Raw genomic sequence first — 188,067 nt, forward strand, 5'->3', positions numbered from 1 at the left:
TACCATAGTTAAAGATCTGAATAGTCTCACCGCGAAGGAGCTTATCAGCAAACAGGAAAAGCGCCATATCCGGTCTTCCCATAGGTCCGTAAACAGTGAAGAATCTAAGACCTGTGGTTGCCATTCCATACAGGTTACTGTAGGAATATGCAAAGAGCTCATTGGATTTCTTGGTTGCAGCATAAAGTGAAAGAGGATGATCCACCTGGTCCTTTGTGCTGAAAGGAAGCTTTGTATTACCACCGTAAACGCTTGAACTGGAAGCATATACAAGATGCTCTACCTTGGGATCAGAGTGTCTGCAGGCTTCAAGAATGTTATAGAAACCGATCACGTTAGCTTCAATATAAGCTCCGGGATTCTCGATTGAATAGCGTACACCAGCCTGTGCAGCAAGGTTTACAACAACTGCAGGCTTATATTTTGCAAAAACCTCATCGACTGCTGCCTTATCTGAAATATCACCTTTTACAAATATGAAATTCTCATATGCAGACAGCTTTTCAAGTCTCTCCTCTTTTAATCTGACATCATAATAGTCGTTAACATTGTCAAAGCCTACAACCTTTATATCCTTAAATTCACCAAACAGACGTGCTGCAAGATGTGAGCCGATAAATCCGGCAGCACCGGTTATAAGCACTGTTTTACCGTTCAGATTTACATTTTTTTCTTTCATTTCTAAAAATTCTCCTTAAGATGATATAATAACATGATAGTTAAAAAAGCTCCGGAGGTCAATTTATGGGCAGAACAAAGCTCGCTGCCAAAAACATAACATTTGGATATGTAGGTCAACTGGCAACTGCGCTGATGTCATTCATTCTGCGCACTATTTTTATTCAGAGACTCGCCGAAACACTTCTTGGCGTAAACGCACTCTATAGCAATATCCTATCACTTCTGTCAATGGCTGAACTTGGTATAGGAACTGCTCTTAATTTCAGTCTCTATGCTCCGATAGCAAGGCACGATACTGAAAAAGTAAAGTCATATATGCAGATGTACCGCAAGGCTTATCATACCATAGCCATAGTTGTTGCGGTAATAGGACTTCTGCTTACTCCGTTTTTAAAATATCTGGCTAAGAATCCCGGAAATATTACCACTAGAGATCTTACTTTTTATTATCTCATTTTCCTTTTTAATACAGTAAGCACCTACTTTGTTTCATATAAATACAGTCTGGTCAACGCAGAGCAGAAGAACTACGTACAGACAAATATCAATACCATAACGAAAATCGTTACCGTATTTTTCCAGATCCTTATTCTGCTGTTTATACCAAACTTCTATCTCTACCTGCTGACAGATGCGGCTGTTTCGCTGATCCAGAAGATATTTGTAAATAGCTACCTTAACAGATTATACCCGTATCTCACAGAAAAAGATATCACTCCTCTTACTGCCGAGGAACATAAAGAGGTCTGGAGCAAGACCAGAGCTCTGGTTCTTCACAAGGTCGGAGATGTGGCAAGACTTCAGACGGACACACTTATAATCTCATCCTTTATCGAAGTTGCCGTTGCAGGCGTTGTGGACAATTACACTCTTGTTACAGGAACCATAGCAAATTTCGTAAATATAATCTTCAACTCAGTAATATCCAGCTTTGGCAACCTCATAGCCACAGAGACAAAGGACAAGCAATACCGCCTGTTCAGGGTATACCGCTTCTTTGCTTCATGGGTTTACGGTTTTTCTGCATGTGGTTTCTTCATTCTGCTGCAGCCCCTCATATATCTATGGATCGTAAGAAGACACGGCCCCACCTGGATGCTCGGTACATTCGCGGTATATCTTCTCATCACAGATTACTATTTTAAGGGTGACAGAATTGTACTATCCAATTACAAAACTGCTGCCGGAGTATTTGAACAGGATAAATACCTGGCACTCATCCAGGGCTTTGTAAACCTTGTGATTTCCATTGTCCTGGTACAGAAAATCGGACTTGCCGGTATTTACATCGGAACCGTAGTATCAGGTCTTATCGCCAATATCACAAAACCGATAATTATTTACAAAGTATGCTTTGACAAAAATGCAGCCTCTTATTTCTTAGACAGCATCAAATACATACTTACCGAATTATCGATAACATGCCTTTTGTATTTTATAAGCACACTTGTATTAAAAAACATAACTATTCCAGGCTTTGCAATCATGGTTATCCTGGTTACCATTATATATAATGGAATCTTTTGGTTTTTGTATCACAAAACCGATGAATATGATTATCTGAAAAATATTGTATTAAGAAGGTTTAAAAAAGCATGACTCAGGAAATAATTGAACAGATGATGCGGGTGGCTGAGGCTGACCTGTTGGAAATAAACAAATACACCCCAAAGGATATGGTAAAGGATGCGGCAAAAAAAGCCCTTGGCAGGGCAACTTCAAACCGTGATCCCATTTTCTGGCCTGCAGGTCTTTTGATGCTGGGACTTTCAGAGGCTGCCCTTTCTCCATCAGACTCTGCTTCAAAGCTTATCTCGGAACCGGTGAGGGAAAACGCCATAACCATTCTTCGCTCTTATCTGGACAGATGGATAAAGCAGGGCGAAGAAGTTTCCTATGTGGATGATTCGCTGACAGGAGTAGCACTGATAAAGCTTTTTGAAAAAACTGATGAAAAGCGCTATCAGCACGCAGCCGCCAAGATAGCAGCTTTCCTCTCACAGTGTCAAAAGAATCCCGAGGAAAGTATTATTTATAACCCTTCAAAGGGAAATGACCTTATCTACGCTGACGGTGCCGGACAATCTGCGATGTTCCTCTCCTTATATGCAGCAGCTTCCCACAAAAGGACTGCTCTTTCTCTTGCTGCAAAGCAGCTTGTCAATTTCCACCAGAACGGTTTTGATGAAAGGTCAGGACTTCCCTACCATGCCTTTTCTTTATCCGAAGGTAAAAAACTCGGAATCATAGGCTGGGGGCGGGCTGTTGGCTGGCTGATGCTCGGATACTCAGAGATACTCTCAAACATCCAAAAACAGTCCAAAGAAAGTGAAAATCCCATAAGTGACTCTCTGCTTAAACAGACTTCAGACAAGCTCATGTCAGATTTCTACAGCTTAATGAAGACTATTCTCACCTACCAGAGACCTGACGGAGGATTTTCATGGCTTCTTCCTGCAATTGACGGAGAGGCTGATACCTCAGCAACAGCAATGATCGCCTACTCCATGGCCAACTGGCTCAGGAGCGGTGCCTTCCGCACTCATGCAAAAGAGCTGTCCACTGAAATAGAAAAAGCCGTTGTCAGCGCCAGGAATTTTCTCCTTGAGCACACTGAAAACGGCTCTGTAAAACAGTCTTTAAGCGGATGCGAAGACATCGCAGTTCACAGGCAGACCTACGGTCATTATCCATGGGGACAGGGTTCTGCTCTGGCTTTCCTGAGTATTCTTGAATTTTAACCCAGGAATGGCTCGCACTAGACTCGAAAATACCTCGTCAAGTGCTCTGCTCAAACAAGCTCCACTAAGCTCGATGGGACCTTGCTAAGTGGACTTGCATGGCTCGCACTAGACTCGAAAATACCTCGTCAAGTGCTCTGCTCAAACCATGGCAGGTGGTAGTTCATCCGTTGATGTCATGTAAAACTGCTCAACGCGCACACCTGCCGAGAGAGCATAATACCTTAGTGTATGCTTTCCTCCCCGAAGCTTTACATCGATAAGAGGAACCCATCGCCATATGTTCTCTGCAGAAAATCTCCAGACAGATTGTCCTCCGTAGAGATCTCTCTCAGAGTATATCTTATCGTCTACACCTATCGTAAAGTGGGCTTTATCTGCATCCCACATAAGAAGCTTTCCCCATATTCTATAGGTACCGCCTCTGGTTTCCACATTATAGTGAAGCGAAGGTGCCTTCTTTATGGCACTCATGCCTCCCCAGGTTGTTCCATTGTATCTTTCAAGAGCCTTTTCATCCCTTATGTACATGGCAAGACCTGTCTCACCGTGTGAAGGAGCATTACAATAATCCCAGCCCTCTCCTTCCGTGTAGGCCATCCTCGATTCAGCAAGTGCAGATGCAGCCTCTATGAATATTCTTCCATCCTTTTCCACAGATATGTGTTCACCCTGACCGACTATCTCTGTCGCTGCCATAGGAGAACCATAGTGTGATAAGAACTCCATGTGCTCGCCAATCTCAAGGCAATTACCCTTTTGCTTTCTAAAGGCATAATATACGGGTCTTGGTGGAAGCTCATAAGCTTCTTTTCCGTAGAAATCCCAGCTGAACCCTGCAGCATCAAAGCTTAACGGAAGTCTCAAATCTCCGCCTCTTATACCAAGAGTGTTCTCCTGCCTCTCTCTTGTATATATAACAAATCTGGAAAAGGAGAAGTACTTATCAACTGCATGGAAAATAATCCTGTGGGATCCGGGTTTAATGTTTGGAAGACGAAGATAAAGCTTATCCACATTATTCCTTACATTATTCTTCCACTCGCCCTTATAGGCATCATTGGCCTCAGTCTCAATAACCTCTACGGGATTCTCATCAACTGAAACTCCAATTCTTATCCTTCCCTTGGAATTAAGCGAAGGGAATCTGTGAAGCTCTAATAAAAATGCTCCTGAGCTTGTAACAGTAACCTCATAGGTAAGAGTTGCACCTTCTGTCCTTGCTTCAACAAGTGAGCCCCTCTGTCTTCCAAGGTTTGGAATGCGTACCCAGGCACCTGATAAATCTCTTACCATGTCCGCCTCGATCCTCAGCATTCCGTCATCCTCCATATGCGGAGGAAATACTATATTGCCCTGTCCAAGAAGAGTGATTCCCCTAAAGAGCTTTGCTTCAACAGGAATGATATGACTTTCCCCTGTCATAAGCGCCATAACATGGATTGAATCCTTTATGGAAACAACGGGATCATCTGTTTTAACCTCACCCTTTTTTGTCAAAAGCTCTGTCAGATCCGAAACCTGATTCCAGTCAACCTCAAGAAGTAATCTTTCTTCCCCGCTTATCCTGATATCGCCGTGTCCTTCAAAGCCAACCATGCTCTCATCTGTTATTCTGAGCCAGGATGGCAGATCAACCGTCACAACAATTTCATTTTCACCTGCATTTGCAATCTCAAACCATTTTTCAACAGGTTTAACAAAAGTCAGAGCATTTTCCTCATTCTGACAGGTCACTATAAGATGATCCTCTGATTTTCTTATAGGCGGCTTACATGCAGGATGCATTGCTGTTCTCGGCGGAGGGAAATCCTCAGGCGTCATGACGCCATCCCACTTTCCGTCAGCCATAATGTGATTATAGAAATAAAGCATGCTTCGCCTTGCATGATCAAAGGCCAGAGATCTTGTGGTATAGTCCGCGGCACTGTGGGTTTTTCCCTGTCTTATGCAAAGATTACTTCTGTCAGCGTAGTAATACATGGCATAAGTATAGTAAGCTGCATGAATTTTCATAAGAATAAGCTGGAAAAATGCATCCTTCTCATTGTCCGGCAAAGAATGATAAATCCTGTTCCCGGTCTTAAACATATATTCATATCTGTGGATTCTGCTTACCGCTTCATCGGTATAAGCTGTCTGGGAAAAGGCGTCAGCATCCATCTGTTCAACTTTTCGAACATTGGTAAGCTGATCAAATTCAACCAGCATGGGTGCCAGTTTTTTCCCGTGATGACCACTAAAGGTTTCATCTATCCACTTCGCCAGAAAGTCTATTTCATCCGCACAGATAGTGTCTGCTTTTCCGATATCCCAGGCAAGCTGTGCATAATAGGTCATCTGCTGTTCAAGGGGCTTTATCGCACCGAAATTAGTGACCCAAAGTTTGCGGATACCTTCCTCATAGGCTTTTTTTAACTCATTCCTGGTCTGGGAAAGCGGAATAGAGCACAGGAAAAGATATGATGAACCCGGCGGTGCCCAGTAGGAATTGTGATAATACAACCCGTTTCCACCTGATCTTCTCTTCTCATTTTCATTTGGATAGCGCCTTACATGGCCGTAATTGTCATTTACCCAGATCAGAGTAAAATCATCCGGTATCGTAAGTCCGCCATCATATAGCTCAAGAAGCTCCTTGTAGGGTACAAAAATCTTCATAGGAGTGTAGTCCAAAGTGCTCTCAAGAATCTGCTCCTGTGCCTTTATAACATCTTCAAGCAGCTCTATCTTTGCATTTTTAAGCTCTTCTCCTCTCAACCCCGTAAGTGCTACAGGTTCAAACTCAGTATCATTTATCCCTCTCATTCCAAGGGTGTAGGTTACTTCATAGTCCCTGGTCTGTTCAACTGCTTCCTGCCAGTATTCTATTATTGCGTCACGGCTCTTCTCAGAAGCGGAAAAATCGTAAGGCATTCCGCCATAGCCCTTCTTTTCAAGCCATGGTCTCCACTCCTTATTATTGCTACGCATAAGCATATCACAGTGGGAAGTACCGATAACTATTCCCATCTTGTCCGCAAGCTTCGCATTCTCGGGATTGGCATTGAAGGCGTTGACATGCATGGCAGGCCAAAGATAATTCATCTTAAGACGCAGCATCAGTTCGAATATCTTTTCATAGGTTTTTATACCTATAGTTGTCTCACCCAGATACCTCTGTGCCCAGTGATCCAGCTCTTCCTCATCATTTATGAAAATGCCCCTGTATTCAATGCTCGGATGGTCGGAAATATGATAATCATCAGGAAGTGATATTTCCGTCTTTGGATGGATCGGAACATCTGCCATAAAGTACCAGGGAGACACGCCAAGAACCGATCTGCAGAATTCATAGATTCCGAAAACCGTTCCCCTCCTGTCCGATCCTGCTATAACAAGGCGTCCTCTTCTGTCTCTTATAACGTAAGCCTCTTTTCTGCGCCTCCCATGGGAACTGAAAAGTCCCACAAGATCCTCTTCCTCAAAATCCTGACATACTCCTACCGTACCCACAAGAATCTGCTGTGAATCAGGATCATAGACCTCTGTATTAATTTGAAGTACACGTTTGAAATCGCGTATCAGATTCGATACCGCGAGTTTGACCGCTTCAGATTCGCGCTCACTGATCGTCACCACGACCGATGAGTACTGTCTGATAGTTATACCCATAACTCTCCCCCCATGAGATTTTTGGTTACTATCTGGTTAATTACAAAAATGTTAATTAATATTTTATCAATTTTTTATAATTTTGTGTTATAGCACTTTGCCGAATATTTTCTTTTAAATTGTCTAAAATGACGATTTATTAAAGCCTGGCTGAAACCTGTAAATACTTACTTGTTTTAATTAACATTTTGTAGGACAATAGAAATGGTCGCGTTAATTTCATATTAAGTGGGCGTATATGGAAAATAATATTCTAAATAGATTTATCCAAATCTTATCAGACACAGACAATACTATCGAGGCTGCGGAAGAAGCCTTTGATTTGCTTGCGCCATCCTTTAATATTTCACAGATTATCCTGGATTTAAATATACCTGAAACAAGACAGACCCCCACCGGTGAAGTCAGGCATATAACTGTCTACACAGGCGATATAGCTAATGATTCAGGTGCTGAGATCGTGTGGCTGGAGGAGTCACAACGGACCTTTGAAAACGGTATGATCTCCATCCATGTATACGCTCCCATCGAAACGAACTGGACTGCAGATGAGAGACAATTACTGCTCTCAGCCATCCGCATTTTCCTTATTCACATGGGCAGATTCCGCCTGGAGGAGCTTGTTCAGAAGAGTGCTCTTACACAGTATCTTACAGGTCTTCCCAATTCAGGAGGCTTTATTTCCTTTGCCACAAGGAAGATGATCTCCGGTGATATTAATAGATTTAACTCCTATTATTTTAATTTAAAAGGATTTGGTCTTATAAACAGACGCTTTGGCAATGAAGAAACAGACAATATCATCAGAAGATATGCCAGGGCCTTATTGGAATTCTGTAACGATGATGAAATTATCGGTCACCTTGGAGGTGATAATTTTGTGGCGCTTATCCGCAAAGAGCGCACGGGAGATTTCCTTGCTCTTTTGCAGAAAACCGAAGTTTTCGGTATCCGTAACGGTGAAAAGATTCCTGTTTATATAAGTGCAGTTGCGGGTGTTTACGATATAGATGATTCATTAAAGAATCCAGGTCAGACCATCGGAAGAAGCTCTATCGCCTGCAGTGTTGCAAGGTCACTTTCAAATGAGCCCTTCCTGTTCGTCACAAAGGAAATGAGCACCAAGGTTTATCGTGAAAAACAGATAGAAGACAGCTTTGAGGATGGACTATCCAACAACGAATTCAAAGTTTTCTACCAGCCTAAGGTTGACACTAAAACCAATACCCTTATTGGCGCCGAAGCCCTTTCCCGCTGGTTTTATCATGGAGAATACGTTTACCCTGCTGAATTTGTTCCGGTTCTGGAAAGGAACAGTTACTCCATAGGTCTCGATATATATGTAATGGAAGAGGTCTGCAGTACTATCCGCCAATGGATAGATAAAGGTCTGGATCCTGTTCCGGTATCGGTCAATTTCTCAAGAAGTGATCTTTCTGATGACAGGCTCGCAGATCAGATACTGGCCATTACCCAGAAATATAATATCGACCTTGACTATATACAGATTGAAGTCACTGAAACAGCTACCCAGAAGGAGAAAGGTCTTATTACCGATTTCCTTAACAAGCTAAACGGCATGCACATTGCCAGCTCCATCGATGACTTTGGTACAGGTTATTCCTCGCTGGGAATTTTAAGGGATCTTCCTGTATCCACCATAAAGATCGACAAGTCCTTCATCGATAATGAAATTTTGACAACCAGGGATGAAATCGTCCTTAAGAACATTATTAATATGGCAAAGGAGCTCGATATCGAGGTCATCACAGAAGGTGTGGAAAGACCTGATCAGATAGCGCTTCTTCAGCGGGTAGGCTGCGACCATGTGCAGGGCTTTTTCTATGATAAACCACTCAGCCTTGAGGAATTTGAAGAACGCCTAAAAAACAAAATATATCCGGTATAAAAAAGATTTATAAAGCAAAAAACGTCTTTCTCCAAACGAGAAAGGCGTTTTTCACATAAGACCTACCGTGTCCATTATTCACAGACTATATATAATGTCCTGATAATTAACTATAGTGCTGCAAAAAGTATTGAGATCACTATCTGCAATATTACAAATCTGATAACTACCTGAGTGTCTGACCATTCCAGATTTTTCCTCATATGATCATGGATTGGTGTTCTCAGGTTAGTCATAACATGCAATTTCAAGAATCTTATAAGCGAAATCTTTAAAAGTCCCAGCCCACCATCAATAATAAGAACCAGAGACAACATCAGGTATGCAAAAGGGTGTCCTGATTTCATGGCAATTAGAGCTATAAAGAATCCCAATGCTCTTGAACCGGCATCTCCCATAAGCATGGAGCTTGGAGAGCAGTTAAAGTAAAGGTATGCCAGAAGTACTGCTGAAAAAAGCTGTCCTGCAGTAGCCATACTTCCGAGAGGTTCAGAGAACATTATTGCAAATGACATTATGGTTACAATTACAAGGGATCCACATAATCCATCCACACCATCAGAACAGTTGGTAACATTGATCGCAACCCAGATAAGAATGACTCCCAGTATGAAATACACAGGGTATGGCAATTTAAGCTCAAATGCAAGAAATTGAATCGTGCTGTCGTTATGAGCTAAAAATGTAGCCATGGTAGCAACTGATATAACAAAATCTATAAGACCCTTTTTATACTCGTTCCAGGGTTTATCAGACGCATCATCAAGATATCCGCTCAGCATTATAAGAAACAGCAGTCCCAAATATATAATCAGTTCAAAGGATAACGGCAAAAACAGTATTGATGCCAGAATAAAGTCGATAACAAAGACTATTCCCACGCCTCTAAGCTTACCCTTTGAAAGGGCTCCGTTCACTGCAAATGCTCTCCCCTGGTCCTGGGGCAAAAAAGAAAATCGCATATTTAATGAGATAAATGTAATCACATATGCGACTATCATTCCTATTGCAGCTGCCTGAAACTGCGTAAATCTGCTAATCAGTAGTTCATATAACATTTCTATTCTTCACTCCTCTGTTTCCTTATTAGCTTAATTTTATTCTGATATTTGCACATTCATGTTATAATTTCTTAGACTCATAAAGTATTTTAGAGTTATCAAAATAATATGAAGTGCGGGCAAAACTATAATCCCGACATCATTATATTAACGAAGGTAGGAAAGAATGGCAACTGTTTCTAAATTCCCGGATATCATAAAGAACTATATGAATCCGTATATTCATTCAACCATTAAGGATGGCTTATATCGCTTGAATATCGCGGCAACCCGTAAAATTTCACTGGTTTTCTCTATAATAGAATTTTTTATTTTGCTTTATTATATTTTTTTCAACAGGATCATACTGTCTTCAAAGGGAGTACTGCCCTCTACACTGCTTGCAATAACAGTGAGCATCACAACTTTTCTTATTTGTGATCACGGGCTTAAATCTTCAAACCGCCCTTACAAGGCATATCGTTTTGTCTGCATCGCTTATTTTATCCTGCTTATAGTCTTTGGCATGTTCGTATCATACTTTAACTATACCAGAGGACATCAGATATTTACTTTCTTTTCAACAATAGTCTGTCTTGTTAATTTTATATTGCTGCCGCCTGCCCTCAGTTCAGTAGTGATAGGTGGCTCATACATTATTTTTTACCTTTTTCTCTATTCCTATGATCATGCATTGCAGGTAAATCTTTTTAATTACTCTCTGTTTGCCATGCTGACCATTATCGGATCATATAACAAATACAGAATGCAGGCCACAGAGCTTGAAAGAATCCATCGAATAGAGCGAATGAATGACATGCTTCAGAACGTTCCAGTGCATGACAATGTCACTGACATGAAAAACCGCTACGCCCTTCGAGACGATTTCAATTCATATCAGAATCATCACATTATTGTTGTTATGCTTGATCTTGAAGATTTTAAGAGCATCAATGCCGAGCATGGTCAAAAAGCCGGTGATTTGATACTTAAGCAGGTGGGTGAATGCATAAAAACCCATCTCACAGACAGTCATTCCTACAGATATGGTTCAGATTCATTCCTTATAATTCTTCAGGACATTGAGCTGAGTGATGCACTTCAGCGTCTTTCTATCTGGGAGAGAAACATGGCGACCTTAAGCGTACCGGATATTGATCAGCAGATTCATTACACCAGTGGTTACTCCCATGGAACACCAAGGGATGAGGATGAACTCAGAATGCTGATAGAAGCAGCTGACCGCAAGCGAAGAGACTTTTCATGACCATATTGGATAATGCTGCCTTTTGCCCAAAAATTGTCATTTTTGAAAATATGCTTTTTCAAATACTTCTTTTCTGTTAAAATAATGAAGGTGTGTCTTAAAACACATTTTAAGGAGGATTATGTTATGAAATTTAATAAACGAATTGTAAGCGTCGTGCTCACAGCAATGATGCTCACATCTGCCGTAGGATGTAGTAAGTCCGAGACACCTGCAGAAGATTCATCAGAAGGACTCTCCTGGGAATCCATTCAGGAGGAGGAACCTGCAGAGGAGACTGTTGAAGAAGCTCCTGTTGAAGAGACTGAACCTGAACCGGAAATTGTTACAGCAGAGATTCCTGCCGGTATGTATAGAAGTGAGCTCACAGGTGAACCTATCAGCGAGTCACTTAAGGATCAGCGTCCTATCGCTGCAATGGTTGATAACGAATCAATCGCACTTCCTCATTTTGGTATTTCAGAGTGTGATGTAGTATACGAAATGATGAACAGTACACAGAACGGACGTATCACCCGTCTCATGTGCCTTATGAAGGATTGGGGTTCAATCAAGCAGCTTGGTTCTATCAGAAGTACAAGACCTACAAACATCATCCTTTCAGCAGAATGGAATGCTGTACTTTGTCATGATGGTGGTCCCAAGGTTCATATCGATCCCTATCTTGCCAAGGAATGGGGTAACAACCACTTCTCAGGTACATTCTCCCGTGTAGATAACGGTAAGAAGAGAGAATATACAGAGTACATCCTTGCAGGCGATCTTGAGAATAACTTCTCAGGCAGCAATTTCTCAACAACATATAATGAATTCACTCCCGACGGAGTTAAGGATGCTCACTTCAACTTTACTCCCTGGGGTAATGAGATAAGCCTTGAGAACAAAGGCTATGCTAAATGCATCGATGCTAACACTATAGATATCATTCCTTTTGAGCACAACAGCTCAAAGCTCGTATACAATCCTGATACCAAGGAATATGAGTATTATGATTATGGTAACCCTCACAAGGATGGCGAAGACGGTGCTGTTCTTTCCTTCAAGAATGTAATTCTTCAGAAGTGCACCTTCAATCAGCTTGATGATCATGGTTATCTTATCTACAACTGTATTGATATCAACCAGCCCGGTTACTACTGCACAAACGGTAAGGCAACAGATATTGTTTGGACAAAGACCGGTGAGCTTGTAAAGACACAGTTCTTTGATTCACAGGCTAACGAGCTTGAGATCAACAATGGTAAAACCTATATCGCACTTGTTCCTGCAGATACATGGGATCAGCTGGTAATTGAATAATAGAATGTTTAAGGCGTCGCGAAATGCGGCGCCTTTTATCTTCTCATCTATAAACAAATTCATTCCTGTCTTATTCTATCAGTGTTTTGAATGTCTCAGCCGGAACAGGTCTTGAGAAGAAAAATCCCTGTATCATCTCACACCCGATAGCCTTCAGATACTCATATTGTTCCTCAGTCTCAACACCTTCTACAACTATTGGCATATCCAGCTTTTTGGTCATTTCAACAATAGTGTTTATAACTACCTTTCCCTTTTCAGATGAGCCTATTCCGTCCATGAATTTCATATCTGCCTTCAATATATCAACATGTGCATTTTTGAAGGTATTAAAGCTGGAATAACCGCTTCCGAAATCATCCATAAGTATTCTAAAACCAACCTCTTTAAGTAAGTCCACTGTATTGAAAAACTTCTGATTTTCCGCCACAAATGCGCTTTCCGTAATCTCAAGCTTAAGATCATTGGGAGACAGGTGATACTTCTTAATCAAATCAAGAATGATCTCATACAGGTTTTCCATCTGCAGATCTCTTCTTGATATATTTACAGATACCGGCGGTACAAGGATGCCCTCCTTTCTCCACTCAGCAATCTGCATGCATACAGTTTCCCAAATATAGATATCAAGTTTGTTGATAAAGCCATTCCTCTCGAACAGTGGTATGAAATCACCCGGACTTATAAGTCCGTAGTTTTTATCCTTCCATCTTACAAGAGCCTCCGCACTGCATATTTTCTTCGTCTTTGCATCATAGATAGGCTGAAAGTACGGTATAAAGCTCTTATCGTTAATGGCTTTATCACAGTTATGAAGCATATATGCCTGCATTTCAAACGCATGATTTAATGTATTATCAAATACTTTCTCATGCTTATCATATTCGTATCTTATGGCGTTCATGGCGAACTTAGCCCTGTCGCACATAAGCTGCGGATTCATTTTCCTGTCAGTTACTGGATATACCCCTGAATACAGTGACAACGTATAATCTATCTGTTCTCCAGGATACATTTCATCAAGCGACAGGCTCCCCTGAAGCATCCAATATGATCCATTTGGGAACAGACCTGCGAAGTTGTCCTCACCCAGGTATGCAAGCTCCACCTCCCATGAAAACTTCCTGCGCATTTCAGCAGCTACGCGCTTCAAGATATCATCACCACGCTCAAATCCGAATCTCTCATTAACATCCTGAAAATCCCTTATATCCAGAAGACAAAGCTGATAATCAGTATTAGGATTCAGTAAAAGATCCTCTTCCACTGCCCTGAAAAATGCCTTTTGGTTATATAATCCAGTTTTGGGATCGGTAGGGTTATCAACAAGATAAAGCATAACCAGATTAAATGTAACAGCTGCAGCAAATGCTGACCCCATATACTTAAAATCAATGATCCAGTTGTTCATTATAAGCATGAAAAAAACTACCATCACCATAGCAGAGATAACAGATGCAGCCACTTTTCCAAGTCGTTTTAGGTGTCTCCATGCCAGATAAATAGTAACCAGCACATATATGGCACTAAGAGCAGTTGACAAAACTATAAATACTATCCTCTCCGGTGTGACTAATCCCTTTACATCACTAAAATACGCAATATGATTAATAGGATTAAGAATCAGAAGATAAATCAATTGAAGAGCATAGGGAAGGATTGACAATAGCGGTGCCTTTTCCCAGTACCTTGCAAGGCCTATGGTTATCTTAAGACCGCAAAGAAGATAGGTATTTAAAGCAATTATCAGCATGGTCTCACTGGCAACATACGAAATATCGCTTCTAAATCCTATGTATTCTTCATATAATTCCAACGCCCAAATAAGAATTATGTATGCAATTGTGACATCAATTTCAAGATCAATCCATATCGTGCCTACTGTGCGGCTAATACTTCTTGCCCTTATTGCTAGTATGCCGATTGCTATGATCCCTAAACTAAGCAGTGTGATCATATACTAACTCCCAACTTATTAATGATTATACATAAAAATAACTTAAGAACGGTGGACCTCCCTTTTTTTTCAGATATTCTTTATATCATTTTTACAAAATATCGAATTTTTGAAGAAATATCATTTTCTGTTTTTTTCCTGATTACAGCAGTATTTATTATATTTTTCTAAAATGTATAAAACATATCCCAGGCATAATGCGTTTCTTAATCTAATCATGTTATATTCAAATTAACTATTGGAAATTATCCTTATTGTGCTTTGGAGATAATTATGTCAGAAACAAAAAAAGTCATAGTCAGTTTAAATAACGTCTCCAGAGAATTCGGTTCCGGTGACGGAAAACTTGAAGCATTAAAAAATATCTCTTTAGAAATATATGAGAATGAATTTGTTGTCATACTGGGCGAAAGTGGCTGCGGAAAGACCACTATTCTAAACATAATCGGAGGTATGGATCATCTGACAACCGGAGAGCTGAAAATCGAAGGCATAGATTATTCTCATCCTACAAACAAAGAGCTTACCGAATATCGAAGGCACTATATAGGCTTTGTTTTTCAGGATTATCATCTCATGCCCAACCTTACTGCAAAGGAAAATGTCGAATTCATATCCGTTCTATCTGAAAACTCAATGTCACCGGATGAGGCAATTCGTGTGGTAGGTCTTTCTGAGAGGGCAGGTAACTATCCTGCACAGTTAAGCGGTGGTCAGCAGCAGCGTGTGTCAATAGCGCGTGCCATCTGCAAACACCCAAAACTGATTCTCGCTGATGAACCAACAGCAGCACTTGATTACTCCACAAGCATTGAAGTACTGTCCGTTTTTGAACGCATTGTAAGAGAAGAAGGCACTACAGTTGTAATGGTTACACACAACAACGAAATAGCAAAAATGGCTGACAGAATCTTTAAGATAAAAGACGGTCAGCTTGACTCTATTGTGATTAACGATGTTCCTGCCAGCGCAAACAGCCTTACCTGGTAATTTATGCCTATGAAAAAGATACATCTTACAGATTCACTACGAAATATAAGAAAACAACTTGTAGCCTGGTTTTCCATCATCGTTGTAGCATCCTTTGCTACAGCGGCTTATTTAGGTCTTACGTATTCTTCTTTCGGGCTAAAAAGTGCAGCAGAAACTGTTTATACCCAGACAAATTTCAGGGATATACAGATTTCTTCAAATTGCATGCTCTCTGAGTCTGACCTGTCTGAAATTGATGCAATTGATGGAATCACAACCGTTGAAGGAAGACTTCGCTCCTTTGCAAAGCTTAAGACAGATGAGAGCACAACGTCCATTACAGCGGCATCTATACCTGAAAAAATCGGAATTCCCACCATATCCTTGGGAAAACTTCCACAAAAATCCAATGAATGCATAATAGAAGAAATTCTTTCCCAAAAGCTTTCCATTAATGTCGGAGATACCATACAGATAAAAGATCAGTATGATGAGGATCCACCTGAGCTGAATGAAAACTCTTTTCTTGTCACAGGAACTTTTACCCACGCAGAGCATCTGACCTATGACCTTGATGAGTCCTACTGCGTTCTCGTCCCAATAGATGCCTTTGATAGCTCCAAATTTGATAACTGTTACAGTTATGCTGAAGTCATTTTTGATAAACCATCAGGAGTGTCTTATTTTAGTGATGTTTATTTTAATCTTGCAGATGAATATATAGATAAAATAGAAGCTCTGGGGGAAAAGCTCGCACCTGTACGCTATAACAACTATGTAAGCTTCATGAATGACCAGCTAAAGGACAGCGAAAAAGAATTATCTGACGCTTCTTCCGACCTGGAGCTTGCCGGAAGAATGGTCTCTTCACTTAACGGTAAAACAGGTGAAGTCATGGCAGACCTGGGCAATATGCTATCTGTAATCATCAGCAAGGACCCTGTAGAATATAAAACCGCCGATGAACAGATTTCCGATTATGAAAAGGGCGTTAAGGAATATGATCATGCCGTAGACCGTGTTGAGGACACCCGTGAGAATCATAATAAAACCGTAGCAAAGGGAGAAGGAATCTGGTATGTATTTAACAGGAATGCCAACCCATCCTTCACCTATACCAAAAACAACTTCGAAAATCTTAGAAACCTGAATATGACCTTCTCCATACTGTTTGTTCTGATTTCCGTAATGGTTGTATTTGTATCCCTTTCGAGGATGGTTTTTGAACAACGTTCTATCATCGGTATATCAAAAGCCCTGGGGATGCATAGTAGCGAAATATTCGCAAAATATCTGATCTTTGGTCTTTCAGCTGCTATGATTGGAGCTTTTCTTGGCATACTTCTTTCGCTTTATATTATTGAACCTGTTATAGCCCTTGGCTATGGTGACCACTTCTTTTTCGGGCGATTTAAATTAGTTGTTGAAATAACTCCTACAATAGTCACCATAATCATAGCTCTGATTGTTGCCATACTTGCCATATACTTTTCATGCGGTTCACTTATGCAGGATTCTGCCCAAAAACTTCTTTCTGAACGCGTTCCTAAAGGACATTTGAAAGCACTTGAAAAGTCTCCTTTTCTAAGAATGCTCCCTCTTTACAGCAGAATTATACTGCTCAATATGCGCTCTGATATAATCCGTGTCATTGTCACAATACTTAGCGTAGCAGGATGCTGTTCTCTTACCCTTATTGGTCTTACACTTCGCGCATCAATAAACGGTTCCCTTGAGAGACAGGTCAACGATTATACGGGATATGATGCCAAGATAACCATAAACACATCTGTATCTAAGGATGTCACACAGAAAGTCTCAACGCTTCTTGATAAAAATGGCATTTCCTATCTTTTGTTTTTGGATAAACAGGGGAGTGTTCAAATTGACGATACTACAGAATATATAGAGTTTCTATTATCAGATGACCTGAATCTCCTATCCTACTATCATCCGATCATTGATCACTATACAAACCGTGATTTGCTGTCAATGACAGCTACAGATAAGGCTCCGGATCCAAATAACGGACTTCTGATAACTACCAAGATGTCTGAAATATATAACCTTGCACCGGGGGATAGTATCTATGTTCTTGATGATCTGGGTTATAAACACAGTGCCGTAATAAGCGGAGTAATAAATAATTACCTTGGAAGATACATAATATCGACAAAATCCTACTATGAGCAGATCGTTAATACGAATTATAATGACAGCACTTTCTTCATAACCTTTAGTGATAAGGCAAAAGAAAACGAGCTGATAGATGAATTATCAAACATTTCCGGATTTGAGGCTTATACTCCGGCTTCTGAAGAGGTAGAAACTCTTCAAAATGTAATTATTGTTCTTAATCTTATTGTTGTTCTCCTGATCGTACTCTCAGGTATCATGGCCTTCTTTGTCATCCTGGGACTCGCAAACATGTACCTGGTATCTAAAAAGGGCGAACTGACAATAATGAGAATTAATGGCTATACGGTACGTGAAACCATCGTTTATGCCATACGTGAAGTAGTATTTACCACTTCTGCAGGTATTATACTTGGGATAATTCTTGGATGTATCATGGCACTTTACATTTTGCGTACCATGGAACAGTTACATTATATGTTCCTTCGCACACCGGATATTCCTTCATGTATTATCTCATTCATTATTACCACCATATTTTCTGTAAGCATTTATTCTATTGCCATGAGTAAGATAAAAGATTTATCGCTGAATGACTTCTAAAATCTCCCTGGCTAGTGCTCTCTTTTAGATAAGAATTTCCTTTATGAATCGAGTAGGAGGGAGTGATTAGCTCCCGTCCTCTCACAGCACTTATCCCGACTTTCGAGTTATCTTGAAATATGATATTTTTTCTTTTGTCCTCGGTGCTTTCTGAGTGAAATTTCAAGATAACTTATGTACCTTTAGTAGTGGAACTGCCATTAGATCTACTACAGGAGGTGCATATGGGAATGTATTTATCTGAACTAATTGAACAGGCAAATAAATGCTTGGAGAACATTGGGCTATCATCAGGAACCATAGATGATTACCAGTGTTCTGCATTTCGACCGATTGAAAGAAGACTTGGTAACTCTTTCATCACTGATTCGAGTATTATTCAAGAGCAGGAAACACACTTTTTATGTTTATTCGATAGCGAAGCTATCAGCAGACAAACCTTGAACTGGAGAATCCGTGGAATTCGTATTCTTGTAGAAGTCTTTGATACTGGCTGCTTCGATTGGAAAGTCTTTAGCAAAAAGAAGCTCATTTCCATCCCTAAAGCTTATGAGGACCTTCTCGAACGCTTTATTGAAAAACAAACTTGTAGCGATAAAAGGAAAGCATGTAAACGATCTATATGTCGGAGATTTCTGAATTATTTATCTGACGAAGGGATTATAGAAGTCTCGTCTATCCTTCCTCAGCATGTAAGTGGCTTCATTATTGAAATTTCAAAAGACCGTCCAAAAAGTATGGATGATGTCATCAGCTCCCTTAAAGGTTTTTTTCAGTTTCTATGCGGGTGTGGCATGTATGACAGCAACCACTGGTTACTGCTTTCTGCTCCAAGAAGTAGGGATTATCGGGTTCGTGACTGTGTAACAATCGATGAAGTGATTGACCTGCTTGAGAGCATCCCTCGTGATACACCTTGCGGAAAAAGGGATTTTGCAGCAATGTCCCTCGCAGCTGTCAGCGGTTTGCGTGCTGGAGATATTGCCGCACTGGAGTTTGGTGATGTTGATTGGAAGCGATGTGAAATCCGAATAATACAGGGAAAAACTTCAGAGCCCCTAATTCTGCCTATATCAAAAAGTATGTTGAATGCCCTGGCAGACTACATCTTGAATGGACGTCCGAAAACAGATGACAAACACATTTTTGTACGCCATTGTGCACCGTTTTGTCGTTATCATGATGGAGTGTCTATTGCATGTATCTTCCGCAAATACCTGAAAAAAGCAGGCATAAAGCATACAGTTGGTGACGGGAAGACTTTGCATGGTATGCGTCGCGGTCTTGGGACCGGCATGGCAGTTAATGGAGTATCTGTTGATCTTGTTGCTCAGGTCCTTGGTCATAATGGAACAAAGGCTACAAAGCAATACATTTCCGCAGACATGGAGAGGCTTCGTGAGTGTGCTCTCAGCCTTAAATCATTGGGAGGTGATCTGCGATGAACATCTCCAATTGCATCAATGGAATGCTTGAATACAAAGAAAGCCTTGGCTTTTCTAAGGATACATATGAGTATTTCCTCAAGGATTTTTGTAAATATTTCATAGAGAACGGTTATTCACAGTTCACAGAAGAAACTGTTTCCACATGGTGCATTAGAAGGCCAACCGAATCGCCAGAAGGCTTTCGTCGGAGGATCACACCGTTACGCGAATTCTCCAAATATTTATGTGCCATAGGTGAAACGGAGTATGTGATACCGACATCTATTTTACCGATTACGCATAGGGAAATGCCATATATTATCACAGATCAGGAACTACGGAATCTTTTTGCAGAATGTGACAGAGAGCCATTCTGTAAGCAGAGCCCCTGCCGCCATCTGATTATCCCTGTGATTTTCCGGTTGATATATTGCTGCGGTTTACGTCCTAATGAGGGACGCGAATTATTGCGAGATGATTTCAATGAGGTAGAAGGTACTCTTTTCATAAGAAAGAATAAATCTCACAAAGAAAGGCGTATTCCTCTTTCTGATGATGTCGCTGCTATGTGTCGAAACTACCTGCACGATAGCCGTAAAGTAATTCCGAATACTGAGTACATGTTTCCGTCCCCGGACGGGGGCAGCTATGAACGCAAATGGCTTTCTGAAACATTTCGCCGCCTGTGGAATGCATCAAACCCTGACAGCCCAGCAAAAAAAATCCGTGTTTATCTTCTCCGACACAGATTTGCTACTGCTGTATTTACGAAATGGCTTAATGAAAACGCAGATCTCTACGCGAAAGTACCATACCTAAGTGCTTACATGGGACATACCAAGTTTGAGGATACTGCATACTATATTCATCTATTACCCGAGAAGCTCTTATCATCTTCGGCAGTGGACTGGTCAAAGTTCAGCAGCCTGATTCCGGAGGTGAAAGACGATGACGAATAATGCACTGTACTTTTATCGGAAAATACGGGATTATTTGAACATATATCTTCCAAACCAGAGAGGAGCGAGCCCGAATACTATAAAAGCATACAGAGAAGCCCTCAATGCGTTTATTGATTATAACGTTTCTCTTGAAAATCCCTTGAAACAGATTTCCTTCAGTTGCATTTCCAAAGATGCTGTAGAAAGCTTCCTGGATTGGCTGGAAAAAGGCAAGGGTTATAGTATCAGCAGCAGAAATCAGAGGTTGGCTGCAATTAAATCTTTTATGAAATATGCATCAGAACGAGATAAAACACTCATGGCTCTGAATCTCGAAATAGCGGATATCACAAAGAAGAAAAATACCGTTCCTCATGAGATTGAGTTTTTTAGCGAATCTGCTTTATCAATAATACTTGAACAACCTGACCAGAACAAGCGTAATGGACAGCGTGACCTGGTTTTTCTTATCCTTTTGTATGATACAGGTGCCAGAGTGCAAGAAATCCTTGACCTTCAGCTGCGGGATATCCATTTGGATGGTAATAGTCCTTTTGTTAGCGTGACAGGAAAAGGACGGAAAATGAGGACAATTCCAATCATGGAAAAGACTCGAGACCATCTGATAAAGTATTGTCGAAAGTTCCATCCATCTGATCAACCGGATGATTATCTGTTTTATACTGATCGTAAAGGAATACGATCACAAATGTCAGCGGATAATGTAGGTAAGTTTATTGCAAAATACGGCAGACAGGGTCATTTGAAATCAACAGAAGTTCCGGAACATCTGTATCCGCATATGTTTCGGCATTCGCGTGCAATGCACCTTTATCGGAATGGAATGCCATTGCCTTTAGTGGCAGAATGGCTTGGTCATTCCAAAATGGATACCACGCGACAGTATTATGCAAATGCAGACACAACAATGAAGCAAGAGGCTATTGAAAAAGCAACATCAAAACTCAACCCACTAATAAATGGTGAATTAGATATTGATTGGGAAGATGATGAAGAGCTTCTGAAGAAACTTTATGGTTTGAAGTAAAAAAGTTATCCCGACTTTCATCAGGCAAACTCCAAGAAGACAGTATATCTGACAGTAAGTTTCAGGATAATCAGGAAGTCGGGATAAGTGCTGTTATCCTGAATTCAGGATAACAGCACCGTACGTACCGTTCGGTATACGGCGCTTTCAATAGTTGACGTGCACGGACTGATAGGCTGTGGCTAAATCATAAAAGCCACTGTTTATCAGTCTTTCTTTTGTCATCGCCATGTTGACTGCGACTGTATGTGTGGTAAACCAATATCCACGCCGACTGTTTCCAGCCATGTACGCCAAGTCCTCGGGTACACCCATCTTAATCAGATTTCGCACCTTTGTCTTGGGCTTCTTCCATTGTTTCCATATACACATACGGATTCTGTGATAGAGCCATCCATTGATCTCGTCGATGTTATTCTTCATGCTTGCTATGCCGTAATAGTTAAGCCACCCTCTCGCATATACCTTGATTTTCCCAAGACTCGGTTTGATGGACTGTACAGACTTACGGGAAGATAAATCTTTCAGTTTTGACTTGAACTTCTTCCATGACTTTGGATGAACCCTGACGAAAACGCCACTTCCGTTCCTTCCCAATGCAAAGCCAAGGAATTTAAAATTTCGGATTGCAAACGCGCTTACAGTACGGCTTTTCTCTCGATTAACCGTTAGCTTCAGTTTGTCTTCGAGATATTTCGTACTGCTTTCCAAGAGTCTCTCTGATGCTCTTTTGCTTTTCGCTAGAAGAACGATATCATCTGCATATCTTATGCAGGGCACACCTCTTTTCAGAAACTCTTGGTCAAACTCATTGAGGTAGATATTCGCAAGAAGCGGAGATAGATTTCCACCTTATGTCTAGTTTTGTGTTATGCATAGTTAGTGCTCCTCAGCGCAGAATTCATATGGTTTAAGCGCTATATTACTCGGCATAATTCAATATCCCTATCCTTTTAGTATGCAGTATATACTTTTTGATTATCAGACTTATAAACGCAGTGTTTATCCGCTATTCTGTAATCACCAAAAGATGAAAGGAGGCTTCGATATGACTCTAACAGTGATTACAGATGGATTACTATCATTACTTGAAAAGAATAATTACAATCCTGCGACCATCAGGTTTTATAAACGAGAATGGTCAAAGATCAGCCGCTTTATCCTCTCCGAGTACGGAGACGAAGAATTCGACATGGAACGCGGCATGGCGTACCTTGAAAAGACCTATAACCTTGTAACCAAATATAACGATGGCACATTGTCCCAGCAACGGGTGCAGCTTTTAAGAGTGGTCCATATGTTGGAGGATTATCGTCTCCATCAGGTGCTTACTCAGCGATTCTATGCAGCTAAGAATCCGATTAAGCTTAATGAATACTTTTCTGGAATTCACGACAAGTATGTTGAGTTTTTGAACTCTCCTGAGATTTCAAAAAGCACACACAAACACTATAAGCGCATTTCATTAGTTTTCATGGATTACCTTACTCAAAAAAGTGTGTCTGATATCAATGAACTGGATATGGAATTATGCAATGGCTATATCAAAACTTTGGCAGGTTTCAGTTTCAAAACCATTGAACAGGATATATGCGGGCTCAGACATTTTCTTCGATATCTCAAGGATTCAGGCATTTTTGAGAACTCCTTTGCTGATAAGATTCACGTACCACTCGTATCAAAGACTTCTCACATTCCATCCGCATGGAAGCCTGAAGAATTGAAAAAACTGTTGGCTGCTGTGGATCGTAACAGTCCTATCGGGAAACGGGACTATGCCATGATGGTTCTTGCTTGTGTAATGGGATTAAGAATCAGTGATATCAAAGCATTGCGTTTTTCCAACTTTGACTGGAATAACAAAGTCTTGGCTATTGTTCAGCATAAAACCAAAAAATCACTGACACTTCCTCTTCCGGACCAGGTAGGCTGGGCTGTTATTGATTACATCAAAAACGGACGACCTGATTATGACGGTTCTGATTACGTGTTTCTAAAGCATATGCCTCCATTCAATTCGTTTTCTGATAGCGACCATTTGCAGCAACGTATCATATACCACATGCAGAAAGCTGGCATACGCAGGGACAAGGACAGACACTCCGGTTTTCATTCTTTAAGACAATCCGCAGCATCAATTATGCTGGAAATGGAAACTCCGCTACCTGTAATCACTACTGTATTAGGGCATTCAGACATGGATATAACCGCTGTGTATTTAAAAACTGATATACAAAAGCTTGCTGAATGTGTCCTACCTCCTGAGGATTTTGCCCATGAGTGAATATACCTTTAAAAGCGTGTTTGCTGATGATATAAAGGAATTCATTTCATTAAAAAGAGCACTTGGGTTCAAATACGTTAGTGAGCAGGGAATGCTACAGCGCATAGATACATATTTTGCAGATAACAATGTACCTGTCCGGGAAATCACAAAGGAAATCTCTGATGGGTGGTGCAGGAAGCGAAGTCATGAGACATTAACAAATCAGTCCAACAGAATAAGTGTTATGCGTGTTTTTGCAAAATATCTGAATGATATAGGTGTGGCTGCTTATATTCCATTATCGGGCACATCAAGTAAAAAACATCATTACAATGCTCACATATATACAGACGATGAACTTAAGCGATTCTTTGCAGCTGTAGATGAAAGTAAGTCTGTGCCTTCTGAATGCCCGTACCGGGGCCAGGTCATGCCTGTATTCTTTAGGATACTTTACACGAGCGGAATGCGTGTATCTGAACTCAGGCTGGCTAGGATAAGTGATATAAACCTCGATGATGAATATATCATTGTGAAAGGCGGCAAAAATCAAAAGGATAGGATAGTACCTATCCACCACTCTCTTGCAGAGAAATGCAGGGAATTGAAATGCAGTATTCACAAGGATTCTTCAGATGACGAGTACTTTTTTATGCAGTACCCTGGAAGACCCATGACCTTAGTATGCGTTTACAAAAACTTTCGCAGATATCTCAGAAAAGCAGGCATCCCACATACAGGACGAGGCCCACGTGTTCATGATTTTCGCCATACTTTTTGTGTTAATCTACTGCTCAAATGGAGCAAAGAAGGCAAAGATCTGATGGCATATCTTCCATATATGAGAACCATGCTTGGCCATGAGGGATTTGAGGAAACAGCATACTATCTCAAACTTACTGCAGAAGCATATCCGTTCATACGTGAAAGCCTTCAGCGGAGCTTTCCGTCTATTATTGAGGAGGTGACCTTCGATGACAGGGACTACTACTGATTTTTCAAAAGCAGTTACTTCCTTTTTAACTGATTATCTGCCTCTGCAGAGGGGATATTCAAAGAATACCATCTTAAGTTACAGGGATACGCTTAAGCTATTTGTACTGTTCCTGACTGAGGATAAGGATATGAAGTTGTCAAAGTTCACCATGGCAGATTTTTCACGTCCGCTTATTGTTGAATTCCTCGAATGGTGCAGAAGCCGGGGATGTTCAGTATCAACGACAAACCAGAGGTTGGCTGCGCTGAAATCCTTTTCATCGTTTGCGCAGATAGAGTACATTGACTATATCGCACCGCTTCTGGATGTGCAGGCTGTTCGTTCCAAAAAAACGGAAGGCAGGGAAATATCCTTCCTGAGTGCAGAACAGATGTCAAAGCTGATCAATTATCCAGATGCCAATACGTGCAGTGGACTTCGCCATAGGACAGCGCTTACGCTTCTTTATGATAGCGGCTGCCGCGTTCAGGAATTGTGTGACATAAAACTAAAGGACATAAATACCAATACTAATCCTACGCTGCGACTTCATGGAAAAGGTGATAAATACCGAACAGTTGTCATCGATGATAAAACCGCAAGGCTTGTAAAAGAATACATAATCCGCCTTAGGAGTGGTGCCATGCCAGATCATCCGCTTATAACCAATAGAAGCGGTAAATCCATAAGTAGAGATGGCATACAGTACATAATTGATAAATATGTTTCTAAAATCCATAACGAAGACTGCTCATTTCCTGCGCATGTCCATTGTCATCAATTCCGCCACAGCAAGGCAATGCACATGCTCGCAGCCAATATAAACATCGTATATATCCGCGATTTTCTCGGACATGAAGATATTTCCACGACCATGATCTACAGTAGAGCAGATAATCGTCTGAAAAACGAAGCCATAAATGCTCTGGCGCCTAAAGTAACAGATAACATTAACCTTCCCGACTGGAGGGCGGATTCGGAACTTCTAAGCTTTTTGAACTCTTTTTAGCAAAATGTTATGCCGAGCTTAACATACCTTATTAGCACAAACATTATATCTGTGAGGTTTAACTCGGCATAACAACTAGCTCGACATAAGGTGGGTTATGTAGATATCCGCATAATCCACCTTGCGGTGAACCTTCCTCTGTATCAATGACCACTCCGTTTTCCATTACCCCACTTTTCAGATAACGCTTTATTAGTTGAACTACACGTTCATCCTTCACATTCTTTCTGAGGAGAGTGATAAGGATTTCATGATTCAAGGTGTCGAAATACTTTGATAAGTCCAAGACTACCGCAAAAGTGTAACCTTGTTCTGCGTATTCCTTTACCTTCTGTATAGCATCCTTTGCGCTTCTGTTTGGACGATAGCCGTAGCTTCCGTCCGCAAACAATGGTTCATAGATGGGCACTAACTGTTGAGTTATTGCCTGTTGGAGTGTTCGGTCTATCACGGTAGGTATGCCAAGCTTGCGCACACCACCATCTGGTTTTGGAATCTCAACTCGCCTGACTGGCGATGGGGTATACTTGCCGCGGTATATGCGGTCAATTAACTCCTGTTGATGTTCCTTAAGGTACGGAAGTGCCTCTTCAATGGTCATACCATCAATACCTGGCGCTCCCTTGTTTGCCTTAACTCTTTTGTACGCTCTGTTAAAGTTATCCTTATACAGTATCGCTTCCAAGAGCTTCGGCTGTGCACTGTCTCTTTCTTTCCATATCCGATTGAATGACCTAAGCGCTTTCGCATACCCTTCATGTTCCGCACTATCTCTTTGCGAACAGCCATTATTATCTATGTTTTCTGCCATTAGCGGTCATTCCTCCTTTCTCGGTCATACTTAAGACTCCTACTGATTCGGTCCTTCGGTTAGCATGTCCATGTTTCCATGTCCATATCCCTACTATGACCTCTGCTGACTTCTGCGTGCTCAGCACCGCCTCGTTTCCTTGTGCGGTGGTTACTCCTTTCAGAGCATTTCACACAGACCTCCCTAGGTACCACACGTTTCTTCCTCTCCATCCATCTGTCTCATTTATTATGCATGGTTCCGTGTAGTTATTGGGCTTCGACTTGTTCAGCAGCCTTACCCTCATGCATAACCTCGTATGAGATTTCTGTACGTCAGACCAGAGATTTGCCCGTGGGTTAGTATGTTCCCCACATCCAGCTTCCTTCAGATTCCGCCTCGCGACGGACACCCTTGCTTTCGGCTATATCCTTCCCACTACCGGGTGGATTCGGGACTTTAACCCGTTAGAAACGTGCGCCGCTAGGCGCACTGAAAAAGGCTATAAATGTTAATTCAATCAGCATTTATAGCCTAAAAAAATCAAAGCAATTTATTTGTCATTGTAAAGATGACATTTTACAACGTGTCCGTTGCCCATGTCCTTAGCCTGAGGTGCCTGTTCCTTACAGATACCCATGCAATGAGGACATCTGGTATGGAATTTACATCCCTTAGGCGGATTAGCAGGTGAAGGAATATCTCCCTCAAGGAGTACTCTCTCCTTCTTGATATCCGGATCAGGCATCGGAATAGCACTGAACAGAGCCTTTGTGTACGGATGAAGAGGTTCAGCAAAGATATCCTCTGTTTTACCTGTCTCTACGAGGCTTCCAAGATACATAACACCTACAGCATCTGAAATATGCTCAACTACTGAAAGATCGTGTGAGATGAACAGATATGTAAGATTGTTCTTCTCCTGAAGATCCTTAAGAAGGTTAATGATCTGCGCCTGAATAGAAACGTCAAGAGCTGATACAGGCTCGTCACATACTACGAACTCAGGTTTAACAGCAAGAGCTCTTGCAATACAGATACGCTGTCTCTGACCACCTGAGAACTCATGAGGATAACGATCCTTATGATAGGGCTGAAGACCACACTCCTTCATGATTTCTGTGATATAATCATCAAATTCTGACTTGGGAACAAGTTCATGTTCACGAACAGCTTCTCCAATAATCTCACCGATAGGAAGTCTTGGTGAGAGTGATGAATACGGATCCTGGAAAATAATCTGCATCTTTGTACGAAGATCACGAAGCTGCCTCTTATCAAATTTACTGATATCTTTTCCGTTGAAGATGATGTCACCCTCTGTCTTCTCAAGAAGTCTTAAAATAGTTCTTCCTGTAGTTGACTTACCACAACCTGACTCTCCAACAAGTCCCATTGTTGTTCCTCTGGGAATTGAAAATGTTACATCATCAACAGCCTTAACATTACCTGTAACGCCGCCAAAGAATCCACCCTTAATGGGGAAATACTTTTTGAGGTGCTTTACTTCGAGTATGTTGTCTTTATTATCATTAATCTTAACACTCATTAATTTGCACCTCCTTCAATATTATATATGCTGCCAGCAAGTTCCTCGCATCTGTAGCAGCTTACAAAGTGTGTAGGAGAAACCTTGTATACTCCGGGATATTTACCGGAACATTTCTCTGTACACATTTCACATCTATCCTTAAAGTAGCAATAATCAGGCATATCAATAGGGTTAGGTACGTTACCCGGAATATTGTAGAGCTTATCAACATGCTTACCAACAACCGGCTTGGATCTCATAAGACCTATTGTATAAGGATGTCTGGGATCCTTGAATATCTCTCTTGCAGTACCTTTCTCAATAACACGTCCCGCATACATAACAACAACATAATCAGCCATCTCAGCAACAACACCAAGGTCATGAGTGATAAGCATGATTGATGAATTGATCTTATCCTTAAGGTTTCTCAAAAGATCAAGAATCTGTGCCTGGATAGTAACATCAAGCGCTGTAGTAGGCTCATCTGCAATGATAAGCTTAGGATCGCAGGCAAGAGCCATAGCGATCATTATACGCTGACGCATACCACCTGAAAGCTCATGGGGATACATCTGGTATACACCCTCTTTATTGGCGATACCAACCATCTGAAGCATTTCAATTGTTCTTGCCTTAACCTGCTCGGGTGTCATCTCAGGATTATGAAGAGCAATAACCTCATCTACCTGTGCACCGATTCTGAATACAGGATTAAGTGATGTCATGGGCTCCTGGAAAATCATTGACATTTTATTTCCACGAAGCTTCTGCATAACTGAAGCAGGAGCATTAACAACATTTATTGTTTTATCTCCATCGTTAAATCTGATCTCACCTTCTACAGTCTGACCTGAAGGTCTCTGTACAAGCTGCATAAGTGAAAGGCTTGTAACTGATTTACCACAGCCTGACTCACCAACGATACCAACTGTCTTACCCTGAGGTACCTCGAAGGATACGCCGTCAACAGCCTTAACTGTTCCTATATCTGTGAAGAAATATGTGTGAACATTATCAAACTCAACACAATTCTCAGGATTTTTCATCTTTGTAACATATTCGCTCTCAGGAATATGTTTTCTGTTTCTCTTTTTCTCTATCTCTGATGTGATCTTACGATTCTCTCTGGAGATTCGTCTTGATTCTTTAGCAGAGATATAATTTGAATTCTTTGCCATTTTGCTCTCCTATATATACATATAAGATAATACGTCCTGCTTTATACTATCATACTCCCGCAAGACTCGAAATCATCTGGAATCCGGGCTTTCTCGCTTCTTCCTCATGATTTCTTATCTGACAAATGCCACTACGAATCCACATGCAGGCATGTGACTCGCAGTGTCGCATGTCAGAATTATCTTTTCATCTTTGGATCAAAAGCATCTCTAAGACCATCACCAATAAAGTTAAATGCAAGAACTGTAAGAAGAATGAATGTTCCTGCAGGTAACCATACGAAGAGATAGTTAGTCATAACGTATGAATCGTTAACCGCATTGATAATACTTCCCCATGATGCAGCAGGGTACTTGATACCAAGACCAAGGAATGAAAGTGAAGCCTCTGAAAGGATAACCTCACCAAGTCCCATACTTGCAAATACGATAAGCTGAGGAATTACGTTAGGTATAAGGTGCTTGAAAATTCTGCGGTATGTACTGATACCAAGTGCTTCTGCAGCTACCATGAACTCCTGCTCACGAAGTGAAAGGATCTGTCCTCTGACAATACGTGCAATTCCTACCCAGCCGATAACAGCCATTACTACACAGAGAAGGTAGATACGTGCTCTTGGGCTTGCCTGATAATAGTCCATGATTGAACCAAGAATCAGGTACAAAGGCATTGCAGGGATACAGTAAACAACGTCTACAAGTCTCATGAGGAGGTTATCAACCCATCCGCCGAAGAATCCTGCTACACCACCGATTACCATACCTATAAATACTTCGATAAATACTACCACGAAACCAATAAGCAATGAAATACGTCCACCATACATAAGACGTGCAAGAAGGTCCATACCGTTAGCATCTGTACCAACAAGGTGCTCCTTGGAAGGTGATGCATATGTATCGATAAGTCTTGTCTCCTGGAACTTCTTGATTACATACTGACCTGACTTCTTCTCAAATCTGTACTCAACCATGTTGCCCTCAGCATCGGCGTATTCAAAAGATCCTGAATTACCTGCAGCTTCAAATGCCTCAAGAGCAGCCGCCTTATAATCAGGATCAAGGAAGGTTCCTGAATCAATAGCGTTGAAGTTCATATTTGATACAACAGCATAGCCTTCGCCATTTGCTTCAACAAGACCTTCTGAATTTACAGTATAGCTGGTGCCATCTGCTTCAAATGAACCCTCTTCCCTTGCAACAGCAAGAAGTGCATTTCTGTAAAAATCATAAGTGAACTTTGTATCCTTGCTATATCCGGTAAATGATCTCTTACTTGCTACGGCAACCTCTGTTGCTTCATAGACATCAGCCTTGAAATCCGTACCGTTGAACATGTAGATTTTTCCATCCTGCTCGAAGTCATTTCTTCCTGCTTCAACTGCAGCATCAAATTCCTTGTTACCTTTAAGGAACATCTGAGCAGGTTCAAGTGAATAAATAGTATAAACATCTGAATCCTCAGCAGCAGGAGCCATACCAAGCACCTCACCACCACGGGTTTCAAATACATACTGCTTTTTGGAAACAGCAATAAGAGCCTTTGAGTTAATATCTGAAGGAAGCTTTACTCCATCAATTGTCTGGAACTGGAACTGATCAATAACTGTAGCTCCTGCAAACTCCTTCATAACCTGTTCAGTCTTGTAGAACACCTTACTCTCAGAATAAGGATAAATTGCTCCTCCAAGGAAAGAGAACAGGAACATCGCTACGATGATAACCATACCAACAATCGCAAGTCTGTTTCTAAGGAATCTCTTAAGAACCATCATTCCGGGAGACAGGACACGGACTCTGCTGGCATCATCAAGATGCATTTCTTCTTTATTTACTTCGTTTTTCTTATCTGACATTTCATCCGCCTCCTTCCTTAGTTTACTCTTACTCTCGGGTCAACTACCGCATAAAGAATATCAGCGATAAGGTTACCTAAAAGAATCAATACTGCCATAAATACCATGTAGAACATAACGAAAGGAATATCGCCCTGTACTACGCACTGGTAAGATGTATAACCGATACCGGGTATCTGGAACAAAGTCTCAGTAATCATAGCACCGGAGAAAAGTCCGGGAAGTGATCCACCAAGAAGAGTAACGATCGGTATAAGTGTGTTTCTGAAAGCATGATAATTAACTACTCTGTCCTCAGAAAGTCCTTTAGCTCTTGCAGTACGGATATAATCTGCGTTCAGAACTTCAAGCATGTTTGTTCTTGTATAACGCATAAGTGATCCGACACTTACAACTGTAAGTGTAATTACAGGCATGATCATATGACGTGCCATATCAAGAAGCTTACCAAAATCTGAATAAGATTCATGATATCTTCCGACTATTCCGTACAGATCAAGCCAGCCCAGCTTTACTGAAAGAACATATTTCAAAATCGTCGCAAAGAAAAAGCTCGGAAGTGAAATTCCGATAAGTGCGATAACCGTTACAGTGTAATCAGTTGCAGAATACTGTCTTCTTGCAGCAGCCACACCGGCAGGTATTGCGATTATTATTTCCAATATAAATGTTACAAGTCCCAGTGCAAATGAATACCAGATTACACTACTAAACTTCTGTAATACAGGCTGATTCCAGAACCAGGAATCACCAAAGTCAAGTGTGATAGCGCGTGAAGCCCATTTGAAATACCCCTGGATTACCCCCGTGTCCAGACCATACTGAGCATTTAACTGTTCAACCCACTCAGAGTAGCTCTTTGCACCAGGCTTTGTAGACAAAGCCATAGCCTGCTGTTCAACGTATGATGTAGGCATACATCTCATGATCGTATAAATGATCATTGATACAAAAAACAATAAAACTACCGATATGAGTAGACGTTTGATTATGAATTTCTTCATTGTTGTCTATACTCCTTCTAATATAATATCTTCTACCTTTTTTCTTTAGCATTTCTCAAAAATGCAATCTATTTAAAATTCCGCAAAGCGAAATAATGTTTTCGAATTTATATTATACCAAAACCTTTCAATAAGGTTCTCTATTGATTTAAAGTCATAAAGTATTTTTTTACATAACTTGTCCGCGGGAGCCACTTGACCCCCACGGACAAAGTCATACGCATTTATATTGTTAAATACGAATTACTTAGTCATAAGCTTCTCAATTCCATCGTGAGCACTTGTGCTTGCGAAGAAGTGGAAGTATGTTGTCTGATCCTGAAGCATCTCAGAATTGTCAACATCAATACGATCTACAGAGTAGATTGAGCACTGCTGTCTCTGATAAATCGGAATCTCAACTGCATAGTCAACAATGTAGTCAAGGCACTCTTTGTAGATAGCCTTACGTACTGACTGGTCTGTTGTTGAACGAGCTTCTACTACAAGATCATCAAGTTCCTTCTGGTTGATTCTGTACATGTATGCAGAACCACCTTCTGAGTGGTAAATCTGATACATATCAGGATCGATAGATGAACCCCAAGCAGCACACCAAATCTCTGCTGTACCACCTTCAGTTGCTGACCAGAGAACTGAAGAATCTGAAAGGTCATTGATAATAAGGTCGAAACCAATCTTTGCAAGGTCTTCCTTAGCAGCTGTAAGGATACCGAATGAAGGGTGATCACCCTTACCATCTGCAGGAATCATAGCTTCATATGAAAGCTTTGCACCTTCAGGAGCTGCTGTAAGCTTGCCATCAGATACTGTATAACCAGCCTTCTCGAAGAATCCAAGTGCTGCCTGAAGAGCTGCATCATACTTCTCATCCTCGCTCATGCCGTCTGTATAGATATCATTTCCGTCTGCATCAACTGAGAAAGCAACCTTGTAATCAGGATCTGAAGGCTGAGGTGCTGCCCATGATGTGTTAGAAATAGGATAGTTAATTACGTTAGCAGCATCGCCATAGTAAGAATCGATAACAACGTCACGATGTACAGCGATAACAGTTGCGATAGCTTTACGAAGAGCCTTTGACTCATCACTTGAAGGATCACTGCCAACCTTAACGTTCTCAGAGTTCATTCCGATGTAACCATAACCATTGTTGTCTACAAGAGATGTAGCAATCTTGTCACCTGTAAGCTCACCATTTGAGTTGTCACCGGCGATCTGCTCAAGAGTAGACTTGTTAGCTGAAGGCTCAGCAACATCGATTGTACCCTGAACAACAGCGGGCTCTGCATCAGACTGCTGAGTAACCTTCATCTGTACTTCCTTGATTACAGGAGCACCAAGATAGTAGTTCTCGTTAGCCTTGAAGTAAACAATCTTGTTCTCATACTTGTCGAATACATAAGGGCCTGCTCCAAGAGGAGTTGTTGTCTTTGCTCTTACAGATGAAAGATCACCCTTTGAGAATCCGAACTTGTTGTTATCATAATCATATTCAGCCTTGTCACCATAGTAGTGAAGAGGTGCAATCTCAACAGGAAGGCTGTAAATAGCTGTTGCATCAAGCTTGTCCATGTGTACTACAAGTGAGTAATCACCAGTCTTCTCGATACCTGTGATAGATGCTGCTGAATCACCTGTCTCGATTGAGTTCTTGTAGTCATCACTGAGCATATCAAGGATGCCGTCGCCAGCCTTTTCCTTGTCAGTAGCTGCCATAACATCGTTATCATAAGCTGCCATGATTTCATTCCAGAAATCATCTACTGTAGGAGCTGTGCCACCCTTAACATCAAATGTAGCACCTGAAGGAGCTGTAAGAACGCCGCCTTCTGCTTTACCATAGCCCCAGTTAGCCATTGCGTTTGCAATAGGATCCTTAGCTATATCCTCATCATCTGATACTGCGCCGTTTGCTGAGCAGTAATCAGCGATGTCGTTGATGAACTGTTCCTTAGCTGCAGGGAAATCTGTCTCCCAGAATTTCTTCTGCTGATCTTCTGTAAAGTATGTGAAGTCTGTATTGTCCTCACCAGCCTTAACAAGAAGGTTGAAAAGTGTATCAGATCCGCTCTTGTAAGCTTCCATACCTGTGATAGGAAGTGCACTGAATGATGAAGGTCCATCATATGAAGGATCTGCAAGTACATACATTGAGAAAATTACATCATCTATTGTAATAGGTTCGCCATCTGAGAATTTCAGATCATCACGAAGTTCGAAAGCATAATCAACTGTTCCGTCCTCGTTCTCTGTAATCTCACAGTTTGCGGGTCCCTTGTACTCATAGCTGTTACCATCATATTCCTTGGTCTCACCTTCGATACCATTCATGATGATCTCACCCATACGATCAACCTTAAGAAGCGGTATAGAAGTCATCTGCTCTACGTTGATATCGTAAGCTGAATTTGCGAAGAAAGGACTGAATTTCTCTGAGAATTCTGATTCTCCGATTACGAGCGGAGCTCCGCTTCCTGTGCTCTCAGCAGCCTCTGCTGAATCACTTGATTCTGTCTCTTCTGTAGCTTCTTCCGTAGACTCTGTAGACTCTGCAGCCTCAGCACTGTCTTCTGCCTGTGCTTCTGTAGATTCTGTCTGATCTGCAGAACCGGCAGTTTCGTTAGATGAACCGCTGTTTGAGCCGCATCCAACTGCTGAGACAACCATTGTTCCGGCAAGTCCTAATGCCAGAAATTTGCCTAACTTTTTCATATTGCCCTCCATTCTGGGGTATCCCCATAATATTATATGTGCATCCACCTTGGTGGTTGTCACCGCTAACATACTTCACCGGGCTAATTATTACCTCACCGGGTGAATCTTCATTACCAGCACCAAGCTCCTAAGATCCTCGCTAAGTACTATGCTCAAACACATAGAAAGTATATGCGCTAATACTGATTCTTTCTATTAATCAAACTCTATATCTGACCATAAGTAAAAGTTATATACTCACTTATTGGACTCAATAGATATTCCTGAAAAGTTCTTATTATAATATCCGGCAAAAAGTAATGCTACAAAGATAACCGGAATGTGCAGAAGCAGATACAATAATTCAAGCTTAATATCGTATTGCCCTCTTCTTATCACCAGATAGATGATCTCACACACTGCACTCAGCCCTGTAAGCACTATTGCAGCTATAGCACAAAAATGCATGCGCCCTATACCTTTATCATACTGTTTTCTTGTCATCCTGGGCGTAGCATCTACATATTCTATTATTCCTACAATGAAAAATAATACAGGCAAATACTGCAATATATAAGGAAGTACCACCCACAGAGTATGTGATGATGTCTGATTCACCAACCCCTGAATAATAAGAGCAGCAAACATTCCTATTCCATACAGTACGCACGAAAGATAGGTCTTCTTCTTTTGTGTTTCATCAAAAGGAAGCACATATAGATCCCCTTTATAGAAGAACCTGTCTCGAAACCTCCCTTTTTTATCCATCTCGGGAACATGATCATAATCTCCCTTATATGGATTATGCAAAATACTCATTACTCCGTATTTCCATTTCTAAGTAAGGCACAATAACAATCTGTCTTACAAACAACTTCTTTATAGAGAAAAAGCGCTCCTAAACTTACACTCTGCAAGTAGGAACGCCGTTGTTCTAAATGTAAGTATACATTATTGCAAATTAATTATCTACACCGAGATTAAATTATATCAAAATGTTAAAATAAGTCAAGCACAGACGAACTTTTGTCTTTGTCTCGCGGACACTTTGTCGGTTTAAAGCGTGCAAGCGGAAACTAAAAAATTATACAGTGCAATTATTTCTTTAAAACAAATACTTTCCAGATAAACTTTGCGTTTGATATAACGTATCTCTTGAGAAGACGTTTAGGGTCCTGAAACAGTCTGTAAAGCCATTCCATACCGATTTTTCTGATCCAGAGGGGTGCTCTTTTTATATTTCCTGCATAAAAATTAAATCCTGCACCAACTCCAAGCATGACACCATGAAGTTTTCCTTCATGCGCTGCCATCCATTTTTCCTGCTTGGGAGCGCCAAGTCCTATCCAGATAAGGTCGGCACCGGATGCGTTGAGCATCTCAACTATCTCTTCATCCTCCTTTGGAGTAAGCTCTCTGAAAGGCGGTGAATAATACCCTTTTATATCCATTCCGGGAAATCTCTCCGGAAGATTCTTCTTTAATAATTCAATAGTCTCCTCAGATGAGCCATAGAAATAATGAGACAGCTTACCGTCCATTGTCGATTTGAACATCATGTCCATAAAGTCGGGACCGGCAATTCTCTCTGCTTTAACGAATCCTGCTTTCTGAATTCTGTTTACTATGGGCTGACCATCAGGAAACGTCAGTGCAGAGGAATTCTGTATATTCATATACCCCGGATTTTCACTTGCTTCCACAGTTGTATGGACATTACAGAAACATATATACTTTCCAAAAAAGTCCTGTATATGACTTCTCACATATAAGACTGCATTTTCGACATTTGATACTGCAAAGTCCACACCAAGAACTCTGCACCTCTTTGCCATGGCTGAATAATAAACGGCCTGATAGTACCCCATTCCTCTGATGAGATTACCTGTAACCCAAAGTCCGTCAATTGAAAGACCGAAATAAGTGTTTATTCCTTCATACCCTAGTCTTCTTACAATATCATTTCTTACATAGTCAGCTATTTCAAGCTTATCAGGAATGCAGACAAAGGCATCACTGCAACCTGATTCCTTAACCCTTTCTATGAGCTGTTCTCTGCTTAACACAGCTTCGTAATCATCGAATATTCTTGTCTCATCTGCGTTATAGGAATCATCCAGAGTAAAAATAGCTTCAAGCTCAAACTCTGAGGCAAGCTCCTTACCAAGATGTGCCTTGACAGACTCGATATCCTTCTCATAAACAAGAGCTGTTATCTTCCTTCTGTGAATATCAGGATTACCATGCTTTTTAAGGATTGCTCTGTATATCAGTCTGAAGGACAGCACAAATACAAAGTCCAGGATAACCAGATACAGCATTGCCAGTCTTGAAAAATAGTAGGCATTTTCCTTGGACGCCATCAATGTTACTATCAAAAATACAAACAGTATGAACAGATTTTTGCATACACCAACGAAGACTTCCAGTGGATCCTGATTCTCGATAGGCTTATAGTCATATTTTCTGCTATTGTATACATTCACAAGTGTGGCAAAAAGAATTTCCATGAAAAAGACCATGGTATACAAAGGTGCCATCCACTCCTTTTTCATGTACCAGTTAAATCTTATTGTAATCATAGCTGCATAAGCAAGCGCCAATGCAACCGCATCTACTATAAGCAGTATTCTTTTTCTTCTATGTGAGCGTGAAAAGCCCATATCAAAAGACCTCGCAAATCATTTATTTAAAACATCTGTGAATAATATCGATTATTATATCCTGTTCTTCTTCAGTCATCTTATTATCTGAAGGAAGGCAAAGACCTCTCTCAAATATATCTGCTCCAACGTCAGTCAGAACGCCTTCGTCAATATATGCATTACTTCGTCCCCTAAGTATGCCCTGCTCTGTAATGAAAATGTTATTTCTGTAAACAGGCTGCATATGCATAGGCTTCCAGATAGGTCTGCCCTCGGCATTAAAAAAGCCAAGCATCTCCAATATTTCTGAGGGTGAGGATTTTCCGGGTTCTGACTTATACAGCGCATTTTTCTCAGATCTTACATGAGGACTCATCGCATCTTTATCTATGATCATGCAGCTAAGCCAGTAATTAGGCTCCGTATCCTCCGGAATAGGATTCATTGAAACCGGAAGGTCCTTAAGGCCTTCTTTGTATCTGTAATAAATACGCTTCTTTTGCTCAATATGCTCATCAAGATAGGGAATCTGTCCTCTGACAACACCTGCCACAATATTGGACATACGATAATTATATCCCAGCTCCTCATGCTGATACCAGGGAGCATCCTCTCTTGCCTGGGTACTCAGCTTTCTGACCTTGTGACAGTCATACTCTGAATCAGTAAGGAACATACCTCCTGCACTTCCGGTAATTATCTTATTCCCATTGAAAGAGATAATACTATAGTCACCAAATTTACCTGTCTGTACACCTCTGTAGGTTGCTCCCAGTGATTCGGCAGCATCCTCAACTATAAGCGCACCATGTTTATCTGCAATATCCCTTATCTCCTGTATCTTTCCTGGAGTTCCGTAGAGATACGCCACAACGATCAGCTTAACATCAGGATAAATCTCAAAAGCCTTTTCCAAAGCCTTGGGACTCATATTCCAGCTCTCTTCCTCAGTGTCTATGAAAACAGCTTCGCCTCCCTCATAGGCAACAGGATTAACTGTCGCATCAAATGTCATATCGGAGCAAAAAACCTTCTTGCCGGTAAGTGTACCTTTATTGGCAGGCTGGGGTCCGTAAAGCCTCTCCCCTGCCAGTCTGATTGCAAGATGTAAAGCTGCGGTTCCTGCACTCAAAGCCACAGCATACTTTCTGCCGACTTTCTCCTGAATAAGTCTTTCAGTCTCATTTATATTTTCTCCAACAGTAGAAACCCAGTTGGTTTCTATCGCATTTGTGATCCATTTAAGCTCATCTCCATGCATTGTAGGAGATGAAAGCCAGACTTTTTTATCAAATCTCTTAATACCGTTAAATCTCTCGTCCATAATACTATGCCTGCCTTATTCTGTTTCATTTATAAGCTCAGCCGCTCTCTCAAGAGCCTTCTGATGCTCAAGGGAATGTGAATCAGCATTATCCTCAGGGTGATAAGTTGTTACTATCTTCTGAACTATCTCCCTGATCTCATCAGCATGTTCTGCCTTAGATGCTCCGTTAAGCTCCTCCAGCTGTCCAAAGAATTTCATATCATCCATATCAATCGGCTTTCCGATGTGGATCATTCTGTTAGCTGTATCCTGGAGACCTTCCTCATCCATGAGCATCTCCTCATAGAGCTTCTCTCCCGGGCGAAGTCCGGTAAACTCAATCTTTATATCCTCGCCTACCTTATATCCGGAAAGCTTAATAAGATTCTCAGCAAGATCAAGAATCCTTACAGGCTCACCCATATCAAGGACGAATATCTCACCGCCCTTTGCATAAGCTCCTGCCTGCATAACAAGGCTGACCGCCTCAGGTATAGTCATGAAATATCTTATAATGTTAGGATCCGTTACTGTGACCGGACCGCCTGCTGCAATCTGCTTTTTAAATAAAGGAATAACTGATCCGTTTGAACCAAGTACATTACCGAAACGAACTGCAACAAACTCTGTATCATAATGCTTATTAAAGGTCTGCACGATCATCTCACAGATTCTCTTACTGGCTCCCATGATATTAGTGGGATTAACCGCTTTATCCGTAGAAATCATTACAAACTTACGGCATCCGTTCATGGCCGCTGCCATGGCAGTCTTGAAGGTACCAAAGACATTATTCTTGATAGCCTCATTGGGACTGTCCTCCATAAGCGGTACATGCTTATGTGCAGCTGCATGATAAACTATCTCAGGTCTGTACTGCTCGAAAATTCTATTGATTCTGTTTGTATTTCTAACAGAAGCTATAAGCACCACAAGATCCAGTTCAGGGTGCTTTCTCTTAAGTTCCTGCTGAATGTCGTAGGCATTGTTCTCATATATATCAACAATGATCAGTTTGCCCGGCTTGTGGTTCGCAATCTGTCTGCAGAGCTCGGAACCTATTGAACCGCCGCCACCTGTAACGAGAACAGTCTTACCACTAACATAGCCTGCAATCTGATTAAGATCTACTGCTATTGGTTCTCTTCCAAGGAGGTCTTCTACCTCTACCTCACGAAGCTTACTTACATTGACCTCACCGTTAACAAGCTGATAAACCCCGGGAAGTGAACGAAGCTTACAGTTAGTCTCCTTACAAAGATCAAGAAGCTTTCTCATTTCGCTTCTTGAAAGTGAAGGAATGGCAACTATAATCTCATCTATGTCATAGAGATCCGCACATTCAAGAATCTTATCACGGCCTCCCACAACTCTGATACCCTGGATATAATGTCCCCATTTTCCTCTGTCATCATCAATGATACATCTGATGACCATGCTTGAAAAATTGCTGTTAACGATCTCTTTGATGATGATATTACCGGATTCACCTGCACCAATAACCATTACTGATGTGGTGTTTTTGCGGTTCTCTGTCTTATGCTTCACGCTTCTGATAAATCTGTAGCTGAATCTGCTCACAAAGATCAGAGTAATAAGAATAAATGTATATAAAAAGTAATAACTCTGAGGAACAGTCACTCTGCCGATTCTAAAAAACTGTAAGCCTATTGCATTGGCAATACCTGATGTCACACAGGCAAAGACAAGGTTCTGCAGCTCATTCTCTCCGGCATATGCCCAGAGACTGTTATACAGTCTGAAAAAGTAGAAGACTATAAGCGAAATGACCACATTTATAACAAGGTAATCATTTACAGGTTCCATAAACTCATATGGAACCAGATCAATATTAAACTCGTATCTCATAAGAAGGGCCATATAGCTTGCAATGATGATACTTAGAACATCATATACAATAAGTCCGACCCTTCTATAAAATTTTGCAAAGTTAAAAGGTTTCTTTTCTGAATTCATATCTCTTTATTCTATCACAAAATAGGCTTTTCATCCTAAAACTGCCAGTCTGATAAAAGTCATTATTTTATTTTCTTAAATGTAATCGGCATAAGCGATAACACAAGTGCAATCGCCATAGGGTTACTGAGCTGGAAGACCCACTCAGATAATGCCGCTATTCCAAAACCAACGGTCATGGCAAATGGCAAAAGTGCACCTGAAACTTCATCCCTGTTTTTTACATAATATTTCGCACCGGCAAAAAAGGCAAATGCCATCATAAACAGGAACACAATTCCGGCTAAAATACCATGGTCAAACATAACCTGGATATAAGTGTTATGCGCATGGATTGCGATCTCACCGGTAGGAAGCACAGCTCCCATCTCGTCATGTCCAAAGGGTGTCATCTGTTGAAGATAGGATTTAAAAATGGTAATTCTTCCATTTGAAAACTCTTCAATTCCATCTGTACCCTGAGCATTATCCGAAGATTCCTCGCCGTCCTGATTTTCATCATTCTGAGAATCAGCTGTATCGTCTGAAGGTTCTTTGGCATCCGTCAGATCATCAGAGTTGATTTCTTCGCCGCTTTCTTCAACGTTGGAAGCATTTTCAGCTTCCTGTGCAGCAGCTTCTGCTTCAAGCCTCTCAGCCTCAAGTCTCTCCTCTTCAAGCCTCATGTTTTCAAGGAGTTCAGCTCCTCCGGTATCAAGCAGGTATTGTCTTATCTCCGGTGAAGTCTGACTTGATGCCACAATCTCAGGAAGGCTGTAGCACATTGTCATAGACTGATACTCAGTAAGAGGAACACCGTTTTCTCCGACTGTGGAATAACCTGCGTCGTTAAAGTTCGCTATATCCTCCGGATAATTATAATCCATAATATCAACGCCAAGAATCTTTTCAGAAAACAGATCCACAAACCTCTCTATATTCATGTAGAGATGATTGTCAGGCTGTCCGCCTCCATAAAGTCCAAAGTTACCTGTCTCAATGAGGAATTTCTTCGGATGCGCTACAAGAGCAGGAAATATTCTTTGTAAAGCAAATGCAGCGGGGAAACATAAAATCACGGCAAGAGCCATGGTTCCTACCTGTATCCCAAGATATCTAAGCCTGCCGCTGTGACAATCAGTAGCTGTTATTGCCAGCATGCAGATAAACATTACTGCACATGCAAGATATGATGTTCTTGAAATAGTGAATATCATATATGCAGTTACAAAACCAAACAGTATGAATTCCTTCCACAGATATCTAAAGCGTGCCTTGAAGGATTTTTCATCTCTGATGGTATATATTTTATATAGAAGCAGTACCGCAGATGCACATTCCATAACAGTCATATACTCAGCCGTCACGGTTACGGTATGGAATACAAATGCATATCTTCCGGTATTAAACGCTGCAAAGCTTCTGTACATCCAGCAGTATCCCATGGACACCACAAAATTAAGAAGTAGTCCTCCAAGAATAAGTTCCGGATATTCCTTAAAGCCATAGAGCGCATAGGTAACCATCAGACCTGCCACAAAGACTGCAAGGACAACTCCCCACCATCTCGTATTTCTAAACACTATAAGAACTGCAAAAAATACCAGAAGCAGAATACCAAAGACACTTATCTTAAAGCCTGTTCTTTTTTCCAGGTACTCTTCCCTTCCCTTTATTCTGTAATAAATCTCAGCTGCAAAATTAAGGATAAGGAATCCTGCAAGGACCGCTATTATAATGCCATAGGTTAGTGCGGCATTTTTAAGATCGTATTCCTTTTCATCTGCAGGAACAAGGTGTCCCATCCTGTACCAGATTCCGATTCCCCCTGCAACGATCAGATAAATCAGATTGCGAAGGCTTTTTATTCTGGAAAAAGGAATTGAAATACACAAAAACAGTAGCAGAAAAATCATTTCCTTGCGCTCTGCAAGTGTCTGATAAATCGTGTAAAGGGCATTCATGTATTCACAGCAAAACCACACTGCTGCCGCAATAAGTCCCATCTGTGTAAAATTCTTGAAATTGTGCCAAAGCTTCACATCCAATGTCGCATCACTTTCATGATTGATGGCATAAAAAACAAGAACAGCCGCGATCACTACACCAAGTTCCAAAAAGGCATTTTCCAAAGGTCTCTGATCAAAATACTTTAAAGGATAAATAAGTATCATCATCGCCAGTGTGCCAATCGCTGCAATAGGATTACCAACTGTCTTTACAACCTGATGCACTGTAACAAGCTTATTTCGCCTCTCTCTGTCGGTAAGTTTTTCAATAATGATAAGAAGTGCCGCCACCAGGATTATCCCTGCAATAATAAGAAGAGACATGGACTTGGTAATAGGCTGCCTGTAATTATAACCTGCTGCCAGCTGAAGTCCCTCCACAGTGGTATCGTGATAAGCAAAGGAAACAAAGTACGGCGACGTATCTTCGCCCGAATGCTCAAATGCAACATAAAAAGTGGAAAAAGCACCATTTATGATCATGGTGTAGGTCTCGCCCACATTAAGATCAAGGCCAACCCTGACATTTATATATCCCGGAAGGCTCGCATCTCTTAAATAGACAAATCTCTGATAAATCTGCTCCATGTTTTCATTATAAAAAACCATGGACATATAATTTCCCAGTTCAACATCTTCAAGATAAATATCTATTGATTCAAGCCTGTCATACTGGGCAATAAATTTCTGAACCACATCATGGTAATCATTGATTCTGTCAGAAGTTTGGACAATCTCACCTCCACCCCTTTCAGTGATAGTCCTCTGCCAGATTCTAAGAGGGAAAACAGACAGAATTGCAATAATCGCAAAGAAAATAATAATCGCTCTTATTGCAGTACTCTTATATACAACTTTTCTTCTCATAATTCCTCCACTGTTCGACCTAAAGGGTACCGCTTGCGGTAACTCGACATGAGGAGAGCCCCCATTTATGGGAGGAGTCCTGATGTCATTTATTCCTTAGGTCAGTACACTGTTTTCATATTTGGATTGGCACTATCTATGCTTACGCAGTAAAACAGTATACACTAAAATCGGAGCACATAACCATAAGTATATGGTATATCTCACAAGATACGTAGGCCCAAGAAGTACTGTAAGCCATACCAGCAAAACCAGAAGCCACGGATATATTTTCATATCTCTTCTCACAACTGCTGTCAAAAACAGATAAATAAAAAGCCAGAAATATGCAGCAGGTGAAAACAAAAGTGAAATGACCGGTATGTTCTGCTGGAACTTCTCTATTGAAAGTTTTCTGTAAAAATCATCTATTGCAGGTATAAAGCTGTGCCTCTCACCCGGAAGCTCAACCTCATAACCAAAATACGAGCTGTCAGTATAAGTAAATGTAAATACCGTGTTGCCCTGATAAACATTTATCACAGCTCCCGGATACCAGTATCCATAGGAAGTCAAAAACCAGCCATTTAAATAACTAATAGGGTTCTTCATTCCTTTATCAAGCCACAATTTCCAAAAAGATGCTTTGTCATCTTCATAGGCTTTATTGTCAAAATACATTTTCAGAATATCTGATATTCTGGGTGTGTAATGTGAAAGTGCCTCTTCACTTAAATATTTGTGAAGAACCTCCTTCTCCTCATCAGAAAAGCTCCCACTGTCATAGTAATACACACGGGCAATCTGCTGAATAGGAACTGTCAGCATTTCCTGATGTTCTCCGCTCTCTGCAGCAAAAGCATGCCCTATGGCGGAGTTTATAATAAAATATATTATCACAGGAGCAATAAGAAAGGTTGCTCTGTGAAACTTATCTCTTTTCTTTCCAAAGAAAACGGCGGCAATAACAATCACTGCATACACAAGATATGCATAAAAACCATTGTGTCTGAAGAGCATCATAAAAACTGCACTTATTATGATCTGCCACGCCTTTCTTCTCTTTTCGCCTCTTCCCTTAAGCTCTTCCCACTCAATTGTAAGGACCACCGTCAGCACAAGAAGCACCGAGAACAGCCCATCCTTACAGGAACAGAGCGTATACATGACAATCGTCGGAAACATCCCGAAGAACAAAGCTACTACTGTTCTGAATTTTTTACCTGCACCATGCTTTTTAAGAAAATTCAAAAAGTAGGTAAATATCCAGGTCATAACCAGCATTTGCGCCAGTATATATGCAAAGATTCCCAGATTGTAGCTCCCTGTTACCTTATGGAAAAAGGCAACGCTCCCACCAAGCAGCATCACATGCAAAAGCGGATGATGCGTATTAAAGCTGCGGGATAAAACCTCTATAACCTCAGTCTGGGCATCATAGACGAAAAATCCGGGATAAACTCCCAAAAGCACGATAAAATTCAATGCTGCAATAAACATCCAGGTTCTGAAATAATCAGATCTGTTATATCCCTTATATACCGTTTCTCCGGCCAAACCTTCATTTTGGCTGTCCTTCCTTATTTTCCTGTAAAGCCCGTTCCAGCTTGCCCTTACCAAAAGTGCAGTAATCACGGCAAATACAGGAATCAAAATCAGTGCTCTTCTATCTGAAAGGTCTATATGATCCGCACTCTCAAGCTGATATCCAAAAACCAGAGACACGGACGCACATACGCCAAATAAGACCGGCAACAGCCAGGTCTTATTCCTACTCATTTGATTTTTCATTTTTAGCCTCATCGCGGATTACATACTGCGGATTATTATTCTGTGAAATATATATTCGTCCGATATATTCCCCTGCCATGCCAACCATCAGCATAAGCATACCACCCATGAATGTAATGGCCGACATAAGTGCAGAAAAGCCCACAGTAGGAAGATCGGGATAAAGAAGTTTTTTCAGTATCGTATATATACCATACAAAATACCAAAAGCCGCAAGTACTCCGCCCATAAAGGTGCCAATACGAAGTGGTTTGATACTGAAGGCTGTAAACCCGTTAATCCAAAGCGCCATCAGCTTTGAAAATGTATATCCGCTATCCCCCACGGTTCTTGCTCTGTGAGTAACATCAACATTCACAATGTTCTTCGTGGTTCTAAGGACAAGACCGATTACATACGGGTAAGAGCTCTGATACTTTATCATCTCATCCACAACAAAGCGTCTTGCCGCAAAATAGCTTGATATAAACAGATCCTTTGGCTTTCCAAGCATAACCCGGGTCATCCAGTCATTCATGGCACTTCCGAAGTTCCTGAAAAGATTATGCTTCTTGTGGGCATATCTTGCATATACAACATCCGCCCCCTTTTCAATCTGATAAAGGAGCTTTCCAACTTCATCAGCAGGAGTCTGCCCGTCATCATCAAGACAAACTATGATATCTCCCTTCGCCTTATTTAATCCTGCCATAATTGCAGCATGCTGACCGAAGTTCTTTGCAAGATTATAGCCCCTTATCTCATCATGCTCCTTAATAAGCTCGCAGATTTTGTCCCAGGTATTATCAGGTGAACAGTCATTTACCAGAACAATCTCGTAGCTGTAAAGGACAAGCATGTCCATAGCCCCTTCTATCTCATTTATAACATTTTCAATTGTTTGCTCCGAGCGATAGCACGGTATCACAAAACTTACTAATTTATTTCGCATAGGGTTATTTTACCATATTCCTTATAATAGTCATCAAAACATTAAAGTATCTTTTCCATAAGGATCATATCCTTAACTTCACCATCTGAGCATTTAACGTCAGGAAGGTCCTTACACCAGGTAAACCCCGCATGCTCATAGCTTTTTCTCGCGGCATCATTGCCGACAAAAACTCTTAAAATCAGTTTTTTAAGTCCCAGCTCTTTTTTGGCATATTCGCACATAAGCTCAGCACTTTCATTACCATAGCCCTTGCCTGTGGCATCATCCTCTCCTATGAAAATACCATACTCAGCTTCATGTGTATCTTCGTCAATATCCCTTAGATAAACACTACCCACAGGGCGACCACTTTTTTCACATATTATCAGCTGACAAACTTCGCCGGTTTCAACCTTGTTCTTCATCCAGCCGTTATGTATTTCCTCAGTAAAACCCTCCCGGTATATGAAATTGTTTCTGACCCTGAGGTTATTTCTCCACTTCACCACAAGAGGTGTGTCATCATAGGTAATCTGCCTTAAGTCTACCTTCTCTCCTCTGATAATTTCCATATCACAAATTCCCCTCCAACTTCCTCTTCTTTAGTCAGCTCAACACTTTTTCCCTTATCTTCATAATATCTGACAATCCAGCCCATGTCTCTGTCTTTATCTGCAGCTATATAAGCTTTCTCATCAAAAAGTGCAATCTCCATGGAGTCATCAAGTCCATAAAAAGCCAGCTTTTCTTTTTCCAGCGGGCTTTTTGATGCCCATCCTCCCATAAGGATCGCATTTGAAATCTCATTATCAGCCTTTATGCCAATTCTCTGAGAATAGGTATAGCCACTGTCCTCATATGCCACAGAGGTATAAACATCCTCAAAGAAAAATCTGTCAGCATTATTTTTGAAAAACTCATCAAGCTCTTCGTAGGCTTTATTAGTAGCTTCCCTTCCTGCAATCTCTGCTCTTATGATCTTATCCTGAAAAAGAGTAAACACAGCGCCTATTACAAGGAATATTAAAAGACAACCTCCGGTGAGGAAATGATAATTAAAAGTGCAGTCTCTATCGCTGCCTGTACCATCGAAGTTCTCTATATCCCTTAATATCCATGAAGTCAATATCACAAGTACCACAATCTCCAAAAGGTAAAGAGAATGCGTGATTCTTATAGGATCTCTACCCCTTACAAGAATATACATCCACAAAAGAGTTCTTCCTGCAAAGAGAACAATGAGTCTGAAAAAGGCTTTACCCATTTCAGAAGCTGCTTTTTTACTCTGCTTTCCTTTAAGAAATGCTAACCCCAGCACCACAAGGTACATAAGTAGTGTAATGATATTCCAGGGAGCATCCGTCATAGGATACTCAAAGCTTTTGGGAATTCCTACACTTCTTAGTCTGTATAAATACAGTGGAAGGCATCTCTTTACTGCCTCAAATAGGCCTTCCTTCTCTCTGATGCTCTTTGCATAGGCAGCAATCTCTGCCATCTTCCCTGCATCTATTTTCTCATCGATTCCAAAATTATAATTAACAAGAAGCTCATATTCGCTTTCCTTTAAGTCAATTGATTCATAAAACTCCTTATTATCATCATAATCCGGTATCTGGTAAAAGTCATATATCTGTGTTCTGCTGTCAAAAAATGAATTGAAGGCTCTCCATTCCCCTAATGAATAACCTGCGAAATTTAAAAGCTCAGAAGCCACAAGACCAAGCACAATAATAAGAACTGCGGCTATTTCCTTTTTCCTTCCCTTCTTATCCTCTTCAAGAAATCTGTAAAACGGAATAAGAAGTACAAAAGGAAGCATCAGACTTGTCATCTCAGATCTTGTTAGAAATGCCAAAATAACCAATACTGTCCCTAAGACGCCTCTTCTGTCTGCAAATAAAACCGCTGCTGCTGCGCATAGCATTGCCACGGTAAAGGTATATTGAACAAAAACAAAATGACCTGCAATCAGAGCAAAAGATATAACAAAAAGTGCAGCTGCAACAAAAAGCCTTATTATTGTCTTTTTAGCAGGTGACAGTTTTCTCCCAGGTTTTCCCTCTGGCAGTGAAAATATATTTATAACGCAGAACCTTATCAATATAAAAAGACTGACATACTGGCACAAAATAAGATAAATCCCGTAACAGTCTGCATTACTAAACATTCTGTATACACCGCTAAGAATAAGGCTTATGGGATAAAGCATCTGAATGTTATGTGAAGCAGGCTCTCCTGTAAAAACACCTGCGAGAATATCCTTCATCAGTACATCATCATTTAAATCATAGTAATAAGCGTACAAAAGTCCCATGACTGCTGCGAAAGCCGCAGTCATGAGACCTATAATTATGTTTTTTGAACAATTGCTTTCTTTTTTCATATTTTACAAAGCCTTGTAATACTCTTTAACGCGCATCACCACTTCATCCTGATCCTCACGGGTAAGATTGTAATACATAGGAAGTCTAAGAAGGCGCAGACTCTCTTTGGTAGTATATTTATCTTCACCGTTAAATCTGCTGTACTTAAGTCCCGCTGTTGATGTGTGTAGAGGAACATAGTGAGAAGCAGGCAGGATATCGTTAGCCTTAAGATACTTTATAAGCCCCTCTCTCTCCTCAAAGTCCTTACATTTGATGTAGAACATGTGCGCATTATGTACACACTCCTTGGGAACATAGGGCAGCTCAATCAAGCCGGCCTCTGCCATATCTCTGAAGGCCTCCATATATCTGTCATAGCACTGTAATCTGGCATCATTGATCTCATCTGCCATCTGAAGCTGAGCATAGAGATAAGCAGCATTCATATCGCTGGGAAGATAGGATGAGCCCGGCTGAAGCCATGTGTATTTATCCACCTTACCAAGCTGATAAAGAGTTCTGTTTGTTCCCTTCTCTCTGATAATTATCGCATCATTTACATAAGTCTCATCTCTGAGAAGCAGTGCTCCGCCTTCGCCCATGCTATAGTTCTTGGTCTCGTGGAAGCTGTAATTACCAAAATCACCGATGGCTCCAAGGGCTTTTCCCTTATAGGTACTCATAACACCCTGAGCTGCATCCTCAATAACAAAAAGATTATGTCTTTTTGCTATATCCATTATTGTATCCATCTCGCAGCCCACTCCCGCATAATGAACAGGAACAATGGCTCTTGTCTTTGGTGTTATGGCTGCCTCGATGAGGTTCTCGTCGATATTCATGGTATCAGGGCGGATATCAACAAATACAACCTTTGCACCTCTAAGGACAAATGCATTGGCAGTAGACACAAAAGTGTATGAAGGCATGATAACTTCATCGCCTTCCTTTATGCCCGCAAGTATTGCTGACATCTCGGTAGCATGAGTGCAGGAGGTTGTAAGAAGGCACTTACTTACACCTGTTTTCTCCTCAAACCATTCATTATCTTTTTTGGTATATGCGCCATCTCCGCAAATCTTCTGGTTCTCAACACATTCCTTTATATATTCCATTTCCTTCCCTGTATAGGGCGGAACATTAAAATTGATTCTCATATTTTTCAGCCTTTCTGCTCAAGGAAAATCTTACGTGTAACGAAATTGTACACCATAACCACGCCTGTAGCACCAAACTTGAAGAAGAGATTCTTGGCAAATGATTCACTCATAATGCTCTTCAGCCATCCCCAGTTCATATAGATCAGATCAATACCTATATACAGGCACAGCTCATTAACTCCAAGACCTATGATGCTTAAGATAAGGAAAATAGCAAACTCTCTCCTTCTGCTCATGTCATCGCGGCGTACAAAGACAAACTTGAAGCTCAAAATATAATTAACAACCACAGAAACAGTAAATCCAACGAGTGCAGATATCAGATAGTACTTAGGAAAAATCGCTGCTATCCCTGCCTTTTCAAAAAGAAAATTTGCCCCAAGATACAGGAAGTAGTCAACAAAGAAACAAAAAACTCCCACAAGCCCAAACTTCATAATCTGCTGAAATAAATTATTCATAATATCCTCTTTCCAATTCCTCAGTCGGCAGTATAGATTTCGAACCGACCATTATCGAAGATATTATTATACTTCCAAGTGCTAAGGAAGTCCAATAACAGGTCGTACTTTTCCTCTGCAAGCACCTCTCCCTCAAAATCAGGATTTATTATAACCACAGGTAAATCCTTGCTTTCATCGCCGTTAAATGAAGAAAGTGCCTCTGAAAACTTTTCGGTTGTATTTGAATCAAGATCCGGCCATGTTGTAAAGATGGCAGGCTCCATATCCATCAGATAAGAAAGCCCCGGAGCCTTACCAAACTGAAGAAGACTCCTGTCGCCAAGATCATTATCATTTAAACACTTATATACTTCAGAAATGTCTTCTGCATTTGTAATCGTCGTATGCATCCCTGCAGCCTTTGGAATATCCATGGAGCCTATCAGTGTAGTCCTCTTTGTTCCGTCTGTTCCATCCACAAAGCTGTGTTCCAGATGAAAAAGTGAACCCTGTACAAACAGCAGCACCAAAACCGCCATATACATAGCCTTCCAGGTGAAGTGGATTTCCACAGGACCTGCTGCCTGTCTGACTCTTCTGAACATCCACATCACAAAAGGAGCTACGATGAAAAGATTATTAATCAGAGGATATGTATAGTTATTACTTCCGACAGGTGTGATAAAAATTATAAGAAGCGCTGCAAGGCACAGACTTCTTTCTGATGCCTGCCCGTTTATATTAGGTGTAACTCCCACCAAAAGGAATCCAAGTCCAAATATCAGAAACATCATGGCAGGCTCAAACATTGAGTCATAGTAATAATAGCTTCTTGTGAACACATTGCTCTTGTAATAAAAAAGCAGAAGCACAAATATCCCTGCAACATAAAGAATTCTCTTTATCCAGTAGTATCTCCCGGGCTTTAGCATTATCATGATAAGCCCTACTATCATGCAGGGAATCATAATTATCATATTCCTGAAACTCCTGTACCAGGCACCAAGTATTGATCCCAGCATGCCGAAAGCCGAATAATCAGAAGCCCCCTTAGACATAGTGGACAGGGACGTTATCATATCACCATATGCAGTTATTCCGTACTTTGCACTTATAAAAATAAAAGGAATAATAAACCCAATAAAGAATCCCAGAATGCAGAGTCCTGTTTTACCAAGAATCTCTTTTATATCACGTTTATGGATTGTCTCATAATACCAGAGAATAAGAATCATGGCTGCTTCGATTATATTGGGAAATCTCACCATCACCGACAATCCAAAAAATACTCCGGAAAGAACAAACTTCCATTTCGTGATCTCATAATCCGTCATGGCATGCATAAGAAAAAGCGTGCCTGCAGTAAAACAGAAATAAGTAAGATAATTATAAAGAATTACTCTTGGGCACCAGCAAAGATTGATTGCTATGATTTCCCCAAGAAAAGTCATCCAGCCCGGCATCCATCTCTGCAAAAGATAATACGCAGTGATGGCAGTTGCACTTATCACAAAGGAACAATAGATATTCATTCCAAGCATTGTATCTCCGCCGGGAAGACTCATAAACAGTCTTCCCAACACATTTGGAATATAGGTTGCGATCATCCACATGGGATCAAGCGCATCCAAATACTGATAATTGCCAAGACTGTAGGTTGTATCCGTTATGTCAACACCCTGAGACGCACCAATCAGAGGATAAAATAGCAGTATCAAAGGAAACAGCCATTTCTCCATCGGCTTCTGATATTTTTTAAATCTGAAAACCTTACTCTTTATGGTCCTTAGTGTTAACATACCCTCTTCTCTAACCCCCAAAATTTAGCGTTCTTTTGAAACCTTCTGTCCGTTTACTCTGTAGACCATGTCACATTTTTCAATAGTCTGAAGTCTGTGGGCGATTATAATAAGCGTCTTCTTACCATGAAGTCTGTTGATAGAATCCATGATAGCCGCCTCTGTTTCATTATCAAGCGCACTTGTTGCCTCATCAAGCACAAGTACTTCCGGATCCTCAAACAGAGCTCTCGCAATACCGATACGCTGTCTCTGTCCACCGGAAAGTCGTATTCCTCTCTCTCCTATTGTAGTATCAAGCCCATCAGGAAGAGATCTTACATATTCATCAAGCTGGGCTTCCTTAAGAGCTGCCCAGACCTTATTATCATCTATATCCTCATCGGGAATTCCGAAGGCCACATTTTTACGGATGGTTGAATCCAGCATAAAAATCGTCTGCGGAATATATCCGATATTTTTAAGCCACTCGGGATAATGATTTCTTACTTCCACACCGTCCGCCAAAATATCACCGCTCTCTACCTGCAATAGTCCAAGCAGAATATCAACTATCGTGGTCTTTCCGGCTCCTGAGGTACCTACAATACCGATTGACTTTCCTACCGGTATACTCATTTCTGCATTTTTAAGCACGTACGCATCCGTATTTGGATAATGATACGTGATATTTTTAAGCTCTATTGTCTTATGAACGGGAAGCTTTTCAACCTCGCGCATCTTCTCATAATCCTCAGCCCTGTAGGAGATTGAACCATCATTGATTTCCTGCTGAAGATTGTCACTTACATTCATAAAGAAAGGCTCAAAATATGAAATTGATGTGAGATAATTGTTTATTCTGTTGGCGCTTGGAAGAAGTCTTGCTGCTGCCGCTGCAAGAACTGACATCTGAGGGAGCATACTCTTTAAGCTCTCACCGCTCATCATGACGATAAGCATATATCCAACCATACCGCCAATACTTATGGTCTCAATAAGAAGCCTTGGGGTTGAGTTATAAAGGTTGTATTTCTGAACTGCATTGACATAGCCCTCACCGCACTTGGCATAACCGTTTATAAAATAATTCTCTTTATTGGCAATCTTTATCTCTTTAATTCCGGTTACAGATTCTTCAATCCACTTAAACAGCCCGCTGTAGTAATCCTGATTATCCTGTCCTGCCTTGACCATTACGGGCTTAACTGCAAACTTGATTATAAGAAGTACAGCCACAAGGAGTGACGCAATTGAAAGTGTCATTCTGGCATCCTGGGTAAGAAGAACTACTACCAGACAGGAAAAAACTATCATCTCGGAAATAAGCTGAAGACAGCTGAGAATCAGTCCGTACATATTGTTTACATCTGAAGTGATATTTCTCTGAATAACCGAAGTGTCAGCATTCAAGTAATACTCATAAGGTCTCTCCATGAAATTGATCATCATGCGCCTTGAAGTAGCAAACTGATTGGTATATACAAACCTTAGCTGCACCACATTAACAAAAAACAGGAAAATATTTTTAATGATAAACACAAGGATCATCGAAACCATTATGATTGCAGCAAATTGCGTGGTATTTTGACACCCCAAAATATTATATAGGGCGGATAGAAACTTTTGTGCTTTAACCGCCTCAGGGTCCACAACTGTGGTCATAACAGGTACGATCATCATGATTCCCAGCGATTCAAGAATACCGCCTATAAGCATCATGATAATGATAAGTACCATCTGTCTCTTCTGTCTCCCATCAAGAAGGAGCATCATCTTCTGATAAATTTTTCTCATCTCTCTCCTCTAATAACGATAGTTTATTATCTGGCAAAGACCGTTCTAATTCCAGAACCGTTACTCAATCATGCTTCGTATTCCCGATCGATACCAGGCTTTGAATTGTCATTCTGAATCAGTCATCAATTATCTGCTCATTAAGTCTGTGTATCTCAGGTGCTTCATATTTATCCATGAAATCATCTCCAAGGAACACTTTTTCATCAACAAATTTAATTGAGTCCACTACAGTATATACAGATACAAGTTTATCAAATTTAAGTCCATCTATAAAGTTAAGCATCTCCATGGGGAATGTTCCCGAAAGAAGGATCACCTCCGGAAACAGCTTTTCATAATCAAGATAATCTCTCGGATGCTGCTTTATCATTACTATAGCATCCTTGCCATCAATAGTTCCGTATTCGCGGACAAGATCCTTAAAAAGTCTCTCTCTGGTCTCAAGATCACAGAGGGGCTCTGATAAAATAAGAACCCTTGGCTTATCCTTACCCTCGTCAAGCTGCTCTTTTAATTCCTGCATATTCTCAACAAACAGCTTAAGCATAAGTTCCTTGTCAGCCCTTGTAAGCTCATCCACCAGTGGCTGCCTCGGAGCCTCAATATATTTAGGGCAGGGATAATCCAATATGGATATATCATTAACTTCCATATCGATGCAGTATCTGCCCCACCCATTCTGAATAAAAATAAGTCCCGTAGATGCAAGAAATGCCTTGAACCTGAAATGTCCGTTATTATCATAGCGGGCCTGGTCTCCGTACTTTATACAGTTAAGACCATCCTCAAGGGCATGATATCTTATCTTCTTATAATTCAGATAATAGCCTATGGGATCAGAATCACAAAAGACATAGATATCCTTATATTTTGTAAAATCAACAGGCACATACTTCTCCTGAAGCTGCGCAAATCTCCTGCAGAATTCTATTCTGTTTAACATATTTTTAGGAAGACTTCCTGTATTGGTTCGAAGTGGCTTTAGCTCAGGAAAGAACGTATCCTCCTTCTCATCATACTCTATAACCTCTTCAAAAAGTCCGCAGTTCCTTGCTCTTTCCACCATTGAGCCAAATTTATTACTCATTTTGGAAAGCACTAAAGTGGCACGCCCTGCCATTTTACTTCCATCCCCTGCTTTTGAAGAAGTAAAGTCACTGCCTTCTTTTGCAAACTGATGCATTATATGAAATTCTTTCAGACATGTCACATAAACATGATAGAAAGTGTGACATACATAGATTCTATCGTGCAAGTTATATCTCCTCATCTATAAACAAATGTCTCTATCTGACAAAAAACGGTCTGTTTCCAATACCGTTACCCTGTCCTGCTTCGCATTCCCGGGCAGTACAAATCTTAGCTTCTATTCTTTTTCCTGAGATTTCTGTAAAACCACAAAAGCCTGTAATACAGATAAAACATCATATGTGATTTCATCTGCATTCCTATAAGCTTCTTCTCCTCAGGATGAATCCTGTCAATATAATATGGGTTACTCTGAAAATCAGGAAAAGCTTCCTTCATTTCCTCCCCCATTCTCTTTGTGAAATTGTAACAGTCCTTTATATGCTGCTCTTTGGGCATTGCTGAAAACAGAGTGTTCACATAAAAAAGTACAGTATACATGAACTCTATCTCATCTTTATATTTATCAAGATACCCATGAGTCTTAGCCTCAGTAAGGATCTGTCGTCCCGCAGTCATCCGGTCCTCCAGGTTCTTTTTTGAAATAGTATGAACCGTGGACGCATCGTGCTGATAATAAAAATACAGAGGCTCCGGTATGTATTCAAAATGTTTTACCCTCAGCATCCATGTATTACTTACCGCATTATCCTCATAAAAAATGTCCTCGGGAAAAACATCGATCTTTTCAGAGCTTACTCTCTTATCACCAAGGACAATATTTCTCTTATATATTTTTACCACAAGGCTTCCGGTATCAAGAATAAGCTTTTTATACTTTTCTTCATCCATAATGCCTGTCTGTTCAGAATTGTTATTGTGTACAACCTGCCCGGGCTTAAAGGTATAGCTGTCAACAAGACTGTAATCACAGCCCACCATATCGGCTCCGGTTTCATCTGCCCTTTTAAGTAATCTCTCGTAATAATCGGGAACAACCCAGTCATCAGCGTCAATAAAGCCAATCCACTCTCCACCGGCTCTGCCAAGCCCGATGTTTTTGGCACCTCCCTGATGGTGATTGACACTGCTGTGAATAGCTATAAATCTCCCGGGATACTGTTTCTCATAAGTCTGCATGATTTCAAAAGAGTTATCCGTAGAGCAGTCATCCACAGCGATAATCTCTATCTCACCGTCCGGCAACGTCTGATTCACAAGTGAATCAAGACAATGCTTCAATTTATCTTCTCCTGCCATATTGTAGACAGGAACTATCACACTAAGTCGCATTTATCAGCTCTTTCCAAGTCACATTCGATATTTCTAAGACTTCTTAAAAGGCGTTCAGGAATCCTGCCTTCTGCAGGACACGCCCCTCGCTTTGCAAGGGCCTTGTCCAATACGAATATAGAATTTCTGATGAAATTCTACATTCTACTAAGTTCATCGCCAAGAATATCCACGATGTTTTCCATGTCAAATCTGCTATAGCGCTGGTCAATCCAGAAAGCAAGCATGTTTTCGGAAAAACCCTTAGCATTATAGCATATTGCTGCACCTTCTTCAGCTATGGGCCATAGTACCGGTGCATAAATTCCCCGAAGCGCAAGTCTCTTCTCAAATCCGTCGCGGGTTATGTTTTTCCCGTCATCGGTAATTGCGCTTCTTCTCATGAATTCTATATCCAGAACAATCGGAAGCATAAAGGGTGTATATTTATAGCCTTCACTATTTCCATTTACAGGTATCTCAGGAAGGAGTCTGAAAGCTTTCCCGCAAAGAGGAAGACATTCTAATTTCTTATACAGATTTCTGTAATTTGCCCTTCTTCTGTCTGATATTCTGTACAGATCAATATCGCTCAGATAATCTGCACTCACTTCTGACATATGATAGGGATCAAGACCGTCACTTAAGGAGTCCTCTGCCTCTGAAAGCAGCTCTCTAAAATGAGTCTTAAGCTCACTGTCTCCGTTATCAAGATACTCTGTTTTTTCAGTAAGAGCCTGCATTCTAAGGGCTGTAAAATCTGTCTCTCCGGTAAGCGCTCCCATTACAAATTCGGTATTTGATATAGCAAATGCACCGTCAGGAATTCCAAGCCACTTTCTGATACTTCCCACATAATAATCAGCCCTGTCCTTTTCAAATAAAAATGATTCAGGCTCCATCAAAATGTGTGTCACATCCTCAATAATAAGCACATTGGGGAAGCTCTTCTTAAGTCCATCTGATATCTCATCCGTATCTGCAATTCCAAAGAAGTTCATGATCAGTACCGCAAAAGCTTCTGACTCTGAGGTGCCTCCCATAACCTCTTCTATTCTGTCAAAGAGAGCATCCTTGGCTATGCACAGATTTTCTTCTATCTTGTAATATGTAACCTCCATGCCCCTTACTTCAAAGGGTTTTACCATTGAATCACAGGATAATGCAGGGATAAAAACATGTTTAAGTCCCTTGTTCTTTGCAATAATATCATCTGCAACAAAGCCTATCGCATCTCTTCCACATCTCAAAAACTCTATGTTTTTACTGCCTCTTTGAGCAAGGTCTGAATAGATACTGATAAAATCGTCTCTTCTTACAGCTTTTTCCAAATTAAACTCGCTACCGATCTCGTACATTGTTTTCCCCTTATCCTTCTTTTGTTCCTGATCAATAATCTCCATGGTAATAGGTCTGTCTTACTTTCCCGTTTTTGTACTCCCAGACATAACCTATTCCTGTAGAGCTTATTTTTCCGGCATATTTTCTTATGCCCTCCACGTAGACATAGTAGGTTCCTGAATGTTTAAATGAGCTCCCCTTAAATTTCTTAACTACAGCAGAAGTCTTCTTTTTCCCTACCGAAGCTACCTTAACATAGCCTTTGTCTCTGTTTTTTGATACATAAATTCTGTATCCGGCATTTACATACTTTGATTTATCCCACTTAAGTACAAGCTTTTTGTTCTTGATGCCAAGGTCAAAATCATTCCCATAATTATAGGCCTTTATCATCGGCTGTGCAAAAAGAAATATTCTGTCCGACCATTCGCCTTCATATGTTTTACCGTTTATTATAGCAACAGATTTGACCTTAAAGGAATAGCATTTCTTGTCATCTATCCTGCTACTGAAGGAATTAGTGAAAAGTTCCCCTGATTTTATCCTTTTTCCTGCCTTATCCATGAAAACATATCTGTAGTTTCCTGCATTCTGCTCATTCCAGCCAACATATACTTTCTTTTTGTTAGCGTACCATCTTGTCTGGGTAAGACCGTTTATCTTTCCGGGAAGCGTTTTTATTATGGCACTTCCTGCCTGATCCTCTTTTTGTCCGTCTTTCCCGTCACGAACATATCTAAGTACAACAGTATACTTCATTCCGGGCTTTAAGCCTGTAAATTTATGGCTCAGGGTCCCCTGTTCAAAGCTCAGAGTGTGGGAAAGTGCAGAATTTTTGGCTTCAGTCTCATCTTCTCCTATCCCCAGATAGTAGACTTTTGCCCCCGTAATTCTTGTCCAGTTTACCGTAGCACTGTCTGTCGAAAGCCTGCTCTGGGTAATAACTGAAACTGCTGCATTAACTCCGATTTTATTAAAGCATAGCAATCCCAAAAACAGTACAAGTACCGGTATATATTTTTTAAGGCAAAAACGCTTCAGACTTTTCATTTTTTCTCCTCTTTCCCGTCTGTTACTTCTTTCTCATTATCTTTAGCTGATTTTTTACGTCTGAAATGGCCAAACTCATGCTTCTTTATCAGCGAATTTACAATAAGGATGGCAATGGTTACTACGGAAATAATTCCAAACAGATCAAGTAATCTCAGGATGAGAGGCGTTCTTTCAACCACAGCAAATATCGCCTCTTTGTCATCCATCTCTATTTCAAGATAGCTTCCAATCGCCCTGGAAGGAATTTCTTCCCAATTCTCATCCCTGTAAATCTTAACAATTGAATTTTTGTAGGGATTGTAAATTCTTATTTTTCTTTCTGTTGTCTGTGAAAAAGTACCCTCATCTATACTTATCTTGTATTTAACAACTCTTTTTTCCAAAGATGGGCTATTTATATCATATTCCGGTTCTTCCACCATCTCAGCCGTTATATGCGCGTCATCTCCGTAACTACCTCCAAGAATCGCGATATGCTTGTTTGTGCTCTGGTATAATTCAGTACTTTCGATAGCCTTGTTTGTTGCTACATACTCACCGGACAAAACATAGCTTCCGTCCATAACCTTACCAGTTACATCGGGCCACTTTATGAAAAAGTCCTCCCTTTCTTCACCTTTAGGGAATTCCAGTTTTTCAAGACTCTCACCATAGGAAAGTTCCTGCTCACCAAGTTTTTGTCCTTCTACTTCAAACACTACCTTAAGGTGTCCGAACTGTGCCGGTGTCCTTCCGTGTTCAATAAGCTCAGCATATCCAAGAGGCTGCGCAATCCCTTCAAAACTAATGTCATCGATACCGCCTATTTTATTTTCAACAAAATAGTTACCGCTGATATTATCAAGTTTAGCTTTCTTCGTTTCAGAATCAGTATTAACAATTCCTGCTATTGATCCGTATCTCTCAGTCGGAATCTTTTGCCATGTAACAAGCGCATTACATCCTGTGATTGTGGTTCCGTAGCCTGTGATACCTCCTACATATTTATTTCCATCAAGAAGACACAGTGCATTGCAATCCCTTATTATGGACAGCGACTGGCCTGCAATTCCGCCGGTATAACTACCCTCAGTGCTCTTTGCAAGTCCGTATCCGTCACAGGATGTAACTATACCCTGAGCCATATAACCAACGATCAGTCCTGCTCCATCCTTCTTGGATTCGATGGTAGCCTCATTTTCACATTCGCAGATTATGTTCTTTAAAGTATATTTGCTTCCCTTTCCGATGTTGATGTTTCCTGCAGCATTTTCTTCAGGATCTTCATCATCTATCGCCATGGAACCCGCAATACCGCCTACATTGATGTCTCCCTTTACGGTTCCTCTGTTTTTGGAGCTGTCAACCCTTCCGGTCCTCGCCTGTTGAATCTCTTCATCGGAAACATCCTTGAAAACTGCCGCATCATCATTATAAATAATATCAAACTGATCAGAAATGATATGGTAAATAACATTTATCTGATCATTTACTGCATTAAGATTTGAATTAAGGGTATGAGAGGTCGACTTACCATCCTGATTGATATTCTCAATCGAACCGGATATCCCCCTCAGATTTGCATGGAGTGAATCAAGACTTGCATCCCAGTCACTACCAAGTCCGGAAACCCTGAGCTTTTCCTGAGAGTTCAGATAGTCAATGATGCTTCTTGCACCGTTTGCAGCCTCTTTAAGCTCGCCCTCAGCATCCTGAAGTGCCGATATCGCATTCTGTGTTTCACCTAAAACAGCATCCTCTGAAGACTGTGAATAAGGCTTATAAGTCTCAAGAATCGTAGACACTCCGCCAAACATTCCGGAAATACTGCTGCCGGAATCCGAGGTCAGCTGCTGAAGCTCAGCAAGATATGAATTGAGCTGGTTCTGTTCATCCACATTTAAAGCTTTTAGTTTTCTCTCACCATTTTCATCATAGACGTAATCACCGTATTCATCGGTCTCATACATCATCTGATTGATCCTGTTTGTAATCTCCTCCATTCGTTGCTTGTTTTCACTGGTTTTGGCAACGTTCTCATATATCTGATTTTCACTGCTCTCAATGGTATATCTGTCATCCTCAGAGAGCTGGCCGTCAACATTTATGGATTCAACAGCTCTTGCCAATGCATTATTAAAATAGTACATCTTATCGGAAGCTCCGGACACATGATCAAGAACTCCCGGCATGTTCTGCATCACATACTCAAATCTTTCAAGAGCAAGATTGATAGTCCTGATATTATCATTTACCGAAGTCGTAAGTTCTCCTGCAAGGGCATGTCCATCATCCACAACACCGTTTGCATATCCGGTAAGACTCGTCACATCAGATGACAAAACATCTACGCCGCCGTCCATATCATTAAGTGTCTGCTCAACAAGGTCATGGAGCTTATCTGCAGCTTCAGGCAGAGTCTGCAGATCCTCAGGCTCAAGGTCAGGCTCCATCTGTCCTACGATTCCGCCTATATCCTTACGGCCATTGATCAGACCCTCATTTACACTGTATGTAACTACACCGACCTGCCTTCCGGCAATTCCGCCTATATTGTAGCCTGTGTGCTCATATCCTATATTTCCTTTGTTAGTGCACCTTACTATGCTACCCTTTGAATATCCGCTGATTCCACCGGTATCGGTTCCTGTCCTTAATATCCTGCTTTCTTCGGAGATGGATGATGTAATGGACTGAATGATTCCTTCGCCTTTCTCATCATCCTTTATAACCCAGTCCTCATTGTCATTTATATTTCCGTTATTGACCGAACCGGAGATAACACCATAATTTTTACCTACGATTCCGCCTGTAAAGTAATATCCTGCCACATGGGAATCATTTATACAGTTATTGATTACTCCCTTGCGCTCATTTATTGCAGCGATAGCTCCTACTGTATTATTTCCTTCTATTCTTCCGGCGTACTTGCAGTCCTTTATGACGCCCTGATTCATTCCACAGATTCCGCCTGTGAATTTCATCTCATCGGTCATCCTGATATCGCCTGAAACATTGAGATCCTGAACCATTCCGTTTGGCCCGATATATCTGAAAAGCCCGGTTATATAGTTGTCATCTGTTTTGTCGTACCCCTCTATCACGTGCTGTCCGCCCTTGAATATTCCGTTGAAATACGGGATCATTTCAAAGTCTTTACCTGACAGGTCAAGATCTGTTTTAAGATTAATTATCTTATTGAGAGACCATTCATCACTCTTACAGTTCTTTGCAAATTCCGCAAAATCAGAATAGTTATTGATGTCTATATTCTCATATACGATAGGTTCCGGTTCTTCGCTGTTCTCTTCGCCTTCACCTTCGGCATTTCCATCAGTAACCTCTTTTTCCTTTTCTTCTTCCTCTTCTTCCTCTGCAGTTTGTGCCATCTGGGCAATAGCATCGCTCTTTACCTTTTTCTCGACACTATCAATAATCTCATTGGTTATCTGATTCCCTATTCCATCAGTAGCATAAGCTGTAGCCTTAGTGTTTCCAAGGACTATCGCTCCAATTATAAGAGTCATAACGCTCTTTTTAAGAATGAGTTTAAGAGTTTTTATTTTCACTGTCTTCTCCTCCCCCTGCATATGCAGGCGCATTCTCAAAAGGAGCCTGTTCAAATGCAGCCCGCTCCTCTGGAGTCAGATTATTCTCATCAAGCTTTGTCACATTTCCGCTTCTGACAAGGGCATTTATATCACCTCTCACAACCGCATGAACTTCACCGATTATCCTGCCGTTTATCTGTCCCTGCACTCTGCCGTCTATTCTCATAAGCCCGACCTCTCGCTCAATTCCGAGCGGAACTGAAACCTCGAAGGAAGTCTTATCAATGATCTTTGCACCGATAAGAAGTATCTGAGGCAAAACAAACATAACCAGGAAAATTGAAATAATTGTTCCTCGTCCAAGGCACTGTCCTATTCCGCAAATCGCACCGTCTGATGTAAGAAGACCGATGGAAATTCCAGCAAGGGCAAGCATTGAACCCGAGGTAATGATCGTAGGAAATGCAAAGTTCATAGTCTCAATGATTGCATCCCTGTGGGACATCTTATCCTTGAGTTCCATAAATCTTCCGGAAATAACTATCGCGTAGTCGATATTTGCACCCATCTGAATTGAACTTACTATCAGGTAAGTCATGAAAAAGATATTGTCCTTCTGCAAAGTCGGAAATGCAAAGTTTATCCAGATTGCACCCTCAATAACCAAAATAAGAAGTACAGGCATTCCTGCGGATTTGAAGGTAAACAGCAAAACCACAAGCACAGCCAGGATAGATATGACAGTTACAACCGTATTATCTCTGGAGAAAGTCTTTTGCAGGTCAAACTGGCTGGTAGCTTCACCGATAATAAGGATCTGTCCTTCATAGTATCTGTTAGCCATGGTGTGCATCTGATCAAGGAAATTAAATGTCTCTTCACCTTCCTGCGGAAGATTTAAGTAAACAAGAATTCTGCTGAAGTTCTCGCCCTGAAGCTGCTTCTTTGCGATGTTCATCTGCTCATAGGCATCATCAAGAGTCTCCTTCATGCTCTCATCAAGTGTTACATAACCCTCCTCAACCTCATCATGTAAAAACATGATCATGTCAATAAGCGGAACCTTGTAGGTTGAGATACCATTTACAAGCTTCGCATAATTCTTATCATTTACTGCATAAGCCATATACAAAAGCTCTGCCATCTCATAATCAAGTTCCAGGAGTTCTGAGAACTCTCTGGCAGAAAGCTTATCAGCAAGGCAGTAGCCTCCCATGGCTTCTATGTTTGCAAGGCCCTGTGCCGACTTAACCTCAGGACAGTCCAGATAATTCTGTATCAGCTTCTTTTCCTTTTCATAGTTACCTGCAGGAATATTTACCGCTACAAAGTTGGATTCGCCAAAGGTCTCATTTATCATGTCCGTTGCGATCTGAGTCTCATTTTTTATGGGAGTCTTGATCATCGAGTATCCATAAACAAAAGGACATTTGTTTTGGATCAAGAACGCCGCTATTATCATGACAACAAATGCAGGTGGAACTATAAATCTTGAATAATAGTCAAATTTGCCCACAAATGGAATCTTAGGAACAAAGCTCTTGTGCCTGGTCTTATCCATCCAGGGACCAAAGATCATAAGAAGTCCCGGCATCAGAAGGAACACTGCCAAAAGACTTAGTAAAATAGCCTTTATAAGGCAGATTGCCATATCACTACCTATACCAAACTGCATGAACAGCATGGCAATAAGACCACCAATTGTAGTAAGTGAACTTGATGATATCTCAGGAATCGCTTTACTTAGTGCCAGAATATCCGACTCTCTTATGGGCAGATTTTCATGCTCTTCTTTATACCTGTTACAGAAAATAACAGCATAGTCTATGGACAGAGCAAGCTGCAGTACTATAGTAACCGAGTCAGATACAAAAGATATCGTTCCAAGAATGAAGTTAGTACCGGCTGAAAGAAGCGCTGCTGCACCAAAAGTCAAAAGAAGAACCGGAATCTCAGCATAGGTCTCTGATGTAAGAACCAAAACCACAAGGACGATTACCACCACGAGAGCGCTGACTGTCTGCATCTCCTTCTCAATAGTCTCTGCCGCAGCATTACCCATAGAAGTACTTACGAAAATATCATAGTCAGCAAGCATCCCCTTTATCTCTTCAAGACCATCCAGAGATCGCTGATCCGTATCCTCATACTTAAAAGTGATATCAAAGAGAGCGGAAAAATTGTTGTAATGATCAACGGTCTCATCAAAGGCGATCATCGCAACATCTTCTCTTTCTCCTATAGTCTCTGACAATGCCTTGGCATCCTCATAAACAATATTTGATACCATTATCTTGGCAGATCCGTATGTTGTATATTCTTCTCCCATGAGATCAAGACCGAGACTGGTCTCAAAAGAATCGGGAAGATAAGCCGAAAGTGAATCCTCAACCTTAACCATTCCCGCAGCTATTGCACAGAAAATCATAGCAATGCCAAATAAAAGAAAGAAGAGGTTACGCCTGTCAACTATGAAGGTCGCAACCTTCATCATGACGTCTCCGTCCTCCTTTTGAACAGAAGCTTTCGATATATTGCCTTGTTCTGACATATTAAATTACCCCCCACAAAACTTTTACATCCTGTAAAGTATGGGACAAAACAAATCTGTCCCATACTTCATTACATTTATCATATTTTATTTTAACATACTTCATTTTAGCATATTTTATCTGAAAGAAATCTCGAAAACTATTTTTTCTGCAGCCTTAGTTGCATTTATTTCCGCTTCATCAGCATCTTTTCCGGTAGCGATCACATGCCCCCATCTGTCACCACTGTTTTTAAGTCTCCCTACGGTATCCCCAACCTTTTTATAAGCAGAAACTTCCACGACTCCGGGCATGCTTTCAGCTTCCTTTAATCCATTAATTGCAGTTATTACTCCATTTTTATCGTCTGCCTCATCTTCCTCCCTGGCATGTAAAAATCTGATGGCTGCGCCGCAGTTCTTTGTAGCCTTACACTTTACCTCCTGAGAGAGAGTACTTGAGATACAGCAGTCAATAAGATCAACTCCGGTTGACAGCGGAACAAGCTTTGAAGTAATAAAATCTCCTCCTAGCCTTGCTGCAATTTCCACAAGTTTGGCTCCACTATCCGTAACCTTGATTTCTGTATGTGAAGGTCCGTTAACTATGCCAACTGCTTTTATAGCGGCCAGTGCAACTCTCCTGATATCCTCCCTTGATGATTCGGGGAGTCTTGAGGGCTCAGTGTGACCCGTCTCAACAAAATAGGGAACCTCTGTCACCATCTTATCGGTTATGGTGATAATATGTGTTTCTCCGTTAATGGTAAAAGACTCAACACTGACTTCAGGCCCCTCCATGAATTCCTCCAAAAGGACCTGCCCGCTTCTTGAAAATTCCCTGGTATACGAATAGATTTCCTTAAGGGCTTCGCTGATACTTCCATCAGACTCCCTCGAAAGTTCACTCTTATTAACAAGGACTACTCCTCTGCTTGCAGCATTATCCGCAGGCTTACATACAAATTTGTCCCCCAGCCTGTCAGCTGCATCCATAAACTCAGCCTCATCAGAGATAACATGGAACTCAGGAATCGGTACGCCACACTCCTTCATTCTTCTTCTCATGGCAGCCTTGTCAGTAGCGCAGATAGAGTTTTCATAGGATATGTCGTTTTTCTTTCCAAGCTGCTCGTTCACGTAGGCAACAGTTCTAACAGGCATATCACTTGTAGAAGTTATGATATAATCCGGGCAATATTTTTTTGCAGCCTCAAGAACCGCATCTTTATCTATTGTACTGATGCATAAAAACTCGTCTGCATCCTTAATCCCAACAGCCTCCGGATCATAATCAAGAACATAAACATATAAGCCTTTTTCTTTGGCTTTCTTAATGGCAGGCACCTGAAGAGCGCTTGCTCCCAATATAAAAATCTTTTCCATTTTCTGTTACATCTCCATCAAAGCTTCTGCAATCCTGTCAGCACCCTGACCGTCAATAAGCTTTTTTAGTTTGTTTGATATATCTATACGCTCTGTGGTATCCATGGACATTACTTCCTCTATGTAGGCGACAATAGCCATCAGAACCTCATTTACGTCTTCCCTGAAATCTCCGGCATAAGGGACATATCCCTCTCTTGCAAAATATAATGCATCCGGCTCCTGATTCTCAGCAAAGACAAAGCTTATGGAAGGAACTCCTACCGCACATAGCTCATACAGTGTTGTTCCTGCCGGAGTTATGGCTACATCACAGCTGTTCATAATGTCCGCCACATTGGACACATTCTGATGAAGCGCCACATATCCGTCCTCAATATACTGCTGAACCTTCTCAGTTACCCTGTAGAAGCGTCCTGCCAAAAGATGAATTTTCTTTTTTCCGTCTTTAAAATGAAGCTCAGGATATCTCATGATTGCACTGATAATCATCTCAGATAATCCCATACTGTCTGCACCGCCAGTTGTAAGAAAGATGTTATCAATTCCTCCTATATCGTAGCCAAAGGTCCTGTGAGCACCATCCGCAGACTCCTGATTCTCGCCTGCCACAATGTCGATATTCACAAGAGCCTCTCCATCCGTACCAAGTCTTCCGATATCACTACTTATTCCTGTTCCACGGGACATCCTGTTTCTCTGTACAAACTGATCTCTTATGGGAATATACTTCGTTCCAAGAAGGAGTGTCGGTGCCTCTCCTTCATAGAATTCCTCATAGGCAAGATCCGGAGCCCCGGGACTGTAATTTAGTATCGCAGTTGCCGGGAATCTTTCTTTTTGCATATCATCGATGTACATGGTGCGGATATCATTTGTTTCAAGCATCCGGATATACTCAGGAGTTGCGTAATAGCTGTCAACCAGCATGGCTGAAATTCCTTCCTCATGAAGGAAATCAAGAAGAACTATTATCTCCTGCTCAGGATTTCTCCAGTCTGAATCCAAAATCGCACATTCAAATTCACCCTGAATATAAGGGATTATATTATTATCAGCAGACACAAAGACGACAGAACACCCCATTTGCTGCAGGCTCATTGCAATAGTCCTGCAGCGCATGATATGTCCCGTCGCCACTATTTCGTTTGCATCCACACGAATCGCTATCTTACTCAATTTCACTCCATTCCAGCGGTGTTCCACGTGTTAGCTTATGTTTTGCCTTTTTACCAAGTACTTCTTCGTAATGCTTGGGCTTCATTCCCTGAATGTTGTAGGATCTTATGCTTCTCACATTTTTCTCAGTAAGCACCTCACCCTCTTCAACATCCTCAACAATAAACAGGGATCTTCTGTTGGTATATTCTCCTGCCTCTGCTTCAGTAGGTCCGTAGAATATCTTACCAAGCGCAAGCTCTGCATCATGTACTCCCTTTACCATATCTGCGAATTCATGCGGTTCCATGGAAAATGCGGAATCTGCAGAAGGAAGATTTCTATCAAGGCAGAAATGCTTCTCAATGACAACTGCTCCAAGAGCTGCCGCAGCAATAGCTGCTGTTCCTCCCATGGAATGATCTGAGAGTCCCACGGGAACTCCAAACCTCTTCTGCATATCAGGAATTGTCCTCAAATTAAGATCTGCAGAAACTGTCGGATAAACACTGCAACATTTCAAAATAATTATATTATCATTGCCCTCAGATCTTATGGCATCGATAGCTTCCTGGATCTCTTCCTCTGATCCCATGCCGGTTGACATGATGATAGGCTTTCCTGTTCTTGCTATATATTTTATAAGCGGAATATCAACAAGCTCAAAGGATGCGATCTTGTAGAATTCCTCACCGATGTTCTCAAGATAATCCACAGAAGTCTTATCAAATGGAGTGGAAAGAAAATCTATTCCACACTCCTCACACTTTTTCTTAATAGGCTCCATCCACTCCCAGGGAGTATAGGCTTCCTTATAAAGATCATGGAGATTATAACCATCCCAGAGACCACCATGGATCTTAAAAGCCTCTGCATCACAATCAATAGTAATAGTATCAGCAGTATAAGTCTGAGTCTTTAAACAATCCGCACCTGCCTTCGCGGCTTCCTCAACGATCTTAAGTGCGTTATCAAGGCTTCCGCCATGGTTAGCACTCATCTCCGCTATCATGTACGCTCTGTTATTTTTAAGACATTCGTCTAATTTCATTAACTACTCCTCTTTAAAACTAAATGGTTTTATGTAAAAACCAGATTATCTCAAAATTCCCTGTTCGGTGAGAAATTTATATTTAAGCTCTGCTAAGAGCCAGTCACTCTCATTATCTATATCCTGGGACTCCACCGGGTCTATGATATAAGGGATAGACTTCTCCATAGTGGTGTCCTTCTGAATCTTAAATGCATCATTTCTGAAAATATAAAACTGTCCGCACTCATGATACTGTTTCTGCAAATCCTGACTTCTGGTTGTAGCATACTCAGGATGAAGCATCTTAACCAGTCCCTTATCATCAATAAAGAGACCTCTCTGGGGCGGATACGAAAACTCCTGCATAGGTACGATAGACTCAGCGCCTGATTTTACAAGCTCATCCATAGCTTCCTTAAGCTTCCTTGCAGTAACAAACGGAGCTGTAGGATATATGCAGCAGCCGTATTCAAAGCTTCTACCCATCTCCTCATATCTGTCCAACACTTCAAGAAGCACATCAGCCGTAGTTGCTGTATCGTTTGAAGTCTCAGCGGACCTGTAAAACGGAACACTGGCACCTGCTGCCTTTGAAATCTCTGCTATCTCCTCATCATCAGTTGATACCATGACTTCATCAAATATCCCGGATTTCAATGCCGCTTCTATTGAATAATTTATTATCGGTTTACCATTGAATATTTTTATATTTTTACGTGGTATACGTTTACTTCCACCACGAGCTGTAATTATTGCTATCGCACTCATTAATGCTCTCCATAGTACTGAAATATGATGTAAGAGTCAAAAAATAAATTTTGCCCTAAAAGTACGAACCCCCGCAAACTGCAGGGATTCGGATTTTTACAGGATATCGGATTTCCTAAAAAATTCGGTATCACATAATTTATATAAGGTATTCTTACAATTAGCTCAGATATCAGTGGTCAACAGCCTCATGAAGTCTGTTTCTGATCTCCTGTACGCTCATCCACTCAGTATTATTACCTGAGCTGTAGTAGAAGCCATCAGCAACCTTCCTTCCCTTGGGATCCGGAAGCTGTCTGTCGTTAAATATTACCTGAGGATATACAATGTAGTGCTTATCAAATTCATAGGTAAAAGGTGCATCCTCAACTGAAACCATGCATTCGTCGAGCTTCTCACCAGGACGGATTCCAACCTCAGTTGTTGCAATACCCGGATACATAGCTTCTGCAAGGTCCTTGACATTAAATGAAGGAATCTTGCTGATAAAGGTCTCACCACCCTTAGCTTCTTCCAAAGCCTTGAGAACAAGTTCAACACCTTCAGGAAGACTGATCCAGAAACGCGTCATTCTGTAATCAGTAATAGGAAGCTCCTTCTCACCATTTTCAACAAGTCTCTTAAAGAGAGGAATGATAGAGCCGCGACTTCCTGCTACATTACCATATCTGACAATTGAGAAATTGATATCCTTATTACCGGCATATGCATTAGCAGCTATAAAGAGCTTATCTGAAACCATCTTAGTAGCGCCGTAGAGGTTCACAGGATTTACAGCCTTATCGGTACTAAGCGCAACAACACGCTTAACTCCTGTATTCAGCGCAGCATTTATAACATTCTGAGCTCCGTTTACATTCGTCTTGATAGCTTCATCCGGATTGTACTCACAAGCCGGAACCTGTTTAAGAGCTGCTGCATGGACTACATAATCAACACCCTCCATAGCGCGCTCCATACGGGCACCATCTCTGACGTCACCAATGAAAAATCTCATCTGATCAGCATGTTCTCTATAAACCTTTTCATTAGACATAGTGAACTGCTTATACTCATCACGGGAATATACTATGATCTTCTTGGGATTGTAATGCTCAAGAAGATACTCAGTAAAGCAATGACCAAATGATCCTGTTCCTCCTGTTACAAGTATGGTTTTATCATCTAATTTCATTTAAATAACCTCTTTTCAATGAATAATACTTATTGATTATACTATAAATAGGGATAAATAACATTATTTATTAATTTTGGCATTCCCACGCATGTTGCCATCAAGCCTTTTCCACAGGAAAGCCTACTCCATCACATACTGTGTCCACATCTCTTTATTATATACTTCCCTAAGATCCCCAAGGTCAGTCCTTTTCTCTTCCAGAGCTTTTAATATCGCATCCCTGTTATCATGGTCCGCTGCATAGATCACTACCTTATCTGCTGCTGCAAGCTTCTCATCCTCAAGAGCTTTTGTATTTGCCTCACTTACATAATAAAGCTCATCATACTCCAAAAGCTCATCGGTAAGTCTCCAGATGTTGTCAGGTGTCGCATCATTGTACATTACCACTGCCGCGGCCCCTTTCCCATCCATCTCCTTTGCATAAGCTATTCGTCCGGCATCTTCAGGATAGAGGAACAGCACGTTCTGATCTATAACAATACCCTTAAGTATTATTGTCAGGAACAGAATAAAGGTAACAAGTACCGGTATCTGCATATCCAAAAAACTTCTGTTGCCGACGATTGCTCTTATTCCAATTCTTGTAAAATATGCAGAAAGCAGAAGTACTATCGGATAAATGGGCATTTCATATCTGTTTGATGTATCTCCAAGAAGGAGCGCTGTCTTAGCAACGATCAGAAAATATCCCAGGGCAGCCACCGTAAGAATTCTTATGTGAGCAATGTGAAGCTTGTCCTTTTCACCCTTTACCCTGAGAAGGAAAAACAGAGCAATAAGGGCAATCACGATCATTACTATTACAATCCAGAGCATTCCTGAAAAAAGATAATCATCAGCAAGTCCGAAAAAGAAGCCAAAACGATCCAGGATGTTGGACATATCTGAAAAAGCATCCGCAGCTTCCTTCCCCCTGTATCCCCTGAAAATATGAGAAAGGGCTGCAGGATAAATGCCAACTGCTGCCACAAGTGAAACTACAGCTCCTGCACAATAAACAACAATATATTTGAACCGCTCCGCCATAGAAGCCGCCTGCATTACAAACTCTTCATCCCCGAGAATGCTCTCTATGGTTATTGGATTTGTGTTATTTTCATTGTCACCTGTCTGCCTTTTTTTCCTTCTGTTTTTAGGCATAAGGAACAGGAACCATATGGAAAATGATAATCCCATCGTTACCATAAATATCAGGTAATAGTACTGCGTAAGAAATCCAAAAAGGCTTACAAGACAGATGCCTGCAACGTATCCTGCAAAACCCTTTTTAAATTTAGTATCGAAGGGCTTTGCAAGAACAAATCCCTTAAGTTCATTTCCTGAATAATATTTCTTTATAAGACTTATCAGCTTAAGATGCAGATATGCTGACGCAAGAATAAATACCGTAAGCCACATATACATTCTTATAAAAAGCACACAGGATATCGTCATAGGATTAAAGCCATAGGCAAACATCAAAGCAATCCTGAGCCCCCTGCTCATTCCTATACTTTTGGCAAGCTTTTCCAGAAGAACAAAGCTTATTATAAAAGCCAGGAGATTTACTGTTATTCCCTGCCATTTGCTGAATACTCCCGGAGTTATTGAGCATACTGTATGAAGCAGATCATAGAAAAACGGAGGATGCACATCCCAGGACTGAACCTGATGCACCAGACCATAATTAAAGCCCTCTCCCTTCTGCACTGTAAACTCATTTTCTATGACATCCGTATCAACCCATTCCCTGTCAGGGTAGTAGAATCCAAGACTTCTGTTGGTAGAAAAATATGAGTAATACTCATCCTGATGAAACCCTGCTTTCTGCACGCCAAAAAGACAGATACCTGCTATCTGCACGACCAAAATAAGGAGTAATATTATAGTGTACTGTTTAGAATTGAATTTCATTTTATTCTCCTAATCCCCGCATGCACTTTTCTCACAAATTTGGGGCTTAAAGAAAGGAGTAACAGATATACTCTGTTTTTCTTTGAAAGATACGGATTGTTCAATATATCCTTCATATGTTTTCTCAAAAATCCTACAACAATTTTTCTATAAAATTTATTGCTGTAATTCATCTTACTTATCGGAATATGCAGCAGGTAATCAAGCCTTTGTATAAGGCAGAATCTGACTGCAATCTCATGAAGCGAAGGAAAGCTCTTATTCACAAGTCTTAATGCCACATCCGAATTTCTTACAATATCCGTGAACACAGGAGGAAAATAGTCCTTCTGATCTGCTTTCTTTCTTGAATTACTGCCCGTTCTGTAAAATACGTGGTAATACTGCTGAGGTAAAATCACAAGCTTTCCTACCTTCTTAAGCATATGTATCATCAGATAGAAATCCTCATTTAATTCTCCCTCGGGAAAGCCCTTGCAGCTGCCTGTAAAAAGCTCTCTGCTGGTGAGTTTCGTACAAAATGAGGCATCGCCTGTATGAAGAAGTAAAGTTTTTAAATGCTCCTCTCCTGAAATAATCAGCTGCTTCTTAGGGGGTATACAAACATCAGGAAGCCTTTCTCCGCTTTCTGCGATTTCATCCCTTGAAGCCTGAGCCATTAAAACAGGTGATTCCTCTGTGCTGTTCTCCTCAATGGCACGCATCAGATCCTCGTACATATGATGATCGATGTAGTCATCCGCATCGACAAATCCCAGATAGTCTCCTGTTGCAGCGGATATTCCAAGGTTTCTCGCCTTACTGCTGCCGCCATTTTCCTGATGAAGCAGTGTTATGGAAGGACCTGTGCTGTTTCTCAAAAAGTTCTCGCCTTCCTCATAGCGAAGCTGTCCCCAATTCTTTTTTATATATTCCTCTGCTCTTTTATAAGTGTTGTCTGTTGAGCCATCATCCACGACTATAACTTCAAGAAGCTCATCAGGATAACTCTGATGACACACACTCTCAAGGCACCTTACAATAAGATCCTCTATGTTATAGGCAGGTATTATCACACTTATCTTTTTTGTAAACAATAGTTCCTCCGATATCATTAAATCTGATTCATATTTATGCCGGGACTTCCGGTTATTCATATAAATCCGGCTTATTCAAGATGGTTATCCTCTTTTAAAGTCCTTCTTATTCCTGGAGCCTTTAAAACAAGCGCTTTACTTAACGGTCCATCATCCGGATTTTTAAAATCTTTGTTTTTGATAATGCATTCGCTAAATTCAAGAAGTCTTTTTGCCGCAACACCTGCATTCCAGGTATCCGCTATGGCCAAATAGGCTTTTTTCTGAAGGCTTCTTACGTAGTCTGCTCTGACCATATAAGATCCATTCTTTTTATCAGCTTCTTCCAATAGCTCATCTATCTTCCCAAGAAGCTTATCCTTATCACAATCATCAAAGGTAAGTCCGTTTTCTCCATCCTTTATAAGGTAGGGTACTGCTCCCGCTTCAGAGGATGCCACCACTGCACAGGCACTGTTCATGGCTTCATTCACCACGGCTCCCCATCCTTCAAGGTAATTGCTTGCAAAGATGAAAAGATGGCTTTTTTCCATGATACCTCTTACTTTCTCAGGAGGTACTGCGCCATGCATGGTTACATATTCTTCGAGAGCCTTATCCTTTATCATCTCCTTAAGTCCGGATGAAAGTGGGCCGTCTCCCACAATATCCAAATGAAAATCGATATTTTTCTTCTTAAGATACCCGGCTACCTCTAATGATAGTTCCGGGTGCTTAAGCTTTATAAGTCTTGCAGCAAAGCATATCCTTAGCTTTTCTCCATCCTTATATAGCATGTTCGAAAGTTCATCTTCACTATATCTTTTAAGAGGCGGAAAATATCCCCATTTAAAAAGCTTTCCGGGATAGGCACCTATAAGCTTAAAATCTCCTGATACATATGCCCCCGCACAGAGCATATAGACAGGACTGTTTCTATACTTTATGTGCTCTTCGAACTTTGCCTTCAAGCCTCTTGGTGATATGGCTTTCCATCTGCCCTCGCGGTATATTCTCTCACTAACCCTTATCACAGGTTTTCCCTGATCAAGTCTTTGCCTTATGAGGCGTTCCGAAGGGCTGTCCTTATCCTGACCTGTCCATCCGAGTATCAGAACGTCACAATCTCTGATCTTATCACCGCAGGACTTCTCATCCTCATATATCCTGAAAACATATGGCAAAGCTTTCGTGTCAGCATTCCAGCCCATCTGTCTTCTGCCCTCATCCATAGGCTGAGACTCTATAAATGCAAAATCCTCTGAAAGCTCATCATATAACTCATCACATAACGGTATCTGATGATGATTTATAAAGTTAGATATAAAAGTTATCTTTATGATTATTCCTCCTCAGGCTTAAGAAACTGATGAAATCATTGTCCTGTATATTTCTATAAGTCTCTTATAGTTCTCCGAAGCGTCATGGGTTATCATTGCATGCTTCCTTGCGTTATCACCGTAAACAGCTGCAATTACAGGTTCTCTGAACATCTGTCTTATGCATTTTGCAAGATCCTGCGGATTGCCGGGTTCAAACAACAATCCATCCACATTTTTCTCCAGCATGCTTGGTATACCACCTGTTTCTGCGGCAATAGTGGGAACGCCCAGGAGCATTGCTTCCGCCATGGAATTAGGGGAGTTCTCCAATATTGAAGGGCATATGAAAAGATTGCACTTAAGTAGCTGTTCCTTCATCTGCTCTGCTGAAAGCTTCCCAAGCATTATAACCTTTCCGCCAAGCTTACCTCTACGTATAAGTCTTTTCAGATATTTACCATAGGCTGAAATTCTTATAGCCAGTGGATAAATGCTTTTCCCTGATGCATTTTTCTGTTCATCGGGAATAGTTACTGTTTTTCTTTTTATTTTTCCTATTACGCTGTTACCTGCCACATATAATTTAGTGTCAGGAAACTCCTTTAGGATCTCAGGCAGTGCCTCAAGAACAAAGTGGAATCCCTTCAGGGGATAATCACCCTGCGATAAGAAAATACTGTGGGGAATCGTGTTTACAGATCTCCAGGCATTCTTATAAAACGTAGGCCTCATGGTCTCGTTCATCTTAAAGTACCTTGCCTTGGGATTTATTCTCTCAGTGACCTGTCTGTCAAAATCCGTTCGCCCTGTGATATTGCCTGCAAGTCTTATGGCTTCATTCTCATTCTCAGCGCGCTTTTCGAATTTCTCCTTTTGCTGCATGAGAGAGTCATTTTTATATCTGTCTCTGAAGGTTGTATCCGTTATTACATTATCGGGAAGACCTGCCATATAGACCTTTGCAATCTCGGAGCACACCCCCTGTATCCCCAGAAGTGTCCTCTCCGGTTTTCCAAATGCCTTTATTGCAGCAAGATTATGAGGGAATTCTGTTCCGAAAACATGCACGATATCCGGCTCAAAATCCTTATAAATCTCCTTGAATCTCTCCTCAATAGTGGCGTCATAAATTTCAGGAGCATTCAGATTCTCTGAAAATCCGTAAAACAAAACTCCATTTATTTTCTTTTTATTTAATCCTTCCGCAGGAAAAGCTACGCCAAGCGTTATTCCGCCTTCACCTTTCCCTGAAGAAATCCTCTCATAAGCGCCGGAAAGCCATCCCTCTCTCTCTGACCAGGAAAGGCCCACAGCCTTGGCATATGCCGGCAGCATTATGTTACAAACCCACAAAACTTTCATTTATCCCCTCTTACCTGTGTCTGTAAATCAGACTTTTTATCTTATTATATACCCCTGCAGTTTTGGGGTTCTCAGCAATTTTCGTTCTAAGCGGAGCAAGTGTAAGAGCTCTTATGGTATCAAATCTCTGAATCTGCTTCTTAGTAAGGTAGAGATGTATTATCTGCTGCCTCTCTGTCTCAGAAACCTTGCGGTTTTCCCTTGTCTCTGAGAATCCGCCTCCCTCGTAGTCCGCTATCAGAAGGTTCATATACTTGGTCTCCGCTTTCTCAACATAGAAGCAGCGAAGGAAGTGCTCGTAATCAGCTCTAACCTTCCAGACCGTATCGAATGCATATCTAAGCACCAGCCTCTCATCATAAAAACACGCCTGGTGAGAAGGAACATTCCTATAACATGCAAAATCATCTATCTTTGGATTGGATGATACCCTCTGAGAGGTCTTCATCTCATATATATCGCCGTAATAAATAGTAGGCACTATCGTTCCTGAATTCTTGGCATCAAGCTGAATTTTCTCGTGAACCTTTTTCAGAACCTGATTACTGGAGAACACATCACCGCAGTTCAGAAAATAGACATACCCCGGTGCCGTATCCGATACACTGCGCCCCTTTTCATTTCTCATGGCGTCAACTGCCATATTCATGGCATCGTATATTCCGTGGTCTTTACTCCTTATGATTCTTATTCTTCCATCTCTGTATCTGATATCGTAAGAACCATTGGTGTTAATTTTGCCGGCACTTATGCGGCGTCTACCCTCGACAGTATTCTTTAAAGAATTATCATTCTTTCCATTGTCCAAAGGCTCCTTGTCTATTCCAAGGCATTTTGCGGCTCTCTCAAGAGAACCGTCTGTGGAGCCTCCGTCCTTTATGATGATTGCAACATCCTTAAAGGTCTGCATTTTAATGCTTTCCAGGGTCTTTATCAGGTCGTCCCCTGCATTATACGAAACAACTATAATTGTAAAAAAAGGTCTTTTCATATCATACCTCGTCAGCCAAATCCTCTTTCTGATAACGTAGCAGGAAGTTCATGGAACAAAAATGTTTCATAGGGAAGAATCCTTACTCCATCGGCACTGCCTCTTTTCATATACACGACAAAGTACAGCGCACATCCGGCTATAGTCAAAATATAAAGGGTTTTCCCCAGCCTGTAGCTTTTATCATCCCTTGAGTTTATCACTTTGTTTATAAGTGCAGGTACATATAAAATCTGAGTCACGCTGTAATAATACGCAATTCTTGATACAGTTGGAAGGAATGCGCAGAACACATATAGTATCAGTGCCCCCAGATTTGCATAAAAGTAGAAGCTCATCCTTCTATCCTTTATTATATCCCTCCCAAGAATGATTGCAGCAAGTATCAGCACCCCTGCACATCTGAGTATACTGATTCTGCTTGTTCCGCCCTGTAGGTACTCTGTTCCCTCGTAGGATGGATAAAGCTTTATCGCTATTTTCAAATATATATCATTTAAGAAGATACATGATACAGATAAAAGTGCCAGCACGCAGTACATCCATCTCTTCCATTTCATGGCGGCAAGAGGATATAGCACTAAAACCACCAGCAGTGATTTATGAAAAAGGCTGCCGCACAATATAAGCAGAACAAATCCCGGCCAGTCTTTTTTTATGCAAAGATCGATTGAGTAAAGCGCAATAGCAAGTGCCAGGTAGTATCTGACCGTGCTGATAGACTGAAAATAGTAGCCCAGCAGCATGAACATCATAAAAGATAAAAAAAAGTCCTCCGCCTGTCTGCTTATTGCAGCAAGGAAGAAGAAAACTGTCGCTGCCGCAAATACAGCAAATACTCCTACATAATTCTCAAATCCCGATAATGTATAAATTATCTTTGTAAGATAGTTAAATCCCGCTTCCGTGGGAACCACTGCTCCGCTAAAGGTTCGGTGCATGAACTCCACATATTTACTGTAGTCATTCCCCACATTCAGCCTGAGTGCAGAAACTCCTGTGAGAAGTACAAATAAGGAAAAGAGTCCTGCTGCCTTCCTTGCCTGTCCTCTGCTTATTCCCCGATATATGAAATTGTACTCCTTTGTAACCTCAGGCACTGTAGCATTATTCCTCATGTTGATAGAATAGGCTATCGCCAGTGTTACCAGCGTGAGTGTTAAATATACCAGCATCTAAATTCCTCATCTGTAAGCAATTGTATTGTGGCCTCAATCTTCAACCTTACCCTGCTTAATTCCTTTAAGCATAAGCCTGTAACACTCTAATGGCGGCTTTTCCCTGCACATCTCTTTTCTTTTCACTATAATAAATCTAAGGCTCATAAGCCCTGCTAGTCTGCCATAGAGAAAATGATATAACACACCTCTGTCAAAGAAGAATTTGTCATTAAACCCCTTAAACCAGGTTGATGGTCTCTCAGAAACCTCGTGTCCGATACTGACATCTGTTCTATAGATCCTTATTCCTTTCTTTAAGCAGTCATGCAAAAAAAGTGAATCTTCTCCATTACTGTATTTTGCTCCGCCTCCAAAAAGAGTGGAAAACCTTACCCCGGCTGCCTTTATCTTATCTGTCCTTGCAACTATTGCATATGCAGGATATCTTCCGTAATTCTTCCAGGTAACTCTTGCAAAATCTGTATTGTGGTAGGTCTCTCTTCCGGGAGCTGCCTTGACGTTAAATAAAAGCATATCCGCCTCGGCATGGGAGTCAAATTCCTTCTCAACTTTTTCCGTATAGCCATCATCGAGAACAATGTCCTCATCAGTAAACTGCAATAGTTCATGATCCGTATTATCAAGAGCAAGATTTCTTGATACCCCTACACCACGCTCGTTTCTGTCAAATATCCTTATGGTATTTTCTCTTCCGCTTTTATCTTTATATTCAACCCGGACAGTCCTGTCCTCATCACATTGATTGACAATGACCGCATCGGACTGAATATTCATTTTTATTGGTAATTCGTCCGTGTTCTGCTTAACTCCGGACACCAGAAGCTCAATTCTCGACATATCACAGCCCCAGATATCTATTTAATAACTTCATATCGGCATCTGTCATGACGATACCATAAATCCTGCAATCCAGCTTTTTAAGGAGGGAAATAAGATGCTCTGTCATGGCACCATTCTGCCTGCCCATTCCTATGGCTATTATAGCCCCGTCAACCTGGGAGAGCTTTTGCAGTGACTCATTATCATTTCCCGGAAGAGGCATTGAGATCAGCGCTGGCATATCCTTCATAAGAGTATCACCAATGACTTCCTCCATTCTTGAAATTGCATTTTTTGCTTTGTCTTCCCCAGTCTTATCATCAGAGCTTATAACACAGACCTTTGATGCTCCTTTTAGCTTTTCCCTGAACATCATGATCATCTCATTCCTGTAAAAGGATGGCTCTGTCTGTCCTTTTCCACTGATAACACCAAGAACCGGAATTCTGTATCTTCGCTGGATATCCTCAGGAACATAGACACGCTCATCCACAAGGCTAAGGAAAATAAGTGACAATATTGAAAGTATCAGTCCTAAGACCGCTCCAAATATAGCAGCAACTCCCATTCTGTCAGATACTATCTCAAGCTTTGTGTCGCTCTTTCCCAGAAGCTTTATCTGCGTAAAGGCTTCATTGATCTTTCCATAGCTTACAAGAGCTTCATTAGCAGCATCTGCAATGGCTGCGGAAAGTTCCTTATCGGGGTTTTTAACAGTAAATATCATTACCCTGACATCTGATGGAATATCAGCATTCACGGAGGCGATAACTTCATCCCTTGTAATGTCAATACCTTCCCTGTACCCGTTTTTCTCAAGATTCTCCATTATCAGGTCAAGGATATTCCCCTCCACTTTCACAGGGAGGTTCTGGTCCTCAGCCTTCACAAGAAGGTTCCAGGTGTAGGCATTGTAAAAATCCACCTCTGTTCCCTTGTTCTCATCATAGGCAAAATAAATATAAAGGGTTGATTCCGTAACATAATTCCTTGCAGGCGCATAAACAACCGTGGCAAGAAAGTAGATAACTCCCGCTATCACAGCTCCGATAAGTGCCGACAGAGGAAGTATCCATATTTTCTTTAATAAAACAAGATAAAAAGCTTTGAGATTAAGTATTTCGTTATCGTAATTTTCCCGTTTTGAAGCCATTTTGTCCTCGTTATTTGTCACTGGAATCCTTAAGCGCCGTAATCTGCGTCTCATCAACACCTTCTGTTGCATCAGGTGTAAATAATATCTTAAGTGTCAGAAGCATAAGCTTGAAATCAAGCCACACCGAGTAGTTTTCTATATAGGCAAGATCCAGCTTTAACTTATCATAAGGTGTGGTATTGTATTTACCATAAACCTGCGCATATCCTGCCAATCCTGCCTTGACCTTCATTCTGAATGCAAACTCAGGCATACTCTCCATATACTGCGCTATAATCTCGGGGCGCTCAGGTCTTGGTCCTATAAAGGACATCTCTCCCTTAAGTATATTGAAAAGCTGCGGAAGCTCATCAATCCTGCAGGCTCTGATAAACTTTCCTATAGGTGTTATTCTTGAATCGTTCTTGGTTGCGAGTCTTGCAACTCCGTCCTTTTCAGCATCCACCCTCATGCTTCTGAATTTCATTATCTTAAATTCTTTCTGATTCACCGTGCATCTGATCTGCTTATAAAGCACCGGACCACCATCATAGAGCTTAATGATGATAGCTGTTATCAGCATGACAGGTGAGGAAAGAATTATCAGTATAAGTGAACATACTATATCCACAATTCTCTTGACAGCGCGCTCCTCCACCTTGAGGTAATACTCTCTAAGAAGCAGTACCGGTGTGTCGAAAATATGAAGCTGCGTTGCGCCCTTAACCAGAACATCAGTAATCTTGGGCATCATGTAAACTCTTATTGAGTTAGAGTACAAAAACTTTAAGAGCTTGTTCCTCTCCATAGTGGGAATATCCCAGAGAACAACCGCATCATAGCGCTCAAGGCATTCTCTCTCAATAGTTGCAAGCCCCTCTTTGATGTTCAGGCATTTTACAATATTATATTTGTCCTGTCTGGAATTGAATTTTCTTAGAATGTCATCCACCGGATACTCTCCGCTTATAAGCAGCATCTGCCTTGCGGGGAATATAGCCCGGTATAGCCAGTTGGTACACACTGCCCACAGGAAGGATATCACCATCTGAATGGCGAACACTTCAAGCATGGGAATTACCGGAACCATCCAGTTCCTCATCAGTGATATTTGAAAATATGAGATAACATTTACCATGAAAAGGGCGAATATCTGTGAAAGGAATATATCCATGGATTTAAGATATCCTATCTTCAGTCCGCCGTAAGTATTAGAGAAAAAGAGCATCAATACGAAGTAAATGGCAAGTACAAGTAAATGTCCTCTGAAATACAGCTTCAGACCGTTACCAAGCATGTATCCGTCAACGCTTATTCTGGGTGCGGATACCAGAGGATAATAAACCTTGAACCAAAAGAAACCATAAACCGCAGTCTGGATCAAAAGTCCAATAAATCCAAGACATAATATAAAAACTCTTTTAATAGACTCAACCTGTTTCATACAATTTCCCTTATAATCTTCGAGCTGTCGCTTTTATTGCCCATCCCACAAAATAATACAGACTCGCTGCGACAGAAAGACCTGCTATTTTTCTATATAGCCCCCAAATTCTTTTTAGCGCAACCAGTTTGTTTGATGAGAGTGATTTCGCGGGTCTTCTGTAGATTGCGAGAACCTCATCGAGTCCGTACGCAGTAACTCCCCCTTTAAGGATAGTCCACCAGGTTGCCGTATCTTCACTGGCAATCTCCGGCATGTATATCTTATCTTTGGAGAGTTTATCTGTATCTATCATTACCGTTGTAGTGAAAATGATAGTTCTTGAAAGAGCCTCCCTGAAGGTCAGGGTCTCCGGTACATGAACAATCTTACCGGTGGGGTTGGCATTCTCATCTCCGAATTCGTAAGCAGAAAATATAAATGCTGCTCCCCTGCTCCTTATAAATTCAATCTGTTTTTCAAGCTTTCTCTCATTCCAGATATCATCAGCATCAAGAAAGGCAATATACCTCCCGGTAGCTGCTGTAATTCCGGTGTTGCGGGCCTTGGCGGCACCGCCGTTTACAGTCTTTGGAATGAGTTTGATTCTGTCGTCACCATTTTTGATGACTCCCTGTATCAATTCTACACTATTATCAGTTGAAGCATCATCCACCAGTATGAGCTCAAAATTCTCATAGGTCTGACGCTGAACCATTTCTATTGTCTGGAGGATATAATCTGCAGCATTGTACACCGGTACTACAATACTTACACGATTCCCAAGGCTTCGATCTTTTCCCATTAAAGCTCTTCCTTAACAATATAAATCGGTCTTCTCTTCACTTCCAGATATGTCTTACTCAGGTACTGTCCCACAATTCCAAGACAAAACAGCTGAACACCGCTGATAAGTGAAATAATGCATACAAGAGACGGCCATCCGCTTGTGGGATCTCCAAAAGCTACCTTTCTTACTATTGTAACTATTATAAGAACAAGTGCCAAAAAGCAGAATACTACTCCCAGTATGGATGAAAATGCAAGCGGTACGGTAGAAAAAGCCATTATGCCGTCAAGAGCATATAAGAACAGTTTCCAGAAGGACCACTTTGTCTCTCCCTTTTTCCTCTCGATATTCTCAAACTCAAGCCATTTTGTTGAAAAACCTACCCAGCCAAAAATTCCTTTCGAGAAGCGGTTATACTCCTCCATGGACAAGATGGCATCCACAAACTGTCTGGTCATAAGTCTGTAATCCCTTGCTCCGTCCACAATCTCGGTCTTGGACATCCTGTTTATAAGACTGTAGAATCTTCTGGCAAAGAAGGATCTTATCGGAGGCTCTCCCTTTCTTGTCACCCTTCTGGTGGCAACTGAATCATAACCTTCATTTACAATGTAGCCGTACATTTCAGGAAGCATCGCCGGTGGATCCTGAAGATCACAGTCAAGCATAACCACATAATCACCCTTGGACTTCTGAAGTCCGGCATAAATAGCGGCTTCTTTCCCAAAATTTCTTGAAAAATTGATAAGGTGAACTCTCTCATCAGTCTCATGGAGCTTCTTTACTTCTGATACAGTTCCATCCTTAGATCCGTCATTTACATATATGATTTCAAACTGGACGTCGTGCTCCTTGAAAAAGCCCTCAGTCTTCATTAACTCGTCGTAGAAATCCTTTATGTTCTCCTCTTCATTATAACAAGGAACGATTATACTGATCAGTTTCATTTTATCTCTCCGCTCTCATGGGGTTGTTCAAAAAGTCTTCATATGCAAGTCTTATTCCATCTTCAAGCTCTGTCTTGTAAGTCCATCCAAGCCCTGCAGCCTTTGATACATCAAGTAGCTTTCTAGGGGTTCCGTTGGGTTTTGTAGCATCCCATTCGATCTCACCTTCGTAGCCCACAACCCTTGCTATGGTCTCAGCAAGCTCCTTTATTGTAAGTTCCTTACCTGTTCCTGCATTAACTGTCTCATCACCGCTGTAATTATTCATTAAGAATACACACAGATTGGCAAGGTCATCCACATAAAGGAATTCACGAAGAGGTGATCCGTCTCCCCAGCAGGTAACCTTTGAAATACCTGCCTCTTTAGCCTCATGGAATCTTCTGAGCATAGCAGGAAGTACATGAGAGTGTGTCGGATGATAATTATCATTTGGTCCATACAGATTAGTAGGCATAACTGAAATATAATCTGTTCCGTATTGCTTATTCAAAAATTCACAATATTTAAGACCTGAGATTTTCGCAAGAGCGTATGCTTCATTGGTCTTCTCGAGTTCGCTGGTAAGAAGGCAGCTCTCCTTCATGGGCTGAGGTGCCATTCTGGGATATATGCAGGATGATCCCAAAAACTCAAGCTTCTTACAACCATTCTTCCAGGCAGAGTGAATAACGTTCATCTCAAGTATCATATTCTCATACATAAAGTCCGCAAGAGCGCTCTGGTTTGCTTCAATTCCTCCAACTTTTGCAGCTGCAAGAAATACGTATTCAGGCTTCTCTTTTGCAAAGAACTCTTCAACTGCATCCTGTCTAGTGAGATCCAGTTCCTTATGAGTTCTGGTAATAATATTTGTATAGCCCTGTTTTTCGAGCTCTCTGACAATAGCAGAACCAACCATTCCTCTGTGTCCTGCAACATATATTTTTGCGTTCTTTTCCATTATGTTTATCTCCAATCAAAATCAAACTACAATTCTTAATTTTACTCCATTTTGCGCATTTTTTAAAGTTCAGGACTTGGGCGGGAGAAAGCCGTCCTTTATCCTATCTCCAGCCAGGACGATATTGTCGGGATTCGGCACTGAGGGGAACGGATCATATCCGGTCCTGTCGCCCTCTGAAGGATAATAGAACACCTTATCCCCAACTGTTTTTTCCTGCAGGTCATACCTATTGTATTCCTGCTGTTCAACCAGATACCCTGTTCTGAATCTCGGAATGTCATCCCTTACAAGTACCGCGCATTTAAATATCATGAAGAAGGCAAATATTGCCACTATCACTCTGTAGGCATAGCCATCTGCATCACTTCCGAGTCTGCTGTCCAGAAGTATGAGAAATCTTCCAAGAAGGATCATTCCGGGAAGCCATAAATAAACACCGCCATACCTTACAAGGGGTGCAGTAAAAATAAAATATGCAAGTGAAATAAATGTAATACCCTCAATGAACAAAAAGTCCAGACCGGTTACCATTCGCCTGTTGGATAAATGGAATACCTTCTCCATCTTGAAGTTTCCGCCATCGGCCTTCATTTTGCTCTCATTGTTTTCAGTAACAAAATAATAAATGATACATCCGATATAAACAGGAAAACTGATAAGATCAAGGGCGAACATAAGCTTATTAAACGCCGAAAGATCGGACACCCATCTGGGAAACCATGAAATGAAGGGCTCACTGTATGCACTAAGATCCGTAAATCCTCTTCCGTATGCTGTTATCTCATGGGCATCATTAAATGCAGTTTCTACAGGTATTTTCCAGCTTACATTGAATAAATCAACCTGAGGAAAAGGATATACCAGATATCCTGTAAGTATCACATTCCTTACAAAATAAGGAACCGCAATTATGAAGCAAAAAAGCACGCAGAGCAGTATCGCCCTTACTCCGCTTTTCCCGCGTTTTCTTATTATTCTGACTATTGGGTAGATTGACAGTAACACCAGCGGCGCAGCTGAAAGTTTAATGGTCGTAATATACACCGCAAATATTGCAAGAAGAGCATGGGGTAAAAAGGCTTTTTCATGGTTAGCAAAAAGATCAAGCCAGTGAATGACAATATAAAATACCATCGTAGCCATGAAATAGTCTGATGCCGGCGAAACTATCTCATCGAAAACAGTAAAGAGATAGTAGATCGCCATAACTCTGACAAAATCAGAAAGTACCGGATGGCCCCTTCTCACAATGTTCTTAAGATCTGCACACTGCCAGGCAAGCAGCAGGGCAAAATACCCCGCCATTGCATGCATGGGTTTTCCCATGAAAGCTCCGCTGTAAAGAGCCGAAAGTGCAAAGGATGCGCTGTTATACCCAAGCCTCACATGGATATTTCCAAGCCCCTTTATGACGCCAAATTCCTCTATCCATCTTATTGACTGGGCATGATAAAGGTCTGTGTCATAATGCATCAACCCGTGTGACGTACCATATGCCATTACAAGGAAAATAATCAGATACAAATGGATACTTTTTGAGGTTATTATTTTGGCAGCCCCGTCGATAATCCTGGAATTAATCTCCTCTCTATATGTGTAATACAAGAAGACACATGCCAGAATAAGTATAGCGTTGGCTGCCAAAGACACCTTGCCAAAAAGACTGAATATCTCTGCATAGACATTAACTATAAGTATACCTGCTACCAAAAAGCTCTCATTATACTTATAGTTATATACAATCTTTTTCTTTCCTTTTTCAGTGTACATACAGGCAATCTTCGAAATACCTGTAAGCACTGCAAAACCTGTTATGTATGTAGTTATTATTACGTATATCCAATTAAAGATAACCGCCAGCATATTAGAATTTTTTCCTTATGCAAGAAGGTCTTTTAAATATCTTTCGATAGCATCATGCCAGTCTGCAAACATGAAATCAGATGTAAGCTTAAACATATAATTCTCAAGAATTGAATATGCCGGTCTCGGTGCAGCCTGAGGATTCTTTGCTGAATACTCAGCACTTGTAACATGATTAACCTTTGTGTTTTTGCCTGCTAATCTGAAAATTTCCTCTGTAAAGTCTGCCCAGTTGGTATCGCCTTCACAGGTTCCATGGAAAAGTCCATAGTTCTCAGTCTCAAGAAGGAAGTGAATTGCTCTTGCAAGCTCATATGTGCTTGTAGGTGTTCCAAGCTGATCGCATACAACGCTTACTTCGTCATATTTTTCAGAAAGACCAAGCATTGTCTTAACGAAGTTCTTGCCATCTCCATATAACCATGCTGTACGGATGGTAAAGTAGTTCCTGGCAAACTTTTCAACAAACTGCTCACCGGCAAGCTTGGTTATTCCGTATTTACTTACAGGACCTGTCTTGTCAAACTCTGTGTAGGGTCTGTTACCGTCTCCGGAAAATACATAGTCTGTAGAAATATGTACAAGCTTAGCATCAGTATCAGTTGCTGCTATTGACAGGTTTCTGGGTCCGATGGCATTGATCTTATATGCAAGATCCACATCGCTCTCCTGTGCATCAACTGCAGTATAAGCAGCGCAGTTAATTATGGCATATGGCTTAACTTCTCTTGCAAGAGCTGTAACCGCATCCACGTTGGTGATATCAAGAGGTGTTATTCCTTCACCCTCAAAAACATCAGTATTAACAAGCTCATATTCTCCTGTCTTTCCAAGTTCGATATTAACTGCTCTTCCAAGTTGTCCGTTACATCCTGTTACAATAATCTTTTTCATTTCAATTCCTTCCTTCGCTCATATATTTATGCACAGGCACGATTACTTTGTAATCCTGCCCTAAAGGCCAGAACCTTTTCAAATCATGATGGTTCCTACCTGTCAAAATATCTCATTTAAATACTTTGCTTTCATATAAAGCTTACGGACGACAAAAATGCCGTCCGTCGTATTTTAGTCTTTATTCACCAAGACCACCCTCTATGGCAGCAATCAAAGCTTCCATTGCTTCCTTTTCATCCGGTCCTTCGCATTTAAATTCAAGTTCATCTCCGCATTTTATACATGCACCAAGAACACTAAGTACACTTTTGGCATTTGCGGAATTCTCTCCGTACATAAATGTAATGTGTGATTTATAATTCATCGCGACTTTACATAAATTTCCAGCAGGTCTAAGGTGCAGTCCTGTGGGATTCTTAATTGTCACCTTCTGTGTAATCATATTAATTTCCTCTATATTGAAGCCGTAAATCAGTTGTTTACAGCATAACGTCCTGTATCAGCTCTGCAAGTTTCTTTGCTTCTTCATCAATAATCTTCTGATCCTTACCCTCGATCATTACTCTTACCAGCGGCTCTGTGCCTGAAGGTCTGATAAGAACACGACCGTCTCCGGCAAATTTCTTATCAAGCTCCTCAATAGCTGCTGCAATCTCAGGATACTCCATGAAGTGATCCTTTTTATGAGTAGGTACAGTTGCATTGCAAAGTGCCTGAGGCATAACCTCCATTACCTGTGAAAGCTCTGAAAGCTTTTTACCGGTATCCTTCATAACCTTGAGAAGATGAAGTGCTGAAAGAAGTCCATCTCCAGTGGTGTTGTCATCAAGGAAGATTATATGTCCTGACTGCTCGCCGCCAAGATTTGCTCCAATCTCCTTCATGCGCTCAAGAACATATCTGTCTCCAACCTTGGTCTTCTCAATCTTGATCCCCTCGCGCTCTCCCATTTTGAAAAATCCGAGGTTACTCATAACTGTGGCAACGATAGTTTCGCCCTTAAGCATCCCGTTGTCCTTCATGTGCTTACCGATTATAGCCATTATCTCATCGCCATCGACAAATTTTCCGTTTTCGTCTACTGCAAGGAATCTGTCAGCATCTCCGTCAAAGGCAAGTCCTATATCAGCTTTCTCAGTAACTACACGGCCCATAAGCTCTTCCATATGAGTTGATCCGCAGTTGGCATTGATATTTGTTCCGTCCGGATTGGTGTGAATCGCAATAACCTGTGCGCCAGTCTGTCTGATTGTTTCAACTGATGTATATGAGCTTGCTCCTTCAGCGCAGTCCATTACAATCTTGAATCCGTCCAGTCTTACATCAACACAGTTAAGATTGTGGTTGATATACTCTTCTCTGGCATCAGTACGGTTCTTAATCTTTCCGACTCCTGCACCTGTAGGCATCTTAACACCTTCAAGGTTATTTTTTATAAGTTCTTCAATCTCATCCTCAAGAGCGTCAGGAAGCTTAAATCCATTGCCATCAAAAAACTTGATGCCGTTAAACTCCATGGGATTGTGAGACGCTGAAATAACTACTCCGGCATCTACGCGATACTTCTTGGTAAGATAGGCAACTGCAGGGGTAGGTAATACTCCTACATTTACAACATTTGCTCCTACTGAACACGCTCCTGCCATAAGTGCTGCACCAAGCATATCTCCGGAAAGTCTTGTGTCACATCCGACCATTATTGTGGGTCTGTGTTTGTTCTCCTTTGATAATACATATGCACCTGCCTGTCCAAGCTGCATGGCAAGAAGCGGTGTGAGTTCATCGTTTGCAACACCTCTTACGCCATCAGTTCCGAATAATCTAGACATTTTCTCCTCCTACTACTAACACCGGTTTATCCATAGCATAGACAACCGGCCTGATGCCGATACCGTAAACGGTCAAATAACCTTCAATTACGACAAACGGATTTGAGTTAATTACTCTGTTTTTCTAAGTTCTACTGTTACTTCAATAGTATCTGCAGTGGTAACTCCTCCCGGTAATGACAATGAAATATTTGTATTATAATAACCGGAAAGGTCTTCCCCATCACCTATAAACTGCGAAAGATCGATAACTCCTGACACATCTCCTGCATCTATGGCATTAACCTTATCAGCAAGTCCGCTGACCTGAAGATTAAAAGTCTCTGAATTATCAGCCACGATAACATCATAGCCCTGAGGTGCATTCGTTATCTCTATCTGGTCAAAGGGAACACTGAGTGTCTTATCAATTTTCTTATCAATATAAGCAACAACGGTTGCGATACCATTAAAATCCTGATCTCCAAAGGACACATTACCCGGCAGATATCCTGACAGGTCTATAGTCTTTGTAAGATTACCCGTGAGTCCCGTGATATCAAGTGAAGCATCTGCTACTGAGATAGAATCTATCTTGTTAAGCACAGACATTCTTCCTGCAAGAAGAACATCCTCCGGACTTGACTCAACAACTCCGGTAGCCACATATCCTTCGGCAGGAACGCCTGATACCTGATAGGTTATAGGCACTCTCTTGGTCGCAAGGATCGTAACACTGACTCCAACCGATGAACTGCTGAGCTTTAAGTTATCTCTTGATACTTCATTGCCATCCTCATCATAGAGATGTATCTCAGCATTGGTTCCGATGTTGGTTGTATAGCCTGTGACTTCTACATTAACTGATGCGTCCTTGACACTTTCAACCACAGATTTTGCACCAGTAATTCTTATCTGGTTCTGATCAGTAATGACATCCCCTATTATATACCCTTCCGTCAAGCTGCCGGATGTTGTGGCAGAAATAGCAAGAGTCTTGGATGCTCTGTCCTCGATACTGAGCTTTACAGCATCTATACTTCCGCTCAGACTCTGTATCTGATTTCTGTATTTGTTTGTATCAAGCTGAATAGCAACATAATAGGTGCCGTCAATATTTGTGGTATTCTCAAGATCTGCGTAAGCAACTATATTCTCTCTGCTGAGTGAATCGACTATTGATCTTGGAGCATACACGGTAACGGTTGACAGTACATCACTATCCTCCAAAACCTGATACACCTGATTGTTATCTGTAATACTGTTTGAATTTCTCAAAGTGACCTGCACATTGCTGAATCTCACCGAATCGACAGGATCACTTATATTTGTTACCAGGAACCAAAGAAGTGCGGCAAAAAAAAGCGAAGCAATCTTCAGCCCCAGGTTTGCAGTAAAATTAAACTTTTTCATTTTGCAATCCCTTTCGCTTTTTTATTTCCCTTATTCTTTTTCTTCTTATCCTTCTTATCCTCTGAAGTCTTATTCTGTATCTGTCTGAGTCTCTCTCTTAAGCGCTCACTGTCCAGAGCTCTCTCAAGTTCTCCCATATATGCGACGCTAATTTTTCCTGTCTCCTCTGACACGATTATCGTGAGGGAGTCAGTGACCTCTGATACACCAACACCTGCGCGGTGTCTGGTTCCAAGTTCTTTTCCAAGCTCCATGTTGTCAGATAGCGGCAGGTAGCAGGTAGCTGATGTGATCCTGTCTCCTCTTATAATGACCGCGCCATCATGAAGTGGTGTGTTATGCTCAAAAATATTGATAAGAAGCTGGCTTGTAACAATTCCATCTATATCAATACCTGTTCTCTCATATTCACTTAATGAGGACAACTGCTCAATAACAATAAGCGCACCGGTTCTGACCTTTGCCATCTCAACGCAGGCTCTTACGATTTCATTTATTGTCTTATCTGAAAATCTTCCTTCTTCAGTTGCCTCAGCAAAATTGAACAATCCATGGAAGAAGTTCCTTCTTCCTATTCCCTCCAGGGCTTTACGAAGCTCCGGCTGTAAAATAACAACCATAGCTGTTACAGCTATTCCAAATACATTCTGCACTATCCACAAAATAGTGGACATGTTGAAAGCTGCTGCAATAACTATAAAGACAACAATAACTACGATCCCCTTTAAAAGAGACCATAGTCTTGTAGTTTTAGCCCAAACCAGAATATGGTAGATCAAAAACGCTATGATAAGCATCTCCACTATATCAAGCGCCCTGACCGTCGGCATATGCAGGCTTGTCAGATTGTTCTCAAGAAAAAATCCGATCTGTTGCATTTATATTTACTCGCCTCTGTCTTTGCCTCTGTAGTCTCTGCCGGCATTAGATCCACTGATCTTTTTTACCTTAGGCGCTGGTGTTGAAACCGTTACCTTCGGTACTGCCTTTACGTAGTAATAATACTCGTCATCCTCAAACTGAACCTTTTCTATTCTGGTGTAGTCCAGATTGAAAGCAAAGAACTGCAAAATCATAAGTAATAAAATCGCTATTATTGACTGAACAATCACCCCGATGAAGGAGAGCTGTGTCGTGTACATCATATCTCCAACAAGCAGGCAGATGATATCTGTAAGTGCACCGGCTATGATTGCAATAGTCCATGCATGATCAACAGCCATTCTTCTGATCAAATATACAACCGCAACCGTGATTGCAAAAGCTGCAACAAATACCCACATGCGTTTGTTATTCATAAGCTCAGAAATAATACTCTGAAACTGTGTAGCTGAATCCTCTATCTCTGCTCCGGTAAGTGTTGTCGCGTTATCAGAAATGTAATTCACAAAAAATGCTACAATGACGCCAAACGCCATTGATATGATGGATGCGGGTGATCCAAGAAGTCCAAGAGCTATAGGCATCACATAAGGGATGCTCAGATAGAAGCACATAGGTGTCAGCATCACAGCAAGAGTATCCTTCGGTGAAAATCTGAAATAAAGTAAAAACATTAAGAGGAACATAATAAGACCGACTACAGCACACTGAATCGAAAGCTTATAAAGATGCGCCAAAATAAATCCGGCAGAAACCAGTACCATAAAATTGGATGGCATAATCGAGCATAAAAGTGCAGCCATTAATAAAATGGGTAGTTTTGTCAGATTCGTCTGATATCCGATCTTATTGCCAATCATTGTAAACGCTATAAGTGATAACAGAAACTTCCACAAATATGTGATATAAAGCTCGTATTTTGTATAAAAATTTTTAATATATTCCCGTAGTTCAAGTAAAGAAGTCATTTTCCTATTCCTTTTCGTACATTCTGCCAAGTCTCTTCAGGCAGGAGTAATATGCTCTCATATTTTTCCGCATTTTCCCATAGCGAATAGAATAAATGATGTATGAAATCACTGAATATACGGCTACAAGCACAATGTAATAAAGCAGATATTTTCTGGCGGTAGCAGCAATGTCAGTACTATATACATCCTGCAAAACATCAGAAAAATGATACATCACATATGCAGCGACCAGTATCAGATAAACCACTGTGGCACTGATGATTGATTTCAGTACCTGGAATCCGACATAGTCGCTGCGAAAGTACGAGTTTATAGCGTTATTCTTTTTCCCCTCATGCTGCTCGTAAGCAGCCATCCTGGTCATCAGGATTACTCTCTCCTCATTTAACATAAATTCATCATGTCCTAAGAAATTTCATACCGGATTTCTGATCCGATTTCTGTGCTGCCTGTTTCTTGGCAATCTCAGCTGCAAGTGCCTCCTGGCGCTTCTTGACAGTGTCACTGAGCGCATTGGTAACAGTTGCCTTGCACTTTGCGCATAATCTCCCCGTTTGTATACGTTCACCACAATTCTCACAGGTAATCTGAATCGGAGACTGTTCTGTGAACATAAGTCTCTCTTCCAGGATCCACTTCTTGAGCTGCTTGGTACTAACTTCGCACTCATCGGATATCTGTTTAAGTCCTGAGCCGGGATTATCCTGGATATACTTCTTTACCTGCTGGAATTTCTCCTCAATTGATTTCTTGCAGTTCTCGCAGAGAACATCACCTGCGATATAGTTGAACATCTTGCCACATCTTGAACAATTACGAACATTACTCATGATTGCCTCCTACTTTTGCAGTGCTTATTTTCACACCACCTGGCCAATTGCAAGCGTCACAAAGAATATCCTATTTACCCCATGTCTACGAAATTCCCTGGCTAGCTCATCTATAGTACTGCCGGTCGTGTAAATGTCATCAACAAGGATTATACATTTAAATTTTACATCATTTCTGCTTATATTAAAAGCTTTTTTCAAATTTGAGCGTCTTTGTGATGCGGAAAGAACCTTCATCGGAACCGTGTTTCTGTTCCTTGATACAACATCATTTCTGACAGGAATTCCAAGCTCATCTCCAAGGGCATCAGCAAATACCTCTGCCTGATTATAGCCTCTTATCCTCTGCTTTCTTCGGTACATTGGAACAGGTATTATAGCATCTGCCTTCAGTCCCTTTATCAAGTCTCCAAGATACTCACCGGTGGCTTTAGCATAAAAATCTGCGTACTCCTTTCGCCCGGAATACTTGAACCTGTATATTGAGCCGGATATGGTTCTGTATCTGAATACACCGAATCCTCTGTCAAAATAATGTTTCGTCTTTCTGCAGTCACTGCAGAACTCTTCTTCTCTATTTTTAATCGGCTTACCGCACTTTAAACATGTTACTGTTCCGGCAAATTTTATGATTTTTTTACATTTATTGTGTATGAGTCCTTCTTTTGCCGCTACGATTCCATCACATACAGGACATCTTCTGGGATAGAGGATGGATATTGCATGATCAAAAAATTCCTTAACCTGCAACTGCAACCTCCCGGATTCTGTCCATAAGACCGGTATATCTTTTAAGCTGCTCTTCGTTTTCTATCATGATATCGATAGTTTCCCTGTTTCCAAGAACCACAACACATTTCTGTGCTCTGGTAACGGCAGTATACAAAAGATTTCTGTTAAGGAGCATCCTTGGTCCTCCCAGAAGTGGAAGTATCACTGCAGGATACTCCGATCCCTGAGACTTATGTATAGTAATGGCATACGCATGCTCAAGATCATCCAGATCAGAAAAAGGATAAACAACTCTTCTTCCTTCATCGAATTCCACTACAAGCTCCTTCATCACAGTGTTTATCTCTTTTACAACTCCCATATCACCGTTGAATATTCCAAGCCCCTTTTCCACAGTGATGCCATGTTTTCCCTGAACTTCCCACTCAGCCTGATAGTTGTTGTGTATTTGCATCACTCTGTCACCGACTCTTATGATTCTGTCCCCATGAACATATTCTTTCTTGTTGTCATCCGCAGGATTTAAATATCTCTGTAGTATAGTATTTAAGGTCTGCGCCCCCAGAGGCCCTCTCTTCATAGGGGTCAGCACCTGTATGTCACTGCTTGATGCCTTAACATATCCCGGAAGCTTGTCCCTTATAAGCTCGATCATATGCTTGTAGATCACATCGGCATTATCTCTTTTCAGAAAAAAGAAATCCTTGCTCTTATTGTCCAGCTTTATCTCCTCACCATCCTTGATATGATGGGCATTCATGACAATATCGCTCTCCTTCGCCTGCCTGAAAATTTTCTGAAGGGTAATTGTCGTATAGGCTCCGCTTGCTATAAGATCATGCAATACCTGCCCAGGTCCGACGCTTGGAAGCTGGGAGCTGTCACCCACAAGGATAAGATGGGTTCCTGGAAGCACTGCTTTTAAAAGCGCTGCAAAAAGATGCATATCAACCATGGACATCTCATCTATTATTATCGCGTCTGCCTCCAGGGGATTATCTGCATTTTTCTCAAAATGGATTCTGGACTTTTCTCCAGAATCATCTGAGATTCCTCCACCGACTCCAAGTAATCTGTGGAGAGTGGATGCTTCATAGCCTGTTGCTTCCGTCATTCTCTTGGCAGCTCTTCCGGTGGGAGCTGCAAGAAGTATCTCCATCTGCTCCTCGGCATAATATTCGATTATTGTGTTGATGGTTGTGGTCTTACCTGTACCGGGACCTCCCGTTACAATGACCACTCCGTTAACAGCACTAGCCGCTGCTGCTTTTCTCTGAAGATCATCAAGTTCAATTTGGCGCCTTTCCTCAATCTTCTTTATTCTTTTTATAAGTGACTCCTCACTCTCATGAGAGACCTGAAGATTAAGCTCATTTAGCATCACAGCTATCGCCTGCTCCTCATAGAAGTAGGAAGCTGCATATACTTCGTTTTCTCCTCGGTATATAAGCTTTCTCTCAGCCATGAGGTTGTCCATCATGACCTCAATATTCTTTTCATCAACACCCAGAAGTTCCTTGCTTTTTCTTAAAAGCTCGTCCTTTGGAAGATAGCTGTTTCCATCTGCGGCAGATTCCAGAAGGACATACATTATTCCGCTTCTTATTCTGAACTCTGAGTCCACGCTTATGCCGACCTTTGCAGCAATCTCATCTGCGGTCTTAAAGCCTATCCCTTCAATATCATCTGCAAGTTTATAAGGATTTTCCTTTAAAATCCTGTATACCTGTGCGCCGTATTTTTCATATATTCTCACTGACATGGTACTGGATATCCCATATCCCGCCATAAAAACAAAGGCATCGCGCATCTCCCTTTTATCAGTGAGCTGAATAGCTATATCTCTCGCTTTTCTCTCGCTTATTCCCTTTATCTCCGCAAGTCTTTCAGGCTCATCTTCAATTATCCTGAAGGTATCCTTGCCGAATTTTTTCACAATGCGCCTTGCCATGGTCTCGCCAATTCCCTTGATGGCGCCTGAGCCCAGATACCTCTCCATGGACTCCACATCATCAGGGGCTGCAATTTTATAACTGCTGACCTTTATCTGTTCGCCGTAGACCGGATGATTAGTCATGTCTCCGGAAATTTCCAGAGTGTCACCCTCATCCACATCAATAAAACTTCCGACGCAGGTGATTTCTTCTCCATCTGATATCAGAACCATTACTCCATAGGTTCTGTCCGGGCTTCTATATATAAAATGATCTATATATCCCTTAACTTCCATGTTACTCCTCATCTATAAACAAATGTATTTCCTGTCTGCAGTTTTCCCTTTAGTGATGTGAAAACCGTCACCAAAATTGTTTTCGATTAACGTATTCTACTAATCCTACCACGTACAGACATAGAAAATCCCTCTTTTGTAATAAAAAGAGGGACTTTGATTACATTTTATAAATCATAATTGCGCTTCATGTTCTCATAAAGCATCTGAGCAAAACCATTGCTCTGTGTATCTGCCCCCGTGGCAGCTATATCCTGAATTGTCATATCTTTGAAGTAGTCAACAAGGGTACCCATGGATTTCGATTCGTCCTTGCTGAATACTTTTGCCGTCTTCTCATATCCTTTATAAATCTGTTCCATAAAATATGCTTCAAACTGCTTGCAGGCATCCATAAGCTCTTTATCGGCTTTTGCCTGATCTTCATCAGTTTTGGCATTCCTGGCTTTTGATGCCGCCTGATTTGCCTTTTCAGATGAAGCCTGACTTGCAGCAAATTGCGATATTCCGGACACATTCATTGAATTCATATCTATAGCCATGCTGTTTCCCCTTGCGAAAATCCTGTGAAATCCACAATTTATAAGACAAATTCATATTCCTCAAAGCCTTATAAAACAGGATCATCTCACACTAATTATCTCTTAAGCTGGTTTGCTGTCTGCATCATCTCATCCGTTGTGGTGATAGCTGTTGAATTCATCTCGTAAGCTCTCTGCGCAACAATCAGATTAACCATCTCCGTAGCAACACTTACATTTGAGCCTTCGAGATATCCCTGAACAACCTGGCTTCGCTTGATTCCGGGTGTTGTTGCTTCAGGAAGCGGATCTCCACTTGCCATAGTAGCCATAAAGCTTGTATCTCCAACTCTCTCAAGACCTTCAGCATTCCTGAACTGGAACAGTGCGATTGTTCCGATATCCTGTCTTACCTGGTTTGCATCAAGGTAGTACAGATTGCCCTCTGTATCACAGGTGATATCTGATGCCTTGATAGTCTCATCATTTACAATGAGCGGATTGCCATCAACACCGATTACCGGATTACCTTCAGAGGTTGTAAGTTCCAGAGTGTTCTGATCTGTAAGAGCCCATACAAAGTTACCGTTTCTGGTAAACCTTATATTAGTGGGATCAAGGTTCTGCGCATCAGTTGAGTAAGCAAAGAAGCCATCTCCCTGTATCGCAAATGCTGAGCTTGAATCATTGTCCTGAAGGTTTCCTTGAGTAAAGAACGAATTAATCGAGGAAACTCTTACACCAAGACCTACATCTGAATTAACCGGTGATCCGGTAGTCTGAACCGTCTTGGTCTTAAGCTCCTGATAAAGCAATGATTTAAATTTTGCACTCTGTGCCTTGTAGCCTGCAGAGTTAACGTTAGCCAGATTATTTGCTATGGTGTCTACATTCGTCTGTTGTGCATTCATTCCGGATGCTGCTGTCCATAAGCTTCTTACCATAAAATACCTCCTAGCCGTGCAGTTGTAAAAACAACGACTTCTTAAATGCAATATGGAAAAGCCTTCAAGAATCCTGCGTTTTTCAAGAAACTGCTCCAATACGAATATCGAATTTCCAAAGAAATCCAATAGTCTATAATCTGCCAATTAATATATCGGCTATTCACTCTATAAGATTAATAGTCCTTACTGAACTTTTCCAAGCTGGTTAACTGCTATATCCAATGTGTCCTCCTCAGCCTGCAGAGCCTTGGAATTGGTATCATACTGTCTCTGTATGGTAATTATGTTAACCATCTCATCAACCACACTTACGTTTGAAGCTTCGAGATATCCCTGATTAACAGTGGCATTAGCTTCTGCCGCCGTGGTCGAAACCACCTGAGCACCACCCTCACCGATAATGAAAGCATTATCCTGATATCTCTGCAAAAATTGAGGATTGTCAAATCTTGCAACCTGTATGGTTGAAACCACGTTCAAATCCTGGACTATAGTACCGTCCTGATTTATTGTAGTATCTATATTCGGATCTATCTGAATGGGATTATTGTTGACATCCAGGACATTATTACCCTCACTTGTGACTAGGTAGCCATCAAGCGTAAGGGTAAAATTACCGTCTCTGGTATATTTGATAAGTTGTCCGCCGCCATCAGGATCATCTGATGCGTAAGACGTTGCAAAAAAGGCATTACCGCCCGCTGTCATGTTGTCATTAACAGAGTTGTCATCTACATTGGGAAGCCCGTTATTAAGAGCAAGATCAAAGGTCTGACCTGTTTGTCTGAGCCCTCCCTGTTCGAAGTTAGTATAGGTTCCGGCGAGCTTAACTCCCGGATTCATAAGGCCAAGTCTCCTGGCAGTCCAAGGCGCATCAGAATAGTCCTTAATCTTCAATGCCAGAAGATCACGGAATGACTGGCTTACCGAACGTTCCTCCTTGAAACCGGTAGAATTCACATTGGCGAGATTATTTGTCTCGATATCCATGCGTTTTTGTTCGTTTACCATACCTGTGTATGCAGTGTACAGACCTTTAACCATATACCGTCCCCTATTTATTTATTTTATACTTCGCGATAACCTGCAAGGAACTCTACATATCTTCCTGTTCCGATAGCAACAGCCGTCATCGGATCATCAGCCGTAACAGTATTGATACCTGTCTTGGAAGCAATGAGGTCATCCAGTCCGCGAAGAAGGCTTCCGCCACCTGTAAGGACAATTCCTCTGTCAGCGATATCAGCAGCAAGTTCCGGAGGGGTCTTCTCCAAAACTCCGTGGATAGCTTCTACGATCTGAGCTGTAGTCTCACGAAGAGCCTCTTCTGTCTCCTCAGATGAAACCTTAACTGTCTTAGGAAGACCTGTAACCAGGTTACGTCCTCTGACATCCATATAATCAGCCTCAGCTCTGGGATAAGCTGCGCCAATCTTGATCTTGATATCTTCTGCAGTTCTCTCACCGATAAGAAGATTATGCTTTTTACGCATATATCTTACGATTGCTTCATCAAAGTCATCGCCTGCAATCTTAACTGATGTACTTACAACTGTTCCGCCAAGTGAGATAACAGCGATATCAGATGTACCACCACCTATATCAACAATCATGTTACCGCAAGGCTTTGTAATATCTATACCTGCTCCAATGGCTGCAGCAATAGGCTCCTCGATAATACGGACATCTCTTGCACCTGCCATTAAAGTAGCATCTTCAACTGCTTTTCTTTCAACTTCTGTAACTCCACTCGGTACACAAACTGCTATGAGCGGCTTACGGAAGGTTCTGTGTCCAATAGCCTTGGTGATGAAGTACTTCATCATCTGCTCTGTGACTTTGTAATCTGAAATAACACCCTGTCTAAGCGGTCTTACAGCAACAATATTACCTGGCGTACGACCAAGCATAAGTCTCGCATCCTCACCGATTGCCTTGATCTTCTCAGTATCCCTGTCATAAGCCACAACTGAAGGCTCCTTCAAAACTACACCCTTACCACGGATGTAAACCAGGATGCTGGCTGTACCTAAGTCAATTCCAATATCTGTATACTGCATGAAATCTATTACCCCTTTCTGGAAATAAGGCTAAGAGCGCATAGTCGCTCACAATAATTATTTAAAGATATAATTCATTAAGCATTATAAACCAATAGGGCAATATTTGAAACATCAAATCACAATTTTTTAATTGGCTCTACACTTGTCTATAGGTTTATCGGCAGAACTTTATAAAAACTTTATACTTTTTATCAAGAAATATTTATTTTTTTTCCAACATTTTTTTGATGTACTTACCTGTGTAAGATTTCTTACATTTTGCCACCTCTTCAGGTGTTCCCTTTGCCACAACCGTACCACCGCCGGAGCCGCCTTCAGGTCCCATATCAATGATATAATCCCCGGTTTTTATGACATCCAGGTTGTGTTCTATCACAATTACAGTATTCCCGGCATCAACAAGTTCATGAAGGATCTTAACGAGCTTTTGCACATCCGCAAAATGAAGTCCTGTAGTAGGCTCATCAAGAATATAGATTGTTTTTCCGGTACTTGCCCTTGAAAGCTCTGTGGCAAGCTTTATTCTCTGTGCCTCTCCTCCGGATAGCTCTGTTGAGGGCTGTCCCAGCTTGACGTAGCCAAGTCCCACATCATAAAGAGTCTTTATCTTTCTTTTTATTGTCTTGATGTTTTCAAAAAACGGCAGAGCTTCTTCAACTGTCATATCAAGAACATCATATATGTTCTTGCCCTTGTATCTGACTTCCAGCGTCTCTCTGTTATAACGTTTTCCGCCGCAGACTTCACAGGGAACATAGACATCCGGCAGGAAGTGCATTTCGATCTTTATTATGCCATCTCCGCCGCAGGCTTCGCATCTTCCGCCCTTTACATTAAAGGAAAATCTGCCCTTCTTATAGCCCCTTGTCTTGGCATCAGGAGTACCTGCAAAAAGATCTCTTATCATGTCAAATACGCCTGTATATGTAGCAGGATTGGATCTGGGTGTTCTTCCGATGGGAGACTGGTCAATAGCAATTACCTTATCAAGCTGCTCAATTCCTTCTATTCCCTTGTGCTTTCCGGGAATACATCTTGCCCTGTTAAGGTCTCTCTCAAGATGCTTGTAAAGTATCTCATTTACGAGAGAGCTCTTTCCCGAACCGGAGACACCGGTTACTATGGTTAATACTCCAAGAGGGAATTCAACATCAATATTTTTAAGGTTGTTCTCCTGAGCTCCTTTTACCTTTATCCATCCTGTGGGCTGTCTTCTGTGGTCCGGAACCGCAATTTTAAGCTTTCCTGAGAGATATTGTCCGGTTATGGATTCCTTTACCTTCATTATCTCCTCGGCGGTTCCTGCTGCCACAATCTCACCACCATGGGAGCCTGCTCCCGGCCCCACATCCACTATGTAATCCGCAGCTCTCATAGTATCCTCGTCATGTTCAACCACGATAAGTGTATTACCCAGGTCTCTTAAGTTTTTAAGGGTATTAAGAAGCTTATCATTATCTCTCTGATGAAGTCCGATACTCGGCTCGTCAAGGATATAGCACACTCCGCAGAGACCTGACCCGATCTGGGTTGCAAGTCTTATACGCTGTGCTTCACCGCCAGATAGTGTACCTGTAGCTCTGGACAATGACAGATAATCAAGGCCAACATCAATTAGGAAGCCTACTCTTGCTCTGATTTCCTTAAGTACCTGTGCTCCGATGATTTCCTGCTGCTTTGTGAGCTTTAATCCTTCAAGATATTCATGAAGCTCTCCAATCGAAATTGATGTTATCTCATATATATTTTTATCATCAATAGTCACAGCCAGAGAATCCGCCTTTAGTCTCTGTCCCTTACATGCAGGGCAGGGTGTAATTCTCATATACTGCTCATATTCTGCCTTCTGGTTTTCAGAAAATGTCTCGCGATACCTCTGCTCCACATTCTTTATAAGTCCGTCGAACTTTATGGGATATCTTCCTTCTCCGCGCTGTCCCGAATATGCCACTGTCACTTCTCTGTCAGCACCGTATACAAGCATATGTCTGACCTTGGGACTGAGCTTTTCAAACGGAGTATCCATGCTGAATTTGTATTCCTTCGCAAGAGCCTTAAGAGTTGCATTGGTAAAGCTGCCTTCCTTATTAGAAGACTGCCATCCCATTACCTGAAAACATCCATCATTTATGGATAGGGATTTATCAGGAATCATCAGCTCCTCGTCGAATTCCATCTTATAGCCAAGTCCTGTACACTCAGGGCAGGCACCGAAGGGATTATTGAAGGAAAAGCTTCTGGGCTCAATCTCGGATATACTTATCCCGCAGTCAGGACAGGCAAAGCTCTGACTAAAGTTCATGGGCTTTCCATCTATGACATCTACTGTCAAAAGTCCCTCAGCAAGATTAAGAGCGCTCTCTATTGAATCTGTAAGTCTTCCTCTTAATTCCTCAACCTCATCTCTGATAACAAGTCTGTCGACAATAATCTCGATATTGTGCTTTATGTTCTTATCGAGCTTGATCTCCTCTGAGAGGTCATACTGACTGTCATCTATTCTCACACGCACAAAGCCTGCTCTTTTAGCTCTGTCCAGAACCTTGGCATGCTCACCCTTACGTCCTCTGACAACCGGTGCCAGAATCTGGAACCTGGTTCCTGAAGGAAGAGAGAGAATCTGATCAGCCATCTCATCAACGCTCTGTCTCCTTATCTCACGTCCGCAATTCGGGCAGTGAGGAATTCCTATTCTTGCATATAAAAGTCTGAAGTGATCGTAAATCTCTGTAACTGTTCCGACAGTAGATCTGGGGTTTCTGTTGGTGGATTTCTGATCGATTGAAATTGTAGGTGACAGCCCTTCAATTTTTTCCACATCAGGCTTATCCATCTGTCCCAAAAACATTCTCGCATAGGAAGAAAGAGATTCCATATATCGTCTCTGTCCCTCAGCAAAAATAGTGTCAAAGGCAAGGGAAGATTTACCTGAACCGGAGAGCCCCGTAAATACTGTGAGGGTCTCTCTTGGTATATTTACCTTTACGTGCTTAAGATTGTGTTCATTAGCGCCACGAACACGGATGTAGTCATGGATGTCATCCGATAATATTCGCTTTGCAGATGTGTTTTCTTTTATCATATGTGAATTTTCAGCCATTTTTATCGTCCTCAAGAATTCTATATACTCCGGTAAAATATCCCGCGAGCATCACATGTTGTATATGTAGCCCGCAAGAATCCTGCTTTGCAGGACACGCCCCTCGCTTTGCGAGGACCTAGTCCAATACGATTCCCGTTTTTCTAAGGAAAAACAGGAATCTATCATTTTCCGCCGGTTACCTCCAAAAGATGTTTCTTCAGATCTATCATCTGGTCTCTCAGCATTGCTGCAGTTTCGAAATCAAGTTCCGTAGCTGCCCGCTTCATGCGCTTCTCAACATCCTTAATAACCTTTTCAAGCTCTTTCCTATCCATGGACTCGGGATCCTTCTCAAACTGAACCTCCTGTTTTGCAACAGCCTTGGTTACGCTTATAAGGTCTCGAACTGCCTTTCTTATGGTCTGAGGTGTTATTCCGTGCTCCTCATTATAAGCCTGCTGAATTTTCCTTCTGCGCTCCGTTATCTCTATGGCGTTCTTCATGGAATCAGTCATGTTATCCGCATACATGATAACGTGTCCATCAGCATTTCTCGCAGCTCTTCCGATGGTCTGAATAAGCGATGTCTCAGAGCGAAGGAAACCTTCTTTATCTGCATCAATTATGGCAACCAGAGATATTTCAGGTATATCAAGGCCCTCTCTTAGTAGGTTGATTCCCACAAGCACATCAAATACATCAAGTCTCATGTCCCTTATTATCTGTGCTCTCTCAAGGGTGTCTATATCTGAATGCATGTATTTTACACGAATGCCTGTCTCTGCAAGATATTCAGTCAGGTCCTCAGCCATCTTCTTTGTAAGAGTAGTTACAAGCACCTTACTCTTTTTAGCTGTCTCCTTGTTGATCTCGGTAATAAGGTCATCTATCTGTCCTTCAACAGGTCTCACGGATATCTCCGGATCAAGGAGCCCTGTAGGTCTTATTATCTGCTCAGCCCTAAGAAGCTCGTGCTCTGCTTCATAGGGTCCCGGCGTAGCGGAACAGAACAGCATCTGATCAATATGAGTCTCAAACTCCTCAAAATTAAGCGGTCTGTTATCAAGTGCAGAAGGAAGTCTGAATCCATAATCCACCAGCGTGGTCTTTCTGGATCTGTCTCCATGGTACATGGCTCCTATCTGAGGGATTGTCATATGGGACTCATCCACAATTATCAGAAATTCACCGTCAAAGAAGTCCATAAGTGTAAGCGGTGGAGAACCGGGTTCTGCAAAATTAAGATGCCTTGAATAGTTCTCAATGCCGGAGCAAAAACCAGTTTCACGCATCATCTCCACATCAAAGTTAGTACGCTCTGCTATTCTCTGGGCTTCAATCAGTTTATCCTCGCCCTTAAAAAACTTTACCTGCTCATCCAGCTCAGCTTCTATGTTCTTGCAGGCAAGATTAATTTTTTCCTGAGGAACAACATAATGAGAGGCCGGATATATCATTACGTGACTGAGTTCATTTTTTATTACTCCCGTAACAGGCTCAACCTCGCATATTCTGTCTATCTCGTCTCCAAAAAGCTCAACTCTTATGAGATAATCATCTGCCTGTGCAGGGAAAATCTCAATTGTATCGCCTCTTACGCGGAAGTTACATCTGTTTATGTCAAGGTCATTTCTTGTATACTGGATGGCAACCAGATCCTTAAGTATCTGATCCCTTCTCCTCTCCATTCCCGGTCGCAGAGAAATTGACATTCCCTTGAATTCATCCGGGCTACCAAGTCCGTATATACATGACACACTGGCAACAACGATAACATCCCGTCTCTCAGTAAGGGAGGCTGTAGCAGATAGCCTTAGTTTATCTATCTCATCGTTGATGGCAGAATCCTTGGCAATGTAGGTATCCGTCTGAGGTACATAGGCTTCAGGCTGATAGTAATCGTAATAGGACACAAAGTACTCTACGGCGTTATTAGGGAAAAACTCCTTAAACTCACCATATAGCTGTCCTGCAAGAGTCTTATTATGACTGATAACAAGAGTGGGTTTATTCAGTGCCTGAATTACATTTGCCATTGCAAAGGTTTTACCTGAGCCGGTAACTCCCTGAAGAGTTTCGAACTGGTTTCCCTTCTTAAACCCCTCCACTAATGCTTCTATAGCCTGAGGCTGATCACCTGTCGGTTTGTATTCAGATTTAAGTTCAAAATGATCCATACGATTACCTCTGCTGTTGTCCGAACATATTTTCGATTCAATCATTTAATTGTATCACATGCTTTATAAAAACTCAATCGAATCACAGGTCCTTACTATATCAATAAAAATGGCTTCTTTCTCGGTATTTATGCGATTCTTTCGATTCCATTCCTGAAAACTTTCACAAAATTTAATAAAACACTTTCTTTTTTTGGCAGCCTTAAGTCTTAAAATATCAAGTTTAATATCTGCTGCCCCTGCATATCTTTCTCCAATGCAGGTGCTGCTGCATCTTTGGATGATTACATCCATACTCTCCCTGAACTTAGAGGAAACCACGACTTCATTAAGGCATTTTTCCATGGTCTGCCCCAGTTGATAAATATCAGTCCTGATGCCCTCGTCAAATCCGCCGTACTGTTCCGGAGCCGCAAAGCCTCTGGTCCCGACACCTGCGCATTCTTTTTTAGCGCCCGGTATCTCCTTCCCATAGCATTCAAGGATTTTAGCCGTGCCATAGTCAATAATCCTTATATTCCCTTTATCATCCAGCATTATATTAGAGGGTTTTATGTCCCTGTGTATCACCGGCGGATTTAAACCATGAAGTTCCAAAAGAGCATCGCAAAGACACATAAAAAGCTCTTTTATCTCAAGTTCCGAATACCTTCTGACATCAAGCTTATCCAATGTGTATCCGGAAATAAGCTCCATAACAATTTCATTATCGCTTCCGCTATATAGCCTTGGCGAAACTTTACAATTGCTTGCTGCCAGATATTTCAGGATTCTTTTCTCATTTTCAAACTGTGTTCTGTACAGTTCTCCTTTTTTGGCAATTTTCACTGCACATTCCCGGTTGCCCTTTATGGCAGTTGTCCTGTAAACCCTGGCATTACCACCGCTACCGATGACAGATACTGTTTTCTCCGTTTCGCATATACTTGCGTCGCAGCAAGTAGCTGATGCCAATCTCCCCACATCACCTATACTTCTGCCAAAACCAATAAGCGATCTAAACCTCTTCATCTTACACATACCGCCACCGCTGATACAGGCCGCTTTTCTCCTCTGCTCCATAGAAGCTCGCTTAAATATTCAATATTCTTCTGCATGGAATTCTGGCTGGTGCACATCTGCGGACATAGCCTTTTATATATGTCAGCTCCAATCTGCCTTTCAAAAAAGGCTTCATTTCCTGCAATGAGAGTGCTTCCCTCTGAAAGTCTCCCTTTGGTGCAGTAATAATCTGCACTTTCCTTGCTTATTTCTTCTATCAAAAGCCTTCCCGCTCTCATGACCTTGTTTTTCCCACTGTTTAACACATAATAGTTTATGCCCTTTAAAATCAGGATAGTTAAATCCGTGTCATATCTCCATATAAAAAAGCCTCTTTTACTGTATTTAAGAAAGAGCTTTTTTAGTAATTGCCTGCATTTTCCTGCCTTTTTATTAACTATTTTTTCAGCAGTCCTCACTACCTTATCACTCAGTTTTCCGTTTCTGTAATCAGTACTTAGCACCATGACGACAACATCATCATTTTTATCAGTATGAAAACCCTTTATCATAAGTCCGTCATTATTTAATTTTTCTCCCGGCTCTCTTAGAAAAGCCGCATAATAATCCAAAGTCACACTTCCTTTCAATTAAATTATTTAATGGAAATTGAATCCGGTGAATCCGAATTCTTAATCAGAATAAAAATCAATGAAGACTATACCCTATAAGAACAACTTTGTAAAGTCATAGATTCTTGTTTTTCCGCTTTTGCCCACAAAAAGTCATATATTTTACATTTTGTGTAACAGTCTTTTTGATGCCAGCCCCCTCATGTATCTGAACTGAAATGTTTGTTTTCATCTGCGAGGCTGGGCTGTCAGTAAATACTTTCACATAACACAAGGGGCATCGCCCAGATGATATAATCATCTAAAGCGACGCCCCTTTAAGTAGAGTACTTGATGATGTATTCTCGAATCCGTTGCGATTCACTCAAATCCACCAGGGACCTTCGAAAATCTTTATCACGCTGCCTTATCAGTTTTTTTGTCTGATTTTCCAAGCTCATCCTTAAGGACTTCAACCGCTTTATTAAGCTGGTTGTCTGTGCCATCCTTGGAGTAAGCTTCATTATCAAGAGGTATCTCGATGTCAGGAGTTATTCCAACACCATTAATGTCGTTTCCGTTAGGAGTAAAGTAATTACTGATAGTAAGCTTAACCGCTGTTCCATCTGTGAAGGGGAAAATCCTCTGTACTACTCCCTTTCCGTAGGTTGTCTCCCCTATTATGGTTCCTTTTCCGTAGTCCTTAATAGCACCTGACAGGATTTCGGAAGCACTGGCAGAATATCCATTTACAAGAACCGCCATAGGGATGTCTATTTCATTTTCTCCATCACATTCGTAATCTTCTCTGTTACCGCCTCTGTCTACTGTATATACTATGTCGCCCTTAGGAAGAAGCTGTCTTGCAATATCACATACTGCTGCAAGGCTTCCGCCGGGATTGGATCTAAGGTCAATTATAAGAGCTTCAATGTCTTTGCTCCTAAGTTCCTGCAAACCATCAATAAACTGACTTGTAGTAACAGAATCAAACTCTGTGATTCCTATGTAACCTATGTTATCCTCAAGCACCGTGGTATTTATCGTCTGGGCTTCAACCTTGTCTCTTTCAACCTCAAAATCAAGGTAATCAGATTCTCCCTCACGATATATTGTTACCACCACCTTTGTTCCGATCTCACCTCTTATCAGTCCCACAACTTCTGTAAGAGTAAGTCCCTGAACGGTCTCTCCGGCAACCTTGTAAATTACATCATTCGCCTTAAGTCCGGCCTTTTCAGCTGGTGAATCTTTGATTGTTCCGGTGATTCTCGGAAGATTCATCTCTTTATCCATGCTGACATATGCACCTATGCCGTAATAAATGCCCTGAGTGTCTGACATCAGATCCTCATACTCTTTGGTTGTATAGTACTCCGAATAGGGATCTCCCAGAGATGCCACAACGCCTTTATAAATTGCATTAGCTTCAGCAGATCTGTCAACATCCTTCTTGTAATAGTAGGTATCTATCGTATCCTCTATCACTTTGACTTTATTGATTGTTTCTTCGCTTATAGCGGAGTCATTAGTCTGACCTTTTATCGGACTAATCGCAAAGCCCTTTATACTAATAATAAAAAAGCCAGCGGCCACAGCCAGTGCTGAAGCTGCAACCCCCATAATCAGCCCTGTAAAGAGCATCGCCATTTTGTTGTTTTTTGGTTCTTCCATGATAGTTCTTCCTTTCAAAGGAGTCCATTACTTCAGATAATTCCATGGACTTACATAATTACCGTTTAATCTTACTCCAAAGTGGAGATGTGGTCCTGTAGATCTTCCGGTTGTACCAACCGAAGCTATTCTCTGTCCTTTTGACACTTCAGCGCCTGTGGAAACGCTCAGTGAGGACGCATGCATGTAAATTGTATACAATCCACTTCCATGAGATATCATAACATAATTTCCCATGGTTGAATTATAAGCTGCAGCAACAACTTTTCCGTCATATGCTGCAAGTATGGCTGAACCGCTTGGCGCAGCAAGATCTATCCCGTTATGCATCTTTTTTACACCAAGTGTAGGATGCATTCTCATTCCAAAATCATCAGATATTCTGGAATATGACGGGCAAGGAAAAGAGAACACGCCGCCATCGTATTTTCTTGCATTCTGGGCAGCAAGTTCAGCTTTTTCAGCTTCAACCGCTTTCTCAAGAGCAGCAATCGTGGCATTTTCTTCAGCAATCTGCTTCTCATATTCCGCGATTGCGGTTTCTTTATCCTTGATATCCTTAGTGAGTGAGCTGACCTCGGAATTTTTCTGTGCTATAAGATTCTGAAGATTTCCTTCCTCTATAACAACATCAGCCTTAGCTTCATCAAGAGTCTTCTTCTCCTCTTCAAGAGCTTCCTTTGTCAGTGTTGTCAGCTCTGTGTGAGCTATATACTCCTCAAGCTTTTTCCTGTCATAAGCTGAGAGTTCTTCTATATACTCCGCCTTATTAAGCATATCTGAAAAAGTACTTGTATTAACAAAAAGCTGATAATATACCGCATTTCCTTTTTCATACATAAAGCGTATACGTTTCTTCATAGCTTCATACTGCTCATTCTGCACACGAATGGCTTCTTCAAGCTCTGCCGTTGTCTCCTCGATATCCTGCTTCTTCTGCTCTATCTTTGCAGTAAGGTCTTCGATCTTTTTCTGAATATCCTCCAGATTAGCGTCAAGTTTTGTTATATATGTATTAAGGTCAGATTTCTCTTTTTCCAAAGATTTCTTCACCGACTGAAGATCAGTCAGCGAACTTTTCATAGAGTCTCTTTCCTTTTTAGCACTTGATATCTGTCCCTCTTTTTTCTTAATGCTATCTGCTGTGACCGCTGCTCTCACAGAATTAGCACTAAAAGAAACTGTGCCTGCAATCAGGCACAGAAGTATAGCAATTCCTACTATTCTTTTTCCGTATCCTCTGCCGTTCAAAATAGCAGCCTCCCCAAATGATGCTCTGATTATACGTGCAAATGCTTACGAACTGTTGTAACACTTCCAAGGAAACCAATACCCACACCGATCATGATTGATATAGGTGTAAGTGCTTCAAAAATCTGGCTTACAGGAAGTATATCCAATATTGAATTCAACATTGAAAATCTTAATGCCACAAATTCTGCTGCCCTGTTATATACAAAATAGATGATCACAAGGGGAATCAGTGAACCGATAATTCCTATTATAATACCCTCTACCACGAATGGAGCCCTGACGAAGAAATCGGTTGCACCGATGTACTTCATGATATTTATCTCTTCTTTTCTTACAGAAATACCGATTGTAACCGTATTGCTGATAAGGAAGATTGACACCAGAAACAGTATTGCAATAATTCCAAATGATACATAAGCAATCAGCTTATTGATTCCGCTGAGTGTAGAGGCTGTTACCTCTGATCTGTTGACCGTCCTTACCGTGTCAATTGATTCAAGATATGTAACAAGTGCAGGCTGCATTGACACATCGCTAAGATAAATCTGAAGGTTAGCCGAATCCTCCAGAGGATTCTCAGTAAATCCGTCTGCATACTCTCCAAGGTAATCAGTCTTGAAACTCTCCCAGGCATCAGCGGCTGAAATGTAATCAACTTTGCTGACCTCAGGTCTTTTCTCTATAAGTGATTTAGTAGCAAGGATCACGTCCTCAGTGGTACCTTCATTGAAGAATACTGTAACTGAAACACCTTCCTCCGCTGTCTTAACCACATGCTGAAAATTGGTAACTACTGAATAAAATATTCCAAACAAGAACAGACAGGCGCTTATTGTCGCTATTGATGCAAGCGTATACCATCTGTTTCGGCGCAGATTTTTAAAGCCCTGCCCTATAGTATATAAAAAACTACTCATCCTCATCGTGATACTCACCCTCTTCTTCGTCGTGAATCACGACGCCTTTTTTCATAGTTATAACGCGCTTGTGCATGGCGTTAACGATCTCCCTGTTATGGGTAACGACAATAACTGTCGTTCCATTAAGGTTTATCTGCTCCATAAGCTTCATGATTTCCCAGGTATTATTGGGATCAAGGTTACCGGTGGGCTCATCCGCAAGAAGAATCTCCGGCTTATTAACAATTGCTCTGGCAAGAGCAACTCTCTGCTGCTCACCGCCTGCAAGCTGAGTAACCTTACTCTTATATTTTCCGGCAAGTCCGACCATAGCCAGCACAGACGGTACATTCTTCTTGATGTCTCTGGTGGATTTCTGGATTATTCTCTGGGCAAAGGCAACATTCTCATATACATTCCTGTCCTTCAAAAGTCTGAAATCCTGGAAAACTATTCCGAGTTTTCTTCTGAATTTAGGAATATTCCTGTGTCTCATTCTGCCAAGATCCTGACCCATAACGGTTATTGTTCCATCCGAAGGTACAAGTTCTCTAAGAAGGAGCTTTATCAGCGTGGATTTTCCCGATCCGCTGTCTCCCACTATAAAAACAAATTCACCCTTCTTTATATGAAGGGTGACTCCATTTAAAGCTGGTGCACCCGTCGAATATGATTTTGTCACGTTATCCAGCGTGATTATATCATCGGCAGGCACCGCTTCAGCTCTGCGCTTTCTTCTGTTAACTTTTTCCATACCTAATTCCTCTACTACCTAATTAAAAATCTTGTTTTCGGAGATTGCTGAGCTACTCCGAAAATATTTGCATCAATTATCGATGGCAATACTGCAACCCCAAAATTGCAGCAATTATATACAATGACCGGATATTTGCCTGTGAATCTCACCTATCCGGTCCGCCTGTATGTATCAATAGCGCTCCATATACTTCATATATCTGACTACCATGAGCGCAATCTTAAAGGTTATCGCATCATCAAAAACTCTAAGATCAAGACCTGTGCTCTTCTGGAGTTTATCAAGTCTGTATACCAGTGTGTTTCTATGGATAAACAGCTGTCTTGAAGTTTCTGACACGTTCAGGTTGTTCTCAAAGAATTTATCAATGGTTGTAAGTGTCTCCTGATCGAATCCATCGGGATTTCTTCCTCCGAAGATCTCACGGATAAACATCTTGCAAAGAGGAATGGGCAGCTGATAGATCAGTCGTCCGATTCCCAACTCTCCATAGCTTATAACCTTTCGCTCATCAAAGAAAATTCTTCCTACATCAAGTGCCATCTTCGCTTCCTTGTAGGAACGGCTGACTTCCTTGATCTCGCCTACAACAGTACCTATTGCAATATGAACATTGGTTATTCCCATGGACTCTAAATGTTCCTGAAGTTCAATTGCTGACTTGGAAATCTCATCGGGTCTTCCAAGTTCGGAAACGTCCTTAACAACAATTACGTTATCCTCATCTACTTCTGTTACAAAGTCGCCGCCGTTTCCTGTACCATGTGTGCGTATAAGTTCAAGCACATTGTTTTCACGGATCTTATCAGCGGAGATAATCATTGTTACTCTCTTGGCATCAGCCGGAATATGCAGTTTCTTCGCCCTACTATATATGTCCACAAGGAGAAGGTTGTCAAGAAGCAGGTTCTTGATGAAATTATCTTTATCAAAGCGCTCCTTGTAAGCTACAAGCAATCCCTGTATCTGATAAGCTATCATCTTACCTATAGTATAAATGCTCTCGCCGCTTCCAGCAGCTATGAGAATATATTCAAGCTGCTGCTCGTCATATACCTTAAAGAACTGATGTCCCTGTACCTCCTGTGAATCAGCAGGTGATCTGACGAAGTCCCTGACAGACTCTCCCATATCGGTAAAATCAGGTCTTGTGGCTGCTACCTCGTTGCCATCAACATCGAGCACGGATAAATCCACGTGGGCAATGCCTTTAAGACCGTCTATAGTATTTTGAAGGATCTGATTTGAAATCATAGTGAATCTCCCACAATTAGTTTTTCATTGTTCTTATACCATTCTACTCGATAAATGCATAAAAATCCACAAATTTAATCAATTTTTTTGTTTATTTTATATAATAAATTTTTACATGATAATTACCGATATATGATATAGAAATCCACAAATTTAATCAAATGTACAAGTGGATGTAAGTAAGGAGGTGCCTATGGACATACCCGAATTATCAATGGCCCTGTCAGCCAGTAAGGTTCAGTCAGATTGGGGTACAGCTATGCTGGCCAATAATCTTGATGCCCTGGCAGAAGCAGGAAAGTCCATTGAGGAGATGATGGATGTGTCCGCTCTTGAAAGGTCGGTTAATCCGAACCTGGGTGGCACAATCGACATCAGACTCTGATGAAATCAAAGAGCCTCTTGCGACTCTTTGCTCGCCGAGCGCAGTTGCTTTAGCAACTATTTTCCTCTCGCGCGAGCGCGCATCCATAACGGAGCGCTTTTATCCTGTAGGAAATATAACGGAATTTCTACAGGATAAAATGCCCCGCATATATTATGTAGTTCTTTCCGTTTCGATGAGATAAGTAACGAATCGGAAAACGCTACATAGTATATGCGGGGTTGTTTTATGCGTTAAAGCAAAATCTTAAGTTCTATTTATCATAGTCCGTACTTATACATATCCCCCCGAAGACTCAGATCATCCTAATCTCATTCTCACCGATCTCGATCTTACCTTCTTTTAAGAGGTGTCCTATAGCACGTTTGAATTCGTTTTTACTCATGGACATTTCATCTCTGATAAGCTGTGGATCTGCCTTATCGGTAAACGGAAGGACTTTTCCGTTTTTCTCCATCTTCTCAAGAATGATCTGTGCATCAGAGTCTATCTGCAGGTATGCTTTTTCGCGAACGCTCAGGGTGAGCTTGCCATCTTCCCTTACATCTATTACTCTGGCAGTTATCTCATCGCCAATCTTGATATCTCCATAGAGTTCCTTCTTGGGAATAAGCGCTGAAAAGATGTCATCAACTGCCACAAACAGGCCAAAGTTACTGCTTGTCTCGTAAACCGTTCCGCGTACTCTGTCTTCTTTGTGATAAGGGCTATCTGTACGCAAAAACTCGTAAACATTCATTGTAACCGCAAGTCTTCCGGATTTATCAACATAAAGTGCACAGAGCACGTTTTCATCTTTTTTAACCTTTCTGGTCTGCTCTCTGAAAGGCAAAAGAACATCCTTTTCCAGGCCCCAGTCCATGAAAGCGCCAATCTTACCTACATCGTTAACCTTAAGCATGTTAACCTGACCAAGCATAAGTTTAGGCGTCCTTGTGGTAGCAATAAGTCTGTCATCAGAGTCTTTATATAAGAACACCGTGAGCTTATCACCGATTCCGGCGTCCTCCGGCACCTGCTTTTTAGGAAGCAGCACCTTATCATCACTTCCCTCTTTTTCAGCAAGGTAAACACCAAAATCTACCTTCTTTATAATTATCAGTTCCTGTTTTTCTCCAATTCTTAACATTTCTCTATCCTTTTTATTTCAACTATTGAATATGGTTTATTATTACTGTCATTCAGAAAAGCTGTGTATTCATTATCCTTTACATATATCACAGGGCTTATCTCGTCCCCGAGATACGCCTGCTGCCTGTACTCAGCCCTTATCTGAATATTTTCCCTACTGACTGAGAGGGCCTTCAAGGCATCAATTCCTTCCCTCTCCGCAACCTGGCCAAACGCCTGCAAAGCAATCCTTATATGCTGTCCGTTGTTTACATGATTATTGGAATCAAGGTGATGTTTACCGACCTTTTTCCTGTCAGCCTCATAAATTGCAGCTCCCTCCGGAACAGAAATTTTTCTTGGTGCATAGTCCATAGGAAGCTTTTCATCAAGTGGGTATGTCTGTACTACCAGATCGTCTATTCTGGCAGGGCTTCCTTTTTCCAGATTTATCAGTGACCACACTGAGTTTGCAACTGAGAGCCGCTCTCCCTCATCAGTATCCATATAAAAATTTCTAAGTCCGATAAAGCCTTTCAGATCATAAGGCACAGTTCCTATGGTAACCCTTTCGCCAAGTTTCGGCAGTCTGTTTACCACCACCTGCCAGCTGTTAATCACCCAGGCCTGTCCCTTTCTGCTCATCTCTTCTATTGTAGCCGGTCCCTCCTGAGTCTGGAAGGTTGAGCAATCCTGGAAATAATCGATGAGTGATTCAAAGGTCAGGTATTGTTCAATATCCGTTTCCGTATATCTGATTCTAGAGTCAAAGCTGTACATTGTAGAATTACCTCAGTCAAAATCTGTTGTTTTTCTTCCTTTTATAATAACACAGATTGCAACCGTAAGAGGCATAAGCATTACAATTCCGTACTCATACCTGAAGTCTACCATAGGTGCTGCTATTAAAAGAGTCAGGATAATCGCAAGCTGCAGGATAAAAAGAGGCAAAAATCTCTTACTTTTCGCATCCTTGCGATTAATTATCAAGATAAAAAGCGAAAGGACAACAATCCACGTGTATGCTCCTGCACACCATAACATTCCATATAAAGGAATGAAGCTTCCAAGCTTTATAAGAATCTCTTTACCTTTGACTACTGCCTTTCCTCCAATAAGAGGCGTGGGTATAAGTCCGTAATCATTTTGCATTATTCCATCGATATTTCCTACTTCATAGGGAATATCAGAATACACGTATCCGCCCTCCAAGTCAAACCAGGCACGCAGATAATCTATCGGATGCCTGAATCCAAGCCTGAACCAAAGCCCCAGATATTCTAATTTGTTCTTTTCAAGAACCTCATGGTGACCGGCTCTCACCAGTTCCTTGATATTGTCAGCAAAATCGGGAGCATATAATTCGTGGATATAAGTGGTATCAATAACAGCATCAATTAAACTTTTGTCTTTTTCAGACAGTTCCCTATCTTCTACAAGAACTCTTGCAACCTGCTGAACAGGTAGTGATAAGGACTCAGCGAAATCAGGCCCCGCAATGTTTGCAGCGCTCATGACAGGACCCTTCACTATAATCACAACAGCAATAACTGTTATTGCGGATATGATAAGCTTTGCCGCATCCTTCCTGAATATATAAATTACAAAAGGTATACTGATAAGGAAACCATACCATCCGTTTGACCTAAAAAGTGAAACCATTATGCCCTCAATAGTAAAGGTTATGGCATCAGCTATCGATTTTTTTTCCTTCAATGCCATCTCACAAAGGGTACATCCCATCAGCATCATTATTCCTGCAAATGGTACATCCTTCCATATTGTTACTGCAAAAACAGCATTAAAGGGCACAAGGGCAAAAAAGGCAAGAGGTAGCAGAATCCCCCAAACATTACCCAGAAGCTTTTTTATCTGAACAACAACCCGTGAGCAGCAACCCGCCAGAAACAGCATCTGGAAAACAGTGTAAAAACTTATAGCTTTATTGACATCTCCCGTTATAGAAAGCCCGAGTCTGTAGCACAAAGAGATAACAAGTGTATGCACCACAGGATGATGATTGGACCAGGGAATCCTTCCGATAGCCTGCTCATATTGAACAATGGAATCAGCTGTCATTATCCCGGGATATTCATATAGAAAATATGGAAGCCAGCACAGCATACATATAATAAATGCCAGCAGAAAGACCGTTGTATCTCCCAAAGGCATATTTCTTTTATTATTCACAGCGGTATTTTTCAGACCGCCGTTACAGGCTGCTTTTGCTTTACCGAAGCCAAATGGTTCCCCTATTCCAAACACCAGCTGGAAGACTCTGAAATACGAAAGGAATAGTCCGACAAACATGATCCCCATTCCCAATATTTTGAACAGGGAGCTTGAAAATCCGGCAACAGAAGCCTGTCCAAATAATAAAACAGCCACAATCGATAAGAGCAAAGCAAAAGTGATAGCCGGTATCATTCCCTTCTTCTTATTTGCCTGCACCTTTTTTCCTATATAATAGAACACTCCGAAAAATATAAGAGTAAGCGGATTTCTTACCGTTATACAGCACAAAATCTGCAGGCCCCAGGTGCACATGAACGCTATGAGCGCATTCTTCAATTCTTTTGTCTCTAAATTACACATATCTGCTATAATCCTTTTAGAATAATTGGCAAAAAGCCTTAAGGAGTAGTAATTCCAATGGAACACTCAAGTATTTCCCGTAGTACAACCATCAGAATAAATGAACTTATTTATTATATATATTTCCTGTGTCTTTTCGGAAGCCGCGCAGTAGGTCTCTATGATGGCCAAAAGCTTTACAATGCTTTCCTTGTGCTCGGTGCCGGTTTCTTTGTTATTAAGATTTGTACAACAAGACATATTCTTGCTGAATATATTGGAAGCTTTGCTATGCTTTTTATCGCAGGCCTCACTTACATCTTTTCCGGTGAAAAGGGACTTCTAATATACTTTACCATGATGCTTGGCATGAAGGGTATTGCAAAGGAAAAGGTCATCCGCACAGGTCTTTATGTCTTAGGTATTTCTTATTTCATATTATATTTTCTGTCGGTAACAGGACTTATAACCGAACTAAACCACATGAACAAGCGCTCCGGCTATGGTTTTTTGATGCGGCACTCCCTGGGATATCCTTATCCCAACACAGCTCATACAACATTTCTGATACTTGTCATTCTGTTCTTTTATTTATATAAATCAGAATCTACCATCAAACTGATAAAAGCGTCTGTTATAGCAATGCTGCTAAACCTATATATCTATGTCTACACAGTAAGTTTAACAGGCCTCATATCAGTGACAATTTATCTTCTTGTGAATTTCTATCTTCAGAAGAGAACCGGACGTTCAAAAATCGAAAACGTCCTTATATTATTATTATTCCCTGCGGTTGTAATTTTCTCCATCGCAGGACCTCTTCTGGCAAAAGGAGATATCTTCTCTTTTATGAATAAGCTCCTTCACAAGAGATATGAATACGCCCTGTACTTTCTTACAAATGAAAAGGTCACTCCTTTTGGTTCATATTTCAAGGCACCTCCGACAAACTGGTATATGCTGGACAACTCCTTTTTATATCTGTTCTTACAACTTGGAGTAATCTCATTTATAGTTGTCTGCATTATCTATATCCTATGGATAAAGAACCTGATAGATGAGGATCAAAGACCTGAACTTGCAGTTATGATAACCTTTTGCTTTATTGGAATGAGCGATCCGTTTCTTTTTAATTTAAGTTACAAGAACATAACCTTTATATTTATAGGCTCATGGCTCTTTAGTGAGTTTGCAAAAAGATCTGATAATCTCCCTAAACTGCTAAGGAAGGATTTTATCCTGCTTCCCATCGGAGAAAAGGAGCTAACCTTTAACACAGGCAGTCTTGCAAAAATAAAGTCAATTACGTCAAAAACATTTATTAAAACCGGTAAAAGTTTTATAGCATATACTATTATTTTTGCTGCTGCTTTATTCATTGGCTATGCCGCTTATACCGGAACTCATACTGAACCCAAAATACTGTATGTTGATTCCAAAATTGCTGACCCTTATTTTTCACACAGCAACATCGAAATGACTATGCAGGATGTAAACACAGCCCTCGCTGAAGGCAATCTGGTGGAAGGCTATGACGAAGAAGATCCCACAATGTATGTCTTCAAGAAAAAGGCTCCGCATATGGAATACATACGGAGCGCGCTGACCTGCGGTGTCTTTTCAGGCCTTATCCTTGTACTTCTGATATCAATTATCGGAGCCTTCCGTAAAGGTTGATATTTCCTTTACATACTCGTCATAATCTCTTATATATTCGTTGGCATCATAATGTTCACTGGCCAGTACTAAAAGAACTGAATCCGGGCTGAATTCATACATCTCTTTCCATACCATGTTAGGGATGTAAACCCCGGTATTTGGTCTGTTTAGGCAGAAAATTGCTTCATTCCCTGCTCCGTCCATTACCTTTACTTTACTTGTTCCTGCAACATTTATCAGCACAAATTCCGTTTTTCTGTTGGCATGCTGTCCACGTACAACGGTGGCATCACTTCCATACATATAGAATGCTCTCTTTATATCGAAAGGGATATCTTTTCCTCCCTCAACGATGACAAGCTGTCCCCTCTCATCACCCATATCCTTGAACTCTATCATTTTTACCCTGTCTGTATGATTAAGCATCTTTTCACTCCTATCCGTATATTATTAAACGAAACTTAATAGTTTTTTAATTGAATCATAGTCACTCAAATACTAGAATGTACTTATAAAATACAATAGATTGGGGGTTTGTGCAATTAAGGCACATCGTTAACTATGAACTTCTTAAAAAAATGCATGAACCAGAAATGGTTTCCCTACACCGTAGCAGCATGTTCTGCAGTAATTGTTTATTTAGCCCTGTCACATCTGGGATTACTATTTAACGGGCTTAGCATACTTGGAAAATATTTTGCTCCTGTAATCACAGGTCTGATACTGGCATATGTAATTCATCCGCTAGTAGCCTTTTTTGAAAAAACTATTCTGTCAGGAATAAAGAAAAATGGAATAAAGAGGCCGCTGGCTATTTTGCTTGCATTTCTTGTAATACTCCTATTTATCGCCATATTGATGCTGGCGCTGATTCCTCAGCTCATTGACAGTATTTCAACCTTTGTAACAAACATCAACAGTTATTCCACATCCCTTGAAGAACTGCTGACTAAATTCAGCAACAGTGCAAGGCATTTTAATATTGATCTGTCAGGCATAACAAGCAGAATCAATACCTTTCTGTCAGAGCTGGCTCAAAAGCTTCCTGCTGCATTAACCCAGATAATAAATGTTTCTGCCGGAATCGGTAAGGGATTCTTCAACTTCATCCTTGGTTCTATTTTGGCAATCTACTTTTTGGCAGGTCAGGAAAAGCTTGTTGCCGGCACCACCAGACTTATGAAGCTCTACATAAAGCCCGCAGCCTATGAAAAAATGGGCAATTTCTGGAGCAGAAGTAACGATATCCTAAAGCGTTACATTGCAGGAGATATCCTTGATGGACTTATCGTGGGCATTGCAAACTGGATTTTCATGATGATCACCGGAATGTCATATTCCGTACTCATATCACTTTTTGTCGGAGTAACCAACCTTGCACCCACCTTCGGACCGATTGTAGGTGCTATATTAGGAAGCTTTATCCTGGTACTGGTTAATCCCATGCATGCACTGATTTTCCTTATTTTTACAATTGTACTTCAGACTTTGGACGGATACGTTATAAAGCCAAAATTATTCGGCGATACCCTTGGTGTATCAGCTGTCTGGATACTTGTCACATTGGTAGTCGGCGGAAGAATGTTCGGTATAGCCGGCATCATGCTCTCTATACCATTCGCTGCTATCTTTAATTTTTCGTATCAGGAATGGATCCAGAAAAAAGAGGCACAGGTCTCTTCTAAGGATGAACTGACGGAACCTAATAAAGAGGAATAACTATGAACGTTGAGGAGTATACATATCATGAGCTAAAGCAAATGATGGATTATATGAAACGAATGTATGACACAGTTCGTCTTGTTGACCCTGTTGAGTGTCGCGAGATAACTGTGGATACCTCCGGCGAAATTCACTATGAAAAAGAGTGCTACTCCGCCTGGAATGCCGCTTCACGCTGTTCTAACTGCTCCAGCTACAGAGCTGTAATGAGCGCCCAAAGACAATCCAAGGAGGAAATATACGATAATCACAGGTTTCTTATACAATCCATACCAATCAAGCTCATTCTTCCCGACAGAAACAATTTTGCCTGCGTAATGGAGCTGATAAGCATAGATGAGAATGAATGTGACTGCAGCAGCGCTGCACCAACAATCATTGCAGGTGAAACAGGCAAGCAGATGTCCCAGGGAATGACTGAAGCTGATTATGTGGCAACTCATGACCTCCTCACCAGACTTTATAATCTTGATGGAATCTGCCGTGAGGTCAGAAGACTCCTTGTGGATGATCCCGAAACAGAACGCGTACTGATAACCGGGGATATAAGGCATTTTCGTATATTAAATGAGCGCTATGGTGTTCAGCGTGGAAATGAAGTGCTGATAGCCATTGCCGATATGTTAAGAAAAAGCTGTGGCCCTGATACTGTATATGGCAGAACCCATGCTGACCACTTTGTTCTTTGTATGCCCGAGAACCGTTTTGATGAAGGCGTATTCATGGATGCTGTGGAAGAAATCGGAAAAATGATAGATACCGAAAACTATCATCTCTATTTCCATCTTGGTGTATTCAGGATTGAGGATCCCGACATCCCTGTAACAATGATGATAGACAGGGCTGATCTTGCCCTTCAGACGCTCCATGACAGACGTGAGAACATTCTTACGTTTTACACAAACAAGCTCTTAAAACAAGCTGAGACAGAAACGGATTTTCTCAATAATTTCAAATCCCTTCTGGATGATGGCCAGTTCCATATTTTCCTTCAGCCTGTTTTTGATGCAAATATGAATGTAACCGGAGCTGAGGCCCTTACAAGATGGATTAAACCTGACGGAACCACTATTTCATCCGATAAGTACATCCACATCCTTGAAAGAGGCGAACACATAGCAATGCTTGATACCCGCAACTGGGAGCTTGTTATGAAGCAGCTTCGTTCCTGGCAGAATACTGCAAGGCACAATTTTGTCATATCCGTAAACGTATCTCCCAAGGATCTTTTCTACATGGATGCCCTTAAGAAGGTAAAAGAGCTGGTCCACGCCTATAATGTCGATCCCAACAGGCTAATCCTTGAATTCTCAGAAGTGGATCTTATGAAGGATACGGAGCAGCATCTGGCCATTATTGATCGTTTCAGGCAGGAAGGCTTCAGAGTAGCCATAGATAATTTCGGTGCAGGTAATCTCTCCATCACCATGATAAAGGAACTCCACACCGACTATGTAAAAATCGATAAATCCTTTATAGCAGATTGCGACAACGATGAACGAAGCAGAATGGTTCTGGAAGCTTCCGTCAAACTGGTCCAGCAGCTGGGAATGAACGTAGTTGCAGAGGGCGTGGAAACAGAGCAGCAATACGAATACCTAAAATCCATAGGCTGCAACAAATTCCAAGGATTCTACTTCTCACATGCAATCCCCATTAAAGACTTTGAAGAGAAGTACTAAAAGAGCTTTCATTACGCCCAGCCCCTACGATATCCATTTGGAACTGCACAGTTCCAAACGGATATCTTCTGAGCCGGGCTGTTTATGAAAGCTAGAACAAAGAGTCGCGCGCGAGCGGTATTGCGAAGCAATTAAATACCTTTATGATAAAATACAAAAGCCGAACCTCTAAGAGTCCGGCTTTACTTCAAAACTTTATTCAATAGTTATTATCTTAAATTGTAAGTAATCTATGTTATCTTAATGATATCCTTGCCACATCGATAATTATAGAAGGTATATGCTGATACATCATAAACAGGATGTGTACTGTAATGGGTATATATATGTTTCTTGTGCAGAAAAAGGCGATAGCATAGGGAATTGCAAGGACCATGGCACTAACAACTCCAAGTGGAAGATATGCATAGCTAAAGCCGCACAATACAAGTCCAAGTACAAATGTCAGCATAGCTGATGTAGCACTATCAAAATCCATAAGCGCTTTGCGGAAAAAGAGTTCCTCAGAAACAGGACATAAGAACAATAATGTTATAGCATAGAGGAATTCACCTATGTAGCTGTTCTCCCAGGTGATGCCGTATGTGCCATCCAGCACACCTATGAAATTATCCATTATCAGGTTCTGCTTAATTATATAAGCAAGCTGTGTGGCAACAGCTGTAAGTACAACGGGTATCCAGAATTTCTTAAAGCTTCTGAAATTACGTGAATACTCAGCAAAAGAAAAATCCTTACTATAGTACACAAGTAAAACCAGGTAAAACACAAAGAATATATAAAGTGTCTTAAACGGCTTTATGATGCTAAAAGCTATAAATAACAATTCCCATACAATAGGAAAAGCCAAATTCTTAATTTGCGATTTCACAACCCACCTCTAAGTCAGTTTTACCATATTTTCGAATATTATATCACAATAATACATGATGTTTACATAATATTAATAATTCTTAAGATTTCCAGTGTCTACAATCATGTCCGCCCGGCTTATTCTTTTGTAAAACAAACATTGAATATAAAAAATACTCCCCAGAAGTAATTCTGAGGAGTTTAGCTGGGCTAGTAGGATTCGAACCTACGGAGTGACGGAGTCAGAGTCCGTTGCCTTACCGCTTGGCGATAGCCCATCGACAAGAATGAATTATACGTAAGTTTAGGATAAAATGCAAGCACTTTTTTTAATTTTTTTAAAAATATTTTCTACGAGGACCAGAGTTTTCTCTATTAGCCTTATACTACTGGTTTTTCGCAAAGCTATTAAATAATAGTTTTTTTTAAAATATCTCCATTTTCCACTTTCATGGCGCATAACGTTATTGTCATCAGAAAATTTTTACTCTCTTTTTATTAACTTTTAAAAAATCCCAACCACAGACGAAAGGAATTCCTATCGTCTGTGATTGGGAAATATTGATTATCAGCCCTCAAAGAGGAGATCAGCATATGTCGGGAACGGCCAGTCATTTTTATCAACCAGCATTTCCAGATTATCTGCAGGAATTCTAAGAGCTGTCATTGTAGGAACAACCTTATCCTTGCAATAATATGCACGCTCTCTTGCATCCACTATTGTTCTTGCCTTCTCTTCTTCCTTCTTAAGCTTATCAAGCGCCTTCTTCATGGCGTTAAGCTCGCCTGTTATCTCTTTAAGCTCACTTACCATTACAGAGGCATCACAGCCTGTATTTGTAACTTCATTGATATCTGCAGCCAGTCTTCCTGCATACTTCATAACAGCGGGAATAATCTGCTTGCTTGCCATATCTATCATTGTAAGAGCTTCGATATTGATTGTCTTTGAATATGTAGCAAAGATAATCTCCTGTCTGGATTCAAGCTCTGTCTTTGTAAATACGCCAAATTTCTTGTAAAGCTCTACTGCCTTTGTGGTTGTAAGAACTTCTGCTGCCTCAATTGTTGAAGGAATGTTGGGAAGTCCTCTTCTCTCAGCTTCCTTCTTCCACTCATCAGAATATCCGTCACCGTTGAAGATTACTCTCTGGTGCTCTGTGAGATATTCCTTGATAATATCATGTACTTCCATATCGAAATCAGATGCCTTCTCAAGTCTGTCTGCTGCCTCACAGAAAGCCTCTGCTACTATAGTATTAAGAGCTGTATTTGAGCTTGCCATAGAATCTGATGAACCTACCATACGGAACTCAAACTTGTTACCTGTAAAGGCAAAAGGTGATGTACGGTTTCTGTCTGTAGCATCCTTCTCGAATTCAGGAAGTGTGGAAACACCTGTCTTGAGCTTTCCGCCACGTTTTGATCTCTTGGCTTCACCTGTCTCTATAAGCTGGCGAACTACGTCCTCAAGCTGCTCTCCAAGGAAAATAGAGATTATAGCCGGAGGTGCCTCATCTGCGCCAAGACGGTGGTCATTACCTACATCTGAAGCGCTCTGTCTAAGTATATCTGCATGACGGTCTACTGCCTTAACAATGCATGCAAGTACAAAAAGGAACTGAATGTTTTCATTAGGAGTATCACCGGGATCAAGAAGGTTTACTCCATTGTCTGTGCAAAGTGACCAGTTGTCATGCTTACCTGAACCGTTTACACCGGCAAAGGGCTTTTCATGAAGAAGACATCTCATATTATGATGCTCTGCAACTCTCTTCATGGTCTCCATGATTATCTGGTTGTGATCTACAGCTATATTTGCTGTCTCATAAATAGGTGCGAGCTCGTGCTGTCCGGGAGCTACCTCGTTGTGCTGAGTCTTACCTGGAACACCAAGCTTCCAAAGCTCATTATTAAGATCCTTCATAAACTCTCCAACGCGCTCTCTGATAACGCCGAAGTAGTGATCCTCCATTTCCTGTCCCTTAGGCGGCTGTGCTCCGAAAAGAGTACGACCGGTAAAGATAAGGTCAGGGCGCTTTAGGCTCTTCTTCCAGTCTACAAGGAAGTATTCCTGCTCAGGTCCAACAGATACATTTATTTTTTTAGCATCAGTATTACCAAAAAGATGAACAATCCTGAGAGCCTGCTGACTTACAGCCTCCATGGATCTAAGAAGCGGAGTCTTCTTATCCAGAGCCTCTCCGTTATAAGAGCAGAAAGCTGTAGGTATGCAAAGTGTAACACCTGCTCCTGATTCCTTCAAAAACGCAGGAGAAGTTATATCCCATGCCGTATATCCTCTAGCCTCAAATGTTGCGCGAAGACCACCTGACGGGAAAGATGACGCATCAGGCTCGCCCTTAATGAGATCCTTTCCGGAGAAAGAAGTCATCATGTGTCCATCGCCTCTGGCGCTTGTTATAAACGCATCATGTTTTTCTGCAGTGATACCAGTAAGTGGCTGAAACCAGTGAGTGTAGTGTGTAGCACCATTCTCCATAGCCCAGTTTTTCATTGCATTAGCCACGGCATCTGCTGATGCAAGTGAGAGATCTCCGCCATTTTCCATGACCTGGACAACCTCTTTATACACGCTCTTGGGCAGACGCTCACGCATCTTCTCAAGTGTAAATACATTTTTGCCAAATAATTCTTCAACTTTGACCTGCTCGCTCATATACACCTCATTTTTTTAAAATAATAATTTCGCCAATGATTGTACACTATTAATAGAAAATACACAAACAAAACTGAAATCAATTCTTAAATCAGAATAAAAAGGAATTCCTATATGATAAGAAAAAATCCGGTTCAAACGCATGGGATGAACCGGGTTAAAAAGCTCTTTAGCAGGATATATTTTCTGATTTACCTGTGTGAACTCGCAAGATATCATATTTTTCAGTTTCTTTGTCCAACTTTATGTAAAGCACCTGCTTGGGATGAGGACAACTTTCCATTGCCTCTCCGTTTTCATTGGTAATACCGAGAACTTTAGTCTCAATATCACGTCCGTCAGGCTTCATGATCTCGATGGTGTCACCAACTGAGAATTTATTTCTCTGCTCAATCTTCGCACGACCGTCCTCTGTAACCTCACCCACAATACCAAGATATGTATATTCATTCACATAAGTGTTGGCGTCATATATCTGAGCTTCATCAGATGGCTTTCCAAAATAGAAGCCTGTGGTGAACTGTCTGTATGTACATCTTGAGATCTCATCAAGATACCAGGGCATATTCTCTTTGTACTTCTCTTCAGATTCGAAGTAATCATCAATAGCCTTACGATAGGTTCGCGCAACAGTCGCTACGTAAAGGGCTGTTTTCATGCGTCCCTCGATTTTGCAGCTGTCAACACCGGCGTCAACCAGCTCAGGAATATGTTCTATCATGCACAGATCTTTTGAATTGAAAATAAAGGATCCTCTCTCATTTTCATAGACAGGAAGATATTCGCCGGGTCTCGTTTCCTCCACCACAGCATATTTCCAGCGGCAAGGATGTGTGCATTCTCCGTGGTTAGCATCTCTTCCGGTAAAATAGTTAGATAACAAGCATCTTCCGGAATAGCTTATACACATAGCTCCGTGAATAAAGCTCTCAACCTCCAGATCATCCGGTATGTTCTCTCGAATTTCTTTTATTTCTTTAAGTGAAAGCTCCCTGGCTGCAACGACTCTCTTGGCACCAAGATCCGCCCAGAATTTATAGGTCTCATAGTTGGTGTTATTTGCCTGTGTAGATACGTGGATATCAATCTCAGGGCATATTCTTCTCGCCATCATGAACATACCAGGATCTGCGATAATAAGCGCATCAGGTCCCAGTTCCTTTAATTCATGAAAATACTCCTCAGCTCCCTTAAGATCATCATTATGAGCAAGGATATTAGCAGTTACATGTACATGCACTCCATGCTCATGAGCAAATTTTATACCCTCTGCCATGTCATCATGGCTGAAATTTTTTGCCTTGGCGCGAAGTCCGAAGGAGTTACCTCCTATATAAACCGCATCCGCTCCAAATATAACTGCTGTTTTTAGTACTTCAAGGCTGCTTGCAGGTATAAGCAGCTCAGGTTTACGTCTTCTACTCATTATTTACCTCTTTTATAACTTCAGCGACATTGCCATTCCGTCGCCCACATTTAATATTACACTGGATAGCTCCGGATCATGTTTGATTGCAAACAGATACTCCCTCATTCTCTCATGGATGGTCCTGTTGCGTCTTGTCACCGCAAAGCGTGATTCCATCACATCGCCGTCCTGTAACACGTTATCAGAAAGGAGCAGCCCACCGGCCTTAAGTAATCTCTTACAATCCGGTAAAAAATTAATGTACTGACCCTTTGCAGCATCCATAAAAATAAAATCATACTGCCCGGAGAGCTCTGCCAAAATGTCGGCTGCATCCCCCTCAAGCAGTGTGATTTTATGGTTGGTATCGTATTTATCAAAGTTTTCATGAGCCACCGGTATACGTTTCTCAAACTTCTCAATAGTCGTAATCTTAGTATCCGGATCTGAATAGGTTGCCATCAAAAGTGCAGAAAAGCCTACCGCACAACCAACCTCCAATATGTTCTTAGGATGATTCATCTGAAGAAGGAACTTAATAAGACTCTGGGTATCCTTCCTTATTATCGGAACATCTCCCGAAAGCGATTCTCTTTCAAGCTCATCTAAAAACGGCTCATTGCCCTGATCCAGTGAATTGATGAAGGTACTTATTCTCTCGTCACTGATCACTCCGCAGCCTCCTTGTCAGCTTCTATGCTAGCTGCACACATGATTCCGATTATCTCATCCGGTGTCATTGAAGGACTAAGATCATAGGTTCCCGGAGCGATCATTCCGTGATATTCAGAAAAACGCTCCTGCAACCAAAATAGATTTTTATCCTTAACAAGTCCACGGTTCTCCAAAAGCTCCGCAATCTCTGTCACCGACATACTGTCAGTTATCGAAATCGTCACGGTTCTGGTATCATACTGTGAAGCCGGTGTCTGATTGTAAATATGATATCCGTAATCATAAGCCACGGATGCATATTTACTAATCATCATTATGCAAACAATAACCAAAAAACCTTTTACGATGGTATCCAGTATACCTAATCCAACACCTCTGGCGTCCATAACTCCTCTTTTCACATCAGTAATTAGAATCCATGATTATTGGAAGTATCATGGGTCTTCTCTTAGTCTTTTTCCATATAAAGTCAGACAGGACATCCTTAACTATATTCTTAAGCTTGTTCCAGTCGGTTATGTTCTTATCAAGTGCCTCAGTGATCTCATCAAGAACAAGATCAGTAGCATCATCTATAAGCTGATCTGATTCACGCACGTAAACAAATCCTCTGGAAACGATGCTGGGTCCTGAAATAAGCTGAGCATTTTCCCTGTCTATACCGAATACAACAATGACTATACCATCCTCAGCCAGTCGCTGTCTATCGCGCAGAACCACATTACCCACGTCTCCGACGCCCAATCCGTCAACAAGTATCGCACCTGTAGGCACCTTACCAACAACCTTGGCACTCTCCTCCTTAAGCTCAAGAACATCACCGGATCTTATGATGAAAATATCATCCTTATCCATTCCAAGTCCCATTGCAATATTCTTCTGGGCAATGAGGTGCTTATACTCACCGTGAACAGGAATAGCATATTTAGGACGTACCAGTGTATATATCAGCTTAATATCCTCCTGGCAGGCATGTCCTGAAACATGTACATCCTGGAAAATAACATCAGCTCCTCTCACAAGAAGATCGTTGATGATATTGGTAACCGCCTTTTCATTTCCCGGTATAGGATGTGATGAAAAGATAATTGTATCACCGGGGTGAATGCTAATCTTTTTGTGCTGACCGCTAGCCATACGGCTCAGTGCAGCCATGCTCTCTCCCTGACTTCCCGTGGTAATGATAACGGTTTTATTGTCGGGATAATTCTTTAACTGGTCTATATCCACAAGGGTGTTATCAGGGATCTTAATACATTCGAGTTTCTGGGCAATATCTATGATATTGACCATACTCCTTCCCTCTACTACAACCTTTCTTCCAAACTTGTAAGCAGTATTTATGATCTGCTGAACTCTGTCCACATTGGATGCAAACGTAGCAACAATGATTCTTGAATCAGAGTGTTCTTCAAAAAGAGAATCAAATGTCTTACCAACAGTTCTCTCAGATGCTGTAAATCCGGGACGTTCTGCATTGGTAGAATCACACATAAGTGCAAGAACTCCCTTTTTACCAATCTCTCCAAATCTCTGCAGATCGATAGGATCACCAAAAACAGGTGTGTAGTCCACCTTAAAGTCTCCTGTGTGGACAACTATTCCCGCAGGTGAATAGATTGCAAGTGCAGCAGCATCTACGATTGAGTGATTTGTTCTGATGTACTCAACCCTGAAATCTCCAAGATTTATTGACTGTCCAAACTTTACAACCTTACGTCTGACCTTCTTCAAAAGGCCGTGCTCTTCAAGCTTATGTTCAATTATGCCCATCGTAAGTCTTGTGGCATAGATTGGAGCATTCAGCTCCTTAAGTACATAGGGAAGAGCTCCTATGTGGTCCTCATGTCCGTGTGTTATTACGAATCCCTTGACTTTATCAATGTTATTTTTCAAATATGTAATATCCGGAATAACCAGATCAATTCCCAGCATATCATCATCCGGGAATGACAGACCGCAATCCACTACAATAATACTGTCCTCATATCTGAAGGCAGTAATGTTCATACCAATCTGTTCCAGGCCGCCAAGCGGAATCACTTGCAGTCCTGAACCAGAATTATTCGTTTTCTTTTTATTCAATCAGTTTATCCTCCAATTTGTTACAAAGCTAAAAAGTTTAACCTGAGGATGGAAATAATCTCCAAAACATTAATAGAATTCCGAACATTTTCCCTTGTTCATAGTTCGGATAATCCTGAATGGTCACTTCAATCGATCCGATGTAACTTTAAAGCCATTAAATATTTTTAGATTCCTACGCGCATCACCGTTTTTTACGTTAAAGAAATCACTATTATCATTAATCAATCTAATCCGATATCATCTTCTTCAAGAAGCTTTCTGAAAATAACAGCTACCGCCTCAAGCTCCTTGTCATCATCGACGATGGTATAGTTTGCCTCAGCTTCATTCTCAGCTGAATCATCACGCAAAATAAGCGCCTCTCCGTCTCCATCTTTAGTATCTGTAACAAGAATATAAGATTTTGCTCCTATCACAGTCTGTTCCAACACAAAAAAGTCCACCGGCTCTCCGCCTTCAGGACGAAATGTAATCTTTTCCATATATTTTATTATTTAACCTCTGCTTTATCACGGTTATCAAGATAATCCTGCAAAATTATCTGAGCCGCGATCATATCTACGTATTCTTTTCGGTCGGCCTTCTTGATACCCACTTCATCCATAATGGCATCCGCCTCTACCGTCGTCAGGCGTTCATCCCACATTATCACAGGGATGGCAGTGCGTCTCTCAAGCTTGTCCCTAAACTCTTCTGATAACACAGAGCGCACAGATTCAGACTGATCCATATTAAGCGGAAGTCCCAGCACGATCATTTCCACTTTATACTCCTGGATCAGTTCCTCTATACGCGCAAGCGTTTTCCGAAGCTTGTTTTCATCTTTTCTACGGATAATCTCCTTGGCCTGGGCTGTAAGCAAAAGCTCATCGCTGATTGCAACCCCCACGGTCCTCGATCCGTAATCCAAACCCATAATTCGCATTATTTTCTGGACCAGTTATTATTCTTAATGTACTCCGTGAGCATCTCCTCAACAAGTTCGTCTCTTTCAACTTTCATGATAAGGCTTCTTGCTCCCATATGGCTGGTAATATAAGTCGGATCACCTGACATAATGTATCCAACTATCTGATTGACCGGGTTATATCCCTTCTCCAGAAGTGCTTCATATACGATTGAAAGCACCTTCTTAACGCCTGTCTCAGGATCAACCTCAACTTTAAAAAATTGTGTGTTTCCAAGATTAGTATCTGCCATTTTGTTGTCCTTTCTTGATTTATATATAATTCGCAGTCACCCTGCGCTACTTTATCCGATACTTAGTTAAGTATAATGATAGTACAAATCCCTTAAATAAGCAATGTATCGTCTCTTAAGAAACTATTAAGCGTATGTTCTGTTATGCTTCCTGATACGATATTTAAGGCTTTTGCATCATCCTCTTTAACTGCGACTCTTATATATCTGGTAGTGAGTCCGATCATATACTTTCTGCCATCAATCTCTTCAATATCCTCCCACAATACCTTTTCCGTTTTACCAAGGAAGCTTTCACGGTATTTTCTGGATTGTTCCTTTGTCATAGTTAAGAGGACATTACTTCTTGCAGTCTTTTCCCTATCAGTAAGCTGATCTTCCATTTTGGCAGCCACTGTTCCTTTTCTCGGAGAATACTTAAATACATGCATTTCATAGAAATTAATATCCTCTGCAAACTGTCTGCTCTCCTCAAATGTAGCTTCAGTCTCTCCCGGGAATCCAACTATAATATCTGTTGTTATGGCAGGAAGCTCATAGGCTTTCCTTAAAAGTCTTACGCTTTCACTGTATTCTTCAGCAGAATAATGTCTGTTCATTCTCTTTAGTGTATCGTTACTTCCGCTCTGAAGTGAGAGGTGAAAATGAGGACACACCTTGGGAAGAGCAGCCATTCCCTCTGCCATTTCAGCTGTTATTATTCTGGGTTCAAGTGAGCTGAGCCTTATTCTCTCTATTCCATCGATTGCATTTAGTTTCTGCAAAAGCGGAAGAAGGGCTGACTCGCCTTTATCCACACCGTAAGAGCTTATATGAATACCTGTAAGAACAATCTCCTTACAGCCATCCTTTGCAAGCTTTTGAACCTCTTCCACAATATCAGATTCTTCTCTGCTTCTGATTCTTCCTCTTGCATAGGGAATTATGCAATAAGAACAAAACTGGTTACAACCGTCCTGAATCTTAATATATGCTCTTGTATGTCCCGGCATACTTTTAAGCTCCATGCGCTCATATTGCTGTGCAGGGTCATTAATCTCAGTAACACTGATGCCTCCTAAAAGCTTATCAGTATCCTCAGCCTCTTCCTCCTGCTCCTTGAAATACTCGCTTAAAATCTCTACTATATCTGCCTTTTTATTGTTTCCCACTATAAGGTCAACGCTGTCATCAAGCTTTACACCATCCTTATCAGTCTCGACATAGCAGCCACATGCAACCACTATCGATTCCGGATTTCTGCGCTTAGCCTTATGAAGCATCTGTCTACTTTTATGGTCAGCAATTGCTGTTACGGAACAGGTATTTATGATATATATGTCAGCAATTTCATCAAATGCGACAATTTTATATCCATTTTCTTGTAACTTTTGTCCCATAACATCCGTCTCGTACCTATTAACCTTGCATCCAAGACTGTGTAAGGCGACACTTTTCATATTAAACCTCCACTATTTTTGTAACGTATATATCATTGACTTTTAACGTCCTTCCGTTTATTATGAAACAAAAGAAGGAGGTATTTGCGCAATGAAAACCGTAAAAATTTCTTTAAACTCTATCGATAAGGTTAAGTCTTTTGTAAACGATATTACAAAGTTTGATTATGATTTTGACCTTGTATCAGGTAGATATGTAATTGACGCAAAGTCCATCATGGGTATCTTCTCACTCGATCTTTCAAAGCCGATCGACCTGAACATCCATGCTGAAGATGGCGCCGATGAAGTATTGGCAATCTTGAAGCCATACATGATTTAATCTAAAAAACTACTTAAAACCTGCGATTAATATCGCAGGTTTTTTTAGTTTAAACAAAGCACTTAGTGCGAGCAATGCAAAGAGGTACTTTCAAATTTAGTGAAACTTGCCGGGCAGCGCACTTAGTTTACCTCAATCTCCAGAATCTCATCTGTATCGAGTGCTGTCTTTACTAGTTCATCTATTTTTTCATCAAGACGATGTTCATGGGAACGAATTACTTCAAGTCTCGGCTTTGTTACAGGATGCTTTGCAACAAATATTGTGCAGCAATCCTCATAAGGAAGAATTGAAGTCTCATAAGCATCAATCTTAAGAGATATATCTACAATATCCTGCTTATCAAATGCAATAAGTGGTCTGTAAACAGGCATATCTGTAACAACTTCATTAGTTGCCATAAGACTTTCCATAGTCTGTGATGCAACCTGACCGATACTCTCACCGGTTATAAGCCCCATACATTTATTCTGAGCTGCAATAATATCAGCTATTCTCATCATGTATCTGCGCATGATGATAGTAAGCTCATCATGCGGGCACTGTTTATATATATACATCTGAATATCGGTAAAGTTAATGATATGAAGTCTGACTTTACCTGTATACTTGGCGATAACTTTTGCAAGATCTATTACCTTCTGCTTTGCTCTCTCACTGGTATACGGAGGTGCGTTGAAATATACTGCCTCAATCTCAGCGCCTCTCTTGGCAATCATATAGCCTGCAACAGGAGAATCTATACCACCGGAAAGGAGAAGACAGGCTTTTCCACTGGTTCCGATAGGCATTCCTCCGGGTCCCGGAATTATCTCAGAATAGATATTTACCTTCTCTCTGATCTCAACACTTATAAGGATCTGAGGATTTCTGACATCAACCTTCATCTCCGGATACGCATCCAAAACCTGTGCTCCGATTTCAGCTGCAGCTTCCATAGAATCAAGGGGATATGTCTTATCAACACGTCTGCACTTAATCTTAAAGGTCTTGTTTTTATCCGGATAAACTCCGTCAATGAACTTAATAACTTCCTGTGAAAGACCATTTATATCAGGGAGCTTGCCGTTGCCATCTCTCTCAATGCATACCGCAGGGCAGATTCCTGTTATACCAAAAACTCTCTGCAGTGCAGCAACAGTTTCATCAAAATCAAAGCCTTTGGCATTTAAATATATTCTTCCGGATACTCTGAAGATGCTGAATTCACCCTCGCAGTTTTCAAGAACTCTCTCCATCTGTCTAACAAGGGCTTCCTCAAAAAGATATCTGTTCTTACCTTTTATTCCGATCTCAGCGTATTTTATAATAAATGCATGGTATTGCATAAAAACTCCTTTTTTACTAAAACAATTCTGATAAACTACTTTTTCAAAATCATCGTCTTGAAAACTGCCTGAGCATTGGCACTATATCTGCAAATGCTTTTACAGTATCATCTATTTCCTGCTCTGTCGTAAATTCTGACATACTGATACGAACCGTACTGTCCCAGAATTCCTTTGGAAGGTTTATCGCCTTTAAGGTTGCGGAAATGCTGGGATGATTGGATGAGCAGGCACTTCCTGCAGACACATATATTTTTTTATCCTCAAGAGCGTGTAAAAGGACTTCTGCCCTTACGCCCTTTACTGACACACTTATAATGTGCGGCGCTGTTTTTGAAATAATGTCGCCTAGCTCTTCATCAGAAAGTGAGCTGATGCTTCTCTTGGAAGTATCAATGCCATTTATTCTCACATCTGAAAGATTTGATAAAAGTCCCTTAATAAGTCTGCTCTTTAATGAATACAGTCTGTTTGTCTTCTCATCAAAATCTTCGTATATTTCCTCAGAGGCTCTTCCCAGGCCGGCTATTCCCGGAATATTCAAAGTTCCCGAACGCATTCCTCCCTGCTGGCCTCCGCCATAAGAGATAGGAAGTATTCTTACGCAGTCCCTAATATATAAAAATCCAATTCCCTTAGGACCATGAACCTTATGTCCACTCACAGACATGAGATCAATTCCAAGCTGCTTTGGAATAATACTGAGTTTACCGTATCCCTGAACAGCATCAACATGGAACAATATCCTGGGATTAATTCCGTGTATTATGGTTCCTGCTTCCTTAAGCGGCATCAGTGAACCTATTTCGTTGTTTACAGCCATGATTGAAACAAGTATGGTATCTTCTCTTATAGAGTTCTTCAGCTCTTCAAGGTCAATTACGCCTTCCTCTGAAACCTTAAGGTATGTAACCTCAAATCCCTGTTCCTCAAGATGTTTCATGGAATTCAAAATTGCCGGATGTTCGATTGATGTGGTTATAAGATGTTTGCCCTCTCTGTGATGAGCATATGCACCACCGATTATCGCAATATTATCTGATTCCGTACCACCTGATGTAAATAGAATTTCCTTAGGCTTAGCCTTTAGAGTCTTTGCAATCTTCTCAGTAGCCTCCTTCAGATACTGCTCTGCTTCAACTCCCTTGTGATGCATACTTGAAGCATTACCATAATCCTCAGTCATTGCCTTTATGCAAATATCAGCTACGTCATCATAGACCTTTGTAGTTGCTGAATTATCTAAATATATTTCCATTGTTCCAACCTGTTTTTATCGATAAAAAATTTTTCAAACTTCAAGATTATACATTAACCAGGCAAGCATTGTAAAGCCTGCTGTCTCTGTGCGAAGAATACGTTTCCCCATAGTTATGGACTTAAAGCCGTTTTCACCGGCATACAAAACCTCTTCTTCTGAAAAGCCGCCTTCCGGACCGACAAAAATTCCTATACTCTGTCCCGGCTTAATTGAACTAATAAGCTGCCTTGTATAATCCATTCCCTCAGCCATCTCATAAGGAAGAAGCTTTACATCCAGATCTTTTGCATACTGCACTGCCTCTTTAAAGGTCATAGGCATGGTAACTTCCGGAATAACCGCCCTTTTACTCTGCTTTGCAGCAGCCTCTGATATAGCTGACCATCGTTTTATTTTTGATGCAGACTTTTTATCATCAAGCTTTACTACGGATCTCTTCATTTTGACAGGAACTATCTGATATGCCCCAAGCTCCACTGCCTTCTGAATTATAAGCTCCATTTTATCAGCCTTGGGAAGCCCCTGAAAAAGATATATCTTAGATGGGAGCTCAGCGCCTGATTCCTTTATAAACCTGAGTTCTCCCACAAGTTCCGTCTGGGAAATCGATTCTATTCCAAATCTGTACTCTTTCTGCGTGCTGATAACAGTATCATCCACAGACTCTGCGCTATCCTCTCCATCAGTAAAGCTCACGGAGAATTCTTCTCCTGCCTTCATTCTGAGGACATTAACCATGTGATTATAATTGTCACCGGTTATTATTATTCTTTTCCCATCGTCTATAAGCTGACCACTCTCAGCAAAAAAATGGTACATAACATCTCCTACATTCTGCACAAAAGCCCATTTTTACAGGTGCTTTTTCTAAATTAAGCTTCTTTATTTTCTGGAAATAACAGAAACCCACTCACCCTGTTTTGCAGTCTCGATAATAGTAAGACCAGCATCCTCGTGGGCTTTTCTTATCACTTCCTCTTTTGCCTCTATTATTCCGGAGGTAATATAAATACCTCCCTCCTTCAAAAGTCCGGGAACTATCGGAGTAAGCGGCACAAGGACATAGGGAAGAATGTTTGCTACCACAATATCATACTTTTCTTTACCGACAGCATCCTGTACTTTCTCATCATCAATAATGTTACCGATGATCAGATCAAAATCCTTATCTGCTATATCATTGCCCTTCTTATTATCAGCAACTGCCGGTTCAGAGCAGGGATCAAGATCTGTTCCAACGCAATGTCCCGCACCAAACTTCATAGCAAGGATAGACAGTACTCCGCTTCCTGTACCGACATCAAGAACCTCCGCTCCGGGAGTCATATATTTTTTAAGTGCTCTGATGCAAAGCTGTGTGGTCTCATGCATACCTGTACCAAATGCCGTACCGGGATCTATATGAAGCAATGTTTTTGCTTTCTCCTTATCCTCATCACTTGGCTCCTCCCATGAAGGAATAACAAGCACATCATCAACAAAAAATTTATGGAAATACTGTTTCCAGTTATTAATCCAGTCCACGTCCTCTGTCACATCCACAGATATGGTTCCATCTCCAATATCAGAGAATGTCCTAAGTTCATCAAGCACCTGCTTAATAGAAGCCTTCATCTCATCAGGTGTCTTTTTAACCTCTGTGTCATCGCCATTCTCATCATATTCATGAACAGTAAGCGTATTGTCGTCATCTACCTCTACAAAGAAGTTCAGGAATGCACATCCATCATCTATGCTGGAATCTATCATTGTGCTGTCAACACCGGTTTCTTCATCATCAGCATCCTGCAGATCATCAGTAAACATCTGCTCCTTATCAGCTGCTGTCAAAGGAGCATTATCTTCTATCTGAGCCCCCTCAAGACCGATATCAAGCATACTGCTGACAATAATATCCTCAGATTCCTCATTAGTTTTAATTCGAAAGCGCATCCACTTCATAGTTTTCACCTCTAAATATATCTATATTAATCAAATAGGCAGCTGCGTGGCAATGCCCGGTTTTATTCGGGATATTTCATAGCTCCCGTCCTATGTACAAAAAGCGGAGAGTGTATTGCTCCCCGCTTTTAAATTATTTCTTTTTACCGAAAAATCCGCCTTTTTTCTTGTTGTCATCATTTCCATCTTTATTACCGGAAATGCTGTCAGCAGCATGAAGGCTGTCTCCCGTCTTTTCATCAAATTGCTTCAGAAGTTCCTTAGCTTCCTTTGAAAGCTTATCCGGAACCTGAACTACAAGTGTTACATAATGGTCACCACGAATGTCCTTGTTCCTGAGTGTAGGAACTCCCTTTCCGCGAAGTCTGACCCTTGTATCTGTCTGTGTGCCGGCCTTAACATCATAGAGTACTTTGCCGTCAACAGTATCAATAGCAACTGTTCCGCCCAGTGCAGCTACTGCATAGGACATAGGAACTGTTGAAAAAATATCATAATCCTGACGCTGGAAAATAGGATGATCTGCTACGATAACCTCAACAAGAAGATCACCTCTTGGTCCTCCGTTTCGTCCGGGCTCGCCCTTTTCACGGATTCTTACGCTCTGTCCGTTATCTATACCTGCAGGAATTGAAACCTGTATTCTCTTGGTACTGGAAACATATCCTGTACCGCCACAATCAGTACACTTATCCTTAATAACCTTGCCACTACCGTTACAATCAGGACATGTCTGAACATTTCTTACTGTTCCAAAGAATGACTGCTGTGTAAATACAACCTGCCCCTTACCACCACACTTAGGACACATCTGGGCAGTTGTACCTGGCTTAGCTCCGGTTCCCTTGCAGGTCGGGCAGGGATCCTTAAGTCTTAGCTCTAATTCCTTCTCGCATCCGAAAACCGCTTCCTCAAAGGTTATGCGAACACTTGCACGAATATTGGCTCCCTTTGCAGGGCCACTTCTTGCACCCTGACTTCTTCTGCCACCTCCAAAGAAATCTCCAAAGATATCTCCGAAAATATCTCCAAAATCAGCACCATTAAAATCAAATCCACCGTAACCGCCAGCTCCCTGATCAAATGCAGCATGTCCGAACTGGTCATACTGACGTCGCTTCTCCGGATCACTAAGTACCGCATATGCTTCTGATGCTTCTTTGAATTTATCTGCCGCAGCAGCATCTCCGGGATTCATATCCGGATGGTATTTTTTAGCAAGAACACGGTATGCTTTTTTTATCTCATCATCACTAGCTCCCTTGCTTACGCCAAGGACCTCGTAATAATCGCGTTTCTGATCTGCCATGTCTTTCACCTCTATAAACTCTAATTTTAATCTGACCAAGTCCGGTCGGATACGGATACCGTATGCTCTCCAAAAATCTTACCTAACGGTAACCGAAACCTTATATATACAATAGTTTTCACAGGACTATCTTAAACCTGAAAAATTAAGTGCTTTTTAAGCATATATAAAGACGCTAACGCCCAATCCATCTTATATTATGTATTGGGCATTAGCAATCATTTATTTATTAAAGTTTTATGAACGAATTGATTATACGTTACTGTTCACACCTTACGGTGCTCACAGCAACTGGATTTGCCCATTCCAGTTGCCTTCGGCAAAGGGGCAAATCCTATATTCAAGACGTAGAACATTCTCACGCTCAGCGCAGCAAGTGCGCAGAGCTGTCTGAACAGTAACGATTATACTTCTCTGTAGTCACCGTCTACTACATCATCGTTTGAGCCTGCATCTGTGCTCTGAGCACCTGCTCCGCCCATGTTCATGTCGGGGCCTGCCTGCTGACCAGCTGCCCCCTGTGCGCTCTCATAAACCTTTGCGAACAGTGCCTGTGCATCTGTCATGAGCTTTTCCTTCTGGCTCTTGATTGTATCGATCTCGCTGTCAGTAAGCTCACGATCCTTAGTCTGCTCAAGTGTATCCTTAAGAGCCTTAAGATCATCTTCTACTGTCTGTTTCTGAGAAGGATCAATCTTATCGCCTACTTCCTGAATAGCCTTCTCTGTCTGGAATACGAATGAGTCAGCTTCGTTGCGGGCATCAATGCCTTCCTTACGCTTCTTATCCTGAGCCTCATACTCCTGAGCTTCCTTGATAGCCTTATCGATATCCTCGTCAGACATGTTGGAACCTGCAGTAATTGTGATGTGCTGCTCCTTACCTGTTCCAAGATCCTTAGCTGATACGTTAACGATACCGTTTGCATCAATATCGAATGTAACCTCGATCTGAGGGATTCCTCTCATTGCCGGAGGTATTCCATCAAGACGGAACTGTCCAAGTGACTTATTATCCTTAGCGAACTGTCTCTCACCCTGAAGAACGTTGATATCAACTGCTGTCTGGTTATCAGCTGCTGTTGAGAACACCTGGCTCTTCTTTGTAGGAATTGTTGTGTTACGCTCGATAAGTCTTGTAGCTACACCACCCATTGTCTCGATTGAAAGTGAAAGAGGTGTTACATCAAGAAGAAGGATATCGCCTGCACCCTCATCACCTGCAAGCTTACCACCCTGGATACCTGCACCTATAGCTACGCACTCATCAGGGTTGAGGTTCTTTGAAGGCTCATGTCCTGTAAGCTGTTTAACCTTCTCAACAACACAGGGAACACGTGTTGAACCACCAACAAGAAGAACCTTGCCAAGGTCTGAATAATTAAGACCAGCATCCTTCATAGCGTTCTGAACAGGGATAGCACTTCTCTCTACAAGATCATGGATAAGTTCTTCAAACTTAGCTCTTGTAAGATCCATATCAAAATGCTTAGGACCTTCTGCTGTAGCAGTGATGAAAGGAAGGTTGATGTTTGTTGTTGTTGAAGCAGAAAGCTCTTTCTTAGCCTTCTCTGCAGCTTCCTTAAGTCTCTGCATAGCCATCTTATCGCCTGAGAGGTCTACGCCCTCTTTAGCCTTAAATTCTGAAACCATCCAGTCGATGATCTTCTGGTCGAAGTCATCACCACCAAGATGTGTATCACCGTTTGTAGAAAGAACTTCGATGACACCATCACCAATCTCAATGATTGATACATCGAATGTACCACCACCAAGGTCGTAAACCATGATCTTCTGCTCTTTCTCGTTATCAAGACCATAAGCAAGAGCTGCTGCTGTAGGCTCGTTGATGATACGCTTTACTTCAAGACCTGCAATCTTACCTGCATCCTTTGTAGCCTGACGCTGTGCATCATTGAAATATGCAGGAACTGTGATTACTGCCTCTGATACTGATTCGCCAAGATACTGTTCTGCGTCTGATTTCAGCTTCTGAAGAATCATAGCTGAAATCTGCTGGGGTGAATACTTCTTGCCATCAATTGTACGGCCATTATCTGTACCCATATCTCTCTTGATAGATGATATTGTATTCTCAGCATTTGTTACAGCCTGACGCTTAGCAGGCTCACCTACAAGACGCTCACCATTCTTTGTAAAAGCTACGATTGAAGGTGTTGTTCTTGCACCTTCTGCATTAGCTATAACTGTGGGCTTACCACCTTCCATAACAGCTACGCAGCTGTTAGTTGTTCCTAAATCGATACCTATGATCTTACTCATTTTATTTTCCTCCGTATGAATAATTTACATAATCAATTGCTATACGGATTGCTTCGATATGCTCCCGCAATCCTACAACTATTCGGAATCCGCATTAACATGCTACTTCCTCATTTTGTAACTATGAATTCCTATATCAATCATTTTGCAACGGCTACCATGCTGTGTCTGAGCACCGTGTCGTGATACATATAACCCTTCTGAAGCTCCTGGGCTACGAATCCTTCCTCATATTCTTCGCTGTCAACCTGCATTACTGCGTTGTGGAAATTAGGATCAAATTCCTTTCCGACAGCCTCTATGGGAGTTACACCAAGATCCTCCATCTGCTTCATGAGCTGCTTGTAAATCATGTTCATTCCATCAGCAAAAGCGGAACCCTTCTCTTCTTCGGGAACAGCAGCCAGTCCCCTTTCGAAGTTGTCTACAACGGGCAGAATCTTTTCAAGTACATTAGCTGCACCATTGTCAAACATCTGCGCCTTTTCCTTATCTGTTCTCTTACGGAAGTTTTCAAACTCCGCAAGCTGACGCATATATTTATCCTGCATCTCTTCAAATTTCTCTTTGAAGGGGTTCTTCTTTTCCTTTTTACCGAATATGCTCTTCTTCTCGCCTTCAGCATTTTCTGCTGCTTTATCAGTATTCTCAGCATTTGTTCCGGCAGTTTCATTCTCAGCAGCTTCTGCTTCTTCCTCAGCAGCTTCTGCTTCTTCCTCAGCGGCTTCTGCTACTTTATTAGCTGCATCAGCAACCTCTTTTGCCTTCTCAGCAACTTCCTGCTGAAGCTCCTTTGCTGTTTTCTTTCCGGACTCTGTGTTAACGTCCTTCTCTACTTCCTTACTCACTTAAAACACTCCTTATGGTTCTATTCTTTTTTATATAAATCATCCAGAGCTCTCATCATGTTTTTAAGTGCTCCGACAACTTTGTCATAATCCATTCGCTTGGGTCCGATGATACCCACCGTACCTCGCATGCCTTCACCCAGATCATATGTCGCTGTGACGACGCTGCAATCCTTCATGGACTGTACGGGTGATTCATTTCCTATATAAACCTGAATTCCTGTCTCTTCTGTGCTGGACTGAAGAGTACTCTCAACAAAGCTTGTAAGATCACTCTTATCCTCAAATGTGGTAATAAGATCGCTGGCCTTCTCCTTATCAGCAAGCTCAGGATATCGGAAAATGTTATTAGCTCCGCTTGTATATATCTGCAGGTCTTCATCTTCTGTAATTGCCTCAGCAGCGGCATCGATTATCTTACCTATGATATCGCTGTGGATTCCGGCCTCCTGCTTCATTGCCGTTATCAGTCCAAGGTTGATATCCTCTACCGACAATCCCGCAAGTCTTGTGTTTAACAGGATGTTAAGCTTTAGAATGTCTGCCTCTGAAAGCTCCTGAAAAATCTCAACCATGCGGTTCTTGATCATGTTACCTTCTATAACAATAGTTGTAAGCAGATGCTCTTCATCAACTCTTGATATCTGTACAAATTTCAGCTTATTCCTTCTGATCATCGGAGCCGAGATCATTGAAGCATAATTGGTATCAATTGCAAGTGTCCTTGCTACCTGCTTAAGGAGCTTCTCAAGCTTCTCTTCTTTATCAAGAAGCATCTCCTTCATGTTCTCAACTTCCTGTTCCTTTTCAGCAAGCATCTCGTCTACATAAACACGATATCCCTGATCTGAAGGAATTCTACCGGCAGATGTATGTGGCTGTACTATAAGCCCCATCTCCTCAAGATCTGCCATCTCATTCCTAATAGTGGCTGAACTAAGATTCAAGTCTGTATATTTAGAAATGGTTCTGCTTCCTACAGGTTCACCGGTCTCGAGGTAATTACGGACGATTGCATGCAGTATTTTCTTTTTTCTGTCATCCAGTTGCATCCATTCACCTCTTTCTTTTTATGTTAGCACTCATTAGAGTTGAGTGCTAACATCTTCTGAGAATAAGTTACCACTATAAATTAGGTATGTCAAGAACAAAGAGTCACTTTGTGACTCTTTACGCGTTGGTGCAAGCAAGCTTTAGCTTGCTAAATTCATCTGCGCACCAGTCGCATCCATAGCGGAGCGCTTTTTATTCAATAGGAAATCCGAAGGAATTTCCTATTGAATTAAAAAAATGGGGCTGTCGCATTAGATGATTAAATCATCTGGGCGATGGCCCTTTTTCAGGCCTAAAAATCGGTACTTATATCTGCTTTCTGCTCATATCTCATATTTTTAGAGTGACTTAATAGTCCGAAGATATCTTCGGATCAGATACAGGAGTTTGATTTTTAAGGATCAAAAATTATGCCGTTTTCTTTAGCTCAAAAAGATGAGTTCCTGTTCGGCCGGCCATGATCTTGTGATGCAGTTTATTGATATCGAATCCGATTGCAAGCAACACGCTTTGTGCAAGAACATTCTTCGTCCCCTTATACAAATATCTTCTGAAGTTCATGTCTTCTTTTACATTTGCAAATGAACCCTCCGCCTGAATGCTTCGGTTCATTCTGAGCTGCGTGCCGAATTCGCTGGTTATCCGCTTAAGGCATTCACTGCGCTTTTCTTCAAGCTTTCTCGAAACGTAAAGCCTTTTGTTCCTGTCTTCAAATGGTGTCTTGCAGTTGTTTCCTTTAATGCAATCTTTCTTGTACGGGCATTCCTTGCAGCTATCACATTCATACGTAGTGACACTTCTTGAATAGCCACTTGCTGTTTTTTCGTTGCGGGTAAAGATTGCCTTTAATTCTTTGCCATTCCTGCAAACATAAGCATCATCCTCACTGTCATAATCCATGTTTTCACGTCTGCTGATGTCATTTTTAAATTTCCTTGTTTTTGAAAGTTCATAATTCTGAGGTTTTATGTATGCTGTCTGGTCATTTTCCTCGACAAAAACATAATTCTCTTCACTTTCGTAACCGGCATCAGCCACGATGTTCTTGTACTTAAACGGCAGATGTTTTTCCATGTCATTGAGAAACGGAATGAGTGTCAGAGTATCTGTGGGATTTGGATATATATCAAGCCAGGTAACATACTCGGCATCGACACCATGCTGGAGATTATAAGCAGGTTTAAGCTGTCCGTTCAGCATGGCATCTTCTTTCATGCGCATAAAGGTTGCATCCGGATCTGTTTTTGAATAACTGTTACGATTTCCACACTTGTACAGCTTATATGTGTAATCCTTGAGTTTCTTTATGTATTCTTCAAGTGTTTCGACAGACCTTTGAAGAACAGTTTTTCTCTTTCCGGAGCCATAGACAAACTCTATTCCTTCATCATTCTTAATCTTGTAAAGTTTCTTTTTGAGTCTTTTTAATGTATGAAGTGATATCTGGTCATCATAGACAATCTTCAGGCCATAAAGTTCCTCGCACTCTGCGCAGAAGAGGCATATCTTCTCAGCCAGTTTTGCCATGTTTTTTGAAACTGCTTTTTTCCAGACAAAAGTATATTTATTCGCCACGGATTCAATCTTTGTGCCATCGATGAAGATGTTCTCCCCAGAGATTTCACCAAGATCAAGAAGGATTGTTCCAACCTGAGCCATCATCTGTTTTGAACACTGTGACAGATGCAGGGAAATAAACCTTGCAATGGTTGAATGGTCCGGTGCGGGCAAGCCTTCAAGAAGGTACATGAAATTGATATCACGCTTGCATGAGGTTTCTATGTCTCGAGATGAGAAGATTCTGTTCATTGCTGCATAGACTGCTATCTTCATCATATGACGGGGCGTTGCCTGGCCTTTTCTGATTCTTTCATATGTTGCATAAAGATCAGAAAGGTCCATCTCCTCCACGAATGCGCTTACCAGGCGTACCGGATCATCATCTGCTACTGATAGGTCTATGTCGAGCGGAAGTTTTATTTGATGATTTAAGGAAGAAAGGCTATAATTTCCTTGTAAGATTTTATTTAGTAGCATAAATATATTTTACAGCAAAGACCAGGCTTTTCGAAGCCTGGTCTTTGTGTTAATCAAGACTTTTAGCACTAAAAAGGGGCCTCGCACTAATTCTTAGTGCGACAGCCCCATTTGAATTTATTATATTATTGAAGTCCGATTCCCACGCTCTTCCCGGTAAAGCCAGGTAAAAACGCAATATTCTGATTCTCATTACAAAGCAAAATCAGCGTGAACCTCACTGTTTACTACAAAGTAAACTCTGCCATCTTCAGGCTTTACATAAAGCTCAAGAGTCTTGATCTCGGAAACATCTCTTCCAAGGTCATACTGCCATACATTCTTAGCATTCTCTACAAATGTGTCATAAGTAACACTCTTATCAGCATACTGAAGAACAACATTTGTCTTTGTATCAGGTGTCTTAGCAGCTGTAGCCTTCTTAGCAGGCTCTTTCTTTGCTGTCTCCTTCTTAGGCTCTTCCTTCTTTGCTGTAGCAGTCTTTGTAGCTGCTGCTTTCTTTGTTGCAGGCTTCTTTGCTGCTGCCTTAGGTTCTTCCTTAGTTACAGTTTCTGTCTTCTTGGCTGTAGTTTTCTTTTCTGCAGTCTTCTTAGCAGTAGTCTTCTTTGCTGCACTCTTCTTTTCAGCTGCCTTTGACTCATCTTTCTTAACTTCAGCCTTAGGTGCTTCTTTTACTTCTTCTTTCTTTTCTGCAGCAATTACCGGTTTCTTAATAGTTGCAATCGGCTTTAAAGCTGCTTCTCTCAACTTGTTTTCAGCCATATCTCCCTCTCTTTCCTCAAGGACGCATCCTTAGCGTTTTTGCAAATTTATCATTACGTTTTTGAGTTTAGTACAGTTTTCTCTAAAAGTCAACATTTATGCGCTTTTAGGCCTGCTTCTATTCTGTCAAGCGCCATTTTAAGCGTCTCCATGGATGAGGCAAACGAAATTCTCACGAATCCGGGCGCAAAATAGGCACTTCCAGGCATTGCAGCCACATGATATTTCTCCAAAAGATATTCGCAAAGATCTGTATCCTTTTCTATCAATTCGGCCCCTTCATATTCTTTTCCCAGAAAAGCGCTTATATCGAAAAATGCATAAAATGCCCCCTGGATATCCTGACAGATAACTCCCGGAATAGCCTTAAGCCTCTCCTGCACATAGTCTCTTCTCTTCTGGAATTCAGCAACCATCCTCTGCACAGAGTCCTGGGGTCCGTTTAAGGCTTCGACTCCCGCATACTGTGAAATACTGGGCGGTGTAGTAGTTGTCTGACTCTGAACCTTTACCGAATTGGCGATCACGTCTTTTCTTCCGCATACATATCCAAGGCGCCAGCCGGTCATGGAATAGGTCTTTGAAAACCCATTAACAACAATGGTCCTGTCCTTCATTCCTTCTATAGAAGATATGCTGAAGTGACGATTTTCTCCAAATATTATTTTTTCATAGATTTCATCGGAAATAATAAAGATGTCCTTGCGGACGGCAATACTTGCAAGCTCCCTCAGCTCATCCTCGGTGTAAACCCTTCCTGTCGGATTGTCGGGAGTGCATATTATAACAGCCTTTGTATGCTCATTACAAGCATCCTCAATGGCTTTAAGATCAAGTGAAAAATCAGAATTTCTATTAACAAGAACAGGCTTTGCACCTGCGAGAGTTATCATATCAGGATAGCTTACATAGCAGGGTGTGGGGACAATAACTTCATCACCCTCACCGGCCACAGCGCAGAGCGCAGCAAAAAGTGCCTGCTTGGCACCGACCATGACAGCAACCTCATTAGTCTCATAAGTGACACCATTGTCCTTACTGAGCTTATTTATTATAGCCTCCCTAAGAGGCGCTATACCGTTTCCGGCAGTATACTTTGTAAAATCTTCATTGATGGCCCTTATTCCCGCCTCCTTAATATTATCAGGCGTTGGGAAATCAGGCTCTCCCACATTAAGCGAAACGATGTCTTCGCCCCTTTTTTTCATCTCCTCCACCTTGGAAAAAAGTGCTGTGGTAGGCGAGACTCTAAGTGCAGACATCCTGGCAGATAAATTTGTACTCATAATCCTCCTCCGGACAAAACCATTTACAGTTGTTCCAAATACAGTTACTTAAGCATCCTCCTCAGCTTGTGATAAGCTTTTCTGCAAAATCTCCCGGCTGTGATATCAATCTTATGGTAAAGCCTTGAAAACGGTGTGATCACAGGCATCACAAGATAATCATATTCCCCAATATGCTCTCTCAAATACTCCGGGTAAGTTTCATCTATTTCAACTCTTTCGAATTTTGCATCTCTTCCAAATATATCCTGGCCAAGAACCAGACGATCCATGGTCTCTGCCAGTATTTCCCTGTCATTGTATTCCTGGTGTGCTGCAGCCTTAACCTTTACTCCAATCCTCTTTGCAGGATTATCCTCGTGCTGACCTCCCATGTATCCAAAATGCCAGCCTCCATCCTCAACCCTGATTGAGCGTTTGTCATCCACTGGCACCAGATCTCTTAACCTTACCATTCCTTCCTTTGGAATGTTGTCAATTGATGTAACCTTGGTTCCAAGCCACTTTCTCTCAGAATCCGGAATGTTTGGGAAATCACCGGTAATCGATAAAAGCTTGCCGGATTTTTCCTCCATATTAAAGAAAGCGTAAAAATTTCTCTGAGCCAGATGATAAACCTTTGTCTTATCAAAGTTATCGATTATATTTTTAAGTACTTTCGGATTGGGTATCTCATCAGCATCCCCAAAAAGAATCACATCATCACCTGTTGCTCCCACCTTCTGAAGCCCCTCGATCAGATGATTTTTCTGAAAATAATCCCTTTCGTGAGTAAGAGCTTCCTTAGGAGTATCAGTTACTACCACATACTCAATTCTGTCCAGGAACTCAATGAACTGTTCCTTATTCTTTTCAAAGCAAAGCTCCTTTTCCTCGCCGGAAAAAGTCATCGTTGCTTCTTCAATTATAAATTTATCCACATAAGGACTGAGTATGTTCAGCCTTAACTTTAATATGTCCACCTCATTAAAAAATGGGATGCAATCATATACCATTTTTCCTGATCCTCGCTTTAATAAAAGACTTTAATTTATGCTTTCTGCAGGAAAACATAAGAGCTCTTCCGGGATTATTTGCCATCTGAAGAGAATGCACAAAAACATCTTCCTCCGGAGCCCATTTGGGAAGTTCTCCCTTTGCATATTCAATATAAAAACCGGAACTCATCATTTCTTTGAGTCTCCTCTTAATATCAGAAACTTGAAGCTCCGAATACAAGAGCTTTTTTAGCCCGATCGTACAGGTAAGGCTTTTTCTTTGCCTGATGATATCTGCATATTCACCCTTGCACCACTTATCTGCATAGATATCAAAAACCTCCCAGGCCCTTGCCTGATTATTTATAAACTCCGGGTGATAGGAGCCTGTCAAACCTTCCTCATTTATTCTGTAAAGATACAGTATGCGGTCAAGATATGCAATACCCTTTGCTCTATCAATTATCTTTGCAGTCTGGAGAAGATCCTCTCCATGATTAAGTCTCATCTCCTCATCTCCCAGGACAATATCATAGGCAAGGTCTCTTCCAAGGCACTTATTCCACATTGCATTAAGTGAATCTCCGCAGCACATAAGTCTGTAAAAATCCTTCTTTTCAGTAGGCCCGTACACTTTATTTTCTAAAAACGGGAATTTAAACATCTTTTGCTTAGGTGTATCAAGCTCTGCCGCATTATATAGGATCACATCAGGAGTTACCCCCTTTTTATCATACATATCTACTGCTTCTGCAAGATCACTTACAAGATTTTCACAGGCCTTATCATCAGCATCCATGAAAATAAGCCACTCTCCCGTGGCTTTTCTTATACCCTCCTGCCTTGCCTCATAGGCAGATGCCTTTCCTATATGAAAACTAAATACAGCATCATTATCACCGGCAAATTTATCACATATTCCGGCGCTATTGTCATCTGATCCATTTTCAATAAGCAGTATCTCTATTGAAGTTTGCTCCGGAAGCCTCTGACCAAGCGCAGACAAAACTGACTCTTCTATGTACTTTTCAGCATTATGAACAGGAATGATCACTGAAAACTTCATGTAATATTGTGCTCCCTCTTCCATTTATCAGATCTTCGCCAGAAAAACAGTGCTGTAATCATATGCTTTAATCTCTTATCCGGGCTGTAGAACTTAGGGTAATCCTTATTTTCCCCCCACCACTTATGGAATACAAAGGGCTCAATCCCCTTATTTTCAGGAAGAGGATGCTCTCTTCCAAATTTCACCGCTGTCTCAATAGGTGCCCACTTAAGTCCGTGAGCCTCCATCTCATTTTTATTAAGGCAGCATAAAAATACATCCTCATTATAAAAACCATCATAGACCTTGCGCCATTCAAGATGATGCTTTACAGGATACTCCAGCAGCCTCTTTGACCTGATGGATACGCTGTTTCCAACCCTGCATATCTCTCCATTACTGTCCCTGTAAGCGTAATCATTTGTGGGAAGCGGCCAGGGTGAGCCTATATAATCATATTTCAAAAATTCATCCGACCAGTTCTCAGGATGAATAACAAAACCATCGGCATGTACTATGAGCACATAGTCGGTCTTAATATGCCTTCCCAGCTCATAGACCATTTTATAGTTGAATTTATCGATGTTATCAAGCTTTGTGGTATAGCTGAACCTTATGTCCTTTGGCAGATAAAACGGCTTCTTGTCAGTTATAAGTACCGCATCACCAAACTCTATATCCCGCATGCTATATTTCATAGCCTGTACTGTTTCATATATGTCAACGCTTGTCATCGCTGCAATCGTTACATTTGGAAGCCTCAGCTTCTTTTTGCTATCATTCATTTCCATAAACCTTTATTATTCCGCATCTTCTCTCCAGAGAACGTAATATCTTCAGAAGAAAAAATCTTCCATATATCAGCTTTCTCCTGATATTCTGGAAAAAGGTAACAAACCCGTTCGGTTTTATGTTTCTTCTTTTATACAGTGCGGATTTCTTTTTATATTCCTCCAGCTCTGCTCTGCAGTCTTCAGCCGTAAACAGTTCTCCCTTTTTATCCTGGTAGGTCAAAAAGCTGTAAATATTCTGCTCTGATGACCAGAATCCGTCTGAAACATTGTGCCTTGCCCAGTATTTGGGAGCTATGGCCTTCTTTAATTCCGTGCTGGACATCACCGGCATCATGGCAAAAGAAGAATTGGACAAAATAAGATATCTTGCATTCTTTATGGTGACATAGTCCTTGCCCATATCAAAATGGTGGCACTCATACTCAGGAAGAACCTTCCTGGCAGCCTCTTCGTCCTCAGTAACCACCATAAATCTCATCTTCGGATTTATTTTTTTCATATTCTTAATAGCATTTAGCCAGTAGCTTCTATCAAGAAAGAGCTCCGGTGCATTTGCGTACTCACCGCCTCTCATATTGATGATACAAAGATCATCGGCAGTATATTCATAGGACTCAGCCTCCTCTTTTACATGAAGCCAGTCCCTGATTTTATCCCTGTATTTCTCAAAATACGACTGATCCTGAAGATTACCGTATATAAGCGTATTATCTTCAATTTCAAAGAGCCTTGCGTCCGCACCTGAAATATAACATCCGTTTGTCATATCATGGACGGAATTCCCCATATACAGTCTGTCATCCTGCTCATGAAAAATATGATATTTCTCCATATCCTCCCTTGGAATCTCTATACCAAGATCGATATCCATGAAATACATTCCCTTATTTGAGTGGAATACATTTCCCACCTGACCGGGATTTACAAATCCAAAGGGGACACCTTTTTCCTCAGCCAGACATCTGGTTGTGACATAGAAAAAAAGCTGGTTTCCAAGCCCATACCCCTTAATAAATTCAGCACCTATCATAATTACCTCAAAAATTCCTCTTCATACCATTGCTGGAACATAAGAATATACCAGATCTGAATTCGATAAATTCCATTCTCTGTATAATCAGTCCAGATTTTCTCAACAACATCAGGGTCAAGAATGCCCTGCTGCCTGATCTTCTCCTTATCAAGGAGTCCCTCTGCCCATTCGCGAAGGTCGCTGTCCAAAAGCCATTTATCGATCGGGATAGAGAAGCCTTTCTTCGGGCGCTCCATCATCTGCTTTGGAACGTAGCGATATAAGACATCTCTCAGTACCTGTTTCCCAACATTGCCTTCCCTCAGATAGTCTATAGGAAGTGTCCAGGCAAACTCCACAACATCCTTATCAAGCATAGGCACACGGGTTTCTAAGGAAACAGCCATTGCTGTTCTGTCAACCTTAACAAGTATATCATCCGGATGATATACAAGCATATCCATCAGCATCGTCTCATGATTGACTTCGCTTAAAAATCCATTTTTTAGTTCAGTGTATTTATATGGAAGGGTTCCTTTTTTGAGTGCAATTTTCTTTGTAAGAGGATCTGTCTCATGCTCCATTCTGTGAAGTTCAACCGGTCCCTCTGCCCCAAGAATAGTACCCTTTATCCTGTAGATTTCTTTCTTTGACAAAGGTGATGCAAGAACAAGTGCACTTGCGGCTTTTCTCACAGGATATGGAATACCGTGCATCTTCCCCCAGATTCTGCTTATTGATTCATAGGATGTATATCCGCAAAACAGCTCATCTCCGCCATCACCGCTGAGCGATACCGTCACATGATCCCTTGTCATCTTACTTACGAGATATGTCGGAATCTGTGATGAGTCAGCAAAAGGTTCCGCAAACATATTTGCAAGCTTTGGAATAACTGCTTTTGCATCTTTCTCTGTAATATAAAGCTCCGTGTGCTTTGTCCCGAGATGCTTCGCAATCTCGCCAGCGTATACAGCTTCATTAAAAGCCTTATCCTCCATGCCGATCGTGAAGGTTCTGACCTTTCCGGGCTGCAATTCCTGCATGAGCGCCACTATCGTACTCGAATCAATACCTGCTGAAAGAAAAGCTCCAACGGGAACATCAGCCACCATCTGATCTTTAATGGACTCTTTTAAGAGTCTCTCCAGTTCGTCTGCTGCTTCCTTTCTGGTTCCTGTAAAGATATTATTCTGGCCCTTCTTCGCAACTTCCTTCATGGACCAGTATACCGTTTCAGTAGTTGTAAGTGTCTTTACATCAATAGTAAGGATAGTCCCTGCCTCAAGTTTATTTATATCCTTGTAGATAGTGTAAGGCGCAGGTATATACCCTTCTGTAAAATATATATCAAGAACATCTGTGTTAATGGCATTATCAAAACCTTCGATCACTCGAAGACATCCAAGGTCAGAGGCAAAAGCAAATGCTCCTGCAACTTTTCCATAATATAAAGGCTTCTCGCCGACTCTGTCCCTTGCCAGAGTCACTGTCTGAGTATCCTTGTCATATACCGCAATACCAAACATACCCTTACACAAAGAAAGCGCCTCTTTCATTCCATAATATTCAATGGCTTCAAGCAAAACCTCCGTATCAGAGCTTCCTCGAAAATCTGACTCTTTGGCATAGCCATCATTTATGAGCCTTTGCTTAACATCCTTATTATTGTAGATTTCCCCATTGTAGACCATTACCATTCTTCCTGAATGGCTGACCATAGGCTGTGCACCATTCTTGGACAAGTCCACAATAGAAAGGCGCCTGTGTCCAAGCGCCACTTCTCCGTTTTCACTTATGAAGGTTCCCCCATCATCCGGACCTCTGTGCAGCATACGCTCATTCATTTTCCGGATATTATCTTCTGCATCGCCACGGAACTTAATAAGTCCAGCTATTCCACACATACAATATCTTCCTCGTTGGTGTTATTTTTTCTTAGTTAAAAATCGGAAAGTAGAAATTCTATTTCACTAATATAACATGACTTCTTTAATGCAAACAAGAAAATGCACCAAAGAATCGCTTAACAGAACAAAGAGTCACTCGCGGAGTGTTTTCCATCTTACAGGAAATCCGGATAAATTTCCTATAATATGAAAAAAGTCTGTATCATCACTACCCGGATACAGACTTAATCAGCAGCCTTATATTACTCAAGATTTTCCACAAAGTTTCCAAATATCCTGATATCAGTAACTGTACACATAAGCGCTTCCACCACGCGGTTCATATCGGTAGACATCAAATCTCCTGTAAATTCAGCAAAAAACATATATTGCCATTTCTGCTCCGGTATAGGTCTTGATTCCAGCCTCACCAGATTCAGGCCGTATATTCTGAACACTGTAAGTGCCTCGTGAAGAGCACCTGCCTTATGCTCTGTTCTGAAGCTGATACAGATTTTATCTCTTCCTTCTCTCAGCTCCATCATGGGAGATACAACTACAAATCTTGTGGTATTTGTTCTGTTGGTATTTATACCTTCCCTTATTATTTTAAGTCCGTAGATTTCGGCAGCTCTTGAAGAACAGATCGCAGCTTTGCTTTTATCGCCAAGCTCGGAAACCAGTCTTGCACTCCCCGCCGTATCAGCCTGAGGAACCCTTTCCCAGTCTCTGTGCTCATTTAAGAACTGCTCACACTGGAAAATACCCTGCTCATGAGAAAAGACGGTTTTGATATCCGAGATATCGGCATCCGGAAGTACCATGAGGTTATGCTTTACTCTGACTGTCGTTTCGCCAACCATATAGCACTGGTACTGAGCCAGCAGATCATACACCTGCCTTATGGCACCTGTGGAGGAGTTTTCAATCGGAAGTACAGCGTAGTCAGCTTCTCCCTGCTTTATTGCCTCAAAGGTATCCTCAAAATGAAGAAGCCCCTGACTTCTTACTCCTTTTCCAAAGAAATCTATGGCAGCCATCTCGCTATAGGCTCCGGGTTCTCCCTGATAAACCACCTTGGGATCAGCAACAGGTTCCCTTACGTTTTTAAGTGCATTATGAAGTATCTCACAGGTTCCGTCGCTCTCCCCAAGCTTTCTCTCAACCCGTTCACGTAGCTGCGTAATGTATCTCTCATTAACAATCTGTATCTCGTCCATGCTATATATCTTCCCTTTTCTTTTTTCATCCTCCGGATCAAAACATATCCGAAGAGTATTATCTTTTTCTATCCTCAGATAATACTTCCATCTTTTCAACAATCTCTTCCACATCCTGCAGAAGCTGTCTTTCTGCCTTTGCAGGATTATTATCCTTAGTATATTTATACAAAAACAACGGATACGAAGCAGGTCTGAAGGTTATTTTCTCATCACACGCAGCAATAAATGCCGGAATGTTTTCAGCCTTAAGTCTCGCATTATTGTTCATCTTTATTGCAAGCTCTCCGTTTCCACCCTTTATCTCCAGGATGTATAGTTTGTGAGCTTTTTCCCTGACAAGAGATATCCTTATGAGATTATCAACTGACTCAGGTATATCACCGAACCTGTCTCGCAGCTCATCTCTCATATCATCGCGGTCTCCTTCATTTTCTATGCCTGCGATGCGCTTGTAGATCTCAAGTTTTTGTTCCTCATTCACTATATAATCACTGGGAATAAATGCATCAACATCTATATCAACACTTGTCGAGAAGTCCTCCAAAAGTGCATCTGTCTCTTCGCCCTTTTTCCTTCGAACCGCCTCTCCAAGCATCTTGCAATAAAGGTCGTAACCAACAGATGCCATATGTCCCGACTGGCTTTTTCCCAAAAGATTGCCGGCACCTCGTATCTCAAGGTCACGCATTGCTATCTTAAAGCCTGAGCCAAGATCTGTAAATTCTCTTATTGCAGAGAGTCGCTTCTCAGCAACCTCACGAAGCATCTTGTTTCTCTTGTACATAAGAAAAGCATAGGCTGTTCTGTTTGATCTTCCGACACGTCCTCTGAGCTGATAGAGCTGGGAAAGTCCCATCTGATCAGAGTCATGAATGATCATGGTATTAGCATTGGATATATCAAGCCCGGTCTCTATGATAGTAGTTGATACAAGTACGTTTATCTCGCCGTCGATGAAGTCATACATGATTTTCTCAAGTTCCGACTCCTTCATCTGTCCATGGGCAAAGGATACGTTAACTTCCGGAACCAGCTTCTGAATCCTTGCTGCCACATCGGCTATATCATTTACTCTGTTGTAAACGTAATAAACCTGACCTCCTCTTGCCACCTCTCTGGAAATAGCTTCTCTCACCATCTCGTCATTGTATTCACAGACAAAGGTCTGAATCGGCTGTCTGTCCATAGGCGCTTCTTCAAGCACGCTCATATCCCTTATACCAACCAGTGACATATGAAGGGTTCTCGGTATAGGTGTTGCAGACAGCGTTAATACATCCACATTTTCCTTGAGCTTCTTGATTTTTTCCTTATGTGTAACTCCGAATCTCTGCTCCTCATCCACCACAAGAAGACCAAGATCCTTATAGGTAACATCCTTGGATAAAAGTCTGTGGGTTCCTATTACAACATCAACCAGCCCTTTTCTCAGATCCTCTACCGTCTTTTTCTGTTCAGATGAAGTGCGGAATCTTGACATCATATCCACTCTTACAGGGAAGTCCTTCATCCTCTCTGTAAAAGTGTTGTAATGCTGCTGAGCAAGTATAGTGGTAGGTACTAATATGGCAACCTGCTTCCCATCCTGCACTGCCTTAAATGCCGCACGGATTGCGATCTCTGTTTTGCCGAATCCCACATCACCGCAGACAAGTCTGTCCATAATCCTTGCCGATTCCATATCGTCTTTTGTATCGGCTATAGCAGTCAGCTGATCCTCTGTCTCATCAAAAGGAAAGGCATCTTCAAATTCCTGCTGCCATACTGTATCCTTGCTGAACTGGAATCCATTGCTGTTTTGTCTTTTGGCATACAGCTCCACAAGATCGTCTGCAATTTCTTCCACTGCAGTTCTTACCTTGTTCTTAGTCCTCTTCCAGTCACCGGTTCCAAGCTTGTTTAATTTGGGTTTTCTGCTCTTACCATCGGCACCTGCATCACCGCTTGCGTATTTCTGTATAACATTTAAGCCCGTTGCAAGGACGTACAGATTCCCGCCGTCAGCATAACTTATCTTAATGTAGTCTCTGACAACGTTGTCTGTTTCTATCTTCTCAATTCCTTTGTAAATACCGAGGCCATGATCCTCATGTACAACATAATCCCCAACAGTAAGGTCTGAGAATCCTGATATCTTCTCGCCGCTGTACTTGGATTTTGAACTTCTTCTTTTCTTCTTTTTATGTTCTGTGAAAATATCGCTTTCTGAAATAACCGCAAATTTCAGATCAGTATATTCAAATCCCTTTAAAATCCTGCCATAATATGTCATTATCTCACCGGATTCCAGCTCTCTCATGGGATTTTCACTATAAAAAGCTGTCACATTCTGATCCCGCAGATCCTCAACAATTCGCTTTGCCCTTGTTCTGGATCCGGATAAAATAAGTACCCGATAACCCTTTTTCACAAAGCCCTTCAGGTCATGAACCAGTGATTCAAAGCTGTTATTATAAGGAGCAATACTTCTGGCATGTACCTCCACCTTCTCCTCAGGCTCAAACTTATTTAGTCCCTCAGGAGCAGAAAGTGCTGAAACCATCACCCTTCTGGTGCTCTTCATCCTGGCAATACATTCATCCGCAGAATATAGAAGGTCCATCTGAGTAGGAAGTGCATACCCGTTCTCAGATCTGTGAATCATGCTCTCCCTGAATTCATTCTCCACCGCTGACGCATGCTCAAGTACATGCAGTGGTTCATCTATGAAAATACAGGATTTTCCTGCCGGGAATAGTTCCTGGAATGTAACCGTCTTGTCATAAAAGTATCTGATATAGCTCTCAAGATTTACCTCAAGCTCCAGTTCAGTAAGTTCCTCTTTTAATTCCTCAAAGGAGGTCTTTATCCTGTGAGCAGCTTCTGTCTTAAACTCATCCCTGAGCTTCTGATAGACGAGCTTTACTTCGCTCTCCATTTTCTTAAGACCCTGCTTCTTTTCATCATCTGTTAAGATAATTTCCGCCGCAGGATAAATTTCTATGGATTCCAGCTTATCTATAGACCTCTGGGTCATTATGTCAAAGCTTCTGATATTCTCAACTTCATCTCCCCAGAGTTCAATACGATAGGGATTTTCCTCTGTAAGATCAAATACATCTATGATATCTCCGCGCACTGAAAACTCTCCGGGTGCGCCTACCTGATATACTCTGTTATATCCGATTTTGGAAAGAGTTTTGGCTATTTCCCTCTCATCTACCGGTTTTCTTTTATCTATCTTCAGAACATTGTCCCTTATGACATCAATAGGAATCTGAGGTGTCATAAGGCTCGAAAAAGTCGTGACTACCGTAACAGGTCGTCCCTCTATAAGGCGTCTCAAGCACTTTATGCGCTCCCTGACTATCTCATTTGAATGAATGTCTGCCTGATAAAAAATCAGATCCTTTGCAGGATAGACAGTAACATTCCTGTCATAAAATCTATAGTCCTCGCATATCTCCTTAACCCGGATATCACTATAAGTCACAATTATTCTGTATTTAAAATCCTGAGCAAGTCCTGCTATAAAATGCAGCTTTTGCGAATCCATACATCCGGAGACCTCCGCACATGCAAAAGGCTTTTCAAGATATTTATTTATTTTTTGGAATGCCTCCAGCTCCTGAAGGGGCGCTTCTATGGCTCTCATAATGACCTCTTATTCCGGCTTAACACCGTTCCACTTATTCATAGCTGCATTTACATCTTCTTCCATAATTATTTTTACGGCATCTGCAGCATGTTCCATTGCTTCCATGACATATGCTGTGTCCTCCTTGTCAAAGTGACCAAGAACCCAGTCCGCAAGATCAATTCTGGGTGGCTTTTTTCCAACCCCGACTCTTACTCTTGAAAACTCATCATGTCCAAGCTGTGCAATAATATTCTTTAATCCATTGTGACCACCTGCACTTCCGCCAGGACGGACTCTGATACGTCCGGGATCAAGATCTATGTCATCTGATATAACAATAAGCTCGCTCTTCGTATCAATCTTAAAATAATCCGCAACCGGTCTTATAGACTCTCCGCTTAAATTCATATATGTAAGAGGTTTAAGGAGAATCACCTTTTCACTTCCTATTCTTCCTTTTCCATACATTCCTTTAAATTTCATCTCTGTTAAGTCTATATCATATTTTTCTGATAAAACATCTATCACGCCAAATCCAACATTATGCCTTGTGGCGTTATATCTCTTCTCGGGATTTCCAAGTCCTGCTATTAAATACATATATACCTCGCTATGCAATCTTACCGGTAAGCCTGAATCTTCTTGCTTACCCGTTTAATTCCGTAAAGCTTATTATAAAGAAAATATCGCTATCCTGATACTAAGCCTTACATTAAATATGGGGAGCGACGAAAACGTCACTCCCCATATAATATAACACATTCTGAATTGTCATTAGAACAAACTTCCTACTCCTGCAGGTGCCTGCTCCTCTGCAACCGGTCTTGAATCGATTATTTCATCTGAAGCCTCATCATAGGCTTTAAGAATTGTATCCTGCAACAATCTACGTGTATCAGAATTAATCGGATGGGCAATATCACGATACTCTCCATCTACTGACTTCTTGCTGGGCATTGCGATAAACAAACCCTTGTCGCCCTCTATCACCTTGATATCATGAACGACAAATTCATTATCCAGCGTGATAGAAACTATTGCACGCATCTTTCCCTGCTTTGCTACTTTTCTGACACGAACATCTGTAATATTCATTCGATATATCCCCCTTTTTGTTGTTTGTTACTATACATAATGAATACAGATTACATTGCAATACTATTTATTTCAGATTACATATCTCTCGTTGTTCTCTACTACTACCTTAATATCATTCTCTCCTTTGTAATAGGAATTAGCCTGTATAGTACCGTGGCTCTCCACAATACAATTCTCAATGTGTGTATTATCTCCGATATAAACATCGTTCAGAATAATTGAATTCTTGATATAGCAATTATTACCGATAAATGCACCCTTGAAGATCACTGAATCCTCAACCATTCCGTTGATAATACATCCACTGGAAATGAGACTGTTGGAAACCTTGACACCAACATTATATTTTGCAGGTGGAAGGTCAATAACCTTTGTGTAAACACCCGGATACTCATTAAAGAAGTAATTCCTTACCTCAGGTTTGAGGAAATCCATATTTGTACGGAAATAATCCTCAACTGACGCGATGTTGTTCCAGTAGGTCTTGATCTTGTAACCGTAGATTCTCTTCATATCCTTGTAACGAACCAGGATATCCCTAACGAAGTCAAATCTCTCTTCTGTCTGCGCCTTCTCAATAAGCTCTATTAACTGTCTGCGTCTGATTACATATATACCGCAGGAAATTGTGTTTGATCTTGCCACTACCGGCTTCTCTTCAAATTCCTCAATGCGGCTCTCCTCGTTCATTCTGATAGTACCAAATCTCTCAGTATCTATATCTGCTGCAACATCCTTGCAGACAACCGTGATATCAGCCTGCTTTGAAATATGATACTCAAGGAGCTTGTTATAATCCATCTTGTATACACAGTCACCGGATGTGATAACAACATACGGCTCATGACAGCTCTTTAAAAAGCTGAGGTTCTGTGCAATCGCATCGGCTGTTCCTCTATACCAGAGGTTACCGTTGGCCTTTGCAGCGGGAGTGAAAACATATAATCCTCCCTGCTTACGTCCGAAATCCCACCACTTTGATGAAGAAAGGTGAGTATTCAAACTACCTGCGTTATACTGTGTGAAAACTGCCACTGTCTGAATGTGGGAGTTTGTCATATTACTTAATGCAAAATCTATACTTCTGTAAAATCCGGCTACCGGCATTGCACACACTGCTCTGTTTTTTGAAAGCTCATGCATACGATTGCTGCCGCCTCCGGCAAGAATAATTCCAATCGCTCTCACTACCTATCACCTGCCTTATCTAATGTTCTTCCGCTATCCAAAACTCCGTTAGGATAGTCTGCATCGGTAGTTACACCGGAGATCATTGTGTTCTTACCAACTGTTACACCATTAGGAATAACTGTTTTCTCTCCGATAGTTACGATTCCATCTCTGTAAATTCCGGGCTTGGTCTCATTCTGAACCTCATCACCCTCACCAAGCTTAACATTGTTTCCAATCTTAACCTGCTCGGCAATTACAGCCTTCTCAATATTACAGTTTTCACCAATCTCTGTTCCGTTCATTATAATGGAATGGCTTACTACTGTTCCTTTTCCAATCTTAACACCGCAGCCGATTACTGAATTATGAACCTCTCCGTAAATCTCTGAACCCTCTCCGATAATACTTCTGGAGGTTGAGCTCTCAGGTCCGAGATACTGCGGCGGCTGTACTTCATTCCTTGTATAAATCTTCCAATACTCTTCGTAAAGGTTGAATTCGGGAACAATATCGATCAGCTCCATATTTGCTTCCCAGTAAGATGTAAGTGTTCCTACATCCTTCCAGTAGCCGTCAAATTCATAAGCATAAAGTGATTGTCCTTTTTCCTTACAATAAGGAATAATATGCTTACCAAAATCAAGTCCGGGCTGATCCTGATTTGTAATGAGCGCTTCCTTCAAAGCTTCCCAGGAGAAAATATAGATTCCCATGGATGCAAGATTTGAACGAGGCTTCTCAGGTTTTTCCTCAAAGTCTACAATCTTCCTGTCTTCATCAGTGATCATGATACCGAATCTGCTTGCTTCCTCAATCGGAACAGGCATAACTGCAATGGTAACATCTGCACCGTTTGCCTTATGGAAATCAAGCATGGTCTCATAGTCCATCTTGTAAATATGATCACCCGAAAGGATGAGCACATAATCAGGATGGTAATTCTCCATGTACTCAAGATTTTGGAAAATTGCATTAGCCGTACCGGTGTACCATTCACTGTTGGCACTCTTCTCATAAGGAGGAAGAATTGTCACTCCACCGATATTACGGTCAAGATCCCACGGAATACCTATACCAATATGCGAATTAAGCCGCAGTGGTCTGTACTGTGTAAGTACACCCACCGTATCTACTCCCGAGTTGATACAGTTACTTAATGGGAAATCGATGATGCGGTATTTACCGCCAAATGAAACTGCTGGCTTTGCCATCTTTGACGTCAGAACGCCCAATCTGCTGCCCTGACCCCCCGCCAATAACATGGCAATCATTTCTTTTTTTATCATGCTAAGACCTCGTTGTCATATAATAATATTACAGGTTATTATTTAGCAGATTTAAAAAACCCACCTCAAAAAACTACCAATTAAAGTATATCACATAAGATATTTAAAGTGAACGAATTTACAAAAATAGTCGCCTTTTTTTCCTAGTGTTTAGGAGTTTTTTCAAGCTTTGACATAACAAAATGTTAGTAGTATCTTTTAGGTATATTTGTACATATGATGATAGTGTCAAAAGGTCATAATGCGATTATGCTTGCATAAATCGCATCATATCTTCCTGACCCGCAAAACATGACGAAATAGCAATTTACGCAGTAAATTAGCGAATTCCAAATGTTCTGGAATTGCGAGAGTTTCAAAGAAGCAAAGCAATTCGTATCATCAGTAATGGGTAGAATTTACTTTTGCCCCATACATCTTTTATATTAAACATAATTCAGAAAGGAACGACATGTATCAGATTAATTTTGATAATCCAATAAATGCATATTTTATCGGAATCGGCGGTGTTTCCATGAGTGGTTTGGCCATGGTTCTTAAGGATCGGGGTTTTACTGTAAGCGGTTCTGACCGCTCAGAATCAGATGCAACCAGATCACTTGAGAATGCCGGAATAAAGGTTTTCATAGGTCAAAAGTCTGAGAATCTCGAAGCAGCTAAAACGCCTGATCTTGTTGTGTACACAGCAGCAATACATCCTGATAATCCCGAATTTATCAAAGCTAAAGAGCTCTCTATCCCTATGCTTACAAGAGCAGAGCTCCTTGGACAGATAATGAAGCATTACTATCTTCCTGTTGCAGTTTCCGGAACTCACGGCAAGACAACTACTACCGGAATGATTTCCAAGATCATGCTTGAAGGTAATCTTGATCCTACAATTTCAATCGGCGGAGTATTAAAGGACATCGGCGGCAATTTCAGAATCGGTGGTTCTAAATATTTTGTTACGGAAGCTTGCGAGTATACTAACAGCTTCCTGAGCTTTTTCCCTGGTGTAGGCATCATATTAAATATTGATGCGGATCATTTGGACTTTTTCAAGGACCTTGATGATATCAGGAATTCTTTTCACAAGTTTGCCAAGTTGCTTCCGGAAAACGGTACTCTTGTAATAAATGGTGAGATTCCCAATTTGTCAGAGCTCACAAAAGGCCTTACCTGCAAAATAAAAACCTATGGTTTTTCAGATGAATTTGACTATTATCCCACTGATATTACATATGATGATTTTGGAAACGCTTCGTTCCATATTAATAGGAAGAATTCCGACGGTTTTGATATCTCACTTAAAGTTCCGGGCAAACACAATATCAGCAACGCCATGGCTGCAGCGGCGGCTGCCGATGTATTTGAGATTCCCAAAGCCGCTATTAAATCAGGCTTATGCTCTTTTACCGGAACAGGCAGGCGTTTTGAATACAGGGGTACTGTAGATGGCCTCACCATCATCGATGATTACGCTCACCATCCGACCGAGATCTCTGCTACATTAAATGCAGCAGGTAACTATCCTCACAAGAAGCTTTGGGTTGTATTCCAGCCACACACCTTCACAAGGACCAAAGCTCTTATGGATAACTTTGCAAAAGCACTTCTTCCTGCTGATAAGATTGTCCTTGCAGACATCTATGCGGCAAGAGAGACCGATAATCTTGGCATCAGTTCAAGGACATTAAAGGAAAAAATCGAATCTTTAGGTCATGAATGCTATTATTTTCCGTCATTTGACGAGATAGAAAAATTTCTTCTGCAAAATTGCACGAAGGGTGACATGTTGATAACTATGGGGGCAGGGAATGTCGTAGATATCGCTAATGACCTTTTAGGTCTATGATTTTCCACGCTATCCACTTACATCTTATACAATTTAATTGAAATTTCATGTGGATAACTTCCGCCAATATCACTTGGAAACTTTCTAGTGATTTGGCGGTTTTCCATTTATTTTTTGCTACAATAATCCACGTTATCCACAATGTCCACAGAAAGTCCAAAATCCCGAAACCCAGTCGTAGTCTGGATTTTTATCGTCATTTTACCCATTTGCATACATATTTTTTTTGTGTATAATTCAAAACGAATTAGAGAGAATTATAAAAAAAATATGAAAAAAGTGGGTGAAGAAAGCACATGATGGGGCGAGTTACTATCAATCAGAATTCAATAATGTCTATGACATCAATTTCCAATATATTTATAGATGAATATCTTTCAGATGCAAACGATGCAGAGATAAAGGTTTACCTTTATCTTCTTCGTATGATGTGTTCAGGGACTGCAACAAGTGTCTCTGACCTTGCAGATAAATTTAACTACACAGAAAAGGACGTTCAGCGTGCACTCTCATACTGGGAGAATCTCGGACTGATCGGTCTTGAATACGATGCCATAGGGCAGCTTGTCGGCATTCATATGCAGGATATTGTGCCCAAGAAGCCTTCTAAGGTTACAAACCTTCATTCAGTACGTATTAATAATACACCGGACTTAACTGCTACAATTCCAAACGAGCAGCCAAGATACTCTGTTGTAAAAAAGCCTGTAGCCAAGAAACCCGAGCACAAGGAGAATCCTCAGATGCTCTTTGTTGCAGAGCAGTATTTTGGACGCACATTAAATCCCAATGAGATTAAAACCATCTATTATATACAGGATGATCTTGGCTTCTCAGAGGATCTTCTTGATTACCTTTTACAGCATTGCGCAAGCATGGGCAAAAAGGACTTTGATTATGTCCGCAGAGTAGCTATGGCTTGGCATGAAAAAGGAATAAAAACAACATCTCAGGCCACACAGGAAAACACTGCAAACAGAGCTGCTTATCAGATTATGAAAGAGCTCGGTATGCAAAATGCTCCTACTCCCGCTGAATTACAGTATTTTGACAGATGGCAGGGAGAATACGGTTTTTCTCTTTCAATAATAACTGAAGCCTGCAGAAGAACTGTTCTTCAGACTCAGGTTAAGCGCCTGCAGTACTGCGATGGAATTTTAAAGAGCTGGTATAAGGAAGGCGTCAAGACTCTTGCAGATGTTAAGGCTCTCGACTCCGCATTTGGCAGAGATACTGCCAAGGCAGAGATATCCAAAAAGGCAGACTCTGTGAAGTCAAGCAGTCGTTTCCATCAGTTTAAGCAAAATGATTATAACCTTTCAAGCATCGAGCAGCAGCTTTTGGATAATTAAACAGTTTAAGATCACGAGGGACCCGGTATGGCTTTGACAAATACACAATACGATGAAATCATGCACGACTATGAAAGAGTGCGCACCCTTAGAAGAAGTGAACTATCAAAGCGTATTAAATATGTAGAGGAGCATGTTCCCGGATATCTTGATTTGGAACAGGAGACCGGAAAATGCAGTGCTGCTTTCGGAAGACGTCTTTTGAGCGGAGAAAAGCTCGACAGAAATGATCTCCACAAACAGCTTGCAGAGATTACTTCCAGGAAAAGAAGCCTTTTAAAGGAAGCAGGTCTGTCACCGGATTACCTTCAAATGCAGTACGACTGCCCTATCTGTAAAGATACCGGCTACGTAAATAACGAAAAATGTGTATGCTTCAAACAGAAAATCATTGAGCGTCTTTATGCTCAGTCAAATATAAACAAACTTGCAGAGGATGCAAATTTCAGTCTGATGTCTGATGCATATTATCAGGGCGAGGATCTGGAGCGTTTTCGTGGTGCAGTTAAAACTTCGAAAGATTTTATTAAGAATTTTGAAACTTTATACCCAAATCTGCTCTTTTATGGTACAGTTGGTACTGGTAAATCGTTCCTTTCAATCTGTATAGCTAAAGAGATCCTTGATATGGGGCACTCAGTACTGTATTTTAGCGCAGCTTCGCTCTTTTCACTGATTCAGTCTAATACCTTCGATTTTAGAAAATCAGAAGAGCTCAGGGCCTTATATGATGACCTTTATAATACAGATCTGCTCATTATCGATGATCTGGGGACAGAGCATGTTACTAACACATCAATTCCCCAGCTTTTCACTTGCATTAATGAGCGTTTAAACCGGAATAAATCTACCATTATCACCACCAATTTTTCATTGGATGATATAAAGTCCATGTACTCTGAGCGTGTATCCTCAAGAATTGCCAGCTCATATCATCTATGCAAGCTGACCGGTAAGGATATTCGCATTATGAAAAAGGTACAGTATAGAAAGTGAGGAATTTTGGCAATGCCAAGAAGAGAAGAAAAACGCAACCTTGAAACTATTCCTGTTGGTTCACTTGGAATTATTCCACTTAAAGGATGTGAGACACTAGGGGAAAAGGTAGACTATTACCTTGTTAAATGGCGTCAGGAACGCGAAAACGAGCACAAAGGAAGTCTTGCTTTTACCGGTTATGAACGTCCCTCATACCTTTTGAACGCTGAAGTACCAAGATTTGGAAGCGGCGAAGCAAAGGGTGTCATCAAACAATCTGTCAGAGGTGACGACTTATATCTTATGGTTGATGTTTGCAACCACTCTTTAACTTATTCACTTTTTGGAAAAGAAAATCACATGTCTCCTGATGATCACTATCAGGATCTTAAGAGAATAATTGCTGCCGTAGGTGGTAAGGCAAGAAGAATTACTGTTATAATGCCTTTCCTCTATGAGAGTCGTCAGCACAAGCGTACATCAAGAGAATCTCTTGACTGTGCAATTGCTCTTCAGGAGCTCGTAAGCATGGGTGTCGATAATATCATCACATTCGATGCACATGATCCCAGAGTTCAGAATGCTATTCCGTTAAATGGTTTTGAAACCGTTCGTACAACATATCAGTTCATTAAGGCACTGCTCCGCAACATCAAAGGTCTCCAGATTGATTCAGACCATATGATGGTTATATCTCCCGATGAAGGTGGTATGGGACGTGCAATCTATCTTGCCAGTGTTATGGGCTTGGATGTTGGTATGTTCTATAAGAGACGCGATTATACACAGGTTGTTGATGGAAGAAATCCTATCGTGTCCCACGAATTCCTTGGAACCTCAGTTGAGGGTAAGGATGTTGTAATTGTTGATGATATGATTTCCTCAGGTGAGAGTATCTTTGACGTAGCTAAGGCTCTTAAACAGAGAAAGGCAGCACATATCTACGCATTTGCTACCTTTGGTCTTTTCACAAGCGGTCTTGAGAAATTCGATCAGGCTTATGAAGAAGGTCTTATCGACAGAGTGCTCACAACCAACCTGATTTATCAGACACCTGAGCTTCTCTCACGTGAATGGTACATCAGCTGTGATATGAGTAAGTATATCGCTTACCTTATTGATACACTGAACCACGATGCTTCTATCAGTGATCTCCTCAATCCGGTAGAACGTATCAACAGCATTATCGCTCGTTACAAGAAGGGCGAACTCGATACTCAGAATTAACAAATAATAAGCTCCACCAGGCAAGATTTTATCAAGCATGGTGGAGCTTATTTATTAGTTTTTATTTCAAGAATCTCTTAATTTGAGATTCCCGGCAGATAGGTTATAAAGTGATTACCATTATTCTCAAGTAATGAAGTAGTATCCCCACGTCCAAGCTTATAAACCTGTCCTGTAGAAGGTTCAAGAAGAACCGTATTAAGGTCGTTGAATCCAATGATAAGGATACTGTTTCCATCATTTAATGTAGCCATAACCGGAATATCCTGATTAACATAATACAACATCGCTTCCATAGGACATCCATCAAGCTCAAGCACTCTTGCTCCTACAAGATTATTCTTCAGAATATCTACTACAGATTCTCCCTGTTCAAGCATTGATTTAGCATTAACACTAATTCCCTTGTGCTGCAGGATCATATCAAGGCAAACGCTTGTGGAATCTTCAGCCGTCATGTTTTCATAATTCTCAGCAAGATTTGTTATGTACATAATCTGATTAGATGTCAGAAGATTTCCCCTTACCCATACATACTGGTTCTCATCATTAGTCACAACACCCGGTGCATTATATGCGCCGTTCACCGCATCCGCAGGATTATCATATACATTTATAAGACCATACATGCCATATACAAAGTAGTAAGGTTCACTTTCAAAATCTCTGTCCGATTTTATTTCAACCTCGCGACTTCCCTCATACAATGTCATATTAGGCGTCTGCAGGATCAATGATTTTGTCTTTATATTGCTCTTAACACTTATCTGCGTTATATTCTTATAATTTTCCGTAGCTGCTACAGAGATGAAATTACTTCCCACCTCTTTTTTCAATGTATTCATAATCTGATCATCTATCAGTTCCTCATACAGGCCACTTCCATCATTCCATTGTGCACGGGAAAGCCTTATAAGGTTATCCTCTATCGATATATTAGTGACAACTCCCTGTGAAGGGCTGTAGTTTTCCAGAACATTTCCTTCACTATCCACAATATGAATGCTGTACATTCCATAGACCGTGGTTCCCATGCGGTCCATATGCACATCCGACTCATGGACCATTCCGTAAACCAGATCCTCACCCATAAATCCAAGAACCCTGACAAGATCTCCTGCATCAGCCTTTATCTCTGACTGAATCTGAGTACTCAGGTTCATTATCTGCACAGATTTTTTACTCTCTTCCTGCCATGCTATGATACTTCCTGAATCCGACTGCGAATATCTGTCCTCAGAAAGGTTTTCAATTATCTTCTTCTGGCCTCTCTGTTCAAGGTCTATCATGTAAACATCGCCGTCTATTCTAATGAAAAGCTCCCCGCCTTTACTTACATAAAGGACGCCTTCCGAATAAGCCCTCACAATATCCTGATGAAGAGTAGATGGTACAAAAACCATTTCTTCTATGGTATTTAACTGAGAGTCATATTTGTATATAGCATTTCCGACACAGCCTTCATGCTCTCCACGATTCATGTATCCGGATACTGCGAATTCTACATTTCCAGCTTCATCAACACTTAATATGTGAATGGTATTCCCTTTAAAGGTGTCCCTCTCATCATTATTCTCTTCATCGTAGAATCCAAATACCAGAGCAATCTTGTTTTCATTGCTGTTATAAACATAGAGTCTTCCTTCACTGATAAAAGCAAATATGCTACCGCCATCACTTTCCTTAACACTCACGTTAGGATCAGTAATCCAAAGACTTATCACATTATCAGTGATATCCGATATATCCGCATTAAATATATAGTTCATGGTTCTGTCAAAATTAAGCAGATATATTCTGTCAGAGGTATATCTGATTCTATATGCTTCCTCTATGTTATAGATTTTCTCAGATCCATCCTCAGTCTTCTGGGTCACCTGATACTCAAGACCAATAATAGATGTCTGAGGCTGAATATCGCGAACCATAACCCTAGGCTCAGTATGGTTTGTTATGTTAAGATTCCCCCATGTAAGCTGATCATAACTGCTATTTATTGTGACATGACTAAAGGATGAATTATCCCCCTCTGAATTAGATTCCATATACTTGGATAATTCCTCTGAGGCACCGGCTTTATCAAAACTTTTATTTGAAAAATTCAAAGCAAACGAAATTGCTTCCTCAGGATGATAGGAATCCTGATTTTCAGGCCATATAACTCTGGTATAATAGCGTGCTGTCTTCCCATTAACATCAGCCAGAATTACAAGCATATACTCTTTCCCGGCATCTATCAGATCCTTTATCTGGAATTTTCCACTGATAATATCTCCGTCTGTTGTCACATCAGTAATATCAGAATTCTCTACAAGGCTGTTACCTGAAGCCTGTCTGACCTCAAATTTAAGGTTTGTGACCGCTTCTCCATAGGTATTGAGCTTAAATGAAACACCTCTTGATGCACTGGTGGTGATTATCTCTCCTCTCATGTGTGCCACTTCCATTTCTGTGGCATAACCGTGGAGCATATTGACCTCTCTGCCATTTAAATCAAAGGTTACTGTAGGAAATGTAGCCTTTCCCATCTCGGCAGTCATATCTACGGTTTCTACGTTAGTAAAATGTCCTATGAGAAAAACAGATACTACAAAAACAATAATTGTATATATACTTTTAAAGATAGCGTTCTTCATTATAAATCCTATCCTTTAATTTCATTGACTTCTTACACTCATCGCGGTAATATTTTTCTAACTTCTAACGATATTAGCAGCGCAAGATGCGCAGATTGGGGGAATGATGAGTTACCCTGTTCTTTACCGTAAGCGTATAATTCCAAATGAATGTGTTCTACTTAAAAATGATAAAATCCTGCAATGTGATGATAACACCATTGTCACTGCATGGGAAGCCATCCACCCACGCTCTGATTTATCCCATGGCTATTCATGCTATTATTTGAAGCGTGGCTACAAGATAAGTAAGTTTTACCGTTATGATTCCACTTTGATGTACTGGTATTGTGATATTGTAGACTACCAGAAGGGACCTGAGGAAAACTCTGTTCTGACATTAGACCTTCTTGCAGATGTTGTGATCTATCCCGATGGAAAGATACGTATTCTTGATCTTGATGAACTATCTGATGCTTTTGAGCAGCATCTGATTGATGAACATCAACTAAAAAAAGCGCTTAATTCGCTTGGCGACCTCATGGATGCCATTTATGAAAACAGCATCTCTGCGCTTGAAGCACCGATAATTAAAGCGCTTTCTTCGAATAATCACCTTACAAGCCCGGCTAATCTTGAAAACACCTCGCCAAGTTGACTTGCATGGCTCCCGCTAAGCTTGTGCAATACTTAGATAAATAATCTGCTCATATAAAGATCAATAGAATACATGTCCGCCAATATTTATTCCGCTTAACCCCGGAATCGGCGTTCTGAAATATACACAATTTCCTACATTTGTTGCGCCGCTCATTGCAGCATCAGCAGCCTGATAGCAGGCCTCTGTAGCACTTCCGTTGGCAAGTGCCAGAGCAAGGCGTCCGCTTCCCACAGGAGAAAACTGACCTGACTGATAAATGACTCCAACCACTGTGTCAGGATACACAGAACTAAGTACTCTGTTAATAACAACTGCGCCGACAGCAACTTTTCCTTCATATGGTTCTGCCCCGGCCTCACAATAAATCAGATTTGCCAAAAGATACCTGTCTCCTTCAGCAAATGTCACCTCAGATATATTTCTCCACTTTGACTTTGCAGCCAGCTTTGATAATCTGATTTCTTCTGCAAGCTTTGCTTCAAGAGCTTTAACGTCAGCATTCTGAGATTCCATCTGTGCTTCGTATTCTTTAGCCTGATCCTCATATTCTCTTGCCTGATTTTCTATGTCCTTTGCTTCAGACTCAGCATTAGAAATATTCTGTTTATATTCATTTATACTTCCACTGGTTTTACTTACAAGCCCGGATACTCTGCTCTGCTCCGCCTTAACCTCGACTTTATATTCATCAAGCTGTGTCTTCTCTGATTGCAGTTCCTTTTCCTTGGCATCAATATTTACGCAGGTCTCTTTATATTGCTCCAGCATCTTTCTGTCATAAGCTGAAAGAGATGCAACATAATTAGTGTGATTCAAAAAGTTAGCAAAGCTTCCCACATTAGCAAGCATATCAAGAAGCATAAAGTTCTGCTTCTCATAGATAAACATAACGCGCTTTTTCATGGCAGCGTACTGCTCATCCCTGGTAATTATTGCCTGCGCAAGCTCTTCCTGTGTAAGCGTGATCTCATCTTCCTTTTTATCAATCTGATCCTCGAGATCAGAGAGATTACTGCTGACTTCGCTTAACTGATCATTAAGATCACTAAGCTTGTTCTCAAGGACACTCTTTTCCTTATGCATTGTAGAAATGTCCTCTTTTTTATCATCCAGCTGATCTTTGGTTTCACTTAGTTGATCCTTGGTCTCGCTTAACTGATCCTTAGTTTTACTAAGTTTGTCTTTTGCTTCTTCCAACGCTTTTTTTGTTTCTTCGGTTGCATGAACCTTAACAGGAGCGCCTCCGGCATTTATACAAAGCGTCAGCGAAAGCCCCAGCGTAAGGAGTTTTAAACCTCTTCCCCAATACCTTTTCACAACACTTCCTCTATCAAATCTCTATATGAATATTTTTTCCTGTTCTGCTATAGGCCGTATACTTTACTCCTGCAGCATCAAACATTTTCTTTGAAGCCCTTGTGGCTGCTGATGTGCTGTACTTATCGCTGTCATAAACAACTTCTTTTATTCCTGCCTGAATGATTGCCTTAGCACATTCATTACAAGGAAACAGCGATACATAAAGTTTTGCACCATCTAAGCTTCCGCCCCTGTAATTTAAGATTGCATTGAGCTCGCTGTGAGTAACAAAGGGGTATTTTGTTGCAAGCTCATCTTCGCCATCTCTCTCCCAGGGAAAAATATCATCATCACATCCAATAGGAAATCCATTGTAACCCATGGACAAAATTTTATTATCCTGACTCACAATGCAGGTTCCAACCTGAGTATTGGGATCTTTGGATCTCATGGCAGCAAGCTTTGCAACACCCATGAAATACTCATCCCAGGATATATAATCTTCTCTTTTCATACTCTCATCCCCTTTCTCCTCCTCTAATAACGATAGTTTATTATCTGACATAGTCCGTTCGGATGCCAGTACCGTTACCCACTCACTGCGTTCATGGACGGTACTAGGCTCTAATAACAAGTGCAATTACTGCTCCATATCAGAAATTTCGGAGATTCTCCTTACATGTTTCTCAAGACCAGAAAACTCTGTATCAAGAAAAGTATCAACAATATCTATTGCCATATCGGGACCGATAAGTGCACCACCCATAGCCAGAACATTAGCATCATTGTGCTCTCTTGTAAGTCTTGCAGAGTGAGGCTCACTGCAAAGTGCGCAGCGTACACCCTTTACCTTATTTGCCACAATTGAAATGCCAATTCCTGTTGTGCATATTACTATGCCTTTCTCACACTCACCGCTTGCAACAGCCTCTGCTGCTGCCTTACCAAAAATAGGATAATCGCAGGAATTTTTATCATAAGTACCAAAATCCTTGTACTCAATTCCTCTCTCCTTCAGGTGCTCGATTACTACCTGCTTAATGTCAAATCCGCCATGGTCACTTCCTAATGCTATCATTTTTTCATCTACTCCTCTGTATTTTTATATTTCTTGAATGTAAGATAAAAAATACATTCAGGAATTATGTACTATTATATTAAAGCCTATGTTTTCCTTATAACTTAAACCTTAATAACTCTGTGTCCTGCTGCCTTTAAAAGCCTGTTCATTATCGCCTGTCCTATGCCATTCTCATCGAATGCTTCGGAAAACATACAGTCCACGTTCTCATCATCAAACTCTCTCAATATTCTGAAAAGATTTCTTGCTATCTCTTCTTCATCATCCCTGCAACCGGCACATTTTACAACATCAGCTTTGTATAAAGAAAAAGTCTCTGTTGTAGCTATAACTCCACATTTTTCTCCATTAGCGCTGTGCTGCCCGGTCTGTTCATTTATAAATGCCGTAACTGCTTCAGGCTTACCTTCCACAATAGTCAGCTCGCCCTTAGGTGCGTAATGTCTGTATTTCATTCCCGGCGCTTTGGGCTTTACTCCGCTGGTTGCACTAAGAATTGTCTTATCAATGCTGACACCACCAAGTATATCCTCAAGCATTTTTTGTGTGACATATCCGGGTCTTAATATCATCGGTGTATCAACAGTAAGATCAATGATCGTTGATTCAAGTCCTATTCCTACAGAACCTCCATCAATTATCATCTCAACTCTTCCGTCAAGATCCTCAATACAGTACTTAGCTTCAGTGGGGCTTGGTCTTCCCGAGATATTGGCACTCGGTGCTGCTATATAGCCTCCCGCCTGCCTGATCAGTTCTGCAGCAATTTTATTACTTGGCATTCTTATAGCAACCGTATTCAGACCACCTGTAGTCTCATACGGAACAGCATCCGATTTATTCATGATCATGGTAAGAGGTCCTGGCCACAGTACATCAGCAAGCTTATACGCTGCATCAGGAATATTATCAACTATCTTCTTTAATGACTCCATATCCGCTACATGAACTATAAGCGGATTATCAGAAGGTCTGCCCTTTGCTGCGTAAATCTTCTTTGAGGACTCAGGATTAAGGGCATCCCCGCCAAGTCCATACACAGTTTCTGTAGGAAAAGCTACAAGTCCTCCGTTCTTAAGAATATCCCCTGCCTTCTTTAAAACAGCAAGAGCTTTATCATCTATATTATTTTCATCAATTATCTCAACTATTGTTTCCATTTATTACTTCTTCTATATAAAACTAATTTTATTACCATTTGCTTATGTATCAGGAATTCAGGTAATTCGTAATTACATCCCAGATATCAGCAGACTCAAATCCAAGTGCCCATTCAGCTACACCTGCAATATTTGCGCTTTTCATAACATTAAGCTTAGTCTCTATTGAGCTTGCATCCTCACTCCACAGCTGATAGAAATCACCGTTTGAAGCAGTAACCTCGCCGTAATTCTGGCAGGTCTCTTCATCCCATTTCATCTCCATACCATATTCTGAGATGATATTAGCTAGTGCGCTCATATGTATTGCTTTGCTGGAAAGCTCACCTCCGCTTGTAATCCAGAGTCTTGCATAAAAAGGTATAGCATTTACAAGCTTGTCAGCAGGTACTTCTTCAAGTGCCTTGTTTATACCATTCTGAACATATCCAATAGATGCCACTGACCCGGCCTCTTCAGATCCGGCGTAGTGCTCATCATATCCCATTATAATAACGTAGTCAGAAATTATTCCCTGCTCCGTCAGATCATAATAATCATTAAAATTCATTGGAACATAATTATCTATTGAAAGAATGATTTGATTCCTTCTGCATGCTACAGAAAGCTCACGCAAAAACTCCAGATAAGAATCCGCATAACTTTCACTGATAAGCTCAAAATCTACATTTATTCCTTCGAAGCCATACTCTGCCTGCTTCTGCAAAAGATTTGCGATAAGGTTGGCACGTGATGATGCCCTTGATAATACAGCTTCTGTCTCAGGCCTGTTTTCATTATTAAAGTTGTCAACAACTGCCCATACCTGTAATCCGTTTGCATGAGCCGTCGTTATGTAGTCATTTGTAGCATAGCTTGAAATATTGCCCTCAGTATCAGAGAGTGAAAACCATGTAGGCGCTATTATATTCAGACTCTTTGCCTGTCCTATAACTCCTGAAACGGTCTCGTTACCTGCAATACCGCCAATTGGATGGAATCCAAGATTGATTTTTCCATCAGTTTTTATGGAAGTATACTCACCAAGGTCTATTTCAGCAGGTGAACCACTTAAAATAGTAGGCCCAATGTCCTTTAGATTCTTATTCTCAACATATCCGATATGTCCCGTTGAAGAAACAACTCTGGACCATTCTTCCATCTGCTCTACAACAGTAACCTGCTCTGCTGGAACCGTAGCTACTATTTCGCTTTTTCTTCCGCCGAGCTTTCTTATAGCAATGGATTTCTTCAGAGTACCTGTCTGTACCTCAGTTCCTTTGCCAGTAAAAATCCTTATCCTTGCAGGCCCTTCATCCATATAGCTCTCAAATGACATGTCTGTATATCTTCTAAGATATTGAACAGCCACATAAAGCTTATCTCCATCAAGCATGGATACCGTATATCCCAGGTCCTCAGCAGTGCCATCAGATGTCGTGACTGTGGTTGTGCCTATCCCAGAAGTATATATTTCATTCGGTCCTGTATAAACCAATATGCCATCAGCTTTTCCAAAGTAAAATCTATTGCTTACATATTCTTTTACCAGATCGAAATCAAGATAGAAAGCCCCGTTAAAACAGCTTGCCTTCTCTTCCTTAAGCTCATCATCCACAAACAAAACAGCCTGGGTAGGATCTGTCAGATTATAATAATCATTTAAATCTGCCTTCTCCCTTGAATAGGAAAAGTGCTCATATAAAATCTGACCTCCGTAAATCAGTCCAATAATTATAATAAGGGCGATTATGAAAATCACCGGTTTAATCTTTTTCTTCATTAATTGCCGACTCCTTCCAATCGCCCATTATTTTACCACAAATCCCATAACTAGTGAAATGTAGCCTTATTTTATTTTGCCACTTGCGGCGATTACTATTTATAGACATTTTCTTTCTTCCCTGTGATGATATTATTTGGTGTCTTATTCCGGCATATCATCTCTGGCGGTGGGGCCTGCCATTTTTATATTCCATGTATTTAAATTTTTTAACTGAAATTCTATTTTACCTAACTTCAGATTCAAAAGGAGTAATTGCTATGTTACATAAGGGTTTACCTTTGTGATAATCTCCTAAGCTGCTTTCAAAGTCTGAGTTTTGTAAAAGGGAATCAAAGAAATCAAAATAGTGAAATTCGCCGCAAACAGGCACTGGTGCCTCTGCTGTATCACAAACTTCATTTTTTACGCAAAATAATTCCTGCAAGTTAATTAATTGTTTGTTTGATAAGTATATAGAAATTAAAAACAGGTATTTTTTGTGATTTCTTCCGAGAAACTCGGTTGATCTTGTAAGACATTCCACAAAGACCTTGTGGAACATTTAAAATATTAAACTGTTGTGTTGCATGCCTCCTCCCTGATACTCTTTACAGAGGCACCACGAGTATGTAATATATATCACTTCAATAACATTGTCAAGCCTTATTTCATTTTTTATTATTTTATGACCGGATTTTCTCTCAGAATTTTAATATAATCTACATCAACAATTTTCAAAAACTTACCGATACATCTATTGACACATGATGTTGTTTCATTTAACATTTAATAACCATAACTATTTTTATATGGAGGGCATCGCATGAAAATCGAACGCGTTAATGATTATCAGATTCGATGCACACTTACTAAGGAAGATCTTGCAAGCAGAGAGCTTAAGATAAGCGAACTTGCATATGGAACAGATAAAGCCAAAGACCTGTTTCGCGATATGATGCAGCAGGCGAATTATCAATTTGGATTTGACGCGGAGGATATTCCGCTTATGATTGAAGCCGTTCCGATAAATTCCGAGTGCATTGTTCTTATTATAACTAAAGTAGAAGATCCGGAGGAGCTTGACACTCGTTTTGCAAACTTCTCACCATCACTGCAGAGTGAAGTTTCAGGTTCTGATCCAGGCAGTGATAATGATGAAGATGTCATGGATCTTTTCCAGCGTATTAAAAACGAATCTGCTACTGATTCTGAGCTCATAGATCAGGTACTTGGTAATGAAAGTACACAAAAATCCAAGTTAAGCGGTACCATTGGCAAAACATCTGTTGATCCATTTTTCCTTTTCTCATTTGGTTCCATGCATGATGTAATGCAATTTGCTTCACTTAACAGAATTTCTGTGTCTGTGAGGAATACTTTATATAAGAGCGACTCTGACGGAAAAATATATCTTCTGATTCATCCCGATAATGAATCAGAAGCTACACTTCAGAAGCTCTGCACACTTTTATCAGAATATGGCAAGTCAGAGTCATCCAATTCAATAAGTGAACAATTCCTGGATGAGCACTACACTGTAATCATTAAAGATGACGCTATTCAGAAATTATCTCAGATTTAACACCAAGGACTGTGTACTAATTAAGTGCGCGGTCCTTTTTTATAAAACAATAGAATATGTGCTGAAAATTCCTATTAAATAAAAAAGGCTCCGGAAATTTCTTTCCGAAGCCTTTAATTATATTTTATTAGCTAATTGCTCAAATTACTTTGAGTAAAGAGTAACAAGCTTGTTCAGGTAGTCGAGACGCTCCTGAGCATTCTCCTTAGACTTAGCATACAGCTTCTGTGCTCTCTCAGGATTCTTGAGCTTGAGTGAAAGGTATCTAACCTCACCATCAAGGAAGTCCTGATACTCTTCTGTAGGAGCCTTGCTGTCAAGTGAGAACTTCTGCTCTGCAGCAGGATTGAATCTGAACATATGCCAGTATCCTGTAGCAACTGCCTTCTTCTCTTCGTCCATAACCTTGTTCATGCCGGCCTTAAGACCCTGGTTGATACAAGGAGCATAAGCGATGATAAGTGAAGGTCCCGGATAAGCCTCAGCCTCTGCAATTGCCTTAAGTGTCTGATTCATATCAGCACCCATAGCGATCTGAGCAACGTATACATAACCATAGCTCATTGCGATAGAAGCAAGATCCTTCTGCTTGATTTCCTTACCGCCTGCAGCGAACTGTGCAACAGCACCTGTAGGAGTAGCCTTAGAAGACTGTCCACCTGTATTTGAGTAAACCTCAGTGTTAACAACGAGAACGTTTACATCCTTACCGGAAGCAAGTACGTGATCGAGACCACCGAATCCGATATCGAATGCCCATCCGTCACCACCGAAGATCCACTGTGACTTCTTAGCAGCAAAGTCCTTATTCTTAACAACATACTTAGCAGCATCTGAGTTGTCGCCTGCAAGTGCAGCAACGAGCTCTTCTGTAGCAGCTGTGTTTGTTGCGCCATTTGTGAATGTATCGAGATACTTCTGAGCTGCATCCTTTGCAGAACCGCCAGCTGCAACGATCTCTTCTACCTTCTCCTTAATAGCGTCACGGAGTGCATTCTGTGCAAGAACCATACCGAAACCAAACTCAGCGTTATCTTCGAACAGGGAGTTATCCCATGCAGGACCCTGACCCTTAGCATTTACTGTGTAAGGTGTTGAAGGTGAGGAGTTACCCCAGATTGATGTACATCCTGTAGCATTAGCAACATACATTCTGTCACCAAAGAGCTGAGTAACAAGCTTAACATAAGGTGTCTCACCACAACCTGCGCAAGCTCCTGAGAACTCAAGGAGAGGCTGCTTGAACTGTGAACCTCTGATTGTTGTCTCTTTAAGCTTCTCAACAACTTCTGTCTTAACAGGAGTCTTAACAGCATAATCGAAGTACTTCTGCTCATCCTTGTTATCAGCGATAGCGCCCATCTTAAGTGTCTCGCCAGCCTTGTTACCAACGCAGACATTAGCACATGAGCCACATCCTGTACAATCAAGTGCAGAGATAACAACTGAGAACTTGTATCCGGGAACTCCATTGAGATCCTTTGTCTGAAGTCCTTCAGGAGCATTTGCAACTTCTTCGTCTGTAAGAGCAACTGTTCTGATTGCAGCGTGAGGACAAACGAGTGAGCAGAATCCACACTCTACGCACTTTGTAGCATCCCACTTCGGAACGTTAACTGCAATACCTCTCTTCTCGAATGCAGCAGATCCACTAGGTGTAGAACCGTCAACATAAGGAAGAAGATCTGAAACCTTAAGAGTGTTACCTTCCTGAGAGTTAACCTTTGACTGAATGTTGTTAACGAAATCAACAACGTCCTTACGATCACCCTTAGCTTCTGTGAACTCAAGGCCTTCGTCCTTAGCATCTTTCCAGCTTTCAGGAATCTCAACCTTGATAAGGTTCTTCGGATCTGCACCGGCATCGATAGCATCCCAGTTCTTCTTAACAACATCTTCACCCTTACGGCCGTATGTCTTCTGAGCAGCATCCTTCATGAACTTGATTGCATCATCTTCAGGAATGATCTTTGTGATGTTGAAGAATGCAGACTGAAGGATTGTGTTAATTCTTGTAGGACCCATACCTACTTCAACACCGATCTTAGAACCGTTCATAATGTAGAAGTTGATCTTGTGGTCATACATGAACTTCTTAACCTGTCCGGGAATCTCAGTCTCAAGCTGATCTACTGTCCAAGGGCAGTTAAGAAGGAATGAACCTCCATCAACAAGTTCCTGAACCATGTTGAACTTGCGGATGTATGAAGGATTGTGGCAAGCTACAAAGTTAGCCTTCTTGATAAGGTAAGTTGACTTGATAGGAGTCTTACCAAATCTAAGGTGAGACATCGTAACACCGCCTGACTTCTTAGAGTCATAATCAAAGTATGCCTGAGCATACATATCTGTGTTATCACCAATGATCTTGATAGAGTTCTTGTTAGCACCAACAGTACCATCAGCACCAAGACCCCAGAACTTACAGTTTGTTGTTCCCTCAGGAGTTGTAACAAGGGGAGCACCTGCATCAAGTGAAAGATGTGTTACATCATCGTTGATACCGATTGTAAACTGCTCTTTATCTGTATTGTTGTAAACAGCAACGATCTGCTCAGGAGTTGTATCCTTAGAACCAAGACCATAACGTCCACACATTACAGGAACTGACTCAAACTTTGTGCCCTTAAGAGCTGCAATAACATCAAGAGCAAGAGGCTCACGGTAAGAACCGGGCTCCTTTGTTCTGTCAAGAACTGCAATTCTCTTAACGCTTGCAGGGATAACATCAACAAGTGCCTTAGCATCGAAAGGACGATAAAGTCTAACCTTTACAACACCGACCTTCTGACCCTGCTTTGCAAGATAATCAATAGTCTCTTCGATTGTATCGTTTACGGAACCCATAGCAATGATGATTGTCTCAGCATTAGCATCTCCGTAGTAGTTAAAGAGCTTGTAATCTGTTCCAAGCTTAGCATTAACCTTGTCCATGTACTTCTGAACAATTGCAGGAAGCTCATCATAGCCTGTGTTGCAAGCTTCTCTTGCCTGGAAGAAGATATCAGGGTTCTGAGCTGAACCCATCTGACGAGGATGATTCGGGTTAAGAGCATTAGCCTTGAACTCATCAATTGCCTCGTGATTTACCATCTCATCGAGATCCTTGTAATCCCAAACTTCGATCTTCTGGATTTCGTGTGATGTACGGAAACCATCAAAGAAGTTAATGAAGGGGAGCTTGCCCTCAATAGCAGCCATGTAAGATACAGGTGTAAGATCCATAACCTCCTGTACGCTTGAGCTGCAGAGCATTGCTGCACCTGTCTGGCGACATGCATAGACGTCAGAATGATCACCGAAAATGTTCAGCGCATGTGAAGCTACGCAACGAGCTGATACATTGAACACACCGGGAAGACGCTCACCAGCTACCTTGTAGATGTCAGGGATCATAAGAAGAAGTCCCTGTGATGCAGTATAAGTAGATGTAAGTGCACCTGCTACAAGAGATCCGTGTACAGCACCTGCTGCACCTGCCTCTGACTGCATTTCTGTGATCTGTACTGTGCGGCCGAAGATATTCTTCTTACCGGCAGTTGCCCACTCATCAACATGCTCAGGCATAACTGATGAAGGTGTGATCGGGTACATGGCTGCAACTTCGGTAAATGCATATGAAGCATAAGCCGCAGCCTCGTTGCCGTCCATGGTTTTCATGTTTCTTGCCATTTTTATTCCTCCTACCTAATATAAGATTAATAATGATTCTCAGGATAGGCATGTTAAGCTTTTACACACCTATGCCGTAAAATCGCTAATGTACGCACTAGGCGCAATTTAAATTCTAACATTGTGATTTACCAAAGTCAACGAAATCACGCCATTTGCAGCTACATCAGACTGATAATTTTTATAAACAAAATTACGAAAAAATAAAAAAAATAAATCTTTTATAAACAACCAAATCGTTGATAAAAGTTATCGTTAAATTGCTTGCGAAATATTTTCAATTATATTATCATATTCGTTGTAGTAGGTGATAAAGATTGGAAACGGCAAATTCCAATCGTTTTAATTATTACTAACTTTTTATTTCAGGAAGGAGATTTTTAATATGGCATACGTTATTAGTGATTCTTGCATCAGCTGCGGATCATGCGCAGGTCAGTGCCCTGTTTCTGCTATTTCTCAGGGAGATACTCAGTTCAACATCGATCCTGATACATGCATCGATTGCGGTTCATGTGCAGCTCAGTGCCCTGTTTCTGCTATTTCTCAGGGTTGAGACAAGTAAAATGACAAAGGTGCAGCTTCCGATTTTAAATCGTGAAACTGCACCTTTTTTATTTATTATTTTATTCTTCGATTTATTTAATTTTTACTCGTCGAAATTATTCTTCCTTGAAGGCTCAAGATTTGCGAACTTAGTAAATTCAGGCAACCATGCGAGCTCAACCGTTCCTATCGGACCATTTCTCTGTTTAGCTATAATTATCTCTGATATTCCCTTACGATCCGTATCTTTATTGTAATAATCATCACGATAAATAAACATTACCATGTCGGCATCCTGCTCAATCGCACCTGACTCACGAAGGTCAGACATCATCGGTCTGTGATCCGGTCTTGACTCTACTGCTCGGGATAGCTGCGACAATGCCACTACAGGAACATTAAGCTCACGGGCCAATGCCTTCAATGCTCTTGATATCTCAGAGACCTCCTGCTGTCTTGATTCCGCAGATCTTTTTCCACTGCCACTCATAAGCTGCAGATAGTCGATCATAATTATGTGAAGGTTATGCTCCATTTTATATTTTCTGCATTTAGACTGGAGTTCCTGAATCGATATACCCGGTGTGTCATCTATTATAAGATGCGACCTGCCGATAAGATCCGCACTTTCTATCAGATTCTCCCAATCCATATCCGTCATGTTACCGGTTCTTATGTGCTGGGAATCTACATGCGATTCCATGGACATCAAACGATTTACAAGCTGCTCCTTTGACATTTCCAGAGAAAATACTGCAACTGTTTTGTCCTGATGGAATGCCATATGCTGCGCAATGTTCAAAACGAATGCCGTCTTACCCATAGACGGACGCGCCGCTATAAGAATCAGATCTGAAGGCTGAAAACCTGCTGTTCTATAATCGAGATCTGTAAAACCAGTCGATAAACCGGTAACGGTACCCTGCATCTTACTTGCCTGCTCAATTTTATTCAGAGCATTCATAACAACTTCACTGATCGGAACAAACTCTCCGCTGTTTCTAAGCTGAGTAATTCTAAAAATCTCTTTCTCCGTATCTGTCATAAGATCAGCAAGATCCATATTGTCGTTGTAGCAATTATTTATAATATCTCCGCAGGAATGTATAAGCTCTCTTAGCTTACTCTTTTCATGTACAATCTCCGCATAGAACTTCACATTTGCAGACGTTGGCACAGCCTCAGCCATACCAAGAATATAATTCATATCATAGACCTGTGGCGGAGCATTTTTCTCCTTGAGACGATTTTGCAAAGTGATACCATCTACCGGTGTTCCTTCCTTGTGGAGTTCAACCATGGCTTCAAACAGCATTCCAAGCTGTCTGTTATAAAAATCATCCCCGGAAATAATCTCGGATGCAACCTGAATTGCATCCTTATCAATGATCATCGAACCAACCACGGACTGTTCTGCCTCAAGGCTGTTGGGCATGGTACGTTGTATAATATTCTCTTCAGGCATATCAAGCCTCCGTAACAGAAACCTTAAGTGTAGCAGTAACCTGAGGATGAAGTTTTACAGGTACTTCTGTAGTACCAAAAGTGCGGATAGGCTCTGAAAGCTGAACCTTTTTCTTATCTATATCAAATCCAAACTGCTTTTTGGCCTCAGTTGCTATCTCCTTAGAAGAAACTGAACCGAATACTCTTCCGCCCTCACCTGCTTTCATTGTAAGACGAACTGTTACTTTCTCTATCTCCTTGGCATATTCCTGCATCTTCTCAAGTAATGCCTGCGCATCTCTGGCATCCTTAGCCTTATGATTTTTCAGGTTAGTAAGATTGGCTTTTGTAGCCTCTACTCCCAACTTCTTAGGTAAAATAAAGTTTGACGCATATCCGTCACTAACTTTAACTATATCTCCTTTTTTTCCAAGAGATTTAACATCCTCCAGTAATATTACTTCCATAATATCCTCCTCTTTCTATCGTTATGCCAGTTCTCCTGCTTCAATCATGCTATCAAGCTGGCTCTTAATCATATTTTTAGCTTCTTCAAGGCTCACGCCTTCAAACTGACAACCTGCAGAACTTATATGTCCGCCGCCACCAAGTCTCTCCATAATAATCTGCACATTTACTTCATCTATTGATCTGGCGCTTACATAAATCTGATTCTGATATGATGTCAATGTAAAGCTGGCCTTAACACCCTTGATATTAAGCAGTTCATTAGCAGCCTGCGCTGCTACAATCGTAGGACTCTGAACCTCCTCAGTTGAACATACTGAAATCGCATAAGCTCCTCGATAGATTTCAGCCTGACCAACCGCATCTGCCTTAGCCTTATATTCAGTAGCATCCTCTCGGAAAAGCTTCCTTACACGTGTGACATCCGCACCATTTCTTCTAAGAAATGCAGCAGCCTCGAATGTTCTGACACCCGCCTTATTCATGAAATTATTTGTATCAACAACAATTCCTGAATACATACTGTCAGCTTCTTCCGCGCGAATCTTAACTGTTTCATCAATGTACTGCAGAATCTCTGAAACCATCTCGCAAGCACTGGAAGCATAAGGCTCAACATATGACAGAGTCGCATTTTCTATAACTTCTGTGCCCTGTCTGTGATGATCCAGAACAACGATCGTTTTACAGAATTTCAAAAGCTCAGGACACTCTGTTATGCTGGGTTTATTTACATCAACTACAACCAGCACCACGTTGTTACCTGCCATATCTATGGCCTGCTGATTTGTAATGATCATATCGGATTCATATTCCGGATTATCCTTAAAAAGATCAACCAGCGGCTTCATAGAATTTGTCACATCATTCAAAACTATATGACATCTTCTGTCCAGTGTTTTGGCAATCCTGTAAATACCTACGGAAGATCCGAAACTGTCCACATCACCAAGTCTGTGACCCATGACGATAACTGTATCCTTACCGTTGATGATTTCCTTAAGTGCATGTGCTTTAACTCTGGCTTTAACTCTGGTACTCTTCTCGACCTTCTGGCTCTTACCACCAAAGTACATGATTTCTTCAGGTGTCTTGACTACCGCCTGGTCTCCACCTCTGCCAAGTGCAACATCTATTGCATTTCTTGCAAACTCATAGTTCTGCGCATAGGAAAGGCCATCTACTCCAATACCTATACTAAGCGTAACAGCCATCTCATTACCGATATTGACCGTCTTTACATCCTCAAGGATATCAAAACGCACCTCTTTCATGTACTGAGCTGACTTTTTAGGCATTACAACAAAATATTTATCTTTCTCAATCTTCTTAGCAATACCATCACAAGTAGCTATATACTTGTTTATCTTTCTATCTATAAGAGCGGTCAAAAGAGATCTTCTTACTTCCTCAACACTCTCTAACGCCTCGTCATAGTTATCAATGTAAATCAGACCGGCAGCAAGACTCTGAGAATCCACCTCATTTATTGCAAGTCTAAGGGCTGTCTCATCAAACAGATAAACCGCAATCAGATATCCCTCATATCCTTCAGCATCAATAATATCGCTATTTACCGCCATTTCTTCAAGGGAAATTTTTCTCATTTTTAATGAATAAAAATTCCCCTCAAACTCAACATCATTATGAGTTTCTTCATCACCCACCGGAAACTTCTCCGGAGTTATACTCGGAAAAAGCACCGAAATGGATTTTTTAAATCCTCTCTCCTGATGAGTTGCTCTCTCAAAAGCTACATTCGTCCATATTACTTTCCCAGTATCATCAAGAAGGGCATAAGGAAGATCCAATTCCCTTAGTAACCGCCTCTGAATCTGGCCATATTCCGTTGCAAAACTTACCAGTTCATTCATTATGATCGGCTTATTATAAAAATCCAGATATAAGACCGCCATAAAGTACAGTGCTGCAAAAGCTGCCACTATAAGTCCTGCAGTGAAATCAACCGTAAACACAGCAATCGCTACAAATGCTAGTAATATTCCAAGGTAAATAAAAATACGAAGAAATGTTCTTAGTTTTCCCTTTAACTTAATCCTAGTTTTCGGCATAACCTGTTTCTCCATCTCTAATGCGACTACTCGCCCATATACCATTTAATAATAACATAAAACCGAAAAAAAGACACTTTCCAGATTACTTCTGGAAAGTGTCTTACAGTAAAAATCTTGATTATTCAAGTAACAAAAGTTACTCTGCCTCGTAAGGCATAAGTGCAAGATGTCTTGCACGCTTGATAGCTGATGTAAGCTCTCTCTGGTGCTTAGCACAGTTACCTGTGATACGTCTGGGAAGAATCTTTCCACTCTCAGAAACAAACTTCTTCAGCTTTGCTGTATCTTTATAATCAATAACGTTGTCTTTTCCACAGAAAACACAAACTTTCTTTCTTCTGTGCATACCACCTTTTCTTCTTACAGGAGAATCGGTTCTATCAGACTTATTGAAAGCCATTGTGGTACCTCCTTATCGAATTTCAGTTGACATCATCTTCTAAAAAGATGAACCTAAATCAATTAATTAAACGGAAGCTCTTCATCAATTCCATCAGGAAGATTGATGAAACCATCACCTGCATTGCTGCTAACAGGAGCATCAAAAGCCGGTGTCGGTGCGCTACCTGAGAATCCGGAATTTGAACCGTTTGCATTTTTGCTCTCTGCAAACTCCTGATCCTCAACTACTACCTCAGTAGTGTATACTTTCTGGCCATCCTTATTGGTATAGCTACCAGTCTGGATACGACCTGTGACGGCAATCTTAGTTCCCTTTCTGAAGTACTTCTCAGCAAACTCTCCACTCTTGCCAAAAGCTACGCAGTTAATAAAATCTGCAGTCTGGCCATCCTGGTTGTTTCTGCTGAATCTTCTGTCTACTGCAAGTGTATATCTTGCAATTGCAAGAGAACTCTCCCCCTGAGAATATCTAACCTCAGGATCTCTTGTTAAACGTCCCATAAGTATAACTTTATTCATATTTTTCTCGTCCTTTTCTATTTAGGCCTCGTCCTGCTTAACAAGCAAATAACGAATGACGCCATCGACGATACGGACACGCTTCTCAATATCTGCAGGAGCTGTAGGCTCAGCGTCAAACTGTATGAAATAGTAGAAGCCTTCGTTCATCTTCTCGATTTCATAAGCGAGCTTTTTCTTGCCCCACTCATCAACATTTGTGATCTGTCCGCCGAATCTCTCGATCAAAGCCTTGCACTTGTCAACTGCAGCTGCTCTGGCGTCGTCTTCGATCTTTGCGTTAACGATAACGGCTAACTCATATTTTGTCATGCTTTCTTACCTCCTTTTGGTCTCTGGCTACCGTGATCAGTACGGTAACAAGGAAATTATCACAGAGATAGACTTTACCACAAAATATAAATTCTTGCAAGCAAAAATGAAGCATTTTATGATAGTCAGAATTTCTTTTAAATTGACTGACTATTGTTTTCAATATTTTCATTTCTCAACATACAGGGCTTCATATAAATGAAGCCCTGTCAAAAAACTGTATTTAACTTGTATTAGTTGCTCATATTACTATGTACTGTCTTACTCATTTTTAGACAAATTACGAAGTAGATTGCTTTGTACTGTCTTACTCATCTTTAAACAAATTACTAAGTAGATTGCTTTGTACTGTCTTACTCATCTTTAAACAAATTACGAAGTAGATTGCTGTATATTCAATATAGAAAATTCTTATATTTGATCAAGAACCTCTCCAATAGCTCCCTGAATTACAAGGTCCGCCTGACTATCTCTGGTAGTAGCCTGCTTATTTATTAATACAAGTTTATGTCCACGATAATAATCTATTAAGCCTGCAGCCGGATATACAACAAGAGAGGTTCCCCCAATAATAAGGACATCGGCATTGGCAATATAATTAACTGCCTTGCTCATAACATCCATATCGAGGCCTTCTTCATACAAAACAACATCAGGCTTTATTCTGCTGCCACACTCGCAATAGGGAACTCCTTCACACTCTGCCATAAAATCAAAATCATAGAATTTTCCACATCTCTCACAGTAATTTCTGTGGACACTGCCATGGAGCTCAAGAACCTCTTTACTTCCTGCAGCCTGATGTAACCCATCTATGTTTTGTGTAATGACAGCCTTAAGTTTCCCCTGCTTCTCCAGTTCTGCGAGCTTTAAATGAGCTTTATTCGGTTTAATCCCCTTTACCAGAAGTTTATCCTTATAGAATCTGAAAAACTCCTCTGGCATTCGCATATAAAAGCTGTGACTGAGCATTTGCTCCGGTGGGTATTTATAATGTTGATGATATAAGCCATCTTCACTTCTAAAGTCAGGAACTCCACTCTCAGTCGAAACCCCTGCACCCCCAAAGAAGACTATATTATCACTTCCATCAACTAATTCTTTTAATTCTCTGATCTTTTCATCCATAACATTCACCTCACTTAATGAGTTCAATATGCTATTTAAAATCAGTAATTATCAAAAACCTGCCTTCTTTAAAAGATCTGCCAAAGATGTTGTTGCTTCACCTTCACTCTCAAACTCGATCTTTTCTTCTGTAATCTCGGTCGCAGCAATATCCTGAAGTGCCTTCATACTCAGGCTGAGTTTTCCATCCTTGATTGCAGTTACCTTTACTTTTACTTTATCTCCAACCTTAAGAACTGCACTGGGATGAGCAATTCTCTGATTAGAAATCTGAGAAATATGTACTAATCCTGAAAGTCCGTTACCAAGATTTATAAAAGCACCATAATTCTGAAGACTCTCAACTGTTCCCTCTGTTACCAGACCAACTTGTACATTTGAAACCTTCTGTGCCCTTTCTTCATCTGCTTTTTCACGCAGAATCTCTCTGGCTGAAAGCACAAGTTTCTTATCCTTTTCATCTGCTGTTATTACTCTTACTTCAATCTGCTTGCCCACAAAATCATTTAATGCATCTTCATCCACATAGTTAAGAGAAAGCTTTGATGCAGGAATAAACGCTCTGATTCCCTCAAGGAAACATACTACACCGCTCTTCACTGCTTCTGTGATTGTAACAGTAACATTCTCTTTACTCTCAAGCAATTCCTTAAGTTTGTCCCAAGCTAGAACCTGTGTTGCTTCTTTCTTTGAAAGGAGAATATTTCCATTTCCATCATCTGTAGCAATAACTGTCGCAGATACTTCATCTCCTACGGATATATCTGTTCTAATATTGAACTTCGGATTATCACTTAAATCCTCAGCTTTAATAATCCCCTGAGTGTAATACTTAATGTCAAGAAGTACATATGTATCCTCAACTCCAATTACTGTTCCTGTTAAAATATCCCCTTCTTTAATCTGTCTAAAAGATCTGTCAATCTCATCCTTGAAATCTTCCATTGATTCCATTTCCAATACCCCTCCTTAATTTCTTATGTAAATTTTTATATTGTATGAAATAAATTATACAACGCAATAAAATATATTTGTAAAAAAATTATGCATATATAAAAATAAAGCCTTAAATGCTAACGCATTTAAGACTATTTTAAAGGTGACTGACGGATTTGAACCGACGATCAGGGAGTTGCAGTCCCACGCCTTACCACTTGGCTAAGTCACCATAGTAATGACTCCGACGAGGCTCGAACTCGTGTTACCGCCGTGAAAGGGCGATGTCTTAACCACTTGACCACGGAGCCGTATATTTCCTGCCTCACAGGATATGTTTTTGTTTAACTCCGTTAAACGAACTCCCCAAGTAGGACTCGAACCTACGACACTTCGGTTAACAGCCGAATGCTCTACCGACTGAGCTATTGAGGAAAATTGAACCGCGCTATGTGCGGTTCAAACAGACTCTAGAATACTTGCATACCAAGATCTGTTTGAAACGTACATCATGTGACTATAACCACACGGCAGAAATTACACAGTAATCGCTGCAAAGGAAGCAGTTCTCACAAACCTTCCGTACCTTCAAAACCGAACACTGAATACTTCATCTTTGATCCGCTTTTTTCGTTCTATATCCATATTGGACAAGCCCTCGACCTATTAGTACACATCAGCTGAACACGTTACCGTGCGTACACCTTGTGCCTATCTACCTCATAGTCTCTAAGGGGTCTTACTGCTAAATGCAGGGATATCTCATCTTGAGGGGGGCTTCACGCTTAGATGCCTTCAGCGTTTATCCCTTCCGGACTTGGCTACCCAGCCTTATGCATCTGGCGATGCAGCTGATACACCAGCGGTCCGTCCATCCCGGTCCTCTCGTACTAAGGACAGCTCCTCTCAGATATC

At 41.1% G+C, this 188,067-nt stretch carries 145 protein-coding genes, 4 tRNA genes, 1 rRNA gene and 2 pseudogenes (1 of these 152 cut by a window edge); 25 read left to right on the top strand and 127 right to left on the bottom strand.

Going from position 1 to position 188,067, the window contains the following annotated elements; translation table 11 throughout:
• Positions 1-679, bottom strand: partial view of an NAD-dependent epimerase/dehydratase family protein gene (locus tag G622_RS0103300; RefSeq protein ID WP_026509495.1) — the 5' portion only. The gene continues 380 nt to the left of window position 1, outside the view; 679 of the gene's 1,059 nt are visible here — the first part of the coding sequence; it begins with the start codon at positions 677-679; its stop codon lies off the left edge, out of view.
• Between the two features lie 65 nt (positions 680-744).
• Between G622_RS0103300 and G622_RS0103305 the strand changes: the two genes are divergently transcribed.
• Positions 745-2,280: a lipopolysaccharide biosynthesis protein gene (locus G622_RS0103305; RefSeq protein ID WP_026509496.1), complete on the top strand. Its 1,536-nt coding sequence runs from the start codon at positions 745-747 to the stop codon at positions 2,278-2,280.
• Complete coding sequence (locus G622_RS0103310; RefSeq protein ID WP_026509497.1) at positions 2,277-3,422, top strand: glycoside hydrolase family 88 protein; 1,146 nt, start codon at positions 2,277-2,279, stop codon at positions 3,420-3,422. The genes G622_RS0103305 and G622_RS0103310 overlap by 4 nt, the downstream gene beginning before the upstream one ends.
• Before the next feature lie 141 nt (positions 3,423-3,563).
• Here G622_RS0103310 and G622_RS0103315 read toward each other — a convergent pair whose 3' ends face one another.
• The gene (locus G622_RS0103315; RefSeq protein ID WP_026509498.1) at positions 3,564-7,076 is read right to left on the bottom strand and encodes a glycosyl hydrolase 115 family protein; all 3,513 of its coding nucleotides are present in this window, start codon (positions 7,074-7,076) and stop codon (positions 3,564-3,566) included.
• Positions 7,077-7,314: 238 nt separating this feature from the next.
• Here G622_RS0103315 and G622_RS0103320 point away from each other — a divergent pair, with 238 nt between their 5' ends.
• A complete protein-coding gene (locus G622_RS0103320) occupies positions 7,315-8,985 on the top strand; it encodes a putative bifunctional diguanylate cyclase/phosphodiesterase (protein WP_026509499.1) in 1,671 nt (556 codons plus the stop codon).
• A gap of 110 nt (positions 8,986-9,095) precedes the next feature.
• On the opposite strand, the gene G622_RS0103325 is transcribed toward G622_RS0103320, so the two are convergent.
• The gene (locus tag G622_RS0103325; RefSeq protein WP_044957040.1) at positions 9,096-10,043 is read right to left on the bottom strand and encodes a phospho-N-acetylmuramoyl-pentapeptide-transferase; all 948 of its coding nucleotides are present in this window, start codon (positions 10,041-10,043) and stop codon (positions 9,096-9,098) included.
• 169 nt (positions 10,044-10,212) lie between these two features.
• Between G622_RS0103325 and G622_RS0103330 the strand changes: the two genes are divergently transcribed.
• Together G622_RS0103330 and G622_RS0103335 are read left to right on the top strand one after the other, a co-directional pair.
• Positions 10,213-11,292 (top strand): GGDEF domain-containing protein, encoded by a 1,080-nt coding sequence (locus G622_RS0103330; protein WP_026509501.1) that lies wholly within the window; start codon positions 10,213-10,215, stop codon positions 11,290-11,292.
• A gap of 126 nt (positions 11,293-11,418) precedes the next feature.
• Positions 11,419-12,591, top strand: coding sequence for a DUF3048 domain-containing protein (locus tag G622_RS0103335; protein WP_081675159.1), 1,173 nt, complete (start codon positions 11,419-11,421; stop codon positions 12,589-12,591).
• A 70-nt stretch (positions 12,592-12,661) separates the two neighbouring features.
• Here G622_RS0103335 and G622_RS0103340 read toward each other — a convergent pair whose 3' ends face one another.
• Complete coding sequence (locus G622_RS0103340) at positions 12,662-14,548, bottom strand: putative bifunctional diguanylate cyclase/phosphodiesterase (RefSeq protein WP_026509503.1); 1,887 nt, start codon at positions 14,546-14,548, stop codon at positions 12,662-12,664.
• 273 nt (positions 14,549-14,821) lie between these two features.
• Here G622_RS0103340 and G622_RS0103345 point away from each other — a divergent pair, with 273 nt between their 5' ends.
• From G622_RS0103345 to G622_RS0103365, 5 genes are all read left to right on the top strand, one after another.
• Entirely contained in the window at positions 14,822-15,538 is a 717-nt protein-coding gene (locus G622_RS0103345) for an ABC transporter ATP-binding protein (protein ID WP_026509504.1), read from the top strand.
• A 9-nt stretch (positions 15,539-15,547) separates the two neighbouring features.
• Positions 15,548-18,259 carry an FtsX-like permease family protein gene (locus tag G622_RS0103350; protein ID WP_026509505.1) on the top strand — a complete coding sequence of 904 codons (2,712 nt, stop codon included), beginning with the start codon at positions 15,548-15,550 and terminating at the stop codon, positions 18,257-18,259.
• 224 nt (positions 18,260-18,483) lie between these two features.
• The gene (locus tag G622_RS0103355; protein WP_026509506.1) at positions 18,484-19,704 is read left to right on the top strand and encodes a tyrosine-type recombinase/integrase; all 1,221 of its coding nucleotides are present in this window, start codon (positions 18,484-18,486) and stop codon (positions 19,702-19,704) included.
• Entirely contained in the window at positions 19,701-20,645 is a 945-nt protein-coding gene (locus G622_RS21485) for a tyrosine-type recombinase/integrase (protein ID WP_049945661.1), read from the top strand. Before G622_RS0103355 ends, G622_RS21485 begins: the two co-directional genes overlap by 4 nt.
• Positions 20,635-21,675 carry a tyrosine-type recombinase/integrase gene (locus tag G622_RS0103365; protein ID WP_026509507.1) on the top strand — a complete coding sequence of 347 codons (1,041 nt, stop codon included), beginning with the start codon at positions 20,635-20,637 and terminating at the stop codon, positions 21,673-21,675. The genes G622_RS21485 and G622_RS0103365 overlap by 11 nt, the downstream gene beginning before the upstream one ends.
• A 147-nt stretch (positions 21,676-21,822) precedes the next feature.
• Here G622_RS0103365 and G622_RS21490 read toward each other — a convergent pair.
• Positions 21,823-22,527, bottom strand: a pseudogene (locus G622_RS21490) (group II intron maturase-specific domain-containing protein); the annotation flags it as partial.
• 196 nt (positions 22,528-22,723) lie between these two features.
• Here G622_RS21490 and G622_RS0103375 point away from each other — a divergent pair.
• Genes G622_RS0103375 through G622_RS0103385 form a run of 3 tightly spaced genes read left to right on the top strand, consistent with a single transcriptional unit; the run spans position 22,724 to position 25,926 of the window.
• Positions 22,724-23,959 carry a site-specific integrase gene (locus G622_RS0103375; RefSeq protein WP_026509508.1) on the top strand — a complete coding sequence of 412 codons (1,236 nt, stop codon included), beginning with the start codon at positions 22,724-22,726 and terminating at the stop codon, positions 23,957-23,959.
• Positions 23,952-24,935, top strand: coding sequence for a tyrosine-type recombinase/integrase (locus tag G622_RS0103380; RefSeq protein ID WP_026509509.1), 984 nt, complete (start codon positions 23,952-23,954; stop codon positions 24,933-24,935). Before G622_RS0103375 ends, G622_RS0103380 begins: the two co-directional genes overlap by 8 nt.
• Positions 24,916-25,926, top strand: a complete 1,011-nt coding sequence (locus G622_RS0103385) for a tyrosine-type recombinase/integrase (RefSeq protein ID WP_026509510.1) — start codon at positions 24,916-24,918, stop codon at positions 25,924-25,926. The genes G622_RS0103380 and G622_RS0103385 overlap by 20 nt, the downstream gene beginning before the upstream one ends.
• 115 nt (positions 25,927-26,041) lie before the next feature.
• On the opposite strand, the pseudogene G622_RS21495 reads toward G622_RS0103385, so the two are convergent.
• The 66 genes and pseudogenes from G622_RS21495 to G622_RS0103720 form a co-directional block, all read right to left on the bottom strand.
• Positions 26,042-26,737, bottom strand: a pseudogene (locus tag G622_RS21495) (reverse transcriptase domain-containing protein); the annotation flags it as partial.
• 532 nt (positions 26,738-27,269) lie between these two features.
• Positions 27,270-28,265 carry an ABC transporter ATP-binding protein gene (locus tag G622_RS0103395; protein ID WP_026509511.1) on the bottom strand — a complete coding sequence of 332 codons (996 nt, stop codon included), beginning with the start codon at positions 28,263-28,265 and terminating at the stop codon, positions 27,270-27,272.
• Positions 28,265-29,428, bottom strand: a complete 1,164-nt coding sequence (locus G622_RS0103400; RefSeq protein ID WP_026509512.1) for an ABC transporter ATP-binding protein — start codon at positions 29,426-29,428, stop codon at positions 28,265-28,267. Before G622_RS0103400 ends, G622_RS0103395 begins: the two co-directional genes overlap by 1 nt.
• A gap of 179 nt (positions 29,429-29,607) precedes the next feature.
• Complete coding sequence (locus tag G622_RS25155) at positions 29,608-31,284, bottom strand: ABC transporter permease (protein WP_026509513.1); 1,677 nt, start codon at positions 31,282-31,284, stop codon at positions 29,608-29,610.
• A gap of 17 nt (positions 31,285-31,301) precedes the next feature.
• Complete coding sequence (locus G622_RS0103410; RefSeq protein ID WP_026509514.1) at positions 31,302-32,288, bottom strand: ABC transporter permease; 987 nt, start codon at positions 32,286-32,288, stop codon at positions 31,302-31,304.
• A gap of 243 nt (positions 32,289-32,531) precedes the next feature.
• Positions 32,532-35,003: an ABC transporter substrate-binding protein gene (locus G622_RS0103415; RefSeq protein WP_044913845.1), complete on the bottom strand. Its 2,472-nt coding sequence runs from the start codon at positions 35,001-35,003 to the stop codon at positions 32,532-32,534.
• Between the two features lie 240 nt (positions 35,004-35,243).
• Positions 35,244-35,804, bottom strand: coding sequence for a hypothetical protein (locus G622_RS0103420; protein ID WP_026509516.1), 561 nt, complete (start codon positions 35,802-35,804; stop codon positions 35,244-35,246).
• 278 nt (positions 35,805-36,082) lie between these two features.
• Positions 36,083-37,648, bottom strand: a complete 1,566-nt coding sequence (locus G622_RS25160) for a WecB/TagA/CpsF family glycosyltransferase (RefSeq protein WP_081675164.1) — start codon at positions 37,646-37,648, stop codon at positions 36,083-36,085.
• 22 nt (positions 37,649-37,670) lie between these two features.
• Positions 37,671-38,954, bottom strand: coding sequence for a DegT/DnrJ/EryC1/StrS family aminotransferase (locus tag G622_RS0103430; RefSeq protein WP_196814170.1), 1,284 nt, complete (start codon positions 38,952-38,954; stop codon positions 37,671-37,673).
• 15 nt (positions 38,955-38,969) lie between these two features.
• Positions 38,970-40,913: a polysaccharide biosynthesis protein gene (locus tag G622_RS0103435; RefSeq protein WP_026509519.1), complete on the bottom strand. Its 1,944-nt coding sequence runs from the start codon at positions 40,911-40,913 to the stop codon at positions 38,970-38,972.
• A 62-nt stretch (positions 40,914-40,975) separates the two neighbouring features.
• Positions 40,976-43,768, bottom strand: coding sequence for a tripartite tricarboxylate transporter TctB family protein (locus G622_RS0103440; RefSeq protein WP_026509520.1), 2,793 nt, complete (start codon positions 43,766-43,768; stop codon positions 40,976-40,978).
• 132 nt (positions 43,769-43,900) lie between these two features.
• On the bottom strand, positions 43,901-45,538 hold the full coding sequence (locus tag G622_RS0103445) for a DUF6020 family protein (RefSeq protein WP_026509521.1): 1,638 nt from the start codon (positions 45,536-45,538) through the stop codon (positions 43,901-43,903).
• Positions 45,519-46,469 (bottom strand): glycosyltransferase family 2 protein, encoded by a 951-nt coding sequence (locus G622_RS0103450; RefSeq protein ID WP_026509522.1) that lies wholly within the window; start codon positions 46,467-46,469, stop codon positions 45,519-45,521. The genes G622_RS0103445 and G622_RS0103450 overlap by 20 nt, the downstream gene beginning before the upstream one ends.
• Positions 46,470-46,510: 41 nt before the next feature.
• On the bottom strand, positions 46,511-47,023 hold the full coding sequence (locus G622_RS0103455) for a GNAT family N-acetyltransferase (RefSeq protein WP_026509523.1): 513 nt from the start codon (positions 47,021-47,023) through the stop codon (positions 46,511-46,513).
• Positions 46,996-48,837, bottom strand: a complete 1,842-nt coding sequence (locus G622_RS0103460) for a hypothetical protein (protein ID WP_026509524.1) — start codon at positions 48,835-48,837, stop codon at positions 46,996-46,998. The genes G622_RS0103455 and G622_RS0103460 overlap by 28 nt, the downstream gene beginning before the upstream one ends.
• 3 nt (positions 48,838-48,840) lie before the next feature.
• Complete coding sequence (rffA, locus tag G622_RS0103465; protein WP_026509525.1) at positions 48,841-49,977, bottom strand: dTDP-4-amino-4,6-dideoxygalactose transaminase; 1,137 nt, start codon at positions 49,975-49,977, stop codon at positions 48,841-48,843.
• Between the two features lie 5 nt (positions 49,978-49,982).
• Positions 49,983-50,441 carry a GtrA family protein gene (locus G622_RS0103470; protein ID WP_026509526.1) on the bottom strand — a complete coding sequence of 153 codons (459 nt, stop codon included), beginning with the start codon at positions 50,439-50,441 and terminating at the stop codon, positions 49,983-49,985.
• A gap of 20 nt (positions 50,442-50,461) precedes the next feature.
• Entirely contained in the window at positions 50,462-52,222 is a 1,761-nt protein-coding gene (locus G622_RS0103475; RefSeq protein WP_026509527.1) for a hypothetical protein, read from the bottom strand.
• Positions 52,223-52,246: 24 nt separating this feature from the next.
• Positions 52,247-53,998, bottom strand: coding sequence for an ABC transporter ATP-binding protein (locus G622_RS0103480; protein ID WP_026509528.1), 1,752 nt, complete (start codon positions 53,996-53,998; stop codon positions 52,247-52,249).
• Positions 53,999-54,116: 118 nt separating this feature from the next.
• Positions 54,117-55,256: a glycosyltransferase family 52 gene (locus G622_RS0103485; RefSeq protein WP_026509529.1), complete on the bottom strand. Its 1,140-nt coding sequence runs from the start codon at positions 55,254-55,256 to the stop codon at positions 54,117-54,119.
• 104 nt (positions 55,257-55,360) lie between these two features.
• Positions 55,361-56,422, bottom strand: a complete 1,062-nt coding sequence (locus G622_RS0103490) for a glycosyltransferase family 2 protein (protein WP_026509530.1) — start codon at positions 56,420-56,422, stop codon at positions 55,361-55,363.
• Between the two features lie 137 nt (positions 56,423-56,559).
• Positions 56,560-57,804, bottom strand: coding sequence for a hypothetical protein (locus G622_RS0103495; RefSeq protein ID WP_026509531.1), 1,245 nt, complete (start codon positions 57,802-57,804; stop codon positions 56,560-56,562).
• Complete coding sequence (locus tag G622_RS0103500; protein ID WP_026509532.1) at positions 57,791-58,792, bottom strand: fibronectin type III domain-containing protein; 1,002 nt, start codon at positions 58,790-58,792, stop codon at positions 57,791-57,793. The genes G622_RS0103495 and G622_RS0103500 overlap by 14 nt, the downstream gene beginning before the upstream one ends.
• Positions 58,789-62,343, bottom strand: coding sequence for a hypothetical protein (locus G622_RS0103505; protein ID WP_026509533.1), 3,555 nt, complete (start codon positions 62,341-62,343; stop codon positions 58,789-58,791). Before G622_RS0103505 ends, G622_RS0103500 begins: the two co-directional genes overlap by 4 nt.
• Positions 62,324-64,876, bottom strand: a complete 2,553-nt coding sequence (locus G622_RS21500) for an MMPL family transporter (protein ID WP_081675165.1) — start codon at positions 64,874-64,876, stop codon at positions 62,324-62,326. Before G622_RS21500 ends, G622_RS0103505 begins: the two co-directional genes overlap by 20 nt.
• 117 nt (positions 64,877-64,993) lie before the next feature.
• Positions 64,994-66,241, bottom strand: coding sequence for an ATP-grasp domain-containing protein (locus G622_RS0103515; RefSeq protein WP_026509534.1), 1,248 nt, complete (start codon positions 66,239-66,241; stop codon positions 64,994-64,996).
• Positions 66,242-66,247: 6 nt separating this feature from the next.
• On the bottom strand, positions 66,248-67,420 hold the full coding sequence (locus tag G622_RS0103520) for a PseG/SpsG family protein (RefSeq protein ID WP_026509535.1): 1,173 nt from the start codon (positions 67,418-67,420) through the stop codon (positions 66,248-66,250).
• Positions 67,413-68,450 carry a pseudaminic acid synthase gene (pseI, locus tag G622_RS0103525; RefSeq protein WP_026509536.1) on the bottom strand — a complete coding sequence of 346 codons (1,038 nt, stop codon included), beginning with the start codon at positions 68,448-68,450 and terminating at the stop codon, positions 67,413-67,415. Before pseI ends, G622_RS0103520 begins: the two co-directional genes overlap by 8 nt.
• Before the next feature lie 45 nt (positions 68,451-68,495).
• The gene (gene pseF / locus G622_RS0103530; RefSeq protein WP_026509537.1) at positions 68,496-69,200 is read right to left on the bottom strand and encodes a pseudaminic acid cytidylyltransferase; all 705 of its coding nucleotides are present in this window, start codon (positions 69,198-69,200) and stop codon (positions 68,496-68,498) included.
• A gap of 172 nt (positions 69,201-69,372) precedes the next feature.
• On the bottom strand, positions 69,373-70,374 hold the full coding sequence (gene pseB, locus G622_RS0103535) for a UDP-N-acetylglucosamine 4,6-dehydratase (inverting) (protein ID WP_026509538.1): 1,002 nt from the start codon (positions 70,372-70,374) through the stop codon (positions 69,373-69,375).
• Positions 70,375-70,497: 123 nt separating this feature from the next.
• Entirely contained in the window at positions 70,498-72,273 is a 1,776-nt protein-coding gene (locus tag G622_RS0103540) for a hypothetical protein (RefSeq protein ID WP_026509539.1), read from the bottom strand.
• Positions 72,270-73,349 (bottom strand): glycosyltransferase family 2 protein, encoded by a 1,080-nt coding sequence (locus G622_RS0103545; protein WP_242832947.1) that lies wholly within the window; start codon positions 73,347-73,349, stop codon positions 72,270-72,272. The genes G622_RS0103540 and G622_RS0103545 overlap by 4 nt, the downstream gene beginning before the upstream one ends.
• 71 nt (positions 73,350-73,420) lie before the next feature.
• Positions 73,421-74,560: a glycosyltransferase family 4 protein gene (locus G622_RS0103550; protein WP_049945662.1), complete on the bottom strand. Its 1,140-nt coding sequence runs from the start codon at positions 74,558-74,560 to the stop codon at positions 73,421-73,423.
• A gap of 126 nt (positions 74,561-74,686) precedes the next feature.
• A complete protein-coding gene (locus tag G622_RS0103555) occupies positions 74,687-76,012 on the bottom strand; it encodes a glycosyltransferase family 4 protein (protein WP_026509542.1) in 1,326 nt (441 codons plus the stop codon).
• Positions 76,013-76,022: 10 nt separating this feature from the next.
• Complete coding sequence (locus G622_RS0103560) at positions 76,023-77,003, bottom strand: glycosyltransferase (protein ID WP_026509543.1); 981 nt, start codon at positions 77,001-77,003, stop codon at positions 76,023-76,025.
• Positions 77,004-77,014: 11 nt separating this feature from the next.
• Entirely contained in the window at positions 77,015-78,178 is a 1,164-nt protein-coding gene (locus tag G622_RS0103565; RefSeq protein WP_026509544.1) for an EpsG family protein, read from the bottom strand.
• A gap of 36 nt (positions 78,179-78,214) precedes the next feature.
• Complete coding sequence (locus G622_RS0103570) at positions 78,215-79,021, bottom strand: glycosyltransferase family A protein (protein WP_044957046.1); 807 nt, start codon at positions 79,019-79,021, stop codon at positions 78,215-78,217.
• A 1-nt stretch (position 79,022) separates the two neighbouring features.
• Positions 79,023-80,156, bottom strand: coding sequence for a hypothetical protein (locus G622_RS0103575; protein ID WP_026509546.1), 1,134 nt, complete (start codon positions 80,154-80,156; stop codon positions 79,023-79,025).
• A gap of 10 nt (positions 80,157-80,166) precedes the next feature.
• Positions 80,167-81,582, bottom strand: coding sequence for a sugar transferase (locus G622_RS0103580; protein ID WP_026509547.1), 1,416 nt, complete (start codon positions 81,580-81,582; stop codon positions 80,167-80,169).
• A gap of 10 nt (positions 81,583-81,592) precedes the next feature.
• Positions 81,593-82,366, bottom strand: coding sequence for a glycosyltransferase family 2 protein (locus G622_RS0103585; RefSeq protein ID WP_026509548.1), 774 nt, complete (start codon positions 82,364-82,366; stop codon positions 81,593-81,595).
• Complete coding sequence (locus tag G622_RS0103590) at positions 82,366-83,298, bottom strand: glycosyltransferase family 2 protein (RefSeq protein ID WP_026509549.1); 933 nt, start codon at positions 83,296-83,298, stop codon at positions 82,366-82,368. Before G622_RS0103590 ends, G622_RS0103585 begins: the two co-directional genes overlap by 1 nt.
• Position 83,299: 1 nt before the next feature.
• Positions 83,300-84,241: a GDP-L-fucose synthase family protein gene (locus G622_RS0103595; protein WP_044957049.1), complete on the bottom strand. Its 942-nt coding sequence runs from the start codon at positions 84,239-84,241 to the stop codon at positions 83,300-83,302.
• 69 nt (positions 84,242-84,310) lie between these two features.
• Positions 84,311-86,107 carry an LIC_10190 family membrane protein gene (locus G622_RS0103600; protein WP_026509551.1) on the bottom strand — a complete coding sequence of 599 codons (1,797 nt, stop codon included), beginning with the start codon at positions 86,105-86,107 and terminating at the stop codon, positions 84,311-84,313.
• Positions 86,108-86,122: 15 nt separating this feature from the next.
• Positions 86,123-87,001, bottom strand: a complete 879-nt coding sequence (gene rfbD, locus G622_RS0103605; protein ID WP_026509552.1) for a dTDP-4-dehydrorhamnose reductase — start codon at positions 86,999-87,001, stop codon at positions 86,123-86,125.
• Between the two features lie 181 nt (positions 87,002-87,182).
• Positions 87,183-87,446 carry an HPr family phosphocarrier protein gene (locus G622_RS0103610; protein ID WP_026509553.1) on the bottom strand — a complete coding sequence of 88 codons (264 nt, stop codon included), beginning with the start codon at positions 87,444-87,446 and terminating at the stop codon, positions 87,183-87,185.
• A gap of 37 nt (positions 87,447-87,483) precedes the next feature.
• Positions 87,484-88,833 carry a phosphoglucosamine mutase gene (gene glmM, locus G622_RS0103615; RefSeq protein WP_026509554.1) on the bottom strand — a complete coding sequence of 450 codons (1,350 nt, stop codon included), beginning with the start codon at positions 88,831-88,833 and terminating at the stop codon, positions 87,484-87,486.
• Positions 88,834-88,944: 111 nt separating this feature from the next.
• Complete coding sequence (locus G622_RS0103620) at positions 88,945-90,225, bottom strand: CdaR family protein (RefSeq protein WP_026509555.1); 1,281 nt, start codon at positions 90,223-90,225, stop codon at positions 88,945-88,947.
• Entirely contained in the window at positions 90,222-91,103 is an 882-nt protein-coding gene (gene cdaA / locus G622_RS0103625; RefSeq protein ID WP_026509556.1) for a diadenylate cyclase CdaA, read from the bottom strand. Before cdaA ends, G622_RS0103620 begins: the two co-directional genes overlap by 4 nt.
• A 6-nt stretch (positions 91,104-91,109) precedes the next feature.
• Positions 91,110-92,075: a hypothetical protein gene (locus G622_RS21505; RefSeq protein ID WP_044913822.1), complete on the bottom strand. Its 966-nt coding sequence runs from the start codon at positions 92,073-92,075 to the stop codon at positions 91,110-91,112.
• 4 nt (positions 92,076-92,079) lie between these two features.
• On the bottom strand, positions 92,080-92,469 hold the full coding sequence (locus G622_RS0103635) for a hypothetical protein (protein ID WP_026509557.1): 390 nt from the start codon (positions 92,467-92,469) through the stop codon (positions 92,080-92,082).
• A gap of 7 nt (positions 92,470-92,476) precedes the next feature.
• Positions 92,477-92,908, bottom strand: coding sequence for a flagellar protein (locus tag G622_RS0103640; RefSeq protein ID WP_026509558.1), 432 nt, complete (start codon positions 92,906-92,908; stop codon positions 92,477-92,479).
• 30 nt (positions 92,909-92,938) lie between these two features.
• Positions 92,939-93,658, bottom strand: a complete 720-nt coding sequence (locus G622_RS0103645) for a ComF family protein (protein ID WP_026509559.1) — start codon at positions 93,656-93,658, stop codon at positions 92,939-92,941.
• Positions 93,648-95,870, bottom strand: a complete 2,223-nt coding sequence (gene recD2 / locus G622_RS0103650) for an SF1B family DNA helicase RecD2 (RefSeq protein WP_026509560.1) — start codon at positions 95,868-95,870, stop codon at positions 93,648-93,650. Before recD2 ends, G622_RS0103645 begins: the two co-directional genes overlap by 11 nt.
• A gap of 167 nt (positions 95,871-96,037) precedes the next feature.
• Positions 96,038-96,412, bottom strand: a complete 375-nt coding sequence (locus G622_RS0103655) for a hypothetical protein (RefSeq protein ID WP_026509561.1) — start codon at positions 96,410-96,412, stop codon at positions 96,038-96,040.
• Between the two features lie 95 nt (positions 96,413-96,507).
• The gene (locus G622_RS0103660) at positions 96,508-97,335 is read right to left on the bottom strand and encodes a flagellar hook-basal body protein (RefSeq protein ID WP_026509562.1); all 828 of its coding nucleotides are present in this window, start codon (positions 97,333-97,335) and stop codon (positions 96,508-96,510) included.
• Between the two features lie 186 nt (positions 97,336-97,521).
• On the bottom strand, positions 97,522-98,382 hold the full coding sequence (locus G622_RS0103665) for a flagellar hook-basal body protein (RefSeq protein WP_026509563.1): 861 nt from the start codon (positions 98,380-98,382) through the stop codon (positions 97,522-97,524).
• A gap of 23 nt (positions 98,383-98,405) precedes the next feature.
• Complete coding sequence (locus G622_RS0103670; RefSeq protein WP_026509564.1) at positions 98,406-99,398, bottom strand: rod shape-determining protein; 993 nt, start codon at positions 99,396-99,398, stop codon at positions 98,406-98,408.
• A gap of 205 nt (positions 99,399-99,603) precedes the next feature.
• Positions 99,604-102,483 (bottom strand): excinuclease ABC subunit UvrA, encoded by a 2,880-nt coding sequence (gene uvrA / locus G622_RS0103675; protein WP_044913886.1) that lies wholly within the window; start codon positions 102,481-102,483, stop codon positions 99,604-99,606.
• 182 nt (positions 102,484-102,665) lie between these two features.
• Positions 102,666-104,660, bottom strand: coding sequence for an excinuclease ABC subunit UvrB (uvrB, locus tag G622_RS0103680; RefSeq protein WP_026509566.1), 1,995 nt, complete (start codon positions 104,658-104,660; stop codon positions 102,666-102,668).
• 63 nt (positions 104,661-104,723) lie between these two features.
• The gene (locus G622_RS0103685) at positions 104,724-105,671 is read right to left on the bottom strand and encodes a serine/threonine protein kinase (protein WP_196814171.1); all 948 of its coding nucleotides are present in this window, start codon (positions 105,669-105,671) and stop codon (positions 104,724-104,726) included.
• A complete protein-coding gene (locus tag G622_RS0103690; RefSeq protein WP_026509568.1) occupies positions 105,668-106,273 on the bottom strand; it encodes a hypothetical protein in 606 nt (201 codons plus the stop codon). The genes G622_RS0103685 and G622_RS0103690 overlap by 4 nt, the downstream gene beginning before the upstream one ends.
• A 396-nt stretch (positions 106,274-106,669) precedes the next feature.
• Positions 106,670-107,926 carry a S41 family peptidase gene (locus G622_RS0103700; protein ID WP_081675167.1) on the bottom strand — a complete coding sequence of 419 codons (1,257 nt, stop codon included), beginning with the start codon at positions 107,924-107,926 and terminating at the stop codon, positions 106,670-106,672.
• Between the two features lie 27 nt (positions 107,927-107,953).
• Positions 107,954-109,177 carry a murein hydrolase activator EnvC family protein gene (locus tag G622_RS0103705; RefSeq protein ID WP_049945663.1) on the bottom strand — a complete coding sequence of 408 codons (1,224 nt, stop codon included), beginning with the start codon at positions 109,175-109,177 and terminating at the stop codon, positions 107,954-107,956.
• Between the two features lie 29 nt (positions 109,178-109,206).
• Positions 109,207-110,103, bottom strand: a complete 897-nt coding sequence (gene ftsX / locus G622_RS0103710; protein WP_026509572.1) for a permease-like cell division protein FtsX — start codon at positions 110,101-110,103, stop codon at positions 109,207-109,209.
• Complete coding sequence (gene ftsE / locus G622_RS0103715; RefSeq protein WP_026509573.1) at positions 110,090-110,779, bottom strand: cell division ATP-binding protein FtsE; 690 nt, start codon at positions 110,777-110,779, stop codon at positions 110,090-110,092. Before ftsE ends, ftsX begins: the two co-directional genes overlap by 14 nt.
• Positions 110,780-111,007: 228 nt before the next feature.
• On the bottom strand, positions 111,008-112,090 hold the full coding sequence (locus tag G622_RS0103720; protein WP_026509574.1) for a PucR family transcriptional regulator: 1,083 nt from the start codon (positions 112,088-112,090) through the stop codon (positions 111,008-111,010).
• Positions 112,091-112,283: 193 nt separating this feature from the next.
• Here G622_RS0103720 and G622_RS0103725 point away from each other — a divergent pair, with 193 nt between their 5' ends.
• Complete coding sequence (locus G622_RS0103725; protein ID WP_026509575.1) at positions 112,284-112,475, top strand: YjfB family protein; 192 nt, start codon at positions 112,284-112,286, stop codon at positions 112,473-112,475.
• Between the two features lie 295 nt (positions 112,476-112,770).
• On the opposite strand, the gene G622_RS0103730 is transcribed toward G622_RS0103725, so the two are convergent.
• The 3 genes from G622_RS0103730 to G622_RS0103740 are packed head-to-tail and all read right to left on the bottom strand — an operon-like array spanning position 112,771 to position 116,180.
• Positions 112,771-113,604, bottom strand: coding sequence for a CvfB family protein (locus G622_RS0103730; protein WP_026509576.1), 834 nt, complete (start codon positions 113,602-113,604; stop codon positions 112,771-112,773).
• On the bottom strand, positions 113,598-114,365 hold the full coding sequence (locus G622_RS0103735; protein WP_026509577.1) for an acyl-[acyl-carrier-protein] thioesterase: 768 nt from the start codon (positions 114,363-114,365) through the stop codon (positions 113,598-113,600). The genes G622_RS0103730 and G622_RS0103735 overlap by 7 nt, the downstream gene beginning before the upstream one ends.
• A 12-nt stretch (positions 114,366-114,377) precedes the next feature.
• The gene (locus G622_RS0103740) at positions 114,378-116,180 is read right to left on the bottom strand and encodes a DUF6020 family protein (protein WP_155831408.1); all 1,803 of its coding nucleotides are present in this window, start codon (positions 116,178-116,180) and stop codon (positions 114,378-114,380) included.
• 57 nt (positions 116,181-116,237) lie between these two features.
• Between G622_RS0103740 and G622_RS0103745 the strand changes: the two genes are divergently transcribed.
• Positions 116,238-117,836 (top strand): hypothetical protein, encoded by a 1,599-nt coding sequence (locus G622_RS0103745; protein WP_026509579.1) that lies wholly within the window; start codon positions 116,238-116,240, stop codon positions 117,834-117,836.
• Here the strand turns inward: G622_RS0103745 and G622_RS0103750 are convergent.
• Positions 117,807-118,244: a sugar 3,4-ketoisomerase gene (locus G622_RS0103750; protein ID WP_026509580.1), complete on the bottom strand. Its 438-nt coding sequence runs from the start codon at positions 118,242-118,244 to the stop codon at positions 117,807-117,809. The genes G622_RS0103745 and G622_RS0103750 overlap by 30 nt on opposite strands.
• 135 nt (positions 118,245-118,379) lie before the next feature.
• Here G622_RS0103750 and G622_RS0103755 point away from each other — a divergent pair, with 135 nt between their 5' ends.
• Both G622_RS0103755 and G622_RS0103760 read left to right on the top strand, forming a co-directional pair.
• Positions 118,380-119,537 carry an AI-2E family transporter gene (locus G622_RS0103755; protein ID WP_026509581.1) on the top strand — a complete coding sequence of 386 codons (1,158 nt, stop codon included), beginning with the start codon at positions 118,380-118,382 and terminating at the stop codon, positions 119,535-119,537.
• A gap of 2 nt (positions 119,538-119,539) precedes the next feature.
• Entirely contained in the window at positions 119,540-121,222 is a 1,683-nt protein-coding gene (locus G622_RS0103760; protein WP_026509582.1) for a GGDEF domain-containing phosphodiesterase, read from the top strand.
• Between the two features lie 235 nt (positions 121,223-121,457).
• On the opposite strand, the gene G622_RS0103765 is transcribed toward G622_RS0103760, so the two are convergent.
• From G622_RS0103765 to mtaB, 11 genes are all read right to left on the bottom strand, one after another.
• Positions 121,458-122,093, bottom strand: a complete 636-nt coding sequence (locus tag G622_RS0103765; protein WP_026509583.1) for a CPBP family intramembrane glutamic endopeptidase — start codon at positions 122,091-122,093, stop codon at positions 121,458-121,460.
• A gap of 186 nt (positions 122,094-122,279) precedes the next feature.
• Positions 122,280-122,352, bottom strand: a tRNA-Gln gene (locus G622_RS0103770).
• A 290-nt stretch (positions 122,353-122,642) separates the two neighbouring features.
• Complete coding sequence (locus tag G622_RS0103775; protein ID WP_026509584.1) at positions 122,643-124,754, bottom strand: glutamine synthetase III family protein; 2,112 nt, start codon at positions 124,752-124,754, stop codon at positions 122,643-122,645.
• A gap of 169 nt (positions 124,755-124,923) precedes the next feature.
• The gene (locus G622_RS0103780; RefSeq protein WP_026509585.1) at positions 124,924-126,180 is read right to left on the bottom strand and encodes a peptidase U32 family protein; all 1,257 of its coding nucleotides are present in this window, start codon (positions 126,178-126,180) and stop codon (positions 124,924-124,926) included.
• 12 nt (positions 126,181-126,192) lie between these two features.
• Positions 126,193-126,834, bottom strand: coding sequence for an O-methyltransferase (locus G622_RS0103785; protein WP_026509586.1), 642 nt, complete (start codon positions 126,832-126,834; stop codon positions 126,193-126,195).
• On the bottom strand, positions 126,831-127,223 hold the full coding sequence (locus G622_RS0103790) for an endolytic transglycosylase MltG (protein WP_026509587.1): 393 nt from the start codon (positions 127,221-127,223) through the stop codon (positions 126,831-126,833). The genes G622_RS0103785 and G622_RS0103790 overlap by 4 nt, the downstream gene beginning before the upstream one ends.
• Positions 127,224-127,239: 16 nt before the next feature.
• On the bottom strand, positions 127,240-128,922 hold the full coding sequence (locus G622_RS0103795; RefSeq protein WP_026509588.1) for a ribonuclease J: 1,683 nt from the start codon (positions 128,920-128,922) through the stop codon (positions 127,240-127,242).
• A 224-nt stretch (positions 128,923-129,146) separates the two neighbouring features.
• Positions 129,147-129,407, bottom strand: a complete 261-nt coding sequence (locus tag G622_RS0103800; protein WP_026509589.1) for a DUF1292 domain-containing protein — start codon at positions 129,405-129,407, stop codon at positions 129,147-129,149.
• A gap of 8 nt (positions 129,408-129,415) precedes the next feature.
• Entirely contained in the window at positions 129,416-129,850 is a 435-nt protein-coding gene (gene ruvX / locus G622_RS0103805; RefSeq protein WP_026509590.1) for a Holliday junction resolvase RuvX, read from the bottom strand.
• Complete coding sequence (locus G622_RS0103810) at positions 129,850-130,125, bottom strand: IreB family regulatory phosphoprotein (protein WP_026509591.1); 276 nt, start codon at positions 130,123-130,125, stop codon at positions 129,850-129,852. Before G622_RS0103810 ends, ruvX begins: the two co-directional genes overlap by 1 nt.
• 92 nt (positions 130,126-130,217) lie before the next feature.
• Entirely contained in the window at positions 130,218-131,564 is a 1,347-nt protein-coding gene (mtaB, locus tag G622_RS0103815; protein ID WP_026509592.1) for a tRNA (N(6)-L-threonylcarbamoyladenosine(37)-C(2))-methylthiotransferase MtaB, read from the bottom strand.
• A 91-nt stretch (positions 131,565-131,655) separates the two neighbouring features.
• On the opposite strand from mtaB, the gene G622_RS0103820 reads away from it, so the two are divergent.
• Positions 131,656-131,886: an HPr family phosphocarrier protein gene (locus tag G622_RS0103820; RefSeq protein ID WP_026496052.1), complete on the top strand. Its 231-nt coding sequence runs from the start codon at positions 131,656-131,658 to the stop codon at positions 131,884-131,886.
• A gap of 122 nt (positions 131,887-132,008) precedes the next feature.
• On the opposite strand, the gene thiI is transcribed toward G622_RS0103820, so the two are convergent.
• From thiI to G622_RS0103930, 22 genes are all read right to left on the bottom strand, one after another.
• Entirely contained in the window at positions 132,009-133,214 is a 1,206-nt protein-coding gene (gene thiI, locus G622_RS0103825; RefSeq protein ID WP_026509593.1) for a tRNA uracil 4-sulfurtransferase ThiI, read from the bottom strand.
• Positions 133,215-133,263: 49 nt separating this feature from the next.
• Positions 133,264-134,472, bottom strand: coding sequence for a cysteine desulfurase family protein (locus G622_RS0103830; RefSeq protein ID WP_026509594.1), 1,209 nt, complete (start codon positions 134,470-134,472; stop codon positions 133,264-133,266).
• A gap of 33 nt (positions 134,473-134,505) precedes the next feature.
• Positions 134,506-135,294, bottom strand: coding sequence for an RsmE family RNA methyltransferase (locus G622_RS0103835; RefSeq protein WP_026509595.1), 789 nt, complete (start codon positions 135,292-135,294; stop codon positions 134,506-134,508).
• 63 nt (positions 135,295-135,357) lie between these two features.
• Positions 135,358-136,416, bottom strand: a complete 1,059-nt coding sequence (locus tag G622_RS0103840; protein ID WP_026509596.1) for a 50S ribosomal protein L11 methyltransferase — start codon at positions 136,414-136,416, stop codon at positions 135,358-135,360.
• 133 nt (positions 136,417-136,549) lie between these two features.
• On the bottom strand, positions 136,550-137,725 hold the full coding sequence (dnaJ, locus tag G622_RS0103845) for a molecular chaperone DnaJ (protein ID WP_026509597.1): 1,176 nt from the start codon (positions 137,723-137,725) through the stop codon (positions 136,550-136,552).
• 404 nt (positions 137,726-138,129) lie between these two features.
• Positions 138,130-140,007: a molecular chaperone DnaK gene (dnaK, locus tag G622_RS0103850; RefSeq protein WP_026509598.1), complete on the bottom strand. Its 1,878-nt coding sequence runs from the start codon at positions 140,005-140,007 to the stop codon at positions 138,130-138,132.
• Positions 140,008-140,147: 140 nt separating this feature from the next.
• The gene (gene grpE, locus G622_RS0103855; protein WP_026509599.1) at positions 140,148-140,855 is read right to left on the bottom strand and encodes a nucleotide exchange factor GrpE; all 708 of its coding nucleotides are present in this window, start codon (positions 140,853-140,855) and stop codon (positions 140,148-140,150) included.
• Between the two features lie 20 nt (positions 140,856-140,875).
• Positions 140,876-141,907 (bottom strand): heat-inducible transcriptional repressor HrcA, encoded by a 1,032-nt coding sequence (hrcA, locus tag G622_RS0103860; RefSeq protein ID WP_026509600.1) that lies wholly within the window; start codon positions 141,905-141,907, stop codon positions 140,876-140,878.
• Between the two features lie 409 nt (positions 141,908-142,316).
• Positions 142,317-143,945: an IS1182 family transposase gene (locus G622_RS0103865; RefSeq protein ID WP_026509601.1), complete on the bottom strand. Its 1,629-nt coding sequence runs from the start codon at positions 143,943-143,945 to the stop codon at positions 142,317-142,319.
• A gap of 192 nt (positions 143,946-144,137) precedes the next feature.
• Positions 144,138-144,707 carry a DUF6465 family protein gene (locus tag G622_RS0103870; protein ID WP_049945664.1) on the bottom strand — a complete coding sequence of 190 codons (570 nt, stop codon included), beginning with the start codon at positions 144,705-144,707 and terminating at the stop codon, positions 144,138-144,140.
• An 89-nt stretch (positions 144,708-144,796) separates the two neighbouring features.
• On the bottom strand, positions 144,797-145,993 hold the full coding sequence (locus G622_RS0103875; protein ID WP_026509603.1) for a pyridoxal phosphate-dependent aminotransferase: 1,197 nt from the start codon (positions 145,991-145,993) through the stop codon (positions 144,797-144,799).
• A 44-nt stretch (positions 145,994-146,037) separates the two neighbouring features.
• Positions 146,038-146,988, bottom strand: a complete 951-nt coding sequence (locus G622_RS0103880) for a glycosyl transferase GT17 family protein (protein WP_026509604.1) — start codon at positions 146,986-146,988, stop codon at positions 146,038-146,040.
• Positions 146,978-148,036, bottom strand: coding sequence for a glycosyltransferase family 2 protein (locus tag G622_RS24265; RefSeq protein ID WP_026509605.1), 1,059 nt, complete (start codon positions 148,034-148,036; stop codon positions 146,978-146,980). Before G622_RS24265 ends, G622_RS0103880 begins: the two co-directional genes overlap by 11 nt.
• Complete coding sequence (locus tag G622_RS0103890) at positions 148,033-148,809, bottom strand: DUF5672 family protein (RefSeq protein WP_242832948.1); 777 nt, start codon at positions 148,807-148,809, stop codon at positions 148,033-148,035. Before G622_RS0103890 ends, G622_RS24265 begins: the two co-directional genes overlap by 4 nt.
• A complete protein-coding gene (locus G622_RS0103895; protein WP_026509607.1) occupies positions 148,796-149,842 on the bottom strand; it encodes a glycosyl transferase in 1,047 nt (348 codons plus the stop codon). The genes G622_RS0103890 and G622_RS0103895 overlap by 14 nt, the downstream gene beginning before the upstream one ends.
• A 2-nt stretch (positions 149,843-149,844) precedes the next feature.
• A complete protein-coding gene (gene asnB, locus G622_RS0103900; protein ID WP_026509608.1) occupies positions 149,845-151,731 on the bottom strand; it encodes an asparagine synthase (glutamine-hydrolyzing) in 1,887 nt (628 codons plus the stop codon).
• A 245-nt stretch (positions 151,732-151,976) separates the two neighbouring features.
• Positions 151,977-153,032, bottom strand: coding sequence for a prephenate dehydratase (locus G622_RS0103905; protein WP_242832949.1), 1,056 nt, complete (start codon positions 153,030-153,032; stop codon positions 151,977-151,979).
• Entirely contained in the window at positions 152,992-156,570 is a 3,579-nt protein-coding gene (gene mfd / locus G622_RS0103910) for a transcription-repair coupling factor (RefSeq protein ID WP_026509610.1), read from the bottom strand. The genes G622_RS0103905 and mfd overlap by 41 nt, the downstream gene beginning before the upstream one ends.
• A 9-nt stretch (positions 156,571-156,579) precedes the next feature.
• On the bottom strand, positions 156,580-157,155 hold the full coding sequence (gene pth, locus G622_RS0103915) for an aminoacyl-tRNA hydrolase (protein WP_026509611.1): 576 nt from the start codon (positions 157,153-157,155) through the stop codon (positions 156,580-156,582).
• A gap of 174 nt (positions 157,156-157,329) precedes the next feature.
• Positions 157,330-157,650 (bottom strand): septation regulator SpoVG, encoded by a 321-nt coding sequence (gene spoVG / locus G622_RS0103920; protein WP_026509612.1) that lies wholly within the window; start codon positions 157,648-157,650, stop codon positions 157,330-157,332.
• 72 nt (positions 157,651-157,722) lie between these two features.
• Complete coding sequence (gene glgD, locus G622_RS0103925; RefSeq protein ID WP_026509613.1) at positions 157,723-158,841, bottom strand: glucose-1-phosphate adenylyltransferase subunit GlgD; 1,119 nt, start codon at positions 158,839-158,841, stop codon at positions 157,723-157,725.
• Positions 158,841-160,112, bottom strand: coding sequence for a glucose-1-phosphate adenylyltransferase (locus G622_RS0103930; RefSeq protein WP_026509614.1), 1,272 nt, complete (start codon positions 160,110-160,112; stop codon positions 158,841-158,843). Before G622_RS0103930 ends, glgD begins: the two co-directional genes overlap by 1 nt.
• Positions 160,113-160,563: 451 nt before the next feature.
• Here G622_RS0103930 and murC point away from each other — a divergent pair, with 451 nt between their 5' ends.
• The 4 genes from murC to G622_RS0103950 all read left to right on the top strand — a co-directional run bounded on the left by murC (position 160,564) and on the right by G622_RS0103950 (position 165,506).
• Positions 160,564-161,949: a UDP-N-acetylmuramate--L-alanine ligase gene (murC, locus tag G622_RS0103935; RefSeq protein WP_026509615.1), complete on the top strand. Its 1,386-nt coding sequence runs from the start codon at positions 160,564-160,566 to the stop codon at positions 161,947-161,949.
• Positions 161,950-162,245: 296 nt separating this feature from the next.
• On the top strand, positions 162,246-163,301 hold the full coding sequence (locus tag G622_RS0103940) for a DnaD domain protein (protein ID WP_050008288.1): 1,056 nt from the start codon (positions 162,246-162,248) through the stop codon (positions 163,299-163,301).
• A gap of 27 nt (positions 163,302-163,328) precedes the next feature.
• Positions 163,329-164,297 (top strand): ATP-binding protein, encoded by a 969-nt coding sequence (locus tag G622_RS0103945; RefSeq protein WP_026509617.1) that lies wholly within the window; start codon positions 163,329-163,331, stop codon positions 164,295-164,297.
• Positions 164,298-164,309: 12 nt separating this feature from the next.
• A complete protein-coding gene (locus G622_RS0103950) occupies positions 164,310-165,506 on the top strand; it encodes a ribose-phosphate pyrophosphokinase (RefSeq protein WP_026509618.1) in 1,197 nt (398 codons plus the stop codon).
• Positions 165,507-165,583: 77 nt separating this feature from the next.
• On the opposite strand, the gene G622_RS0103955 is transcribed toward G622_RS0103950, so the two are convergent.
• Complete coding sequence (locus G622_RS0103955; protein ID WP_026509619.1) at positions 165,584-168,142, bottom strand: hypothetical protein; 2,559 nt, start codon at positions 168,140-168,142, stop codon at positions 165,584-165,586.
• A gap of 103 nt (positions 168,143-168,245) precedes the next feature.
• Between G622_RS0103955 and G622_RS21515 the strand changes: the two genes are divergently transcribed.
• A complete protein-coding gene (locus G622_RS21515) occupies positions 168,246-168,779 on the top strand; it encodes a DUF402 domain-containing protein (protein WP_242832950.1) in 534 nt (177 codons plus the stop codon).
• A 60-nt stretch (positions 168,780-168,839) separates the two neighbouring features.
• On the opposite strand, the gene G622_RS0103965 is transcribed toward G622_RS21515, so the two are convergent.
• From G622_RS0103965 to G622_RS0103985, 5 genes are all read right to left on the bottom strand, one after another.
• Positions 168,840-170,099 carry a cell wall hydrolase gene (locus G622_RS0103965; RefSeq protein ID WP_026509620.1) on the bottom strand — a complete coding sequence of 420 codons (1,260 nt, stop codon included), beginning with the start codon at positions 170,097-170,099 and terminating at the stop codon, positions 168,840-168,842.
• A 13-nt stretch (positions 170,100-170,112) separates the two neighbouring features.
• Positions 170,113-170,595, bottom strand: coding sequence for a deoxycytidylate deaminase (locus G622_RS0103970; RefSeq protein WP_026509621.1), 483 nt, complete (start codon positions 170,593-170,595; stop codon positions 170,113-170,115).
• Between the two features lie 126 nt (positions 170,596-170,721).
• A complete protein-coding gene (gene rpiB, locus G622_RS0103975; protein WP_026509622.1) occupies positions 170,722-171,159 on the bottom strand; it encodes a ribose 5-phosphate isomerase B in 438 nt (145 codons plus the stop codon).
• Between the two features lie 104 nt (positions 171,160-171,263).
• Positions 171,264-172,322 carry an L-threonylcarbamoyladenylate synthase gene (locus G622_RS0103980; RefSeq protein WP_026509623.1) on the bottom strand — a complete coding sequence of 353 codons (1,059 nt, stop codon included), beginning with the start codon at positions 172,320-172,322 and terminating at the stop codon, positions 171,264-171,266.
• A 49-nt stretch (positions 172,323-172,371) separates the two neighbouring features.
• Complete coding sequence (locus G622_RS0103985; protein ID WP_026509624.1) at positions 172,372-174,084, bottom strand: glycosyl hydrolase family 18 protein; 1,713 nt, start codon at positions 174,082-174,084, stop codon at positions 172,372-172,374.
• Positions 174,085-174,889: 805 nt separating this feature from the next.
• Between G622_RS0103985 and G622_RS0104000 the strand changes: the two genes are divergently transcribed.
• Positions 174,890-175,648, top strand: a complete 759-nt coding sequence (locus G622_RS0104000) for an adaptor protein MecA (protein WP_026509626.1) — start codon at positions 174,890-174,892, stop codon at positions 175,646-175,648.
• A gap of 144 nt (positions 175,649-175,792) precedes the next feature.
• On the opposite strand, the gene nifJ is transcribed toward G622_RS0104000, so the two are convergent.
• Positions 175,793-179,320 (bottom strand): pyruvate:ferredoxin (flavodoxin) oxidoreductase, encoded by a 3,528-nt coding sequence (gene nifJ / locus G622_RS0104005; RefSeq protein ID WP_026509627.1) that lies wholly within the window; start codon positions 179,318-179,320, stop codon positions 175,793-175,795.
• A 385-nt stretch (positions 179,321-179,705) separates the two neighbouring features.
• Between nifJ and G622_RS0104010 the strand changes: the two genes are divergently transcribed.
• Positions 179,706-179,876: a DUF362 domain-containing protein gene (locus G622_RS0104010; RefSeq protein WP_026496855.1), complete on the top strand. Its 171-nt coding sequence runs from the start codon at positions 179,706-179,708 to the stop codon at positions 179,874-179,876.
• A gap of 93 nt (positions 179,877-179,969) precedes the next feature.
• Here G622_RS0104010 and dnaB read toward each other — a convergent pair whose 3' ends face one another.
• The 12 genes from dnaB to G622_RS0104075 all read right to left on the bottom strand — a co-directional run.
• Positions 179,970-181,331 carry a replicative DNA helicase gene (gene dnaB / locus G622_RS0104015; RefSeq protein ID WP_026509628.1) on the bottom strand — a complete coding sequence of 454 codons (1,362 nt, stop codon included), beginning with the start codon at positions 181,329-181,331 and terminating at the stop codon, positions 179,970-179,972.
• A 1-nt stretch (position 181,332) separates the two neighbouring features.
• Positions 181,333-181,779: a 50S ribosomal protein L9 gene (gene rplI / locus G622_RS0104020; RefSeq protein ID WP_026509629.1), complete on the bottom strand. Its 447-nt coding sequence runs from the start codon at positions 181,777-181,779 to the stop codon at positions 181,333-181,335.
• A 21-nt stretch (positions 181,780-181,800) separates the two neighbouring features.
• The gene (locus G622_RS0104025) at positions 181,801-183,852 is read right to left on the bottom strand and encodes a DHH family phosphoesterase (protein WP_044915060.1); all 2,052 of its coding nucleotides are present in this window, start codon (positions 183,850-183,852) and stop codon (positions 181,801-181,803) included.
• Between the two features lie 139 nt (positions 183,853-183,991).
• Positions 183,992-184,255, bottom strand: a complete 264-nt coding sequence (gene rpsR / locus G622_RS0104030) for a 30S ribosomal protein S18 (RefSeq protein ID WP_022763528.1) — start codon at positions 184,253-184,255, stop codon at positions 183,992-183,994.
• A 62-nt stretch (positions 184,256-184,317) separates the two neighbouring features.
• The gene (locus tag G622_RS0104035) at positions 184,318-184,776 is read right to left on the bottom strand and encodes a single-stranded DNA-binding protein (RefSeq protein WP_026509631.1); all 459 of its coding nucleotides are present in this window, start codon (positions 184,774-184,776) and stop codon (positions 184,318-184,320) included.
• A gap of 21 nt (positions 184,777-184,797) precedes the next feature.
• Positions 184,798-185,088 carry a 30S ribosomal protein S6 gene (gene rpsF, locus G622_RS0104040; RefSeq protein ID WP_026509632.1) on the bottom strand — a complete coding sequence of 97 codons (291 nt, stop codon included), beginning with the start codon at positions 185,086-185,088 and terminating at the stop codon, positions 184,798-184,800.
• A 411-nt stretch (positions 185,089-185,499) separates the two neighbouring features.
• On the bottom strand, positions 185,500-186,216 hold the full coding sequence (locus tag G622_RS0104050) for an NAD-dependent protein deacylase (RefSeq protein ID WP_026509634.1): 717 nt from the start codon (positions 186,214-186,216) through the stop codon (positions 185,500-185,502).
• A gap of 51 nt (positions 186,217-186,267) precedes the next feature.
• Positions 186,268-187,170, bottom strand: coding sequence for a S1 RNA-binding domain-containing protein (locus tag G622_RS0104055; RefSeq protein ID WP_026509635.1), 903 nt, complete (start codon positions 187,168-187,170; stop codon positions 186,268-186,270).
• 143 nt (positions 187,171-187,313) lie between these two features.
• A tRNA-Cys gene (locus G622_RS0104060) sits at positions 187,314-187,384 on the bottom strand.
• 7 nt (positions 187,385-187,391) lie between these two features.
• A tRNA-Glu gene (locus tag G622_RS0104065) sits at positions 187,392-187,463 on the bottom strand.
• A gap of 51 nt (positions 187,464-187,514) precedes the next feature.
• Positions 187,515-187,587, bottom strand: a tRNA-Asn gene (locus G622_RS0104070).
• A gap of 211 nt (positions 187,588-187,798) precedes the next feature.
• Positions 187,799-188,067, bottom strand: a 23S ribosomal RNA gene (locus tag G622_RS0104075); the annotation flags it as partial.

This window comes from Butyrivibrio sp. LC3010, assembly GCF_000424385.1.
Classification (GTDB): Bacteria; Bacillota; Clostridia; order Lachnospirales; family Lachnospiraceae; genus Butyrivibrio.

Bases quoted from the DNA above. Each gene is read 5' to 3' on its own strand.
- G622_RS0103305 (WP_026509496.1), top strand. From the start codon at position 745: ATGGGCAGAACAAAGCTCGCTGCCAAAAACATAACATTTGGATATGTA.
- G622_RS0103310 (WP_026509497.1), top strand. From the start codon at position 2,277: ATGACTCAGGAAATAATTGAACAGATGATGCGGGTGGCTGAGGCTGAC.
- G622_RS0103315 (WP_026509498.1), bottom strand. From the start codon at position 7,076: ATGGGTATAACTATCAGACAGTACTCATCGGTCGTGGTGACGATCAGT.
- G622_RS0103320 (WP_026509499.1), top strand. From the start codon at position 7,315: ATGGAAAATAATATTCTAAATAGATTTATCCAAATCTTATCAGACACA.
- G622_RS0103325 (WP_044957040.1), bottom strand. From the start codon at position 10,043: ATGTTATATGAACTACTGATTAGCAGATTTACGCAGTTTCAGGCAGCT.
- G622_RS0103330 (WP_026509501.1), top strand. From the start codon at position 10,213: ATGGCAACTGTTTCTAAATTCCCGGATATCATAAAGAACTATATGAAT.
- G622_RS0103335 (WP_081675159.1), top strand. From the start codon at position 11,419: ATGAAATTTAATAAACGAATTGTAAGCGTCGTGCTCACAGCAATGATG.
- G622_RS0103340 (WP_026509503.1), bottom strand. From the start codon at position 14,548: ATGATCACACTGCTTAGTTTAGGGATCATAGCAATCGGCATACTAGCA.
- G622_RS0103345 (WP_026509504.1), top strand. From the start codon at position 14,822: ATGTCAGAAACAAAAAAAGTCATAGTCAGTTTAAATAACGTCTCCAGA.
- G622_RS0103350 (WP_026509505.1), top strand. From the start codon at position 15,548: ATGAAAAAGATACATCTTACAGATTCACTACGAAATATAAGAAAACAA.
- G622_RS0103355 (WP_026509506.1), top strand. From the start codon at position 18,484: ATGGGAATGTATTTATCTGAACTAATTGAACAGGCAAATAAATGCTTG.
- G622_RS21485 (WP_049945661.1), top strand. From the start codon at position 19,701: ATGAACATCTCCAATTGCATCAATGGAATGCTTGAATACAAAGAAAGC.
- G622_RS0103365 (WP_026509507.1), top strand. From the start codon at position 20,635: ATGACGAATAATGCACTGTACTTTTATCGGAAAATACGGGATTATTTG.
- G622_RS0103375 (WP_026509508.1), top strand. From the start codon at position 22,724: ATGACTCTAACAGTGATTACAGATGGATTACTATCATTACTTGAAAAG.
- G622_RS0103380 (WP_026509509.1), top strand. From the start codon at position 23,952: ATGAGTGAATATACCTTTAAAAGCGTGTTTGCTGATGATATAAAGGAA.
- G622_RS0103385 (WP_026509510.1), top strand. From the start codon at position 24,916: ATGACAGGGACTACTACTGATTTTTCAAAAGCAGTTACTTCCTTTTTA.
- G622_RS0103395 (WP_026509511.1), bottom strand. From the start codon at position 28,265: ATGAGTGTTAAGATTAATGATAATAAAGACAACATACTCGAAGTAAAG.
- G622_RS0103400 (WP_026509512.1), bottom strand. From the start codon at position 29,428: ATGGCAAAGAATTCAAATTATATCTCTGCTAAAGAATCAAGACGAATC.
- G622_RS25155 (WP_026509513.1), bottom strand. From the start codon at position 31,284: ATGTCAGATAAGAAAAACGAAGTAAATAAAGAAGAAATGCATCTTGAT.
- G622_RS0103410 (WP_026509514.1), bottom strand. From the start codon at position 32,288: ATGAAGAAATTCATAATCAAACGTCTACTCATATCGGTAGTTTTATTG.
- G622_RS0103415 (WP_044913845.1), bottom strand. From the start codon at position 35,003: ATGAAAAAGTTAGGCAAATTTCTGGCATTAGGACTTGCCGGAACAATG.
- G622_RS0103420 (WP_026509516.1), bottom strand. From the start codon at position 35,804: ATGAGTATTTTGCATAATCCATATAAGGGAGATTATGATCATGTTCCC.
- G622_RS25160 (WP_081675164.1), bottom strand. From the start codon at position 37,648: ATGGGCTTTTCACGCTCACATAGAAGAAAAAGAATACTGCTTATAGTA.
- G622_RS0103430 (WP_196814170.1), bottom strand. From the start codon at position 38,954: ATGGACGAGAGATTTAACGGTATTAAGAGATTTGATAAAAAAGTCTGG.
- G622_RS0103435 (WP_026509519.1), bottom strand. From the start codon at position 40,913: ATGAATTCAGAAAAGAAACCTTTTAACTTTGCAAAATTTTATAGAAGG.
- G622_RS0103440 (WP_026509520.1), bottom strand. From the start codon at position 43,768: ATGAGAAGAAAAGTTGTATATAAGAGTACTGCAATAAGAGCGATTATT.
- G622_RS0103445 (WP_026509521.1), bottom strand. From the start codon at position 45,538: ATGAAAAATCAAATGAGTAGGAATAAGACCTGGCTGTTGCCGGTCTTA.
- G622_RS0103450 (WP_026509522.1), bottom strand. From the start codon at position 46,469: ATGCGAAATAAATTAGTAAGTTTTGTGATACCGTGCTATCGCTCGGAG.
- G622_RS0103455 (WP_026509523.1), bottom strand. From the start codon at position 47,023: ATGGAAATTATCAGAGGAGAGAAGGTAGACTTAAGGCAGATTACCTAT.
- G622_RS0103460 (WP_026509524.1), bottom strand. From the start codon at position 48,837: ATGAAAAAAGAAAGCAATTGTTCAAAAAACATAATTATAGGTCTCATG.
- rffA (WP_026509525.1), bottom strand. From the start codon at position 49,977: ATGAGAATCAATTTTAATGTTCCGCCCTATACAGGGAAGGAAATGGAA.
- G622_RS0103470 (WP_026509526.1), bottom strand. From the start codon at position 50,441: ATGAATAATTTATTTCAGCAGATTATGAAGTTTGGGCTTGTGGGAGTT.
- G622_RS0103475 (WP_026509527.1), bottom strand. From the start codon at position 52,222: ATGTTAACACTAAGGACCATAAAGAGTAAGGTTTTCAGATTTAAAAAA.
- G622_RS0103480 (WP_026509528.1), bottom strand. From the start codon at position 53,998: ATGAGAAAAATTTATCAGAAGATGATGCTCCTTCTTGATGGGAGACAG.
- G622_RS0103490 (WP_026509530.1), bottom strand. From the start codon at position 56,422: ATGCGACTTAGTGTGATAGTTCCTGTCTACAATATGGCAGGAGAAGAT.
- G622_RS0103495 (WP_026509531.1), bottom strand. From the start codon at position 57,804: ATGGAGATTATTGATCAGGAACAAAAGAAGGATAAGGGGAAAACAATG.
- G622_RS0103500 (WP_026509532.1), bottom strand. From the start codon at position 58,792: ATGAAAAGTCTGAAGCGTTTTTGCCTTAAAAAATATATACCGGTACTT.
- G622_RS21500 (WP_081675165.1), bottom strand. From the start codon at position 64,876: ATGTCAGAACAAGGCAATATATCGAAAGCTTCTGTTCAAAAGGAGGAC.
- G622_RS0103515 (WP_026509534.1), bottom strand. From the start codon at position 66,241: ATGGAAAAGATTTTTATATTGGGAGCAAGCGCTCTTCAGGTGCCTGCC.
- pseI (WP_026509536.1), bottom strand. From the start codon at position 68,450: ATGAAATTAGACGAATGTCTTAAAAATAACAGAGCGTACATGATAGCG.
- pseF (WP_026509537.1), bottom strand. From the start codon at position 69,200: ATGAGTGCGATAGCAATAATTACAGCTCGTGGTGGAAGTAAACGTATA.
- pseB (WP_026509538.1), bottom strand. From the start codon at position 70,374: ATGAAATTAGATGATAAAACCATACTTGTAACAGGAGGAACAGGATCA.
- G622_RS0103540 (WP_026509539.1), bottom strand. From the start codon at position 72,273: ATGAAATTCAATTCTAAACAGTACACTATAATATTACTCCTTATTTTG.
- G622_RS0103550 (WP_049945662.1), bottom strand. From the start codon at position 74,560: ATGGATGAGGGCAGAAGACAGATGGGCTGGAATGCTGACACGAAAGCT.
- G622_RS0103555 (WP_026509542.1), bottom strand. From the start codon at position 76,012: ATGAAAGTTTTGTGGGTTTGTAACATAATGCTGCCGGCATATGCCAAG.
- G622_RS0103560 (WP_026509543.1), bottom strand. From the start codon at position 77,003: ATGAAAAGACCTTTTTTTACAATTATAGTTGTTTCGTATAATGCAGGG.
- G622_RS0103565 (WP_026509544.1), bottom strand. From the start codon at position 78,178: ATGCTGGTATATTTAACACTCACGCTGGTAACACTGGCGATAGCCTAT.
- G622_RS0103570 (WP_044957046.1), bottom strand. From the start codon at position 79,021: ATGTCGAGAATTGAGCTTCTGGTGTCCGGAGTTAAGCAGAACACGGAC.
- G622_RS0103575 (WP_026509546.1), bottom strand. From the start codon at position 80,156: ATGGCTTCAAAACGGGAAAATTACGATAACGAAATACTTAATCTCAAA.
- G622_RS0103580 (WP_026509547.1), bottom strand. From the start codon at position 81,582: ATGAAACAGGTTGAGTCTATTAAAAGAGTTTTTATATTATGTCTTGGA.
- G622_RS0103585 (WP_026509548.1), bottom strand. From the start codon at position 82,366: ATGGGAAAAGATCGAAGCCTTGGGAATCGTGTAAGTATTGTAGTACCG.
- G622_RS0103590 (WP_026509549.1), bottom strand. From the start codon at position 83,298: ATGAAACTGATCAGTATAATCGTTCCTTGTTATAATGAAGAGGAGAAC.
- G622_RS0103595 (WP_044957049.1), bottom strand. From the start codon at position 84,241: ATGGAAAAGAACGCAAAAATATATGTTGCAGGACACAGAGGAATGGTT.
- G622_RS0103600 (WP_026509551.1), bottom strand. From the start codon at position 86,107: ATGCTGGCGGTTATCTTTAATTGGATATACGTAATAATAACTACATAC.
- rfbD (WP_026509552.1), bottom strand. From the start codon at position 87,001: ATGAAAAAGATTATTGTAACAGGATGTAACGGACAACTTGGAAGAGCA.
- G622_RS0103610 (WP_026509553.1), bottom strand. From the start codon at position 87,446: ATGATTACACAGAAGGTGACAATTAAGAATCCCACAGGACTGCACCTT.
- glmM (WP_026509554.1), bottom strand. From the start codon at position 88,833: ATGTCTAGATTATTCGGAACTGATGGCGTAAGAGGTGTTGCAAACGAT.
- G622_RS0103620 (WP_026509555.1), bottom strand. From the start codon at position 90,225: ATGAAAAAGTTTAATTTTACTGCAAACCTGGGGCTGAAGATTGCTTCG.
- cdaA (WP_026509556.1), bottom strand. From the start codon at position 91,103: ATGCAACAGATCGGATTTTTTCTTGAGAACAATCTGACAAGCCTGCAT.
- G622_RS21505 (WP_044913822.1), bottom strand. From the start codon at position 92,075: ATGACTTCTTTACTTGAACTACGGGAATATATTAAAAATTTTTATACA.
- G622_RS0103635 (WP_026509557.1), bottom strand. From the start codon at position 92,469: ATGTTAAATGAGGAGAGAGTAATCCTGATGACCAGGATGGCTGCTTAC.
- G622_RS0103640 (WP_026509558.1), bottom strand. From the start codon at position 92,908: ATGAGTAATGTTCGTAATTGTTCAAGATGTGGCAAGATGTTCAACTAT.
- recD2 (WP_026509560.1), bottom strand. From the start codon at position 95,870: ATGGAAGTTAAGGGATATATAGATCATTTTATATATAGAAGCCCGGAC.
- G622_RS0103655 (WP_026509561.1), bottom strand. From the start codon at position 96,412: ATGGCTATAGATATGAATTCAATGAATGTGTCCGGAATATCGCAATTT.
- G622_RS0103660 (WP_026509562.1), bottom strand. From the start codon at position 97,335: ATGGTAAGAAGCTTATGGACAGCAGCATCCGGAATGAATGCACAACAG.
- G622_RS0103665 (WP_026509563.1), bottom strand. From the start codon at position 98,382: ATGGTTAAAGGTCTGTACACTGCATACACAGGTATGGTAAACGAACAA.
- G622_RS0103670 (WP_026509564.1), bottom strand. From the start codon at position 99,398: ATGCAGTATACAGATATTGGAATTGACTTAGGTACAGCCAGCATCCTG.
- uvrA (WP_044913886.1), bottom strand. From the start codon at position 102,483: ATGATAAAAGAAAACACATCTGCAAAGCGAATATTATCGGATGACATC.
- uvrB (WP_026509566.1), bottom strand. From the start codon at position 104,660: ATGGATCATTTTGAACTTAAATCTGAATACAAACCGACAGGTGATCAG.
- G622_RS0103685 (WP_196814171.1), bottom strand. From the start codon at position 105,671: ATGAAGAGGTTTAGATCGCTTATTGGTTTTGGCAGAAGTATAGGTGAT.
- G622_RS0103700 (WP_081675167.1), bottom strand. From the start codon at position 107,926: ATGGAAGAACCAAAAAACAACAAAATGGCGATGCTCTTTACAGGGCTG.
- ftsX (WP_026509572.1), bottom strand. From the start codon at position 110,103: ATGAGGATGAGTAGTTTTTTATATACTATAGGGCAGGGCTTTAAAAAT.
- G622_RS0103720 (WP_026509574.1), bottom strand. From the start codon at position 112,090: ATGATTTCAAATCAGATCCTTCAAAATACTATAGACGGTCTTAAAGGC.
- G622_RS0103725 (WP_026509575.1), top strand. From the start codon at position 112,284: ATGGACATACCCGAATTATCAATGGCCCTGTCAGCCAGTAAGGTTCAG.
- G622_RS0103730 (WP_026509576.1), bottom strand. From the start codon at position 113,604: ATGTTAAGAATTGGAGAAAAACAGGAACTGATAATTATAAAGAAGGTA.
- G622_RS0103735 (WP_026509577.1), bottom strand. From the start codon at position 114,365: ATGTACAGCTTTGACTCTAGAATCAGATATACGGAAACGGATATTGAA.
- G622_RS0103740 (WP_155831408.1), bottom strand. From the start codon at position 116,180: ATGTGTAATTTAGAGACAAAAGAATTGAAGAATGCGCTCATAGCGTTC.
- G622_RS0103745 (WP_026509579.1), top strand. From the start codon at position 116,238: ATGGAACACTCAAGTATTTCCCGTAGTACAACCATCAGAATAAATGAA.
- G622_RS0103750 (WP_026509580.1), bottom strand. From the start codon at position 118,244: ATGCTTAATCATACAGACAGGGTAAAAATGATAGAGTTCAAGGATATG.
- G622_RS0103755 (WP_026509581.1), top strand. From the start codon at position 118,380: ATGAACTTCTTAAAAAAATGCATGAACCAGAAATGGTTTCCCTACACC.
- G622_RS0103760 (WP_026509582.1), top strand. From the start codon at position 119,540: ATGAACGTTGAGGAGTATACATATCATGAGCTAAAGCAAATGATGGAT.
- G622_RS0103775 (WP_026509584.1), bottom strand. From the start codon at position 124,754: ATGAGCGAGCAGGTCAAAGTTGAAGAATTATTTGGCAAAAATGTATTT.
- G622_RS0103780 (WP_026509585.1), bottom strand. From the start codon at position 126,180: ATGAGTAGAAGACGTAAACCTGAGCTGCTTATACCTGCAAGCAGCCTT.
- G622_RS0103790 (WP_026509587.1), bottom strand. From the start codon at position 127,223: ATGGACGCCAGAGGTGTTGGATTAGGTATACTGGATACCATCGTAAAA.
- G622_RS0103800 (WP_026509589.1), bottom strand. From the start codon at position 129,407: ATGGAAAAGATTACATTTCGTCCTGAAGGCGGAGAGCCGGTGGACTTT.
- ruvX (WP_026509590.1), bottom strand. From the start codon at position 129,850: ATGCGAATTATGGGTTTGGATTACGGATCGAGGACCGTGGGGGTTGCA.
- G622_RS0103810 (WP_026509591.1), bottom strand. From the start codon at position 130,125: ATGGCAGATACTAATCTTGGAAACACACAATTTTTTAAAGTTGAGGTT.
- mtaB (WP_026509592.1), bottom strand. From the start codon at position 131,564: ATGAAAAGTGTCGCCTTACACAGTCTTGGATGCAAGGTTAATAGGTAC.
- G622_RS0103820 (WP_026496052.1), top strand. From the start codon at position 131,656: ATGAAAACCGTAAAAATTTCTTTAAACTCTATCGATAAGGTTAAGTCT.
- thiI (WP_026509593.1), bottom strand. From the start codon at position 133,214: ATGCAATACCATGCATTTATTATAAAATACGCTGAGATCGGAATAAAA.
- G622_RS0103830 (WP_026509594.1), bottom strand. From the start codon at position 134,472: ATGGAAATATATTTAGATAATTCAGCAACTACAAAGGTCTATGATGAC.
- G622_RS0103835 (WP_026509595.1), bottom strand. From the start codon at position 135,294: ATGTACCATTTTTTTGCTGAGAGTGGTCAGCTTATAGACGATGGGAAA.
- G622_RS0103840 (WP_026509596.1), bottom strand. From the start codon at position 136,416: ATGAAGTGGATGCGCTTTCGAATTAAAACTAATGAGGAATCTGAGGAT.
- dnaJ (WP_026509597.1), bottom strand. From the start codon at position 137,725: ATGGCAGATCAGAAACGCGATTATTACGAGGTCCTTGGCGTAAGCAAG.
- dnaK (WP_026509598.1), bottom strand. From the start codon at position 140,007: ATGAGTAAGATCATAGGTATCGATTTAGGAACAACTAACAGCTGCGTA.
- hrcA (WP_026509600.1), bottom strand. From the start codon at position 141,907: ATGCAACTGGATGACAGAAAAAAGAAAATACTGCATGCAATCGTCCGT.
- G622_RS0103865 (WP_026509601.1), bottom strand. From the start codon at position 143,945: ATGCTACTAAATAAAATCTTACAAGGAAATTATAGCCTTTCTTCCTTA.
- G622_RS0103870 (WP_049945664.1), bottom strand. From the start codon at position 144,707: ATGGCTGAAAACAAGTTGAGAGAAGCAGCTTTAAAGCCGATTGCAACT.
- G622_RS0103875 (WP_026509603.1), bottom strand. From the start codon at position 145,993: ATGAGTACAAATTTATCTGCCAGGATGTCTGCACTTAGAGTCTCGCCT.
- G622_RS0103880 (WP_026509604.1), bottom strand. From the start codon at position 146,988: ATGGTATATGATTGCATCCCATTTTTTAATGAGGTGGACATATTAAAG.
- G622_RS24265 (WP_026509605.1), bottom strand. From the start codon at position 148,036: ATGAAGTTTTCAGTGATCATTCCTGTTCATAATGCTGAAAAGTACATA.
- G622_RS0103890 (WP_242832948.1), bottom strand. From the start codon at position 148,809: ATGGAAATGAATGATAGCAAAAAGAAGCTGAGGCTTCCAAATGTAACG.
- G622_RS0103895 (WP_026509607.1), bottom strand. From the start codon at position 149,842: ATGATAGGTGCTGAATTTATTAAGGGGTATGGGCTTGGAAACCAGCTT.
- asnB (WP_026509608.1), bottom strand. From the start codon at position 151,731: ATGTGTGGAATAGCTGGACTTATTAAGTTCCGTGGCGATGCAGAAGAT.
- mfd (WP_026509610.1), bottom strand. From the start codon at position 156,570: ATGAGAGCCATAGAAGCGCCCCTTCAGGAGCTGGAGGCATTCCAAAAA.
- pth (WP_026509611.1), bottom strand. From the start codon at position 157,155: ATGTATTTAATAGCAGGACTTGGAAATCCCGAGAAGAGATATAACGCC.
- spoVG (WP_026509612.1), bottom strand. From the start codon at position 157,650: ATGAATATTACAGATGTTCGTGTCAGAAAAGTAGCAAAGCAGGGAAAG.
- G622_RS0103930 (WP_026509614.1), bottom strand. From the start codon at position 160,112: ATGATAAAAAAAGAAATGATTGCCATGTTATTGGCGGGGGGTCAGGGC.
- murC (WP_026509615.1), top strand. From the start codon at position 160,564: ATGTATCAGATTAATTTTGATAATCCAATAAATGCATATTTTATCGGA.
- G622_RS0103940 (WP_050008288.1), top strand. From the start codon at position 162,246: ATGATGGGGCGAGTTACTATCAATCAGAATTCAATAATGTCTATGACA.
- G622_RS0103945 (WP_026509617.1), top strand. From the start codon at position 163,329: ATGGCTTTGACAAATACACAATACGATGAAATCATGCACGACTATGAA.
- G622_RS0103950 (WP_026509618.1), top strand. From the start codon at position 164,310: ATGCCAAGAAGAGAAGAAAAACGCAACCTTGAAACTATTCCTGTTGGT.
- G622_RS0103955 (WP_026509619.1), bottom strand. From the start codon at position 168,142: ATGAAGAACGCTATCTTTAAAAGTATATATACAATTATTGTTTTTGTA.
- G622_RS21515 (WP_242832950.1), top strand. From the start codon at position 168,246: ATGATGAGTTACCCTGTTCTTTACCGTAAGCGTATAATTCCAAATGAA.
- G622_RS0103970 (WP_026509621.1), bottom strand. From the start codon at position 170,595: ATGAAAAGAGAAGATTATATATCCTGGGATGAGTATTTCATGGGTGTT.
- rpiB (WP_026509622.1), bottom strand. From the start codon at position 171,159: ATGATAGCATTAGGAAGTGACCATGGCGGATTTGACATTAAGCAGGTA.
- G622_RS0103980 (WP_026509623.1), bottom strand. From the start codon at position 172,322: ATGGAAACAATAGTTGAGATAATTGATGAAAATAATATAGATGATAAA.
- G622_RS0103985 (WP_026509624.1), bottom strand. From the start codon at position 174,084: ATGAAGAAAAAGATTAAACCGGTGATTTTCATAATCGCCCTTATTATA.
- G622_RS0104000 (WP_026509626.1), top strand. From the start codon at position 174,890: ATGAAAATCGAACGCGTTAATGATTATCAGATTCGATGCACACTTACT.
- nifJ (WP_026509627.1), bottom strand. From the start codon at position 179,320: ATGGCAAGAAACATGAAAACCATGGACGGCAACGAGGCTGCGGCTTAT.
- G622_RS0104010 (WP_026496855.1), top strand. From the start codon at position 179,706: ATGGCATACGTTATTAGTGATTCTTGCATCAGCTGCGGATCATGCGCA.
- dnaB (WP_026509628.1), bottom strand. From the start codon at position 181,331: ATGCCTGAAGAGAATATTATACAACGTACCATGCCCAACAGCCTTGAG.
- rplI (WP_026509629.1), bottom strand. From the start codon at position 181,779: ATGGAAGTAATATTACTGGAGGATGTTAAATCTCTTGGAAAAAAAGGA.
- G622_RS0104025 (WP_044915060.1), bottom strand. From the start codon at position 183,852: ATGCCGAAAACTAGGATTAAGTTAAAGGGAAAACTAAGAACATTTCTT.
- rpsR (WP_022763528.1), bottom strand. From the start codon at position 184,255: ATGGCTTTCAATAAGTCTGATAGAACCGATTCTCCTGTAAGAAGAAAA.
- G622_RS0104035 (WP_026509631.1), bottom strand. From the start codon at position 184,776: ATGAATAAAGTTATACTTATGGGACGTTTAACAAGAGATCCTGAGGTT.
- rpsF (WP_026509632.1), bottom strand. From the start codon at position 185,088: ATGACAAAATATGAGTTAGCCGTTATCGTTAACGCAAAGATCGAAGAC.
- G622_RS0104050 (WP_026509634.1), bottom strand. From the start codon at position 186,216: ATGGATGAAAAGATCAGAGAATTAAAAGAATTAGTTGATGGAAGTGAT.
- G622_RS0104055 (WP_026509635.1), bottom strand. From the start codon at position 187,170: ATGGAATCAATGGAAGATTTCAAGGATGAGATTGACAGATCTTTTAGA.